This is a genomic window from Moorella sp. E306M (assembly GCF_006538385.1).
GTDB lineage: Bacteria > Bacillota > DSM-521 > Neomoorellales > Neomoorellaceae > Neomoorella.
The window spans coordinates 2,015,345-2,246,030 of record NZ_BJKO01000001.1; the positions used below are offsets into that span (position 1 = coordinate 2,015,345).

The 230,686-nt window shown below is 53.4% G+C and carries 225 protein-coding genes, 1 tRNA gene, 1 other RNA gene, 3 pseudogenes, 1 CRISPR repeat array and 1 riboswitch (1 of these 232 only partly in view); of the genes and pseudogenes, 212 read left to right on the plus strand and 18 right to left on the minus strand.

Features of this window, described 5'->3' with window-relative positions; all coding sequences use genetic code 11:
- Positions 1-124 precede the first annotated feature (124 nt).
- Positions 125-1,093: direct repeats of the CRISPR family, unit length 29 nt; unit sequence GTTTTTGACCCGACTATAGGGGACGGAAA.
- Positions 1,094-1,434: 341 nt separating this feature from the next.
- The 14 genes and pseudogenes from FLZ89_RS10425 to FLZ89_RS15965 all read left to right on the plus strand — a co-directional run bounded on the left by FLZ89_RS10425 (position 1,435) and on the right by FLZ89_RS15965 (position 14,976).
- Positions 1,435-2,133, plus strand: coding sequence for an HNH endonuclease (locus tag FLZ89_RS10425; RefSeq protein WP_253256555.1), 699 nt, complete (start codon positions 1,435-1,437; stop codon positions 2,131-2,133).
- A gap of 14 nt (positions 2,134-2,147) precedes the next feature.
- Positions 2,148-3,698 carry a type I restriction-modification system subunit M gene (locus FLZ89_RS10430; RefSeq protein ID WP_141304921.1) on the plus strand — a complete coding sequence of 517 codons (1,551 nt, stop codon included), beginning with the start codon at positions 2,148-2,150 and terminating at the stop codon, positions 3,696-3,698.
- A complete protein-coding gene (locus tag FLZ89_RS10435; protein WP_141304922.1) occupies positions 3,691-5,040 on the plus strand; it encodes a restriction endonuclease subunit S in 1,350 nt (449 codons plus the stop codon). Before FLZ89_RS10430 ends, FLZ89_RS10435 begins: the two co-directional genes overlap by 8 nt.
- A complete protein-coding gene (locus FLZ89_RS10440; protein ID WP_141304923.1) occupies positions 5,024-7,921 on the plus strand; it encodes a type I restriction endonuclease subunit R in 2,898 nt (965 codons plus the stop codon). Before FLZ89_RS10435 ends, FLZ89_RS10440 begins: the two co-directional genes overlap by 17 nt.
- Positions 7,922-7,923: 2 nt before the next feature.
- On the plus strand, positions 7,924-8,253 hold the full coding sequence (locus FLZ89_RS10445) for a M48 metallopeptidase family protein (RefSeq protein ID WP_172613714.1): 330 nt from the start codon (positions 7,924-7,926) through the stop codon (positions 8,251-8,253).
- Between the two features lie 246 nt (positions 8,254-8,499).
- A complete protein-coding gene (locus FLZ89_RS10450) occupies positions 8,500-8,706 on the plus strand; it encodes a hypothetical protein (protein ID WP_141304925.1) in 207 nt (68 codons plus the stop codon).
- A 100-nt stretch (positions 8,707-8,806) separates the two neighbouring features.
- On the plus strand, positions 8,807-8,992 hold the full coding sequence (locus FLZ89_RS10455) for a hypothetical protein (protein WP_141304926.1): 186 nt from the start codon (positions 8,807-8,809) through the stop codon (positions 8,990-8,992).
- 95 nt (positions 8,993-9,087) lie between these two features.
- On the plus strand, positions 9,088-11,643 hold the full coding sequence (locus FLZ89_RS10460) for an AAA domain-containing protein (RefSeq protein WP_172613556.1): 2,556 nt from the start codon (positions 9,088-9,090) through the stop codon (positions 11,641-11,643).
- Positions 11,644-11,883: 240 nt separating this feature from the next.
- Entirely contained in the window at positions 11,884-12,429 is a 546-nt protein-coding gene (locus tag FLZ89_RS10465; protein ID WP_172613557.1) for an HTH domain-containing protein, read from the plus strand.
- Positions 12,430-12,466: 37 nt separating this feature from the next.
- A complete protein-coding gene (locus FLZ89_RS10470; protein ID WP_141304929.1) occupies positions 12,467-12,778 on the plus strand; it encodes a hypothetical protein in 312 nt (103 codons plus the stop codon).
- 39 nt (positions 12,779-12,817) lie between these two features.
- Entirely contained in the window at positions 12,818-13,150 is a 333-nt protein-coding gene (locus FLZ89_RS10475) for a hypothetical protein (RefSeq protein WP_172613558.1), read from the plus strand.
- Positions 13,151-13,193: 43 nt separating this feature from the next.
- On the plus strand, positions 13,194-13,517 hold the full coding sequence (locus FLZ89_RS10480) for an MBL fold metallo-hydrolase RNA specificity domain-containing protein (RefSeq protein WP_141304931.1): 324 nt from the start codon (positions 13,194-13,196) through the stop codon (positions 13,515-13,517).
- 594 nt (positions 13,518-14,111) lie between these two features.
- Complete coding sequence (locus tag FLZ89_RS10485; RefSeq protein ID WP_141304932.1) at positions 14,112-14,495, plus strand: nucleotidyltransferase family protein; 384 nt, start codon at positions 14,112-14,114, stop codon at positions 14,493-14,495.
- A 188-nt stretch (positions 14,496-14,683) separates the two neighbouring features.
- A pseudogene (locus tag FLZ89_RS15965) lies at positions 14,684-14,976 on the plus strand (hypothetical protein).
- Between the two features lie 112 nt (positions 14,977-15,088).
- On the opposite strand, the gene FLZ89_RS10495 reads toward FLZ89_RS15965, so the two are convergent.
- Positions 15,089-15,319: a DUF1657 domain-containing protein gene (locus FLZ89_RS10495; protein WP_141265170.1), complete on the minus strand. Its 231-nt coding sequence runs from the start codon at positions 15,317-15,319 to the stop codon at positions 15,089-15,091.
- A gap of 238 nt (positions 15,320-15,557) precedes the next feature.
- Between FLZ89_RS10495 and FLZ89_RS10500 the strand changes: the two genes are divergently transcribed.
- From FLZ89_RS10500 to nadE, 6 genes and pseudogenes are all read left to right on the plus strand, one after another.
- A complete protein-coding gene (locus FLZ89_RS10500; RefSeq protein ID WP_141265169.1) occupies positions 15,558-16,946 on the plus strand; it encodes a radical SAM protein in 1,389 nt (462 codons plus the stop codon).
- A 114-nt stretch (positions 16,947-17,060) separates the two neighbouring features.
- Positions 17,061-18,416 carry an aspartate aminotransferase family protein gene (locus FLZ89_RS10505; protein WP_172613715.1) on the plus strand — a complete coding sequence of 452 codons (1,356 nt, stop codon included), beginning with the start codon at positions 17,061-17,063 and terminating at the stop codon, positions 18,414-18,416.
- 125 nt (positions 18,417-18,541) lie between these two features.
- A pseudogene (locus FLZ89_RS10510) lies at positions 18,542-18,727 on the plus strand (glutaredoxin family protein); the annotation flags it as partial.
- Between the two features lie 116 nt (positions 18,728-18,843).
- Positions 18,844-19,044 carry a hypothetical protein gene (locus FLZ89_RS10515; protein ID WP_054935738.1) on the plus strand — a complete coding sequence of 67 codons (201 nt, stop codon included), beginning with the start codon at positions 18,844-18,846 and terminating at the stop codon, positions 19,042-19,044.
- A gap of 17 nt (positions 19,045-19,061) precedes the next feature.
- Positions 19,062-19,403: a spore coat protein gene (locus FLZ89_RS10520; RefSeq protein ID WP_141265166.1), complete on the plus strand. Its 342-nt coding sequence runs from the start codon at positions 19,062-19,064 to the stop codon at positions 19,401-19,403.
- Between the two features lie 313 nt (positions 19,404-19,716).
- Entirely contained in the window at positions 19,717-20,448 is a 732-nt protein-coding gene (nadE, locus tag FLZ89_RS10525; RefSeq protein WP_172613716.1) for an NAD(+) synthase, read from the plus strand.
- A 20-nt stretch (positions 20,449-20,468) separates the two neighbouring features.
- On the opposite strand, the gene FLZ89_RS10530 is transcribed toward nadE, so the two are convergent.
- Positions 20,469-21,299 (minus strand): SDH family Clp fold serine proteinase, encoded by an 831-nt coding sequence (locus FLZ89_RS10530; RefSeq protein ID WP_141265165.1) that lies wholly within the window; start codon positions 21,297-21,299, stop codon positions 20,469-20,471.
- 311 nt (positions 21,300-21,610) lie between these two features.
- Between FLZ89_RS10530 and FLZ89_RS10535 the strand changes: the two genes are divergently transcribed.
- From FLZ89_RS10535 to FLZ89_RS10585, 11 genes are all read left to right on the plus strand, one after another.
- Positions 21,611-22,420: an IclR family transcriptional regulator gene (locus FLZ89_RS10535; RefSeq protein WP_253256462.1), complete on the plus strand. Its 810-nt coding sequence runs from the start codon at positions 21,611-21,613 to the stop codon at positions 22,418-22,420.
- Positions 22,401-23,216, plus strand: coding sequence for a nicotinate-nucleotide pyrophosphorylase (locus FLZ89_RS10540; protein WP_253256463.1), 816 nt, complete (start codon positions 22,401-22,403; stop codon positions 23,214-23,216). The genes FLZ89_RS10535 and FLZ89_RS10540 overlap by 20 nt, the downstream gene beginning before the upstream one ends.
- Before the next feature lie 115 nt (positions 23,217-23,331).
- Positions 23,332-24,252 carry a molybdopterin-binding protein gene (locus FLZ89_RS10545; RefSeq protein ID WP_141304936.1) on the plus strand — a complete coding sequence of 307 codons (921 nt, stop codon included), beginning with the start codon at positions 23,332-23,334 and terminating at the stop codon, positions 24,250-24,252.
- Positions 24,227-25,000: a 2-keto-4-pentenoate hydratase gene (locus tag FLZ89_RS10550; protein WP_141265162.1), complete on the plus strand. Its 774-nt coding sequence runs from the start codon at positions 24,227-24,229 to the stop codon at positions 24,998-25,000. The genes FLZ89_RS10545 and FLZ89_RS10550 overlap by 26 nt, the downstream gene beginning before the upstream one ends.
- 68 nt (positions 25,001-25,068) lie before the next feature.
- Entirely contained in the window at positions 25,069-25,944 is an 876-nt protein-coding gene (locus FLZ89_RS10555) for an acetaldehyde dehydrogenase (acetylating) (protein ID WP_141265161.1), read from the plus strand.
- Positions 25,941-26,960, plus strand: a complete 1,020-nt coding sequence (gene dmpG / locus FLZ89_RS10560) for a 4-hydroxy-2-oxovalerate aldolase (RefSeq protein ID WP_141304937.1) — start codon at positions 25,941-25,943, stop codon at positions 26,958-26,960. The genes FLZ89_RS10555 and dmpG overlap by 4 nt, the downstream gene beginning before the upstream one ends.
- Positions 26,961-26,963: 3 nt before the next feature.
- The gene (locus tag FLZ89_RS10565) at positions 26,964-27,584 is read left to right on the plus strand and encodes a 4Fe-4S binding protein (RefSeq protein ID WP_141265159.1); all 621 of its coding nucleotides are present in this window, start codon (positions 26,964-26,966) and stop codon (positions 27,582-27,584) included.
- The gene (locus FLZ89_RS10570; protein WP_141265158.1) at positions 27,584-29,029 is read left to right on the plus strand and encodes a hypothetical protein; all 1,446 of its coding nucleotides are present in this window, start codon (positions 27,584-27,586) and stop codon (positions 29,027-29,029) included. The genes FLZ89_RS10565 and FLZ89_RS10570 overlap by 1 nt, the downstream gene beginning before the upstream one ends.
- A gap of 88 nt (positions 29,030-29,117) precedes the next feature.
- On the plus strand, positions 29,118-30,368 hold the full coding sequence (locus FLZ89_RS10575) for a benzoate/H(+) symporter BenE family transporter (protein WP_141304938.1): 1,251 nt from the start codon (positions 29,118-29,120) through the stop codon (positions 30,366-30,368).
- A gap of 19 nt (positions 30,369-30,387) precedes the next feature.
- Entirely contained in the window at positions 30,388-31,491 is a 1,104-nt protein-coding gene (locus FLZ89_RS10580) for a M24 family metallopeptidase (RefSeq protein ID WP_141304939.1), read from the plus strand.
- Between the two features lie 137 nt (positions 31,492-31,628).
- Positions 31,629-32,249: a UbiX family flavin prenyltransferase gene (locus FLZ89_RS10585; protein ID WP_141265155.1), complete on the plus strand. Its 621-nt coding sequence runs from the start codon at positions 31,629-31,631 to the stop codon at positions 32,247-32,249.
- Here the strand turns inward: FLZ89_RS10585 and FLZ89_RS10590 are convergent.
- On the minus strand, positions 32,197-32,685 hold the full coding sequence (locus FLZ89_RS10590) for an NERD domain-containing protein (RefSeq protein WP_141304940.1): 489 nt from the start codon (positions 32,683-32,685) through the stop codon (positions 32,197-32,199). The genes FLZ89_RS10585 and FLZ89_RS10590 overlap by 53 nt on opposite strands.
- Before the next feature lie 133 nt (positions 32,686-32,818).
- On the opposite strand from FLZ89_RS10590, the gene FLZ89_RS10595 reads away from it, so the two are divergent.
- From FLZ89_RS10595 to FLZ89_RS10780, 37 genes are all read left to right on the plus strand, one after another.
- A complete protein-coding gene (locus FLZ89_RS10595; RefSeq protein WP_141304941.1) occupies positions 32,819-33,952 on the plus strand; it encodes a PRK06851 family protein in 1,134 nt (377 codons plus the stop codon).
- A gap of 120 nt (positions 33,953-34,072) precedes the next feature.
- Positions 34,073-35,401 carry a type I glutamate--ammonia ligase gene (gene glnA, locus FLZ89_RS10600; RefSeq protein ID WP_141304942.1) on the plus strand — a complete coding sequence of 443 codons (1,329 nt, stop codon included), beginning with the start codon at positions 34,073-34,075 and terminating at the stop codon, positions 35,399-35,401.
- Between the two features lie 16 nt (positions 35,402-35,417).
- Positions 35,418-36,797: a dihydrolipoyl dehydrogenase gene (gene lpdA / locus FLZ89_RS10605; protein ID WP_141304943.1), complete on the plus strand. Its 1,380-nt coding sequence runs from the start codon at positions 35,418-35,420 to the stop codon at positions 36,795-36,797.
- A 21-nt stretch (positions 36,798-36,818) separates the two neighbouring features.
- Complete coding sequence (lipA, locus tag FLZ89_RS10610) at positions 36,819-37,736, plus strand: lipoyl synthase (protein WP_141304944.1); 918 nt, start codon at positions 36,819-36,821, stop codon at positions 37,734-37,736.
- 101 nt (positions 37,737-37,837) lie between these two features.
- Positions 37,838-37,912: transfer RNA gene (locus tag FLZ89_RS10615), tRNA-Val, on the plus strand.
- Positions 37,913-38,094: 182 nt separating this feature from the next.
- On the plus strand, positions 38,095-38,961 hold the full coding sequence (ytxC, locus tag FLZ89_RS10620) for a putative sporulation protein YtxC (RefSeq protein ID WP_141265149.1): 867 nt from the start codon (positions 38,095-38,097) through the stop codon (positions 38,959-38,961).
- A gap of 101 nt (positions 38,962-39,062) precedes the next feature.
- Positions 39,063-39,635: a DUF445 domain-containing protein gene (locus FLZ89_RS10625; protein WP_172613559.1), complete on the plus strand. Its 573-nt coding sequence runs from the start codon at positions 39,063-39,065 to the stop codon at positions 39,633-39,635.
- A gap of 458 nt (positions 39,636-40,093) precedes the next feature.
- Positions 40,094-41,995 (plus strand): threonine--tRNA ligase, encoded by a 1,902-nt coding sequence (gene thrS, locus FLZ89_RS10635; protein ID WP_141265148.1) that lies wholly within the window; start codon positions 40,094-40,096, stop codon positions 41,993-41,995.
- Between the two features lie 513 nt (positions 41,996-42,508).
- Positions 42,509-42,877 carry a hypothetical protein gene (locus tag FLZ89_RS10640; RefSeq protein WP_141265147.1) on the plus strand — a complete coding sequence of 123 codons (369 nt, stop codon included), beginning with the start codon at positions 42,509-42,511 and terminating at the stop codon, positions 42,875-42,877.
- Positions 42,878-42,879: 2 nt separating this feature from the next.
- Positions 42,880-44,283, plus strand: a complete 1,404-nt coding sequence (locus FLZ89_RS10645) for an ATPase domain-containing protein (protein ID WP_141265146.1) — start codon at positions 42,880-42,882, stop codon at positions 44,281-44,283.
- Positions 44,284-44,294: 11 nt separating this feature from the next.
- Positions 44,295-45,728 carry a GGDEF domain-containing protein gene (locus FLZ89_RS10650; protein ID WP_141265145.1) on the plus strand — a complete coding sequence of 478 codons (1,434 nt, stop codon included), beginning with the start codon at positions 44,295-44,297 and terminating at the stop codon, positions 45,726-45,728.
- A gap of 62 nt (positions 45,729-45,790) precedes the next feature.
- A complete protein-coding gene (locus FLZ89_RS10655; RefSeq protein ID WP_141265144.1) occupies positions 45,791-47,023 on the plus strand; it encodes an HD domain-containing phosphohydrolase in 1,233 nt (410 codons plus the stop codon).
- Between the two features lie 115 nt (positions 47,024-47,138).
- A complete protein-coding gene (locus FLZ89_RS10660; protein ID WP_216363941.1) occupies positions 47,139-47,885 on the plus strand; it encodes an STAS domain-containing protein in 747 nt (248 codons plus the stop codon).
- Entirely contained in the window at positions 47,875-48,237 is a 363-nt protein-coding gene (locus FLZ89_RS10665; RefSeq protein ID WP_141265142.1) for an STAS domain-containing protein, read from the plus strand. Before FLZ89_RS10660 ends, FLZ89_RS10665 begins: the two co-directional genes overlap by 11 nt.
- A gap of 17 nt (positions 48,238-48,254) precedes the next feature.
- Positions 48,255-48,707, plus strand: a complete 453-nt coding sequence (locus FLZ89_RS10670) for an ATP-binding protein (protein ID WP_253256465.1) — start codon at positions 48,255-48,257, stop codon at positions 48,705-48,707.
- A complete protein-coding gene (locus FLZ89_RS10675) occupies positions 48,704-49,327 on the plus strand; it encodes a SpoIIE family protein phosphatase (protein WP_141304946.1) in 624 nt (207 codons plus the stop codon). The genes FLZ89_RS10670 and FLZ89_RS10675 overlap by 4 nt, the downstream gene beginning before the upstream one ends.
- A complete protein-coding gene (locus tag FLZ89_RS10680) occupies positions 49,328-50,122 on the plus strand; it encodes a GGDEF domain-containing protein (RefSeq protein WP_141304947.1) in 795 nt (264 codons plus the stop codon).
- Between the two features lie 134 nt (positions 50,123-50,256).
- On the plus strand, positions 50,257-51,843 hold the full coding sequence (locus tag FLZ89_RS10685; RefSeq protein WP_172613560.1) for a putative bifunctional diguanylate cyclase/phosphodiesterase: 1,587 nt from the start codon (positions 50,257-50,259) through the stop codon (positions 51,841-51,843).
- 231 nt (positions 51,844-52,074) lie between these two features.
- Complete coding sequence (gene infC, locus FLZ89_RS10690; protein WP_216363880.1) at positions 52,075-52,572, plus strand: translation initiation factor IF-3; 498 nt, start codon at positions 52,075-52,077, stop codon at positions 52,570-52,572.
- A 25-nt stretch (positions 52,573-52,597) separates the two neighbouring features.
- The gene (gene rpmI / locus FLZ89_RS10695) at positions 52,598-52,798 is read left to right on the plus strand and encodes a 50S ribosomal protein L35 (protein WP_141265137.1); all 201 of its coding nucleotides are present in this window, start codon (positions 52,598-52,600) and stop codon (positions 52,796-52,798) included.
- A 15-nt stretch (positions 52,799-52,813) separates the two neighbouring features.
- Complete coding sequence (gene rplT, locus FLZ89_RS10700; RefSeq protein ID WP_141265136.1) at positions 52,814-53,179, plus strand: 50S ribosomal protein L20; 366 nt, start codon at positions 52,814-52,816, stop codon at positions 53,177-53,179.
- A gap of 192 nt (positions 53,180-53,371) precedes the next feature.
- Positions 53,372-54,646 (plus strand): TrkH family potassium uptake protein, encoded by a 1,275-nt coding sequence (locus FLZ89_RS10705; protein ID WP_253256466.1) that lies wholly within the window; start codon positions 53,372-53,374, stop codon positions 54,644-54,646.
- Between the two features lie 13 nt (positions 54,647-54,659).
- Entirely contained in the window at positions 54,660-55,307 is a 648-nt protein-coding gene (locus FLZ89_RS10710; RefSeq protein ID WP_172613561.1) for a potassium channel family protein, read from the plus strand.
- A gap of 1 nt (position 55,308) precedes the next feature.
- Positions 55,309-56,118 (plus strand): TrmH family RNA methyltransferase, encoded by an 810-nt coding sequence (locus FLZ89_RS10715; protein ID WP_141304951.1) that lies wholly within the window; start codon positions 55,309-55,311, stop codon positions 56,116-56,118.
- 39 nt (positions 56,119-56,157) lie between these two features.
- Complete coding sequence (locus FLZ89_RS10720; RefSeq protein WP_172613562.1) at positions 56,158-56,598, plus strand: apolipoprotein A1/A4/E family protein; 441 nt, start codon at positions 56,158-56,160, stop codon at positions 56,596-56,598.
- 125 nt (positions 56,599-56,723) lie between these two features.
- Entirely contained in the window at positions 56,724-56,900 is a 177-nt protein-coding gene (locus FLZ89_RS15725) for a hypothetical protein (RefSeq protein ID WP_172613563.1), read from the plus strand.
- A 30-nt stretch (positions 56,901-56,930) separates the two neighbouring features.
- Positions 56,931-59,153: a molybdopterin-dependent oxidoreductase gene (locus FLZ89_RS10725; RefSeq protein WP_141304952.1), complete on the plus strand. Its 2,223-nt coding sequence runs from the start codon at positions 56,931-56,933 to the stop codon at positions 59,151-59,153.
- Positions 59,154-59,158: 5 nt separating this feature from the next.
- Positions 59,159-59,725, plus strand: a complete 567-nt coding sequence (locus FLZ89_RS10730; RefSeq protein ID WP_141265131.1) for a 4Fe-4S dicluster domain-containing protein — start codon at positions 59,159-59,161, stop codon at positions 59,723-59,725.
- Complete coding sequence (locus tag FLZ89_RS10735; protein ID WP_141265130.1) at positions 59,726-60,547, plus strand: dimethyl sulfoxide reductase anchor subunit family protein; 822 nt, start codon at positions 59,726-59,728, stop codon at positions 60,545-60,547. It abuts the gene before it with no gap.
- 178 nt (positions 60,548-60,725) lie between these two features.
- A complete protein-coding gene (locus FLZ89_RS10740; protein ID WP_216363881.1) occupies positions 60,726-62,798 on the plus strand; it encodes a molybdopterin-containing oxidoreductase family protein in 2,073 nt (690 codons plus the stop codon).
- Positions 62,795-63,487 carry a 4Fe-4S dicluster domain-containing protein gene (locus tag FLZ89_RS10745; protein ID WP_141304953.1) on the plus strand — a complete coding sequence of 231 codons (693 nt, stop codon included), beginning with the start codon at positions 62,795-62,797 and terminating at the stop codon, positions 63,485-63,487. The genes FLZ89_RS10740 and FLZ89_RS10745 overlap by 4 nt, the downstream gene beginning before the upstream one ends.
- Positions 63,475-64,632 carry a PucR family transcriptional regulator gene (locus FLZ89_RS10750; RefSeq protein ID WP_141265127.1) on the plus strand — a complete coding sequence of 386 codons (1,158 nt, stop codon included), beginning with the start codon at positions 63,475-63,477 and terminating at the stop codon, positions 64,630-64,632. The genes FLZ89_RS10745 and FLZ89_RS10750 overlap by 13 nt, the downstream gene beginning before the upstream one ends.
- A gap of 462 nt (positions 64,633-65,094) precedes the next feature.
- The gene (gene pheS, locus FLZ89_RS10760; RefSeq protein ID WP_141265126.1) at positions 65,095-66,117 is read left to right on the plus strand and encodes a phenylalanine--tRNA ligase subunit alpha; all 1,023 of its coding nucleotides are present in this window, start codon (positions 65,095-65,097) and stop codon (positions 66,115-66,117) included.
- Positions 66,118-66,131: 14 nt separating this feature from the next.
- Positions 66,132-68,540 carry a phenylalanine--tRNA ligase subunit beta gene (gene pheT, locus FLZ89_RS10765; protein WP_141304954.1) on the plus strand — a complete coding sequence of 803 codons (2,409 nt, stop codon included), beginning with the start codon at positions 66,132-66,134 and terminating at the stop codon, positions 68,538-68,540.
- A gap of 80 nt (positions 68,541-68,620) precedes the next feature.
- On the plus strand, positions 68,621-68,896 hold the full coding sequence (locus FLZ89_RS10770) for a cell division protein ZapA (protein ID WP_141265124.1): 276 nt from the start codon (positions 68,621-68,623) through the stop codon (positions 68,894-68,896).
- Positions 68,893-70,770 (plus strand): PHP domain-containing protein, encoded by a 1,878-nt coding sequence (locus FLZ89_RS10775; protein WP_141304955.1) that lies wholly within the window; start codon positions 68,893-68,895, stop codon positions 70,768-70,770. The genes FLZ89_RS10770 and FLZ89_RS10775 overlap by 4 nt, the downstream gene beginning before the upstream one ends.
- Positions 70,771-70,805: 35 nt before the next feature.
- Complete coding sequence (locus FLZ89_RS10780) at positions 70,806-71,891, plus strand: 6-phosphofructokinase (protein WP_141304956.1); 1,086 nt, start codon at positions 70,806-70,808, stop codon at positions 71,889-71,891.
- A 46-nt stretch (positions 71,892-71,937) separates the two neighbouring features.
- On the opposite strand, the gene FLZ89_RS10785 is transcribed toward FLZ89_RS10780, so the two are convergent.
- Positions 71,938-72,294 carry a hypothetical protein gene (locus tag FLZ89_RS10785; RefSeq protein ID WP_141304957.1) on the minus strand — a complete coding sequence of 119 codons (357 nt, stop codon included), beginning with the start codon at positions 72,292-72,294 and terminating at the stop codon, positions 71,938-71,940.
- A 344-nt stretch (positions 72,295-72,638) separates the two neighbouring features.
- Here FLZ89_RS10785 and FLZ89_RS10790 point away from each other — a divergent pair, with 344 nt between their 5' ends.
- From FLZ89_RS10790 to FLZ89_RS10860, 15 genes are all read left to right on the plus strand, one after another.
- Positions 72,639-72,893, plus strand: a complete 255-nt coding sequence (locus FLZ89_RS10790; RefSeq protein ID WP_141265285.1) for a TM1266 family iron-only hydrogenase system putative regulator — start codon at positions 72,639-72,641, stop codon at positions 72,891-72,893.
- A 71-nt stretch (positions 72,894-72,964) separates the two neighbouring features.
- Complete coding sequence (hydE, locus tag FLZ89_RS10795; RefSeq protein ID WP_141265120.1) at positions 72,965-74,017, plus strand: [FeFe] hydrogenase H-cluster radical SAM maturase HydE; 1,053 nt, start codon at positions 72,965-72,967, stop codon at positions 74,015-74,017.
- 144 nt (positions 74,018-74,161) lie between these two features.
- Complete coding sequence (gene hydG / locus FLZ89_RS10800) at positions 74,162-75,565, plus strand: [FeFe] hydrogenase H-cluster radical SAM maturase HydG (protein ID WP_141265119.1); 1,404 nt, start codon at positions 74,162-74,164, stop codon at positions 75,563-75,565.
- A gap of 886 nt (positions 75,566-76,451) precedes the next feature.
- Positions 76,452-77,654 carry an iron-containing alcohol dehydrogenase gene (locus tag FLZ89_RS10805; protein WP_141265118.1) on the plus strand — a complete coding sequence of 401 codons (1,203 nt, stop codon included), beginning with the start codon at positions 76,452-76,454 and terminating at the stop codon, positions 77,652-77,654.
- 511 nt (positions 77,655-78,165) lie between these two features.
- Complete coding sequence (locus FLZ89_RS15970; protein WP_216363882.1) at positions 78,166-78,723, plus strand: hypothetical protein; 558 nt, start codon at positions 78,166-78,168, stop codon at positions 78,721-78,723.
- Between the two features lie 16 nt (positions 78,724-78,739).
- The gene (locus tag FLZ89_RS10815; RefSeq protein ID WP_141265284.1) at positions 78,740-79,147 is read left to right on the plus strand and encodes an ATP-binding protein; all 408 of its coding nucleotides are present in this window, start codon (positions 78,740-78,742) and stop codon (positions 79,145-79,147) included.
- A gap of 13 nt (positions 79,148-79,160) precedes the next feature.
- The gene (locus FLZ89_RS10820; RefSeq protein WP_141304958.1) at positions 79,161-80,480 is read left to right on the plus strand and encodes a [Fe-Fe] hydrogenase large subunit C-terminal domain-containing protein; all 1,320 of its coding nucleotides are present in this window, start codon (positions 79,161-79,163) and stop codon (positions 80,478-80,480) included.
- A complete protein-coding gene (locus FLZ89_RS10825; protein WP_141265116.1) occupies positions 80,458-80,796 on the plus strand; it encodes a DRTGG domain-containing protein in 339 nt (112 codons plus the stop codon). The genes FLZ89_RS10820 and FLZ89_RS10825 overlap by 23 nt, the downstream gene beginning before the upstream one ends.
- Positions 80,797-80,809: 13 nt before the next feature.
- On the plus strand, positions 80,810-81,568 hold the full coding sequence (locus FLZ89_RS10830; protein ID WP_141304959.1) for a PHP domain-containing protein: 759 nt from the start codon (positions 80,810-80,812) through the stop codon (positions 81,566-81,568).
- 61 nt (positions 81,569-81,629) lie between these two features.
- A complete protein-coding gene (locus FLZ89_RS10835; RefSeq protein WP_141265114.1) occupies positions 81,630-82,103 on the plus strand; it encodes a complex I 24 kDa subunit family protein in 474 nt (157 codons plus the stop codon).
- A gap of 5 nt (positions 82,104-82,108) precedes the next feature.
- On the plus strand, positions 82,109-82,663 hold the full coding sequence (locus FLZ89_RS10840; RefSeq protein ID WP_141304960.1) for an ATP-binding protein: 555 nt from the start codon (positions 82,109-82,111) through the stop codon (positions 82,661-82,663).
- Entirely contained in the window at positions 82,663-83,031 is a 369-nt protein-coding gene (locus tag FLZ89_RS10845; RefSeq protein WP_054937076.1) for a (2Fe-2S) ferredoxin domain-containing protein, read from the plus strand. Before FLZ89_RS10840 ends, FLZ89_RS10845 begins: the two co-directional genes overlap by 1 nt.
- On the plus strand, positions 83,032-86,067 hold the full coding sequence (nuoF, locus tag FLZ89_RS10850; protein ID WP_141304961.1) for an NADH-quinone oxidoreductase subunit NuoF: 3,036 nt from the start codon (positions 83,032-83,034) through the stop codon (positions 86,065-86,067).
- Positions 86,068-86,090: 23 nt separating this feature from the next.
- Entirely contained in the window at positions 86,091-87,812 is a 1,722-nt protein-coding gene (locus tag FLZ89_RS10855) for an NADH-dependent [FeFe] hydrogenase, group A6 (RefSeq protein WP_141265111.1), read from the plus strand.
- Between the two features lie 350 nt (positions 87,813-88,162).
- A complete protein-coding gene (locus tag FLZ89_RS10860; RefSeq protein WP_172613564.1) occupies positions 88,163-88,780 on the plus strand; it encodes an SGNH/GDSL hydrolase family protein in 618 nt (205 codons plus the stop codon).
- 13 nt (positions 88,781-88,793) lie between these two features.
- Here FLZ89_RS10860 and FLZ89_RS10865 read toward each other — a convergent pair whose 3' ends face one another.
- A complete protein-coding gene (locus FLZ89_RS10865) occupies positions 88,794-89,261 on the minus strand; it encodes a helix-turn-helix domain-containing protein (protein WP_141265110.1) in 468 nt (155 codons plus the stop codon).
- Between the two features lie 217 nt (positions 89,262-89,478).
- Here FLZ89_RS10865 and FLZ89_RS10870 point away from each other — a divergent pair, with 217 nt between their 5' ends.
- From FLZ89_RS10870 to FLZ89_RS10890, 5 genes are all read left to right on the plus strand, one after another.
- Positions 89,479-89,685, plus strand: coding sequence for a helix-turn-helix transcriptional regulator (locus FLZ89_RS10870; RefSeq protein WP_064774358.1), 207 nt, complete (start codon positions 89,479-89,481; stop codon positions 89,683-89,685).
- 199 nt (positions 89,686-89,884) lie between these two features.
- The gene (locus FLZ89_RS10875; RefSeq protein ID WP_172613565.1) at positions 89,885-92,113 is read left to right on the plus strand and encodes a sigma 54-interacting transcriptional regulator; all 2,229 of its coding nucleotides are present in this window, start codon (positions 89,885-89,887) and stop codon (positions 92,111-92,113) included.
- A 350-nt stretch (positions 92,114-92,463) separates the two neighbouring features.
- Positions 92,464-92,649 (plus strand): hypothetical protein, encoded by a 186-nt coding sequence (locus FLZ89_RS10880; RefSeq protein ID WP_141265109.1) that lies wholly within the window; start codon positions 92,464-92,466, stop codon positions 92,647-92,649.
- Between the two features lie 106 nt (positions 92,650-92,755).
- Positions 92,756-95,344 carry a DUF3656 domain-containing U32 family peptidase gene (locus FLZ89_RS10885; protein WP_141304962.1) on the plus strand — a complete coding sequence of 863 codons (2,589 nt, stop codon included), beginning with the start codon at positions 92,756-92,758 and terminating at the stop codon, positions 95,342-95,344.
- 83 nt (positions 95,345-95,427) lie between these two features.
- On the plus strand, positions 95,428-97,803 hold the full coding sequence (locus tag FLZ89_RS10890; RefSeq protein ID WP_141265107.1) for an endonuclease MutS2: 2,376 nt from the start codon (positions 95,428-95,430) through the stop codon (positions 97,801-97,803).
- Positions 97,804-97,834: 31 nt separating this feature from the next.
- Here FLZ89_RS10890 and FLZ89_RS10895 read toward each other — a convergent pair whose 3' ends face one another.
- On the minus strand, positions 97,835-100,561 hold the full coding sequence (locus FLZ89_RS10895; protein WP_141304963.1) for a transglycosylase domain-containing protein: 2,727 nt from the start codon (positions 100,559-100,561) through the stop codon (positions 97,835-97,837).
- Positions 100,562-100,753: 192 nt separating this feature from the next.
- Between FLZ89_RS10895 and tyrS the strand changes: the two genes are divergently transcribed.
- From tyrS to cysK, 5 genes are all read left to right on the plus strand, one after another.
- Positions 100,754-101,986: a tyrosine--tRNA ligase gene (tyrS, locus tag FLZ89_RS10900; protein ID WP_141265105.1), complete on the plus strand. Its 1,233-nt coding sequence runs from the start codon at positions 100,754-100,756 to the stop codon at positions 101,984-101,986.
- Positions 101,987-102,043: 57 nt separating this feature from the next.
- A complete protein-coding gene (gene yunB, locus FLZ89_RS10905; protein ID WP_141265104.1) occupies positions 102,044-102,709 on the plus strand; it encodes a sporulation protein YunB in 666 nt (221 codons plus the stop codon).
- A gap of 170 nt (positions 102,710-102,879) precedes the next feature.
- The gene (locus tag FLZ89_RS10910) at positions 102,880-103,311 is read left to right on the plus strand and encodes a DUF3842 family protein (RefSeq protein ID WP_141265103.1); all 432 of its coding nucleotides are present in this window, start codon (positions 102,880-102,882) and stop codon (positions 103,309-103,311) included.
- Complete coding sequence (locus FLZ89_RS10915; protein ID WP_141265102.1) at positions 103,304-103,495, plus strand: CooT family nickel-binding protein; 192 nt, start codon at positions 103,304-103,306, stop codon at positions 103,493-103,495. Before FLZ89_RS10910 ends, FLZ89_RS10915 begins: the two co-directional genes overlap by 8 nt.
- A gap of 136 nt (positions 103,496-103,631) precedes the next feature.
- Positions 103,632-104,552 (plus strand): cysteine synthase A, encoded by a 921-nt coding sequence (gene cysK / locus FLZ89_RS10920; RefSeq protein ID WP_141304964.1) that lies wholly within the window; start codon positions 103,632-103,634, stop codon positions 104,550-104,552.
- A 1-nt stretch (position 104,553) separates the two neighbouring features.
- On the opposite strand, the gene FLZ89_RS15975 is transcribed toward cysK, so the two are convergent.
- On the minus strand, positions 104,554-105,213 hold the full coding sequence (locus tag FLZ89_RS15975; RefSeq protein ID WP_216363883.1) for a CAP domain-containing protein: 660 nt from the start codon (positions 105,211-105,213) through the stop codon (positions 104,554-104,556).
- 53 nt (positions 105,214-105,266) lie between these two features.
- Positions 105,267-105,393, minus strand: a riboswitch (cyclic di-AMP (ydaO/yuaA leader).
- A 202-nt stretch (positions 105,394-105,595) separates the two neighbouring features.
- Here FLZ89_RS15975 and FLZ89_RS10930 point away from each other — a divergent pair.
- The 3 genes from FLZ89_RS10930 to FLZ89_RS10940 all read left to right on the plus strand — a co-directional run bounded on the left by FLZ89_RS10930 (position 105,596) and on the right by FLZ89_RS10940 (position 108,214).
- Complete coding sequence (locus tag FLZ89_RS10930) at positions 105,596-106,354, plus strand: YebC/PmpR family DNA-binding transcriptional regulator (protein ID WP_141304965.1); 759 nt, start codon at positions 105,596-105,598, stop codon at positions 106,352-106,354.
- Between the two features lie 69 nt (positions 106,355-106,423).
- On the plus strand, positions 106,424-106,981 hold the full coding sequence (locus FLZ89_RS10935; RefSeq protein WP_172613566.1) for a hypothetical protein: 558 nt from the start codon (positions 106,424-106,426) through the stop codon (positions 106,979-106,981).
- Positions 106,982-107,095: 114 nt separating this feature from the next.
- A complete protein-coding gene (locus FLZ89_RS10940; protein ID WP_141265099.1) occupies positions 107,096-108,214 on the plus strand; it encodes an amidohydrolase in 1,119 nt (372 codons plus the stop codon).
- Between the two features lie 58 nt (positions 108,215-108,272).
- On the opposite strand, the gene FLZ89_RS10945 is transcribed toward FLZ89_RS10940, so the two are convergent.
- Genes FLZ89_RS10945 through FLZ89_RS10955 form a run of 3 tightly spaced genes read right to left on the minus strand, consistent with a single transcriptional unit; the run spans position 108,273 to position 111,384 of the window.
- A complete protein-coding gene (locus tag FLZ89_RS10945) occupies positions 108,273-109,040 on the minus strand; it encodes an acyl-CoA dehydratase activase (protein ID WP_141265098.1) in 768 nt (255 codons plus the stop codon).
- A gap of 29 nt (positions 109,041-109,069) precedes the next feature.
- Positions 109,070-110,335: a 2-hydroxyacyl-CoA dehydratase subunit D gene (locus tag FLZ89_RS10950; RefSeq protein WP_141265097.1), complete on the minus strand. Its 1,266-nt coding sequence runs from the start codon at positions 110,333-110,335 to the stop codon at positions 109,070-109,072.
- Positions 110,335-111,384 (minus strand): 2-hydroxyacyl-CoA dehydratase subunit D, encoded by a 1,050-nt coding sequence (locus FLZ89_RS10955; protein WP_141265096.1) that lies wholly within the window; start codon positions 111,382-111,384, stop codon positions 110,335-110,337. The genes FLZ89_RS10950 and FLZ89_RS10955 overlap by 1 nt, the downstream gene beginning before the upstream one ends.
- Positions 111,385-111,554: 170 nt before the next feature.
- On the opposite strand from FLZ89_RS10955, the gene ruvC reads away from it, so the two are divergent.
- The 31 genes from ruvC (at position 111,555) to trxA (ending at position 140,472) form a co-directional block, all read left to right on the plus strand.
- Positions 111,555-112,061 (plus strand): crossover junction endodeoxyribonuclease RuvC, encoded by a 507-nt coding sequence (ruvC, locus tag FLZ89_RS10960; protein ID WP_141265095.1) that lies wholly within the window; start codon positions 111,555-111,557, stop codon positions 112,059-112,061.
- Positions 112,004-112,678, plus strand: coding sequence for a Holliday junction branch migration protein RuvA (ruvA, locus tag FLZ89_RS10965; protein WP_216363884.1), 675 nt, complete (start codon positions 112,004-112,006; stop codon positions 112,676-112,678). Before ruvC ends, ruvA begins: the two co-directional genes overlap by 58 nt.
- Positions 112,675-113,685 carry a Holliday junction branch migration DNA helicase RuvB gene (gene ruvB, locus FLZ89_RS10970; RefSeq protein ID WP_141265093.1) on the plus strand — a complete coding sequence of 337 codons (1,011 nt, stop codon included), beginning with the start codon at positions 112,675-112,677 and terminating at the stop codon, positions 113,683-113,685. The genes ruvA and ruvB overlap by 4 nt, the downstream gene beginning before the upstream one ends.
- 19 nt (positions 113,686-113,704) lie before the next feature.
- The gene (locus FLZ89_RS10975; protein ID WP_141265092.1) at positions 113,705-113,929 is read left to right on the plus strand and encodes a DUF2905 domain-containing protein; all 225 of its coding nucleotides are present in this window, start codon (positions 113,705-113,707) and stop codon (positions 113,927-113,929) included.
- Between the two features lie 58 nt (positions 113,930-113,987).
- Positions 113,988-114,710: an RNA polymerase sigma factor SigI gene (gene sigI / locus FLZ89_RS10980; protein WP_141265091.1), complete on the plus strand. Its 723-nt coding sequence runs from the start codon at positions 113,988-113,990 to the stop codon at positions 114,708-114,710.
- The gene (locus FLZ89_RS10985) at positions 114,703-115,827 is read left to right on the plus strand and encodes an anti-sigma factor domain-containing protein (RefSeq protein WP_141265090.1); all 1,125 of its coding nucleotides are present in this window, start codon (positions 114,703-114,705) and stop codon (positions 115,825-115,827) included. Before sigI ends, FLZ89_RS10985 begins: the two co-directional genes overlap by 8 nt.
- A gap of 160 nt (positions 115,828-115,987) precedes the next feature.
- Positions 115,988-117,394, plus strand: a complete 1,407-nt coding sequence (locus FLZ89_RS10990) for a SpoIID/LytB domain-containing protein (protein WP_172613568.1) — start codon at positions 115,988-115,990, stop codon at positions 117,392-117,394.
- Between the two features lie 8 nt (positions 117,395-117,402).
- Positions 117,403-118,431, plus strand: a complete 1,029-nt coding sequence (gene queA / locus FLZ89_RS10995; RefSeq protein ID WP_141265089.1) for a tRNA preQ1(34) S-adenosylmethionine ribosyltransferase-isomerase QueA — start codon at positions 117,403-117,405, stop codon at positions 118,429-118,431.
- 113 nt (positions 118,432-118,544) lie between these two features.
- Positions 118,545-119,666: a tRNA guanosine(34) transglycosylase Tgt gene (gene tgt / locus FLZ89_RS11000; RefSeq protein ID WP_141265088.1), complete on the plus strand. Its 1,122-nt coding sequence runs from the start codon at positions 118,545-118,547 to the stop codon at positions 119,664-119,666.
- Positions 119,667-119,746: 80 nt separating this feature from the next.
- Positions 119,747-120,016 carry a preprotein translocase subunit YajC gene (gene yajC / locus FLZ89_RS11005; RefSeq protein ID WP_141265087.1) on the plus strand — a complete coding sequence of 90 codons (270 nt, stop codon included), beginning with the start codon at positions 119,747-119,749 and terminating at the stop codon, positions 120,014-120,016.
- A 6-nt stretch (positions 120,017-120,022) separates the two neighbouring features.
- Positions 120,023-120,688 carry an HD domain-containing protein gene (locus FLZ89_RS11010; protein WP_141265086.1) on the plus strand — a complete coding sequence of 222 codons (666 nt, stop codon included), beginning with the start codon at positions 120,023-120,025 and terminating at the stop codon, positions 120,686-120,688.
- Positions 120,689-120,798: 110 nt separating this feature from the next.
- Complete coding sequence (gene secD, locus FLZ89_RS11015) at positions 120,799-122,085, plus strand: protein translocase subunit SecD (protein WP_253256467.1); 1,287 nt, start codon at positions 120,799-120,801, stop codon at positions 122,083-122,085.
- A complete protein-coding gene (gene secF / locus FLZ89_RS11020; RefSeq protein ID WP_141304966.1) occupies positions 122,085-123,020 on the plus strand; it encodes a protein translocase subunit SecF in 936 nt (311 codons plus the stop codon). Before secD ends, secF begins: the two co-directional genes overlap by 1 nt.
- 321 nt (positions 123,021-123,341) lie before the next feature.
- Entirely contained in the window at positions 123,342-123,986 is a 645-nt protein-coding gene (locus FLZ89_RS11025; RefSeq protein ID WP_141304967.1) for a TrkA C-terminal domain-containing protein, read from the plus strand.
- Positions 123,987-124,033: 47 nt separating this feature from the next.
- Positions 124,034-125,164, plus strand: a complete 1,131-nt coding sequence (locus FLZ89_RS11030) for a betaine/proline/choline family ABC transporter ATP-binding protein (RefSeq protein ID WP_141304968.1) — start codon at positions 124,034-124,036, stop codon at positions 125,162-125,164.
- A complete protein-coding gene (locus FLZ89_RS11035; RefSeq protein WP_141304969.1) occupies positions 125,148-125,798 on the plus strand; it encodes an ABC transporter permease in 651 nt (216 codons plus the stop codon). The genes FLZ89_RS11030 and FLZ89_RS11035 overlap by 17 nt, the downstream gene beginning before the upstream one ends.
- Positions 125,799-125,835: 37 nt before the next feature.
- The gene (locus FLZ89_RS11040; RefSeq protein WP_141265081.1) at positions 125,836-126,459 is read left to right on the plus strand and encodes an ABC transporter permease; all 624 of its coding nucleotides are present in this window, start codon (positions 125,836-125,838) and stop codon (positions 126,457-126,459) included.
- A 22-nt stretch (positions 126,460-126,481) separates the two neighbouring features.
- Positions 126,482-127,396: a glycine betaine ABC transporter substrate-binding protein gene (locus FLZ89_RS11045; protein ID WP_141265080.1), complete on the plus strand. Its 915-nt coding sequence runs from the start codon at positions 126,482-126,484 to the stop codon at positions 127,394-127,396.
- Positions 127,397-127,591: 195 nt separating this feature from the next.
- Positions 127,592-128,179, plus strand: coding sequence for a hypothetical protein (locus FLZ89_RS11050; protein WP_172613569.1), 588 nt, complete (start codon positions 127,592-127,594; stop codon positions 128,177-128,179).
- Positions 128,180-128,303: 124 nt separating this feature from the next.
- A complete protein-coding gene (locus FLZ89_RS11055; RefSeq protein WP_141265078.1) occupies positions 128,304-129,233 on the plus strand; it encodes a cation diffusion facilitator family transporter in 930 nt (309 codons plus the stop codon).
- A gap of 36 nt (positions 129,234-129,269) precedes the next feature.
- Entirely contained in the window at positions 129,270-129,593 is a 324-nt protein-coding gene (locus FLZ89_RS11060) for a LapA family protein (protein ID WP_172613570.1), read from the plus strand.
- Positions 129,594-129,598: 5 nt separating this feature from the next.
- A complete protein-coding gene (gene recJ, locus FLZ89_RS11065; protein WP_216363885.1) occupies positions 129,599-132,346 on the plus strand; it encodes a single-stranded-DNA-specific exonuclease RecJ in 2,748 nt (915 codons plus the stop codon).
- A gap of 6 nt (positions 132,347-132,352) precedes the next feature.
- Positions 132,353-134,509, plus strand: a complete 2,157-nt coding sequence (locus tag FLZ89_RS11070; protein ID WP_141265077.1) for a RelA/SpoT family protein — start codon at positions 132,353-132,355, stop codon at positions 134,507-134,509.
- 59 nt (positions 134,510-134,568) lie between these two features.
- On the plus strand, positions 134,569-135,018 hold the full coding sequence (dtd, locus tag FLZ89_RS11075; RefSeq protein ID WP_141265277.1) for a D-aminoacyl-tRNA deacylase: 450 nt from the start codon (positions 134,569-134,571) through the stop codon (positions 135,016-135,018).
- Positions 135,019-135,052: 34 nt separating this feature from the next.
- Positions 135,053-135,676: an MBL fold metallo-hydrolase gene (locus FLZ89_RS11080; protein WP_141304970.1), complete on the plus strand. Its 624-nt coding sequence runs from the start codon at positions 135,053-135,055 to the stop codon at positions 135,674-135,676.
- 12 nt (positions 135,677-135,688) lie between these two features.
- A complete protein-coding gene (hisS, locus tag FLZ89_RS11085) occupies positions 135,689-136,960 on the plus strand; it encodes a histidine--tRNA ligase (protein ID WP_141304971.1) in 1,272 nt (423 codons plus the stop codon).
- Positions 136,960-138,771, plus strand: a complete 1,812-nt coding sequence (gene aspS, locus FLZ89_RS11090) for an aspartate--tRNA ligase (protein WP_172613572.1) — start codon at positions 136,960-136,962, stop codon at positions 138,769-138,771. Before hisS ends, aspS begins: the two co-directional genes overlap by 1 nt.
- A 60-nt stretch (positions 138,772-138,831) precedes the next feature.
- Positions 138,832-139,016, plus strand: a non-coding RNA gene (gene ssrS / locus FLZ89_RS11095) — 6S RNA.
- Positions 139,017-139,060: 44 nt separating this feature from the next.
- The gene (locus tag FLZ89_RS11100) at positions 139,061-139,756 is read left to right on the plus strand and encodes a tRNA threonylcarbamoyladenosine dehydratase (protein WP_172613573.1); all 696 of its coding nucleotides are present in this window, start codon (positions 139,061-139,063) and stop codon (positions 139,754-139,756) included.
- 65 nt (positions 139,757-139,821) lie between these two features.
- Positions 139,822-140,115, plus strand: coding sequence for a metal-sensitive transcriptional regulator (locus FLZ89_RS11105; RefSeq protein ID WP_141265073.1), 294 nt, complete (start codon positions 139,822-139,824; stop codon positions 140,113-140,115).
- A gap of 21 nt (positions 140,116-140,136) precedes the next feature.
- On the plus strand, positions 140,137-140,472 hold the full coding sequence (gene trxA, locus FLZ89_RS11110) for a thioredoxin (protein ID WP_172613574.1): 336 nt from the start codon (positions 140,137-140,139) through the stop codon (positions 140,470-140,472).
- A gap of 80 nt (positions 140,473-140,552) precedes the next feature.
- Here trxA and FLZ89_RS11115 read toward each other — a convergent pair whose 3' ends face one another.
- Complete coding sequence (locus FLZ89_RS11115; RefSeq protein ID WP_141304973.1) at positions 140,553-141,890, minus strand: AAA family ATPase; 1,338 nt, start codon at positions 141,888-141,890, stop codon at positions 140,553-140,555.
- Between the two features lie 130 nt (positions 141,891-142,020).
- On the opposite strand from FLZ89_RS11115, the gene FLZ89_RS11120 reads away from it, so the two are divergent.
- Positions 142,021-142,854, plus strand: coding sequence for an Mrp/NBP35 family ATP-binding protein (locus FLZ89_RS11120; protein WP_141304974.1), 834 nt, complete (start codon positions 142,021-142,023; stop codon positions 142,852-142,854).
- Positions 142,855-142,974: 120 nt separating this feature from the next.
- On the opposite strand, the gene FLZ89_RS11125 is transcribed toward FLZ89_RS11120, so the two are convergent.
- A complete protein-coding gene (locus tag FLZ89_RS11125; protein WP_141265275.1) occupies positions 142,975-143,499 on the minus strand; it encodes a nitroreductase family protein in 525 nt (174 codons plus the stop codon).
- 256 nt (positions 143,500-143,755) lie between these two features.
- Between FLZ89_RS11125 and FLZ89_RS11130 the strand changes: the two genes are divergently transcribed.
- From FLZ89_RS11130 to FLZ89_RS11185, 11 genes are all read left to right on the plus strand, one after another.
- Entirely contained in the window at positions 143,756-144,733 is a 978-nt protein-coding gene (locus FLZ89_RS11130; protein WP_141265067.1) for a 4Fe-4S dicluster domain-containing protein, read from the plus strand.
- Positions 144,726-145,394 carry a formate dehydrogenase subunit gamma gene (locus FLZ89_RS11135; protein WP_216363886.1) on the plus strand — a complete coding sequence of 223 codons (669 nt, stop codon included), beginning with the start codon at positions 144,726-144,728 and terminating at the stop codon, positions 145,392-145,394. The genes FLZ89_RS11130 and FLZ89_RS11135 overlap by 8 nt, the downstream gene beginning before the upstream one ends.
- A 236-nt stretch (positions 145,395-145,630) precedes the next feature.
- On the plus strand, positions 145,631-146,083 hold the full coding sequence (locus FLZ89_RS11140) for an RrF2 family transcriptional regulator (protein ID WP_141265066.1): 453 nt from the start codon (positions 145,631-145,633) through the stop codon (positions 146,081-146,083).
- Between the two features lie 20 nt (positions 146,084-146,103).
- Positions 146,104-147,267 carry a cysteine desulfurase NifS gene (gene nifS, locus FLZ89_RS11145; protein ID WP_141265065.1) on the plus strand — a complete coding sequence of 388 codons (1,164 nt, stop codon included), beginning with the start codon at positions 146,104-146,106 and terminating at the stop codon, positions 147,265-147,267.
- A 28-nt stretch (positions 147,268-147,295) separates the two neighbouring features.
- The gene (gene nifU, locus FLZ89_RS11150) at positions 147,296-147,673 is read left to right on the plus strand and encodes a Fe-S cluster assembly scaffold protein NifU (RefSeq protein WP_141265272.1); all 378 of its coding nucleotides are present in this window, start codon (positions 147,296-147,298) and stop codon (positions 147,671-147,673) included.
- A gap of 53 nt (positions 147,674-147,726) precedes the next feature.
- Positions 147,727-148,803, plus strand: a complete 1,077-nt coding sequence (gene mnmA / locus FLZ89_RS11155) for a tRNA 2-thiouridine(34) synthase MnmA (protein WP_141305326.1) — start codon at positions 147,727-147,729, stop codon at positions 148,801-148,803.
- 68 nt (positions 148,804-148,871) lie between these two features.
- Positions 148,872-149,330: a PRC-barrel domain-containing protein gene (locus tag FLZ89_RS11160; protein ID WP_141265064.1), complete on the plus strand. Its 459-nt coding sequence runs from the start codon at positions 148,872-148,874 to the stop codon at positions 149,328-149,330.
- A gap of 380 nt (positions 149,331-149,710) precedes the next feature.
- Positions 149,711-150,748, plus strand: a complete 1,038-nt coding sequence (locus FLZ89_RS11170) for an AI-2E family transporter (protein ID WP_141265062.1) — start codon at positions 149,711-149,713, stop codon at positions 150,746-150,748.
- A gap of 125 nt (positions 150,749-150,873) precedes the next feature.
- On the plus strand, positions 150,874-152,079 hold the full coding sequence (locus FLZ89_RS11175) for a YgeY family selenium metabolism-linked hydrolase (RefSeq protein WP_141304977.1): 1,206 nt from the start codon (positions 150,874-150,876) through the stop codon (positions 152,077-152,079).
- 358 nt (positions 152,080-152,437) lie between these two features.
- Positions 152,438-153,049 carry a Crp/Fnr family transcriptional regulator gene (locus FLZ89_RS11180; protein WP_373995620.1) on the plus strand — a complete coding sequence of 204 codons (612 nt, stop codon included), beginning with the start codon at positions 152,438-152,440 and terminating at the stop codon, positions 153,047-153,049.
- Between the two features lie 99 nt (positions 153,050-153,148).
- Complete coding sequence (locus tag FLZ89_RS11185) at positions 153,149-153,475, plus strand: pyridoxamine 5'-phosphate oxidase family protein (RefSeq protein ID WP_141304979.1); 327 nt, start codon at positions 153,149-153,151, stop codon at positions 153,473-153,475.
- A gap of 179 nt (positions 153,476-153,654) precedes the next feature.
- Here FLZ89_RS11185 and FLZ89_RS11190 read toward each other — a convergent pair whose 3' ends face one another.
- Positions 153,655-154,227, minus strand: coding sequence for a DUF1638 domain-containing protein (locus FLZ89_RS11190; protein ID WP_141304980.1), 573 nt, complete (start codon positions 154,225-154,227; stop codon positions 153,655-153,657).
- A 189-nt stretch (positions 154,228-154,416) separates the two neighbouring features.
- Here FLZ89_RS11190 and FLZ89_RS11195 point away from each other — a divergent pair, with 189 nt between their 5' ends.
- From FLZ89_RS11195 to FLZ89_RS11315, 26 genes are all read left to right on the plus strand, one after another.
- Entirely contained in the window at positions 154,417-155,274 is an 858-nt protein-coding gene (locus tag FLZ89_RS11195) for a class I SAM-dependent methyltransferase (protein ID WP_216363888.1), read from the plus strand.
- Between the two features lie 107 nt (positions 155,275-155,381).
- Entirely contained in the window at positions 155,382-158,027 is a 2,646-nt protein-coding gene (gene alaS / locus FLZ89_RS11200) for an alanine--tRNA ligase (protein ID WP_141304981.1), read from the plus strand.
- 33 nt (positions 158,028-158,060) lie between these two features.
- Entirely contained in the window at positions 158,061-158,312 is a 252-nt protein-coding gene (locus tag FLZ89_RS11205; protein ID WP_141265058.1) for an IreB family regulatory phosphoprotein, read from the plus strand.
- A gap of 19 nt (positions 158,313-158,331) precedes the next feature.
- Entirely contained in the window at positions 158,332-158,628 is a 297-nt protein-coding gene (locus FLZ89_RS11210) for a hypothetical protein (protein ID WP_141265057.1), read from the plus strand.
- 20 nt (positions 158,629-158,648) lie between these two features.
- On the plus strand, positions 158,649-159,596 hold the full coding sequence (locus FLZ89_RS11215; protein WP_141304982.1) for an aldo/keto reductase: 948 nt from the start codon (positions 158,649-158,651) through the stop codon (positions 159,594-159,596).
- 1 nt (position 159,597) lies between these two features.
- On the plus strand, positions 159,598-160,020 hold the full coding sequence (gene ruvX / locus FLZ89_RS11220) for a Holliday junction resolvase RuvX (RefSeq protein ID WP_141265055.1): 423 nt from the start codon (positions 159,598-159,600) through the stop codon (positions 160,018-160,020).
- 30 nt (positions 160,021-160,050) lie between these two features.
- A complete protein-coding gene (locus tag FLZ89_RS11225) occupies positions 160,051-160,320 on the plus strand; it encodes a DUF1292 domain-containing protein (RefSeq protein ID WP_141304983.1) in 270 nt (89 codons plus the stop codon).
- Between the two features lie 113 nt (positions 160,321-160,433).
- Entirely contained in the window at positions 160,434-161,768 is a 1,335-nt protein-coding gene (locus FLZ89_RS11230; RefSeq protein WP_141304984.1) for a VanW family protein, read from the plus strand.
- Between the two features lie 41 nt (positions 161,769-161,809).
- The gene (mltG, locus tag FLZ89_RS11235) at positions 161,810-162,856 is read left to right on the plus strand and encodes an endolytic transglycosylase MltG (RefSeq protein WP_141265052.1); all 1,047 of its coding nucleotides are present in this window, start codon (positions 161,810-161,812) and stop codon (positions 162,854-162,856) included.
- A gap of 47 nt (positions 162,857-162,903) precedes the next feature.
- Entirely contained in the window at positions 162,904-163,554 is a 651-nt protein-coding gene (locus FLZ89_RS11240; RefSeq protein WP_141265051.1) for a redox-sensing transcriptional repressor Rex, read from the plus strand.
- Positions 163,555-164,394: 840 nt separating this feature from the next.
- Positions 164,395-165,420, plus strand: a complete 1,026-nt coding sequence (locus FLZ89_RS11245; RefSeq protein ID WP_253256469.1) for a putative sulfate exporter family transporter — start codon at positions 164,395-164,397, stop codon at positions 165,418-165,420.
- A gap of 28 nt (positions 165,421-165,448) precedes the next feature.
- Positions 165,449-165,592 carry a hypothetical protein gene (locus FLZ89_RS15730; protein WP_172613576.1) on the plus strand — a complete coding sequence of 48 codons (144 nt, stop codon included), beginning with the start codon at positions 165,449-165,451 and terminating at the stop codon, positions 165,590-165,592.
- Between the two features lie 231 nt (positions 165,593-165,823).
- Positions 165,824-166,486: a respiratory nitrate reductase subunit gamma gene (locus tag FLZ89_RS11250; RefSeq protein ID WP_141265049.1), complete on the plus strand. Its 663-nt coding sequence runs from the start codon at positions 165,824-165,826 to the stop codon at positions 166,484-166,486.
- Positions 166,486-167,862 (plus strand): (Fe-S)-binding protein, encoded by a 1,377-nt coding sequence (locus FLZ89_RS11255; protein WP_141265048.1) that lies wholly within the window; start codon positions 166,486-166,488, stop codon positions 167,860-167,862. The genes FLZ89_RS11250 and FLZ89_RS11255 overlap by 1 nt, the downstream gene beginning before the upstream one ends.
- A gap of 93 nt (positions 167,863-167,955) precedes the next feature.
- The gene (locus tag FLZ89_RS11260) at positions 167,956-168,273 is read left to right on the plus strand and encodes a TusE/DsrC/DsvC family sulfur relay protein (protein ID WP_141265047.1); all 318 of its coding nucleotides are present in this window, start codon (positions 167,956-167,958) and stop codon (positions 168,271-168,273) included.
- A gap of 71 nt (positions 168,274-168,344) precedes the next feature.
- Positions 168,345-168,599 (plus strand): TusE/DsrC/DsvC family sulfur relay protein, encoded by a 255-nt coding sequence (locus tag FLZ89_RS11265; protein ID WP_141265046.1) that lies wholly within the window; start codon positions 168,345-168,347, stop codon positions 168,597-168,599.
- Between the two features lie 3 nt (positions 168,600-168,602).
- Positions 168,603-169,727, plus strand: a complete 1,125-nt coding sequence (locus FLZ89_RS11270; RefSeq protein WP_172613577.1) for a 4Fe-4S dicluster domain-containing protein — start codon at positions 168,603-168,605, stop codon at positions 169,725-169,727.
- A 26-nt stretch (positions 169,728-169,753) separates the two neighbouring features.
- Positions 169,754-170,827 (plus strand): hypothetical protein, encoded by a 1,074-nt coding sequence (locus tag FLZ89_RS11275; protein WP_172613578.1) that lies wholly within the window; start codon positions 169,754-169,756, stop codon positions 170,825-170,827.
- 17 nt (positions 170,828-170,844) lie between these two features.
- On the plus strand, positions 170,845-172,212 hold the full coding sequence (locus FLZ89_RS11280) for a cobyrinate a,c-diamide synthase (protein ID WP_141304985.1): 1,368 nt from the start codon (positions 170,845-170,847) through the stop codon (positions 172,210-172,212).
- 38 nt (positions 172,213-172,250) lie between these two features.
- On the plus strand, positions 172,251-173,153 hold the full coding sequence (locus FLZ89_RS11285) for a helix-turn-helix domain-containing protein (RefSeq protein ID WP_141265044.1): 903 nt from the start codon (positions 172,251-172,253) through the stop codon (positions 173,151-173,153).
- Complete coding sequence (locus FLZ89_RS11290) at positions 173,153-173,389, plus strand: sulfurtransferase TusA family protein (RefSeq protein WP_141265043.1); 237 nt, start codon at positions 173,153-173,155, stop codon at positions 173,387-173,389. The genes FLZ89_RS11285 and FLZ89_RS11290 overlap by 1 nt, the downstream gene beginning before the upstream one ends.
- A 172-nt stretch (positions 173,390-173,561) precedes the next feature.
- Positions 173,562-174,602 carry a selenide, water dikinase SelD gene (selD, locus tag FLZ89_RS11295; RefSeq protein ID WP_216363945.1) on the plus strand — a complete coding sequence of 347 codons (1,041 nt, stop codon included), beginning with the start codon at positions 173,562-173,564 and terminating at the stop codon, positions 174,600-174,602.
- A 567-nt stretch (positions 174,603-175,169) separates the two neighbouring features.
- Entirely contained in the window at positions 175,170-176,588 is a 1,419-nt protein-coding gene (dsrA, locus tag FLZ89_RS11300) for a dissimilatory-type sulfite reductase subunit alpha (protein ID WP_141265041.1), read from the plus strand.
- Between the two features lie 15 nt (positions 176,589-176,603).
- Entirely contained in the window at positions 176,604-177,791 is a 1,188-nt protein-coding gene (gene dsrB, locus FLZ89_RS11305; RefSeq protein ID WP_141265040.1) for a dissimilatory-type sulfite reductase subunit beta, read from the plus strand.
- A gap of 33 nt (positions 177,792-177,824) precedes the next feature.
- Positions 177,825-178,055: a dissimilatory sulfite reductase D family protein gene (locus FLZ89_RS11310; RefSeq protein WP_172613721.1), complete on the plus strand. Its 231-nt coding sequence runs from the start codon at positions 177,825-177,827 to the stop codon at positions 178,053-178,055.
- Between the two features lie 112 nt (positions 178,056-178,167).
- A complete protein-coding gene (locus FLZ89_RS11315) occupies positions 178,168-178,833 on the plus strand; it encodes a tetratricopeptide repeat protein (protein WP_141304986.1) in 666 nt (221 codons plus the stop codon).
- On the opposite strand, the gene FLZ89_RS11320 is transcribed toward FLZ89_RS11315, so the two are convergent.
- Together FLZ89_RS11320 and FLZ89_RS11325 are read right to left on the minus strand one after the other, a co-directional pair.
- Positions 178,801-179,880, minus strand: a complete 1,080-nt coding sequence (locus FLZ89_RS11320; RefSeq protein ID WP_141304987.1) for a DVU0298 family protein — start codon at positions 179,878-179,880, stop codon at positions 178,801-178,803. The genes FLZ89_RS11315 and FLZ89_RS11320 overlap by 33 nt on opposite strands.
- Positions 179,881-179,911: 31 nt before the next feature.
- Complete coding sequence (locus FLZ89_RS11325; RefSeq protein ID WP_141265036.1) at positions 179,912-180,157, minus strand: FmdB family zinc ribbon protein; 246 nt, start codon at positions 180,155-180,157, stop codon at positions 179,912-179,914.
- A gap of 135 nt (positions 180,158-180,292) precedes the next feature.
- On the opposite strand from FLZ89_RS11325, the gene FLZ89_RS11330 reads away from it, so the two are divergent.
- Positions 180,293-180,907, plus strand: coding sequence for a lytic transglycosylase domain-containing protein (locus FLZ89_RS11330; RefSeq protein WP_253256470.1), 615 nt, complete (start codon positions 180,293-180,295; stop codon positions 180,905-180,907).
- 2 nt (positions 180,908-180,909) lie between these two features.
- Here the strand turns inward: FLZ89_RS11330 and ccsB are convergent, their stop codons facing one another.
- Together ccsB and FLZ89_RS11340 are read right to left on the minus strand one after the other, a co-directional pair.
- On the minus strand, positions 180,910-181,713 hold the full coding sequence (gene ccsB / locus FLZ89_RS11335) for a c-type cytochrome biogenesis protein CcsB (RefSeq protein WP_141265034.1): 804 nt from the start codon (positions 181,711-181,713) through the stop codon (positions 180,910-180,912).
- A gap of 3 nt (positions 181,714-181,716) precedes the next feature.
- Positions 181,717-182,820, minus strand: a complete 1,104-nt coding sequence (locus FLZ89_RS11340) for a cytochrome c biogenesis protein ResB (protein WP_141304988.1) — start codon at positions 182,818-182,820, stop codon at positions 181,717-181,719.
- Between the two features lie 140 nt (positions 182,821-182,960).
- On the opposite strand from FLZ89_RS11340, the gene FLZ89_RS11345 reads away from it, so the two are divergent.
- From FLZ89_RS11345 to clcA, 15 genes are all read left to right on the plus strand, one after another.
- Positions 182,961-183,467 (plus strand): RsbRD N-terminal domain-containing protein, encoded by a 507-nt coding sequence (locus FLZ89_RS11345; protein ID WP_216363889.1) that lies wholly within the window; start codon positions 182,961-182,963, stop codon positions 183,465-183,467.
- Positions 183,468-183,483: 16 nt separating this feature from the next.
- Positions 183,484-185,106 (plus strand): sulfate reduction electron transfer complex DsrMKJOP subunit DsrK, encoded by a 1,623-nt coding sequence (gene dsrK / locus FLZ89_RS11350; RefSeq protein ID WP_141265032.1) that lies wholly within the window; start codon positions 183,484-183,486, stop codon positions 185,104-185,106.
- Positions 185,099-185,494: a sulfate reduction electron transfer complex DsrMKJOP subunit DsrJ gene (gene dsrJ / locus FLZ89_RS11355; RefSeq protein WP_172613579.1), complete on the plus strand. Its 396-nt coding sequence runs from the start codon at positions 185,099-185,101 to the stop codon at positions 185,492-185,494. The genes dsrK and dsrJ overlap by 8 nt, the downstream gene beginning before the upstream one ends.
- Positions 185,494-186,270 (plus strand): sulfate reduction electron transfer complex DsrMKJOP subunit DsrO, encoded by a 777-nt coding sequence (gene dsrO / locus FLZ89_RS16415; protein ID WP_141265031.1) that lies wholly within the window; start codon positions 185,494-185,496, stop codon positions 186,268-186,270. Before dsrJ ends, dsrO begins: the two co-directional genes overlap by 1 nt.
- A 98-nt stretch (positions 186,271-186,368) precedes the next feature.
- Positions 186,369-187,526, plus strand: a complete 1,158-nt coding sequence (gene dsrP / locus FLZ89_RS11365; protein WP_141265030.1) for a sulfate reduction electron transfer complex DsrMKJOP subunit DsrP — start codon at positions 186,369-186,371, stop codon at positions 187,524-187,526.
- 20 nt (positions 187,527-187,546) lie between these two features.
- The gene (dsrM, locus tag FLZ89_RS11370; RefSeq protein WP_141265029.1) at positions 187,547-188,539 is read left to right on the plus strand and encodes a sulfate reduction electron transfer complex DsrMKJOP subunit DsrM; all 993 of its coding nucleotides are present in this window, start codon (positions 187,547-187,549) and stop codon (positions 188,537-188,539) included.
- Positions 188,540-188,797: 258 nt separating this feature from the next.
- Complete coding sequence (locus tag FLZ89_RS11375) at positions 188,798-189,493, plus strand: GntR family transcriptional regulator (protein ID WP_141265028.1); 696 nt, start codon at positions 188,798-188,800, stop codon at positions 189,491-189,493.
- A gap of 241 nt (positions 189,494-189,734) precedes the next feature.
- The gene (locus FLZ89_RS11380; protein WP_141304989.1) at positions 189,735-191,936 is read left to right on the plus strand and encodes a CDC48 family AAA ATPase; all 2,202 of its coding nucleotides are present in this window, start codon (positions 189,735-189,737) and stop codon (positions 191,934-191,936) included.
- A 155-nt stretch (positions 191,937-192,091) separates the two neighbouring features.
- The gene (locus FLZ89_RS11385; RefSeq protein WP_141265026.1) at positions 192,092-193,039 is read left to right on the plus strand and encodes an oxalate oxidoreductase subunit delta; all 948 of its coding nucleotides are present in this window, start codon (positions 192,092-192,094) and stop codon (positions 193,037-193,039) included.
- A 21-nt stretch (positions 193,040-193,060) separates the two neighbouring features.
- Positions 193,061-194,248: an oxalate oxidoreductase subunit alpha gene (locus FLZ89_RS11390; protein WP_141265025.1), complete on the plus strand. Its 1,188-nt coding sequence runs from the start codon at positions 193,061-193,063 to the stop codon at positions 194,246-194,248.
- A gap of 29 nt (positions 194,249-194,277) precedes the next feature.
- The gene (locus FLZ89_RS11395) at positions 194,278-195,222 is read left to right on the plus strand and encodes an oxalate oxidoreductase subunit beta (RefSeq protein ID WP_141265024.1); all 945 of its coding nucleotides are present in this window, start codon (positions 194,278-194,280) and stop codon (positions 195,220-195,222) included.
- A gap of 303 nt (positions 195,223-195,525) precedes the next feature.
- Positions 195,526-197,112, plus strand: a complete 1,587-nt coding sequence (locus FLZ89_RS11400; protein ID WP_256369536.1) for an L-lactate permease — start codon at positions 195,526-195,528, stop codon at positions 197,110-197,112.
- Between the two features lie 14 nt (positions 197,113-197,126).
- Entirely contained in the window at positions 197,127-197,315 is a 189-nt protein-coding gene (locus FLZ89_RS11405; protein WP_141265022.1) for a hypothetical protein, read from the plus strand.
- A 91-nt stretch (positions 197,316-197,406) separates the two neighbouring features.
- The gene (locus FLZ89_RS11410; protein WP_141304991.1) at positions 197,407-198,348 is read left to right on the plus strand and encodes an NAD-dependent epimerase/dehydratase family protein; all 942 of its coding nucleotides are present in this window, start codon (positions 197,407-197,409) and stop codon (positions 198,346-198,348) included.
- Between the two features lie 89 nt (positions 198,349-198,437).
- Positions 198,438-200,045, plus strand: coding sequence for a H(+)/Cl(-) exchange transporter ClcA (clcA, locus tag FLZ89_RS11415; RefSeq protein ID WP_141304992.1), 1,608 nt, complete (start codon positions 198,438-198,440; stop codon positions 200,043-200,045).
- Positions 200,046-200,086: 41 nt separating this feature from the next.
- Here the strand turns inward: clcA and FLZ89_RS11420 are convergent, their stop codons facing one another.
- Complete coding sequence (locus FLZ89_RS11420; RefSeq protein ID WP_141265019.1) at positions 200,087-200,905, minus strand: patatin-like phospholipase family protein; 819 nt, start codon at positions 200,903-200,905, stop codon at positions 200,087-200,089.
- A 164-nt stretch (positions 200,906-201,069) separates the two neighbouring features.
- On the opposite strand from FLZ89_RS11420, the gene FLZ89_RS11425 reads away from it, so the two are divergent.
- From FLZ89_RS11425 to FLZ89_RS11570, 31 genes and pseudogenes are all read left to right on the plus strand, one after another.
- Positions 201,070-201,714: a bifunctional 4-hydroxy-2-oxoglutarate aldolase/2-dehydro-3-deoxy-phosphogluconate aldolase gene (locus tag FLZ89_RS11425; protein ID WP_141265018.1), complete on the plus strand. Its 645-nt coding sequence runs from the start codon at positions 201,070-201,072 to the stop codon at positions 201,712-201,714.
- A 106-nt stretch (positions 201,715-201,820) separates the two neighbouring features.
- The gene (locus FLZ89_RS11430) at positions 201,821-202,813 is read left to right on the plus strand and encodes a PfkB family carbohydrate kinase (protein ID WP_373995621.1); all 993 of its coding nucleotides are present in this window, start codon (positions 201,821-201,823) and stop codon (positions 202,811-202,813) included.
- Positions 202,814-202,936: 123 nt separating this feature from the next.
- The gene (locus FLZ89_RS11435) at positions 202,937-203,167 is read left to right on the plus strand and encodes a DUF433 domain-containing protein (protein WP_141265016.1); all 231 of its coding nucleotides are present in this window, start codon (positions 202,937-202,939) and stop codon (positions 203,165-203,167) included.
- Positions 203,164-203,538, plus strand: coding sequence for a DUF5615 family PIN-like protein (locus FLZ89_RS16580; RefSeq protein ID WP_141304993.1), 375 nt, complete (start codon positions 203,164-203,166; stop codon positions 203,536-203,538). Before FLZ89_RS11435 ends, FLZ89_RS16580 begins: the two co-directional genes overlap by 4 nt.
- Positions 203,539-203,705: 167 nt before the next feature.
- The gene (locus FLZ89_RS11445; RefSeq protein ID WP_141265014.1) at positions 203,706-204,734 is read left to right on the plus strand and encodes a LacI family DNA-binding transcriptional regulator; all 1,029 of its coding nucleotides are present in this window, start codon (positions 203,706-203,708) and stop codon (positions 204,732-204,734) included.
- 143 nt (positions 204,735-204,877) lie between these two features.
- Positions 204,878-206,086: an ABC transporter substrate-binding protein gene (locus FLZ89_RS11450; protein WP_172613582.1), complete on the plus strand. Its 1,209-nt coding sequence runs from the start codon at positions 204,878-204,880 to the stop codon at positions 206,084-206,086.
- 81 nt (positions 206,087-206,167) lie between these two features.
- A complete protein-coding gene (locus tag FLZ89_RS11455) occupies positions 206,168-207,040 on the plus strand; it encodes a branched-chain amino acid ABC transporter permease (RefSeq protein WP_141265012.1) in 873 nt (290 codons plus the stop codon).
- Between the two features lie 13 nt (positions 207,041-207,053).
- Complete coding sequence (locus FLZ89_RS11460; RefSeq protein ID WP_172613915.1) at positions 207,054-207,923, plus strand: branched-chain amino acid ABC transporter permease; 870 nt, start codon at positions 207,054-207,056, stop codon at positions 207,921-207,923.
- On the plus strand, positions 207,920-208,684 hold the full coding sequence (locus FLZ89_RS11465) for an ABC transporter ATP-binding protein (RefSeq protein WP_141265010.1): 765 nt from the start codon (positions 207,920-207,922) through the stop codon (positions 208,682-208,684). Before FLZ89_RS11460 ends, FLZ89_RS11465 begins: the two co-directional genes overlap by 4 nt.
- Before the next feature lies 1 nt (position 208,685).
- Positions 208,686-209,420 (plus strand): ABC transporter ATP-binding protein, encoded by a 735-nt coding sequence (locus tag FLZ89_RS11470; RefSeq protein ID WP_141265009.1) that lies wholly within the window; start codon positions 208,686-208,688, stop codon positions 209,418-209,420.
- 15 nt (positions 209,421-209,435) lie between these two features.
- Positions 209,436-210,449, plus strand: a complete 1,014-nt coding sequence (locus FLZ89_RS11475; RefSeq protein ID WP_172613584.1) for a uroporphyrinogen decarboxylase family protein — start codon at positions 209,436-209,438, stop codon at positions 210,447-210,449.
- Positions 210,446-211,534 (plus strand): zinc-binding dehydrogenase, encoded by a 1,089-nt coding sequence (locus FLZ89_RS11480; protein ID WP_141265007.1) that lies wholly within the window; start codon positions 210,446-210,448, stop codon positions 211,532-211,534. The genes FLZ89_RS11475 and FLZ89_RS11480 overlap by 4 nt, the downstream gene beginning before the upstream one ends.
- 32 nt (positions 211,535-211,566) lie before the next feature.
- On the plus strand, positions 211,567-213,390 hold the full coding sequence (locus FLZ89_RS11485; RefSeq protein ID WP_141265006.1) for an FAD-binding protein: 1,824 nt from the start codon (positions 211,567-211,569) through the stop codon (positions 213,388-213,390).
- Between the two features lie 172 nt (positions 213,391-213,562).
- Entirely contained in the window at positions 213,563-214,912 is a 1,350-nt protein-coding gene (locus tag FLZ89_RS11490) for an NADH:flavin oxidoreductase (RefSeq protein ID WP_141265005.1), read from the plus strand.
- A 617-nt stretch (positions 214,913-215,529) separates the two neighbouring features.
- The gene (locus tag FLZ89_RS11495) at positions 215,530-216,765 is read left to right on the plus strand and encodes an ROK family transcriptional regulator (protein WP_141304994.1); all 1,236 of its coding nucleotides are present in this window, start codon (positions 215,530-215,532) and stop codon (positions 216,763-216,765) included.
- A 333-nt stretch (positions 216,766-217,098) separates the two neighbouring features.
- On the plus strand, positions 217,099-218,124 hold the full coding sequence (locus tag FLZ89_RS11500; protein WP_141304995.1) for a C4-dicarboxylate TRAP transporter substrate-binding protein: 1,026 nt from the start codon (positions 217,099-217,101) through the stop codon (positions 218,122-218,124).
- Positions 218,125-218,211: 87 nt separating this feature from the next.
- Positions 218,212-218,679 carry a TRAP transporter small permease gene (locus FLZ89_RS11505; RefSeq protein WP_141304996.1) on the plus strand — a complete coding sequence of 156 codons (468 nt, stop codon included), beginning with the start codon at positions 218,212-218,214 and terminating at the stop codon, positions 218,677-218,679.
- 32 nt (positions 218,680-218,711) lie between these two features.
- Complete coding sequence (locus FLZ89_RS11510; RefSeq protein ID WP_141304997.1) at positions 218,712-219,992, plus strand: TRAP transporter large permease; 1,281 nt, start codon at positions 218,712-218,714, stop codon at positions 219,990-219,992.
- A gap of 27 nt (positions 219,993-220,019) precedes the next feature.
- Positions 220,020-221,051 carry a uroporphyrinogen decarboxylase family protein gene (locus tag FLZ89_RS11515; protein WP_141304998.1) on the plus strand — a complete coding sequence of 344 codons (1,032 nt, stop codon included), beginning with the start codon at positions 220,020-220,022 and terminating at the stop codon, positions 221,049-221,051.
- A gap of 22 nt (positions 221,052-221,073) precedes the next feature.
- Positions 221,074-221,835: an SDR family NAD(P)-dependent oxidoreductase gene (locus tag FLZ89_RS11520; protein ID WP_141304999.1), complete on the plus strand. Its 762-nt coding sequence runs from the start codon at positions 221,074-221,076 to the stop codon at positions 221,833-221,835.
- Positions 221,836-221,874: 39 nt separating this feature from the next.
- Positions 221,875-223,125, plus strand: a complete 1,251-nt coding sequence (locus tag FLZ89_RS11525) for a glucuronate isomerase (protein WP_141305000.1) — start codon at positions 221,875-221,877, stop codon at positions 223,123-223,125.
- Between the two features lie 47 nt (positions 223,126-223,172).
- On the plus strand, positions 223,173-224,789 hold the full coding sequence (locus FLZ89_RS11530) for a mannitol dehydrogenase family protein (RefSeq protein ID WP_141305001.1): 1,617 nt from the start codon (positions 223,173-223,175) through the stop codon (positions 224,787-224,789).
- 23 nt (positions 224,790-224,812) lie between these two features.
- A complete protein-coding gene (gene uxuA, locus FLZ89_RS11535; protein ID WP_141305002.1) occupies positions 224,813-225,901 on the plus strand; it encodes a mannonate dehydratase in 1,089 nt (362 codons plus the stop codon).
- Between the two features lie 257 nt (positions 225,902-226,158).
- Positions 226,159-226,260 (plus strand): annotated as a pseudogene (locus tag FLZ89_RS16650) (IclR family transcriptional regulator); the annotation flags it as partial.
- A gap of 382 nt (positions 226,261-226,642) precedes the next feature.
- The gene (locus tag FLZ89_RS11545) at positions 226,643-226,870 is read left to right on the plus strand and encodes a hypothetical protein (RefSeq protein ID WP_141264994.1); all 228 of its coding nucleotides are present in this window, start codon (positions 226,643-226,645) and stop codon (positions 226,868-226,870) included.
- On the plus strand, positions 226,860-227,249 hold the full coding sequence (locus FLZ89_RS11550; RefSeq protein ID WP_141264993.1) for a type II toxin-antitoxin system VapC family toxin: 390 nt from the start codon (positions 226,860-226,862) through the stop codon (positions 227,247-227,249). The genes FLZ89_RS11545 and FLZ89_RS11550 overlap by 11 nt, the downstream gene beginning before the upstream one ends.
- Before the next feature lie 295 nt (positions 227,250-227,544).
- Positions 227,545-227,787, plus strand: a complete 243-nt coding sequence (locus FLZ89_RS15735) for a Spo0B domain-containing protein (protein ID WP_172613585.1) — start codon at positions 227,545-227,547, stop codon at positions 227,785-227,787.
- A 62-nt stretch (positions 227,788-227,849) separates the two neighbouring features.
- Entirely contained in the window at positions 227,850-228,251 is a 402-nt protein-coding gene (locus FLZ89_RS15740; RefSeq protein ID WP_172613586.1) for a sensor histidine kinase, read from the plus strand.
- Positions 228,252-228,478: 227 nt separating this feature from the next.
- Positions 228,479-229,252 carry an IclR family transcriptional regulator gene (locus tag FLZ89_RS11560; protein WP_141264992.1) on the plus strand — a complete coding sequence of 258 codons (774 nt, stop codon included), beginning with the start codon at positions 228,479-228,481 and terminating at the stop codon, positions 229,250-229,252.
- Between the two features lie 89 nt (positions 229,253-229,341).
- A complete protein-coding gene (gene sigK / locus FLZ89_RS11565; RefSeq protein WP_141264991.1) occupies positions 229,342-230,049 on the plus strand; it encodes an RNA polymerase sporulation sigma factor SigK in 708 nt (235 codons plus the stop codon).
- 165 nt (positions 230,050-230,214) lie between these two features.
- On the plus strand, positions 230,215-230,686 hold the beginning of the coding sequence (locus FLZ89_RS11570) for a class I SAM-dependent rRNA methyltransferase (RefSeq protein ID WP_141305003.1). The gene runs 710 nt beyond the window's last position; the window shows 472 of its 1,182 coding nt (coding positions 1-472); the start codon lies at positions 230,215-230,217; the stop codon falls past the right edge of the window.

A 230,686-nucleotide genomic window follows, 5' to 3' on the forward strand; every position in this document is an offset into this window, starting at 1 on the left:
CAGGGCCTCATGAGCTTAACCGAACGCTATCTCAGTCTTCGTCAAGCTTGGTGAACCGCCGGATGCGGACCCGCATGTCCGGTGGTGTGAGGGGACGGGGGCTAGCCGCCCCCTCCTACTCGATGTTTTTGACCCGACTATAGGGGACGGAAATCCAGCGCCCCGCCTTTTTTTCTTGCCACCTTTCCTGTTTTTGACCCGACTATAGGGGACGGAAATTCGGGCGGTTCATGTATGGTTCCTCCTCTCGTATGTAGTTTTTGACCCGACTATAGGGGACGGAAATTATAAACTGGGCCATGGAGGTGCCCGGCGTGGGGGGAGTTTTTGACCCGACTATAGGGGACGGAAATTTTCCGCAATCTCAAGCACTCAATTGACACCCAGGGCCGTTTTTGACCCGACTATAGGGGACGGAAACGCTTATCTATATATGCACCAGAAACTTCGCCATCCTCATGTTTTTGACCCGACTATAGGGGACGGAAATCTATACCACTTCCGTAATACTTGGCCGTAAAGCTCGGTTTTTGACCCGACTATAGGGGACGGAAATCGCTGGAACAGGCGCTACTGCTTGTACTGTTTATACGCGTTTTTGACCCGACTATAGGGGACGGAAATGTAGCCTGCCTGGCGGTATCTGGGCAAAAGCACCTTTGTTTTTGACCCGACTATAGGGGACGGAAATGATGAGGCGGAACGCGATAAACACTGAACTCATTTCGTTTTTGACCCGACTATAGGGGACGGAAATTTTTTGCCGGGATAGGCTCCCGGCGGGCCGATCTATCAGTTTTTGACCCGACTATAGGGGACGGAAATGCTTCCTCGGCGTCGAGGCCGAGAACCTCAAGGCAGAGTTTTTGACCCGACTATAGGGGACGGAAATCAGTAAAAGCAGTGTTAGAAGCTATTTATTTAACTAGTTTTTGACCCGACTATAGGGGACGGAAACGTGACCGCCCACTGGCGGCCGCCAAGGGAGACATATCGTTTTTGACCCGACTATAGGGGACGGAAACGCTTATCTATATATGCACCAGAAACTTCGCCATCCTCATGTTTTTGACCCGACTATAGGGGACGGAAAGCCGGGACGGAGAATGAGACAGCCCTGGCAAAGATATCTATCACTTTCCACCAGGGTTGATTACCTATCATAATAAAAACCGCCAGGATAACCGCCCGGCGGTTTTTAAAGCCTTCCATTAGGCAGGCGTGTTTCCAGAGAGAGATTCCTTTTACGCCGGAAATAAGCAGGAAAATTTGAAATAAGGACGAATTGGAATAGTGAAATAAGGTGATATAATGAGCTTTAACCCCGGCCTCCGACCAGGCGAAATAATCGATAACCAACGCCTAACAGAGATTTTTCGCTGTAGTCGCCAGGGTGGCATGCGGCGGTCACACCAAACCAATACCTTGGTCATAGTGTCCGATCATACCCGCTCCCTCTATGAAGACCGTTGGATAGGCAATACATTCCACTATACTGGCATGGGCCAGCGGGGTGATCAGGACTTAAATTTCATGCAGAATAAAACCCTGGCCGAATCACGCCACAACGGGGTGGATGTCCACCTTTTTGAGGTATTTGAGCCAGGGCGTTATACTTATATGGGCCGGGTAGAATTAGCCGGGGAGCCCTATCAGGAACGCCAACCTGATGCTGATGGTAACCCGCGTCAAGTATGGGTTTTTCCTCTGCGGGTAGTGGATGCTGCAGCTCCCGTAGCTATTCCAGCGGAACTAATAAACAAAAGACAAGAAGAAAAAGAAAAGCAAGCCAGAAGGCTGGATGAGCAAGAACTCCGGCGACGTATTCAATTTTCCCGTCCAGAAGCAGCCTCAAGAAAAGTTACCACGACCACCTATGAACGTAACCCCTATGTCGCCGAATACGCCCGGCGGCGGGCCAATGGGAGATGTCAACTCTGCCATCAACCCGCGCCTTTTTTAAACCCAGATGGGGAGCCATTTTTAGAAGTTCACCATATTGTCTGGCTTTCCCGCGGCGGGGAAGATACCATAAATAACACCGTCGCTCTATGCCCCAACTGCCACCGTAAGATGCATATTTTGGATCTGGCGGCAGACAGGGAGAGGTTAAGAAGGGAGATCAAGGGTTAACTGGAGGAAGAACCATGACAGAAAACACGAGTATGGATCTTACCACCTTGGAAAACTGGCTGTGGGAAGCAGCTTGTGTAATTCGCGGTGCCGTCGACGCACCTAAATATAAAGATTACATACTGCCGTTGATTTTCTTAAAACGCTTATCCGACGTATTTGAAGATGAAATAACAAGGCTGGCCGAAGAGGTCTTTGACACGGCAGAAGAAGCCCTGGCGCAGGTCGAAGAAGACCACTCCCTGGTACGCTTTTATATCCCTCCCCAAGCCCGCTGGGATGCTATTGCCCGGCAGACTACCAATATAGGCGATTACCTTACCGATGCCGTGCGCGCAGTAGCCCGGGAGAACCCCAAATTACACGGCATCTTTGAGACTATTGACTTCAACGCCCAGATGGCCGGCCAACCAGTTATAGATAATGACCGGCTTTATAACTTAATCCAGGTCCTTTCCCGCCATCGTTTAGGGTTAAAGGACGTTGAGGTAGACATCCTCGGCCGGGCCTATGAGTATCTACTGCGCAAATTTGCCGAAGGCCAGGGCCAGAGCGCCGGCGAATTCTACACACCGCGGGAAGTAACCTGGCTGATGGCCTATCTTTTGGAGCCCCAACCTGGTGACGAGATCTATGATCCGGCCTGCGGCTCCGGGGGTCTATTGATCAAAAGCGTATTGGCCTTCAAGGAAGCTTATGGCGACGATCCCCGGAGAGCACCGGTCAAAATTTACGGCCAGGAAATCCTTTATACCACCTTCGCCATGGCCAAGATGAATGCCTTTATCCATGACCTGGAGGCCGACATCCGCCTGGGCGATACAATGGCCCGGCCGGCCTTTACCAATCCTGACGGTTCATTGCGTACCTTTGACAAAGTGACTGCCAATCCCATGTGGAACCAGAAATTCCCTCTATCCCTGTACGAAGAAGACCCCTTTGATCGTTTTAAGTTTGGCGGCATCCCGCCGGCGTCAAGCGCCGACTGGGGCTGGGTCCAGCATATGTTTGCTTCCCTGAAAGAAAATGGCAAGATGGCCGTCGTCTTAGACACCGGTTCCATCTCCCGGGGCAGCGGCAACCAGGGTTCCAACCGCGAGCGGGATATTCGCAAAGTCTTTGTTGAAAAAGATCTGATAGAATGCGTCATCCTGCTGCCGGAAAACATGTTCTATAACACGACCGCCCCGGGTATAATCATGGTCATAGATAAGGCCAAAAAGCACCCAGGGGAGATTTTATTAATCAACGCCTCTAAGATGTTTACCAAAGGCCGCCCGAAGAACTACATGGATGACGAGCATATTAAGAAGGTCTACAGCCTTTACCATGAATGGCGGGAAGAAGAGGGCTTGAGCAAAATAATTTCAATTGAAGAAGCAGCCCGCAACGACTACAACCTCAGCCCGTCCCGCTATGTATCCACCAACGGCAAAGAAGATTACCGGCCAATAGAGGAAATATTAGTCGAGCTGGCCGAAATCGAAGAAGAACGCCAGGCCGTAGATAAGGAACTGAATGATATCTTGGGCAAGTTGGGTTTTGGAGGTTGGCTGAATGGATAAGGAGAAAAATGAGGTGATGGAGGGGTATAAAGAAACAGAAATCGGGGTGCTACCGGCGGATTGGGAAGTGGTGAGGCTGGGGGAAGTGGCGAGAAGAATGAAGGCTGGTGGAACGCCAAGTACATCTGAGCCGCTCTTCTGGTCTGGTGGGATACCTTTTGTTAAAGTTGAGGATGTAGCAAGGCCTGGGAAGTATCTAATAGATACTATTTCATCTATAACTGAGCATGGCCTAAAAAACAGTAATGCTTGGTTAGTACCTGAAAATTCAATACTTCTTTCGATGTACGGTACTGCCGGAGAGGTTAAAATATCTAGAAAAGAAATGGCCATAAGCCAAAATGTGTTAGGTATCGTTCCAAACGAAAATATTTTTATTGAGTTTATGTATTATATCCTTAATTGGGCTAAAAACAATACATTATCTTTAATTACTGACGTAACTATTTTTAAACATTTCACCCTTGCTAAAGCTAAACAAATAATATTTCCTCTTCCCCCTCTCTCCGAGCAGCGCAAGATTGCCTATGTGCTTTCAACCATCCAAAAAGCCATCGAGCTTCAAGATAAAGTTATCGCCGCCCTCCGGGAATTGAAGAAGTCGCTCATGCGCCACCTTTTCACCTACGGCCCGGTACCTGTGGACCAGATTGACCGCGTACCCTTGAAAGAAACGGAAATTGGAATGGTCCCGGAGCATTGGGAAGTGGTGAGATTGGGGGAAGTCACTTTGGAGGAAAAAGGGGCAATAAAAATTGGTCCTTTTGGAAGCCAACTTAAAAAAACAGAACTTACTTTACAAGGTAAAAAAGTGTATGGCCAAGAGAATGTTATAAAAAACAATTTTTTATTGGGTAATAGATTTATTGATGATGTAAAGTTCCAGGCACTTTTGTCTTTTAAAGTAAACCCTGGAGATGTATTACTCACGGCAATGGGCACTATAGGGTATGCTGCCGTTTTTCCTGAAAATGCTGAAGAAGGCATTATAGATTCCCATTTAATTAGAATAAAAGTAAATAAAGACAAAATGTCACCATACTTTCTCAAACTATGTTTTAGTAATCATAAGTTAAAAGAACAGCTTAATATGTACGGGCATGGAGTGATAATGAAGGGGCTTAATACTTCAATAGTTAAATCTTTTTCTATTCCTCTTCCTCCACTCCCCGAACAACACCTAATTACCCATATTCTTACAATAGTCGACAACAAAATTAACATAGAACAAAACCGCAAATCCGCCCTCCAATCCCTATTCCAAACCATGCTCCACCTGCTTATGACCGGCAGGGTGCGCGTTAAAGACCTGGAGGTGAAAGAAGATGCCCTTAGGCGGTGAACGCTCCACAGTGCAAAATCCATTCATCCGCTATGCCACCGAAGCGGGCTGGAAGTACATAGCACCTGAGAATTTAGAGCTCAGGCGGGGTGGAGTGGGGGGATTAATCGACCGTCAGGTATTCATCAGCCAGCTCCAGAGGTTAAACCCCGGCGTGGTGGACCACCTGCGGGCTGAAGAGGTATTAAAGCGGCTGGAGCGGATACCGCCCAGCATTGAAGGTAACCTCCAGGCCTGGGAATACCTGAAGGGCTTACGGACGGTATACGTGGAGACCGAGAAAAGGGAACGCAATATCCGCCTGCTGGACCTGGAAAACTGGCGGACCAATAGTTTTCAAGTCACCGACGAATTTACCTATACCAACGGCACCTACACCATTCGCGCCGATATCGTTTTCTTGATTAACGGCGTCCCGGTCCTGGTGGTGGAAACGAAATCCACCAACGAGATCGAAGGCATTGCCAAAGCCCTGGACCAGATGCGCCGCTACCACCGGGAAACACCGGAGTTAATGGCCCTGGAGCAGGTTTACTGCTTAACCCACCTCGTCCGCTTCTATTACGGCGCCACCTGGAGCTTAAGCCGCAAAAACCTTTTTAACTGGCGGGACGAAAGCACCGGGCAGGATTACGAGACCCTGGTAAAAAGCTTCATCCATCCCCAGCGGGTGTTACGGGTTTTAACGGACTTTATCATGTTTACCCGCCGCGACGACGAATTAAGCAAGGTTATTTTACGACCGCACCAGATGCGGGCCATCGGCCGGGTGTTGAACCGCGCCCTGGACCCCAACAAAAAGCGGGGTTTAGTCTGGCACACCCAGGGTTCAGGTAAAACCTACACCATGATCACCATAGCCAAAAAGCTCATTGAAGACCCCCGTTTTAATAACCCCACGGTCCTCATGCTGGTAGACCGCAATGAGCTGGAACAGCAACTTTTCGCTAACTTATCCGCTTGCGGAGTAGGAATGGTCGAAGTAGCCCAGAGCAAACGCCACCTGCAGGAGCTCCTGGCTTCCGACCGTCGCGGCCTTATCGTCAGCATGATCCATAAGTTTGACGACATCCCGGCCAATCTCAACTGCCGGGACAATATCTTCGTCCTGGTAGATGAAGCCCACCGTACCACTGGCGGGAATCTCGGCAACTACCTCATGGGCGCCCTCCCCAATGCCACCTATATCGGTTTTACCGGCACCCCCATTGACCGCACCGCCCACGGCAAAGGCACCTTTAAAGTCTTTGGCTGTGACGATCAGCCCCACGGTTACCTGGACAAATACAGCATAGCCGAATCCATAGAAGACGGCACCACAGTCCCCCTCCATTACTCCCTGGCTCCCAACGAACTGCGGGTGGACCGTGAAACCCTGGAGGAAGAATTTCTAAACCTGGCGGCGGCCGAAGGGGTCAGCGATATCGAGGAACTAAACAAAGTATTAGAGAAGGCCGTTACCCTAAGGAATATGCTAAAAAATAGGGAGCGGGTAGAGGCCATCGCTTCCTATGTCGCCCGCCATTACCAGGATTATATCGAACCAATGGGTTATAAAGCCTTCCTGGTGGCAGTAGACCGCGAGGCCTGTACAATGTATAAAGAGGCCCTGGATAAATACCTGCCGCCGGAGTATTCGGCAGTAGTCATCAGCCGGGCCCACAATGACCCGCCGGAACTGGCCCGTTATTATCTATCCGAAAAAGAAGAAATGGAATTACGCAAGGCCTTCCGCAAACCCGGGGAATTACCTAAAATCCTCATTGTCACCGAAAAACTTCTAACCGGGTATGATGCCCCAGTGTTGTACTGCATGTACCTGGATAAACCCATGCGCGACCATGTCCTTTTGCAGGCCATTGCCCGGGTGAACCGTCCCTATGAAGACGAAAACGGCCACCAGAAGCCGGCCGGTTTTGTCCTCGACTTTGTCGGCATCTTTGAAAACTTAGAAAAGGCCCTGGCCTTTGATTCTAAAGACGTAGAAGGCACCATTGTAGACCTGGATATCCTCAAAAACCGTTTTCAGGAGTTAATGGCTGAAGGCAGGAGCAAGTACCTTGCCGTCATAGAAGGGTATAAACAGGATAAGGCGGCCGAAAAAGCCCTGGAGTATTTCCGGGAGCCCAAGACACGCCAGGAGTATTACCTTTTTTTCAAAGAGCTGGCCAACCTTTTCGAAATTATTTCGCCAGATCCTTTTTTAAGGGGGTACCTGGATGACTACGACCAGTTGGCCCGGCTTTACCGGCTCCTGCGTTCCATTGAACCCGGGGTCAACCTGGATCATGAACTAATGCGCAAAACAGCCCGCCTGGTCCAGGAGCATACCATCCCGGGGGCCATCCAGAATGCGGTGACGGTTTATAAGATCAACGAGGAAGTCCTAGATAAACTGGCAGAAAGCAGGGCCAGTTATACCGTTGAAGTGTTTAACCTGCTGAAAAGCATAGAAAACACCATATCCGCAAAGAAACATGAAGCACCTTATTTACTTTCCATAGGCGAAATGGCGGAAAGGGTAGCTAAAGCCTACCAGGAAAGGCAGTTAAGCACCCAGGAGGCTTTGCGCCGGTTAGAGGAACTAATTAAAGGATATCTGGCTTCCGAAAAAGAGCGGGCGGAAAAGGATATGGCACCGGAGACCTATGCTGTATACTGGTATTTAAGACGGCAGCAAATAAAAGATGCCGAAACTGTGGCCCGGAATATGGCCGGCGCCTTTGCCATTTATCCATATTGGCAAGAGAGCGAGAGTCAAGAGCGGCAGATCATAATGGAGTTTTATAAAAACCTAAAAAAAGCAGGGGTAGAAACGGGAAAAAAGATGAAAGAAATCGTAGATCAGGTCATGCAACTGCTTAAGGGGGCCAGACGATGAGCATGGTATTCGATACAACTTCAGCCCTGGCGCCCCTTGATAAGCTGGAAGAGGCCATTCCGGAGGCTGTTTTCCGGGCGGAAGTTACCACCTGGGCCAAGAGGATCGGCGTTGAGCCTAAAGAAATACATATCCGCGTCATGAAACGCAAATGGGCGAGCTGCTCCAGTAAAGGGCGCTTAACCTTTGATCCCGAGTTGTTAAAACAACCGGCACCCTTCCGGGCAGAGGTAATCGTCCATGAACTGCTACATTTAAAGATACCCAATCATGGACCATTGTTTAAGGCGATGGTCAAGGCGTATCTGGCGAAATATGGGATAGGATGCTAATTTGGCCTCAAAGCCTTGTGGCCCAAGACTTTCAAGACATAGGGCCATGTTATTATAGAGAGTTTTTTGGTAGCGGCATGATTTTTATCTATATTAAAAGCCGCTGCTTTTTAGTTTGCAAAACCTTTGAAAGGGCCTAATGGCCGGAAACTATTGCGGCTCAACACTTTCAAGGTTTGCCGCCCATTTTGGTTAGGTGGTAAAAACAGCGGTGTTATAAGGCGCGAAAAAAGGGAGGTAAAACTTATGGAGCAAAGTATTGCCAAAAAAGCGATTTTGGAAATTGATCCCAACAAAAATATTATTAAAGGAGAGTTGGTATCTTCGGAAACAGGGGAAATCCTCACAACAGATGTAGGGGAAATTTTAGAGTTTATCTATACGGACTGCGGCGGTGTTGACATTATAGAAATGTATGAAGAGGAACAGTTAAAAAAGCACAACGAGAAATAGCGCAAAAGGAATATGAGTTTTATAAATTCAAAATGGGAATATATCATGAGGCATTTGAGCAGTCGAACTTTATGCCGCGGGTATAAAAGCCCTGATAGTATTGCCAATTGCAAAGCTGCTGTCCGACCTAAAAGAAAAAGAAAATCCAAACAAAATAACAAAATGGATCATAGAAAAAATTATCCCGCCTGCCCGGAAGATGATAGTTGCTTTTCTTTTCGGTAAGGAAAATGCCAAAGAGATCGACCGGCTTATAGAAGAAGCAAGGGAAAAGTATTTATCGTAGGAAATAATCCTGTAAATCTTGCCTGGATGTATATCGGGGAAGCGAAGTGACAAAGCCAGAAACGAAAACTCTTTATGATTTGGGGGGGCCAAAATATGCTGCATCTAGAAGATTACGTTAAAGAATTTAACCGTGCTCTCCAGGTAGAGATAGAACATCAAAAAGAGAATGGTGGTCGTCTTTATATTATTCAAGATGGTTTGCTGCTTGATAATCGGGATCACTTTATATATCGCTTTGTTATGGATCAAGAAATGAGTCTACCAGATGGGACACCAGTGTATGTTAAAATTGATGATAAAACAGTTCCAGGAAATGTAATTTCTTTAGAAGGTTTTGATTTAATACTTGCCCTGGAACAGAATATTGGTACTGAGGTACATGAAGCACAACTTATTTGTGAGCCGTGGTTCTTACTGGAAGCACTTCAAAAGCGACTGGAAAAAATTAATCAAAAGAATACTTTTCTTGCTTCTTCGGTGCTGACAGGTAATCAAGTGAAGATTAAAAACCCAGAACAACTTAAAACTGGTCAGCAGGGTAAAAATTGTGAAGTATGCCGTTTTGTCTTAAATAACGCAGTTGTTTTCATATGGGGTCCACCGGGTACTGGGAAGACGGAAACCCTGGCCCGTATAACTAATGAATTGCTTTCAAGTAACGAACGTGTTCTTATTTTGTCACATAGTAATGTTGCTGTTGATGAAGCTGTAGCTAGAATAGCAAGCGTTACTTCAACTTATAAAGAAGGAGATATTGTTCGTTATGGTTTCGCACAACCTGCTTTTTTAGCAAAACATCGCAATCTAACTTCATTTTACCTTGCGGCAAAAAGAAGGCCGGAACTTCTGCATCGCTATGAACAGTTAAAGTCGGAGCGTGAAAAGCTTAAAAAAATTGGTCGCTCAAAAGAACTGGCCAGTGTGGAAAAAGAACTCAGTAATTGCCGCCAGGAAATTCGTGCTTTGGAGGTTTTTGTTATTGGCAACGCAAAAGCCGTTGGTACTACATTGTCAAAATCAGTTATTGATGAGGCCGTCTTTAACTCATCTTGGGATACGGTAATCGTCGATGAGGTAAGTATGGCATACATACCTAATGTTATCTTTGCAGCCAGTTTGGCAAAAAGACGTATCGTACTTATAGGGGATTTCCGGCAACTTGCTCCTATAGCGATGGCAACGGCACCATTAGTGAACAAATGGTTGAAGCGGGACATATTTGAGAAAGCAGGTATAGTTAAAGCAGTTGATAGTGGAATGGATCATCCATGCCTGATCAGTTTAACTATACAACACCGCATGCATCCCCGGATTGCTGGCTTTCCAAGCATTCGATTTTATGGTGGACGGCTTGAAAATGCACCTGATGTAGCGAAAAATGTGGAACCAATTATAAAAGATGAGCCATTTCCCGGAGAACCCCTTATAATGTTTGACCTCTCTGGACTTGATATTGGAAGTTGTATCTTGCCCGATTATACACGATTTAATCTGTTTTCCGCCTTTGCTTCAATAAGCTTGGCTATTAATTCCGGGAAAAATAATGTTGCCATTATAACACCATATGTAGCCCAGGGACGGCTGCTCAGGGCCTTGATAAGCGATTTATATCCGTTTAAGGAGGATAACAGCACTCCGAAATGCCGCGCTTCAACTGTGCACAAGTTTCAAGGGTCCCAAAGCGATTTGGTAATATTTGATACAGTAGACAGCAGTGGAAGGCCAGGTACACTTGTCTCCAGTATTGATGAAAGTTCTCGTCTTATCAATGTAGCTGTAACAAGGGCTAAAGGCAAGTTAATTTTAGTTTGTAAACGTTCGTACTTAGAAGATAGTGTTAGTAAAAATATGCCAATTAGATGGTTAATCCAATACGCCAGAGAAAAAGGAAAACATTATCGCTTGTTAAATACCTTTAATTCGGATCTTTTAGGGGAAAATGACAGTAAACATTTGATTTGGCTGGAAAATGAAAAAGATATCAGGTCAAAGTTAAAAGAAGAGATTAAAAATGCAAAGAAAATAATAGGGGAATTTAAAAGCGATTGGTTAGAGAGTAAAACCGGGCAAGCGATATTAGAAGAATTAGATAAACCTGATAAGAATGTAGTGATAAAATGTAATAGCACCTCTCCATTAAAAGGAACCTCTTTGGAAAATGATGTTATAATCAAAAACTTTATTCCTTACTCTGCTCTTTTATTAATTGATAATAAGGTAATTTGGTGTGGCGCACAGGTAAGAGGAGAGGATAGGTATCTATGGGTAAGATATTCCGGGCCCAAAGGGGTCATAAGTATAGCAGGACTATTAGACTTTGACCTCAACAAAATTAATGACAAAAAGATTGTGGGCCTCCAAGACTTTGTTAAAAGCAAAAGCAAATGTCCCTTGTGTGGGAACCCCATGACTGCCCGCTTGAGTAAGAAAGGAAAAATATTTTTGGGCTGTACGACTTATCCATCATGTGAAGGTATAAAATGGTTGGACATTGAAATTGCTAACGAATACCTTTCATTTATTGAGGCGCATTGTCCCCAATGTGGTAGCAATCTAGTAGCTAGAAAGGGTAGAAATGGATTATTTGTAGGCTGTAGTAATTTCCCTGATTGCAAAATGACGTTTGATCTAAAAGATTATCTTAAATGACTTTGGGCTTTTTATTACCTCTTTTATAGCCGCGGGCGCTTCCCGGTCGTCCGGCCGTTAGCCGGGTCCCGCCTTGTGTCTGAGGGTGTGGTTGATGGCCGAACCCCCCGGCACGTGGCGGTGGATCTTTTAAAGGCCTTTTCCAGCCAGCCTTTTCTAGACACTGTTTAAATAATACCTTTTTTACGCCAAAACCATGTCGCCATGTTGTGCTACTATAGCATAAAAGGAGGTGGCCTAATGAGTAAGGTGCGTAATCTGTTGAATCCAATGACAGGAAAGCCCTTCGCATTCGATGAATACTATGCGTTCGATGACACAATTCAAATTTTTGGCCTGGATACAGATATCCACGCCCAGATTTGTAATGTGGCCGCACAGCTTAATATTAAAGTATATGAATGCAGTATTATTGAGGACCTGATAGCAATACCAGCGTTTATGGCAATTGTAAATCCTCAGGAGATAAGTCAGGAAGACGCGGCACTTCTTTTTGAGTTGTGGCAGGAACACGACTCAAGCGAGTTCAAAGTTAAGAAAACGTCTGCAAATCGCCAGGAACGTATTGCCAGGCAGTGCGAAGAACGGATTTCCCGTATCCTGATGATATTGAAAAGGCTTCAAAAAGGGCCTGTTAAGACCAGGGAACTGGCAAAGGAGTTTAAGGTTTCTGTACGCACGGTCCAGCGTGACATAAGAATTCTGGAACGCATCGGCGAGCCAATCGGCTATGATGAGCAAGAGAAGGCCTTTTTTCTTTTAACTAGAGAAAGGTTAAGGGAGTAAGAGCCAGGAATAGGTTCAACCGAAGGAGGCTTCAAAAATGGATAATGAAAGAAGAAAGGAGATAATCAAAAGGTGGTCTAAAGTTGATCGTTCTAAGATTCGGGTTGTAACATCTCCCGATGAACCTTTAGAAACATTTTTGTCTGCTGTCTTTGGTGTTAAACGCATGCTGGTAATCAACACGGATGCGAAAGGCAAAGAACATGTGCTCCGGGTATTGAAAAAATTCGCCAACGACCAGGGCTGGAATTCAGAATTTTTAATGCAAAAGGGGCAAATGTTGAAGATATCAGAGGAGATTATCATCAACGTAAGAAGCCTCCCTACTGGCCTGAAAACCAGGGGATGATTGTGGTAAGTATTGCGAGCTTTTCTATATGTGGTGTGCATGCCTTACGGCAAGGAACGTTTAAAACCGGATCAATTGCCTTACGGCTCGGGCTTTGTCTTTCTGGCATACAATGATTTCCCGGTTGAGCGTTTTGCCTCAATAACTGCTTATTTTGGGGACGAATACAAAAGTATTACCTGGCCCCCGGCTCCTTATACGAAAGAGCGAGTGATTTATGAAACGAGGGTGGCTATGCAAAATATTGGACAGTTGTACGAGCAGCCGTTCATTAACTGGAGAGGGGAAACAAGGGATGCGAGCCAGGAGTTGTATACAGAAGTGATCGCAGAAGAACTCTTACAGGCAAACATAGCAAAAGATTCGTTTTAAAAAGTTTAAGATTACTCGCAGAGAATTAGAGGAGCAGCAAAGCATGGTATTGATGCTGGTGCGCCCTTCGATGATTAGTGACCTGAAGAAAATCAATTTTACCGGTGGAAACTTCATTTATTCAATGTGGCTTGGATATCAGAAGGAACCCGCTATGGTACGTCTATTGAATTTTGCCAGGGAACGGGATATGGAATATCACTATATGCATACGAGCGGGCATGCACCTTTACAAACCCTAAAGAAATTGGTTGATGCCCTGCAACCCAAAGAAGTAATACCCATACATACGTTTTATCCCAATGAATACCATGCATTAGGGATTAAAGTTAAATGTCTGAACGATGGCGATATTTATCTTGGTTGAATTGAGGCGGTTTATTTCATCAGCCCCGACAGTCTCCCCATCGTGCGTCTGTAGACCGCCGGGGGACGTCCGGACCCTGGAGCCCGCGGTTCCTCCATGGCCTCCGGCCAAGTTGAGGGCATATACCGTATAGACCCGCCGGCTCCAGGGCGGGGACACGGGCGTCCACTCCCTTCGCGGCCCTGCGGGCCGCTCCGGGAGAGGGCGCTGGTCAGGAGCCCACAGCCCGTAAGTTGTGATAAAGCATGGCACCGTTTTTTGACCGCGGGCGCCGCCCGGCCTTCCGGCCGTCAGCCGTCGGCCGGGACCCGCCACGTGCCTGAGGGCGTGATTGTCAGCCACAACCCCCGGGCACGTGGCGGTGAATTCTTAGAAGGCTTTCCCGGCCGGCTTTTTTGTAGATCCCTGTTTCCTTATGGTTCACATCTCGCTTAAAATGGACAGTTCCTGGGTCCCGTTTACGAGTTCACTGGTTCAAGCGGTGGAAAATAACTCCATAATATAATTAGCCTGTGGTATACTTAAATTAGTGGAACTGCGGGAAAGAGAATGAGGGACGAAACTGACAACGCTATTTTAGCAGGGGGGCTAAATATGGGTACCCAACCTGACGAGCTGGCTGCTTATTACGCCAGGAAATACCCTTTGACTTTTACCAACGATTTTGCGCAAACTGACCCGTCCCTAACCGAGCTTTATAAAGAAGCCTGGCAAGTTGCTGCCAGAGCTGCGGCCATCTTAAAAGAGAGATATGGTGCCCAAAAAGTAGTAGCCTTCGGCTCCTTGGTTGATCGTTCCCGCTTTACACGCTGGTCCGATGTTGATCTGGCGGCATGGGGCATCCCGGACGACCGGTTTTACGCCGCAGTAGGGGCGGTGACGGGTCTTAGTGAAAAATTTAAAGTTGACCTAGTTGACCCGGAAGACTGCCGGGAATCTTTACGCAGGGCTATTGAAAGCGAAGGGGTCGAGCTATGAAAAAGAAGTACCTTGCCCTGGCCGGCCGCATCCGGGAGGAGCTCGCTGAAATCCATCAGGCCGTCGACCGCGCCCGAACCTGATAGGAACGCTATCAACTTACAGGCGATGATTTTTACCTTGACAGCGTAGCTTTTAATCTTCACAGCTTTTATACGGGGCTGGAGAGGATTTTTGAACTAGTTGCCATCAATCTGGAGCAAAGTAAGCCGGAGGGGCAAAACTGGCATCAGAGCTCTTGCACCAGATGGCGGTTGAGATTGAACTGATACGTCCCCCTGTCATCTCCAGGGAAACCAGGAACAGCCTGGATGAATACAGGGGCTTCCGTCACGTTGTGCGCAATATATATACCTTCCGTCTTTCTCCTGCCCGCATAAAGCCTTTACTGGATAACCTTGCGGAAGTTTGGGAGCGCACAAGAAGGGAATTAGAAAGGTTTCTTCTTTTCATTGAAGCAAGGGGTAACGAAAAGCAATAAAGGCCCTCTTTAGCTTTTTTGTTTTTTGCATAGTGGCGTTGTATTCTTTTCCATCTCGGCATATGCTATAAATATAAGCCCCCGTTTTTACGGGGGCTATGCTAAAGGGACGCTACTGCATCTTGCCCTGCGCCTGCTGGAAAACCTTGTACTGGGGTTCCTGGGTTTCCAGGTAGTTGACTCGACCCTTTAAGCCCTGGGCGATATTTTCGATTTGGTTGGCATAATCGGTAAACTGCTTCTTGGCGTTTTTATCCTGGGTTTCCAGGGCATAGGTCTTCAGATCGGCAATGGCGCCTTCCAGGCTGGTGAGGGTCTGGTGCATTTTGGTACCAACAGTCAATTTTTAAAAGCCCTCCTTTGCAGTATTGGTCCCTGTCCAGTTGCTAGTTTGGATCCTTAAAGAGAATAATATAAGAAGTAGTTTCTGCACAGAAGGGAACCCTTGACCAGATATGGTCATAAGCGTATAATAAAAACAAAAATTGGTCTTTTGGGTGTTTTGGGAGGTGGTAGCCGGCGTTGACAGCACGTAAAGGCTACCATTTTGTGCTTATAAAGCTGGAAAGGAGGTCTTGTGCGTGAACCTGGCGGCAACTTATGTAGGGGAAAAGTTGCTTGAGCAGGGGGTTAAATTAATTCTCAATAACCCGGAAAAGAATATTCCCCGCCTGATTGCCGTGGCGGAAAAGCTGGCCCGGGATCCCTATCACCGGGAAATGGTGGCCAATGTTAAGAGGGTCTTGGAGGACAGAAATAGCAACTGGTACCAGTTCGCCCAGAGGTTGCTGACTCAGACCCATCCTAATATCAGGCAGCGCCTGGCTATGGACTTCTTTGTTAATTCGACTTTTATCGGTGTGCCGCGGCAGAAGGAATGGGCGGCGAAACTCGGTGTCGCCGTACCGTGGGCCATCCTTATGGACCCAACGGAAAAGTGTAATTTAAATTGTCTGGGTTGCTGGGCCGGCGACTACCAGCGGGCGCAAGAACTGGATTTTGCTACCATGGACCGCATAGTTACCGAAGGCGAGAAGCTGGGCATTAATTTTATCGTTCTATCCGGCGGCGAACCCCTGCTGCGACGGGACGATATTATCAGGCTGGCCGAGAAGCACCCCGACCAGGTTTTCCACCTCTTTACTAACGGTACTTTAATTGATCAAAAATTTGTCGACGATATGGTCCGCCTGGGTAATATTACGGTAGCCTTAAGCCTGGAAGGTTTTGAGGAAAGAACCGATAGCCGCCGCGGCAAAGGCGTTTTCGCCAAGGTAATGCAGGCCATGGACCTCATGCGGGCCGCCGGGGCCGTCTATGGGGTCTCAGTAACTTACAGCCGCAATAATACCGAGGAACTAGGTAGCGACGCCTTTGTTGATATGCTGGTAGACAAAGGGGTTGCCTTTGGCTGGTATTTTACCTATATCCCCATTGGCAAGGACGTGGACCTGGAAATGATGGCCACCCCGTCCCAGCGGGCCTGGATGTTTGAGCGTATCCAGTATTTCCGCCGGACCAAACCCATCTTCCTGGTGGACTTCTGGAACGACGGCGAGGCCAGTAACGGCTGTATCGCCGGCGGGCGGCGTTATTTCCACATTAACGCGGCCGGGGAAGTGGAGCCCTGTGCCTTTGTCCACTACAGCACTTGCAATATTAAGGACGTCAGCCTGGTGGAAGCCCTGCAGAACCCCCTTTTCCGCGCCTACCAGAAGCGCCAGCCCTTTAACCAGAACCTGCGCCGTCCCTGCCCCCTTATTGATAACCCGGAAATGCTGCGGGACATAGTGGCCGAGTCCGGTGCCCGCTCGACCCAGCTGCATAGTGACGAGACGGCAGCGGAGTTTGCCGCCAAACTGGCCCCCTATGCCCGGGCCTGGGGAGAGGTGGCCGACCGCATCTGGGAAGAGGAAGGAAAAGCTGGAGCTGTAACAGTGGAGGGGGAAAATTGTTGCCGGACACATTAGACAAAAAGCGGATAGAGATGGTAAAATGACCTTGAGAGAGGCTCTTGAGGTCATTTTATTGAAAGGCATGTGAAGAGATTGGCTGAGGATAAGTTATACAGCCTGGAAGAGGCTATGGAATTTTCCCGTCAGGAGACGCGGGAAGTATATCGCCGCTATGTCAATCCCGGCCTGGCGGGGATGCTGGCCCTGCTGGATTTTGACAAGTCCTTTGTCCGGGCGCAAGGAGTTGCCGTCTGGGACAGGGAGGGCAAGCGCTACCTGGACTTCCTGGGTGGCTATGGCGCCCTCAATCTAGGTCACAACCCGCCGGAGGTGCTGGCCGCCGTTAAAAGAGTCCTGGAACGGCCCAATATCCTCCAGGCCTCTTTAAACCCCCTGGCTGCGGCCCTGGCCCACAACCTGGCGCGGGTGACGCCCGGCGATCTGGAGCGGGTCTTTTTCTGCAACAGCGGTACCGAGGCCGTGGAGGGCGCCCTGAAGCTGGCCCGCGCCGCCACCGGCCGGGAAAAGATCGTCTACTGCCGCAATTCCTTCCACGGTAAAAGCTTTGGTTCCCTGTCGGTCACCGGGCGGGAGAAATACCAGCGTCCCTTTGCTCCTTTACTGCCTGGGTGCGAAGCGGTGCCCTATGATGACCTGGAGGCCCTGGAGGCCAAACTTGCCGGTGGTGATGTGGCCGCCTTTATCGTTGAACCCATCCAGGGTGAGGGGGGTGTGATCGTCCCCCACGACGGCTATCTTAAGGGGGCGCGGGACCTCTGCGACCGCTACGGGAGTCTGTTAATCATCGATGAGATCCAGACGGGCTTTGGCCGGACGGGCTATCTCTTTGCCTGCGAGCATGAGGGTGTGGTACCGGATATCATGTGTCTGGCCAAATCCCTGGGCGGCGGCGTCATACCAGTCGGCGCTTACATTGCCCGTCCGGATGTCTGGGATAAAGCCTACGGTAGTATGGATAAAGCTTTGCTCCACACTTCCACCTTTGGCGGTAATAGCCTGGCGGCGGCTGCCGGCCTGGCGGCCCTGCAGGGCATCCTGGATAAAGACCTGGCGGGTCAGGCGGCAACCAGAGGGCGCTTCTTCCTGGAACGGCTGCGTCAGCTTAAAGAGAAATATAGCCTCATTAAAGACGTCCGCGGCCGTGGCCTTCTCATCGGCCTGGAGTTTAACCAACCCGTGGGCGGGTGGCTCGACAAGCTTACCCGGGGTAAGGTTAATGAGCTGGCCGGGGAATATTTCGGGTCCCTGGTGGCCGGGGAACTGTTGAATAAACATCAGGTGATTACGGCCTATACGTTAAATAACCCCAATGTTATCCGCCTGGAACCGCCTTTGATTGTCACCGAAGAGGACATAGAACAGGTGCTGGCGGCCCTGGAAACTATCTTGCGCGGGTACGGCTTTATTGGTGTAACTTTAAGCAGCGCCAAAACAGTCCTGGGTTCCCTGTTGAAACGCAAATAGAAGGTTATACGGAAGGCATAAAGTTGGTGGCTTCCCGGCAGACTAAGAAAAAAGTCTTCCGGGAGGTAAGCCTGATGCCAGATAATGTAATCGTCTACACTACTCCGACCTGACCCACCTGCAAGACGGTGAAAGAGTATCTTTCCCAGCATGGCGTTAACTATGAAGAAAAGGATATTAGCGTTGATGGCCGGGCCAGGGAGGAATTATGCCGGCGTAATGGCGGCCTGGCCGCCGTGCCCACCCTGTTCGTTGACGGACAGGTAATTGTAGGGTTTGATGAAAATCGCTTGAATAAAATATTTCATTAACGCCGGGGTAAGTACCCCGGCCTGGTTTTTATTGGTTGCCATTTTTATGTATAGGCGCCAGACGGTGGGGAAAAATGATCCCTGGTAAAATTAAATATACGGAAGGAGGCCATACGATGGCTGGTTTAACCCAGGCCGAATTAATGCAGCTCCGGGAAAATTTAAGTAACGAATTGTTGATGATCCGGAAATTCGGGGCTTATGCGGCCCAGTGCAGCGATCCCCAGTTGAAGCAGGTCCTGAGTTCTGTGCAGCAGGCCCACCAGCGCCACTATAATACCCTGATCCGCCACCTGGGCGGGCAGCATATGATGTAAAGGGGGAAGGCAAGCCCATGCAACTTTTTGACGACAAGACCATGTTCAGCGATTGCTTGGCCAGCGAAAAGCTTTTAACCAGCTCCTATAATATGGCGATTACCGAGTGCGCCAACGATCAGCTGCGGCGGGATTTTATGGCCGTTTACCAGGATGAGCAGAACTGCCTGAAGGCTGTGTGGGATGTTATGCACGCAAAAGGGTGGTACCAGCTCAACATGGCCAGCCAGCAGGAAATCACCCAGCTGCAACAGCGCCTGCAGCAGGAACAAATGCAGCTCCAGCAGGGTGGTATGATGGGTGCCCAGATGGGGATGGCGCCCCAGATAGGTGGCGGAATACCCCAGTACCGGGTGTAGGTAACTGAACCGTAAGAGTGCCTCCGGGGGAATAACTTCGGAGGCTATCTTTATGCCGGTCCTTAGCGATTGCCAGTTCCCGGGAACTGGCGGCAGGAATTGGCGTCTTTACGTCGAAAATAGTGATAAAAAGCTTGGGCTTTTTGCTCAAGCCGGTCGCCCGGTGTGGTCACCCGGTGTTCCCGGCAGTGCAGGGGGGTGCTGCCATAAGCGGCAAAGGTGCGTAGCAGCGGGGAGAGGCCCTCAGCCGGCGGCTAAAATCTGCTGCTACCGGCCTGTGGTTGGAGCCGGTTTAGCGGCCCGGGGGGTAACAATGGTGGATACAACGAAAATGGCAGCCGATCTGGTAGCCTGGTTGCAGGAGGAGGTGCAAAGGGCCGGAGCCCAGGGTGCGGTGGTCGGCCTGAGTGGCGGGATTGATTCCGCCGTAGTGGCGGCCCTCTGCCGACAGGCCTTCCCGGATAATTGCCTGGGTGTGATCATGCCCTGCCACAGCGACCCGGGCGATGCAGAGGACGCCCGGCTGGTGGCCCGGCACCTGGATCTACCGGTGGTAGAGGTGGTGCTGGATGACGTCTACGACCAGCTGGTACTGCTGCTGACGGGAAAACCTTACGCAGCTGAGCGGCGGAGCCTGGCCCTGGCTAACTTAAAGCCGCGCCTCAGGATGTTAACCCTTTATTTCTATGCCAACGAGCGCAATTACCTGGTCATTGGTACGGGTAATAGAAGTGAGCTGGCAGTGGGGTACTTTACCAAGTATGGTGACGGCGGTGTGGATTTGCTGCCCCTGGCCAACCTGGTGAAGACCCAGGTACGGGAACTGGCCCGTCATTTAAGACTGCCGGAAAGGATTATTGCCAAAGCCCCTTCAGCAGGCCTGTGGGCCGGCCAGACAGATGAGGGCGAGATGGGCCTCAGCTATGCCGTCCTGGATCATTATCTCCTGACGGGAGAAGCGCCGCCGGCGGCGAAAGAGAAAATAGAGGCCATGGCCGCCTGCAGTGCCCACAAAAGGCGGCTGCCCCTGGTACCGCCCTTTTAAGGTGCCGGTGCTCCCGGATATTAACGCCGCCCCCCGTCGCGGCGGCTGTAGGGCAGGGGCACGTACTGGACCGAAGGCCGGCGTCCGGCCGGCTGGGGATAGAGTTCCATAAGCTGGTATATTTCCCGGGGCAAACCGGTTTTCACCGGCAGCCCCATTTTTATTAACTGCTCAACACTGATGGGATAGTCATGGGTCCAGCGGCCTTCACTTAAAATGGTGGCCAGTTCCTCTGCCTTCTGGCGTTCCATTTTTTCAGCCAGGAGTTCTACCAGGCTTTCCCGCACCTGCTCCATGGCTTTTCTGGCGATGTCGCCCAGGATAAGGGTGCGGTCGTCAATCTCGTTTTTATCTTTTTCCTCGATAACCTTGAGAATTGAGGCCGCCGGGTACTCGCCCAGCTGGGGGTCAACGGGGCCCAGGACGGCGTTTTCGTCCATGACGATTTCATCGGCTGCCAGGGCGATGAGGGTGCCGCCGGACATGGCGTAGTGGGGAACGTAGACGGTTACCCTGGCCGGGTGTTTTAAAATGGCGTGGGCTATCTGCTCAGCTGCCAGGACGAGGCCGCCGGGAGTATGGAGGACCAGGTCAATGGGCATATCCTCGGGGGTTAGACGAATGGCCCGCAGGAGCTGCTCCGAATCTTCGATATTGATGTAGCGAGTAAGGGGAATACCCAGGAAACTCAAGGCTTCCTGGCGATGAATGAGGGTAATGAGGCGCGAATTCCTCTTTCTTTCAAAAGCCCGGATAAGATGCAGGCGGGCGGCTTCGATCCGCCGCTGGTGCAACATGGGTAAAAAGGCCGATATCAAAAAGATGATCCAGATGATACTCAGGAAATCCACGGCCGGGGCACCTCCTTTTGCCGGTCCTCTAAATATTATCCCTTTATTACCACCAGGATATGCCAGTCCCGGTATGAATGTACCGTGATTTTTTCGCTATGGTAAATAAATTTGCGATAATCCCGAATGAACGAGGCTATGGTACGGCAGGAATACCAAAATTAATGGCGAATTTGTTTTAACGTAAGATACAGAATGGGGTTTGATATTGCCGAACATTGCCAGCCTGAGAAGGGTAGTATCTGACGGAAAAGTATTGTATACTAAATACATCAAATCTAGTTCAGCTATATAGAATGGGGGCTGGCAAAATGGCAATAAAGGACCAAAATAATCCATCGCGGATTCGCTCGGTGGCCAAGGCATTAATGATCCTTGACCTGCTGGCCGCCAACCAGCGGGATATGTCCCTGGCAGAGATAGCCCGCGCCATGGATTTGCCGAAAAGCACCCTGCATGGGTTGCTGGCTACCTTGCGGGATTTCGGTTATCTGGAGCAGTCGCCCTTTGACGGCCGTTACCGTCTGGGAGTGCACCTTTTTGAAATCGGCAATATTGTGGCCAATAACTGGGACGTCCGCAAAGTAGCCGGCCCCTATATACAGAAACTGGTAGACGAACTGGGGGAGACAGTCCACCTGGTGATCCTCGATAAGGGGGAAGTCTTGTACATTGATAAGCGGGAAAGCCAGCAGTCCCTGCGGATTGTTTCCCAGGTGGGGATGCGCCTGCCGGCCCACTGCACCGGCGTGGGCAAAGTACTGCTGGCCTACCTGCACCCCAGCGAAGTGAAGCGCATCATTGCCACAAAAGGCCTACCCCGCTATACCCGTCAAACTATCACCGACCCGCGCCGGCTGGAGGCGGAACTGGAAAAGATACGGGCAAGAGGGTATGCCGTAGACAATGAGGAAATTATGGACAGCCTGCGCTGCGTTGCAGCGCCAATAAGGGACCATAACGGCAAAGTATGTGCTGCCATTAGTGTTGCCGGCCCGGTAGCGAGGCTGGAGGGAGAGAAGTTCCAGCTGGCCGTAGAACTGATCACCAGGACGGCAGCAGAGATATCGGCCGGGCTGGGATACCGGCCTGCTTTAGGAAGTGATATTAGTGGAACTTAGGGAGTTTCTCTTTGCCCCCCTGGCAGGGCATACCCTGACCTTTGCCATCACCGCCCGGGAAAGGGGAATATTCTCCGGGGCGGCCAGGTTAAAACAACTGGCAGGTGAGCTGGGGCTGGAAGTAACCTGGTCGGCCCCCGAAGGGTATGCTTTGGAGCCTGGCAGTTGCCTTTTCCGGGGTAGGGGCGAGGCCACGGCCATTATCCGGGCGGAAGAAATGCTCCTGGGAGTTGTTGGTAAGCCTTCCGGGGTGGCCACGGCGGCGGCCGGTTTTGTCCGGCAGGCCGGGGAGCGGATAAAAGTCGTCTGCGGTGCCTGGAAAAAGGTAGCTCCGGAAATAAGGGGCGAGCTGCGCCAGGCCATCGCCACCGGAGGTGCCGGTATCCGCATTACCGAACGCCCCTTTATCTACCTGGATAAAAATTACGTCCGCCTCCTGGGAGGCGTCGAGCCGGCGGTGGACCGGGCGCGAGCCTATGACCCGGAGCGGGTGATCGTCGTACAAATCCGCGGGGAAGGCCGGCCCATAGCCGCTGAAGCGGAGGCGGCGGTAAAGGCCGGGGCAGGAATTATCATGGTAGACACCGGCCATTTGAAGGACCTGGCAAACGTGGTAACGGCAGCGCAGCAAGGAGGCTGGCGGGAAAAAGTAAAACTCGCCTTCGCCGGCGGCGTTACGCCGGCAGGCCTTGAGGAGGTAATAGACGCAGGGGCGGACATCGTCGATGTCGGCCGGGCCATTATCGACGCACCCCTGCTAGATTTAAGCCTGGATGTGGAAGGGATTTCGCTATAAACGGAAGGATTACATTTTCCTGTACATTCCAACTCAAGCAAATTATACACCAGACTGTTTCTATCATATGGCAAGAGGGCCGGATCAGATATCAAAAGAAAGGGGGGGATAACCCGTGGAATGGGACCTGCTGGAGAAAACGACCTTCTGGATCGATAACATTGAACTAACCGACGCCGACCTGGGCCAGGTTGCCGCGGCAGCAGCCGCCGCTCTGGAACTGGCCGCGCAAGACGTGATGGTGGTGGACGTGCGGCCGGGCCTGGTGGCCTTTGATATCCTGCGGCGCAGGGTACGGGCGGAAGCAGTAGCCGGCAAGGAGAAGGAAATCTTACGGCGCCTGGCGGAGTTACCGGGGGTAACTTTAAGACCGGAAGCCGCTGTCCACTCGGAAGGAGTCTTAGGATTAATTGCCCTGGAGCCGGGAGAAGCCGCCCGGGTATTGAAAGAAACGGTCACCCTGGCCCGGGATATCAGCCAGGCTGTCGCCCGGCGGGCCATGGTTTTTGCTTCGGGAGCCGAAGTTATAGCGGGGAAGATCAAAGACACCAATTCACCTTATATTATAACGGCCCTGGAAAAAGCAGGCTACCAGGCAAAGTTCGGCGGCATCCTGGAGGATGACGCCATAGCGGCGGCCAACCGCCTGGAAGGGGCCCTGGAAGAAGGTTATGGATTGCTAATCACCACCGGAGGCGTCGGGGCCGAGGACAAGGATTTCAGCATTGAAGCCATCTTACGCCTGGACCCGGAGGCCTGTACCCCCTGGATCCTGAAGTTTAAGCCTGATTACCACCGTCACCATAAAGAAGGTGTACGCATTGCCGTAGGCAGGGTAGGCCTGGCCTACCTGGCAGCCCTGCCCGGTCCCCACGAAGAAGCCAGGCTGGGCTGTGACCGGCTGCTTGCCGGACTGGAGCAGGGGCTGGGAAAAGACGACCTGGCAGAATATATAGCCAGCGCATTGCGGGAACGCTGGCGCAGTGTAATGAAAGAAGGAGGCCACGAACATGGATTACCAGGCCATTGCTGCTGAACTCCTGGCAGCAGAAGCCAGCTGTAACCCAATCGAACCCTTGACCAGCACTTATCCCGATTTAACGGTAGAAGATGCCTACCGCATCCAGCTGGCCGGCATAGGGATAAAGAAAGCCCGGGGAAACAAGGTCATTGGTAAAAAGATCGGCCTGACGAGCAGGGCCATGCAACAGCTCCTGGGGGTAAACGAACCCGATTACGGCCACCTGCTGGACAACATGCTGCTACTCGAGGGCGAACCCTGCCGGCGAGATGAACTCCTTTTACCACGGGTGGAGGGTGAACTGGCCTTTATCTTAAAGGACACCCTCAAAGGCCCGGGGGTAACCATTGCCGACGTCTTCCGGGCCACGGAAGGCATCATGCCTGCCTTTGAGATTGTCGACAGCCGCATCCGCGACTGGAAGATCAAGCTGCCGGATACCATTGCCGACAACGCTTCCAGCGCCCGCCTGGTCCTGGGCAGCCGCATGGTGCCCATCAAAGACCTGGACCTGCGCCTCATCGGCATGGTGCTGGAGAAGAACGGCGAAGTGGTCAGCAGCGGCGCTGGTGCCGCTGTCTGGGGACACCCGGCGGCAGCCGTGGCCTGGCTGGCCAATAAACTGGCCGCCTTTGACATCGCCCTGGAGGCCGGCGAAATCATCCTTTCCGGCGCCGTCACGGCAGCCGAAAACGCCAGCGCCGGCGATGTTTTCACCGTGTCCTTCCACGGCCTGGGCAGCCTGAGCCTGAAGTTTATTTAACAAAAATCAAATGACTTTGGTTTGGAGTGAGCGAACGAAAACCAATTCAAATTAAAGGGGATGTGAGTGTGAAAAAGGTAAAAGTGGCCGTCATCGGCCCGGGGAATATCGGTTCCGACCTGATGTACAAGATCCTGCGCAGCCAGCATTTAGAGATGGCTCTCATGGCTGGCATTGTCGAGTCGGAAGGCATCAAAAGGGCCAGGAACATGGGTATCAAAACCTCTATCGAAGGTATCAATGCCGTCCTGGCTGAAGAGGACATCAAAATCGTCTTCGACGCCACCGGGGCCAAACCCCACCTGCAGCACGCCCCGCTTTTAAAAGAGGCCGGTAAAATCGCCATCGACTTAACGCCGGCCGCCGTCGGCCCTTATGTCGTGCCCTGTGTCAACCTGGACCAGGTCAAGGCCGAACCCAATCTTAACATGGTCACCTGCGGCGGCCAGGCCACGGTGCCCATCGTCTATGCTATCAACCGGGTGGCTGGTGCCAGGTACGCCGAAATTGTGGCCTGCATTTCCTCCAAAAGCGCTGGACCGGGCACGCGCCAGAATATCGACGAATTTACCCAAACGACAGCAAGAGCCCTGAGGGTTGTCGGTGGAGCTCAAAAAAGCAAAGCCATTATCATCCTGAACCCCGCCGAACCACCCATTATGATGACCAACACCATTTACGTAGAGGTAGAAAAACCAGACGAGCAGGCCATCCGGGCCTCGGTAGAAGCCATGGTGAAGGAAATTCAGAGCTACGTACCAGGCTATCAGCTTCGGGTGCCACCTTTGTTAGATGGAAATAAAGTAACGGCCATTGTCCAGGTGGAAGGGGCCGGCGATTTCTTGCCCAAGTATTCCGGGAACCTGGACATCATCACCTCGGCTGCAGTAGCAGTAGCTGAAAAACTCGCCCAAAAGATTCTGGCAGGGGAGGTGGCAGCATGAAAAACTCCAAATTCATCCACCTGGTCGATACAACCTTGCGGGACGGTAGCCATGCCGTCAGCCACCAGTTCACGGCCGAACAAGTTGCCGCTATTGCCGGTGGCCTGGACGCGGCCGGCGTGGAATATATTGAAGTTTCCCATGGTGACGGCCTGGCCGGTTCCTCCTTTAACTACGGCTGGTCGGCAGTAAGTGAAGAAGAACTGCTCAAAGCCGCCAGCGGGGCTATCAAGAAAGGGAAATTAACCGTCCTTTTGCTGCCCGGTATCGGCACCGTCGAGGACTTGAAGATGGCGGCTGATTGCGGCGCTAAAGTTGTACGGGTAGCCACCCATGTTACGGAAGCCGATATCGGCGAACAGCATATTAGCATCGCCAAAAAAATGGGCATGATGGCCGTAGGCTTTTTGATGATGGCCCACATGGTGCCCCCGGAAAAGGTGGTCGAGCAGGCCAAACTCTTTGAATCTTACGGGGCCGACTATATTAATATCGCCGACTCGGCCGGGGCCATGCTGCCGGAGGATGTTAAAGCCCGTGTCGGCGCGGTGGTGGAAGCAGTAAAGGTGCCTGTGGGTTTCCATGCTCACAACAACCTTACCTTGGCTACGGCCAATGCCTTAGCTGCTGTGGAAGCTGGAGCCACTTTCCTGGATGGTACTTGCCGGGGCTTAGGCGCAGGGGCAGGCAATGCCCAGACGGAAGCCCTGGTGGGCGTCCTGGATAAGGCCGGTTACCAGACGGGTATTGATTTCTACAAGATTATGGATGTAGCTGAAGATATCGTTGAGCCCATCATGCACCGGCCCCAGGTGGTGCGTAACGCACCTCTGATGCTGGGCTATGCCGGTGTTTACTCCAGTTTCCTCTTGCACACCTACCGGGCGGCCGAGAAATTTAACCTCGATCCCCGGGACATCCTTGTAGAACTGGGAAGGAGGCGGATGGTCGGCGGGCAGGAAGATATGATTGTTGATGTAGCGTACCAGTTGGCACAAAAGAGAGGAGGGGCTTAAGCTTTGAAGGTAGTCAATTTGCTGGCTGAAGTGGATGCCGGCAAGTGCCGGGGCTGTAAAACCTGCGAGAAGGTCTGCCCCGTACTGGCCATCAAAGTAGAAAACAAGAAAGCTGTGGTAGATACAGAGCGTTGCCGGGGCTGTGCCGCCTGCGAGCAGCGCTGCCCGGACTATGCCATTACCATGGTGAAACGGGAGCAGCCGATAGTGGTCAAAGTCGACGTCAGTGCTGTCGACTACGGCCGGATAGAAGAACTCTGCCGGCGCGCCAAACTGAACCCGGAGCAGATCATCTGCTACTGCACCGCCACCCGGGCGGAAGAAGTAGCCGCCGCTATCCTGCAGGGGGCGCGTTCCCCGGAAGAGGTTTCCTTCCTCACGGGAGCCCGTACCGGCTGCAAGGTAGAATGTATCCAGCCCATCCTGCGTCTCCTGGAAGCGGCTGGCATCAAACCTGAGCCGCCCAAAGACGGGTGGCAGTGGTACGGCCGGACGGTAACAGTGTGGGAGATACCAGAGGAAGTCAAGCGCAAATACGCTACCCGCGGTTTTTACTTTGACGAAGACATCAAACTCTTGGACCGGGTAGCGGCAGCGCCTGTACAGATAAGGAGGGATTCCTGATGCGACCTCCCATTAAACCTATACCACCCAGGCAGTCCCAGTATGGTATTGACCCAGCGTTAGTTAAAACCAGGGTCTGCGAATTACCGGGAATGACCTCTGTACTGCTCAAAGAGCTTTTCCCCGACCTGCCGGAAGTAATTTATCCAGGTGAAGGGGGGGTCGCTGCCGTCCGTAAAGCTACGGAGGAAGCCTTACAAAAAATCGATATGAGCAAGATCAAGCCGGAACACTCGGTTAATATCCTGGCTTCCCACCACGGCTTTACCCTTTTAGGCGGCGAACCCTATGCAGAAATGTTAAAGACAATAAAAGACGTCATCGAAGCCCGGACGGGGTGTAAGAATATCCGCCTTAGGGCCGGAGTGGGCCTGCGCTTCCGGGAGACGGAAGAGTATATCAAGCGCTACGGCCTGGATAAACACTTTGACGGCAAGGCCATCGGCGTGGCTCCCATAGACCAGGGGATACCCATTGAAACCGAAATCGGCACGTTGTATGGCATCCGCAAGATTTACGACGCTGACTGGATTGTCCATGCCCATAACAGCGATGTCCGCGAGGTCCACTTCCACCGCCAGGTAGACCGGGCTGTGAAGCCCTTCGGCATGTCCTACGCCCGCATTGAAACCCGGTCCACCTATCACCAGAACCTGGGGCCGCGGGCGGCCAACTTTACGGCCAGGGCCATCTTTGACTCGCCCTTTGTCCAGAAGAAATTTGCCTTTGCTTCCTTCCTGACGGTGGCGCCCAACGGCATCATCGGCGTCGACGCCGACAGCGACCTCTATGCCCTGAACGACCGGGTGACCCAGATCGGCTGCCGTTACTACGGCAAGATGATGACCCTCTTCGGCGAGATCGACGAGTGCATCGCCGCGCTGGACTTCCCCTGCCCGGTGGTGTATGTCTTCTCAGCGGGGGTGATATACGCCAACTTTGCGGGAGCCAACACCGACCTGTATGACCTGGATATGCCCCTGCCGGCCTATACCTGGTACACGGAGGCTTTCTACGGCAAGGCGGGGAGGCCGCTTTTGGAGGATATACCACCGGTGAACCCGGCCATCAAGATGTGCGTCCACAACTACGCCTGGACGGGTTATCCCAGTGCCTTCTTCAGTGAGCACATCCCCACGGTGGTAGTGGGCCAGGAGCAGGCGGACCTCTTCAACCGCGATCCCCAGAACCTGACCTATATGAAGCATGCAGTAGTGGCCGAAACAACGGAAGCGGCCATGGAGTTTGCCTATAAGACTACCGGTACCCGCAAGGTCATCATCTTTGACGGCGCCATGGGCGGTATCAACGTCAGCGAGCCCATGGCTGAGCTGCTGCTCAAGAAAGCGCCGGCCGTCAGCGAAAGGGTAGAGAATGAGCTCTTGCCTAAATGGCTGCGCCAGCGGGGCGTAGACATGAGCGTGCTCAGAAAAGCCGTAAGCTAAAAAAGCAAAAAAGGTAAAAGAAAAACACCTCTCCGGCTGGCTGGCCAGCCGGAGAGGTGCTAAATTACTTGAAGGAGGTAAACCTGCAATGTCCGTAGCTACCGAGATACCATCAAAGACCAAAGAAGCCATATGGGAGAGGGGCCCAGGATTTGGTGAAGGTTGGCGCAATCTTTGGGGTAAACTAAATGCCAATACCATCACCACCGGGATAGTGGCCACCATTTTCGGATGTTCTGGTCCTGCCCTGATTGTTATGAATGCTGCCCAGAATGCAAAACTTACGGATGTTCAAACCATATCCTGGTTATTTTCAATTTATTTCTTTGGCGGTCTCATTAGTATTATTTTAGGTCTATACTACAAAATGCCCATTAATGGAGCCTATTCCATCCCCGCCGCCGTCATGCTCGCTTCAGCTTTGCCTCTGTTCTCTTTTAACGAAGCGGTAGGTGCCTACCTGATTGCGGGCATCCTTGTCCTGTTTCTCGGGGTATCCGGCATGATAGGAAAAGCCATGCGCTGGGTCCCATTGCCGATAGTCATGGCCATGATCGCCGGAGCTATGATCAGATTTGGTACGGGCATTGTTACCTCTACCCAGCAAGCACCGGTTATAGCCGGCGCCGCCCTGGCAGGCTATTTCCTGGGTCAGAGGCTGACGAAAAAGGTGTCACCTATTCTCTGGTCCCTGGTCGTTGGCGTAGTTGTAGCTTTATTAGTAGGTGGCTTCAAGTTTGCTGATGTCAAAATAACCTGGCTACTACCGCGGTTCTTCGCCCCCGATTTTTCCGCAGGAGCCTTCTTTGCCATTGCCATACCCCTGGCGGTGCTGGTAATTGGCGCTGAAAATGCTCAGGCCTATGGTGTCCTGACAGCCCAGGGATATAAGGCTCCCATTAACGCTATGACTATCATCAGCGGCATTGGCGGCATAATAACTTCTTTCTTTGGCGGTCACAACGCCAATATTGCCGGCCCCATGACGGCTATCTGCAGCTCGGATGAGGCAGGACCGGACAAATCGGGCCGCTACGCTGCGACTATAGTTAACGGCCTCACCTTTGGCGCCTTTGGCCTCTTTGCCAGCGTGGCAGTACCCTTCGTCAAAGCCCTGCCAGTGCAACTGGTAAGCCTCCTGGCTGGTCTGGCTATGATCGGAGTGCTTTTGAGCGCCTTTGAGCTGGCCTTTTCCTCCAAAAAATTCCGCTACGGCGCCTTCTTTGCCCTGGTAATTGCCATGTCGGGGATTACCATCTTGAAGATCAGTTCCCCCTTCTGGTCACTGGTAGGCGGGATCGTAGTTTCCCTACTGGTGGAACCTAAGGATTTTAACTGATAGATAGGAGTTGTTAACCTTGGGGGCGCGTTTTGTCGATCGATTTGAAAAAGCCCGGAGATTAATGGCGGAAAAAAATCTGGACCTCCTGCTGGTGGTCAACCGGGAAAATCTGATTTACTTCACCGGCCTGACCCAGATCGAGTGCCTGGCGGTCCTGATCCCCCGGGAAGGGGAACCCTGCGCCGTTACACTGTGGCTGGATGCGGGTTACGTGGAACGGGAGTCGGGGCTTACCACCTATGGCTATTACTTCCCTCGTGAGACCCTGGCCAGCAAGGTTGTAGAACGGATTAGAGCTTATGGCCTGAAGGAGCCACGTATTGGGTTTGAACGCTATTTTGTCGACTTCGCCCTTTACGATGGCCTGCGCCAGGCTTTCCCAGAGAAAAATTTTATCGGGGTTGCAGATCTTTTCTACCGGATCCGGTCAGTGAAGGAAGCTCAAGAAATTGAATTTATGCGGCAGGCGGCGGCGGCCGCCTGTCGCGGCATGGAAGCGGCCATCAAAAGCGTCCGGCCGGGGGTAACAGAACTGGATATCCTGGCCGAAGCGGAATATGCCATGTTGAAAGCCGGCTCAGGTGGGTCTTCCTTCCGACCTCAAGTGGTCTCTGGGGAACGGGCCCTCCTGACCCACCCCTGCGCCAGCAATAAAAAGATTGCGCCGGGGGAGGCGGTGGTCATCCACCTGGGCGCGACTTACGAGGGTTACTGTGCTAAGATGTGTCGGACCGTGGCTGTAGGCCGGATCCCTCCGGAGCAAGAAAATATCTACTATCTCCTGCTGGAGGCCCAGGACCGGGCCATAGCCGCCTTAAGGCCGGGGGCTACAGCAGGGGAGGTGGATGCCGCCGCCCGGGAGGTGGTTGAGACCGCCGGTTATGGCAACAACTACCTGGATCTGGTCGGCTACGGGGTAGGCCTGCGCCAGTCGGAGTTTTACCCGATCATCGGTAAAGGCCGCACGGAGGTTATCGAGGCCGGCATGGTAGTGGATCTTTTGCTACCTACTATTTACCGTCCCGGCATTGGCGGACCCAGGGTGACAGATGTTATTTACGTTGGCGAGAATAAGAATGAGATCCTGACGGATTACCCGCGGGAATTAGTACAGATATAATCAAGAGCTCCAGGTTTATCCTGGAGCGTTTTTTACGGAAGGCAGTTGACATTTCAATTGATGCTTGACAGTACTGGGGGATTAAATTATGGTTAACACGGAGGAACTGGCAAAGTGCGGGAAGGGGAAAATAATACATGAAATTAGTCGTGGCGGTTACCGGAGCTACCGGCGCCATCTATGCCGTCAGGCTGCTAGAAGCTTTAAAAACTAAGGAGGTCGAGGTGCATTTAGTTTTAAGCCACTGGGCCAGGGAAACTATGCGTCTTGAAACAGGCCTCGACGAAGAAAATCTCCGCCAATTGGCCGCTCACTACTATCCGGAAAACGATTTGACGGCGCCATTGGCCAGCGGTTCTTTCCAGCATCAGGGCATGGTAATCGTACCTTGCAGTATGAAAACCCTGGCCGGGATTGCTCACGGATACGCGGCAAACTTAATTATTCGGGCTGCCGATGTTACTTTAAAGGAAGGCCGGAAACTTATCCTTGTCCCCCGGGAAACGCCTTTGCATGCAATTCACCTGGAGAATATGTTGACCCTGGCGCGACTGGGGGCTGTTATTATGCCTCCCATGCCTGCTTTTTATTACCACCCGCGGAATATTGACGACCTGGTCAACCACCTGGTGGGGCGCATTCTGGACCAACTTGGACTTGAGTTCGAGCTGGCAACACGCTGGTGCGGCGGTGAGAAGACAAATCTTAACGCAGGTGTTCCAGAATTTGGAGCAAACGGAAGGCAGGTTCGTCGGTAGTTTTAATATTTTGCCGCGCCGCTTCCCGTAAGCGGCGGATGCAGGCGGTATAGTCGCGGTTGAGGACCAGCTCTACCGTGATGCCCTGGGCGGGGCAGTTTTCTTTTATGGCAACCAGAGCCCGTACTAGGCCCCGGGACACGACCGGAGCCCAGAGCATAAAAACCGGTTCCCACCCGGGAAAATTGGCGGCGGCAAAGGCAGCCGCCCTTTTTATTTTATGCGCTATGCGCGTGCACGTGGCAGCGTTGCTGTCACCGTAGAGGAGACCCCGCAGGTGGGTGGCTACTTCACACAGGTAGACCCTGCTGCCGTCCGGCGCCAGGGCGATCACGTCTATCTCGCCGCCGCCCTCCAGGTGGCAGTTGTAGACGACGATCTTGCTGCCCAGGACGTATTTAAAATAGGAGCCGATCAGGCTTTCGCCAATGTCCAAGCTATAAGGCCCTCCTTAAAATCTGGTTCCACTCATTTCCTCATGCCGCAGGAGAAATTCCCGCGGCCGGCTGCATAACATGTATTGGAATGGCTCGAGCTGAGTATGCGGACCAGCAAGGGAGGGGACAGCCATGCCGAAAGGTAAATTAAAGAAAGTGTTTCCCGGCGGCAATACCTGCATGGGTTTTTATTCCTTTTACGATTTTATTATTGAACCCGATGCCACGCGCATCTTTGTTGTCAAAGGTGGGCCCGGAGTGGGCAAGTCCACTTTCATGCATAAGATTGGCGAAGCCATGCTGGAGCGGGGTTTTGACGTGGAATTCCATTGCTGTTCTTCGGATAACAACTCCCTCGATGGGGTGGTTATCCCTAAGATCAGGGTAGCCATAATCGACGGCACCGCTCCCCACATCTTTGACCCCAAGAACCCGGGGGCGGTGGATGAAATTATCCACCTGGGCGACTACTGGGATGAGGATAAAATGCGGGCCAGCAAGGAGCAGGTCCTGCAGGATAATGCCCGTATCAGCCGCCTGTACCGCATAGCCTATAGTGCTCTAAAGGAGGCCAGGGTGATCCGGGATGAGTGGGAGAGTTATGTAGCCGAAAGCATGATTATCCCCCGGGTCTACCAGGCCAAGGCGGAACTCCTCGAAGCTATTTTTGCCGGGGTACGGCCCCGTTATAACAGGAAGGCCCGGGAACGCCATCTCTTTGCCACCGCCCTGACGCCCCAGGGACTGGTCACCGGTAACGTGGAAACTCTGCTTCAGGATATCCGGCGTCTTTTTACCATTGCCGGGGACCCGGGTACCGGTGTTCCGGGGATCCTGGCCGCGGTGGCGCGGCTGGCCCACGAGAAGGGCCTTGATACCGAAGTTTACCACTGCCCCTTTGACCCCAACAATATTGATATGGTTATTATCCCGGAAATTCAGGTGGCGGTGATGAACTGGCAGCCACCCCATGATATTGACGTCCAGTCCATCCCCGGACTCCAGGTGGCTATGGCTTTAGATTTAAACCGCTTTATTGACCGGGAGCATTTAAACCTCTACGGCAATGAGATTGCCAGCGCCGTTGTGCGTTACCAGGCGGCCCTGGACCGGGCTATTGCCCATATCCGTGAGGCGAAACTTACCCATGACCGCATGGAAAGTTATTACACCCCGGCCATGGATTTTGCAGCCATTAATGCCAAACGGGAAGAAATCCTCCAGCGCATCCTGGGTTATGCGGCCGAAATGTTGGGCCAGGTATAGCGGTGGTAGGTGTAAAAATTGTTGAATCCTGCAGGGGCGGATGATATAATCAAATTTGTATAAGTAAAGAGGCGTCATTTTACCGGGGCGCTTTCAGCTTTAGAGAGGGGAAGCTAGTTTATGGCCGAAGGCCGGGAGTTGATTTTACAACAAGCGGCTGATCTGGGAGTCAAGTTTATACGCCTTCAGTTTACTGATATCTTTGGTGTTTTAAAAAATGTAGCGATTACAATCGAGCAGCTACCAAAGGCCCTCAATAATGAACTCATGTTTGATGGTTCCTCCATTGAAGGTTTTGTCCGCATTGAGGAATCCGACATGTACCTGCGACCGGACCCCTCCACCTTTACTATCTTTCCCTGGCGACCCAACGGCGATGCTGTAGCGCGGCTCATCTGCGATGTTTACAACGCTGACGGCACGCCCTTTATCGGCTGCCCGCGGGGAACGCTGAAAAGGGTTATCGCCGAAGCGGAAGCCATGGGCTTTACGATGAATGTTGGGCCGGAAGCGGAGTTTTTTCTTTTCCACACTGACGCCAATGGTCGCCCGACCCTGGAGACCCACGACCGCGCCGGTTACTTTGACCTGACCCCGGTTGACCTTGGCGAAGACGCCCGGCGGGATATGGTCCTGACCCTGCAGCAGATGGGCTTTGAAATTGAGGCTTCCCACCATGAAGTGGCCCCGGGCCAGCATGAAATCGACTTTAAGTATGCCGACGCCCTGCGGACGGCCGACAATATCGCCACCTTCAAGTTCGTGGTGCGGACCATTGCCCAGCGCCACGGCCTCCATGCTACTTTTATGCCTAAACCCATTTACGGCATAGCGGGGTCGGGTATGCACTGTAACATCTCCCTTTTCCGCGACGGTAAAAATGCCTTTTATGACCCGGAAGATAAACTGCAGTTAAGTGAAATTGCCTACTACTTTATCGGTGGTTTGATAACCCATGCCCGGGGGATGACGGCCATTACTAACCCTACGGTTAACTCCTATAAACGCCTGGTATCGGGGTATGAAGCGCCTGTCTATATTGCCTGGTCACCGCAGAACCGCAGCCCCTTAATCCGTATCCCGGCCAAACGGGGCCTGTCCACGCGGCTGGAGGTACGCCATCCCGATCCCTCGGCCAATCCCTACCTGGCCATTGCCGTCATGCTGAAAGCCGGCCTGGATGGAATAAAGAAGCGTATCCAGCCACCGCCCCCGGTGAACGGTAACATTTATGACATGGATAAAGCCAGCCTGAAGGCCCATGGTATTGAACTTCTGCCGGGCACCCTGGATGAAGCCCTGGATGAATTAGAGAAGGATCAGGTTATTCGTGAGGCCCTGGGTCCCCATATCTACCAGCGTTTCCTGGAAGCCAAACGGATTGAGTGCGAGGAATACCGCACCAGGGTGCACCAGTGGGAAATTGATCAGTACCTGACCAAGTTTTAGGCGGGAGGGTTTTACATTGAGCTATAAAATTGCCATCATCGGCGGCGGGCCGGGAGGCTATGTGGCGGCCATCCGGGCGGCCCAGCTGGGAGCCAGGGTGGTAGTAGTCGAGCAGGACGCTTTGGGCGGTACCTGCCTCAATCGCGGCTGCATCCCCACCAAGGCGCTGCTGGCCGGGGCGGCCCTGGTTAAGGGTATCCAGGGAGCGGCGGCCTTTGGTATTGACGTTAAGGATTACCGGGTGGACTATGCCCGCCTGGCAGCGCGCAAGGACGCCGTGGTCAAGCAGCTGACCCAGGGTATTGCCTATTTGTTCAAGAAAAATAAAGTCGACCATATCAAAGGGCGCGGCTTTCTCAAAGGTCCCGGCCGGGTGGAGGTGGTCACCGCCGAAGGTACCGTAGAAAATATCGAAGCCGAAAACATCATCCTGGCCACCGGGTCGGAACCGGCATTGATTACCGCCCTGGGCTATAACGGCAGCACCGTTGTGACCAGCAACGAGGCCCTGGCCTGGAAGGATGTACCGGCGGAGCTCCTCATCGTCGGCGGCGGGGTCATTGGGTGCGAATTTGCCAGCCTGTTCGCCACCCTGGGGAGCAAAGTTACCATTGTAGAAATGATGCCCACTATCCTCCCCATGATTGACAGTGAGATTTCCCGGCGCTTCAGTATGATGCTCAAAAAAGCCGGGGTGGAGATCAAGACGAAGGCCCAGATAACGGAAATTAAAGAAGAAGGCAATCGCGTTCGGGCCACCCTGGCTGATGGCCAGACCATAGAGGCCGATAAAGTTTTGATCTCCATCGGCCGCCAGTTCAACACCCGGGACTTAGGGCTGGAAGAAGCCGGCGTCGCTATGGGCCCCAAAGGTGAAATAATCGTCGACGAATATATGCGGACGAACGTTCCCGGCATCTACGCCATTGGCGACGTTACCAATAAAATACAGCTCGCCCATGTGGCCTCGGCCCAGGGCCTGGCGGCGGTAGCCACCATCATGGGCCGGCCCACAAAGGTCGACTACGACGCCGTACCTAGCTGTATCTATACCCTGCCGGAGATTGCCGGCGTTGGCCTGACCAAAGAAGCCGCCGAAGAACGGGGTATAAAGGTCAAGGTCGGTAAATTCCCCTTCCAGGCCAGCGGCAAGGCCCTGTGCAGCGGGGAAACAGAAGGCATGGTCAAGATAATTGCCGAGGCAGAAAGCGACCGGATCCTGGGGGTCTTTATCATGGGCCCCCATGCCACCGAGCTCATCGCTGAAGGTGCCCTGGCGGTAAACAAGGGTATAACTGCCACCGAATTGGCAGCGACCATCCATGCCCATCCCACCCTGGCCGAAGCCGTCATGGAAGCCGCCGAGGCGGTACACGGGAAGAGCATTCATACATAAATAGTAAAGCAGGGAAGCAAAATGGCAACGTCCTTAAAGTGGGGCGGGCACAGGCGCCTGCCCCCATGGCTGCACAAGCGGATACCTTCCTCGGGGGATATCGAAGCCACCCGGCAGCTCCTGTTCGGCTTGCATCTCAACACCGTTTGCCAGAGCGCCCTTTGTCCTAATCAGGGGGAATGCTTTGCCAGGCGCACGGCCACCTTTATGATCCTGGGCAATACCTGCACCCGCAACTGCCGTTTTTGCGCCGTCGAGCACGGCCGGCCGCAGGCAGTGGAGCAGGATGAACCCGAGCGTGTGGCCGAAGCGGCGCGGCGCCTGGGCTTAAAGCATGTGGTTGTCACCTCGGTAACAAGGGACGACCTGCCCGACGGCGGCGCCGGCCATTTTGCCGCCACGATTGGCGCTTTAAGGGCCGCCCTGCCGGAGGCTTATATTGAGGTCCTCACCCCGGATTTCCGTGGCGACGAAGAGGCCCTGACCATTGTCGCCAGGGCGAAACCGGATATATTTAACCATAACGTGGAGACAGTTCCCCGTCTCTACGAGAAGGTCCGGCCCCAGGCTGATTACCGCCGCAGCCTTCAGGTTCTTAAAAAAATAAAAGAGCTTGACCCGGCCATTTATACCAAGTCCGGCCTGATGGTGGGCCTGGGAGAAACAACCGCGGAAGTTTTACAGGTAATGGCCGATCTCCGGTCGGTAGACTGCGATATTCTAACTATCGGTCAGTACCTGCGGCCTTCGGCGGGACACCTGGAAATTAAGGAATTTGTCACCCCGGATACCTTTGCCTGGTACGCCGAAAAAGGCCGGGAAATGGGATTCTTATATGTAGCCTCTGCTCCCTTTGTCCGCAGTTCCTACCATGCTGCCGAGTTTAGTGAGAAAGTGGCCGGGGAGAAGCAGGAGAGCGTTTCAGAGGCCAGGGTTTAAGTATGAACTTGTCGACCAAGATGTAAGCTCTCGCTTGATTCCCTTGACATGCGGGCCTTTTTCTGGCATAATATATAACGTCACTGGAGATAAAAAGAAACGGGTTCGTAGCTCAGTGGGAGAGCACCTCCTTGACGCGGAGGGGGTCGCAGGTTCAATCCCTGCCGGACCCACCATTTAGAAAAAATTACTCCTGCAAGAAGGCAGGAGTTTTTTTGACGAAAATTACCTTGATACCAATTTTACCCGGCACACCGGGCCTTGCAATAGCTTTATTTTTTGACAACCTGGCAGCAGCTCAACTGTATACAAAACATGGGCGGCACATATAATAGCAGCACAAGGAGGTACGACGCCCATGAATATTACGTTAGTTACTGCCAGGCCGATTGATTTTTTACAGGCCGAGTTTAATCATAGATTTGGTTATAGTGTGGGCCTCCACCTGTGGCAGGCGGGGGGCTTTAATTTCTTTCGTTGTTTTTTAGAAACGGGACCAGGCCGGCCTTCAAAAAAAGAAATTAAACGCTTTACAGAGCAGGTGGCCGAGATTGTGGCCGCCTTTATTGTCGAACGGTGGGAAGTGGCTTTACTGGAAGGGATGCTTTTAAACCAGTATGAAGGACTTGATGAGGGAGCCGTAGAAGAAATCTGCCGGCGCGCCAGGGTAATCCTGGATCAGGGGGAAGACAGTTGCCTCCAGCTCCAGCAGCGGGAAGAGTCCATTGCTGCCCGCATACGGGAATATTTCCAGGAAAACACCTGGTTAAATATCGATGGTTTTGTTCGCTTTCGCCTGCCGGATTATTTAATGGAACTGGAGCAGGCCCTGGAAGAAGCCGTTGATGAATACCTTATGGAAAAGGAATATGATGAATTCATCCGCCTTTTACGCTACTTTGTGGACGCCCAGGAACCACGGGTGGATAAAGTCCATGTAGTCTTAAATCCAGGTGGCGGCTTCCAGCTCTATGACGGCGAAAACCGGAACCTCAATGGCGACTATCTGGAAGGCTTTGTCGTCGATATGGCTGATAGTGATCTCAACTATGAGGATTTATTAATCAGCGCGCTGATAACCATTGCTCCCCGCCAGGTAGTCCTGCACGCTACGGATAAAGGGCGACACCATAATACCATTAGCACCATCAAGAGCGTTTTTGGTGAGCGAATCATCCATTGCAGCGGTTGCAGCCGGTGTTTGCAACCGTTGCAAAAGCGCTAACGATTGCAGTTTTTACCATGGCCGGGCCAGTTGTTTTATGGCCGGGCTTTTGTTATTATTGCATTCGGTGGGGTGAAATAAATTTGCTTGCCAGGTGGATCTTGGTCCCTCTCATCGGCGCTTTTATTGGCTGGTTGACCAACGTTTTGGCCATCAGGATGCTTTTCCGCCCCCGCCGCCCGTTAAAAATATTTTGCTGGACCTTGCAGGGGCTTATTCCCAAGAGGCAGGCCGAGATAGCTGCCAATATCGCCGGCGTTGTTGATAAAAATTTACTTCCCCTCGACGAAGTGCTGGCCCACATTAATACTCCCGACGTTGCTGGAAGGCTCACGACCGTAGTGGCAGAATTGGCCCGGCGGCGCCTGGTAGAGCGCCTGCCATCCTTTATTCCCCAGGGTTTAAGAGAGGCGGCCGGCAGGGCGATAGAAGAAACCCTTTACCGGGAAATGCCGTCGGCCTTGCAGGAGTTGATAGATGAACTGGGCCGCAATCCGGGGACCTTCTCAATTGGCGAGATTCTAGCGGCAAAATTTAATAAATTAAACTTAAACCAGGTAGAGGAAGTAGTCGTTGAAGTAGCCGGCCGGGAACTGCGCTACATAGAATGGCTGGGCGGGCTATTGGGGTTTATCATTGGCCTGGTCCAGGCTGTCCTGGCAGGATGGAGGTAGGGGTGAAATATTGCCGGAATCTTGACACGTATTAATTTATGTCGCTATAATGTACCTAACAGCGAAGAAGGAGACGAGGCCCCTGAACGGCTCTCCAGAGAGGGATGTCGCGGCTGGAAGCGTCCCGGGCGATGGCAGGGAGCCGGACCGCTCCGGAGCTGCCAGGCTGAAAAGCAAGTAAGCCTGGCCGGTTGGCTACCGTTATAAGCTTTGGAGGGGGGAGCGTTTCCCCTGAAGAAGGGTGGAACCACGGGAGCAACTCTCGTCCCTTGCGGGATGAGGGTTTTTATTTTTGTAGGAAGGGGATTTCCCGGCCTGGTATAGTATGCATGAAGGGAGCCTGTCATGGCGACGGTACCACCAGCGAGAGTATGAAAATGCCTGGCTGGCATTTGTCGGAAGCAAGCGCGACAATGCCAGCCTGTGATAGAGTTATTTTTGCAGGAGGGATTTTTATTATGCAGGTAACTTTACCGGACGGCAGCGTAAGGGAATATGCAACCGTCACTACAGCCCTGGAGGTGGCCAGGGACATTTCGCCGAAGCTAGCCCGGGAGGCCCTGGCAGCGCGGGTGAATGGCGAAGTATGGGACCTAACCCGTCCTCTGCCGGAGCAGTGCCGGCTGGAGCTCTTGACCTTTGCCGATGAAGGCGGGCGCCTGGCCTACCGCCATACAGCTGCCCACGTCCTGGCCCAGGCCGTCAAGCGCCTGTTTCCTGGCACCAGGCTGGGTATCGGCCCGGCCATAGCCGATGGGTTTTACTATGACTTCGACAGCAAGCATAAATTTACCCCCGATGATTTAAACGCCATAGAGGAAGAAATGCAGAAAATCATCAAAGCAGACCTGCCCCTGGAGCGGCAGGAAATAACCCGGGATGAGGCCCTGGAAATTTTTCGGCAACTCGATGAACCCTATAAAATCGAGCTTATTAACGACCTGCCGGAAGGGGTACCCATCAGCACCTACCGCCAGGGCGACTTTATAGACCTCTGCGCCGGGCCCCACCTGCCCAGCACCGGCTACCTCAAGGCCATTAAGCTCACCAGCCTGGCCGGGGCTTACTGGCGCGGCAGCGAGGCCAACCCCATGCTGCAACGTATTTACGGCACTGCCTTCCCAAAAGCTAAAGACCTGGAAGAATACCTCCACCGGCTGGAAGAGGCGAAAAAGCGGGACCACCGGCGGCTAGGAGCTATGCTTGGCCTTTTCAGCCTCCAGGAAGAAGGACCGGGTTTCCCCTTTTTCCATCCTAAAGGAATGATCATCCGTAACGAATTAGAACAGTTCTGGCGGGAAGAACACCGCAGGGCCGGTTATCTGGAGATTCGCACGCCGGTGATATTGAACCGCTCCCTCTGGGAGCAGTCGGGCCACTGGGATCATTACCGGGAAAATATGTACTTTACCAAAATTGATGAGGCCGACTACGCCATCAAACCCATGAACTGCCCGGGAGCCATCCTGGTCTATAAATCGGAGCAGCACAGCTACCGCGACTTACCTTTACGCCTGGCCGAGCTTGGACTGGTGCACCGCCATGAGAAGTCCGGCGTCCTTCATGGCCTGATGCGGGTGCGGGCCTTTACCCAGGACGACGCCCACATCTTTATGTTGCCGTCCCAGATAACAGCAGAGATCCAGGGCGTCATCGACCTGGTAGACCGCTTTTACAGCCTGTTTGGGTTCAAATACCACGTCGAGCTCTCCACCCGGCCGGATAACGCCATGGGTTCGGACGAGATCTGGGAAACGGCCACAGTCGCCCTGCGCCAGGCCCTGGAGGCCAGGGGGATGCCTTATGTGGTTAATGAAGGCGACGGCGCCTTCTACGGCCCCAAAATCGATTTCCACCTGGAGGATTCCCTGGGCCGGACCTGGCAGTGCGGCACCATCCAGCTTGATTTCCTCATGCCGGAGAAATTTGACCTCTACTACATCGGGGAGGACGGCCAGAAACACCGGCCGGTCATGATTCACCGTGTCGTCTTTGGCAGCATAGAGCGGTTCATCGGTATCCTGATCGAGCACTACGGCGGTGCCTTTCCCGTGTGGCTGGCCCCGGTGCAGGTGCGGGTGCTGCCCATAACCGACCGCCACAACGATTATGCCTTCAAGGTCAGGGAGGAGCTGGTGCGGGCCGGCATCCGCGCCGAAGTCAACGACCGCAACGATAAAATCGGCTACAAGATCCGCGCCGCCCAGCTGGAGCAAATCCCATACATGCTGGTAGTGGGGGATAAGGAAGCAGCCGAAGGTACTGTGGCCGTCCGGGAACGCCGCGCCGGGGATACGGGCAGTGTGCCACTCCAGGCCTTTATCGACAAAGTAACAGGAGAGATTAGCCGGCGGGAATAAGCCCATGGATAATAGTGAGCCCGCCTGGCAGGGAAAGTTGCCAGGCGGGCTTTTCTTTCAGCTAACAGCCTGTGCGACTAACCTGTATAAACTCGGAAGTGGTAAAAGATGTTAGAGGATTCCTATGCTCTATGGCGAAGCAATTAGTCAACACCTTAGGCGGACGGAGACTGAAATTGTAACGTTTCATATGTGATTACCCCCCAACTTGATTGCACAATTCTTAACGCAGATTCTATAACCGGATTAAGGGTCTAAATATAAATAGTTAACTCTGAAACGGCTAACCTGGAGAACTTAAGCCAGGATGCAAAACCAGCGTCGGCGTGCTAAAAATAGATTGCAGGGGGGATTGCTCGGAAGATGTCGAATTGAACCATATTAAGCCGAATTAAGGCGTGAGGTTTTAAACGAGTACAGGTATACCCGTATCGGAGACATTGCATCTAAGGCTTTGATAAGGGCAGAACCATGGCGCGCTTTCCTAGGAAGGTATGGTTTGGAGGGACTGTTATGGGCGAACTCATCGAGAAGCAGATCAAGCGCTATGAAACTTTGTTGAGGGAGATGTGGACTGCGTCAGCGAAGTACCTTGGGACGTTTTCTGCGAACCTTTTAGTGGAAAGGGTTAAATGGGAGCTTTCGCAGGAGTATAGGGAAATGGAGTTGTTGCAATACAACGAGGAGGGAATATCTTGTGCAGGGATATCTGCTAGTTTGAAGAAAAACCCAGACCTGCCGGCCAATGATATGTTTGCAAAGTTTATCCTCAGGTATTTAGAAATTTTAGCCAGGCTCCTTGGTCATGAAAAAACGGAGAAAATAGCGAAGAAGTTGGACGAAGAATTTCCAGGATTCCTTTTGACTGCAAGGGGGAATTAGAGATGGATAAATTGAAAACGGGCATAAAGAATCTCGATCATATTCTTGATGGCGGCATACCTATATATTCCCTGAACATTATTTCTGGCTCTCCGGGGAGCGGTAAGACGATATTTGTCCAAAACATAATATTTAACAGCGCGAGGAACGGCCTCAAAAGTCTATACCTGACCACTATATCGGAATCACAGTTCAAGATGGTAAGACACCTGCAGGAGTTTGAGTTTTTCTCCGATGATTTATTGGATGACAAGGTTATTTACGGGGATCTGGGAGCTGTTCTGCGCAACCAGGGCACGGACAAAGTTCTTGGATACTTGACTGATATGATTAAAAAACATCTACCCAACATAGTTGTAATCGATAGCTTCAAGGCCATAAGAGACATCTTCCCGGACGAAAAGGCTTTTAAGGCTTTTGTTTTTGACCTGGCTGCCGCTCTATCGATATGGGAGGTCACTGTATTTCTCATCGGCGAGTACGAAGAAAAAGAACTAACGTTATTAAGTGAATTTGCCGTTGCCGATGGGATTTTTCACCTTTATGGGCAGGAAGAAAAGCGATTTCAAAAAAGGTATTTGCGTATTCTGAAGATGAGGGGGACTAATTTTGAGCATGGGGAACACCTGTTTAAAATTAGCCATGCTGGAATAGAAGTGTACCCGAGAATGAAGCCGGAAGATAATGAACTCCAGTATGAGGTCCGATTGGAAAAAAAGGGATTTGGGATCACAGGCTTGGACGAAATGTTATGTGGTGGGTTAACCGAAGGGACTATTACCCTCATTTCCGGTAGCACAGGTACGGGCAAAACCGCATTTGCCCTTAAGTTCTTACTGGAAGGGGCGGAAAAAGGCGAAAAAGGACTGTTCCTTTCTTTTGAAGAGCCTGTGGCTCAACTTCAGAATACAGCCCGTCATTTGGGATGGGAGATAGATAGATATCTGGCAGATGGTCGACTCGATATCAAGTTTATTTCTCCCATAGAATTGGACGTAGATAAGCACGCTTTTGAAATACTGGACATAGTCAGGGAAAAGAAGGTGGAGAGGTTTGTCATCGACAGCATCTCTTCTTTTGAAAAGAGCGTTTATGATCTACAAAAGTATAGAGATTATCTCTGGGCGATGGGACACCAGCTCAAGGGGCAGCACATCACCACCATCTTCACGGTACTTAACGAAGAACTCTTTTCACCAATGGTAGTAACGAAAGCTCAGATTTCCTTAATGGCCGATAATGTAATCATTCTGCGGTACGTGGAAGCCGATTCAAGCATCAGGAAGGTTGTTGGCATCCTTAAAGTCCGCGGAAGCGACCACGACAAGGCCTTGAGGGAGTATGAGATTACCAAGAACGGAATAAATATTCTCGGCAAATTAGATAAAGCAGATATGTTGAGATGAGGTGCCGGCAGATGCCAACAAACCTTCTCCTTAGCATTTCAGTAAAATACTGGCAGGATTTTCAGGATACGCTGGCCAAGGTAATGGATGCCAATATTTACATCTTTGATGTAAATGGGGGCTCTTTTTCCCGCTTCAGCCGGCCCGTTGAATTATGCCAGCAGATAAACAAAGGCAGTAAGATCTGCAATGAAAAGTGCATCCGTTTTTACAAATCTGCTCTCCATTCATTGGAGGATAAAGACGTGCTTACCTGTCCTAACGGGATAAGACTTTATGCCTACCGCCTGGGCACCTATGCCCAAAAGATAGGCTTCCTGGTCATTACTTCTATTAAGCCCAACGCCCAGATGAGCAGTGAGGAAGAAAATGTTTTTCTAACTAAAGCGCACAGTATTTATCAGACAATCAATGAGATTCTTAAGGCCATCCTGGAAAAAAATCTGTTAGGGTTGCGGAGGCTTGAATTGAATAGCATCTACGAAATCAGCCGCTTGTTGACGTCGACCGTTGAACTGGACAAGGTTTTGGATCTTATCACAAATTCTTTAATCATAATTTATAAGGCCGATCTTAGTTTTGTCGGCCTTCGCGAGGGCGACAAAATCAGGATAGCCCAGGCTAAAGGTGAGTACGGGCACCTTTTGATTGGTAACGAATGGTCGATGACTCAGCCGCTGATTGAGCAGGTTTTTTCAAAACTAGAGCCGTCATCTCTGAGTATTGAGGAATTAATGACCCTACCAGGTCTCACCGGTTTAGAGGTTGCTCACAGGAATGAAATCGTGATTTATCCCCTCTGGTCTGCTTTAGGTGCTGCCGGGCTGTTGGGGATAGTATTCCCTGCTCCCCTGGATGACGACGGCAGAAGAAACCTGCAGATATATGCAAACTTTGCCGCGGTAGCCCTGGCGAACGCGAAGCTTATATACCGCCTGGAAAGAGAAGCTGAAACCGACTTCATGACCGGTTTCTTTAATAAGCGTGCCCTGGGATATATGCTGGTTCAAGAACTGGAGAAGTTAACAAGATACAACACACCCCTGGCAGTTATTTTCTTAGATATCGATGACTTCAAGAGTTACAATGATACCTTTGGCCATCTGGCCGGGGATGTGGTGCTGCAGAAGACGGCAGAGATAATAAAAAAATCCATCAGGCTGGTGGATATTGCGGGCCGTTATGGAGGCGAGGAGTTTGCAATTATTCTTCCCGGCACAAAAGGGGAAGGCGCTGTTGCAGTGGCGGAAAGAATACGGAAGTCTATAGAGCTTTACCCCTTTCCGCACCGCCAGGTTACGGCGAGCATTGGGGTAGCCGTGGCGCAAAAAAATGATACTGCAGACTCGTTGTTTGCAAGGGCGGATCAGGCCTGTTATCAGGCGAAGAAGCAAGGAAAAAACCGCGTCTGCTGGGACCAAAATCAATCCTCTGATCTTCAGTGAGGCCAGGTACAGAGACGGTAATAGCCATGTGGTCACGAAGACGGTAATGGAGAGGTGTCGAAATGAATGACAAGCCTAAAGATGTAGTGTCGGGCGAAGAGGAAATACGTTTCTTGAGCGCCCTGCGCGAAAGTCTTGCTTTAGCCATGGACCGGGGTTTGGAGGAATATGCGGGAAAGCTCAAGCGGCTTATTGAGGTTGGGCAGTTGATATCTTCCAGTTTGGAAATGGACGCGATCGTTAATCAAACTCTCCAAAGCATGAAAGAAATAATGGGTACAAAGTGGTGTGTGCTGGAGCTATACGATCAAGAAACCGGAGCAATAACGGTAAAGGGCAGCCGGGAAGCCGACGAAGAATTACTAGGTGAGACTGGAAGAATGCTGCTGGAAAGCACGACCTTAAAGGAGATAGTAAAAACGGCAAGCCCGCTGTTCATCGACGACCTGGCAAGGTATGATGGGCCTCTACAACTGTCGTTTTTGGACAGGGATGTAAAAGCGGCCGCGATAGTCCCCGTGCAGGCCAGGGGGAAAACACTGGGTGTGATTATATTATGCTTGCCGTTTCCCCGGCAGTGGAAAGAGGATGAGAAGGGTTACCTGTCGATCATAGCCAGTCAAGTGGGCCTAGCGCTGGAGAACGCCCGGCTTTATGCCACGCTGCAAGAATATTATATGAGCGTTGTAAAGGCGCTGGCCGCAGCGTTAGAAGCAAAAGATAAGTATACGCAGGGCCATTCGTTCCGGGTAGCATGGTGGGCGAGGGTTATCGCCAGAGAAATGAAGCTATCGGAAAATGAGCAGGAAATGGTTTATATAGGAGGGCTTTTACATGATATCGGAAAAGTAGGGATAAGGGAACATATACTGCTTAAGAAAGGCGGTCTTACACCAGAAGAAAAAAAAGAAATCATGACGCATCCGCGAATAGGGGCAAAGATCCTGAAACCGGCAAACCTTCCCCGCGAAGTAGTGGCAGCGGTTCTATACCACCACGAAGACTATAACGGTGGCGGCTATCCGGAGGGCCTTACTGGTAAAAGGATACCTCTGCTAGCCCGGATCATCAGGGTGGCGGATGCTTATGACGCTATGAAATCAGACAGGCCTTATCGCAAGGCGTTTTCTCAGCAGTGGATAATTGAGGAACTAAGACGTTGTGCCGGGAAACAGTTTGACCCGGCAGTAGTAGAAGCAATGCAAAAGGTTTTAGAACGAGAACCTGAGGACACCATAGAGCTGAGCAGAGAAAAATATCTGGATTTTATCGGTAAATTAAGCTCGCTTGAATAAATAACGCATACCTGTTTAGTGTTCGAGAATGTTTTACACAAAACTTGCGCTAATACGGGCCGGTTATGGTCCAGAATTTATACTTAGTTGAAAGGAGCATGTTAAAGTGGACAAGATGCAATTGGAAATGCTGGCCAAAGAACTGGGCAGAAATGAGCAGGAAGAGAAACTGTGGCACAAATTTTTATTAATAGCTGTTTCGGGGGCTACCGGAAATAATCTGCGCGAAACTTTGCGAGAACCCCTATCTGGACTGCTTCAGGAATTAGGCGAAACCACCCTTGGGGAAAAACTGAAGCTTGTTATTGAGCGTGTACCATCTTTCCCAACAAATGAACTTTTACCGCTGGTTCTGGAACTCTGCGGTAAGCTAACCCACGATAGGGAACAGGTGATTCACAGGCTTGAGGACATGCTTTCAGAGTTGGCAGCGCCGATTATTCGCATTTGGAGTGAGGTACTGCTACTGCCGCTGATTGGCAGTCTAGATACTGACCGGGCGCAGGCTATAGCAGAAAGGCTCTTGGAGCGCGCCAGTAGCACGCGGGCCAAAATGGTTGTTGTGGACGTCACCGGGGTGCCCATGATTGACACGGCAGCAGGAGGTTTTCTTATTGAAATGTTTAGCGCGGTGAAGCTACTGGGAGCAGAGGTTATCTTAACTGGCATTAAGCCTGAAATCGCCCACACCCTGGTTAAGTTAGGCGTAGATTTCCGTATGGTGGCGATAGCGCGTGACCTCGAAGACGCTCTCCGCAAGGCTATAGCTATGCTCGAAGAGGAGAAAAGGCAACGCAAACAAATTGCATTGGGGCATAGTAGTAGTTTGACGCGCGAAGGTGGAGAACCCGATGACATTTAAAGAAAAGGTGGTTCCAACCATAAGGATTGCCGACTGTCTGTTAGTGCCCATACAGATAGACCTGGACGATAAGACTGTGGAGAAGCTGCAAGCACAGCTACTGGCGGAAATTCAGGAGCAACGTGTCCGGGCGATCATTTTGGACGTACGGATGGTAGAAGTGATCGACAGCTATATATCCTATACCCTTTCAGAGACTGCTGCGATGGCTCACCTGATGGGTTGCCGCACGGTGATCTGCGGTATCCAGCCTCCTGTGGCTCTGACCCTGGCACAAATGGGGATAGAACTGCAAGGCTTTTTAGTTGCCCGCGACCTCGAGCACGCTTTAGCTCTGGTATGGTCTCCTTAGGAGAGGAGTAGGTGGTCTTGGCGCGGAAAGTGAGAGAGTTGCTGGCCATGCCGGCGGACGACTTTGACGTGGTGGTGCGCATTGCCCGGGAAGAAGACATAGCCATAGCCAGGCAGACGGCCAAGCAACTTGCTCAGGAATCAGGTTTTTCCCTTGCTGATGTAACCAAAATTGCCACTGCGGTTTCCGAACTTGCGCGCAATATCTACCGCTATGCGCAAACTGGCAAAATAATGATCCGCAAACGTCTTGAGGAGAACGGCGGGCCTATCATCCAGGCGGTGGCGATTGATCAAGGTCCGGGTATTGAGGACGTAGAACTCGTTCTGACAAAAGGTTACACAACATATGAGCGCAGCTTGGGTATAGGCTTATCAGGAATAAAACGCCTTGTGGATTATTTTGAGATTGTCTCTGAAGTTGGTAAGGGCACCGCAGTAATGTTTGAAAAGAGGAGACGCAAGTTTTGAAATTACAAGTTGAAAAACAGGGAACTGGCCGACAGGCCCGGGAAGGCTCCGGATGGGAAGTAGCAGCTTATTCGCGCCCCCACTGGCTGGAGAAAGTGAACGGGGACCTTTGTTACGCTAAGGAATTGGATGTCCACGTGATGGTAGCCGTAGTAGATGTACTGGGCCATGGAGAAGGTGCCCATCAAGGAGCAGTAGTCCTGGCACGGGCACTCAGAGAAGCCGGGGGTAGTCTGCAGGAGATATACGCTGTTTTGAATAAAGCAGCTTCACAGACACGGGGATGCGCTCTTTTTTTAGCCATGCTTGACCAGAAAACGATAGAATATATCTTGATCGGAAACATCAGGGGATGGGTGCTAACGCGAAAAGATACGGAGGCCCTGATTGGGCAGCCAGGCATTGTAGGCAAAAAGATGTTTGATCCCGTCTTCCGCCGGCTGGAGCTTTCAGCGCCCACCCTTCTTCTGGCCTGTACCGACGGGATCAAACGCAGCTTTTCGCCCGCTGGTTCGCCGTGGCTCTGGGAGGAAACAGGCGAAGCCATGGCGCGCCGTGTGGTAGAGAAATATGGCATCGCTGAAGACGATGCCAGTGTGCTGGTAGGGAGGCATATTTAGGTGTCTGGAGAATTCTATTCAACCTACTGCAATTATCTTGGACGTTATATGTTCCAGGGGGCTATGGAGGGGCTCCTTCTCGAAGCGTATGAGAAGTTGCCGCACTACCTAGATGACAGCGAGGTGCAGGCAGCTAACATTTTGGACGTACACACACGCGCTTTCCGAGAGGTCATGGGAATTAGGCAAGACAGTGACAACGTGCAGTGGATATATATAGTGCGGGCAACGGAATTTTTGGCCCAGATCCTGGTAGTTATTGACACGTTCTTCCTCCAGCTGAAAGAAAGGGCCGAACGCGATCATCTGACCGGGCTTTATAACCGGCTGGCCCTCTATCGTTTGCTTCCCCGCATGCTCAAAAGAGCACAAGAGCAGGAAAAGCCACTTGTTGTGGCCATGCTCGATCTGGATGATTTTAAACGAATCAATGACCAGCACGGCCACCAGGCAGGCGACGAAGTACTCCGTTTCGTAGCAGGCGTTATCAAAAGAAGTTTGCGGAATGATGACTTGGCCGTACGCTTCGGTGGTGAAGAGTTTGTAATTGTCCTCCCGGCGACGGATTTTACAAAGGCCAAGATTCCCCTGGAACGAATTCGGGCCCAAATAGTAGCGGAAAGGATGCTGCCGGTTGGGGAGGGTCTGACGGTAAGTATAGGTGTTGCCGGGTATACCGGCCAGGGGCCTGTCGAGCTCAATGAGCTAATCCGGCAAGCAGATGAAGCCATGTATAGAGCCAAAGAATTGGGCAAAAACAGGGTGGTTTTTGCCCAGGGCGACATCGGGGGGTGAGACGTGCGGTGCGGTTTTCCAAGGGAATACAGGAAATCATGCAAGAACTAACATCCCAGGCTGGACAACTTTTCCCGAAGGGAAAAGAATTTAACAAAAAAGTAGCACAAGCATACGCCGGACGTCTGCGGTCCATGTTGGAGCGGGTAGGGCAAGAGGCAAACGAGGCGGAACTGTACAAGGTAGCGAGCGACTTTTTGGCGTTGTTTGCTGGCAACCATGACGAGGAACTCTTGCGGCGGCGGATAGAACTCGGTAGAGAGCTCCACACTACAGAAGTGTCGCTGGAGCAACTGGTGACAACCTACGCGCTCCTTTTAGGGCATTGCTATGACGAACTGGGCACGGCTCTTCCATCCGCAGAGCGAGAACTGCAAAGATTGAAGTACGGCGGGACATCGTTGCTTTTCGACCTCGGCCTGTTACTCCTCGGATACGAGGGGGAGGTAGTGCGCCAGATACAGATGCTTTCGGAAGCAGATGTTCTTACAGGCCTTTTGAGCCGACGCAAGTTCGAAGAAGAGTTGGAGGAGACACTCGAGTTTGCGCGGCGCACAAAACGAGAGCTTTCTTTGTGCTGGATAGCCCTTGATAATTTTAAGTTGGTTAACGACGTTTACGGTTATACCATAGGGGATATTGTACTTAGGGCTGTGGCTGACTTCCTGCTGGAAGCTCTCCCGGGCAATCATGTCATTGCCCGCATAGGGGGTGACGAGTTTGGAATTTTGTTGATGGATACAGGGCCTGATGAAGCGCTGGCAAAGGCGCAAGGGCTGTGCCAGGGCATTGCTAAGCTAAAAATTCGACCCTTGGGGGATGAGGGCATTTTCATTACAAGCAGTATTGGCGTGGCTTCGTTCCCCCATCATGGACAAGCTCTGGTCGACCTTATGTGTGCCGCCGAGGTTGCTCAGGTAGCGGCCAAGAGGAAAGGTGGGGACCGGGCGCAGCTCATAGAGATGGTCGATAGAGTTACTAATCCTACTGTAGTTCATGAGAGAATTCTTCTCTTGCAAGAAGCCCTGCGCTCGGAAGGGGCGATCGTTCCCTTTTACCAGCCGATTGTAGATTTAGAGACTGGCAAGCCTGTAGGTTACGAAGTGCTTACTCGCGTGAAGAGAGGGGAAAATTTTCTTCCTGCCGGGCTTTTTGTAGAGGCGGCTGAGCAATCTGGCCTTATGAAGGATATTGGTAGGATAGTTATAGAGCAGGCCATGCGGGAAAAAACGAACTCTTGGGCGAAGGACATGCTTTTTTTTATTAACTTTTCTATGCGCGAGGTAGAGAACAAAGAAACTCCATCTTTCCTGGCTGACCTGTTCAACCGCTACGGCATCCGTCCAGAAGAAATTGTGGCCGAAATAACCGAACGAGAAGCCGTGCGGGATATGAATGCTGTACATGTTTTTGCCAGGGAGCTGACCGAACTTGGTGTGCGCCTGGCAATCGACGATTTTGGCAGCGGTTTTTCTTCATTCCTTTATCTTCGTTACTTTGACTGTTACTTTGCCAAAATAGAGGGTTCCCTGGTGCGTGAGATAACCAGGAGTGGACGCACCAGGTTGATTGTCGAAAACATGGCAAGACTTTTGCAAAGGCTTTCGATAGAGGTAGTGGCCGAGTTTGTAGAGAGCCGTGAAGCGGCTGAAATTTTGCGCCGCGCTGGCATTCGCTACGGGCAGGGTTATTACCTGGGCAAGCCGGTGCGCAATCCTTAGTAATAAACGGTGACACAAATCTCTACGGACTTATTGACGCCGGCACACCTCTGTGTTATACTTTCCCAGGAAGTAGAAGCCACTCGCTTCTCACCTTACGGCCCGGGGCCAGTAAGGTTTGCCCAGGAAAAGGTCTAATTTTGGCGGGTGGAATCCACCCGCTTCATTTTTTAAGGAGGTCTTTGACTGGGCGGTAAATCTAGCTGGAGGTGACGCATTATCAGCAAGGATTTGAGGGTCAATGGAGAAATCCGGACCCGGGAAGTGCGCCTGGTTGGCATTGATGGACAGCAGCTAGGGATTATGCCAACACGAGAAGCCCTGCGTATCGCCCAGGAACAGGGCCTGGACCTGGTAGAAGTGGCTCCCAATGCGCGACCGCCAGTTTGCCGCATCATGGATTTTGGTAAATATAAATATGAGCAGAGCAAGCGGGAGCGCGAGGCGAGGAAAAAGCAGCGGATAATAAACATTAAAGAAGTAAAGCTGCGGCCCAACATTGAAGAGCATGACTTCCAGGTCAAAGCGCGCAATGCCATCCGCTTTCTGGAAGATGGTGATAAGGTCAAGGTGACCGTTATGTTCCGGGGGCGGGAGATTGCCCATGCCGACCTCGGGATGAAGCTGTGCCAGCGCTTGGCCGACCAGGTGGCAGACCTTGCCTCCATTGAAAAACCGCCCAAAGTAGAGGGGCGCAATATGGTTATGATTCTGGCCCCCAAAGCTTAAGGGAAAATTTATTCGAGGTGATATTATGCCCAAGATGAAAACCCACCGCGGCGCGGCCAAAAGGTTCCGCGTCACAGCCTCGGGAAAAGTAAAACGCGCCAGGGCTTATAAAAGTCACTTGCTGGCCGGAAAGGCACCAAAGCGCAAGAGACGGTTGCGCCAGCCCGCCTTAATCGATAGAACCGATCGCAGGCGTATTGCCCGGCTCTTGCCTTACCAGGCTTAGAGGGAGGTTAAAAAAATGGCCCGTGTAAAACGTGGTGTCACCAAGCACCAACGCCATAAAAAGATCTTGAAGCTGGCCAAAGGCTACTTTGGCGCTAAGTCCAAATTATTCCGCCCCGCCAATGAACAAGTATTAAAATCCCTGGCCTATGCTTACGCTCACCGGCGGGAGCGCAAAGGCGACTTCAGGAAGCTTTGGATTGCCCGCATTAATGCCGCAGCCAGGATGCAGGGCATTACTTACAGCCGCCTGATTAACGGTTTAAAAAAGGCCGGCGTTGAAGTTAACCGCAAGATGCTGGCTGACATGGCGGTGAACGACGTAGCAGGTTTTAACCGCCTGGTGAATATGGCAAAAGAAAAGTTGGGTTTGGGAGCATAAAATAGGGTGTCAAAGGCCAATTAGTTTTTTAAAAACTAATTGGCCTTTAACTTAGTGCTTGACAAAGTCATGGCTAGCTTTAAAATGAGGTAAGATGTACTTAGTGCTAAAAGAAGGTGAATCTATACGAGTATTATACGGGAATGGCCCTTTCGCCTGCGGCCGCCGCAAGTTTTAGCCCTTGGCTTCGCAGTGGTTATCGCCACCGGCACGCTCCTCTTAAGCCTCCCCATTGCCAGCCAGAGTGGGCAACCGGTGGCGGTTATTGATGCCCTGTTCACGGCCACCTCGGCTACGGCCGTGACCGGTCTGGTAACAGTTGATACCCAGACTACTTACTCTTTATTTGGTGAACTGGTTATTCTCACTTTAATTCAAACCGGCGGCCTGGGTTTTATGACCCTATCTACCCTGGTCGCCCTGCTCCTGGGCAAGCGTATCACCCTGAAGGAAAGGCTGGTCATGCAGGAAGCCATGAACCAGCTGACAGTAGAAGGGGTCGTGCGCCTGAGCAAGTATGTCCTCATTTTTACCCTGTTTGCTGAAGGCCTGGGGGCGTTGCTTTTAAGTATCCGTTTCAGCAGCCAGATGCCCCTGGGACAGGCCATTTATTTTGGTATCTTCCATGCCGTCTCCGCCTTCTGCAACGCTGGCTTTGATCTTTTTTCCAAGAGCTTGGTTGATTACCGGGGCGATTTGCTGGTCAACATGGTTATTACCTTGCTAATTATCTTTGGAGGTCTGGGTTTCAGCGTCGTAGCTGATATTTATACCAAACGTTCCTGGCAGCGGCTCTCCCTGCACAGCAAGATCGTCATTCGTACCACCCTTTTGCTAATCGTTACGGCCACAGTAATTATCTTTCTCCTGGAGTATACTAACACGAAAAGCCTGGCGCCTTTGCCTCTAGGAGAAAAGATCCTGGCCTCATACTTCCAGGCCGTGACGCCGCGGACGGCCGGGTTTAATACCCTCGTAATCGGCGACTTAAGGCCGGTAACCCTGCTTTTTATCACCATCCTGATGTTTATCGGTGCTTCGCCGGGGTCGACCGGCGGCGGTATCAAGACAACTACCTTTGCGGCCATTGCCGTGGCTGTCTGGACCATTATCCGGGGTAACGTTGATATTGAGGTATTCGGCCGGCGGTTACCCCGGGGTACAGTCTTAAAGGCCCTGGCCATTGCTGCTGTTTCCCTGCTCCTGATAGTTACCGTAACTGGCATTTTATTAATTACCGAACAGGCAGATTTGCAAATGGTACTCTTTGAAGTAACTTCAGCCTTTGGCACCGTCGGCCTTTCCATGGGACTGACGCCAAAGCTGACAGTGGCCGGCAAGTTGCTTATTACCGCTACCATGTTTACCGGCCGGGTAGGCCCCCTGACCCTGGCCTTTGCCATTGCCCAGCGCCTGGGCCGCCAGGGAATAAAACATTATCCTGAGGAGAGGATTATTGTTGGCTAAAGGAGGCAGGGTTGTGAAACAGTTTGCCGTCATTGGCCTGGGACGTTTCGGGTCCAGCGTAGCCCGCACCCTGGCCCGCATGGGCCACCAGGTAATCGCCATTGATAGCGACGAGGCCAAGGTGGAGGCCCTCATGAACGATGTCACCACGGCCATCCAGGCTGATGCCCGCGATGAGGAAGCCTTGAAGGCGGCTGGCATTCGCAATGTGGACGTAGCCATTGTCGCCATTGGGGAAAATGTCGAGGCCAATATCCTGGTCACTTTAATCGTCAAGGAAATGGGCATCAAGTGCGTCGTGGCCAAGGCCATGAACGACCTGCACGGTAAAGTCCTGGCGAAAATCGGTGCCGATAAAGTCGTTTATCCGGAGCGGGATATGGGAATCAGGGTCGCCCATACCCTTGCTTCTGGCAACGTCCTGGAGCATATCGACCTTTCGCCGGAGTACAGCATTGTGGAGATTGTGGCCCCGGCAAGGGTGGCGGGTAAGACCCTGGGGCAGCTGAATTTACGCGCCCAGCACGGTGTCAGCGTTATGGCTATCAAACGCAATGATAAAATACTAGCTGCTCCCGGAGCCGACGATGTGGTGGAAGAAGGCGACATCATGGTACTGGTAGGCCGGAACAAAGCCCTGGAAAGGCTGCAGGAAAGCTAAGGTGGAGTTAATCACTTCGGCAGCCAACCGTTATGTGAAGCTGGCTCGTTCTTTAAAGGAGCGTTCCTGGCGGGAGAAAAGGGGTCTTTATCTAATCGAGGGCATCCACCTGCTGGAGGAAGCCCGGCAGGCCGGGATACCCCTCGAAGTAGTTTTGTACAGCCCGCAAATTCTTGCCGCCCCGCGGGGAGAGCAGCTGGTAGCCGGCCTGCAGGAGGCTGGCTACCGCTGCCTGGCGGTGACGGAGGAATTGATGCAGGCCATCAGCACGACCGTGACGCCGCCGGGAGTGGTGGCTATAGCCCCCTTCCAGGCAAGTTCCCTGACAAGACTCCTGAGCCGGCCTTCTCCTTTGCTAATGGTGGCCGCCGGGCTGCAGGATCCGGGGAATCTGGGTACCATCTGGCGCACAGCCCTGGGAGCTGGAGCTACGGGACTGATTTTAACCCGCGGCAGCGTTGACCCCTTTAACCCCAAGGTAGTCCGGGCGGCCATGGGTGCCACCTTTAAGCTGCCGGTGGTTAGCGGCGTGGAGCCAGCTACCCTGGTGCGGGAATTGGAAGCTTGCGGGATAAAGCTGGTAGTGGCCGACGTCGGCGCGCCTTTAGTTTTCTGGCAGGCGGACTTAAGGCCCCCCCTGGCCCTGGCCGTGGGCAGCGAGAACCATGGCCCGGGAAGGGAATTGCTGGCCGCAGCTACGGCCCGCGTGGGCATTCCCATGGTCGGGCCGGTGGAGTCCTTGAACGCTGCCGTAGCGGCGGCCCTCCTTTTGTACGAAGCCCTGCGCCAGCGGCAGGATTTTTGCCGTTGATCTAAGGAAAACTTTGGGTTAGAATGGAGGTGAAGGCGGGTGAGCGCCATGCCGGAAGAGAGCTTGCGAGAAATAGCAGCTACAAATGAACCGCCACGCACCCTGGCTTCACCGGAATTTTTCTTTCTTTTACAGCGTTTAGACCGGCTAGATGAAAAATTGACGAAAGAAATCCGGGATGGGGATCAAAAGTCCGAGGAACGCATCAGCGCGGTGGAGCAAAAGCTGAGCCAGCGTATTGACGCGGTGGAGCAAAAGCTGAGCCAGCGTATTGACGCGGTGGAGCAAAAGCTGAGCCAGCGTATTGACACGGTGGAGCAAAAGCTGAGTCAGCGTATTGAAACGGTGGAGCAAAAGCTAAGCCAGCGTATTGACACATTGGATGACAAGCTTGGTAACCTCAGATTCTGGGCTATCAGCGCCGTAATTACCATTGCTGTAGGTTTTATCGGGACCATAGCAACTTTGCTGTACAAGTGATAGGCTAGCCTTTGGATAAATTGCAAATCCCCCTCTAGAAAGTTTTGATTTCTTCTAAAGGGGGATTTTTTATTTTCCCGAATATGTTCACGTAACAGCAAGAACAAGTGGGGGGGATGTTAAAGGTGAATAAGGGATTACGATATTTACTTATCCTGCTGGCCCTCAGCCTTTTTTTGGTTGGCTGCGGCAGCAGCCAGAAAGCCTTGTCCGTCCAGAGCGGCCCCACGGATCCCAATTACCGGGGAGTTATCTACCAAGATAATTTCAAGGGGCCGGATAGCGGTAAACCCAACATTTAGCAACATCCGGGTAAATGGAGGTGAAGAAGTATGGCTTACCAGCTTACCCGCCGGTCTTTCCTGAAGGGCCTGGCCGCCGGCAGCGCTTTGACTGCCCTTACTGCCTATGGTGGTCTGAAATATGCTGCTCCCGCCGCCGCTGTGGAGGCAGGCTACCCGGAAGCAGGAGCCGGTGCAAAAGTTTTCCGCAATGTTTGCCCCCGCAACTGTTATGATACCTGCAGCATGCTAAGTTACGTCAAGGACGGTGTCTTACGCAAAGTCAGCGGCGATCCGGTCAATACCTTTACCAACGGGCGCCTGTGTGTCAAGGGATATACCTATACCCGCCGGGTCTACAGCCCGGACCGGCTCAAGTACCCCATGAAGCAGGAGCCACGGGGCTCAGGCAAGTGGCAGCGCATTTCCTGGGACGAAGCCTTGGAAATAATCGCCCGGAAAATCCTGGCTATCAAAAAAGAGTACGGCAGTACCCTGCCCATCTGCCTGAATAAGTATTCCGGCAACTTTGATATTCTTCATTACGGCATTGAAGGCATGATGAGCAGTATCGGTTATACTACCAGGGCCCTGGGAACGCCTTGCTGGCCGGCTGGTATCGACGCCCAGACCTACGATTTCGGCACCCTCTGGAACAACGACCCGGAAGACCTGGTCAATTCTCGTTATATTATCCTCTGGGGAGTAAATCCGGCCTGGACTTCTATCCATTCCATGCGCTTTATTTACGCCGCCCGGGAGAAGGGGGCGAAGATCGTCGCCATCGACCCCATTGTCACCCAGACGGCCGCCAAGGCGGACCTCTATTTGCAGATTAAACCGAGCACCGACGGGGCCCTGGCGCTGGGCATGGCTCGCCACATCCTGGACAACGGCTGGGTGGATGTGGAATACCTCAAGGCCAATGCCGTCGGCTGGGAGGAATTCTTTGAATACCTGCGCCGGGAAGTGACCCTGGAGTGGGCGAGCAAAACCACCGGCATCCCGGCCGGGGTAATCGCCGACCTGGCCCGGGAGTACGCCACCACCAAACCGGCAGCCATCTGGATCGGTTACGGCCTGCAGCGCCACACCAACGGCGGCCAGAACGTCCGGGCCATCGACGCCCTGGCGGCTATTACCGGCAACGTGGGCAAGAGCGGGGGCGGCGCCCTCTACGGCCACCTGGAAACCTGGGGTTTTAATTACGCGGCCATGACCATGCCCAAACCGGCCGGGGCGGTCGGGGTAAAGAAACCCGACGGCACCATGAGCGACCGCTTTATCAACATCAACAATTTTGGCGCCGAACTGCTCAACACTAACGACCCGCCCATCAAGATGCTCTGGATCGCCTGCCGCAATCCTTTATCCCAGGACCCCGAACCCCAGGTGGTCCAGAAAGCCTTTGAAACCATGGACCTGGTGGTGACGGTGGACCACTTCTTAACCCGCACCGCCGCCTGGTCGGACATCGTCCTGCCGGCCACCACCCACTTTGAAGAGTACGGCGTGAACGCCAGCTACTGGCACTACTGGGTGGGGATTAACGAGCAGGCCATTGAACCCTATTTTGAAGCTAAAAACGACGTGCAGATCGCCATGTTGCTTGCGGCCAAACTTAACGCCCTGGAGCCCGGCTCCTGCACTTATCCCACCAGCGGCAACCTGGAAGAATGGGTGGGCAAGGAGTTCAACCCCAAAATGCTTGACCTGCTGGGCATCAGCGACTATCGCGAGCTGAAAAAGGGGCCGCGCAAAGCGAAACTTCCCCCGGCGGCCTGGGCGGACGGCAAATTCCGCACGCCTTCCGGGAAAATCGAAATTAAATCATCCGAGGCCCCCAAATACGGCCTGCCGGCCCTGCCGATATATGTCCCGGAGAAGCAGCCGTCGCCAGAATACCCCTATCGCTTGTTTACGCCTCACTGGCGCTACGGCCTCCATTCCCAGTTCCAGAATATCGACTGGATGATGAATGTCAGCCCTGAACCTTATGTGGAAATTCACCCGGCTACGGCTGCCGCCAAGGGGATCAAGGACGGGGATTGGGTTAAAGTGTATAACGAAATCGGTTACGTCACCCTGAAGGCCAGGATTACCGCCACCATGGCACCGGAGGTCCTGGTGGCCTACGAGGCCTGGTACAAAGATCTCAATTACAATATCAATTACACAGTAAAAGCCGTGCCCAGCGATATGGGCAAAAAGGCCACCGGTAACCGCGGCCTGGCTTTCCATGATAACTTCGTTAATATCGAGAAAGTGAGGTGAGGGCCGTGGCCAAGCAACTGGGTTTTCTGGTGGATACGGAAAAATGCATAGGTTGCTTCAGCTGTGAGATGGCCTGCAAAAACGAATATCAAACGGAGGTCAAGCCCCGCTGGCGGCGGGTCTACCAGCAGCGGGAAGCCAGCCTCCCTTATCCGGAGCGCAACTTTATGTCCCTTGCCTGCAACCACTGCGCCGACCCGGCCTGTCTCAAGGTCTGCCCGGTGGGGGCCTACAGCAAGCGCGAGGACGGCATCGTCCTCCAGGACCACGCCCGCTGCATCGGCTGCCGCCTGTGCACCATGGCCTGCCCCTATGGGGCCCCTCAGTACAACGAAAAGGACCGCCGGGTGGAAAAGTGCCAGCTCTGCTACCAGAAGGTAGACCGCAATGAGGAGCCGGCCTGCGTGGCCGCCTGCCCGGTGGGGGCGCTGCAGCTCATAAAGGATCTCAATTCCTTCCCCGAGCCGGGCACTGTAAAAGAACTGCCGGGATTTCCCGATATAACTATTACCCGGCCATCCGTCCGTTTCGTACCCCCGCGAGCCGGAGTCCAGATCAGGAGGGATGTTTGAATGACAAACTGGGAATGGCCCCTGGTTTTTTTCACCATCTTCGCGCAAATGGCCGTCGGCTACCTGGTCATGGTGGTTCCAGGTGCAGCCGGTAAAGCTAATCCCAGATGGACCTATCTCCTGCCGGCCGGGATTTTAGCGACAGCAATGGTTATCTCCCTGGGCCACCTCGGCCACCCGGAAAACGCCTACCGGGCCTTGACCCACCTGGCTTCCTCCTGGCTGAGCCGGGAAGTCCTGCTTTTCAGCCTGTGTTTTCTCTTGCTCCTGGCAGCTTACCTGGCTGCAAAGGGAGGAAAGCAGCCCCTGGCGCGGCTGGCTGCCGTCCTGGCCCTGGCCAGCGGCCTCCTGGGGGTGCTGGCCAGTGCCCTCATCTATGTCCTGCCGGCTCGCCCGGCCTGGTATAACTTTCATACCGTCCTTACCTTTTTCCTGACAGCCTTACTACTGGGCCCGGCCCTGGGGATGTGCCTCGAGCAGTTGCTCCCCGGCCTCGCCCCATGGCTGGAAGGCGGCCTCGCCAGCCGGGCTCTGGTCTCGCTCTTGCTCCTGAGTATCATCAGCTCGCTGTCATACCTAACCTTCCTGGCCGCAGCGGGGCCGGAAGCCCGGCTGACCTTGACCACTCTTTTGGCCAGCCCATGGTGGTGGCTACGGGTCCTGGCCGGGTGGCTGGCACCTTTGGCCGTCAGTTATCAGTTACGCCGGCAGGAAAGGGGCTCTCTATCCCTCTCCCTGGTCCTCCTGCTCCTTCTCCTGGCGGGAGAATTGATCGGCCGGGCCCTTTTCTACGGTACAGCAGTACCACTGGCCATCGGTTAGTTCTAAAATTAGCGGAAGGCCCTGTTCCTTACCTGCGGTTGCAACCCCTCCCCTGCGAGGGGTTTTTGTTAATCACGGAGCCGGCATGGTTGCGAAGCTGCCTGATGCCTGCGGCTGCGAGGGGTTTTAGTTAATCGGGAACTGTGGACAGAAGGAATCAAAATAAAGTAAAATAGTATTGAAGAGAGGGATGGGAGAAAGGGTGGTGGGTGTGCCTGTTTACCGTTCTGCCTGTCCCTGTAACTGTTACGACGCCTGCGCCATGCTGACTTATGTGGAAGACGGCCGGGTAGTCAAACTGGAAGGAGACCCACAGCACGGCTATACCCGGGGTCGTCTCTGCGCCAAGGGTTACGCCTACAGCCGCCGGGTGCATAGCCCGGAGCGGCTGCGCTACCCATTGCGCCAGTATCCCCGGGGTTCCGGCAACTGGCAACGCCTTTCCTGGGAGGAAGCGCTGGAACTTATTGCCACCAGCATCCTGGACCTTAAAGCCAGGTATGGCAGCACCCTCCCAGTTGCTTTAAATAAATACTCGGGGAATTTCGGCTGGCTGCAAAATATAATAGACGTCTTTTTTGATAGCCTGGGCCCCACCACCCGGGCCGGGGGCTCACCCTGCTGGTCGGCAGGCCTTGACGCTTTTTACCTTGACTTCGGCAGGGTGACCAGCCCCGACCCCGAGGACCTGGCCAGGAATAAATGTATTATCCTCTGGGGGACCAATCCTGCCTGGACGGCGGTTCATTCCCTGCCGTTCCTGCAACAGGCCCGGGACCAGGGGGGCAGGGTGGTGGTCATCGACCCCGTCTTTACAGCGACGGCAAAGTGGGCCGATTACTATTTGCAGATTAAACCCGGTACTGACGGAGCTCTGGCCCTGGGTGTCCTGGCCTACCTCTGGCAGCGAGGGCGTCTTGATGAAGAGGGCTTAAGCCGCTATGCGGCAGGATGGCCGGCCTTACGTAGCTACCTGGCCGGGCTGTCCCAGGACTGGGCCGCCAGGGAAACCGGCCTGGAGGTTGCCGCCATTACCGAACTGGCGGAGATGTATGCTACCAGCCGGCCGGCAGCCATCTGGATCGGCTTCGGCCTGCAGCGTCACACCAACGGCGGCCAGAACGTCCGGGCCATCAATGCCCTGGCAGCCCTGACCGGTCACCTGGGAACCGGGGGTGGGGGAGTGTATTACGCTCACCTGGATACGTGGCCCAGGGTTGGAAGCGGGCCGGGGGCGCCAGGACAGGCTGGCAACCGTTACCTGAATATGAACAATTTTGCCGCCGAACTCCTGCACTGCCAGGATCCACCGGTTAAATTTTTATGGGTGGCCGGCCGCAATCCCCTCACCCAGGAGGCTGGTGCCCGGCTGCTCTCTCAGGCCTTAAATACTTTAGAAATGATCGTAGTCGTCGATCACTTTCTGACCCCCACGGCCAGGCTGGCCGATATCGTCCTGCCCGCGGCTTCCTTGTTTGAAACCTGGGATATTGTTTCCAGCTACTGGCACCGCTGGGTGGCCGTTAACGAGCCCGCCCTGGCACCCTGGTATGAAAGCTGGAGCGACCTGGAGATAGTTGCCGCCCTGGCGGATAAACTAAACGAGTTATCCCCCGGCAGCAGTACCTTTCCTAGCCATAAAAAAGCAAGGGACTGGCTGGATGAACTCTTTGACAGGCGCATGCAGGAACTCTTTGGCATTAGTTGCTGGCAGGAACTTTTGAGCGGGCCGCGTAAGGCCCGGCCGCCTGAACTGCCGGAGAGGATAGAACTGGATTCAGCCAGAGCGGGTGAACTGGGCCTACCCAACCTGCCCATTTATATACGGCCAGCCTCGCCGCCGCCGGAATACCCCCTGCAGCTCCTGACCACCCACCAGCAGTACGGGCTCCACTCCCAGTTTCAAAACCTGGATTGGTTGCAGGCGCTTAATCCTGAACCGGTGGTGCTGATCAACCCCGCCGCGGCCCGGAAACGAGACCTGGCGGAAGGAGATGTGGTGCGGGTTTTTAACGGCCAGGGAGAAATAATTGCCAGGGCGAAGATAGAACCGGGTGTGCCGGAGGCGGTAGTGGTGGCCTATGAAGGTTGGTACGGAAGAGATAAATACCAGGGGACAAGGTTATTTTCGCCGGGGGACTATAATGTCAATTTTTTAACGTCTCCCCTGGCAACCGATATGGGCATTCTTACCACCGGCTTTCCCGGTTGTGCCTTTTACGACTGCTTTGTGGAGGTCTGCCGTTTGTGAAGCAAAGAGCCTTTGCCCTGCGCCTGGAGCGCTGTGTTGGCTGCCGCAATTGCCAGCTGGCCTGCAAGAACGAGCACAGGACAGCCAGCCGTATCAACTGGCGCCAGGTAAGGGAAGGAGAAGAAGACGGCCGCCGTTACTATGTATCCCTTGCCTGCAACCATTGCCGCAACCCGGAGTGTTTCCGGGTTTGCCCGGAAAAGGCCTACTGGAAGCGGCGCGACGGCTTGGTCCTGCACCTGCCCCGCCGCTGCCAGGGTTGCCAGGCCTGCGTCCAGGCCTGTCCCTACCAGGCCCCCCGCTATAATCCGGAAACGCGCCAGGCAGAAAAATGTAATTTCTGCCTGGCCCGCCTGGACGAGGGGTTGCAGCCGGCCTGTGTGGCCGCCTGCCCCACCGGGGCCCTGAATATGATGACCTGGGAAAGTGATCCCGGCGAGGCCCCCTATTCCCAGTGGGTAGCTTTTTTGCCTGATCCAGCCTTAACCCTGCCTTCCCTGCAAATAAACCGCTCTGGAGAAAGCCGGCATTACTGGCAGCAAGTCCAGCAGGAGGAAGTTTGTAATTATTACAAAATAACAGCCGATAGTTTGGAAATAATACAAAAAAGGTTAAAGAAGAAAGACAGACAGGGAGAGGCAGGCAGGAAAAGGGGCGCAAAGGACGGAGAGTGCAAATGGATATTTTGACTGGTTTGATAGATCTTATTATTAAAGGCAGTACCCTGGAAAGCCTCGTTCATTACCTGGGGCGGCAGTTCAGGGCCGTCTTTGTCATTAGCAATCCCTGGGGAAAGGTTATAGCAACCAGCGATGCGGTTCAGTTCTCTGTCGGCAGTTACCTGCCCTTCAGTTTATCTCCTGGCCGGGAAGAAGCCGCCTTTGGCCGGTGGACTTATCTGGCGGTGGCTTTAAAAAGCGGTGCTACTAATTACGGTTACCTTCTGGCCCTGGGGGAAAAGGGTCTTCCCCAACCGGTAGCCACCAATATCGACCAGGTCAGCAGGTTGCTCCTGCTGGCTCTGGCCAGGGATCAGGCAGTCATTGCTGCCGAAAAGCGCCACCGCGCCGATTTCGTTTATGATCTCCTCTACAACAACTTTGAATCCAAAGAAGTCCTGGTAGCCAGGGGGCAGTTGTGGGGCTGGGATTTAAACCGGCCCCATGCCTTAATGGTCGTGGAACTCCTGACCGGTCCGGAGGACCAGTTTCAAGAACTGGCAAGCACCATAGCCCGGGAGGATTACCCGGAAGCCATCCTGCTGCCCCGGGAGCGGCAATTGGTAATTATCATCCCCGCCCTCGAGGATAAGGGAGCCACCGGCCAGAAGTTAAAGGGAATTTTCAGCACCCTGCAGGAAAAACTGGCCCGTTGCGTCCCCGGAATGCTCGTTGGCGGCGGAGTAGGCCTTTTTTACCCTTCCACTACCGAACTGTATTTAAGTTTCCAGGAGGCTAAAATAGCCCTGGAAATAGGCAAACTGCGCCGGGAGCCGGGACTTGTCTTTTTTGCCGAACTTGGAGTGGAAAAGCTCCTTTACCATTTAACGCCCCACCAGCTGGAAGACTACTACCAGCAAACCCTGGGCCGTCTGGAGGCCTTTGACCGGGAGAACGGGACGAACTACCTGGAAGTTCTGGAAAAGTACTTCCAGTTTAACGGTGACTTTCAGGCTATTGCCCGCCACTTTTACCTCCACCCCAACACTCTACGTTACCGCCTACAAAAAATCGGAGAAATCCTCGCTGTGAATATTCACTCTCTGGAGACCCAGCTGGACCTCCTGGCCGCCCTCAAAGCCAGGCTCCTGTTTAAACGTCGGGCGCGGGGGTAAACTCCGCCTTGTCACGGCCAGTGGGGCTATGCTATAATTAACCCAGAAGTTACCCCCAAAAGCTCCAGGAAAGGTCGTGATAGGTTGTTCCTGTCGGCGGAGTTCTTTTGGAGGCTGTTCGAAAAAACCGGTTCTATAGCTGCTTACATTATTTATCGTAGATTGGTTACCCAGTAGGCAAAAATGTTATTAGCGTCCAAATGCTATGAATGGGCAAAGTAGCCGGTACGGAACCCACAGGGAGGCGGCGTCGTTGACTGGAAGCGCTGCTGGGGAAAGGCCGCGTGAAGTTCGCCCGGGAGCAGCAGGCTGAAAAGAAAGAGTAGGCCGAGCCGGTGTTCCCACCGTTAGAGGGGAGCGGCATGATGGTGCCGGGAGACTTGGGGTGGTAAAAGATATCTTTTAAGCTTTCGTCCCGAAGGGGCGAAGGCTTTTTATTTTGTCATACCCGAGGTGATGCAGATGTTAGCAACTATTGAAGCCATCAGGAAGGCAGCCCTGGCCCGGGTGGCTGCCGCCAACAGCAGTGAAGAGTTGGAGATTTTAAGGGTTCAGTACCTGGGCAAGAAAGGGGAGCTGACCGGGGTTTTAAGGGGAATGGGAAAACTTCCGCCTGAAGAGCGCCCCCGGGTAGGGCAGCTGGCCAACCAGGTACGGGAAGAACTGGAAAAAGCCCTTCAGGAGGCTAAGGAAGTCCTTTCGCGCCGGGAACAGGCCGAGCGTCTTCGGGCAGAGGCCATCGACGTAACCCTGCCGGGACGGCCTGTTCCCCGTGGTTACCGCCATCCCCTGTATCAGACTTTAAATGAAATCAAAACCATTTTTATAGGCCTGGGCTTTGATGTGGCCGAAGGCCCTGAGGTAGAGAGCGACTATTACAACTTTGAGGCTCTGAATCTTCCTAAAGAACACCCGGCCCGGGATATGCAGGATTCTTTTTATATAACTGAGGACGTCCTGCTCCGTACCCACACCTCCCCCGTTCAGGTGCGGGTCATGGAGGCCCGGCGTCCCCAGTTACCCATCCGTATTATCGCCCCGGGCAAGGTTTACCGGCGCGACGATGACGCCACCCACTCGCCCATGTTTTTCCAGGTAGAAGGCCTGCTGGTGGATAAGAGGGTAACTTTTGGCGAACTGAAAGGTACTTTGATGGCCTTTGTCAGGCAGATGTTTGGTGACCAGGTTCAGGTGCGGTTCCGGCCCAGTTACTTTCCCTTTACCGAGCCCAGCGCCGAAGTTGATATATCCTGCGTTATGTGTGGCGGCGGGGGCTGCCGGACATGCGGCCACACCGGCTGGCTGGAAATCCTGGGTTGCGGTATGGTTCACCCCCGGGTTTTAAGCATGTCCGGCTATGACCCGGAAGAGGTGAGCGGCTTTGCCTTTGGCCTGGGGGTAGACCGGGTGGCCATGCTGAAGTACGGCGTTGATGACCTGCGCCTCTTCTATGAAAACGACCTGCGCTTTTTAAGGCAGTTTTAAAGGAGTGATCGTACTTGCGTGTTCCATATAAATGGCTTAAGCAATACGTAGATATCGACCTGCCGCCGGAAAAGCTGGCGGAGAAACTTACCATGGCCGGCCTGCCGGTGGAAAACATAGAAAGCCTGGCCCCGGATTTTCGAGGCGTGGTGGTTGGGAAGATTAGGTCTATTACCCCCCACCCCAATGCTGAACATCTGGTAATTTGCCGGGTCGATACCGGTAGGGAACTGCAGCTGGTAACAGGAGCCCCCAACGTTTATATAGACCAGAAGGTGGCGGTAGCCCTGGAGGGAGCAAAGTTACCTGGAGGCAGGGAGATTCGCCGGGCCACCTTCCGCGGTGTAACTTCTGAAGGTATGCTCTGCTCGGCCCAGGAACTGGGGCTGGATGCCAACCTCGTCTCCCCGGCCGACCGGGAAGGGGTCCTTACCCTGCCGCCCGATACTCTCCCGGGCGCTGATGTAGCTAAGGTTCTGGGGCTCGATGATGTCGTTCTGGTGCTGGAACTCACTCCTAACAGGGCCGACTGCCTGAGCATTTTGGGCGTTGCGCGGGAAGTGGCGGCCCTTACCGGTGCCCCTTTACGCCTGCCGGAAATTGCCGTCCGGGAAGACGGGCGGCGCATCGAGGATCTCGCGGCAGTTGAAATCGAAGCTCCCGACCTGTGCGCCCGTTACGTAGCCCGCCTGGTGAGCAATGTGCGCATCGGCCCCTCACCTGCCTGGCTCCAGGCCTGTTTACGGGCCGCCGGCATGCGACCGATTAATAACGTGGTGGATATAACCAACTTTGTCATGCTGGAGATGGGACAGCCTTTACATGCCTTTGATTACGACCTCCTGCAGCAGCACCGCATTATCGTCCGCCGGGCCGAAGCAGGGGAAAAAATAAAAACTCTGGACGATGTGGAGCGGGAACTGGATCCGGAAATGCTGGTCATTGCCGATGCTGCCCGGCCTGTGGCCGTAGCCGGCGTCATGGGCGGTCTGGAGACAGAGGTTACCCTGGAGACGGCCAACATTCTGATCGAATCTGCCCACTTCGACGGCGCTTCCATTCGCCGCACTTCCCGCAAGCTGGGCCTGCGCTCGGAAGCCTCGACCCGTTTTGAACGGGGTGTGAACCTGGAAGGGGCAGCCGCAGCTGCCGACCGGGCGGCCCAGCTGATGGCTGAACTGGCTGGCGGCAGCGTGGCCCGGGGCCGGCTGGATTGCTATGTAAGGAAGCGCCAGCCGGTGACCATACTTTTAAGACCGCAACGGGTAAACTATCTCCTGGGGACTACCCTTACGCCAGCGGCCATGAAGGAACTCCTGGAGCGCCTCCACCTGGAAGTCAGCGGGGAAGGGCCTTTCCAGGTAACAGTTCCGGCCTACCGGGGCGACCTGACCCGGGAAATCGACCTGGTGGAAGAGATTGCCCGGCTGTACGGCTATGATAACATCCCGGTGACCCTGCCGGGGAATATCACTGCGCTGGAAAAGCAGACTCCGGCCCAGCGCTGGGAGGAAGCCGGCCGGGAGGCGGCGGCAACGGCCGGCCTCGTGGAAGTCGTTACCTACAGCTTTATCGGTCCCCGCGCCCTGGATCAGTTGCAGCTCCCACCCGATCATCCCTGGCGGCGGGTAGTAAAAATCCATAACCCCTTACGGGATGAGCAAAGTATTATGCGGCCTTCCCTCTTACCCGGTTTGCTGGAGGTGGCCGGGCGCAATGCCAGCCGCCGGGTGCTGCCGGTGGCCATTTACGAACTGGGCCGGGTATTTATTCCTGCGGGCCGGCAGTTACCGGTAGAACCCTTACGCCTGGGCGGGCTGGTCATGGGGACTACCGGCCGCGGCTGGAACTGGCCGGCAGGTGAGATGGATTTCTTCTATCTAAAAGGTATAGTAGAAAATATCCTGGCCAGGGTCAAAATCAAAGGCATCACCTGGGAAGCTACGGCTACTATTCCCTTCCTCCATCCCGGCCGGGCGGCAAATATCAAGGCCGGGGAGGCAATCCTGGGATTCATAGGCGAGCTGCACCCGGACGTCCTGGCGGCTTTTGATTTACCGGCCAGGGCCTGTGTCTTCGAGCTGGACTGGGATTATGCAGGCAGTTTAAACCAGAGGCAGGTGGGTTACGAACCGTTACCCCGTTTCCCGGCCGTGGAAAGGGACCTGGCGGTGGTGGTAGAGGAAAATCTCCCCGCGGCAGCAGTAGAAGAAGTCATCAGGGAAGCGGGGGGTGACCAGCTTAAAGGCTGCACTCTCTTTGATGTCTACCGGGGAGCTCCTGTCCCGGCCGGATATAAAAGCCTGGCTTATTCCTTGGTGTACCAGCTGCCGGACCGGACCCTTACGGATGCCGAGGTGAATGCCGCCCAGGAAAGGATTCAAAGGGCCCTGGAGGAACGCCTGGGCGCCAGGCTGCGTTAGTGAATTTTAACCTCTGGCAGGATTTTCTACGGGTAAAGGCGAACAAACAAAAATATATCCAGGCAAAGGGAGGGGTAAACTTGCTTCAGGCGGAAAAGCCGCTGGCTGCACCAGACCGAACCACGGTCAACATCAACGGGCAGGAATACGTGGTTAAGGGGGAAGCGCCGGAATACATCCAGATGCTGGCTTCGTACGTAGACAAAAAGATGCGCCAGGTTAACCAGAAGTTCCCCCATTATCCTCCAGTAAAGGTTGCCGTGCTTGCCGCCCTGAATATTGCCGATGAACTTTATAAAGTCCAGCAGGATTATGAAACCCTGGTAAAATTGATACAGGAGGAAAAACGGGGTTGACCAACCTGGAGCTTGCCTGGGCATTAACAGAAATGGGTGATTTACTTGAATTAAAGGGGGAAGACCCCTTTAAAGTCCGCGCCTATCACCGCGCCGCCCGGGCCCTGGAAAACCTGGAAGAAGAGGCCGCCTCCCTTTATGCCCGGGATGCCCTGGAGGAGATCCCGGGAGTGGGGAAAAACCTGGCCAAAAAAATCGCCGAATTGTTAACCACGGGCCGGTCCACTTTCCTGGAAAATTTACGCCGGGAAGTACCGCCGGGCTTGAGGGAAATGCTGGCTATACCCGGTCTGGGCAGCCGCTCTGTACGCCAGATCTACCAGGGCCTGGGCATTACCACCCTGGAAGAGCTGGAAACAGCGGCCCGGGAGAGGCGTATCAGGACCCTGCCCGGCATGGGTAGCAAGACCGAGCTGGCCATCCTGCGGGGCGTGGAAATGTTAAAAGAAGTAAAGGAGCAGGTGCCGTTGGGAATAGCCAGGCCCCTGGCCCTGCTCCTGCAAGACCAGATCCTGGCCATACCAGGGGTTGAGAGGGTGGCCATAGCCGGCAGCGTTCGCCGCGGCCGGGAAATGGTGGGCGATGTCGACCTGGTGGTAGCCGTGCAGCCCGGCCACCAGGTGGCGGACGTCATGACCCGGCACCCCAGGGTGAAGGAAGTCCTGGCATGGGAGCCGGATCGCCTTTCCTTAAGGACGACCCTGGGGCTGAAAGTGGAAATCATATTGGTTCCGCCGAAAGAATTTGCGGCCACTGTATTTTATGCTACCGGCTCTAAAGCCCACCGGAAGGGGCTGCTGCGTCTGGCAGCTGGGCGTGGGTTGAAGGTTGCCGATATTGGTCTGACTACCTCCCGCTGGCTGGCCGAAGAGGAAGCAGTACTCGCCGGAGAATATGGAGATACGGCTATAGCTTCCCGGCCGTCATTTAGCCCGGAGGACCGGGCCTCAATCCCTTCTAAAGCTGGAGCTACTCCTGCTGGGGTTAGAGGGATTGAAGCAACTCCATCTGGGAGCGAGGCAGAGGAGGCTGCTTTTTACCATCGCCTGGGTTTACCTTATATAGTGCCGGAATTACGGGAGGATCGAGGCGAAATAGAAGCCGCCGTGAAAGGTGAACTGCCCCGCTTAATTACCCTGGCCGACATCCGCGGAGACCTCCACATGCATAGCCGCTACAGCGATGGCGTGGAAACCATTGCCGCCATGACAACAGCAGCCCGCAGGCGGGGTTACCAGTATATTGCCATTACCGATCACTCCCGCTCTTTGGTGGTGGCCCGGGGCTTGAGCGTCGAACAGTTAAAGGCCCAGCGGGAGGAAATAGCCCGGCTGAACGAAGAGTTGAAAGATATTACCATCCTTGCCGGGATTGAAGTCGATATCCTGGCCGACGGCAGCCTGGATTATGAGGATGAAATCTTAAAGGAGTTTGATCTGGTGATCGCTTCCGTCCATTCCGGCTTCCGCCAGGAAGAGGAGCGGATGATGGCCCGGCTGGAGGCGGCCCTGCGCCATCCTTACGTAGATATTCTAGGTCATCCTACCGGCCGCATGCTGGGACGGCGCCGGCCCTACGCCGTAGATGTAACCAGGATTATTGAGCTGGCAGCGGAGACGGGTACCATCCTGGAGATCAATGCCAGCCCCGACCGGCTGGATTTAAATGATACGGCCGTACGCCTGGCCAAAGAATACGATGTACCTATAGCTATCAATACGGATGCCCATGATTCCATCCGTCTGGCAGACATGGAATATGGCGTCCTTACCGCCCGGCGCGGCTGGCTGGAACCGGAGAATGTAGTCAACACCTGGGAACTGGAACGGTTGCTGGCCAGGCTGAAGCGCAACCGGGGAAGAGACAGGAAATAGCGATGCTGGGATTGGTATCATAAGGAGGTTATCTCATGCCCAAACGTCTAGGCATTCTCACCGGCGGGGGAGACTGTCCCGGCCTCAATGCCGTCATCCGGGCGGCGACCAAAACTGCCTATAGCCATGGTTACGAAATGTTCGGTTTCCTGGACGGCTATACCGGGGTAGTAGAAGGACGTTATATCAAACTGGACCCGCCGGCCATCTCCGGCCTTCTCCACCGGGGCGGTACCATCCTGGGGACGAACAACCGCAGCAATCCCTTTTACTTTCCCGTTAAAGAAAACGGTGAGGTTACTTACCGTGATATGTCAGATAAGGCCATAACCCGCCTGGAGCAAATGGGCATCGAAGTGCTGCTGGTAGTGGGTGGTGACGGTACCCTGGCCGGGGCCAAGGATTTTAAAGCCAGGGGGGCACGGGTGATCGGTATTCCTAAAACTATCGACAACGATCTGGCGGCCACCGACCAGACCTTCGGCTTCGACACGGCGGTGAGGACGGCAACCGAGGCCCTGGATAAGCTGCATACCACGGCCGAATCCCATCACCGGGTCATGGTCCTGGAACTCATGGGCCGCTATGCCGGCTGGATCGCCCTCTACAGCGGCCTGGCCGGCGGGGCCGATGTCATCCTGATACCGGAAATCCCCTGGCATATTGAAAGCGTGTTGAAAAAAATAGAAGCCCGCCGGGCCGAGGGTAAACCTTTCAGCATCGTCGTTGTCGCCGAGGGGGTCAAGTCGCCGGAGGGAGAACTGGTTGTCCAACGGACGGTGGAGGGCAGTGTAGAGCGGGTGCGCCTGGGAGGCATCGGCCAGCTGGTAGGGAAGCTAATCGAAGAAAAGAGCGGCATCGAAACCCGGGTGACCGTTCTGGGCCATATCCAGCGGGGCGGCTCGCCGTCGTCCTACGACCGGGTACTGGCCACCCGCTTCGGCGTGGCGGCAGCGGAGCTCGCCGTTAAAGGCATTCACGGTGTGATGGTCTGCCTGCGGGGTAACGATATTTCTCATGTCCCCCTGGAAGCAGCCGTCGGGAAACCCCGGACCATACCTCTAGATCACCAGCTCCTGGCCACGGCGCGGGCTATAGGGATCAGCTTTGGAGATGATTAGCGGCATTTATGTCAACAGCCTCGTTTTTCTGTTCCGGCGATTTCCTTTACTTAGCCCGTCTTAATTCCAGGATAGCTGTTTCCTGGCGGGCGGTTTTGCCCAGCAGGTAATTAACATCCAGGGCGATTATATCAAGCCTGTCATCCAGGTGTTTTTGGAGTTTGGCAATCTCATCCCCCCGCAGCTCAAAAGCGTCAAACAGGACGTTGATTTTCGGCAGCAGTTCGTTATCCAGGCGGTTTTCGATTTTAATCATTCTTTGTTCCAGATAGTCTAACTGTTTGCTGTGCTGCTGCAGAGTTTCGGTATGCTGCTGCAGAATTTCGGTATGCTGTTGTAATGTCTTTTTGATTTCTTCCTGTCCCTGAAGGAGCTGTTTTAAGATTTCTTCCATATAATTCACTTTCCTTTCTCAGGTTATCTTTTAAAGGATATAATTTCTCCGCCGGGTAAAAAATTCCTTCCAGGTCCGGGCTGAAAAATTAACTTGCATTTTTGTTCATAATCGTACAAAATAGATCTAGAACAAACCTGACCGTACGGGTTTAAGGACCGGTGCGGGAGGGCGGCAAAAATTATCCTGCGGTGAGGGATTACCTGAACCTTAGGGAAGGAGGAATTGTATGGGAAGTAATTTTTCACGCTTGCCGGCTTAGTATTCAAGCTGGCAGGCGTTTTTTGGTTTAGCTGCAACGATAATAATCCGGTGCAGCCTTGTTCGTAGAAGGAGTATGAAGGAGTATGACGATGGAAAACCGCCTGGGAGTAGTGGGGATAGTAATTGAGGATCGCGAACATACTGCCGCCCGGGTTAATGCCATCCTAAGCGATTACGGCAACTGCATCGTCGGCCGCATGGGTATTCCCTACCGGGAACGGGGCGTGGCTGTTATAGCTTTGATTGTAGATGGGACCACCGATACCATCGGCGCCCTGACGGGAAAGCTGGGCAGCCTCCCCGGGGTAAAAGTGCGGGCGGCCCTGACAGGAAAGGGAAAGTGAGCTGCCTGTCCCGGCGGCGGGGAGGCCGAAAATTAGGTTATACTGGTTGGAAATGGAAGGAGGTTATTGCCGTGCGACGGGAATTTGCCTGCAGCCTGGAGCGGGCCGCTGCCGGAGAAGAACTCACCAAGGCAGACATCATGAACCTGCTGGCCGCAGACACCGGGGCGGAAGAAGAAGCCCTCTACCGGCTGGCGGACGGCGTCCGCGCCCGGGTAGCCGGGGAGGAAGTCCACCTGCGCGGCGTCATCGAGTTCTCCAATTACTGCCGCCGCCACTGTTATTACTGCGGCCTGCGGGCTGACAATGTGAAATTGCAGCGGTACCGCTTAATGCCAGAAGATATCGTTGCTGCCGCCAGGCGCGGGGCGGAGCTGGGTTATGGGACCATCGTCCTCCAGTCGGGGGAAGACCCCTGGTATACAGGCCCGATGCTGGCAGGAATAATCAGGGAAATAAAAAAGCTGGGGGTAGCCGTAACTTTATGCGCCGGGGAGAGGACGAGGGATGAATACGCTATGTGGCGGGAGGCCGGGGCCGACCGCTACCTCCTGAAACATGAGACGGCCAATGAAAACCTCTACGCCCGCCTCCACCCCGGTATGAGCTGGGAGGAGCGCCTCCAGTGCCTCCAGTGGCTGCGGGAGCTGGGCTACCAGGTAGGTTCCGGCAACATTATCGGCCTGCCGGGTCAGACCCTGGAGGACCTGGCTGATGATTTAATCCTCCTGCGGCAGCTGGACGTGGAAATGGCAGGTTTGGGCCCCTTTATCCCCCATCCGGCAACGCCCCTGGGCGGGGAACCGGCGGGGAGCCTGGACCTCACTTACCGGGTGGTAGCTACCGCTCGACTGGTCATACCATACGCCCATTTGCCGGCAACTACCGCGGTGGGCACACTGGCCCCCAATGGCCGCCAGCTCGCCCTGCAACGGGGGGCGAACGTCATTATGCCTAACCTGACGCCGACCAAATACCGGTCCAATTATCAAATCTACCCCAATAAGATTTGCGTCAACGAAGGCCCGGAAGACTGCCGCTACTGCCTGGAAGGCATGGTGCGCGCTTTAGGGCGGCGGCTGGGGCGGGGACCGGGACACACCTTGAAGCCCCTCCCGGCTTAGTGGGTGGCGGTAGCCACGAATTGGAAAAGATATCAGCACGGCTTTATTTAATATACGTTCGTAAAACGATGTGAAAGAGGAGTAAAAGCAGAGAAGGTCCGGTTAAACGTTTAAGTATCATTAAACGGAATGGGGGAATTTTCCATGCAGTACGGTTATCGTGCCGACTTTATTAAGCATGAAGAGATAGAAGGCTACCTGGAAGAAGCCAAGCGGGCAACGAGGGACGAGGCTGCCCGCATCGTCGCAAAGGCGCGGGAAGCGAAGGGACTGGAACCCTACGAAGTAGCCGTTTTGCTCCAGAACGACGATACGGGCGTGCGCCGGCAGATGTTTGCCGCCGCCCGGGAAATAAAAGAAAAGATTTACGGTCGGCGCATGGTCCTCTTTGCTCCCCTTTACTTCAGCGACTACTGCGTTAACAACTGCCGTTACTGCGGCTACCGGCGGGAAAACAAATTTGAACGCCGTCGCCTGGAACCGGCGGAACTGGAGCGGGAGGTACGCATTTTAGAGTCCCTGGGGCATAAACGCCTGGCCCTGGAAGCGGGGGAAGACCCGGTCCATTGCCCCCTGGACTACGTTCTGGATGTTATCAACCGCGTCTATCATATTACCGAGGCCAATGGTAATATCCGCCGGGTGAACGTCAACATTGCCGCCACTACTGTGGATGCTTACCGCCGGCTCAAAGAAGCCGGCATCGGCACCTATATTCTTTTCCAGGAAACCTACCACCGGCCGACTTACGCCTACATGCATCCCAGCGGTCCCAAAGCTGATTATGACTGGCACACCACCGCTATGGACCGGGCCATGGAAGGTGGCATCGACGACGTTGGCCTGGGGGTCCTCTTCGGTCTTTACGATTATAAATTTGAGGTGATGGGCCTGCTCTACCATGCCCGCCATCTGGAGCAAACCTTCGGCGTCGGGCCGCATACCATCTCCGTACCTCGCCTGCGGCCGGCGTATGGCATTAGTTTGGAAAACTTCCCATATCTGGTTAACGATGACGATTTCAAGAAGCTGGTGGCCATCATTCGATTGGCCGTGCCCTATACCGGCATGATCATTTCTACGCGCGAGACGCCGGAACTCCGGGCCGAACTCCTGGCCCTCGGAATTTCCCAGCTCAGCGCCGGCTCCTGCACCGGTGTCGGCGGATACAGCCGCCACTATGCTGAAAACAGCGACGATGTGCCCCAGTTTGAAATCGGCGACCACCGGCACCCAGATGAAGTAATCCGCGACCTGTGCCAGCGTGGTTATCTACCCAGCTACTGCACGGCCTGTTATCGCCGCGGGCGTACAGGGGACCGTTTTATGGCCCTGGCCAAAACCGGCGAGATCCAGCATGTATGCCAGCCCAACGCCATCCTGACCTTTAAAGAATACCTGCTGGATTACGCCGGACCGGCCACCCGGGAAGCGGGAGAAGCGGCTATCAGGGAGCACCTGGCCCAGATACCTAGTGCTGCCATCCGGGCCGAAACCGAACGCCGCCTGGAGCGAATCGCTAGCGGCGAAAGGGATTTGTATTTTTAAATCCGCCTTCACTTAAACCTTACCCCCACCCTGGCAGGAGTGGGGGTTTTTATTATTGTGAGGCTCAACCTGAGGCCCGGCGTCCCAGGTGACCGGGGCTATCGTAGATTACCAATTTGCCAGGCGGTGCAGGATGTCGAATTACTGTAATGTTAGTAATCACCGCGGCATGGATCCATGATGGTCAGCCGCACGCTACTCCCTTATCTATTAACAGGACAGCTAGTGCTGGGGTCGGATGCGATTTTTGTACGGCAACCCAAACCTGGCGAGGACCGCAGATGAGGGCACAGGTACCTGAGGTTAGTAAGGAGCAAACGCAGAAAAGCGTTTAATTGTCCTAAGTTTATACCATCCTGGTTTGCCAGGGCTTTTTATAAAACTGAGGAACGGTATTTTAATATTCCGGCCAGGAATTCTTCGCCTGCCGGGGTCAGGGCCATCATCTTGCTCTTTGACGACTGCTACCGTCCGCGGGTGCACCATGTAAGCTCTCGGAAAGCCCCATAAACCTCCAGGGATAAACAGGGAATATGCTAGGAGGGGGCAACACACACTAATAATACCAAGAAGAACAATAAAAAATGCTTTAACAAACCAAGAAACCATTCATCAGGGAAAAAGTAATAAAAGTTGAGGCAAAAAAAGAATAGCAAAACTGACCCCTTAAAACCAATACTCCCTGGGGGTGAGGAGAAAAAATAAAGGCTCTCTTTAAGGGCTTGCATGGCAACGGTTGAGAATTTCCGAGAACCTACTAGAAACTTGAGAAGGTGATTTTTGATAAGAGATAGCGAGGCCTGGTGGTAGAAGTAAATCCAGTGATAGTACTTGTGGTTTAAATCCCATGAAAAAATACTAAGGTTAAGGAGGTTACGTTATTATTATGTTCTCAGTGCTCAAAGTGGTTCAGTACTATACTCCTCAAAAAGTAGTGTTTGGTGTAAATGCCGTAGACAATATTGGCCAGTATATCAAAGAAATGGGTATAAGCGGAAAGGCTATTATTGTAACTGATCCCGGGGTAGCTCAGGCGGGGATCGCTGATCGGGTAGTACAGGCCCTTAAGAAGGATGGATTTGAAGCAGCGGTTTTTGACCAGGGTAAACCCGAGCCGGATAATGTGGTCTGTGACCAAGCTGCTGACTTTGCCCGTAAGGAAGCTGGCAGCTTTGTAATTGGTCTGGGTGGCGGTAGTGCTATCGACATTGCTAAGGTGGTTGCTCAGCTCCTGGCGCTGCCGGGTAAAACCGAGGATTATCTGGTTAATACCACCTTCCCCAAAAAGGGTGCGCCTATTATTGCCGTCCCTACCACGTCCGGAACCGGTACCGAATGTACAATGTATTCTGTGGTAACCTTTGCTAAAGATAATATTAAGGGCTTCTTCGCCACACCGACCATCCTGCCGGATATGGCACTGGTGGATCCTACCCTGACTGTAAGTATGCCACCTAAAGTTACTGCTTCTACGGGTGCCGACGCCCTGTCGCATGCTATTGAGACGATGATGGCCAGGCAGGAAAACCCGCTTACTGACGCAATTGCTCTTAAGGCGGTGGAGTTCATAGCAGAGGCCCTACCGGTAGCTGTTTACGAAGGGGATAACCTGGAAGCTCGAGTCAAGATGGCTTATGCTTCAATGATGGCCGGCATGGCTTTTAATGATCCAGGTATCGTAGAGGGGCATGCTCTAGCGCATACTCTAGGTTCTGTATACCATGTACCGCATGGTGTTGGTTGTGCAGTAGCTCTGCCCTACGCGATGGAATATAACATGGGGCACGGTATGGAGAAGCTGGCTCGCATTGCCGTGGCTTTAGGTCAGAATACCGCCGGCATGAGCGTCCGTCAGGCTGCCCAGACTGCTATACGTGCGGTCAAACAGTTGCTGGAAGATGTTGGTCTTCCCACTACATGGGCAGCATTCGGTAAGAAGGAAGATATTCCAATATTAGCCAAAATGATGGTTGAGAGCCCATGGATTACTGCTTTTTACGGCTGGTCTAAGCGGCCGATGACCAAAGATGCGGCAGTAGAACTGCTGACCAGAAGTTATGAAGGTCGTCTTGGGGATAAACTGTATTAAATCTCAGGGCTTTGGGAGCAGGTGAGAAAGTTTTTTGCTCCCTGCTCCCTTCCCCTGCGATGTTAATTATGTTTTGGAGGTGACCACGCATGTCTAAGGTGCTGGTGGGACGTTAATACTGACTGCGGATTTATACTTCTAGCAAGGATACGGCCTGAGGCTTAAACGGCCTCCACCCTACTCCGCTTCGCTCCGTGGCTCCCCTCCATTAAATCCTCGGCCCGGCCTGACGGGCCATCCTTGCCTTATATCCAAAAAGCAAAATGCCAAAAAAATGGACAATGATGTACAATAATATGTATAGTTAATAAGAATTTTATAAGACCTAGCAGGAAAATTAAAATTCATGGCGAATAAAAACCACATATGAACTATCACAAAAGGACTTTACAATGAAAGTGAATGAGCGCGCTATTACTGAAATGAAAAAGAAACAGGCAGGGGCTTATTGAAGGCCTGTTATTTTTGCTAGCTATTGTGAAGCAATTCACCATCAGGGGGTTCGGACCCGGTGAAACTCCGGGAAGTTCAGGCGATTCTCGAAGCTGAGGTCTTTACCGGTGCTGATAAACTGGACCTGGAAGTAGAAGCCGGTTTTGGTTCCGACCTGATGAGCGACGTCCTGGCCTTTGCCTGCGGGCGGGTTCTCCTACTGACAGGTTTGACCAATACCCATGTTCTCCATACCGCAGCCATGATCGACGCCGTGGCCATCGTCTTCGTCCGGGGGAAGAGGCCGGATGAAAACCTTATCGAGGCTGCTGCAGGCATGGGCCTACCTCTCTTGGGCACCAGGTTATTGATGTATGACAGCTGCGGCCGCCTTTTCCAGGCAGGGCTGAAAGGCTGTTCCAGGGAGGTGGGTGATGACCAGGTCGCCACCTTAAACTGGGAAAGTGAGAAAACGCAGGAGGGGAAAAAAGCTGGTACGATACCGTATGGCGCCATGCCGGCGGGAGGGGAGAGGACAATGGAGGGATGCTGCGAGGAAGGGCTTCAACAGGTAGGAGTTGCTGGAGATACAAGGAAGCCTGCCTGGACTAGCCGGAGTGGTTGCCTTGAAGGATAATATACCGTCCCTGGAAATGTCTTTTCCCGTTCGGGCGCGGGATTTCCTGGCAGGCGGGGACGGGGCGGCGCGCATCCGCCAGGTCCTGCAACAGGTAGGGTTTCCACCGGCGATTATCCGGCGGGTGGCCATTGCCGCCTATGAGGCGGAAATGAATATAGTTATCCACTCGGAGGGCGGGGAACTGAAAGCGCAGATAACACCTGGGGTTATCACCATTACCGCCCGTGATACCGGCCCGGGTATACCCGATATTGACCTGGCCATGCAGGAAGGCTATTCTACCGCTCCGCGGGAGATCCAGGAGATGGGTTTCGGTGCCGGTATGGGACTGCCAAATATCCGCCGCTGTGCCGATGAACTGGAAATAAAGTCGGCGCCGGGTCAGGGTACTACCGTTAACATAATTATTTATAATCGCTGAAGGCGGTGGCGCGGTGGGTTATTTCCATTCCGTACGCCTGGAAGAGGATAAATGTAAAGGCTGTACCAACTGTATCAAACACTGCCCTACAGAAGCCATCCGGGTACGGGAAGGCAAGGCGCGTATTATCCAGGAGCGCTGCATTGACTGCGGCGAGTGTATTCGCATTTGCCCTAACCATGCCAAGATCGCCGTGGGCGATGATCTGACGGCTCTGGCTGCCTATAGCTACCGGATCGCCCTGCCCGCTCCAGCCATAATCTCGCAGTTTGCCGGTCAGGCGGACCTGGAACATATCCTGGGTGCCCTGGTAGCCGTGGGATTTGATGCCGTTTACGAAGTTGCCCTGGCGGCGGAAATAGTAGCCCGGGCAATCAGGCGGTACCTGGATGATTATAGGGGGAAAAGGCCGCTCATTTCCCCGGCCTGCCCGGCGGTGGTGGGCTTGATCCAGGTGCGTTTCCCTTCCCTGGTAGAGCAGATTTTACCCCTGGCCACCCCTGTGGATGTGGCCGCAAGATTGGCCCGAGAAGAAGCGATGGAGGCAACCGGGTTACCTTCGCAAGCCATTGGCACCTTCTTTATTTCCCCTTGCCCGGCCAAGATTACGGCTGCGCGCCAGCCTCAAGGTGGACTGCCGGGCCCTGATAGAGTCATTCCCCTGGCCGCCATATATGGTGATATCCGTCAGCGCCTGGCTACCGCTGTACCTTATCCCTCCCGTGCTGGAGCTGCCGGTTACGGGTGGGGCCACAGCGGTGGCGAGAATGCCAGCATTGGCGGCCGGCGTTTACTGGAAGTAGATGGTATCCACCACGTCATTGAGGTCTTCACCCGTATTGAAGCGGGCGACTTCGAGGACATTGAGTATATTGAAGCCCAGGCCTGCCCCGGCGGTTGTGTCGGTGGCGCCCTCATGGTGCACAACCCTTACCTGGCGAGGTTAGAGCTGAGGCAACTCGCCCGCGGCCTGCCGCCCAGACCCGCAAACCTGCCGGAAGCAGGCGCCAGCCTGGTCGCGGCTCCGGTACAGCCACGGCCGTCCCTCCAGCTGGATACCGACTTGGCCACCGCTATCGAAAAGATGCAACGCCTGGAAGCCACCCAGGCTATGCTTCCCGGTTTGGATTGCGGCTCCTGTGGCTCGCCCAGCTGCCGCGCCCTGGCTGAGGATATTGTCCGGGAGGAAGCCCAGGATACCGACTGCGTCTTCGTTCTTCGCGACCGGGTGCGAGTCCTGGCAGAAGAGGTGGTGGAACTGGCGCGGAAACTGCCGCCGTCCATGGCCCAACCGGAAAGGAGAAATAGAGATGAAACTCCGGGAAATAGTTGAACGCTTGAATTTGCAGGTTCTGGCAGGAGAGAAGGTCCTGGACAGGGAGGTTAGTACCGGCTACTGTTCTGACCTGATAAGCGATTTTATGGCCAATGGAACACCCGGATGCCTCTGGCTGACTCTCCAGACGCACATGAATGTAGTGGCCGTGGCCCTCCTGACCGGGGCGGCCGGGGTGGTGTTCACCGGAGGGCGGGGAATCCCTCCGGAAGTCTGCCAGAAAGCTGAGGCGGAAGGATTACCTCTCCTGTATACACCTTACCATACCTTTGAAATAGCCGGGCGTTTATACCAGCTGTTATATGAGAAGTGAGAATTAGAATACTATGGCTCTTTATCGTGCCGACCTCCATATCCATACAGCTCTGTCACCCTGTGCCGGCGAGGAAATGACACCGCCCCGGATTGTAGCCGCGGCTTTAAAAGCGGGGCTCCAGCTCATTGCTGTAACCGACCACAACAGCGCCGGCAATGTGGCTGCCGTCCAGGAAGCAGCCCGGGATACGGGGCTCATAGTCCTTGCCGGGTTGGAAGTCCAGACGAAGGAGGATGTGCACCTGGTTTGTCTTTTCGATACGGCGGAGGAGGCTCTGGAGTGGCAGGCGGAAGTTTACCGTCACCTCCCTGCTGGAGAAAACCGGGAAGATTATTTTGGCCTTCAGCTTCTTATGGATGCTGCTGGAAGAGAGATAGGCCGGGAAAAAAGGCTCCTCCTGGCCAGCACCGGCCTGGGGTTAGAGGAAGTGGCCGGGGAGGTAGCCAGGCGCGGCGGCTTATGCCTGCCGGCCCATGTGGACCGACCATCATACAGCCTGCTCGTCCACCTTGGGTTAATCCCACCTGGACTGCCGGTAGCGGCCCTGGAACTGGGCCTGCTTACCCCGGAGGCCGCCCGCAAGAAATTCCAAACCCTCGCCGGCTGGCCCCTGGTGGCGGCTTCTGATGCCCATTACTTACATGACATTGGCCGCCGGGTTACTTATTATGATTTAGAGGCGGTAAATATAACCGCGCTGGTCCATACCATGCGGCAGCAACAATTTAAGGTGGTGATTGGTGGGGAAGAAGCAATTTCAGATAAATAGTACATTGAGTTCGGTATTTCGTTAATAAAAATGGGATTCCTTATTTTAAGGAGGTTTTACTATGGAAGCCTGTCAATGCGAAGCCAAATGGGAGGAACTCGATAAGATCATTGCCGCCCACCGCGGCCGGCCTTCTGACCTCATCGAAGTCCTCCACCAGGCCCAGGAGCTCATCGGCTACTTACCCCGTCAGGTTCAGGTGGCCATAGCCGACGGCCTGGGAGTGTCTCTGACGGAAGTCTACAGTGTCATCTCCTTTTACCACCATTTTACCGTCAAACCCAAGGGTAAATACCAGATATCCGTGTGTAAGGGTACGGCCTGCTACGTTAAGGGATCGCCGGAAATCTTGGAGCGCCTGGAAAAGGAGCTGGGCATTAAGGCCGGGGACAGCACCGACGACGGCAAGTTTTCCCTGGAGGTTGTCCGGTGTCTCGGCGCCTGCGGCTTGGGTCCGGTTATGACCGTCAACAAGCGCGCCCACGGCCTTCTAAAGCCTGATACGGCGGTGGCTGTATTAGAGCAGTATCAGTAAAAGCCATGGAAGAACTGGCCCTGCACATTCTTGATCTCCTGGAAAATGCCCTGGCTGCAGGGGCCCGTCATATTCTCATTACCATTGTCGAGGATGAGGATCGCGATCAGGTGACCATCGAAGTCCAGGATGACGGCCGTGGAATGGGACCCGAAACCTTACAAAAGGTCCTGGACCCCTTTTACACTACCCGGACCACCAGAAAGGTAGGCTTGGGGTTGCCCCTTTTGCAGGCTACGGCAGCCCAGTGTGGGGGTAAAGTTGCTCTGGAATCCCGGCCGGGCCAGGGGACCAGGGTGGCGGTAACAATGAAGCTGAGCCATCCGGACCTGCCGCCCTTAGGTGACATGGGAGCGACCATAGCCACCGCTTTGAGCCGGGAAGAACCGGTAGAGCTTGTTTATTACCACCGTCGGGGGCAGAAGGAGTTCAAGTTTTCTTCCGCCTGGCTGCAGCTCCACCTGGGCGAGGTACCTTTAAACTGTGGGCCGGTACTGGACTGGGTACAGCGCTACATCAATAAAGGACTGGCAGAATTGTTCGGAGGTGAAGGCAAGTGATCAAGTCCCTGGAAGAACTGCAAAAGATCAAGGAAACCCAGCTGGAAGCCATCCGCCTGCGGGAAGCGGATCAAAAGGCAAAGATCGTTGTCGGTATGGGCACCTGCGGGATTGCCGCGGGCGCGCGGGAGGTTATGAGCGCTATTCTTGACGAGCTGGGCAAGCGCCGCCTTACCAATGTAGCCGTCACCCAGACGGGATGCATTGGCCTCTGCGCCCAGGAACCCCTGGTGGATGTTATCTTGCCAGGGAAGCCGCGGGTGACCTACGGCAAGGTGGATGCCAATAAGGCGCGGCAGATTGTCGCCCAGCATGTAGTTAACGGTATTGTGATCAGCGAATGGGTTGTTAACAGGGGGGAAGAGTAAATGGAATTTTATCGTGCCCACGTCCTGGTCTGCGCCGGTACCGGCTGTACGGCCTCAGAGAGCCCAGCGACTAAAGAGGCCCTCATCCGGGAACTGAAGGCCCGCGGCCTAGATAAGGAAATTCAGGTCGTCGATACCGGGTGTTTCGGTTTCTGTCGCTTTGGCCCCAATATGATGGTTTACCCGGAGGGGGTTTTCTACACCCAGGTCCACCCGGAGGATGTCCCGGAATTGGTGGAAGAGCACTTTATCAAGGGCCGGGTGCTGGAGCGCAAGCTTTACAAGCAGCCGGAGACGGAAGCTGCCGTCAAGGCCTTTGAAGAGATTCCTTTCTTCAAGCACCAGGTGCGCATCGCCCTGCGCAACTGCGGTCTCATTAATCCCGAATCCATTGATGAATATATTGCCCGCGACGGCTACCAGGCCCTGGGAAAAGTCCTGACTACCATGACTCCCGGTGAAGTAATCGATGTGATCAAAAAGTCCGGCCTGCGCGGCCGGGGCGGCGGCGGGTTCCCCACCGGCCTCAAATGGGAGTTTGCCCACCGCTCACCGGGACCGGTTAAATATATCGTCTGCAATGCCGACGAGGGCGACCCGGGGGCCTTTATGGACCGCAGTATCCTGGAAGGCGATCCCCATGCCGTCCTGGAGGGACTCGCCATCGGGGGTTACGCCATCGGTGCCAGCCAGGGTTATATATATGTGCGCGCTGAATACCCGATTGCCGTGAACCGCTTGAAGATAGCCATCCAGCAGGCACGGGAGAAGGGACTCCTGGGCAAGAACCTCTTTAATTCCGGCTTTGATTTTGACATCGATATCCGCCTGGGCGCCGGCGCCTTTGTCTGCGGCGAAGAAACGGCGTTGCTGGCCTCCATCGAGGGGCGCCGGGGCGAACCGCGGCCGCGGCCGCCCTTCCCGGCCGTATCCGGTCTCTGGGGCAAACCCACGGTCATAAACAATGTCGAGACCCTGGCCAATATACCGACCATTATCCGCGAGGGCTGGGAATGGTTTGCCAGCATCGGTACCGAAAAGAGCAAGGGGACCAAGGTCTTCGCCCTGGCCGGCAAGATTAACAACAACGGCCTGGTGGAGATCCCCATGGGCACCTCCTTGGGAGAGGTTATCTACGACATCGGCGGCGGCATTCCCGACGGCAAGAAGTTCAAGGCGGCCCAGACGGGCGGGCCATCGGGCGGCTGCATCCCGGCCGAATACTTGAACACCCCCATTGACTATGAATCCCTGACGGCCCTAGGCACCATTATGGGTTCCGGCGGGCTGATTATCATGGACGAAGATACCTGCATGGTGGACCTGGCCAAGTTCTTCCTGGACTTTGTCAAAGACGAGTCCTGCGGCAAGTGTACCCCCTGCCGCATCGGCACCACCCGCATGCTGGAGATCCTGGACCGTATTTCCAAAGGCCAGGGTAAAGAAGAAGACCTCGACCTGCTGGTGGAGCTGGGCCAGCAGATCAAGGACACGGCCCTCTGCGGGCTGGGCCAGACAGCACCCAACCCGGTTCTGAGCACCATTAAATACTTCCGGGATGAATACCTGGCCCACATCCGCGAGCACCGCTGCCCGGCCAGCGTCTGCGCGGCCCTCTTTAACTCGCCGTGCCAGAATACCTGCCCGGCCAACGTGGATGTGCCCATTTACATCGACCTCATCCGCCAGCGACGCTTTGCCGAGGCCTACGAAGTTATCCGGCGGGAGAACCCCTTCCCGGTTGTCTGCGGCCGGGTTTGCAATCATCCCTGCGAGGGCAAGTGCAACCGGGCCAAGATCGACCAGCCCCTGGCCATTCGCGAGCTCAAGCGCTTTGCCGCCGATTATGCTATGAAGCTCAACGGCCAGCGGCCACGACCGGAAATTAAGCCGCCCAACGGGAAAAAGGTGGCTGTAATCGGCTCCGGCCCGGCGGGCCTGACGGCAGCCTACTACTTGGCCCTGAAGGGTTACAGCGTGACCGTCTTTGAAGCCCTGCCGGTGGCCGGCGGCATGATGGCCGTTGGCATCCCCGAGTACCGCCTGCCGAAGAAGACCCTCCAGGCGGAGATTGATACCATCCTGGAACTGGGTGTGGAGCTGCAGACCGGCAAGGCCCTGGGCCGCGATTTCAGCCTGGACGATCTTAAAGCCCGGGGGTATGAAGCCGTCTTTGTGGCTATCGGTGCCCATAAGGACCAGAAGCTCGGCGTACCGGGCGAGGAACTGGAAGGCGTTTATGCGGGAGCAACCTTCTTGCGGCAGCTTAACTTAGGCCAGGCACCGAACTTAAAGGATAAAGTGGTGGCCGTCATCGGTGGCGGTAATGTGGCCATGGACGCCGCCCGTTCTGCCCTGCGCCTGGGCGCGAAAGAGGTTCACATTATCTACCGGCGCCAGAAGGACGATATGCCGGCTCTGCGCGAGGAGATCCACGAGGCGGAAAAAGAAGGCGTCAAAATCACCTGCCAGGCCAATCCGGTGGCCATCCTGGGCGAAAACGGCAGGGTTACGGCTATACGTTGCGCCCGCATGCGCATGGGTGAATTTGACCGCAGCGGCCGGCGGCGCCCCGTCCCAATCGAAGGGGCCGACTTCACCCTGCCGGTGGATGTGGTCATTGCGGCCATCGGCCAGGCGGTGGATCCGGAGAGTATTCCGGACGGCGTAGAAGTAAGCCGTGCCGGCACGATGGTGGCTGACAGCAAGACCGGAGCGACGAAGGTGCCCGGTGTCTTTGCCGGCGGTGACTGCGTGTCCGGGCCGGATACCGTCATCGGCGCCATTGCTGCCGGTAAGCGGGCGGCGGCGGCCATTGATAGATATCTCGGCGGCGACGGCGTGATTGTACCTGAGATGGAAATTAAACGCCAGCGGACAGCGCCGGTGATTGAAGAGAAGACGGCCCGGGAAGTGGCGGCAAGCCTTGACCTGGCAGAACGGCTGACGGGCTTTGCCGAGGTAGAACTGGGTTATGACCTTGAGGCCGCGGTAGCCGAGGCGTCCCGCTGCCTGCGCTGCGACGTGCGGGAATAGGCGGAAGATAGGAGGCGAAAAAAGTGAGCACCGTGAGATTGACCATTGACAATATACCGGTGGAAGTTGAGGCCGGAACGACGATTTTGAAAGCTGCCGAGAAGGCGGGCATCCACATTCCCACCCTCTGTTACCTGGAGGGCATCAACGAAATCGGCGCCTGCCGGGTCTGCGTGGTGGAAGTGGAAGGGGCCAGGAACCTGATGGCCTCCTGTGTGGCCCCGGTAGCCGATGGTATGGTGGTAAAGACCAACAGCCCGCGGGTCAGGATGGCGCGGCGCCTGAATGTGGAACTGCTCCTTTCCAACCACAAGATGGAGTGCCCCACCTGCATCCGCAACTTGAACTGCGAGCTGCAATCCCTGGCCCAGGAACTGGGGGTCCGGCAGATCCGCTTTGAGGGTAAAAAGAGCGAGTATCCTATAGATGATTCCACACCGGCTATTATCCGCGAGCCCGACAAGTGCATCCTCTGCCGCCGCTGCGTGGCCGTGTGCGAAAAGGTCCAGGGGGTAAAGGCCATCGCCCCCATGGGCCGCGGCTTTGATACCGTCATCGCCCCGGCCTTCCAGGATAAACTTCTGGACATTGCCTGCGTGGAGTGCGGCCAGTGCACCCTGGTGTGCCCGGTGGGGGCATTGTACGAAAAGGATTATACCAACGAGGTCTGGGCGGCCCTGGCCGATCCGGAAAAATTTGTCGTCGTCCAGACGGCGCCGGCTACCCGCGTGTCCATCGGCCAGGAATTCGGCCTGCCGCCGGGGAGCATCAATACCGGCCAGATGGTGGCGGCTTTAAGGCGGCTGGGCTTTGACCGGGTCTTCGACACCGACTTTTCCGCCGACCTGACCATTATGGAAGAGGGGTCCGAGTTTATCGAGCGCTTCACCAAGGGAGGCCCCCTGCCGTTAATTACCTCCTGCAGCCCGGGCTGGATCAAGTTCATGGAACATTTCTATCCTGAATTCATTCCCAACGTGTCAACCTGCAAATCGCCCCAGCAGATGTTCGGCGCCGTGGCCAAGACCTTCTATGCCCAAAAGGCGGGTATTGACCCGGCTAAAATGGTAGTAGTTTCCATCATGCCCTGCACCGCCAAGAAGTTCGAGTGCCAGCGGCCGGAGATGCGGGACAGCGGTTACCAGGACGTGGACTATGTCCTCACCACTCGCGAGCTGGCGCGGATGATCAGGGAAGCCGGGATTGACTTCCGGAACCTTCCGGAAGAGCAGTACGACGATCCTTTAGGCGAATCCACCGGCGCAGCGGTCATCTTCGGCGCCACCGGTGGGGTTATGGAGGCGGCCTTGCGCACCGCTTATGAGTTGATTACGGGGAAAACGCTGCCCTCCCTGGATTTCTATGATGTCCGGGGCCTTAAGGGTATTAAGGAAGCCACCGTGGATATCGAGGGCACCAAAGTCCGGGTGGCGGTGGCCCACAGCCTGGGCCATGCCCGGCAGCTTTTAGAGCGGGTTAAGGCCGGGGAGCAGTACCACTTCATTGAAATCATGTGCTGCCCCGGCGGCTGCATCGGCGGCGGCGGCCAGCCCATCCCGACCAACACCGAGATCAGGGAGCAGCGTATCAAGGGCATCTACCAGGCCGACGTCGAGATGCCTATCCGCAAGTCCCACGAGAACCCGTCTATCCAGGCCCTCTACCGCGAGTTCCTGGGCAAACCTTTGAGCGAAAAGTCCCATCATCTCCTTCATACCCATTACACGCCAAGGGGAAAATATTAGGGTGCGCGTAGACCTGGCTGGACCACCTTGTTTACTGTAAATGTTAAAAGAGGGATAGACCAGTGCGGTATCCTGCGGTCTAACCCTCTTTTATTATTGCCTTAATTTATACAAAGGAGTAAGATTCTACAGGGAGCCCTTCGTATTTTTATCAATAGGTCCTTGAACGGGTCTGGGAGGTAGGACGCTGGTACAGATTGCCAGTAACGGCCTTCCTTCCGGTAGGCTTACTGGTAGCTTTAGGTAGCCTTAATTATAGGGGCATAACTGTCTTGTGGTAGTTAGCGTGGCCGCTGGAGTTTTACTCCCGGCCTTCCACTTATTACCGTTAATTAAGTTGGGGTGCAATTATGAAAGCGCAAGAAGCAAAGGAAAAGATGAACAGGGTTGATCTCGTCGGTATAGGCGACAGCCTGACCTGGGGCTATCCCTTTGGCCCGGAGGCTTCATGGCTGGACCTGGCAGGCCGCGCCACCGGCCTGGTGGTGGTAAACCGTGGCATTAGCGGCGAAACCACGGGCGAAATGCTGGCCCGTTTCGACCAGGATGTTGTCCGGCTCGCCCCCCGGGCGGTGACCATTATGGGAGGAACCAACGACGCCTGGGCCGGATTGGCCGTTACGGAAGTAATCAATAATGTCCGGGCCATGGTGGATAAGGCCCTGCGGTCCGGTATCCAGCCGGTAATGGCCTTGCCGCCGCCCCTCTGCCAGACGGGTTCAGATATCCCCTTATCTTTCCTGGAGAAGATGGCCGCGCTGCTTGCGGCTTATCGCGACGCCTGCCGGGACCTGGCCCTGTCCAGGGGTTTAAAGCTTCTTGACTTTTTTACCCCTCTCCTGGACCCGGCCACCGGCTGGGGCCGGAAGGAATACTTCGTCGACGACGCCCATCCCAGCCGCCCGGGTTACCAGGTCATGGCCGGGGTGGCGGTCCCTTTGTTCCGGCAGCTAAAACAGCAAGCCTGATTAAACCGGTGCTTCATTTTTTATCATTATTGTGAAGGGTCGGCAGGTCTGGAGCACCGGGCTGGCATAGTTCTACCCTTTCTTTTTCTATATCCTGCAAGGCCTGATACCAGTACTGGGCCAGTTTTGCTTTCTCCTGAGGTGTCAGTTCAGAAAGGCGCTTAAATAAATCTGCAAACAGGGGATCGGCAAGAAAAGTCCTGCCGCCAGGCTCCTGGAGAAAAAAGGTTGTTTTTCGCTGCTTTTCATCCTGGGGTTCATAAGATATTGGATGGGGAGAATCAACCCGCCCCAGAAGAAAATCGACGGATACCTTAAAAAAATCCGCCAGCTTCTGCAAAGTTTCGGCATCGGGGGAACGCTTATTCCTTTCATACATAGCAATGGTGCTCTGACCCATGTTGAGCCGGCGGGCCATTTCGGCCTGGGTTAAGGCTTTTTCTTTACGTAAAGCTGCTAATCTTTCGCCAAGGGTTTTCATGATAGACCCCCAGTTGACTTATAAGCTAAAAGATTTAACAACAATAATTTCGTTCATGTAGTTCAGCTAACTACTGCCAATTTAACACTCTTTGTGATAGCAAACAATATTATATCACTAAACGTGATAATCAATTCATCATCCCTTGACACAAATTGCAAAACGTGATTAAATTATTACTAACAGGAGCTTTTCCTAACCATATATGGTGATCTCTATGCGAAATGAAAAAATGTACCAGTTACGCCGGGAACGCGGCCTCACCCAGAAGAAGGTGGCGATAGCTGTAGGGATAACCCAGAGCGCCTATGCCATGATTGAAAGGGGCCAGCGTTATCCCAGAAAGGACACCATGAAGAAACTGGCCGATTTTTTCGGTCTTACTGTAGATGAGCTGTTTTTTAGCAACAATAATCACGAATAGTGATAATCCCGCCTCTTTAGTCAATGGCGTACACCCAGTGTACCTCCTTTTTTGAAGCTACCTTGCTTAACTTTTAAGGTAGCTTTTCTTTTGCTGCGCTATATTAACATTGACGCTAATTCAAAAATCCGTCTCGCCATCCGGCGACATGTATTGTATAATAGATAAAGAAAAATGGTGCGGTTAAGGGGGGTATGTCGTGGAAATAGTGAAAACTATCACAGGCAAATGTCGTATGTGTTACGCCTGCATCCGTAACTGCCCGGTCAAAGCGATAAAAGTAGTTGAAGGCCAGGCGCGGGTAGTGCCGGAGCTGTGTATAGCTTGCGGTCACTGTGTCCAGGTCTGTGCCCAACAGGCCAAGCTGGTGGAGCAGGAAATTGCCAAAGTAGAGCAATTTCTGGCCTCCGGCCGGACCATTGCTTGCCTGGCGCCTTCCTTTGTGGCCGAATTTCATCCGGCCTGGCCGGGGCAGGTTGTGGCGGCTTTGAAGCAGATGGGGTTTGCCGAAGTCCATGAAGTGGCCTTTGGCGCCCATCTGGTCACACTGGAATACCACCGCTACCTCCAGGAAGTCGGGGAACGCCAGGGCTTGATCAGTACCCCCTGCCCGGCAGTAGTTAACCTGGTCAGCAAGTATTACCCCCGCCTTTTACCCCAGCTGGTGCCTATAGTATCACCCATGATCGCCCTGGGTCGTTATCTTAAAACAAAGCTCGGGCCAGATAACCGCCTGGTCTTTATCGGCCCCTGTGTGGCTAAAAAAGGCGAGGCCGTGGACGATGAAGTGGCCGGTGCTATTGACGCCGTTCTTACCTTCCTGGAACTCAAGGAAATGCTGGCTGCGCGGCAAATCGACGTCTCTTCTTGCGGCAATCTCGATTTCGACAGTGAACCGGCCTACCTGGGCCGGTTGTACCCTGTAGGCGGTGGCCTGCTCAGGAGTGCCGGGATTGATGCCGACATCCTGGCCAACCAAGTCCTGGTGATAGAAGGCCGGGAGGACTGCCTGGAATTTTTGAAGGCCGTTAACGAGGGTAAAATGATGCCCAGAATGGTCGATATGCTCTTCTGTAAGGGCTGTATCAATGGCCCCATGCAGGAGAATAAATATTCCTCCTTCCGCCGGCGCAAAATTGTAGCCGAATTTACCCGCCAGGGATTGGAACAGGCAAAACCCCAACCCCTGAACCTGGAAGGTTTAAACTTACGCCGGGAATTCCATGATAAAACCGTATTCTTCCCCCGTCCCAGCGAGGCTGACATCCGGAGCATCCTGGCCGAACTGGGTAAACTTACACCAGAAGACGAGCTTAACTGCGGTGCCTGCGGTTATCCTTCCTGCCGGGAGAAGGCTATTGCCGTCTACCACGGCCTGGCTGAAAACCGCATGTGCCTGCCCTATCTCATTGCCCAGCTGGAAAAAAGCAATCTGCACCTGCGCCAGGAGCTCAAGGTCTTCCAGGGCCAGTTCGGCCAGCTGGTAGGTAATAGCGCCGCCATGCAGGAAGTCTATCGCCTGATTGAAAAGGTGGCCAAAACTGACGCCACCGTACTCATCCGCGGGGAAAGCGGTACCGGTAAGGAACTCGTGGCCCGGGCCATCCACTACCACAGCCGTCGTAGCGAAGCGCCCTTCATCAGCATTAATTGTGCCGCCCTGCCGGAAACTTTGCTGGAAAGCGAGCTTTTCGGCCATGCCCGGGGCGCCTTCACCGGGGCGGTGACGGCCAAAAAAGGGCTCTTTGAAGAGGCCCATGAAGGCACAATTTTCCTGGATGAAATCGGCGATATCAGCCTGGGACTACAGAGCAAACTTTTACGGGTCCTCCAGGAAGGGGAATTTTTGCGGGTAGGGGAAACGAGGCCCACCCGGGTCGACGTCCGGGTGCTCGCGGCCACCAACCGCGACCTGGAGAAGGCCGTCAAGGAAGGTTCCTTCCGGCCCGAACTTTTCTACCGTCTCAATGTAATCAGCATCTGGCTGCCGCCCTTGCGGGAACGGCGGGACGATATCCCCTTGCTCGCCAGGCATTTCCTGGAAAAGATCGGCCGGCGCCTGGGTAAAGAAGTTACCGGCTTTACCAGCGAGGCCATGGACGCCCTTGTCCGGGCCGATTGGCCGGGCAATGTCCGGGAACTGGAAAATGTCATTGAGCGGGCGGTAATTTTAACTGAAGGGAAAAAAATCGAACTCGGCGACCTGCCGCGCCAGTTCCGTAATCTGGCAAAAGGCACTTCGGGCTGGGCCTATACCAGGGGGATGAGTTTCAAAGAAGCAGTGACGGCCTATGAAACCAGCCTGATACTGCAGGCCCTGGAAGAAAGCCAGTGGGTCCAGGCCCGGGCGGCAGAAATCCTGGGCCTGAAGCGAAGCACCCTTAATGAAATGATCAAGCGTTATAACCTGCGGCCCAAGAAAAAATAGTCAATACAAAAATACGAACAGAGTACAAAAAACAGGATAGGAGCAAAGCCATATTTCCCGGTCTATTGAGCAATGTAAATTCAATAATTTGTATAGGTGCACCGAATTCCGGCTATGCAAAAAAGACGACTTTCGCAAGGCCTACCAAGGCGCGAAGGCCGTTTTTTTATTCCCTGGCACGGAATTTGCATATTGTTAAATAGTGAAGAGAAGTACAAAAAACTGTTCGGGAGGGATTTTCGACCACTGGGAAAGAAAAAACAACCTTGTAGCCGGAGGATGACGCAACTGTTAAAAAAGTGTGGTAAAATAACTCTAGCAAAAGGAATTTTTAAAGGGAGGCGTTAAAAATGGCTCAGGTTTTAGCCAAGGTGGAATACAAACGGGTACTGCCGGCCCTGACGGTTAACGAATTGAATGAGGCTTATGCCCGCCTGGATGAACGTTATAACTGCCTGCGGTCCAACTGGGAGTGGTTTGTTGGTGCTGCTTATTCACCCTATGATAAGGCTCAGAGCCGGGTGGAGCAAAACTAGAATGGCGAACTACGGAGGAGAGTTTACGCCGGGAGCGGGAAAATTTTCTGCTGCCGGCGTTTTTTATTGCCTTTCCTGGCGGTATAATATGCCTTGAGGTGGCACTATGACAAAGGTAGAACTCATGGCCCCGGCCGGGAGCCCGGAGGCTTTAAAGGCAGCAGTAAGCAATGGTGCGGACGCGGTTTACCTTGGTGGGAAGCAATTCAATGCCCGGGAGGGAGCGGCAAATTTTTCCCAGGAAGAAATCCTGGCGGCCATTGACTACGCCCATGAGCGCGATACCCGTGTTTACGTAACCGTCAATATTCTCCTGGCTGACAGGGAGCTGGCGGAAGCCCTTGATTATCTTTATTTCCTGGGTAACGCCCGGGTGGACGGTATTATTGTCCAGGACCTGGGGCTGGCAACCCTTGCCAGAAAGCTCCTGCCTGAAATTCCTCTCATTGGCAGTACCCAGATGACGGTCACCAGCGCCGCCGGGGCTAAATATTTACAGGAGCAAGGTTTCAAGCGCGTTGTCCTGGGCCGGGAGTTATCCCTGGCCGATATTAAGGCCATCAGCCGCCAGGTGGAAATAGAACTGGAGGCCTTTGTCCACGGCGCCCTCTGCTTTTCTTATTCCGGCCAGTGTTTGCTCAGCAGCATGGTGGGAGGGCGCAGCGGTAACCGCGGCCGCTGCGCCCAGCCCTGCCGTCTGGCCTATACCCTGGTGGATGAAACAGGGCGGCCTCTGGAATTAAAACCGGAACACCTTTTAAGCACCCGTGACCTCTATACCCTGGACCGGGTACCGCAGTTAATAGCTGCCGGGGTTAAGGCTTTTAAAATTGAAGGGCGGATGCGGCGTCCCGAGTATGTGGCCGTAGTTACCAGGGCCTACCGCAAGATTATTGACCGTTACCTGGCCGACCCGGAAGGCTTTCAGGTATTGCCGGAAGAGGCAATGGAAGTAGCCCAGATCTTCAACCGCGACTTTACCCCGGGTTACCTGGATGGGGACCCGGGTGCTGAGCTAATGAGCTATGGCCGGCCCAGCAACCGCGGCCTTTACCTGGGACGAGCCGGTCGGCGCCAGGGCGAGCGCTTCCTCGTTCACCTGGAAGCTCCCCTCCGCCAGGGGGACGGCCTGGAAGTCTGGGTGAGCCGGGGTGGCCATCAAGGACTGGTGGTGCACCACATCTGGCAGGGGGGAAGGGAGGTAACCTTCGCCCCGGCAGGGTCAACGGTGACCCTGGACCTGCCGCCGTCGACCAGGCCCGGGGACCGCATTTTTAAGACTAGCGACGTGGAACTCCTGAAGGAAGTCCGGCGCACCTATACTTCACCCCGGGAAGAGCGGCGCCTGCCTCTGACCATGAAAGTTGAGGCCCGGGCGGGAGAACCTTTAAAGCTGGAGGTTGTTGATCCCCAGGGGCACCGGGTCCAGGCCCGGACTTCTGTGTACGCTGAGGTGGCGGAACGCCACCCCCTGGATGAATCTGTGCTGGCAGAGCAGCTGGGCCGCCTGGGCAATACCCCTTACCGGCTGGCTGAACTCACTGCCAGCCTGGCGGGGCCGGTGATGGTGCCTTTAAGCGAGTTAAACCGTGTCCGCCGGGAGGCTATAGAAAAGTTACGCCAGGTGCGCCTGGCAGCGTGGCCCCGGCGGGTGCCGCCGGAAACAGAATTTCGGCAAGGCCTGGAAAGGCTCCTGTCCCGGAGGGGGCGGGAAAGGCAGGGGGCCAGGTCGGTGGCGGGCAAGGGACACGATCCGGGGAACGAGGGTGTATCCTCAGCCGGAAGGCAGGGCCCGCGAAGGGTGCCGCGCCTGGCAGTAGCCGTGGGCGACCTGGAAGGAGCCCGGGCCGCCCTGGCGGCCGGGGCCGGACGGGTTTATCTCACCGGCGAAGTCTGGCAGGGGAAAGAACCTCCGCAGGAGGCTCAGCTGCAGGAGCTAATGGCTGCAGCAGGAGAAAAAGGAGCGTCAGTCATCCCGGCCCTGCCGCGGATCTGGCATGAGACCGAAGCAGCAGCCGTGACCCGGCACCTTGAAAGGCTGGCTGCTGCCGGAGCCAGCCTTTTCCTCATTGCAGGACCTGGCGGCCTGCAAATTATAAAGGAATACGGTCTTGCCGGGTGGGGCGACTATCCCTTCAATGCCTTCAATACCTGGTCTCTCAAAGCCCTAGCCGGAGCAGGGCTTAAAGGCGTAACCCTTTCCCCGGAGATGAACATGGAACAGCTGTGGGAATTGGATCCTCCTTTACCGGTGGAAGCTGTTGTCCACGGGGCTTTGCCCCTTATGATTTCGGCCCACTGCGTCCTGGGGGCGCGTCTGGGGGGCAAAAGGCCTGGTCAGGCTTGCACCGCTCCCTGCCGGCGGGGACGCTACGGTTTAAAAGACCGTCTGGGCCTGATTTTTCCGGTCACTACCGACCGGAAGTGCCGGTTTTATTTATATAATGCCAGGGAAATGAGCCTCCTCGATCATCTAGAGGAAATTGCCGCCCTGGGCCTTGAATGGGTACGGATTGAAGCCCGGGAAAAGCCTCCTGGCTATATCCGGCGGGTGACGGGCCTGTACCACGAGGCCCTGGCCGCCCTGGAGAGCGGGGAAGGTGGTGAGATGCTGGCTGTTCTGGCCAGGGAAGCGGAAAACCTGGCTCCTACCGGCATCACCCGCGGCCATTATTTCCGGGGAGTAATAGAATAGACAGGTGCGGGTTTCCTGTTGACCCCGGCCGCCGACATGGTTATCATCAGGTCGGAGAAAAGAAGAGATGGGGGCAACAATGGTTGAATAAGACCTTTTTAAAATTGGAACTGGATAAAATCCTGCAGCGGTTGGAGGAGAAATGTGTTTCACCCCTGGGAGCGGAGCTGGCCCGCGCCCTGCAACCGGTACGGGACATTGAGGAGGTCCGCAACCGCATCAAGGCCACCAGCGAGGCGGAGCAGGTGCTGCGGCGTTACCCTGACATACCCTTCAGCAATATCCATGATATCCGGCCGCAAGTCGCCCGGGCGGCTGTGGGCGGGCTCCTGGAAGAGGAAGAGTTGTTGCAGGTGGCCGCCACCATGAGCGGGGGGCGGAGAGTGCGGCAGTACCTCCTGGGCCAGGACGGCAACTGGCCGGTGCTGCGGGAGACAGCTAACAGGATTGGTGATTTCCGTGACCTGGAAAAGGCCATCGGCCAGGCTATTGGTCCCGACGGCGAAGTTATGGACCAGGCAACGCCGCGGCTTCTAGCCTTGCGGCAGCAGATCCGTAAGACCCAGGAGAGGATAAAAGAACGCCTGGATGGCTACCTCCGTTCAGCGGAAATGCAGAAGTATCTCCAGGATAACCTGTATACCATCCGCAATGATCGTTACGTCCTGCCGGTCAAACAGGAGTACCGCCACCAGGTGCCGGGCTTGATTCACGACCAGTCGGCCAGCGGAGCGACGCTATTTATCGAGCCCATGGCCCTGGTAGAGCTAAATAACGAACTTCGCCGCTTGAAGATGGCCGAAGCCAGGGAAATCGAGGCCATCCTGCGGCATTTAAGCAACCTCATCGGCCGGGAGAAGGAGAGACTGGAAATTACCCTGGCTGCCCTGGGTGAACTGGACTTTACCCTCGCCAAAGGATACTTAAGCCTGGAGATGGCGGCCATAGAGCCGCGGTTGAATAATGAGGGACGCTGGCGTATCTACCGCGGCCGGCACCCTTTGCTGCAAGGAAAAGTGGTGCCCGTCAGCCTCACCCTGGGCGAAGATTTTGATACCCTGGTCATTACCGGTCCCAACACCGGCGGCAAGACGGTAACGTTAAAGACGGTGGGCCTATTTACCCTTATGGCCCAGTGCGGCCTGCACCTGCCGGCGGCCGAAGGTACGGAAGTCGACCCTACGGCCGCCGTTTATGCCGATATCGGCGACGAGCAGAGCATTGAGCAGTCCTTAAGTACCTTTTCGGCCCATATGGCGCAGATTGTCTCTATTTTAAAAGAGGTAACACCGGGGAGCCTGGTTCTCCTGGATGAACTGGGGGCCGGTACTGACCCGACCGAAGGGGCGGCCCTGGCCATGGCCATTCTGGATTACCTTACGAATGCCGGGGCCAGGACGATTGCCACCACCCACTACAGCGAACTGAAGGCCTATGCTTATGCCACCCCGCGGGTGGAAAACGCCGCCGTCGAGTTTGACAGCGAGACCCTCCAGCCCACATACAACCTGATCATCGGTACTCCGGGTGAGAGCAATGCCTTTGTCATTGCCTCCCGTTTAGGGCTTTCACCCGCCATTATTGAACGGGCCCGGAGCCTCCTTGGCGAAGAAAACCAGCGCGTCAGCCGCCTGATAGCCGGCCTGGCTGAAGATAGGCGGGTGAGTGCCCGGGAACGGGAGCAGGCCGAAATTCTGCGCCGGGAGGCTGAGATGACCAAGGCTGAACTGGAGAGGGAAAAAGAAGTATGGCAGCAGCAGGCGGCCAGGCAGATGGAAAAAGTACGCCAGGAAGCCCGGGGTATCTTAAGGCAAACCAGGGCGGAGATCAGGGAAATCATGGCCCGCCTGGAAAAGGCCCTGGCTGAAGAAAATCTGCGCGGTCAGCAACAGGCAGTAGCCAGAGCGCGGCGGCAACTGAAAGAACTGGAAGATGCCGTGGAAGCCGGGCTGAACCAGTACCAGCCTGCCGCTAGCAGCCAACCACCGGAAAACCTCCAGGTAGGCGACAAGGTTTTCCTTGCGACTCTGGGTCAGGCTGGAGAAGTTCTCAGTCCTCCTAACGAGCAGGGGGAAGTCCTGGTTCAGGTTGGTATTTTGAAAATAAATGTTAAATTAAAGGAACTGCGGCTGATAGAGACGGAAGCCAAGGCAGGGCCTGAAAGGGAAGGCATCAAGAACGGCTGGACAGTAAAGACAGTAAGCAATAACGATATCAGGCCGGAGATCGACCTGCGAGGGCTGACGGTAGAAGAAGCCTGTCACCGGGTTGATGCCTACCTGGATGATGCCGTCCTGGCGGGGTTAAACCAGGTGCGTTTAATCCACGGTAAAGGCACCGGTGCCTTAAGGGTAGCCCTGCAGGATTACCTGCGGCAGCACCCCCTGGTCAAAGGCTTTCGCCTGGGTGGGGCTGGCGAAGGTGGCAGCGGTGTCACCGTGGTGTATATTAGCCGCTAAAAAGCCCCGGGTTTTTAGCCCGGGGCTTTTACTATCGCCTGGGGATGGCGATAGTGACTTCATTTGACGGCGTACTGGACTTATTCTTCTCATCCAGGGCAATGACCCGGTAACGGTAGGTAAAGCCGGGTTTTACGCTGGTATCGGTATATGTGGTATCTTTTACTATGGCCAGGCTCTTGCGGCTGGAGCCCTGGTTGCTGCGCTCGATAGAAAAGAGGAAATCATCCTTCCCGGGAAGCTCCCAGCGCAGAATTACCCTGGGCTGGCTGACGTTGGGGCCTACTTCCAAATGAGCCGTTAGATTGGGGGCCGGCGGACCTGTCTCCTCGTTTCCCGGCCCCAATGTATCTTTACTTAGCCGGTGATCGGGCAGGTCGCAGTACCGGGTAGGAGTTTTTTCCGGGGGCAGCTGGACCTGCTTCACGTACTGGGGCGGGCAGCCCCCACCTTCCCCGGGTTTCGGGATATTGGCGAGGAAAAGTTCCGCGCCGTGGCGGGGGTCAGTACAGATGCTTACCAGCCCCGGCCTGTCACTGCCTTTGCCGCCGTGGAGGGTACAGACCTCCGTTGGCGCTTCCAGGTAGGCGTCTTCCGGTTTCACCGGGCCGTTATAGCCGTCGGGTCGCTTTAAAAAGACCCCCGTCGTTACATCCGGGCAATTGGGCGAAGCTAGCTGGCCGGTGGTGGTGCAGACCTGGACCTGGACCCAGACATCGGAGACTTTCTTGGGTAACATGCTTTGGGTAAAGACTTCTTTGACGATAAACTCCCTGGGTGTCAGGTCGCTGGGCAAGAGGCCCGACTTGGCATCGACATCGGCATAGATTATGCCGCTGGGGCGGGGGAAGTCCTGAACGGGTTGATCCTTTAAAGCAGCACCGATTACCTTCTTCCAGATTAGAGCCGGGTAACCGCCGCCAGCAACACTTTTCAAGTAGTGTTTGGGATCGGTCTTGTCATAGCCCATCCAGACGGCTCCTACTAGTTCGGGGGTATAGCCGACAAACCATGCGTCCTTTTCCCCTTTAAGGCCCCTGTATTCCGGCGTATCTGGCAGGGAGGTGGTACCTGTTTTACCCGCTGCCGGCCGGCCTATCTGGGCATTTTTACCGGTACCGGCCATAACGACGGTTTCCAGCATATCAGTCATGAGGTAGGCAACCTGCTCGCTCATGACCTCCCGTCGCTGGGGCTTGTTGACGATTAAGTCCTGGCCATTACGATCGGTAATCCTGGTCACGAAGTGAGGGGTGATGTATACCCCCTGGTTGGCAAAAGCACCGTAGGCAGCAGCCATTTGCAGGGGGGAGACGCCGGTAGTCAGGCCCCCCAGGGCCAGGGCCAGGTTACGGTCCTCCGGCTTTAAGGGCAAGCCCAGGCGGCGACCGAATTCATAGCCCGTATCGATGCCGATAGAATTAAGCATTTTAACAGCGGGAATATTGACGGACCACCGCACGGCCTCCCGCATGCTGATGAGCCCCCGGTAGCGGCCGTCGTAATTGACCGGGGTAAAGGGTTTGGGTGTACCGGGGTAGGTAACCGGCACGTCATCGATGACAAAGGCCGGGGGGTACCCCTTTTCCAGGGCCGGGGCATAGACAACCAGAGGCTTGATGGTAGAACCAGGCTGGCGTTCAGCCTGGATGGCCCGATTGAAGCCCCGCCTGGTAGTATAATCCCGGCCGCCGACCAGGCCCCGTACTTCACCGGTGCGGGGGTCCAGGACCACCATGGCGCTTTCAATCAGGCGGTCGGGACTGCTGGGAGGAAAATTGGATTTATCCTGATAAACTTTTTCCATTTCGGCCTGGATTTTGGTATCGAGGGTAGTATAAATTTTCAGGCCGCCCCGGTAAAGCTCGGCGGCTTCAATACCCTGGCTTTCCAGCAGGCGGCCGGCTTCATCAATAACGGCGTCGATAAAGTAGGGAAATTTTTCGGCCTGTGTTTTGGAGGTTTCGCGGTACTCCAGTTTTTCCGCCTTGGCCTTTTCTGCCTGTTCGGGGGTAATATAGCCGTACTTGACCATATTGTTTAGCACTTGCGCTTGGCGGTTTTTGGCAGCTTCCTCATTGCCTTTAGAACGGGGATCATAGTTGGCCGGGCTCTGAATCAGGCCGGCCAGCATGGCACACTCGGCAAGATCCAGGTCAGACACAGATTTACCAAAGTATAACCGCGCCGCCGCTTCTACCCCGTAAGTACCGGGTCCAAGGTAAACAATGTTTAGATAACTTTCCAGGATTTCTTCTTTGGTGTAGGTGCGTTCCAGTTCAATGGCCATTAAAGCTTCCTGAATCTTACGTTTCAAGGTGCGTTCAGGATTCTCAATGAAGGCATTTTTAGCCAGCTGCTGGGTAATGGTACTACCGCCCTCGCGGATGCTGCCGCTCCGCAAATTAATCCACAATGCCCGGAGAATGGCTTTTAAGTCTACACCGTGATGCTGATAAAAACGGGCGTCCTCGGTTGCGATGACAGCATTCTGCAGGTCTTTAGGAATTTTTTCCAGGGGCACAACAATGCGGTTTTGTTCACCATGCAGCTCTTCGACAAGCTGGCCGTCTTTATCGTAAATAAATGTTGTCATGGCCAGCTGGAGTTTGTCAGGTTGCCAGTCAGGCATAGTACGGATGACGCCAATGGTAAAACCAGCGCCGGCGCCCACCAGCACCACAGCCAGGACCAGCAGGGTCAGCAACAGGGCACGGAAAACGTTTAATTTGCGCTTTCGTTTTTTCGGGGGTGCCATTGTCCGTGACCTCCTTTACGGCCTCTTTATTATAACATAGCTTTACCCCCAGGGGAATGATAAGAGCTTGAAGCTCACTCATAGCTTATGTTAAACTTAAACAGGTTCGCTAATTTATAGATTATAAACGCCTGTTTTACGCAAAAAGTTGCCGAGTAAAATCCTGGGCACGAAAAGAGCAGGTTACGGAGGATGATTCGGTTGGAACGAGAAGTAGAGCGGCAGCTTAAAGTCTTGCGCCGCGGAGTGGCTGAAATTATTCCGGAGGAAGACCTAAAGGCCAAGCTAAAGAAGTCCCTCAGCACCGGGAACCCCCTGCGGGTTAAACTGGGCCTGGATCCGACGGCCCCGGACATTCATCTGGGCCATACGGTAGTGCTCCAGAAATTGCGCCAGTTCCAGGAACTGGGCCACCAGGTGATTATCATTATTGGCGACTTTACTGGGAGAATCGGCGATCCAACCGGTAAATCGGAAACCAGGCGGCAGCTCTCGGAAGCTGAAGTCCTGGCCAATGCCGAAACCTACAAGGAGCAAATTTTTAAAATCCTGGACCCGGCCCGGACCGAGGTTACTTTTAACAGCCAGTGGCTGGCCAGGCTTACCTTTGCCGATGTTATCCAGCTGGCTGCCAAGATTACCGTGGCCAGGATGCTAGAAAGGGAAGATTTTGCCCGCCGTTACCAGGATAACCGGCCCATTAGCGTCCACGAATTCTTTTACCCCCTGATGCAGGGCTACGATTCCGTGGCCCTGGGGGCTGATGTCGAGCTTGGGGGAACGGACCAAAAGTTCAATCTCCTCATGGGACGCCAGTTACAGCGGGAGTACGGCCAGGAACCCCAGGTGGCCATGATGATGCCCATCCTGCCGGGGCTGGATGGTGTGCAGAAGATGAGTAAAAGCCTGGGCAATTATATCGGTATCAACGAACCGGCTAAAGAGATGTACGGCAAGACCATGTCTCTGCCCGATGAACTTATGCTGACTTACTTCGAGCTGGTAACGGCCGTGCCCCTGGAGGAACTGGAAACCATAAGACAGGGCCTCGCCAGCGGTAGCCTGCACCCGCGGGACGTAAAGATGCGTCTGGCCCGGGAAATTGTCGGCCTCTACCACGGGGAGGCAGCTGCCCGGGAGGCGGAGAAGGAATTTCGCCAGGTTTTCCAGCTGGGCGACCTGCCGGAAGAAATGCCGGAGGTGATCGTTCAGGAGGCCAGGATGTGGTTGCCGCGTCTGATGGTCCAGGCGGGTCTGGCCCCCAGCACCAGTGAAGCCAGGCGCCTGATCCGCCAGGGAGCAGTAAAACTCAATGGCGAACGCCTGCTTGATCCAGACGCGGAAATAGCTGTACACGACGGCCAGGTTCTCCAGGCCGGCAAGCGCAAATTTGCGCGGCTGCGTGTTTCTTTTGCCCCTCACTAAAAGTATTTCACATTTTAACCTCCCCCGGAGTATACTTCTATATGGGGGTGGTTTGCCTTGCGGCGGCGGTGGCGGCGACTGGGACGGCAGCCAATGGGAGCTCTGGCGCTCGTCTTAGTAGCCGGCTTGCTGGTGCTCTTCCTGCTGGAATGGCGCCTGCACCTGGCTATGGAAACGGTAGCTTATGCCCAGGCCCGCTGGGCAGCTACCGAGGCCATGCAACAGGCAGTGCTGGATAAAATAACTGGCCAGGTAAGTTATAATAGCCTGATTCAACCCGGAAGCAGTGATGACCGGATAGTTTTCATGCAGGCCGACGCTTTGAGTATCAGCCGCCTTCAGGCCCAGGCCCAGCTGGCTGTCCAGGAGCGCCTGGCCCAGCTGAAGGGGAAAACCTATTACTTACCCTTGGGGCAAGTGCTGGGGATAAAACTCCTGGCAGCCTACGGTCCCCCGGTGCCGCTGCGTTTTATTCCCATAGGTACCGTTAACGTCAATGTAGGGGATACCTTTGAAGCCACCGGCATCAACCAGACGCGCCACCGCATTTACCTCCAGGTAGAGAGCGAAGTCCAGGTAGTTGCTCCCTTCACCAGGAAACAGGTAACGGTTACCTCAACCATTCCGGTGGCTGAGGCCATTATTGTCGGCCCCGTTCCCCAGACCTATATTTCCCTGGGGTCTGACTTTGTGAAAGGTATTTTACGAACGCCACAATTTTAATTTTTCTTGTTCACCATGCAGGAATCGGGCTTTTAAAAGCGAATATTATATTATAAAGCGGTGTGGAGACCGCGCTGGATGGAAGGCCACGAGGAGGTCGGAGTCGACACTGAAGTCGACAAGGTTCCCTGTGGCCCTTTTTACATTTTTCACCAGGGAGTGGTTTACACCTGCGGATAGCAGTGGTAGACGGGCAGGGGGGCGGCATCGGCAAGCATATTACCGTAAGGCTCAGGGAAGAACTACCGCCAGAGGTAGAAATCCTGGCCCTGGGGACTAACGCTGCCGCTACCGTAGCCATGCTCAAAGCCGGGGCCAATGAAGGGGCCACCGGTGAAAGGGCCATCATCTATAACGCCCCCCGGGTAGATGTCATCACCGGTTCCGTAGCCATCCTTATAGCCGACGCCATGCTGGGGGAACTGACGCCGGCCATGGCCGCGGCCATTGCCGCCAGCCCGGCGCGTAAATTTCTCCTGCCTATAAATAAGGCCGGCGTTGAAATAATTGGTGTTGTTCCTGAACCCTTACCCCACTTGATTGACGCCCTGGCGCGGCGTCTTAAAACCTTTTGCGAAGGAGGAACCCGGAAAGATGTGTGAAGCCAATGCTTATCTCTTGAAAGAGGGCGGGGAAGAAGAACTGGTCTTTGAAAATGTTGACAGGATTGTGCCCCGGGAAGACGGTATCCTCATGGAAGATATCTTTGGCAAAAAGAAAATCCTGCGTGCCCGCATCAAAGAAATGGCCCTGGTCGATCATAAAATTTTCCTGGAGGCCATTTAAATCCAGACATTAATGCCAGCTAAGCCACTGCATAATAGTAGAGAAGCAGTGGCTTTTTACTTGACATAATCTGTACCGGAAGTTAAAATATGATTAATTCCGATATGAAAAGTATACATTAAGGAGGAAATTAACCATGAAAGTAGCCGCCGACATAACCCAGCTAATCGGCCGGACGCCAGTAGTAAGCTTACAACGCCTGGTGGAAAATGGGGCGGCAATATATGTAAAGCTGGAATACTTTAACCCCGGGGCTAGCGTTAAAGATCGAATTGCCCTCAGTATGATTGAAGCTGCGGAAGCAGAAGGAAAACTTAAACCGGGTGCCACCATCGTGGAGCCCACCAGCGGCAATACCGGCATTGGCCTGGCTATGATTGCAGCGGCCCGCGGCTACCGCTTAATCATTGTCATGCCGGAAACCATGAGCATTGAACGTCGCAAACTCCTGGCGGCCTATGGCGCTGAATTTATCCTAACTCCAGGGCACCTGGGTATGAAGGGGGCCGTAGATAAAGCCATGGAGTTAGTCCGGGAAAACCCTGATTATTTTATGCCTCAGCAGTTTGAAAACCCGGCCAACCCTGATGTACACCGCCGTACCACAGCCCGGGAAATTTTAGAGCAAATGGGCAAAGACCTGGATGCCTTTGTGGCCGGAGTGGGTACCGGGGGTACCATTACCGGCGTCGGCGAGGTTTTAAAGCAGGAAATTCCGGGGATAAAAATAATTGCTGTGGAACCGGCAGCTTCCCCCGTCCTTTCCGGGGGCCGGCCGGGCCCCCATAAGATCCAGGGCATCGGGGCCGGCTTTATCCCGCAGGTCCTGCGCCGCGAGGTAATCGATGAGGTTGTTACCGTGTCCAATGAAGACGCCCTCATGACCGCCCGGCGCCTGGCTCAGATGGAAGGCCTGCTGGTGGGTATCTCTTCCGGTGCAGCCGTCTATGCCGCCCTGCAGGTGGCCCGGCGCCTGGGTAAAGGTAAAAAAGTACTGGCTATTGCTCCGGATACCGGCGAGCGTTATCTGAGCACCGAACTTTTTAAAATAGGGTAGATTAGGTGAATAGCTGCACCCAGTAGTTACCGTACCTGCCGCCTTTGGCATGGCCGACGCCAATGGCCGTAAAATTGGGGTTTAAGATATTGCTGCGGTGGCCGGGGCTACCCATCCAGGCAGCTACCACGGCTTCGGGCGTTCGATAGCCGGCGGCGATGTTTTCACCGGCGGTACGGTAAGTAATACCGAATTTCTGTAACATGTTAAAGAAAGATCCGTAGGTAGGCGATTCGTGGCTGAAGTAATTATTATCCCGCATATCTTCAGCCTTGAGGCGTGCTACTTTTGCCAGCTGTAAATCTACAGTTAACGGCTTCAGCCCGACTTTAGCTCGCTCGGCGTTGACCAGGTCGACGACTTTTTGCTCAAACTGGTTCATCTGGTAGCTACTGGTAGCAGACTGGGATGCAGGTTGAGGGGCCGGAGTTGGAGCCGGTGCCGGTTTTGGTGCTGGAGCCGGTTGAGGTTGAGGTGCCGGTTGCGGGCGGTAATACCTGATGTAAAAATAATTTTGCGGTGCGAAATGGAAAGCATAATAGTTACCATTGTAAATTGTGTAAGTTGCTGCTTGAACAGGCGTGACCGGTACGATGGCCAGGGTGGTAACAATTAATATTACAGCCAGGGATGCGGCCAGGGTTTTGAATTTAGACCGCAAAACTAACCCCTCCTTTACAAACTAGATTACTTTAACGCTTGGCGGACCAGTAAAAAATCCCCCTCCAACGCCTGCGAGGTTAGCTGACGGGTACGGGCAAAAGGTTAGCCCTGCCACGGATTAACCCCAGAAAAATTGGTTCCCCCGCTTTCATAAAAGGAAATTCGGCGTTTCTGGTGGCCACGGCGTGAAATGAAAGTTACTAAATAGAATTTTACCATATAGGTGCCAAAAAGTTAACATAAAATTGGCCGCGTCTTCGAGGTAAAATATTACAGACATATTCGGCAGCGGGTAATGTAGATAATGAGGCTTATTGCTTAACTGCGGTTTTGTATGTTAGAATTTTAACGGCAGTTAGAGGTGAGAGGGGGGTAAAGGCATGTCCGGACATTCCAAGTGGGCCAATATAAAACATCGTAAGGCCAAGATGGATGAAAAGCGCGGCCGCCTTTTTACTAAAATCGGGCGAGAGATTATCATTGCTGCCCGGCAGGGAGGCGGTGACCCCGAAGGTAACCCGCGCTTGAAGGCAGCCATCGCCCGGGCTAAGGAAGTCAATATGCCCAATGAGAATATACAGCGGGCCATTATGCGCGGTACCGGCGAGATTGAAGGCGCAGCTTATGAAGAAATGGTTTATGAAGGCTATGGTCCCGGAGGCGTAGCCATGTTGTTAAATATTGCTACGGATAACCGTAACCGCACGGCTTCAGAAATCCGGTATATCTTTTCCCGCAATGGTGGAAATTTGGGGGAAAGCGGCTGTGTAGCCTGGATGTTTAACCCCAAGGGGGTCATTAGCGTCGAAGTTCCGGCGGGAGAAACCCGGGAAGAATTAATCCTCCAGGCTATTGAGGCCGGAGCAGAAGATATTGATGATAGTGCCCCTGACGCCATGGAAATAAAGACTGCTCCTGAAGACCTGGAGAAGGTAAAGAAAGCCCTGCAGGAAGCCGGAGCTAATATTACTAGCGCCGAAATAGCAATGGTACCCCAGACTACAGTAACCATTGACGATCCGGAAATGGCGGCTAAAGTCATGCGCCTGGTGGACCGCCTGGAGGATCACGATGACGTCCAGGCTGTTTATACCAACGCCGACATTCCTGCTGCCGTTCTGGAGCAGCTGGAGTTATAAGCAGGTATAAAACCTTGTTGCGCCGGCAAAGCTAGAAGGTGGTAATTTCTGTTATAAGGAGGTGCCACCTTGGGCGACGCAAGCCGGCGCTTTTTTGTTCTTGGCCTTATGATTTTTCTCCTCGGGGGGCTGGTGGCTTACCAGCAAGCCAGGGTAAGTACCGGGCAAAGGCCGGTTATCTTAAAGGTGCCGGGTCTTCTGGAGCCAAGGGTACTGGAGGAACCTCACCTGGAGAGATATTATCGCTACTGTGGCCACCGGGAACCCATTCCTCTACCGGCAGGGGTCAAGTGGAACTGGGCTGATAAAGAAGAAATGAACCTTCTTTTCCCACCGGCCGAGGGTTGGCGCATAACCCGGGAGGAGGAACACCTGGTCATCATCCAGGAGGTAGATGCTCTGTGCCCTGCCGATGCACCCAGACGCCATTTGGCCGTCAAGGATGGCCTGGTAGCTATTTATCAGGGCCCGGCCGGCAGCCTGGGACCACTAATGCGGGTAACGAACCTGAAAGTTGCCTCCTTGCCGCCCAGCTGGCGGGAAAAAATAGAAAATGACCAGGCAGAATTCAATTCCGAACAAGAGGTCCTGGAAGCCCTGGATAGCCTGGACGAATTTCGCCCCTAAAGGTCGGCATTTACCCCTTTGCTCCTCATACCTCCACCTTTTAAACATGATTTCTTTTAAAAAAACCTTGTATAAACGAAGCCCCGGGTTTAAGCTTAGGGTGGAGGGATAAACATGACACAAGAAACGCTCTGCCGCCAGGGGTATTTGGATGCCCACTTACATTTATGGGAATTTGCCATCTTCAATCGCTTCGCCAACCTGGAAAAATGCTTAAGCCTTGAGGAACTGGTGGAAACCCTGAAGTCTCGTTTGGTTGAAGGGTGGGCCGTAGGGGTACGCTTTAACCAGGAAAGGTTGGCCGAAAAAATTATCCCCGGGCGGGCCTTCCTGGATCACGCCTTCGGATCAACGCCGGTGGTAATAGTCCGGACTTGCCTGCACCTGGCCGCAGCCAATACGGCCGCCATGCAGAGGCTGGGATTTTTTGCGGAAAACGGGCTCTTCCATGAGGCCGAAGCATTTAAACTCCTAAATACTTTAGTGGCTAGCCTCAACCTGGAGCCAGGAGACATCCTATCCCGGGGCTTAAGGGAATTGAAGCAACTGGGGATAATTAAAGCCATCGATATGGGAATGGACCGGGACAAGCGCCCTTTCTTTGAGGGCTTGGACCAGGTGGTCGAGGTGGATTTCTACACGGTGGATTTCGAGCTACTGGATGAAGCCCTGGGGTTTAAAGTCTTCCTGGACGGGGGTCTGGGCGCTCGTACCGCGGCCCTTACGGAAGAATATGCCGACGATCCCGGTAACTATGGCCTGCTGAATTACACTGATGAGGCCCTCCTTTCTCTGGTTGAGAAGGTACACCAAAAAGGTAAACCCGTAGCCGCTCACGCCATCGGCGACCGGGCCGTTGACCAATTCCTGCGTGTTGTGCGGCAGAGCCGCCATCCCCTGGATCGCCTGGAACACGTCCAATACGCCCGGGAGGAGCAGCTGGATACCCTGGCGGAACTCGCGATCCCGGTCTGTATCCAGCCCATTTTTTCCCGGGAAATATCATGGGCTGTGCAAAGGTTGGGCCCGGAGCGCATGAAAACAGCCTACGCCTGGGGGCTCATGAGGGATAAAGGTATCCGCTTGCTGGCCGGCTCCGACGCACCTGTGGAAGGCCACGATCCCCGGGAAGCGGCTGCTACGGTCGCTTTCCTGAAAGGCAGCCATCATCTGGATTTCGAGGAGGTTTTGGACCTTTTTGCGCGGGCCAACTGGGAGCTCTATAACGGCTAAGCAGGTGGTTGGCCCCGATCATGGTTGGGGGCTGTTCAGGGGCGGTATAGGGCCTTCCTTACCCGGCCGCTAGCAGGGCTGCCCCCAGGGCTCCAATTATTTGCGGGTCCGGGGGTATGCGGATGCTTGTGCCAAGGTATTCTTCCAGGCTTTTTACAACCCCCGGGTTTTTGGCCACCCCGCCCGTCATGGCTACCGGCTCTTCCCAGCCTGCCCGCTGGGCCATGGCCACCACCCGCTGGGCGATAGCATTATGCAGGCCTTTGATAATTTCTGCTACCGGCCGGCCTTCGGCTACCAGGGAAACGACTTCGGATTCGGCAAAGACGGTACACATGCTGCTAATGCTGGCACCCTGGCTTGCCTGTTGAGAGAGGGTCCCCATATCCTTTACCGGGACCTCCAGGGCGCTGGCCATGACTTCCAGGAAACGGCCGGTGCCGGCGGCACATTTCTCATTCATGACAAAATCCCGCACTTTGCCGCCGTCATCCAGGAGGATAACTTTGCTATCCTGGCCGCCAATATCGATGACCGTGCGTATGTCCGGCCAGAGGTGATAAATTCCCCTGGCGTGGCAGGTTATTTCGGTAACCCGGCGCTGGGCGAAGGGAACCCGGATGCGACCGTAGCCCGTGGCGACAATGCCGTCCAGGGAATCTTCCTTAAACCCGGCTTGTTCCAGGGCCTCCTGTAAAGCCTTCCTGGCAATCTCAGCGCTGTCAACGCCGCTCTTCAGGACGGCGGCGCCCACCAACCGGCCGTCCCGGACTACAACTGCTTTGGTCGTCAGGGACCCGATATCCACTCCCGCTGTTAGGCTCAAGGATATAACCTCCCGGAGTAATTTATTCTTTATAATAACATTTCCAGAAAACCTTCCAAGCGCGTCCTGACAGCGCCTGGGGCGTATTTGCTTTGATCGACGCAGTCGCCCTCCAGGTTGAGGAAAGGTATGCCCCTTTCCCGCAAAGCATCCTGCAACATGCGCAAACCGGCTGTGCTCTGGCGGCAACCCCAGTGGGCAAAATGGATAACCCCGCCGGCCTGGTAGGCGTCGACCATGGCCAGGATAGCTTCTATCCTCCTGGTTATAGGGCCGAGGCCGTGGTGGCTTAAAACTTTACGCGCCAGGCTGTAAAAGGGCCTTTCCGGGTCCAGGGGTTCCCAATAAACATAATTCATCTCTTCGCAAACTACCACCGCTCCGGCCTCCTGTTCTAAAATCTGGAAAATGGCGTTGGGGTAATAGGGCCGCAGGTGCAACCATACCAAACGCGCCTTTTCTTCCGGCACGGCCCGGCGCTGGTCCCGGTAACGCTGAGCCAGTTCCGTCAATAGTTCCCCGTAAACCTCCACCGAGGTTGCGGCGCCAAAACCCGCTAGCATGAGGTAAATAAAGCTGTGGGCTTCTTCCCCCCGGATGCAGGCCGGGCGCTGCTGGCGCAGGCGGTTTATTGCCAGCAGGCGTTCCCGGGCTGCGTTGGAGTTAACAAGGGCCGCTTGAAAACGGTCCTCGTCCCACGCCAGGTTTAAGGTTTCTACCAGGGAAAAGGTTATGCTTTTGAGCTGGCGGGCGACATATTCCAGGGCGGTATCGTCCTGCTGATGGGGTACGTCTAAAAGGTAAAAAGGCACCCCGTGGTAAGCTGCCGTGGCCGCCAGGGACTGGGGAGCAGTGTCGCACAGGTGAGAGCTGCATACTACCGCTCCTGGCGGCGGGAAGTAACCTTCCCGGTCGCAACCGTGGGCCAGGCGGTGGAAGGAGCAGGCCTCGCTGCTTACCCAATCACCTTCAGCCCGCTGCAAGGCCCTCTCGGCTATTCCCAAACCTGTAGCCACCACAGCGGCTGCTTCCGGGGCGAAGGGAACTGTTCCCAGACCATAAAGGACCTCGGTGGGGAAGAAAACATTGTGCCAGATCACCGGCCCTTTTTGTAAAAAAGCTGCTGCTGCCTGGTCGATGGTATTGAGAAGCAGCCGGTGGGCCGCCTGCCAGGGATAATGTCTTTTTTGGGCTGCCACGGCCTGCTTCAGTAGTCTATATGTCCAGGGAGATCTTATGGCGCGCTGGCGCAAAGTCGATCCCAGATAAGAGCGCAATAACTGATAGATATCCATTACCGTACCTCCAGCATTTCTAGAAAGGCTTCTATCCGCGTCTGCCACTGGCCCCGGTTACCACCGCTGAAATCCCCATCGAGGCGAAGGAGGGGTAACCCCCTCTTTTCACAAAAGCTCTTCAGGGCCAGGAAGTCGTACATGGCGGCATCGCAAAACTTCATGGCATGGTAAATGACTCCCTGGATATGGAATCGATCTACTGCTTCGGCCCAGTACCGGCAGCGTTTCTCGCGGTCGTTTACCATCCTGGGACAGGGGGGGCCTCCCAGGTAGAGCCTGGCCAGATAAAGGTAGGGGTCACCTTCTGCCCCGACGGCGGGGGCTAATAAAAGGCGCCGGGCATTGCAGCTGTCTTCGAAAACAGATAAACCGCCGCATGCTTCTACCATGGCAATCAATTCTTGCGGCAGGATGCTTCCGGAAAGCAGCAAGCGCGGCCGCCGGGCGGATTTTCTACAGGGTTGCCTGGCTAACCGATTAATAACCGTCTCCCATTTTTCTGCCTCTCTTTGGTTAAGGGGCGTTTGCCACCTGGCCAGCCCGTCCATGATTTCCTCCCCACCCGGAGGGTCTTCGCCTGCGGCCCGGCAGGTTAAAAGCTTACGCCAGGCGGCCCTTTGTTCTTCCCACCAGCTAATGGCCGCCCACAAGCGTTCTTCATTTAATTGCCGCTCCCCGGAATGAGCGAGCTCTGACGCCAGCCGGCGTAAATTCTGGCTGAAATAGAAAACTGCGTTGTCATCAAGGCGGCGGGGCACCTCGAGGATGAGGATCTTACCTTTTAATCCATAGCGTGGCCATACGTTAGCCAGGTGGATCATGGCGTTGCAGGAGCGGGCGATTACGACGCCGGCCAGGGGTGGCAACTCCTGCTTGATCGCTGCCTCGAGGCAGCTCTGGACATAAGGGCAGAGGTTCCCCGGCAGATATGTAGCGGCGCGCGGGTTATTGCCTTTTCGTCCCAGCAGCCGGTATGGGGTGTACCCTAGAGCCGTTAAAATTTCCACCGGCGTATAGTGGCACAGCCAGCCCATCAATTTGCTCATTTCTTGCTCCCCTCGATTCAAACCTGGCAGGTCTTGCCGGTATCCAGATATATTATAACTCTTTCGAGCCGGTAAGATATAGAAAATTGGCCTGAAATATTAGTTTGCATGGTACAAAAAAAGGAACTACTATCTTTGACGTCGAATAATTGCCAGGGAGGAATAAAAGGATGTTGATCCTGGGAATCGACCCTGGTACCGCCATTGTTGGCTATGGCCTGATAGAGGCGAGGAATGCCGGGCCGCTGCAGGCCTTTGCTTATGGCTGCATCCGGACGCCGGCAGGGGAAAAAGCAAGCCGGCGCCTGGTCATGATTTACGATCACCTCCAGGAAATAATAGAAAATCACCACCCGGATATTATGGCCATTGAAGAACTTTTTTTTAATAAAAATAGCCGTACGGCCCTGGCGGTAGGCCAGGCCCGGGGGGTAGCGTTGCTCGCGGCGGCCCATGCGGGCCTTCCCGTTGCCGAGTACACGCCCCTGGAAGTCAAACAGGCAGTTACCGGTTACGGCCGGGCACCCAAGGAGCAGGTGCAGCGGATGGTTCAGACCCTGCTGGGCCTGAAAAGCCGGCCGGAACCCGATGATGTGGCCGATGCCCTGGCCGTGGCCATTTGCCACGCAAGTATAGCTCCCTGGCGCCGGCGGGAAGCCGGGGTGTTGCAGCAGTGATTGGTTACCTGCGCGGGCGGTTACTCCAGGTAATGCCGGAAGGCATTTTGCTGGAAACCGGGGGCATTGGCTGGTTTGTCCGCACACCGCCCGCGGAAGTTTGGCCGCCCGCGGGAACAGAGATTGCCGTCTATACCCACCTGGTAGTCAGGGAAGACGCCCTTGAGCTATACGGCTTTACCCGGCCCGAGGGGCTAAGATTCTTTGTCTTTTTACTTGGGGTGGCCGGCATTGGACCCCGCGGGGCCCTTCAAATCCTCGCGGCGGCGTCTCCGGAAAAGCTGGCGCAGGCTATTGTTGCCGAAGATACCGCTTTCCTAACCGCCCTCCCCGGCATCGGGGCCAAGAAGGCTAAACGCCTGCTCCTGGAATTAAAAGATGCAATTTTAAAATCGGGTCTCGCCGGTGAGACGGTGGCAACAGCCGGGGTGTCCGGGGATAACGGGGCCGGCGATAATGATGAAGCCCTGGCCGCCCTCCTGGCCCTGGGCTACAGCCGCGATGAGATAAGCCAGGTCCTGACCAGGGTTAAAGCAGAACTGGGGCCGGAGGCTGATACGGCGGCCGTTCTCCAGGGAGTGTTGAAAACCATAGGCCGGAGGGGTGGTGCTGATTGACGGCAGAGCGCTTGCTGGCCGGGAACCTGCATCGGGAAGACGAAGAACTGGAAGTGAGCCTGCGCCCACGCCGCCTGGCCGAATATATCGGCCAGGAGCATGTCAAGGAAACCTTAAGCATCTTTATCCAGGCGGCCCGGGAGCGGGGGGATGCTCTGGACCATGTCCTGCTCTACGGTCCTCCCGGGCTGGGGAAGACCACCCTTGCTGGAATAATTGCCAACGAGCTGGGGGTAAGTTTAAGGGTTACCTCGGGCCCGGCCCTGGAACGAGCCGGGGATCTGGCGGCCATCCTTACCAATTTGGAGCCCCGGGACGTTCTCTTTATAGATGAAATCCATCGCCTGCCCCGCCAGGTAGAGGAGGTCCTGTACCCGGCCATGGAAGATTTTGCCCTGGATATTATTCTGGGCAAAGGCCCTGGTGCCCGCTCTATCCGCCTGGATTTACCCCCTTTTACCCTGGTGGGGGCTACCACCAGAGCCGGGTTGTTGTCTTCGCCTTTAAGGGATCGTTTTGGAATTAATTCTCGCTTGGAGTTTTACCGGATAGAGGAACTAGAGCAAATTATTCTCCGGGCGGCAGCCATCCTGCAGGTAGGCATTGAGCCTGAAGGGGCCAGGGAGATTGCCTGCCGTTCTCGGGGAACACCCCGGGTGGCCAACCGCCTGCTGAAAAGGGTACGGGATTACGCTGAAGTCCGGGCCGGGGGGACAATTACCCGGCAGGTAGCCAGGGAAGCTTTGGAACTCTTGCAGGTTGACTCCTTAGGCCTGGACAATTCCGACCGCCGCCTGTTGTTAACCCTTATCAAGAAATTTAACGGCGGCCCGGTGGGCCTGGACACCCTGGCGGCGGCCATCAGCGAAGAACCGGATACCATTGAGGATGTCTATGAGCCATTTTTGCTCCAGCACGGTTTTATCCAGCGCACTCCCCGGGGCCGCATGGCTACAGCCAGGGCCTACGAGCACCTGGGGATATCCCGGATGGACAGTTTGTTTTAATTAAATTGGAGGAACTACCATGGGCGACTGGAGTTTTTTCGGCAAAATGCTGCTGGGGATGGGACTGCTACTTGCCCTGATGGGTCTCATCCTCCTGGGGATAGGGAAAATCTTTTCTATCGGGCGCCTGCCGGGGGACATTTATATCCAGAGGGGCAACTTCACTTTCTATTTTCCCCTGCTGAGTTCCCTCCTCTTGAGCCTCATCTTAACCATCGTCTTAAACTTAATCTTTCGTCGTTAGGGGCTGGTAGCCGGAAAACGACAGGGTCGGGCGAATACTATGTGAGGTGAGGCTAAAAGTGCCATTGGAAGCAGACCCCAGCCAGTTACTGCTCCGGGCAAGGAACGGGGATGCCGGGGCCAGGGAGGAATTAATCCGCCGTTTTACCCCCTTTATCCTGGCCGTCGTTTCTCGGGCAACGGGTCATTTTATCCGCCTGGGAGAAGATGACGAGGCCAGTGTCGGCCTGATAGCCTTTAACGAAGCTATCGACAGTTTCCGGCCGGGCGGTGGTTCCAACTTTTTAACCCTCGCCGAGACTATTATCCGCCGCCGTCTAGTTGATTATTTCCGCCGGGAGGGGCGCCACCGGCGGGTGCTGTCTTTACAGGCTCTGGATAACGAAACGGCAGCCGCCGCCGATCCTCTGGGCGGGGAAGAGATAAACCTGGTCAACGAGCTGGCTGACCGGCGCCGGGAAATTGAGCGCTACCGGGAAGAGCTGGCCAGCTTTGGCATAACCTTTAAGGACCTGGTCAAGGCCAGCCCTCAGCACCGGGACGCCCGTGACCGGGCCCTGGCAGCCGCCCGCGTAGTGGCGGCCAATCCCCTCTTCAGACAGTATCTTCAGGAACGTAAAGCCTTGCCCCTGAAAGCCCTGGAAAAGTCCGTGGAAACCAGCCGCAAAACCCTGGAACGCCACCGCAAATATATTATCGCCGCAGCACTTATGCTGATGGGTGATTATGATTACCTGGCAGAATACATAGGTCAAGGCAAAAGGGGTGGTCAGGATGCTTAACGCCGAGCGGGGTCTGGTAGTGGCCAGGCAGGGAAAAGAGGTCATTGTTTTGACCCCGGAGGGGGAGTGGCGTACCCTCCACCTGACCGGCTCGGTGCCGGAAGTAGGGGAAGAGGTGATGTTGCCTCCGGTAAAAAAGAGGCCCCCCTGGCAGGCTGCGATGGCGGTAGCGGCAGTAATCCTGTTGCTTTTTCTGGCTCCACCCTTGGCCCGCCGGGCCACGGTCACGCCAGCTCCCCGTCAACCGGCCTATTATATTAATATCGACATCAATCCCAGCATTGAACTGGCGGTGGATGAGCGGGAAAAGGTGCTCAGTGCGCGGGGATTAAATGACGATGGGGAAAAGCTTCTGGCCGGCGTTGCCCTTAAGGATGAAAAAGCAGCTACTGCCATCGAGATCCTGACCAGGGAGGCCGTGCGCCAGGGTTACTACCTCCCCGACAGCCAGGGAGCTATGGTGATAACAGTGAGCCCTGCTGTCAGTGGCGGTCAGGAAAAACTGGCGGCCGGCGTTGAACTGGGTCAGAAGTTAACCAGCCAGGCGCGGAATATCCTTCAACAGGCCAGGGTCCGGGCGGTAGTAGAGGCAGCCGCCGTCCAGCCGGAAATTCGCCAGCATGCAGAAGCCGCCGGCCTTTCGCCAGGAAAGTACGGTATCCTCCTGGAAGCCCTGGATGCAGGACTGCCGGTTACGGCGGCCGACCTGCAAAGAGAGAGCGTGGCCAGGGTGCTGGCGAGATTTGACAGCAACTGGGAGCAGCTGCTGCAAAAGCTGCATCAGGATAAAGATCTTTTGCAGAAAGAGCAGCAGCTGGGCGCCACCCTCAAGAAGGCCCTGGGGCAACAAGTTGCAGGTGGTAATAGTGCTGGTAACCATCGTGATGACGACGGGGGGCAGGGCGAGAAACAGAAAAATAATACCAATTACAAGGAGCGACCGGGGCAGGTAAAAGAAAAGGACCAGAAAACCGGTGAAGGTAATCCCCGGGAAAAACCAAAGGCTGCCAGGCAGGTGAAAGAGCCCGCCCCGGGCCACGTTAACCCGGGCGGCAGTAAAGGCTTGAAGGCAGTTCCGGAAGGTAAAGGGATACCAGGGTACCAGAAAACCAGATAAACTGACCGGATTTATCGTTTCTTTAAACTATCGCTGCAAGAAGCTTCTTTTGTATGGGCTTCAATTTTTACCTTAAATAAAATACGGCACTAAAGGGAGAGGAGAAAACTTGAAAAATAAAGCCTGCAGGAGAGGGGGGGCAATCGTTCTCCTGGCGAGTTTGCTCCTGGTTCTAGTAACGATACCGGCAGGTGCCGCCCCTAAAGGAGACGTACCAATAATCCGGGTCTTGCTCGCTGGCGATCTGGAGCAGGTTGATTTCCAGGTTGACCAGGGCAGCTACAAGTTAATTGATGGCTCCAGCGGCAAGGAGATCAGCCCTGTGAAAGAAGGAGAAAAGTGGACGGTTAAAAATACCGGGGCCGGCTATCAGTTACTCCGGGAGGGCACGCCTTTCCCGGGTACAATCCCTGGCCCCATCCAGCTTAAAGCGCAGGATACCGGGGCTTTGAATCTTTTCCGCTACCAGGGGCAGCGTTACCGGGGTAATTTGCATATTTTCAAGGGAGACAGCGGCCTGATGGCTGTTAATGTCCTGGATCTGGAACAATACCTCTATGGCGTGGTGGGCAGGGAGATGCCGGCCAGTGCCGGCATAGAGGCCCTCAAGGCCCAGGCTGTGATTGCTCGTTCTTATGCCGTTACGAGGTTGAAACCGGCTGCCTTATATGATGTCACCGATGATACCATGACGCAGGTCTATGGCGGTTATGAAGCCGAGGTCAACTATGGCCCTAACCGCGATAAAGTCATTCAAGCCGTCGATGCCACCCGCGGGCAGGTAATTTACTATGACGGCAGGGTAATCGAGGCCTACTTTCATGCCAATGCGGGCGGCTATACCGAGGACAGCGAGAATGTCTGGAGCAACCCCCTGCCCTACTTGCGCGGGGTGCCTTCTCCGGAAGATGAGTGGGCTTTAAAGTATCCCCATCAGACGCCGGGCGGCTACCCGGCCAACACCTACACCTGGACGGTAACCATGACCCGGCAACAGGTCCAGGAAAAGTTCAATGCCTGGCTGGCGGGGCAGGGCCAGGTGGCAGCCGGGGATGTGGTTGACCTGGTGCTTTCCCGCCAGCGCAGGGACGGCCAGGGGGAAACGGTCTCCGGCCGTGTTACCAGGATGGATATTCGGACAACCACCGGGACTGCCTCGGCCTTCCGGGACGGCATCCGGGCCGTCTTCGGGAAGGATATCCTGAAAAGCACCTTGTTTACCGTGCAGATGGATTCCACTGTTAACATCCTGGACGGCACCGGCGAGCAGCGGGCCGTAAATTACGGTGCCGAGCTGGTGGCCCTGGGGGCCGGCGGGGTGATGAACGCTCCCAACGGCGCCGCCGGTGAGTATACGGTAGCCGGCCGGGATGGTACCCGCAGTATACCGAAGATGTTTCGGCAGGTAGTATTCCAGGGCCGGGGTAACGGCCATGGTTTGGGCTTAAGCCAGTGGGGCGCCATGGGGATGGCAGAAAAAGGGTATACTTACCAGCAAATTATTGAACACTATTATAACCAGGACCGCTTTGACGGCCGCTTAAAAATTGCTTCTTACCGCAGGTGAAAGGTGTTTTGCGCCTGGAAGAATTCGACTATGATCTGCCGCCGGAATTGATTGCCCAGACACCGGTGGAGCCGCGGGATGCCTCGCGCCTCCTTGTCCTTAATCGGGAAAGGGGCTATCTGGAACACCGTCATTTCTACGACCTGCCTGATTATCTCAAAGAGGGGGATGTCCTGGTTTTAAATGAGACCAGGGTGATACCGGCCCGTCTTTGGGGCCGCCGGGCCGGTACCGGGGCCAGGATTGAAGTTCTTTTACTAACCCGGCGCGACCGGGATACCTGGGAGGCCCTGGTACGGCCGGGGCGACGGGTGCCGGTCGGTACGGAGATAATCTTTGGTCAAGGGGAATTGAAGGCACGGGCCACGGCTACGACTAGCGCCGGGGGACGATTACTGCAGTTTTTTTACCAGGAAGGGCCCTTTGAAACCCTCCTGGACCGTCTGGGGGCGATGCCCCTGCCGCCGTATATTAAAGAAAAGCCGGAGGACCCCGGGCGCTACCAGACGGTTTATGCCCGGGTTGAAGGCTCCGTGGCAGCGCCGACGGCTGGTCTACATTTTACCCCCCGCCTCCTGGAACAGCTTCGGGGGCAGGGGGTGCAAATAGTCTACCTCCTTCTCCATGTTGGCCTGGGCACTTTTCGCCCCGTTAAGGTGCAAAATATTGAAGAACACCATATGCATGCCGAGTACTACGAAGTAACCCCAGAGGCGGCGGCGGCCATTAATGCCGCCCGCGCCCGGGGAGGGCGGATAGTGGCCGTGGGCACGACGGTAGTTCGCACCCTGGAGACGGTAGCTACTGAAGAAGGCCTTATCCAGCCAGGGAACGGCTGGACGGATATCTTTATTTACCCCGGCTACCGTTTCAAGGCCGTTGACTGCCTCATCACCAACTTCCACCTGCCCAAATCAACCCTCATTATGCTCGTCAGTGCCTTTGCCGGACGGGAAAAAATCCTGGCCGCCTACAGGACTGCTGTGGCAGAGGGCTACCGTTTCTTCAGCTTCGGGGATGCGATGCTGATCTTGTAGGAAAGAGTTTCGGTTGCTTGTCAGTGACCACCCCCGGAGGGTAAACTATGTAGATGAGTGCTGGCTTTGTTTTCGAGTTATTTTCGGATTATTAGTTAGGAGGAAATATTCATTTGCCCGCTGTAACCTTTACCGTGCTCAAACGTGATCGGGCCACCGGCGCCCGCCTGGGGCGACTAAAAACGCCCCATGGCACCGTCGAAACGCCGGTCTTCATGCCCGTCGGCACCCAGGCCACCGTCAAAACCATGACACCGGAAGAAGTGGCCGGAGTGGGAGCCGAAATTATCCTGGCTAATACCTATCACCTTTACCTCCGCCCCGGCGCCGATATTATCCGGGAAGCCGGGGGCCTGCATAAATTCATGCACTGGGACAAACCCATTCTTACCGACAGCGGCGGCTTTCAAGTCTTTAGCCTGGCCGATTTGCGGGAAATCAGTGATGCTGGGGTGACCTTTCGTTCCCACCTGGACGGCTCCACCCACTTTATGGGACCGGCGGAATCTATGGCTGTCCAGGAAGCCCTGGGTTCCGATATTGCCATGGCCTTTGATGAGTGTGTCGCCTACCCGGCCAGCCGGGAAGAAGTAGAAGCAGGAGTAGAGCGCACCAGCCGCTGGGCGGAAATTTGCCTGGAGGTCCACCGCCGGGAGGACCAGGCGGTGTTTGGCATTATTCAGGGCGGGGTAATTCCCGAATTGCGTCGCCGCAGCGCCCGGGAGATTACAGCCCTGGACTTCCCCGGTTACGGTATAGGGGGCTTAAGCGTCGGTGAACCCAAGGAATTGATGTACAGCATCCTGGAGGACCTGCAAGGATATCTTCCCGAAGGCAAACCCCGCTATCTCATGGGTGTGGGTTCGCCGGACTGCCTGATTGAAGGGGTAAAAAGAGGGGTGGATATGTTTGACTGCGTCCTGCCCACCCGCATTGCCCGTAACGGCACCGTAATGACTACCTACGGCAAGCTGGTGGTGCGCAACGCCGCCTATGCCCGGGATTTTCGCCCCTTGGACCCGGAGTGCGAATGCTATACCTGCCGCCACTACACCCGGGCCTACATCCGGCACCTCCTCAAGGCCGATGAGATTCTGGGGCTCAGGCTGACCACCATTCACAATTTATATTTCCTACTGAAGTTGATGCACCAGATTCGCCAGGCCATCGCTAACAATGACCTGGAAGCAATGGCAGCCGAGTTTTATGCTAAATATAATTCGGGAAAAATCTAGAACAGGGCAGGTATTTTCCAAAGGTACGTCGAATGATAAGCAAGTCCAGACTAAATTTAAGAAAGAATGGAGGTTGTTTCATGCAACAGTGGGCAGGAACCATTTTTTACATGGTGGTTTTCTTTGCAATCCTGTATTTCTTAATGATCCGGCCCCAGCAAAAGCAACAAAAACGGCGCCAGGAAATGCTGAACAGCTTGAAGGTGGATGATCGGGTGGTCCTGGCTGGAGGGCTGCATGGCCGAATAACGAAAATCAAAGATAGAACTTTGATGGTCCGCATTGCTGATCGGGTTGAGGTCGAAGTGGACAAGGCGGGGGTGGCCTATGTCCCGGGACAGGAGGAATAATAAGGATTGGATCCGGTGACCCTGGAAGATGTTAAAAGGGATCCCGAAGTAGATGCGCTGATTGTTAAAGGTAATGAACACCTGGGGGCCATGGGATTTACTGAACATAGCCACCGCCATTTGAACCTGGTGGCCAAGATCAGCTATAACGTGCTTGAACACCTGGGCTATGACCGGAGGCTGGCCGAACTGGCGGCTATAGCCGGGTACCTGCATGATATCGGTAATGTCATAAGCCGGCAGGATCACGGCCAGACAGGGGCCTTGCTGGCTTACCGCATCCTAACCCGCATGGGTATGCCTATCCCTGAGGTAGCTACCATTGCAGGCGCCATCGGTAACCATGAAGAAGAGTATGGCCAGGCCGTCAATATCGTTGGGGCAGCCCTCATCCTGGCGGATAAATCTGATGTCCACCGTTCCCGGGTGCGCAATAATGATATCAGTACCTTTGATATCCACGACCGGGTTAATTACGCCGTTCAGCACTCCTTTTTACGGGTAGATGCTACCAGGCGTACCATTACCCTGGAACTGACCATTGACCTTTCAATCAGCACGCCCATGGAGTATTTTGAGATCTTCCTGACGCGGATGATGATGTGCCGGCGGGCCGCCGCTTTCCTCGATTGCCATTTTGGGCTGGTGGCCAATGAAGCCCGGTTGCTGTAAAATAGTAAAAACTGGTAGGAGTGGTATTGGCAGCAATTGACGGGTAACTCCTGCTGGAGTTATAATAGGTTGTCCTACAATCGCATTCTGTCAAGGGAGGCAGGAGAATTTTGGCAGGGGGAAAAGGAACAGGCGGCTTCTTTAAGCTCGCCATTGTTTTGGTTGCCATCCTGGCGCTAGGCATAGGAGCCTTTCAACCTTTAATACGGGCCATGAAACTCGGACTGGATCTGCGCGGCGGTGTTTATATCCTCATCCAGGCCCAGAGCACACCGGAACATACGGTGACCAGTGAGGATATGGCTGCTCTGGAACGGATTATGCGCGACCGGGTCGACCAGCTGGGGATAGCTGAACCGGTGATCCAGCGGGAAGGTAGTGACCGCCTGATTATTCAGCTGGCCGGGGTCAACAACCCGGAGGAAGCCGTTAAAATGATCGGTAAAACAGCCTTACTGGAGTTTAAGACCAGTGACGGCCAGGTAGTAGTATCCGGGAAAGACTTGAAAGACGCCAGGGCCGTTATTGACCAGCAAACCCGGGAGCCGGAAATTACCCTGAAATTTAATGCCGAAGGCACCAAAAAGTTTGCCGAAACGACCCAGAAGCTGGTCAGCAGCTACAGCAGGGGTGACCCCAAGCGGCATATAGCCATCTACCTGGATAACCAGCTGCTGACAAACCCCCATGTTGACGAAGCCATTCCCAGCGGCGAGGCGGTCATCAGGGGCGGCTTTGCTTCCTTCCAGGAGGCAGCCAACCTGGCAGCCCTCTTACGCGGCGGCGCCCTCCCGGTACCAGTGCAGATTATTGAGCGCCGAGCCGTGGGTCCGACCCTGGGAGCTGATTCCCTGGCTAAGAGTAAGACGGCGATCATTGCCGGCCTGGTTTTAATTGCCCTGTTTATGCTTGTTGTTTACCGCCTGCCGGGATTAGTAGCCGATTTTTCCCTGATTATTTACGCCTTGATTGTCCTTGTCGTCCTGTGGGCTTTAAAGGCTACCCTGACACTACCGGGCATAGCCGGCCTCTTGCTGTCGGTGGGTATGGCCGTCGACGCCAATATTATTATCTACGAGCGCCTCAAAGAGGAACTGCGTAATGGCAAAACTTTACGTGCGGCTGTTGATGCCGGCTTTAAGCGCGCCTTCACCACCATCTTTGACGCTAACGCCACGACGGTGCTGGCGGCACTGGTCCTTTATTTCTTGGGCAGCGGCACGGTGCGTGGCTTTGCCGTCACCCTCTCTTTAGGTATTGTCGCCAGCATGTTCACAGCCATAACCCTGACTCGTTTCCTCTTACACCAGGTCATTAGCGTACCAGCCTTCCAAAAACTGTGGCTCTATGGGGTCAAAGAAGGACAAATACCGGTAGCGGCGAGGGGTGAGATTTAATGAACTTAAACTTTAATTTTATCGGCAGGCGCAAATGGTGGTATGCCCTTTCGCTGCTTATAATTATACCGGGCCTTATAGCCATGGTCCTGAACTGGCCATCCCCCCTGAATTTTGGCATTGATTTCACCGGCGGGAATATTGTTCAGATCCAGTTCCAGCAACCGGTTAGTGCCAGCCAGGTCAGGGAGGTTCTCGGCGGTCTCAACCTGGGTAACAGCTCCATTCAAGCAGCGGGCAATAATGAGTTTCTGATCCGGACAACAGAACTCAGTGAAGAACAAACCGACCAGGTAATTAGTGCCCTGCGCGATAAATTGGGGCAACTCGATTTAAAGCGAAATGAAAAGGTTGGCGCCACCATTGGCCGGGAACTGACCATAAAAGGTATTGAAGCCATGGCCATTGCCTGGGTCCTGATGATTATCTATATCACAATCCGCTTTGAATTTTTATCCGGCCTGGCGGCTATCCTGGCTCTGATTCATGATGTCCTGGTTACTATAGGATTATTTGCCATTTTCCGCTGGGAAGTAGACAGTACCTTTGTGGCGGCCATCCTGACTATTATCGGTTATTCTATAAATGACACCATTGTTATTTTTGACCGCATCCGGGAAAACTTGCGGCTACGCAAGAAGGAAACTATAGAGGAACTGGTCAATCGCAGTATTAACCAGACCCTGACCCGGTCTATTAATACCGTCTTGACTGTCGTCATCGCCCTACTGGCTTTGATGCTCCTGGGCGGTGAGACCACCAGGACCTTTGCCCTGGCCATGCTCATCGGTACTATCAGCGGTGCTTACTCCTCAATCTTTACCGCCAGTCCCCTGTGGATCGATTTGCGTAATTTTAGCCGGGAACGCCACCGGCAGGCGGCGGTGACCAAGTCAGCGACCAAAGCCAAGACGCGCAAGGCTACTTCCCATTAAATAAAGTTTGGCTATAAAAGGGTTTACCAGGAGATAGCCTGTTAGGAAGTTTGACAGGCTATCTTTTATGTGCGCTGGCCATGGGCAGTGATCGAATGTTACAATGAGCCTGTCCGTATAGTCAAAAGCCACCTTACTCTTTCATAAAGAATAAGGCGGCTTTTTTGCGGTTTATACCCGAATGAAGACAATAATATCCTTGTCCCTACATTATGATATTGGCTCTAGAACTTATTTGGTAATTAAAATGGCATAGTGGGATAGGTTGACAGGTGACAATCTAAGTTATAATATAGAGTTGGCGGTAAGGAGAGACTAAAAATGGACTATACAAGCAACGAAGATCTGGCCCGTTATGAACAAATTGCGCTAATGATTGCCAGCGAAATTCTCCGGGGAACTTACAAGGAAGGTGAAAGAGTATCGGGCCGGACTAGTTTAGCCGGGCAGTACGGGGTTTCGCCAGAAACAGTAAGAAAAGCCCTGGCGCTCCTGCAGGCACGACAGGTGGTTGAAGTAGTTCCGGGGAGTGGGGTAATTATCCTTTCCCGTCAGGCTGCCCGGGACTTTATAGATGATTTTCACGAACACAACTCCCTTGAGGTCTTGGAGCGCCGGCTGGAGACCCTTATAAGACAGCGTAATAAGCTAAACACAGAAATCGAAAAACTGGTTAAAGAAATTGTGCACTTTAAAACCGGCATGCTAAAAAACATGCAGAATGCTGAAGAGGTCCTGGTTTCACCGGGTTCACCCCTTGTAGGAAAGAGTGTGCAAGAGGCCCAATTGAGGACACTTACGGGTGTTACCGTTACCGCTGTGCGGCGCCGGGGCCGCTGGTACGCCTCTCCGGGGACAGAGCTGCGCTTAAACGCAGGGGACTTGCTTCTTGTGGTAGGAAGCCAGAACGCGGTGGATCGGCTCCGTCAGCTGGCTGAAGTTAAACCAGCACCTCATGACAGTTAATACCAGGTGTTTTTGGCCCGAAACAGCACTGTTGAAAGGAGGACGCCATGCTTACCTTCGAACACGTCTCAAAAGTATATGACGGTAATCGAATAGCCGTAGCCGATTTTAACCTGGACGTCAAAGCAGGAGAATTTATTGTGTTAATCGGCCCCAGCGGTTGTGGCAAGACCACCACCTTAAAAATGGTTAACCGCCTTATCGAACCCACCGCCGGGGCTATCTACCTTAACGGCAAGGAGATCCGGGAACAAAATCCCGTAGCGTTACGGCGGCATATTGGCTACGTTATCCAGCAGATCGCCCTGTTTCCCAACATGACTATTGCTCAAAACGTAGATGTGGTACCCCGTCTACTGGGATGGCCGGCAGAACGCCGCCGCCAGCGCGTCCGCGAATTACTGGAACTGGTGGGGATGGATCCTGATGAATACTCTGACCGTTACCCTTCAGAGCTAAGCGGGGGGCAGCAACAGCGTATCGGGGTGTTGCGTGCCCTGGCGGCAGAACCGCCGCTCATCCTTATGGATGAGCCCTTTGGTGCCCTTGACCCCATTACACGGGAAAACCTGCAGGAGGAATTGAAGGCCTTGCAGGCCAAGCTGCGCAAGACCATTCTCTTTGTTACCCACGATATGGACGAAGCCCTGAAGCTTGCTGATCGGATTGTGGTAATGAAAGACGGCCACATTGTTCAAGTCGCTGCGCCTGAAGAACTGTTGCGGCACCCAGCCAACGAGTTCGTTGCGTCGTTCATCGGCAAAGATCGGCTGGCCCCCGGACTGGAATTGCGCACCGTAGAACAGGTTATGATTGGTGAACCGGTGACGGTGCGGCCTCATACGGGTGTTGCCGAAGGAGTTGCCACCATGCGTCGTAAAAAGGTAGATACGCTGCTGGTTACCGATGAATCTGGCCGGCTGTTAGGCGCCGTATCTATCGAGGAATTGAATCGCAACTACCAGCGGGCTCACCAGGTGCAGGACTTAATGGCGCGTGATGTTCCTGTAGTGTTCGAGGGAACACCGGCCCGAGAGGCCTTTGACCTGATCACCCGGGAGCGGCTGGAGTACCTGCCGGTAATCGATAAGGAGGGCCGTTTGAAGGGACTGGTCACCAGGACCAGTATGGTCAATGCCCTGGCTTCCGTGGTATGGGGAGATGAAGCAAGTGCTTAGCTGGACGGAGTTTCTGGCTGCCAGAGGTTCAAGTATCCTATCTGCTACCGGGGAACACCTGCTGCTTTCGCTAGGTGCGGTGTTGCTGGGAACCCTTATCGCCGTGCCGTTGGGTATTCTACTCGCCCGCCATGAGCGAGTGGCGTCGGTGGTGCTCGGTATTTCTGGTACTATTCAAACCATTCCCAGCCTGGCGTTTTTTGGATTTGTTCTGCCTTTTCTAGGTATTGGTGTAGTTCCGGCCATGACTGTATTGTTCCTTTACTCGATTCTCCCTATCCTACGCAACACCTATACCGGCATTCGCGAAGTAAGCCCTGCCTATCTGGAAGCCGGCGTAGGTATGGGAATGAACCGACGGCAGCTTTTAACCTGGATACAGTTCCCCTTGGCCTTCCCGGTTATTATGTCTGGCATCCGTGTTTCGACTGTCTATATTATCAGCTGGGCTACCCTTTCGGCCTTAATTGGCGCCGGTGGATTGGGCGATCCAATTCTTGCTGGCATCCACACCTATGATGCCAAGCTCATCATAGCCGGTGCGTTACCCGCTGCCATGTTGGCCATACTGGCCAGCTGGTCACTAGGGCTTGTGGAGCGGGCGGTAACCCCACGAGGGCTGCGGCAGCGATAACCCGCCCGTTTAAAAACCAAATGAGAGGAGGCGAAAGATGGATAGGGTGCTGGCTCTGAGTTGGCAACACCTCAGCCTATCGGTAATAGGAGTAGCGCTGGCCGCGGCGGGCGGCATTCCGTTGGGAATACTGTTGACCCGGTACCGGTGGTTAGCCAAGCCTGTAATGGCAGCCACTGAAGTGATCCAAACTATTCCCAGCTTGGCCATGTTAGCTCTGTTGATGATGCTGTTCGGGCTGGGGGATACTACCCTCGTTGTATCGTTGTTCCTTTATTCCCTGCTGCCTATTGTCCGCAATACCTATACCGGGCTATTAGGGGTAGAACCCGGCCTGCTGGAGGCAGGTAAAGGCATGGGGATGACCAGGAGCCAACTAATATGGCGGGTGCAGGTGCCAATTGCCCTGCCGGTGATCCTGGCCGGCTTGCGTGTAGCTCTTGTCACGGCCATTGGCATTGCGACCATCGGCGTACTCATTGGGGCAGGTGGACTGGGGACGCTAATCTGGCGCGGCATTCAAACGAGGAACAACACCATGGTACTGATGGGGGCCGTACCTGCGGCGCTGCTGGCTATTTTGACCGACGCCGGACTGGCCCTGCTTGAACAAGCATTGGTCCCGCGGGGGCTCAAAAAAAAGGCTGTCTCAGCATTATAAAGTAAGTTAAGGAGGAGATATTTTGCGTCAGAAATGCAAACGAGTGTGGAAGCTGATCGCGCTAGTTACAGGCATTGCTATGTTGCTTTTGGTGGCAGCTGGATGCGGTGGAACAAGGGCTAACGGCGTGGTGGTTGTAGGTTCCAAAGACTTTACCGAAAACATTCTCCTTGGCGAGATGATGGCCCAGCTCATTGAGGCCCATACGGACCTGAAGGTTGAACGCAAATTAAACCTTGGTGGTACCCTGGTTAACTTTAACGCCCTTAAAAAAGGTGACTTAGACCTTTACGCTGACTACACCGGTACCGGCCTGGTGGCAATCTTGAAAAGGGAGGTTATTAATGACCCCCAGAAGGCCTACGATACCGTCCAAAAGGCGTATAACGAGCAGTTCAAGCTGAAATGGCTGCAACCCTTTGGCTTTAATAACACCTACACCCTGGCGGTACCGGAGGAGGTTGCGGAGCAGTATAACTTACAAAAAATTTCCGACCTGAAAAGCGTGGCCAGTGAGATGGTACTTGGGGCCGAGCAGGAATTTTTTAACCGCCCGGACGGCTATGACGGCTTAATTGCCACTTACGGGCTAAATTTCAAAAGCACCAAGCAGATGGAAACCGGCCTAAAATACGAAGCCGTTCGCAACAAAATGGTAGATGTGATCGACGCCTTCGCCACCGACGGCCAATTGATTACCTATAAGCTAAAGATCCTGGAAGATGATAAACAGTTCTTCCCGCCTTACTTTGCTGCACCGTTGGTACGTATGGATACCCTTGAGAAGTATCCGCAACTGGAAGAAATCCTGAACAAGCTGGCAGGCCAGCTCAATGATGATGAAATGCGTCAGCTGAATTATCAGGTAGACGAGGAAAAAAAGGAAGTGGCCCAGGTGGCAAGAGATTTCCTGCTGAAAAAAGGCCTGATCGATTAACATGCGGGTATAAAGCTTACGAAGAGTTTATCTGTACCAAGAACGAGATACTATAGTCGATCTAAAAGGGAACCACCAGTACGACGGAGCCCACCGGTTTCCTACCGGTGGGCAAAATATTTTCCTATCGTATTGATAATCGGGCGCCAGGGGAAATGGCGGCCATGACTGCCCTCAATTCGAACACCATCGCCCGTGCACCAGAAAATGGAGCGACCGGGCCTGGCGCCGGGCAGCATAGTTAACGTCAACAAGGGTATGCTAAACGTAAAAAACTGCAGGCGAATTATACTTATGGATATTCGTTTAGCTATTCCCTTCCTGGGCGGTTTAACCTTTATCCTGGCCCTGGCAGCAGGAGTGGTCCGGCCCTGGCGGGGGTTATTGCTCCTTTGGGCTGTAGGGGTAATTTTTGGCGCCACCGGCCTGGTCCCGGGGTTGTCGGCCCCTTATGTCGCCCTGGCTACAGTCGGGGGAACCGTTGCTCTGATGGCAGCCGAAGGAATTGCCCGGCACTGGTACCGGGGGCATAAAGAAGCTGTCCTGGCAGGAAAACAGTTGCTAACAGGGAGTCTAGCGGTTCTACTCCTGGCCGGGATCTTTCTCGGCTCCCTGTGGGGATTGCTCCTGGCAGGGGGCACCGGCAGCCTGGGAGCGGCTTATTTCGCGCGCCGGCATTCACTATCTGAATTAGCCGTGGGATTATTTTTATCATGCTTACGAGTGGGCGCTTTATTTTTACCGGCTGTGCTGCTGGGCGGGCGCCTGCTTGGACTTTTTTAGACCGGCAGCTTGCGGAAGGCCAACCGGCGTTGTACAATGAATAAAAGGCCTGGTGCTAGGGACTTCATCGCTCCCGCATGAAGTCCAATTTTTACTTTTATAAGGGTGCAGGGGGCCTTAAGGAATGGATTTACGGACCAGAGCTGCCAGGGTATCCATTTTTTCCAATTTTATCCTGGTACTGAGCAAACTAGGGATCGGTTACTGGATGCATTCGGTCAGCGTCATGTCGGAAGCCATCCACTCCGGCCTGGACCTGGTGGCAGCGGCAATAGCCTATTTTTCCGTCCGGGAAGCCAGTAAGCCGGCTGATGCTGAGCACCGCTACGGCCATGGTAAAATTGAAAATATTGCGGGTACCATTGAAGCCCTGCTGATTTTCCTGGCAGCCCTCTGGATTATCTATGAAGCCATAAAAAGGCTTATTAGCGGCGGTCATGCTGTAAACCAACCCCTGACCGGCGTTCTCGTCATGGGCGGGGCCGGCCTCATCAACTACCTGGTTTCCCGCTATCTCTTCCAGGTGGCAAAGGCTACGGAGTCCATCGCCCTGGAGGCCGATGCCTGGCACCTGCGCACCGATGTTTATACTTCCGCTGGCGTGATGCTGGGCCTGGTAGCTCTTTATTTTACCGGTTTCTACTGGGTGGACCCCCTGGTGGCCCTGGTGGTGGCTGCCATGATCATTAGGGCAGCCTATCATTTAACCAGGGAAGCCATGTTGCCCCTGATGGATGTCAGCCTGCCGGCTGAAGAAGAAGAGGTAATTAAAGAAATTATCGCTCGCCATGCCCATGAATATGTTGAATTCCATAAATTACGCACCCGCAAGGCTGGCCGGGACCGCCAGGTAGACCTGCACCTGGTGGTGCCGCGTTACAAGCATATCGATTACGTCCATGACCTCTGCGAGCATATTGGCGATGAGATAAAAGCGGCCCTGCCTTATACCGAGGTTTTAATTCATGCTGAACCCTGTACTTCACCGGTTGATTGCCCGGTGTGCGCCGCCTGCCCGGAGAAGGAAAACGTTCCTCAAAGGCGAATTGATTAGAGGCGAACGGTGTCTATTTTTCGGGGGTGGACCACGGTGCAGATTTATTCCCTTCTCTCCATTTTTTTTGCCTTGCTGGTGGCTATCTTTGCCGTCCAGAATGCAGGTCCGGTAGAAATTAAATTTTTGGCCTGGCAATTTAGCAATATTTCCCTGGTCCTGGTTATCCTGGGGTCGGCAGCCTTTGGTGCCCTGGTGGTATTTTTGCTGGGCGCTGTCAGGCAGGTACGCCAGGCACGGGAAATAAGAGAATTAAAAAGCCAACTTAAAAGACTGCAGGAAACCATATCCAGCCTCGAGCAAGCAGCAGCGGGATCGGGAACAGGGGAAGGCCGGCAGGAAAGGACGAGGCAAGCTTGACGGGTATGCGGTGGGCCATGCCTCCAGTAAACTTGCCGGAGAGACTCGCCCTGGCCCGGGAGTTACATATCTCACCTGTAACGGCGCAAATTCTCCTCAACCGGGGCATTACTACGGCGGCAGCGGCCAGGACTTTTTTCCAGCCGGATCCGGCCAATCTTATCCCGCCGGAAAAAATTCCCGGCCTGCCGGCGGCCCGGGAGCGCCTGGTCCAGGCTATAGTAAACGGGGAAAAAATCATGGTCCATGGTGACTATGATGTCGACGGCCTGGCGGCCACGGCCATTATGCTGGAAACCCTGGCGCGCCTGGGGGTTGAGGCGGAAGTTTACCTGCCCGACCGTCTAACGGAGGGTTACGGTTTAAAAAAGAAGGGTCTCATTAAAGCCCTGGAGTTAAATTGTCAGCTGGTCATAACGGTAGACTGCGGCATTACTTCCCTGGAGGAGGCCATCTTCGCCCGTGAACAGGGGCTGGACCTGATTATTACCGACCACCACCGACCCGGGACAGGCCTGCCCCAGGCTAAGGCTGTCGTCAACCCCCTGCTGGCACCGGGCCTGCCCCCCCTCTGCGGGGCCGGGGTGGCCTTTAAACTGGCTCAGTCCCTGGCGACCCATTTTGGTCTGGTACCCCAGAAAGGTGTGGCCGCTGGCTGGGCTCTTGACCTGGTAGCCCTGGCAACTATCGCTGACGCCGTACCCCTCCTGGGAGAAAACCGCCTCCTGGTCCAGCTGGGTTTAAAGGCCCTGGCCGGAGGCGCGCGGCCCGGCCTGAAGGCTCTGGGAGAGGTGGCAGGCCTGCCAGCCAGGGAGTGGACGTCCCGGGAGGTTGCCTTTGGCCTTGTTCCCCGCTTGAATGCCTGCGGCCGCCTGGGAAGTGCGATGCCAGCCCTGGAAATTTTACTAACTACTTCTCCCCAGCGAGCTCTGGAACTGGCCCAGCACCTGCAGAAGGAAAACCAGGCCCGGAGACACCTGGAGGAGAGCATTGCCGCCGAGGCCGAAGCCATGGCCGTGACGGCTTTAGCTGCAGGAGCAAAAGGCCTGGTCCTGGCGGCCGAGGGCTGGCACCCGGGAGTAACCGGCATTATTGCCGCCCGCCTGGTGGAAAAATATAACTGCCCGGTTGTTTTAATTACTGTGATGGGCGATAGGGGCCGAGGTTCGGGCCGTAGCCTTCCGGGTATTAATCTCCATGAAATCTTAGCCAGGTGCCGTTCCTACCTCCTGTCCTTTGGCGGCCATGCCCAGGCAGCAGGGCTGGAGATCGCTACTAAAGAAATTCCGGCCTTCCGGGCCGCCTTTAATGAAGTAGTAAAGTCACTCATGGCTGAGGTTCAACCTGCTCCGGAAATATCACCTGAGGCGGAAGTCCTTTTCAACCAGCTGGACTGGGATTTACTGGCGGAGCTGGAGGGCCTGGCTCCCTTTGGCGAAGGCAATCCCCGCCCCCTCCTGGTCTACAGTAACGCCCGGTTAAAGGCGGCCCGCCAGGTTGGTAGCAATGGTGCTCATTTAAAATTGACGCTAGCCGGGGAAGGCAGGCAACTGGAGGCCATTGGCTTTAACCTGCAATTACCGCCGGAACTGTCTCCCGGAGACCTGTTGGACCTGGCCTTTTATCTGGAACGGGACAACTACCAGGGAAGGGAGGAGCTGCAGCTCTCCCTGGCAGCCCTCCGGCCGGCCGGCCGGGTACCGGTACTGCCGGTTATAAACAAGGATCTGGTGGCGGCAACCGGCGCGGCAGGTGCCAGTTCAATCTGGTGCCGACAACTGCAAAGAGCCTTAAGTAACAACCGCCCGATCGCGGGTCTGTTATTCGCCACCAGTCTTGCCATCCGCCAGAGCTATTACGGTTTAAAGCGCTGTTTCAAGAATCCAGTATTTTTACGCCCCCTGGGCCCCTGGCTGGGACAGGCGGGTTTAAGCAGGATTTTAACCCGGGAAGGGACGCTCATCACCTGTCACCCCTTCTGGGCAGCAGAAGCAGAGGCCGGGGAAGGTTCTTTCCTCGTATCTGCCCTGGTCACCGGGGAACAGGCGGCAGGGCACCTGTTACGTCCTGTTGGCGGCCCGGCAACGTGGCAGGTATTCCCGGAACTGTTGCCCCTCTTAACAGAACTGCTGGCCAGGGGACAAAACGTTCTCATATATGAAAGGGACGCTGCGCAGACGTTACAGCTGGGTACCCGGTTGCAGCGGGAACTGCCCGGGGTGCGGCTGGCCGTAGATACTTATCTTGATGCCCGGCACCTCTGGCTGGTTCGGGAAACGGCTTTGAGCGGCCGCCTGCCGCTGCTGGTAGCCAACCGGGAGATGCCGGCATGGTTTTATCCCGCCGATGCCGTAATCTTTAATTATCCTCCCGGCAGCCAGGAGGAAATAGAGCTGGCCCTGCCGTTGGCTGAACAGGTACCGGAAGTATATATCAGCCTCCGGGAAGGCGACAGGCAGCCGGAAAACCTGCGCCGGGAACTGGCGGTATTTTACCGCCAGCTGCAAAAAGGGACTAACAACGGCAGCAGACTTTACATAATTAATAATAAAGGTTATCATCAACGATGGTACCTGGCGATTTTTGAAGAACTTGGGCTCATCCGGGTCGAAAGCCGGGGGCGGGAGCTGGCCATCCATCTCCAGGAGGTAGCTGCCAGGTGCAATTTAATGGCTTCCCGGCGTTACCGCCAGCTTTTGGCTGAAACAGAAATGGCCCGGCAATTTTACCGGCAAATTGCAGGCGGGAGGTGATGTCCTGTGGACCTGAAGGAACTGGAGCGACAGGTTAAAAGTTACCAGCCGGGAGCGGACCTGAAACTCCTGGATGACGCCTATCAGTTTGCTGCTGCCGCCCACCAGGGACAGAAACGGCGCTCCGGGGAAGATTTTATTACTCACCCCTTAAATGTAGCTGCTATCCTGGCGGAATTGCAGCTGGACGTGGTGACCATAGCAGCGGCCCTCCTCCATGATGTGGTGGAAGATACACCCATCAGTCTGGATACTATCAGGGAAATTTTTGGCGATGAAGTGGCCCTTCTGGTCGACGGCGTCACAAAGCTCAGCCGCCTGGAATACAAGACCAAGGAAGAACAGCAGGCGGAAACTTTACGCAAGATGTTCCTGGCTATGGCCCAGGATATCCGGGTCATCCTGATTAAACTGGCCGACCGCCTGCATAACATGCGCACCTTGAAGCACCACCCGCCGGAAAAGCAGCAGGAGATCGCCCGGGAGACCCTGGAAATCTTCGCGCCCCTGGCCCACCGCCTGGGTATTTTTCGCCTGAAGTGGGAGCTGGAAGACCAGTCCCTGCGCTATCTCGAGCCTGAACGCTATTATGAGCTGGTCAACAGCATCAACATGAAGCGCCGGGAACGGGAAGAATATATCCAGCAAGTGGTCAAGATCCTGGGGGAGAAATTAGCTGAAGGTGGGATTAAAGCCGACATCCAGGGGCGGCCGAAGCATTTTTACAGTATTTACAATAAAATGATGAAGCAGGGCAAGGAGTTAAGCGAGATATACGACCTTATTGCCGTGCGGGTGATTGTTGATAGTGTAAAGGATTGTTATGCCGTTCTGGGCCTGGTCCACGCCCTGTGGAAACCCATCCCCGGGCGCTTTAAGGACTACATTGCCATGCCCAAACCTAATATGTACCAGTCCCTGCATACAACCGTTATCGGGCCTAACGGGGACCCCTTTGAGATCCAGATCCGCACCTGGGAGATGCACCGCACGGCCGAATACGGCATTGCCGCCCACTGGCGCTATAAAGAAGACGGGGGTAACTCGGACCCGGATTTTGAGAAAAAACTGACCTGGCTGCGGCAGCTCCTGGACTGGCAGCGCGAGATGCGCGATCCCCGGGAGTTCATGGAATCCTTAAAGATCGATCTCTTTTCCGATCGCGTCTACGTCTTTACCCCCAAGGGGGATGTGGTGGAACTGCCGGCCGGTTCGGTACCCATAGACTTCGCCTACCGCGTGCATACCGATGTGGGCCACCGCTGTACCGGGGCCCGGGTTAACGGCCGCATTGTACCCCTGGATTATAAGTTAAAAACAGGGGATATTGTTGAAGTTTTAACCACCAAGGGCAGCCGCCCCAGCCGGGACTGGTTGCACATCGTCAAGACTTCCCAGGCCAAAAACCGCATCCGCCAGTGGTTTAGAAAGGAAGAGCGGGAGAAAAACCTGGCCAGGGGCCGGGAAATGCTGGAAAAAGAATGCCAGAAGCAGGGCTTAGATCCGGAAGAAATCTTAAAACCGGCTCTGCTCCAGGAAGCGGCCCGTAAATTCAATGTGGCCACCAACGAAGACCTGTATGTAATGGTGGGCGATGGGGTCATACCCCCATCCCAGGTACTCGGCCGGCTGAAGGGTGAAGAAGAAGTACCCCCTCCTGCGGAAGTTGCTAAAACAGCAGTTAAGCCCTGGAGCGGCTACGGTAAACCTTCCCATGGTATCCGAATTAAGGGATTGGATAACCTGGATATCCGCCTGGCCCACTGCTGCAATCCCCTGCCCGGGGATGCCATCCTTGGTTATATAACCCGGGGACGGGGTATCAGCGTCCACCGGATCGATTGTCCCAATATTAACCACCACCGGGAAACGGAAAAGGAGCGAATCATTGAGGTGGCCTGGGGGGATACCTCCGATGCCACCTACCAGGTGCATATTGAGGCCCTGGCCCTGGACCGGCCCAATCTGGCCATGGATATTATGGCCGCTGTGGCGGATACCAAAACCATTATTAACTCCGTCCACGCCCGGGCCACCAGAAATGACCAGGCTCTGGTAGACTTAAAGATTGAAATCAGGAGTCTAGAGCACCTGAACTACATTATGGATAAAATCCGCCGTATCCGCGATGTGATGGAGGTCAAAAGGGTAATTCCCGGTTAAATGGATAACGGCTTTGTTTTCATCTCTTTTTGTGTTAAACTGGAAGGCAGGTGACAATTATTAGGGCGGTAGTGCAGCGGGTCAAAAGGGCGCGGGTGACGGTAGAAGGGCAGGAAGTGGGCGCTATTGGCCCAGGGCTCCTGGTTTTCATCGGCGTAGGCCAGGGTGATGATGACCATGACGTTGCCTACCTGGCCGACAAGGTGGCCAATTTGCGGATTTTCGCTGATAACCAAGGTAAAATGAACTTATCGGTCCGGGATGTCGGCGGTGAGGTACTGGCTGTTTCCCAGTTTACCCTTTATGGCGACTGCCGCAAAGGACGGCGGCCAAGTTTTACCGCCGCGGCGCCGCCGGAATTAGCCAGGGAGCTGTACCGGCAATTTGTTGTCGCCCTTGAAGATTATGGCATCAAGGTGGCCACCGGCCACTTCCAGGCCGAGATGCTGGTGGCCCTGGAAAACGACGGCCCGGTGACCATGCTGCTGGATAGTAAGAAGTTGTTTTAAGTTTGGAGTTATTTTTTGGGGATGGGGTTGCTTTATGTATTTAAAAAACCTTGTGGTAGGACCAATTGGCACCAACTGCTACCTTGTGGGTTGCCAGGAAACGAAAGATGGGGCTATCATTGACCCGGGCGCAGAAGGCGAGCGAATTCTCGCGGTAGCCAGGGAAGCGGGATTAAAAATCCGCTATATCATCAATACCCATGGTCATATTGACCATATTGGGGCCAACGGGACCATAAAAAACGCCACTGGTGCCGCCATCCTTATCCATAACAATGATGCTCCCTGTCTTACCGATCCCGGGCGCAATCTTTCCGTGCTCATGGGTGCCAGGGAAAGGAGCCCCGCCGCCGATCGCCTTTTACAGGATGGAGATACTATCACCATCGGCCGGACCATTACCCTGACGGTGATCCATACCCCCGGGCATACCCCGGGCGGTATTTGCCTGAAAGGCAAGGGATTAATATTTACGGGCGATACCCTTTTCGCCGGCTCCATTGGCCGTACTGATTTTCCCGGCGGTTCCTTTAACCAGCTCCTTAATTCCATCAAAGAAAAACTTTTTGTCCTGGAGGATAATCTGAAAATTTATCCCGGCCACGGCCCGGCCTCTACCATTGGTGCCGAGCGGGCCGAGAATCCCTTTTTTAGTTAATGGAGGCCTGAGATGCTGACCAGTAGACCACGGGGTACGGAAGACATCCTGCCGGAAGAGGCAGGCCGCTGGTATTTAATGGAGGCCACCGCCAGGCAGGTGAGCCGGCTATACGGCTACCGGGAAATCCGTACGCCCGTTTTTGAACATACCGAGCTTTTTAACCGCGGTGTGGGGGATACCACCGATATTGTGGAGAAGGAAATGTATACCTTCACCGATCGTGGCGGGCGCAGCTTAACCTTGCGGCCGGAAGGAACGGCGCCGGTGGTGCGGGCCTTCCTGGAACACCACCTGGAGGCCGGGGGATTGCCGGTAAAGCTCTTTTACCTTGGTCCCATGTTCCGTTACGGCCGCCCCCAGGCCGGCCGGCTGCGCCAGTTCCACCAGTTTGGGGTGGAAGCCTTTGGTTCCCGTGACCCGGCCCTGGACGCCGAGGTTATCGCCCTGGCCATGGATTTTTATAACCGCCTGGCGTTGAAGGACCTGGAACTGCATTTAAACAGCGTCGGCTGCCCGGCCTGCCGACCCCGGCACCGGGAGAAACTGCAGGATTACCTGCGGCCGCACCTTGCCGATCTATGCCCCACGTGCCAGGGACGTTTTGAGCGTAATCCTTTGCGCATCTTTGACTGCAAGAGCCCGGTCTGCCAGGAAATAATTGTCGGGGCGCCGACGATTGCCGCCTCCCTCTGTCCGGACTGCGGTGAGCATTTCGAGCGCGTTCAGGAGTACCTGCAAGAACTGGGGATTGACTTTATCCTGGACGAGCACCTGGTGCGCGGCCTGGATTACTACACCAATACAGCCTTTGAAATAATGGTCAAAGGTATCGGGGCCCAGAGTTCCATTGGCGGCGGCGGTCGCTATGATGGCCTGGTGGAGGCCCTGGGTGGTAAACCGATGCCGGGCATTGGCTTTGGCCTGGGCCTGGAACGGGTCTTACTCGCCCTGAAAGCCCAGGACGGGGAATTGACGCCCGATGAAGGGATAGATGTTCTGGTAGTGACGGCTGGTGCCGGGGTAGAGAGGATGGCTGTCCGCCTGCTGGCCAGTTTAAGGGCGGCTGGGTTGAAGGCCGATAAAGACTACCTGGGCCGCAGCCTCAAGGCCCAGATGAAGTATGCCAATCGCTACCCGGCTAAACTGGTAGTAATCCTCGGGGAGGAGGAACTCTCCCGGGGGCAGGTCCTGGTCCGCCGCCTGGATAGTGGTGTCCAGGAAGAAATACCTTTAGACGCAGCAGCTGCTTACTGCCGGCAGGAAAAGGAGCGTGGATTTTAGTGCTTGAGTCTATAGCCGGGCTGCACCGCACTCATGGTTGCGGTGAGCTCAGAGCAACAGATACAGGTAAAGAAGTAACCCTTATGGGCTGGGTGCACCGCCGCCGCGACCACGGCGGCCTCATCTTTATCGACTTGCGCGACCGTTCCGGCCTGGTACAGGTTGTCTGCGACCCGGAGGCAGGACCGGCCTTTAAGAAAGCCGAAGAGGTACGCAATGAATATGTGGTGGCGGTGACGGGTAATGTACGGCCGCGACCGGAAGGGACGGCCAATCCCAGGCTCGCCACCGGCACCATTGAAGTCGAGGCGCGGGAACTGCGCATCCTCAACCGGGCCAAAACACCGCCCTTTTACATTGAGGACAACATTGCTGTCGACGAAGCCTTGCGCCTGCGTTACCGCTACCTGGACCTGCGCCGCCCGGAAATGCAGGACATTATGCACCTGCGTTACCGGACGACCAGGGCTATCCGCGATTTCCTGGACAGCCGGGGTTTCTGGGAAATTGAAACACCTATGCTCACCCGCAGCACCCCGGAAGGGGCGCGGGATTTCCTGGTACCCAGCCGCCTGCGGCCGGGGGAATTCTTTGCCCTGCCCCAGTCACCCCAACTCTTTAAACAAATTCTCATGGTGGCCGGTATAGAACGTTATTTCCAGATTGTCCGCTGTTTCCGGGATGAAGACTTAAGGGCCGACCGCCAGCCGGAGTTTACCCAGCTGGATATGGAGATGTCATTTGTCCAGCGGGAAGATGTTTTAAAGCTGGTGGAAGAATTAATGGCCCATGTTTTCCGGGAAACCCTGGGGGTAGAACTTACCCTTCCCTTGCCCCGGCTGACCTATCAAGAAGCCATGGCCCGCTTTGGTACTGACAAACCTGATCTTCGCTTCGGCCTGGAGATTACCGATGTGTCTGACCTGGTTAGAGATTGCGGCTTTAAGGTTTTTGCCGACGCAGTAGCCCGGGGCGGAGTCGTACGGGGTCTGTGCGTCCCTGGCGGCGCCAGTTTCTCCCGCCGGGAACTGGATGAATTGACGCAAGCTGCAGCCGCCTATGGGGCCAAAGGCCTGGCCTGGATGGCCGTTACGGCCGGAGGTGTCCGCTCTCCCATTGCCAAGTTCTTTACCGGCGAGGAGCTCCAGGAACTGGTGGCCAGGATGGGCGGCCGGGAAGGGGATCTGCTCCTGTTTGTTGCCGATAACGAGATGGTTGCGGCCAGCGTCCTGGGAGCTTTACGCCTGGAGCTGGGCCGGCGGTTACACCTCTATGATCCGGAGCAAATGGCTTTTACCTGGGTAACGGATTTCCCCTTACTGGAATACAGCCCGGAAGAAAAGCGTTATGTGGCCGTCCACCACCCATTTACCATGCCCATGGAGGAGGATTGGCCCTTGCTGGATACCGAGCCCCTGAAGGTGCGCGCCCTGGCCTACGACCTGGTTTTAAACGGCGTCGAGCTGGGCGGGGGCAGCATCCGTATTCACCGCCGCGATATCCAGGAAAAAATGTTCAGCCTCCTGGGCTTTTCCCCGGAAGAGGCCCGGGAGAAATTTGGTTTCCTGCTGGAGGCCTTTGAATACGGCACTCCGCCCCATGGCGGCATTGCCTTTGGCCTGGACCGGATGATCATGCTCATGGCCCGGCGGGATACTATCCGGGACTGCATCGCCTTCCCCAAGACCCAGAGCGGTACCTGCCTGATGACGGCGGCACCTTCGACAGTCGCGCCGGAACAGCTCCTGGAGCTGCATCTCAAAACTACCGCCCGTCCGGAAGGGAAACAAAGCAGTGCTGGTAAAGCATAGCACTTGCAAACCCTTTAAGTTTATGTTAAGATTATGCTTGCAACAGGAGGAATAAAAAATTTTACCCTGCGATGTTCGTGTCGCACCGTGGAGTTTTGAGCCAACACCTATACAAAGGGAGCCCCACCTCTGGGCGTGGCTTGCAGGCCCCCTTGGAGGGGAAGCAAAAAGCGTCCAGGGAGGCACCCACCTGCTGAGAGCGGGTTCATTAAACACACGGTGAGCACGGCATTTGTGGGGTTTTATTTTTTGGGTGGGCAAGGTGGAGAGTTTCTGGTCCCGAACGGAAATGCTCATCGGGCCTGAAGGGCGGGCCCGCCTGGCGGCATCCCGGGTAGCAGTAATTGGTACCGGCGGAGTCGGTTCCTTTGCTGTGGAGGGCCTGGTACGGGCAGGTATAGGCTACCTGGAACTGGTGGATCCGGATGTAGTACGACCCAGCAATATCAACCGCCAGGTGCCGGCCCTCCATTCAACTTTAGGACAGCCCAAGGTTGAAGTCCTGGCCCGGCGCTGCCGGGAGATTAACCCGGAGGCAGTAATTGTTGCCCGGCACGAAGCGTACAGCCCGGCAACGGGTTCTAAATTTGTCCGGCCCGACCTGGATTACATAGTTGATGCCATTGACAGCGTGGGAGCCAAAATTGACCTCCTGGCTACGGCCCTGCAGGCGGGGGTACCTGTGGTCAGCAGTATGGGAGCCGGCAATCGCCTGGACCCCACCAGTTTAAAGGTGGCCGACATCAGTGCCACCCGGGGGTGCCCCCTGGCCCGGGCCGTGCGGCGGGGTCTAAAATCTCTGGGTATCACCACGGGCCTGACGGTGGTCTATTCGGAAGAGCCGCCGCTGCCGGCCCGGCCCAACCCGGAACTGGCGGCAGGTGAGCGACATCCTCCCGGCAGTATGGTTTTTGTCCCGGCCGTGGCCGGCATGATACTGGCCAGCCTGGTGGTACGATACCTCCTTTCCCAAACCAATTGTTAGTTGCCGTGGCTGCAATTATGCTGTATACTGGATAAGGGTATCCCCGGGGAAGGAGGTTCAGTGAAATGAGCAGGAGGCCGGGCGAAGAGAGTTCCTATGCCCCCCAGCGGGATGATTTACTGCTCCGCCTGCGAAAGATCGAGGGCCAGGTTAAAGGTATCCACCGCATGATTGAAGAGGACAAGTACTGTGTTGATATTCTCATTCAGATTGCCGCTGCGCGGGCAGCCTTGAAAAAGGTCGGGACCATGATTTTTGAAGCCCATGTCCGGGGTTGCGTCCGGACGGCCATTGTCAATCAAGAAGATGGAGAAATAATTAATGAATTAATCGATGTTTTAAACCGTTTTATTAGTTAATGGGAAAAGCGAAGGGAGAGAATGGGTTTGGCAGCGCCAAATATCGTTACCCTCACGGATGCCAATTTTAAAGAAGAAGTGCTCGCCGCGCAGCTCCCGGTTTTGGTAGACTTCTGGGCTGTGTGGTGTGGTCCCTGCCGGATGATTGCTCCCCTTGTGGATGAACTGGCGGAGGAATACAAGGGTCGAATCAAGGTGGCCAAGCTGAATGTAGATGAGTATCAAGGACTGGCAGCGGAATATGGCATTATGAGTATTCCTACCCTCTTGCTATTTAAAAACGGCGAAGTTGTCTCCCGGCTCGTAGGGTACCAGGCTAAAGACAAACTGGTCCAGGTGTTGGAGAAGCATTTATAAACCACGGGGATAGCCCACCGGGTAAAGAATCACGTCGCACCCGGTGGGCTATGATGTTATTAGGCATGGTTATTCACAATTTAACCCTTGCTATTATCCCTGTTACGCCTGCGCTGCTGCCACGCCGTTTTTAATTGCCCTTCCCGGCCGTAGTCGCTGGGGTGGTAAAAAACCTTCCCCAGGAGGTTGTCCGGCAGGTACTGTTGTTCCACCCAGCCGCCGGGGTAATCATGGGGGTACTTATAGCCCTTCCCATGGCCAAAGGCGGCTGCACCCCGGTAATTGGCATCCCGCAGGTGGATGGGTACCGGCCCGGCCGTTTCTTTTTCCACTGCTGCCAGCGCAGCGTCAATGGCCTTGATGACCGAGTTGCTCTTGGGGGCCAGGGCAATATAGATGGTGGCTTCGGCTAGGATTATGCGGCCTTCCGGCAAGCCCACCCGTTCCACAGCCTGAGCGGCGGCACTGGCCACCACCAGGGCCTGGGGATCGGCCAGGCCCACGTCTTCGGCGGCATGGATGAGGAGCCGGCGGGCCAGGAAGGCCGGGTCTTCCCCGGCGTAAATCATCCGGGCCAGCCAGTAAAGGGCGGCGTCGGGGTCTGAACCGCGCATACTTTTAATCCAGGCCGAGACGCAGTCGTAGTGCTGGTCACCATCCCGGTCATAGAGGACGGCCCGCTGCTGGATGGCTTCTTCAGCAACCTTGAGGGTAAGGAGGCGCCGGCCCTTTTCGTCCGGTGGGGTGGTGAGGACGGCAAACTCCAGGGCGTTCAAAGCCACCCGGGCATCGCCGTTGGCTACCCTGGCCAGGTGTTCCAGAGCCTCCGGCTCGACTACGACGCTAAATTTACCCAGGCCCCGCTCGGGATCTTGTAAGGCCCGCCGGAGGAGGGTTAGGATGGCTTGGTCGGACAAAGCCTCCAGGCGGAAGATTCTGGAACGAGAACGGATGGCGGCATTAACGGTAAACATGGGATTCTCAACGGTGGCGCCGATAAGGGTGAGTAACCCTTCCTCAACGCAGGGGAGAAGGGCATCCTGAATGTTCCTGGCCCAGCGGTGAATCTCATCGACAAAGATTACCGTCTTTTGCTGGTAATATTTTTCCCGCTCCCGGGCGGCGGCTATGACCCGGCGAATATCGTTAACGCCGTCCAAAACGGCATTTAAAGATTCAAAGTGGGCCCTGGTCATGCGGGCGATAATCCGGGCCAGGGTTGTTTTACCGCTTCCCGGAGGTCCCCAGAGGATAATGGAAGTCAGGCTGTCGTTCTCAATGGCCCGGCGCAGCAGGGTACCGGGCCCGACGATCTTTTCCTGGCCGACAAATTCATCTAAAGTACGCGGCCGCATCCTTACGGCCAGGGGCGCTCGTGCCTCACGGCTTTCCTCGCTGGCCTGCTCGAAAAGGTCCATTCATTACACCTCAATAGGGAATGGGCTTTTTACCTCCATTTTAGCATTTTGCAACTGGATGTAAAATAGCCGTTATTTTTTAATTGACATATGACCGCAAAAGAGTATAATTATTACGAGGTGAAAAACATTGGCTACAGGAGCTTGCGAAACCTGCAACCCGGCAACCTGCAGTTCTACGACCTGTGAGGCCAAAGGGCCGGGCCGCATCCCGCCTCATGAGCTGAGCAACATCAAACACGTTATCGGCATCATGAGCGGCAAGGGCGGCGTCGGCAAGTCTTCAGTAACGGCTTTGCTGGCGGTGGCCTTGCAACAGGCCGGTTACCAGGTGGGCATCCTGGATGCCGACATTACCGGCCCCAGCATCCCCAGGATGTTCGGCGTCCGCCGGCCGCCGGAAGGCACCGGCCACGGCATGATCCCGCCCCAAAGTCACGGAGGTACCCGGATCATGTCCCTTAACCTTTTGCTGCCCCATGAAGATGACCCGGTCATCTGGCGCGGCCCCCTGATCGGCGGGGCTGTCAAGCAATTCTGGACCGATGTCATCTGGGGCGACCTGGATTACCTCCTGGTTGACTTGCCGCCGGGAACCGGGGATGCCCCCCTGACGGTGCTCCAGTCTTTACCCCTGGACGGCCTGGTCATTGTCAGCTCACCCCAGGAACTGGCCCAGATGGTGGTCCGCAAAGCTGTAAAGATGGCGGCCCTGATGAACGTTAAGATCCTGGGTCTGGTGGAAAATATGAGCTATGCCGTCTGCCCGGACTGCGGTAAGGAGATTTATCTCTTTGGTCCCAGCCGTGCCGGAGAAGCGGCAGCAGAAGCCGGTATCACTCTACTGGGCACCCTGCCCCTGGATCCGGACCTGACGGCCCTGTGCGACCACGGCCGGGTGGAAGATTACCGCGGGCCCTTGCTGGAACGGGCCAAGGAGTTTATCAGGAAGATCGCCGGGTAGGATTGACTTTCCTGCCAAGGTAAATGGTTTTAAAAGCCAGGGCCGCCTTTAGCGACCCCCTGGAGGACTTCTTATGGTTTTCTGGCCCCGGAAAAATCCCGGGGCCAGTCATATTTTTATTTAACGCATAACCCTAACCACCTCTTCCAGGGAACGGCGCGGCCGCGGTGCCGGCGTCTGGTCGGGGTAACCAACCGGTATGATGGCTACCGGCCGCAGGTTGGGTGGTAAAGAAAGGACGCGGCTTACCTCAGCTTCACTGAAAGCCCCTACCCAGCAGGTCCCCAGGCCGTAGCCGGTGGCGGCCAGCATGAGGTTGGTGACAGCTGCAGCCGTGTCTTGCAGGCAATATAGATTGCGGCCCCGTTCGCCATAAGCGGTGGCGGCCCTTTCCGGGTCGGCGCATACTACAATGACGACCGGCGCCTGGGCAACGAACTTCTGGCCCAGGGCGGCCCTGGCCAGGGCTTGTTTTAGATCGTCCTTATAGATGCAATAGAAAAACCAGGGCTGTACGTTACCGGCCGAAGGCGCGGCGCAGGCTGCCTCCAGCAGGCGGCCAATGGTAGCTTCGGGAACGGGGTCGGGCTTGAAACGGCGGATGCTCCGCCGTTCTTTAATGCAATCGATTACGTCTTTAGTCAAGGTCCAGGCCTCCTCTGGGCTGTATTTCCAGCAAGAATAAAAGTAGCATACCTTGCCAGGAAGTGCAAGTCTTGGGCAGGAAAGATGCAGTTCCTGCTCTAAAAGCTTTTCGGGGTATTAGTTACTGCAACAGACCAGCTGATAAAATAGGGGCTGAATAAAGATTACCTTGTATTTCGCTAAATAATATTGACGGCGAATAACAAAGACCGTATTATAGTAATTGGAATTATAAAGGGGAGAGTGAGAACCATACATGAACAGGCGTGAATTTCTAAAACGCACCGCCGTGGCCGGTATTGCCGGCGGGATAGCCCTCACCGGATTGAACAAGCTTGAAACCGCCTGGGCAGCTACAACACCGGTAGGTACGCTGATTGATTTGACCAAATGTGATGGCTGCGCTGATAAAAAATTGCCTGCCTGTGTGGCAGCCTGCCGGGAAACTAACCGCGACCGTTTTCCCCAACCGCGACCCGAAGACATCCGGCCCTACTGGCCCCAGAAAAAATTTGAAGACTGGTCCAAAAAGCAGGATGTAACCAACCGCCTGACTCCTTATAACTGGACTTTTGTCCAAAAAGTTGAAGTAGAATACCAGGGTAAAAAGGCAACTGTGTTTATCCCCAGGCGGTGTATGCATTGCGATAATCCCCCCTGTGCCAACCTGTGCCCTTTCAGCGCCCAGGAAAAAACGCCCGAAGGGCCAGTGCTGATAGATCCCAATATCTGCTTTGGTGGGGCCAAGTGCCGTGAAGTCTGCCCCTGGCATATTCCCCAGCGGCAGGCGGGGGTAGGTTTATACTTAAAAGTAGCCCCCAAGTTTGCGGGCGGGGGAGTGATGTATAAATGCGATCTCTGTTACAGCAGGATTACCAGGGGAGCCCTGCCGGCCTGCGTAGAGGCTTGTCCCCGGGAAGCCATAGCCTTTGGGCCCAAGGAAGAAATGCGTAAAAAAGCCCGCGCCAGGGCAGCCGCCATTAACGGCCATATATATGGGGAAAAAGAAAATGGCGGTACTTCTACCTTTTATGTTTCGGCAGTACCCTTTACAGTCCTGCACCGGGCTTTAATGGAGCAAAAACAGAGCCCCGGTTTACCTGTGGAAGTAGAAAACTATCTCGAAACTGCCAATGGGCTGGCCCAGGGGTTGCTGCTGGCGCCGGTAGCCGGTGTCCTGGCAGCTGGCCTGGCAGTATATAAAGGCATGAAAGGTGATGGGAATAATGAATAAAAGCGGGCGCATTAAAAGGCATAGCCTCGCGGTACGGTTCGTGCACTGGTCGGTAGCCATTTCTACCTTTCTCCTGATCTTCAGCGGCCTGGGGCAATTACCCCTTTACCAGCGCTATATGGTTGATAAGATTCCGGGCTTAACCTGGTCCTCTAATTTCCACATTACCCTTACCCTGCATTATGTGGCGGCTGTCTGGCTGGTATTTGCGGCTGCTTTTCATATCGTTTATCACAGCTTGCGCCGCGAGTTTACTATCCTGCCCCGTCGCGGCGATGTCAGAGAGTCTATAATCGTTATCAAAGCCATGCTGGGGTTAGGTGAAGAACCTCCTGCCGATAAGTACCTGGCTGAGCAACGTGTGGCCTATGCTTTTATTGCCTTTAACCTGCTCTTGCTTATTGTTACCGGATTCATTAAAGTGATTAAAAATTTCCCGGGCATCACTTTTTCTGATACTCTTCTTGACTGGGCTACCAACCTGCATAACCTGGGAATGGTAATGATTATAGTCGGCATTATTGCCCACCTGGCGGCCTTTATCTTTAAAGCCAACCGGCCCCTTTTGCCCGGTATGTTTACCGGCTACGTGGATGAGGAGTATGTCCGTAAGAGGCATTCTTTATGGTATGAAAGATTACAAAAGAAGTTAAGCAGTTAAACATTAAATACCTTTGGCGATTAATACCGCCCTGGCCCCGGAAGTAACCTCCGGGGCTATTTTTTATGCGGCCTGCTATGGTAAAATGAGGAAGGAAACTAATATCAGTATATTTTCTTTCTATCCGGGATAATTTAAAAAGCAGAGTAAAAAAGTCAACTTTAGCGTTGACAATACCCGAGTTAGTTGCTAAGATATTATTACCGAGCAAACCACTAGGGATTGGAGGTGGTGGGGTGAAACTCTCAACGCGGGGCGAATATGGCCTGCGGGCCATGTTTGACCTGGCCCAGCATTACGGCGAAGGCCCCATCCCTATTAAAAGTGTGGCCGAAAGGCAGGATATATCCGAGCACTACCTGGAACAGCTTATTGCCGTTTTGCGTAAGGCCGGCCTGGTGAAAAGTGTCCGGGGCGCCCAGGGCGGATATATCTTGAGCCGTGACCCGGAAGAAATTACCGTGGGGGATATCATCCGTGTGCTGGAAGGCCCCATTGCCCCGGTAGATTGCCTGAATGCCGGCGAAGGCGAGGGCTGCGAGCGGGCAGAAACCTGTGTCACCAGGGACATCTGGGAAAAGGTGCGCGACAGCATCAGCGACGTCCTGGACAGCTTTACCCTGGCCGACATGGTAGCCAGAGCCAGTAAAATGCAGCAAGACGACAAATACTATATGTACTATATCTAGCGAAAGAAAAGGGTGTAATTATGCGCAGGGTTTACCTTGATCACAGTGCCACCACACCGGTCCGTCCTGAAGTACTGGATGCTATGTTGCCCTTTCTTAAGGAGGATGCCTTTGGCAATCCTTCCACCATTTACAGCTACGGCCGGGAGGCGAAAAAGGCCCTGGACGAGGCCCGGGAAAAGGTAGCCGGCCTGATTGGCGCCCGGCCGGAGGAGATTTTCTTTACCAGCGGTGGTACTGAGGCCGATAACCTGGCCCTCATCGGCACGGCGACGGCCAACGAAAAAAAAGGCCGCCATATTATAACCTCCAGTATCGAGCACCATGCCGTCCTGCACACGGCGCAGTATTTAATGCGCCTGGGCTTTAAAGTAACATTCCTGCCGGTAACCCCGGAAGGCCTGGTGCGGGTAGAGGATGTGGAAGAAGCCATTACCCCTGAAACCATCCTCATCAGCGTCATGCACGTCAACAATGAAGTGGGTACCATCCAGCCTATTAAAGAGATAGGGCAGCTTGCCCGGGAGCGGGGGATTATCTTTCATACTGACGCCGTCCAGAGCGTGGGCAAAATCCCCGTTAATGTCGATGAGCTGAATGTCGACCTGCTCTCGGCTTCCGGCCATAAGATATACGGGCCCAAGGGCGTTGGATGTCTTTATATCCGTAAAGGCACCAGGATTAACCCCCTCCTCCACGGCGGGGCCCAGGAACGTAAGCGCCGGCCGGGCACGGAAAACATGCCGGGTATTGTCGGCTTTGGCCGGGCGGCGGAACTGGCCGGCCAGGAACTGCCTCAGGAAATGAAACGCCTGCAGGCCTTGAGGGACAAGCTGATTGACGGTATTCTGAACCGGATTGAGGATGTACAGTTAAACGGCGACAGAGAAAAACGGGTAGCCACCAATGCCAACTTCAGCTTCCGCTATGTAGAAGGCGAATCCCTGCTTCTGAGCCTGGACATGAAGGGCATCTGTGCTTCCAGCGGTTCGGCCTGTACTTCCGGTTCCCTGGACCCGTCCCATGTCCTGCTGGCCATGGGAATTCCCCATGAAGTGGCCCACGGCTCGGTACGTATGACCCTGGGCCGTGATAATACGGAAGCAGATATTGACTACGTCCTGGAAGTTATGCCGGAGATAGTGGCCCGGTTGCGTGCCATGTCGCCCCTGTACAACAGGTAAAAAAAGGAGAAACAAAGGAGTGAGCAGGGTGTATTCGGAAAAGGTTATGGACCATTTTACCAATCCCCGCAATGTGGGCGAGATTGAAAATCCCAGCGGTGTCGGTGAAGTGGGTAACCCCGTTTGCGGCGATATCATGCGCCTGTACATCCAGGTGGAAGACGGTATAATCAAGGATTGTAAGTTCAAAACCTTTGGCTGCGGTGCCGCCATTGCCACGAGCAGCATGGTAACGGAAATGGTCAAAGGAAAAACAATAGAAGAAGCACTGCAAATAACCAATAAGGCGGTAGCCGAGGCCCTTGACGGCCTGCCAGCCCAGAAGATGCACTGTTCCAACCTGGCTGCTGATGCCCTGCATAAAGCCATCGAAGATTACCGGAATAGGAATAAGAAAGCCTCTTGAGTGGATAAAACTAAATTCAGGGGGTGGCCAAAGCGGCCCGCAAGGAAAAAGTTATGGTGGCCATGAGCGGCGGCGTGGACAGTTCTACGGCCGCCGCTTTATTGAAGGAAGCCGGCTATGAAGTAATCGGCGTTACCCTGGACCAGTGGCCCGAGGGTACGCCTCCTCCGGCAGGGGAAACCGGCTGTTGCAGTCTTGCTGCCGTCGACGATGCCCGCCGGGTGGCCGGTATCCTGGATATACCTTATTATGTCTTAAACTTTCGCGAGCTTTTTGAGCGTGAAGTTATTGATTACTTCATTACATCTTACCTGAAAGGGGAAACTCCCAATCCCTGTATAGCCTGCAACCGAAAGGTGCGGTTTGATGCCCTTTTAAAAAAGGCCAGGGCCCTGGGTATGGATTATCTTGCCACCGGCCATTATGCCCGGCGCCTTTACGATGCCAGGCGCGGCCGGTATCTCCTGGCCAAAGGGCGGGATGCCGATAAAGACCAGAGCTATGTCCTTTATTCCTTTACCCAGGAACAGCTGGCCCATACCCTGCTACCCCTGGGGGATTATACTAAAAAAGAAGTGCGCCAGATTGCCAAAAGTTATGGCCTGCCGGTAGCTGAAAAGGCCGAATCCCAGGATATTTGTTTTATCACCGAGGGTGATTATCGTGATTACCTCCGGAGCAGGGTGGCGCAGGCTATAAAACCTGGTCCCATCCTGGATGTCAAAGGTCGGGTGGTTGGCCAGCATCAGGGACTCCCTTATTACACCATCGGCCAGCGCAAAGGCCTGGGCCTGGCCCTGGGCAAGCCCTGCTTTGTGGTAGCCCTGGATCCAGAACGCAATGCTGTTATTGTCGGCGGCAAAGAAGACCTGGAGCGACGCGTTCTCTATGCCCGGGACAACAATTACATCCTGTGGGGGGAACTGCCATCCCACGCCCGGGTAACGGCGAAAATTCGTTACCGGGCCCCCGAGGCGGCAGCTACCGTGTACCCCATGGAGGACGGCCGCGCCAGGCTGGAGTTTGACGAGCCCCAGCGGGCCATTACCCCGGGCCAGGCCGTCGTCTACTACCAGGGCGACCTGGTGGTAGGCGGCGGTACTATCGAGGCTACCTTTGCTCATGATTGAGGGCGCATGCTGTTAACCTTCCCTGGTTATACTAGAGGAAGGTTATCTTTTTTAGTGGAGGTTTGACTATGCCCAAGGGGAGGGAACTGGTTGGTTTACCGGTCATCAGCCAGGACCGGGGGGAAGAATTGGGCCGGGTCCAGGACCTCCTCTATGACGAGAAAACCGGCCTTTTAAAGGCCTTGGTCCTGGCCGACGGCAGCTGGTTGCAGCAGCCCCAGGTGGTATCCTTTGAGGAATTGCAGGCCCGGGGACCCAAAACCTTTACCGTTGCCGGTGCAGAGGCCATCGGCCATGAACTGCCAGCAGGGTTAAGGCGCTGGCAGGAGATTAAAGGCCTGCGCCTTTTAAGCCGGGATGGCCAGGAATTAGGCCTGGTGGAAGATCTGGTTGTTGACCTTCCTTCCGGCCAGGTGAAAGCCTTAGAGATATCTACGGGCCTGGTTAACGACCTCCTGGAAGGGCGCCAGGAAGTTCCCCTCAGCGGGGAGATTAAGTGGGATACGCAGGCAGTAATTATGGGTTAATTTTTTAGGGAGTGAGCTAAATGTTAAATTGCCCCCATTGCGGGAGTAAATCCATCGGGAAAATCGGGACCGATCAATACTACTGCTGGGATTGTTTCGTAGAATTTAACGATCGCCGGGAAATTTTTAACGTTGCTGAGGACGGAACCTTAATATCCCTGGAAGGGTAGGGGGGCAAGGTGGGCTTGAGCTTCTGGCGTGGTTTTATCGCTGGCAGTATCATGGGGGCCATAATCAGCAGTACCTTAAAATGGCCCCGGGAAACACCCCCATTCCAACAGGAAATAGTACCCCCTGCGCCGCCAGAGGAGCAGTTCCCGGCGCGATGCAGGGGAGTTGTCCACCGTCGCCCTCAGGTTAGGCCTTAGGTTGGGAAAAGCATGACGGTAAAGCGGGCTTTAAAAATCTGGCGCCTGGCCGGGGCCGGGCTTTTCCTGGCTGGGGCCTTATTTTTCCTGTACCGCGTGCGTGGGGTTTTGACACCCTTCTTTCTGGCGGCCTTCCTGGCCTACCTTTTGAAGCCAGCCATGATGAAGCTAGAGAAAAAGGGTGTAAAGCGACCCCTGGCCATTTTACTTCTCTACCTGCTTATCCTGGCCCTTTCCCTGCCGGTATTTTTCTTTATTCTACCCAGGCTAATCCGGGAATTAAATGAATTTCTTATCCGGCTACCTGCCTTCACGGCCGAGGTTGAAGGCCTGCTTCAGGATTTCTACCAGCGGTACAATCAAGTAGCCATACCTGCCGGCCTGCGCCGGCTCTTGGATGAATCCCTCACCAGTATAAGCACCACCTTCCAGCAGGGCGCTCGCCAGGCCCTCCAGGCCCTCCTCGATCTCCTGACTGGGGCTACCAGCTTCCTCCTGGCGCCAATTTTAGCCTACTACCTTTTACGCGACAGTGAACAAATCGGCCGGGCAGCCAGCCACCTGCTACCCATCCAGATGAAAGAGGATGCTTTGGGCCTGTGGCTGGAGATCGACCGGGTATTGACCAGTTTCATCCGCGGCCACCTGCTGGTGTCCCTGATTGTGGGTCTCCTAACCGGCCTGGGCCTGGCCCTGGTCGGTTCCCGGTACGCAGTCCTCCTGGGCATAGTAGTGGGCCTGGCCGATTTAATTCCCTATTTTGGACCGGTAATCGGTGCTGTTCCCGTCCTGGCCCTGACCTTGCTGGAATCGAAAAAAACGGCCCTTTACGCCCTGGTAGTCATGGGCATTGTCCAGCAGGTAGAAAGCAGTTTACTGGCTCCGCGTATTTTAAGTGAAAGTGTCGGCCTCCATCCCCTGGTAATTATCTTTGCTCTCCTGGCCGGCGGCGAACTCTGGGGTGTGACCGGCCTGCTCCTGGCCGTACCCCTGACGGCTATTGGTTGCATTGTGGTAAAATTTATCTGGGCGCGCCTGGTTGGCAGTTAATTTGGAGTTAAAATTTTACTAACCGGCAGGAATTCTGCTCTCAACGTGGAAATAAATTAACTATAAGTTAAAAATGCTAGCTCGATTAAAGTCAAGTTAAGCCGTGCTAAAAGGAGGAAAATCAGATGCACGAGGAAATTATTAAAAAGATTAAGGCGGAAGTAGAGAGGCACCGCGAGGACATAATCCAGTTTTTACGGGACATAGTAGCCATTCCTAGCCCCAACGGGGACATCAAAGCAGTGGCCGAGCGCATTGGCCGGGAAATGAAAAAGCTGGATTTTGACGAGGTCTTCCTGGACAGTATGGGCAACATCGTCGGTCGTATTGGTAACGGCCCGAAGGTCCTGCTTTACGACAGCCATATCGACACGGTTGATATAGCCGATTCTGACCAGTGGCAGTGGGACCCTTATAAGGGCAAAATAGAGAACGGCATCTTCTACGGCCTGGGTGCCGGTGATGAGAAGAATTCCACCCCGGGGATGGTGTACGGCCTCAAGATTATGAAGGACCTGGGCCTGACCCACGACTTCACCCTTTATTACTTCGGCAATATCGAAGAGATCTGCGATGGGGTGGCCCCCAACTCCCTGGTGGTCACGGACAAGATCAAGCCCGACTTTGTTGTCATCGGCGAGCCGACGAAAATGAATATCTACCGTGGCCATCGCGGCCGGGTGGAGATGAAGGTCACCACCAAGGGCCGTACCTGCCACGCCAGCGCCCCCGAGCGCGGGATCAATGCTGTTTATAAGATGGCGGAAATTATCAAGGGTATCAGCCAGATGGGGGACGAGTTTATTGAGGACCCCTTCCTGGGAAAGGGCTCCATTGCCGTTACTGATATTCATTGCAAGACGCCTTCCATCAATGCCCTACCCGATGAGTGCTTTATTTACATCGACCGCCGTCTTACCTTCGGGGAAACCCAGGAAATGGCCGTGGAGCAGGTGCGCAAAGTGGCGGAACCCCACGGCGGTGTGGTGGAAGTGCTGGAATTTGATGAACCCAGCTACACCGGCTTTGTCTTTAAAGTCGATAAATACTTCCCGGCCTGGGCCTTACCGGAGGACCACCTCCTGGTGAAGGCCGGTCTCAAAACCTATGAGCAGCTTTTTGGCCGACCCACAGGCGTAGGCAAGTGGGTTTTCAGCACCAACGGCACCTACTGGGTGGGCAAAGCCGGTATCCCTGCCATCGGCTTCGGACCGGGCGATGAGGTATATGCCCACTCCGTCCTCGACCAGGTACCTATTGAGGATGTCGTTCGCTCCACCGAGTTTTACGCCTTCTTCCCTACCGTTTTACGGGAGATGCTGGCCAGATAGATAAAACTTGGGCCCCTCAGTTGCGAGGGGCCCAAGTTTTTTAACCCTGCTTATATTAGCCCGCCCCGTATAGAACGTCCTACCCGACGACAACCTGCTTTTGCCCTTGGGGCCTCCTAAGTACATTCATCGGCACTCTGTCGCTGTCCTTCTTTTTATAGAGGTTTGTTTTTATACCCGTCATACTTCAGGCTAGTCTATCATTATGTTAGAATAATTCTGCTGGTATTTAAGGATGGCAACTGCTTTTCTCGGAAGATTAGGATTAAAAAGGGAGAGGTAAGCAGTGAAACGTTGTATTCTTTGTTTACAGGAGCTACCCCTATTTCAAGGATTGGACAGAGCCGAATTTACCAGCGTGTGTTTGAGCGCCACGAAAAAACGGCTGGCTAAGAACACTTTTTTATTTCACCAGGGAGACAATGCCGGTACCTTATTTCTGGTGAAAACAGGCAAGCTAAAGCTGGTGCGGGTTACCGACGGGGGGAAAGAGATAATCCTGGATATTATTGGCCCCGGCGAAGTACTGGGCGAAACAGCCCTGTTCCATGACCAGGAGTACCTTTTTAGCGCTATAGCCCTGGAAGAAACGGGATTATGCTGTTTCAACAGGCATCAATTTGAGGCCCTGATTCAGAAAAACCCGGGTCTGGCCGTAAAAATTATCAGTTATTTGGGTCAAAAGCTTTATAAAACCCTGGCGCACGTCGCCGAAACCTCAGGCACCTCTACCAAAGAAAAACTGTTACGTTTATTATTACGCCTGGCGGCCGAATACGGGCGGAAGGTTCCCGACGGAACGCTCATCGAACTGGAAATAACCCAGCAGGAGCTGGCCGACATGGTGGGCGCTTCCCGGGTGATGACAGTTCAGGTACTGCAGCAATTTACAGAAGCAGGCATTATCGAACGCCAGGGTAAACACTATGTATTAAAAAGCGATCCCTGTATTGACAGGTTCTTTGCTTAGCAGTTATCCATGAACATTGGTCATGTTAAAAAATTGACAGATCTTTTTACACAGGGGTGGTAGGATAATTGACAAATCACCAAAAGGAGGTCTTTTAAAATGAGTTGCAACAGTTGCGCAACGGGAATTTTGACGCCGGAAATTAAAGAGGTGATTGCCCAGTCGGCTTTTATACCTATCACTACTTTGTCCGCTAACGGTCAACCCCATCTCATCGTCGTAGGCAAAGTTAAGGAGGTGCGGGGAGACGACACCCTGGTTTTCGGGGTTTATAAAATGGAAAAAACCCGCCAGAATCTGGCTGCAACCGGGGTCATGCAGGTGGCCGTTGTTGCCGGTAAAAAAGGGTACCGTTTAAGCGGTAAAGCCAGGGCCGAGGGTGATGAGGTACTCCTAACCGTGGAAAGCGTTGACGTCTTACTATAACCGCAGGCGCAGGCAACGTAGCAGGCAAGTTAGTAGCGATCTGAATAAGCGAGGACAGGTAAGCAGCTGAGAAAATGGTGTTTATAATAAAAAGAGGGATCGACCTATGATGTTCTGTCGCCAGGTCTATCCCTCTTTTTATTACATGAAAACAGGTATAGTGCCTGAACTGGAAAAGATTATGGACACTGTGTCAGCTTCTGAATTAAATTGGTGATATGATTTAAACCCACCGGGCGAATTTCAATTGGTACGCCCGTGTAATCAAAAAACTCAAGTAATTTTTCCTCGTCAACTGTACTTATACCGCTATCCAGGAATAAAATTCTTTCGTACCTGCCAAAATTGAGATGCGCTTCGGTTTTATCCCATCCCAGGTTTTCCTCGAAAATTTCTTTCCAGTGCCGCAACCAACCCGGGGTCAGGTAAAAAGTCCGGGCTTCCCGGCTGAACTGTTCTCTTCGTTCCTGCCCAAGTAAAATACCGATACAGTCGGGTTCCTCTGGCTGGCGGAAATTGTATTTCCGCTGCCAGGTTTTCATCTCAGGATGACACTGGCTGCCATAAATTAAAATAAGATTTTTGCCGCAGCAATCTTCAAGAGCGGGCACAAGCTTCTGCTCTAACTGCCTGTTGTCGACATGGAGTCCGGGAGTTAAACAGGAAAGTTCGGCTTTTAAATGCAGGTCGTTTAAAACCTTCTTGAGTTCTCCGGCCAGAACGCTGCAACAGATAAATTTAAAGTCTGCCATTGTTGCGCCTCCTCACGCTTTAATTTTTTAGGACAACTTGATTATATATCAGCAAAGCATCGGAGTATGTAAAATAATTTACCCGATCTCAATTGAACTGAAATGAAACATATTTTTCTCTAGCAAAATGTTGCTAAAAGGGTAAAATAGGGGCAGAGGTGATGTATGATGCAAAGCATGGAGTTACCCTTGTTTAAACGGGCCGATTTCTGGGAAGAGTCCTGGCAGGAGGAGCGCCGGCAGTCCCTCTACGGCCGGCGCCGGCCGGATCGCGATGGTACCGGCTACTGGAACCGGCGCGCCGGCCATTTTGCCCGCCAGACCGGTGGGGAAGAGGGGAAGCAGAGGGTAGCCCGGATCCTCCACTGGCTGGGCCACCACGGCGGTTTGGACCGGGACCTGGAGATCCTGGATATCGGTTGCGGTACGGGCAACTATGCTTTGCCCCTGGCCCGCCGGGCGCGGCGGGTGGTGGCTCTGGACCCGGCAGAGGAAATGCTGGCCATTTTAAAGGAGCGGGCCGGAGAAGAGGGCATAACCAATATTGAGCCGGTCCAGATGACCTGGGAGGAGGTGGACCTGGATAAACAGGGCTGGCGGGGAAGCTTTGACCTGGTCCTGGCCTTCATGAGCCCGGGGATTAAGGATGCGTCCACTTTAAGAAAAATGATCGCCGCTTCCCGGGGGGCCTGTTTCCTGGCCGGCCACTTGCGCCAGGAAATCAGCGGCCGTAAGGAGTTGTGGCAGCAGCTCATTGGCGGAGAAATGCCAGGGATACCGGCGGATGTCCTCTATATTTTCCATCTCCTCTATGCCTGGGGATATAACCCATCCCTGGAGCTGGAGCAATGGGTAAGCACCAGGGAACTGGAGCCTGACCAGGCCATTGAGGAAATGGAGATTTTCTTTTATCCCCACCTGGAACTGACGCCGGCAGTCCGCCGGGCCATTGTCGATTATGTCCAGGGCCACCTGGTGAACGGCCGCTACCTTTCCCGCCGGGAAATGACGGCCGGATACCTTTTCTGGAGCGTGAACCTTCATTGACAACCTTCGCCGCTTCAGGTATAATGTAGAAAAATTTAGCAGGGAGAACCTCGTTCACCGCCCCGGGGCGGGGGCGAGGTTTAGTTTTGACGAGGAGTTGACGTTTTTTGACGGGGAATGAGCTCCGGGAGAAATTTTTAAGCTTTTTCGCCGGTAAGGGTCATACCATTGTCCACAGTTCTTCCCTGGTACCGGTAAACGATCCGACGCTGCTTTTTACCAATGCCGGTATGGTACAGTTTAAAGACGTTTTCCTGGGCCTGGACCGGCGCCCTTTTAAACGGGCGACGACGGCCCAGAAGTGTGTTCGTGCCGGGGGCAAACATAACGATCTGGATACCGTCGGGCGTACCGCCCGTCACCATACTTTTTTTGAAATGCTGGGTAATTTCTCCTTTGGTGATTACTTCAAGCGCGAGGCCATTTCTTATGCCTGGGAATTTTTAACGCGGATCCTGGAATTGCCGCCGGAACGCCTCTGGATTACAGTCTACAAGGAAGACGATGAAGCCTACCGGCTGTGGCAGGAAGTAGCCGGCGTGCCGGCAGAACGGATAGTGCGCATGGGGGAAAAAGATAACTTCTGGGCCATGGGCGATACCGGCCCCTGCGGTCCCTGCAGCGAGATTATCTACGACCGCGGGCCGGAGCATGCCTGCAGCTCCAACCCCTGCGCCCTGGGGGCCTGCGACTGTGACCGCTGGCTGGAGATCTGGAATCTGGTTTTTATGCAGTATGAACGGGATGCCGGCGGTAATTTAACGCCTTTACCTCGCCCCAGCATTGATACCGGTATGGGACTGGAACGGATGGCATCAATTTTACAGGGCGTGGACAGCAATTTTGATACCGACCTCCTGCAGCCTTTAATCAAGGCCATGGAAGGCTTAAGCGGCCGGGCCTACGATCGCGGGGAGGCCGGCTTCCCCTTCCGAGTTATTGCCGATCATGCCCGGGCCTGTACCTTCCTCATTGCCGACGGCGTTTTACCGGGGAATGAGGGCCGCAGCTATGTCCTGCGCCGGATTTTACGCCGGGCGGCCCGATTTGGCAAGGCCCTGGGGGTGGAGGAGCCCTTCCTGTACCGCCTGGTGGATACGGTGGTCAATATTATGGGGCAGGCCTACCCGGAAGTAGCGGAGCAGCAGGAGTACATCGCACGGGTAATACGCCAGGAAGAAGAGCGTTTCCATGAAACTTTAAATGATGGCATGCGGGTCTTAAGCGGCATCATGGAGCAGGCCGGGCGGGAAGGCCGGGATACCATCAGCGGCCAGGAAGCTTTTACCCTCTATGATACCTATGGTTTTCCCGTCGACTTGACGGAGGAAATTGCCGGCGAAAAGGGTTTCAAAGTAGACCGGGCCGGCTTTGAAGAGGCCATGGCGGCCCAGCGGGAACGAGCTCGGGCGGCACGCGAAGATATAAAGGCTTTTGAATTTGCCCTGGCCTTTGCCGGCAACCTGGACGACATCGGCGGCACAGAATTTACCGGTTACGAGCGGCTGGAAGACACCGGTAAAGTCCTGGCCCTGATCCGACAAAGCGAGCGAGTTCCTTATCTGGACGAGGGGGAAAGCGGCTATGTCGTCCTGGACCGGACACCCTGCTACCCGGAGGGTGGCGGCCAGGTGGGGGACCAGGGTAGTTTGGCCTGGCCCGGCGGTGAGGCGCGTGTGCAGGATACCCGGCGCCTGCCCGGCGGGAAGATTGTCCACCAGGTGGCTGTAACTGCCGGGAAGCTAGCTGCCGGACAGGAAGTAAAGCTCATGGTGGACAGGGAGCGTCGTCTGGCCACGGCCAGGAATCACACCGCGACCCACCTGTTGCACCGGGCCTTAAAGAATGTCCTGGGTGAACACGCCAACCAGGCCGGCTCCCTGGTAACACCGGAAAGGCTGCGTTTTGACTTTACCCATTTTGCTCCCTTAACCGAAGAAGAACTCAAGGCTATAGAGAAGGAGGTCAATGCCAGGGTTTTAGCCGGTTTACCGGTAACGACCCTGGAGACTTCCCTCCGGGAAGCAAAGGCTATGGGGGCAATGGCCCTCTTTGGCGAGAAATACGGCGAACGGGTGCGGGTAGTAAAGATGGGTGATTATAGCCTGGAACTGTGCGGCGGTACCCACCTGCGTTCCACCAGCGAAGTAGGTCTTTTCCGGCTTACGAGTGAGAGCAGCATTGGTGCCGGCGTGCGCCGGGTAGAAGCAGTAACGGGTGCGGCCGCCCTGGACCTGATAAGCCGGGAGTACCAGGAACTGGCCTCTGTCGCTGGTTTGCTCAAAGTACCACCCTTCCAGGTAGCCGGGCGGGTGCAGCAGCTCCTGGAGAAAGGCAAGGAAATGGAGCGGGAAATCGCCCGCTTGCGTAACCAGCTGGCCACCTACACCGTCAAAGATTTGCTGAACCAGGTGCGAGAAGTAGCCGGGGTACCGGTATTGCAGGCCCGGGTAGATATAACCGATTCCGAAGCTTTACGAGAGCTGGCCGATAAAGTGCGGGACAAAATGGGTTCAGGCGTAGTGGTCCTGGGTTCCCAGCATGACGGTCGTGTTAATTTTGTTGCTATGGTAAGTAAAGACCTGGTGAAGCGGGGCGTCCATGCCGGGAATTTATTACGCGAGGTGGCCCGAATTGCTGCCGGCGGCGGCGGGGGCCGGGCGGATATGGCCCAGGCCGGCGGCAAGGATCCGAGCAAGCTGGACCAGGCCCTGGCTTATAGCCTTAAGGTAGTGGCCCAGCAGGTTCGCTAAGAGAAGCGGGAAACCGCAAGGAGGGTGAAGGCAATGTCCGGGGACATGCAGGAAACAATGATGTTTAAAGTAGAGAAAGAGGAGAAAGTTAAGGTCCGGGATGTGCTGGTGGAAGTACAGGCAGCTTTAAAGGAAAAGGGGTACGATCCCATAAACCAGTTGATCGGCTACCTCCTCTCAGGGGACCCGGCTTACATTACCAGCCATAAAGGGGCCCGCAACTTGATTCGCCGTGTGGAGCGCGATGAGATCATCGCTGAGTTGCTGAAGAACTATTTAACCTAATAAGGGGAGGATGATACCCATGGCCCTGTCGGATGTGGAGCTGACGGTCAACCTCTATACCGAAGGTGATAAGTTATTTGACCTCCTGAAGGCTGCGGTGCGTGACTGGCAGGGGGGCTGGGGGCATGAGCGGGAACGAGCGGCCTATGCCCTGGAGCTTTACCAGCGCTGCCTCCAAACTATGCGCGCCCACCTGGAGGAAGCCAGGGCGAAGGCCGAAGGAGGTTTCTTTACTGAACAGGATCGGCGGATTTTGAACCGTACCGAAGAAAAGCTGGCTTACTGGGAGAAAAAGCTGGATGAAATACGGAAATAGATATTCAGGAAGTTAGCACCGTGTTATACACCACCCTTGGAGCCAGCGGGATCAGGGTCTCCCGCCTGTGTTTTGGTTCCTTGACCATAGGCCCGCTCCAGGCGGGCCTGAGTATTGCTGCCGGGGCCAGCCTCCTCCGCCGTGCCCTGGAACTGGGTGTCAACTTTATTGATACGGCCCAGTGTTATGCCACTTACTCCCATATCCGGGCCGCCCTGCAGGGGTGGCAGGAACCGGTGGTGGTGGCTACCAAATCCTATGACTACACGGCAGAAGGTATGGCCCGGAGCCTGGAGGAGGCCCGGCGGGAGCTGGACCGGGATGTTATTGATATCTTTTTGCTCCACGAGCAGGAAACGCCCCTGACCCTGGCCGGCCACCGGCCGGCCCTGGAATACCTCCTGGAAGCCAAAGCGCGCGGCCTGGTACGGGCCGTGGGTATATCCTCCCATGCTGTAGCAGCGGTGCGGGCGGCAGCTGTAATGCCGGAAATCGATATTATCCATCCCCTGTACAATCAGGCGGGGCTGGGAATACTAGACGGCAGCAGGGAAGAGATGCTGGCCGCCATTACCCTGGCCCACGATAACGGCAAGGGGATCTATGCCATGAAGGCCCTGGGCGGCGGCCACCTGGTAACACAAGCGCGGCAGGCCCTGGAGTTTGTCCTGGCCACCCCGGTCATTGATGCCGTAGCTGTTGGCATGCAATCCCTGGAGGAAGTAGAGGTGAATGTCGCCTGGTTTAACGGTCGGGAACCGGCGGCGGAACTGCTGGCGCGGCTTCAGGCGAGGAGCCGCCGGCTACTGGTTGAAGACTGGTGCCGGGGTTGCGGGTCATGCGTCAAACGCTGTCCCCAGGGAGCCCTGGAACTTAAAGGCGGGCGGGCGGTAGTTGATCCGGATAAGTGCATTCTCTGCGGTTATTGTGCCGGCGCCTGCCGCGATTTTTGCCTTAAGGTGATTTGAAGTGCGCATTATGGGACTGGATGTCGGCAGCAAAACCATTGGCGTGGCTGTTAGCGACCCTTTAGGCTGGACGGCCCAGGGCGTGACCACCATTCGCCGGAAAAACAAGGCTGCCGATGTGGACGCCCTTAAGCAATTAGTTGCCAGGTACGGCGTCGAAGAGGTGGTGGTCGGGCTCCCCCGCAATATGAACGGCACCTTCGGGCCCCGTGCTGGAGAAGCCCGCGCCTTTGCCGCCAGGCTAGAGGCGGAACTGGGAGTGCCGGTGCATCTCTATGACGAGCGCCTCTCCACCGTAGCGGCTGATAAAATCCTCCTGGAGGCCGACCTGTCCCGCCGCCGCCGGCGGGCCGTTGTCGACCAGGTAGCGGCCAGTATAATTTTACAGGGATACCTTGACCGGCGGGGGCAAAATAGGGTATGATAGGCCTATCCTGGAAAAAGGAGTGAGGACATGGCCGACCAGGAAAACACCATCGTCCTGACAGATGATGAAGGGCAGGAGCATGAGTTTGTTGTCGTAGATATCCTCAATGTCGAAAATGACGAGTATGCCATCCTGTTACCAGTGGGAACCAGTGATACCGAGGCAGCAGAAGCTATTGTGCTAAAAATCGGTTTGGATGAAGATGGCAACGAGGTCCTCTATGAGATTGAGGATGAAGATGAATGGCAACGCGTGGCTGAGGCCTGGGCAGATGCCGTGGACGAAGGAGAGGAATAGGGAAGCTAAAAAGCCCGCCAGGAAGACTGGCGGGCTTTGCCTTAAATTTACTTTGTATCTCCAGTCGGCAGGAAGCATATTATGTTTTAAAAGTGTTTACGGGAAGTGGGCCCATGGTCAGGTGGAAACTGGCGGCATTTTTAGTTATTCTGCTGGGAGCGGCCGGCCTGACCGTAAGGGGAATGTATTTTTCCGGCCGCATTTTCCCGGGCGTAACCGTAGCCGGCTGGCCAATCGGAGGGATGACGCCGGGTGCTGCCCGTTTAAAAATAATGGAGATGGCTACGGAAATTCTGGACCGGGAAATTAAATTGCGCCTGGGCGAAAGGTTGGTAACAACTACTCCCCGGACCCTGGGGATGAAAATTGATATTGAGGCTACCCTGTCCCGGGCCTGGGCCATGGGCCGGACCGGAAATTTAAAGCAACGCCTGTCTGTTTTCGCATCAAACCGGCGCCGGCTGGAGCCGGTATATCAGTGGGAACAGGAGCGACTCCTGGCAGAATTAAAGCGCCTGGGCACTGATATCTTGAAAGAGCCAGTAGATGCGCGCCTGGAAATAGATAGTAACGGTAAACCCTACTTAATACCCGGGCAGGCCGGCTGGCAGGTGGATACCATGACCTTCATGAGACGCCTGGCAGAGCAATCCCGGAGAGAAGTAATCGACATTCCCTTGAACCGTGTTGAACCACAACTGACTACAGATGCACTGGCAGCCCGGAAAATTGAAAAAGCAACCGGGTCTTTTACTACCGTTTTTAATCCATCCGATACCGGCCGTACCCACAACATCCGGCTGGCGTCCAGCACTCTGGATGGTACCTGGATACCGCCGGGGGGCGAGTTCTCCTTTAACCAGGCAGTGGGGCCGCGGACCATAGAACGTGGCTACCGGGAAGCCCTGGTTATTGAAGATCGTAACTTTGTACCCGGCATTGGCGGTGGTGTCTGCCAGGTGTCGTCAACCCTTTATAATGCCGCCCTGGCTGCCGGGTTAACCGTCGTCGAGCGCCAGCCCCATGGTCTGGCCATAGGTTATGTGCCGCCGGGGCGGGATGCCACCGTCGCCTATGGCCTGATTGATCTTAAAATCCGCAATGATACTCCCTTCTGGTACTGGTTGAAGGCCCGGGTGGATAATGATAAGCTGACAATGACCTTTTATGCCGCCGAGGAAGCCCCTGCCGCTGAGGTGGTGAGCCAGGTAATTGAAAAAATCCCCCCACCGGAAGAAGTGGAAATAGTCCCCAACTGGCCCCCCGAAAAGGTGGAAGTTAAACAGGAAGGAAAATCGGGTTTCCGGACCAGGGTTATCAGGATTCTCCACCAGCAGGGAAAAGAAGGGCGGCAAGAGGTTGTCTCCCAGGATTTATACCCTCCGCTACCACGGGTCGTCCGCCGCGGGCAACCAGAGGAAACTGTTGTGCATTTCACCGGATCTTGATATAATGAAAAAAATAATTAGGGAGAGAAAAAAGGGCTATTATGGGGGAAGAGCTGGAAACAAGCTATAATCTAGCTTTCTGGCAGACCTGGCGCCGCCGGTTAATTTTTTCCCTGGTGCTAATTATTTTGTTCCTGGGCGGGAGCGGGTATTTTTTCATGACCCTGCTGGCCCCGGTGCAGCCCGGCGCCCCGGCCATAGAGGTATACATTGCGCCAGGATCAAGTTCGGCCACCATCGCCAGCACTCTTACCAGCCTGGGGATAATCAAGAGCCCCCTGGCCTTCCGGTTGGTAACCATGGCTACCGGCCTGGACACGCACCTAAAACCAGGTTACTATTTAATATCCCCCGGCCTTTCCCTGCCGGAAATCATCCGGCTGCTGGCTGCGGGCAAGGTCCAGGAGATTGAATTTACCATTCCCGAAGGATATACTGTACGGCAAATAGCCTCCTTGCTACAGCAGAAAGGTTTGGCCCGGAAGGAGGATTTCCTGCAGGCTGCAGCTCGGGATTATCCCTTTGATTTTTTGCATGGCTTGCCTTCTGGCCCGGAACACGTCCAGGGTTTTTTGTTTCCCGACACCTACCGGGTAGCCATGGGGACGCCGCCAGAGGAGATAGTGCTGATGATGCTCAAACGCTTTAACGAGGTTTACCAGGAAATTAGCCAGGAGAAAGACCCGGCCCTGGACCTAAATACCAGGCAGATCGTTACTTTGGCTTCCATCGTAGAAAAGGAAGCCAGGGTTGATGCTGAACGGCCTATCATTGCTGGTGTATATGTTAACCGCCTCAAACGGGGTATGCGCCTGGAGGCAGATCCCACGGTACAATATTTATTACCTGAACCCAAGCCCGTACTTACTTACCGGGACCTGGAGATCGATTCCCCTTATAATACCTACCGGGTTAATGGCCTGCCGCCAGGACCCATTGCCAATCCGGGCCGGGCCTCGCTCCTTGCGGCCTTAAAACCGGCTAAAACAGATTATCTATACTTTGTCGCTAAACCGGACGGTTCCCATTATTTTAGTCGTACCCTGGCCGAACACAACCAGGCAGTAGCCCGCTACCAGGCCAGGTAATTAATGCTATAATCAACCCCAGATGAAGAAAAGCGAGGGAGGAGACAATGCCTTTTCGGATTAAAATACCTCGGTCAACTATTGACCGTTTACCCCTTTATTACCGTTGCCTCAATTTAATTGAAGAGCACGGGATAGAAGAAATTTCTTCCCAGGTACTGGGAGTCAGGGTGGGAGTCGACCCTTCGGTAATCCGTAAAGACCTGGCCTGGTTTGGCGAGCTGGGTAAACGCGGCGTGGGTTATAACGTAACCTACCTGAAAGAAGCAATCGCTCGCATCCTCGGTCTGGACAAGGAGTGGCCCTTTATCTTGGTCGGGGCTGGTAAACTGGGTATGGCCCTGGCTGAGCACAACCGGAAATATGGCCGGCATTTTAACCTGGTAGGCGTCTTTGACCGGGACCCGGAGAAAATCGGCAAGAAGGTCGGGGGACGGCAAGTGAGCCCCATGGAGGATATGCCGGGGGTTATTAAAGAGTATGGGATAAAAATCGCCATGCTGGCCGTACCGGCAGAAGAAGCCCAGAAAGTGGCCCATGAACTGGTTAAATGCGGTATTAAGGGCATTCTCAGTTACGCGCCCATTACTTTGAGCGTCCCGGAAGATGTACTGGTCTACAACGCTGACTATAACCTGGACCTCCAGCGCCTGGCTTATTATATCAAAAACGACGGTAATATCTCCTGGGGAGAATAGCGGCGGCTGTTCGTTATTACTGGCACCCGAATTCAGTGGGTGCTCTTTTTTTATTTTTAACTTAAAAAATCTTTTCTGCCAGCAGGAAAATGCTCAATGCTGGCGAAATATAATTTAATAATAGCTAATGATAAAGAGAATGTTAGAACAAGGATGATCTACATAATAAGACTATTGTAGGTGTTAAGTTTTAGTATATTACTTTGCAATAGATAAATATAATTTATAACACAAGAGGTATTGTTTTCTCTTTTAAAGATGGTCTTGTTAACGCGTGGAGGGGGGTGAAAGCAAGAATAAGTGAAGGTGAGAATGAGCGCTAGGAGGTGATACATAAGGAGCTAAGGAAAGCAAGGGGTGGATTATTGCAAACAGATTAAAGAAAACAATTTTTTAGGGGGGAATAAGATGTCTCAAGAGGCTAAAGGGGCGCGCTCCCCACTTTTAAAAAGCGAAGACTGGTGGGCAGTATGGCTTGGGTTGTTTATATTTTTACTGGGACTACTAAAATTAACTGGCTCCGATGTGCTTGGTTGGGTCGTCAAAACAAATGTCTGGCTAGATTTCTCCAAAGCCCTCACGCCTGTGGCAGCTAAAGGTCTTTCCGGTTTTGCCTCATTGATTCTTACTTATCTATTTTTAACTATTGTCCTGAGCATCGGCATTTCAGCAATGGGGGGCAATGTTAGGCGCTTCATTGCAGGGTTCACCATTATCTTTTGGATTACGTATGTTTGTTGGATAATTGGCCATTATGCTTACATTGCCGCAACACCGGACCAATTCGAGAAGTATAAAATTGGCTGGGCATTAAGATTGACCGGTGAAGCAGGTTTTATTGTGGCACTAATTGTTGGGTTAATCATTGGCAACTTCTTCCCGGGATTTACAAGATTTCTTCAAGAAGCTACCAAACCTGAATGGTATATTAAAACGGCGATCGTTATTCTTGGCGCCAAAATTGGGCTTGCTGCCCTGCAATCAACCGGGCTGGCAGCCCAGGTGGTTTTCCGGGGGCTCTGCGCCATCATCGAAGCCTACCTGATTTATTGGCCCTTGGTTTACTTTATCGCCAGGAAATACTTTAAGTTTACCCCCGAATGGGCCGCCCCCTTGGCATCAGGTATTTCCATCTGCGGTGTTTCCGCTGCTATTGCCACCGGTGGCGCCATTAAGGCCCGCCCGGTAGTCCCCATTATTGTTTCTTCCCTGGTCATTATTTTTGCAGTCGTTGAGCTCATCATCCTGCCCTTTGCCGCCCAGGCCTGGCTCTACAAGGAACCCATGGTAGCCGGCGCCTGGATGGGCCTGGCCGTTAAGACGGACGGCGCAGCGGCGGCAAGCGGTGCCATGGTGGATGCACTTATCAGGAGCAAAGCTATTAGCGTGCTGGGGACCAAGTGGCAGGAAGGCTGGATGCTGATGACCACCACTACGGTAAAGGTCTTCATCGATATTTTTATTGCCATTTGGGCCTTTATCCTGGCAATTGTATGGTCTGTCAAGATTGACCGGCGTGAAGGCGAAAAGGTGAACGCAGGCGAAATCTGGCTGCGGTTCCCGAAATTCGTCCTGGGTTACGCGGGGCTCTTTATCATCGTCCTGCTTATCGGCGCCAGCGCTAGCGGCGATACGTTAAAACTGTTAAAGGCTGGGGTCGGCCAGGCGGACGCTTTCCGCGGTATTTTCTTCGCCCTGACGTTCTTCACCATCGGCTTAATGTCTAATTTCAGGAAACTGCGGGAAGAAGGTATGGGCAAGCTGGCTGTAGTGTATGTTGTTTGCCTGTTTGGCTTTATTATCTGGATTGGTCTCGTGATTTCCTGGCTTTTCTTCCACGGTATAACTCCCCCGACCGTAGCATAAGCATAGCCCTGAAAAGGAGGTAACAGAAATGGCCGAACAGGAACGCTTGATGCAACAGGAAGAAGAATGGTTCGATTTAATGCCGATTGAAAAAAGGCTAATCTCTTACAGCCTTGGTTTAGGGATTGTCTTGTTACTAGCTCTTTTGTGGATAAGCCATACCATTGTCTAAGGGTAGATTAGATCTATCTGGTAATTGGAAAAAAATTTAAGCTCAAGGTCCGGGAATGCCGGGGCCTTGAGCTCTTTTTATAAATACCAAAAATTTTTTGCCGGCAGCAGGAAAACTGCCCTCGATAGCGAAATAAATAGCATAATAACTAACGTAGTTTTATAAATATCATAGTCGTACTTGCGTGAACGTAGACATGCAGGGTAGCAAGATTTTTAAGGAGGGCAGTTTATGGATTTCTGGCAATCATTCATCGGAGGCTTTTTACCGTATATAGCTGTCGCCACCCTGGTTTTTGGCCTGGGTTATAAAGTAACCTGCTGGCTTAAAGCTCCGGTAAACCTGCACTGGGAACTTTTTCCTTACCCGCATACCCTCGGGGGTCAACTAAGCGAGCTTTTGGCAGAGGTTTTCACCCTTCGCAGCCTTTTCCACCATAACCTTAAATTGTGGTTTCCTTCCCTGGTGATGCACTGGGGTATTTACGCAGTAGTTTTCTGGCTGTTTTTCCTGCTGGTGGGGGCGCCAGTCGCCATTTATCTTGGTGTGGCAGGCGGTATATTGACCCTGACCGGTTCCTGCCTGTTGTTTTTATTCCGGTTATTTGTTCCCGGACTGCGTCAGATATCAACACCGGTGGAATACTTGAACCTGCTTTTTATCTTCCTGCTAGCCCTTGCTGCTCTGGCCAGTGGTGCACTAGGTGATTTTGCTTTCAGGAATTATTTTATCAGCTTATTAACCTTCAAACCCCACTTACCCTTGCCGGGAAGCTATCTTGTCTTTCTATTATTGTTGTGGCTTTTTATGATCTACCTCCCCTTTACCCGTATGGCTCACTTTGCCGTCAAGTATTTTACCTATCATAAGGTTAAGTGGGGTGAAGTAGAATAATGCGTAAAGTTTTTGACGACTACCGGGTACTTTCCGATGAAACTCTGCGACCTGACGAGCCGCGGGTAGAAAAATTCCTGCAGGCCATGAAGAAATCCCTCCAACAAAGGGATAACTGGACCTTTTGGTTGCCCTATACTTTATCCCTGGATACCTGCATGAAGTGTGGCACCTGCGCCGAGGTCTGCCCGGTTTATCTGGCCAGTGGGAAGAAAGATATCTACCATCCGGTTTACCGTTCCGATATGTTGCGCAAGGTCTACAAGCGTTACTTTACCCTGCCTGGCAGGCTTTTTCCCGGATTAGTAGGAGCGGAGGACTTGACGGAAGAAAAGCTCAATGCCATGGCCGAAAACGTTTACCGCTGCACCATTTGCCGGCGCTGTGCCTACGTCTGCCCGGTAGCCATTGATAACGGCGTGATTGTCCGGGAGGCCAGAAAGATCTTTGACGCTATTGATATTGCTCCTGACGAGCTCAAGAAAAACGGGACCCAGAAACAGATAAAGTTCGGTAATGCCACCGGTACACCGGCCAACGCCTTTTTGGATATGATTGAATTTCTTGAGGAAGAAATTGAGGATACAAAGGGTTATAAAGTTAAAATACCCGTTGATAAAGAGGGCGCCGAATATCTGCTCATGCATAATGCCGGTGACTATCTGGCCTTTGCCGAGACGGTTATGGGTGCGGCTGAGGTTATGGATGCCGCCGGCGTTGACTGGACCTTAAATTCACCGGCGAAAGGTGTTAACGATGCGGTTAATTATGGAGTATTCTATAGCGATGCGGAGTTTACTACAATTGTTAAAGCCCATGTAGAAACAGCAAAGAAACTGGGTATAAAGACCCTGGTGGTGGGCGAGTGCGGCCATGCCTTTGAAGCGCTGAAGTATTTAATGTTAAGGCTCATTCCTCCAGAGGAAAGGCCCTTTGAGGTCAAGAGCATCCTGGAGCTGGAAGATGAATGGATCCGGGAAGGGCGGATTAAGGTTGATCCGGAGAAAAACCCGGAACCAGTTACCTACCATGATTCTTGCAAGCTGGGCCGCCTGGGGGGGATGTATGAAGAGCCGCGGCGGATCCTTAAAGCGTGCTGCAAGGATTTTCGTGAACTGACGCCCAACAGGGAAATGAGTATTTGCTGCGGTGGCGGCAGCGGTTTTGCTATCATGGAAAAGGGTGATTTCCGCAAATTCCGTATGGAAACCTACGGCAAGCTCAAGGCCGAGCAGCTAAAGGCTTCAGGGGCCAGTATCATCGCCCTGGCCTGTTCCAACTGCAAGGGCCAGTTTCGCGAGATCATCAATTACTATCAGCTGCCGGTACGTTTCGCCGGCGTTAGCGAACTGGTCGCCAACGCCCTGGTGCGTTAAAACCTGCCGTTTTTCTTACAAACATGGGGTTATTAGCCTGTAGCCTAAATACAAAGGTACAGGTATAATAAAATCTAGCAGGAGGTGTTGGCCATGCCAGCAATTAATGTTGGTGGCATCGAAATTGAAGTTGATGAGGACGGTTTCATTGCCGATCCCAGCAAGTGGAATGAGGCCGTAGCCAAAGCCCTGGCCGAAACCGAAGGGGTAACCGAGCTGACTGAGAACCACTGGAAGGTAGTTAACTACCTGCGCCAGTATTACCAGCAGTTTGGCATTGCCCCCATGATCCGCAAGCTTTGCAAAGAAACAGGTTTCAGCCTGAAAGAGATCTACGATCTCTTCCCCAGCGGCCCGGCCAAAGGGGCCTGTAAGATTGCCGGTTTGCCCAAGCCGACCGGTTGCGTGTAAAGCAAGCATAATCAGAGAAGGCCAGCGCGCCAGTGCTGGCCTTTATATCAATCCGGGGAGGATGGTAGAAGGTGCTGCCGCCAGACGATAAAAAAAGAGAAATTGCTGCCCGGGCCAGGGAGAGGGGTATTATTTTAAATGAAGACCATTGGAAATTGATCGCTATTAGCTATGAGTATTATGATCAGCATCGAACCATCTGTACCTTGCGTAACCTGATTAAACTGAGCGGCCTGGATAAAAAGCAGATTTATAAACTTTTCCCGGGTAATCCCATTGGCGAAATCAGCCAGATTACCGGCCTGCCCATGCCAAAGGAGTGTTAAATTTTGCCCGAGGTCAGCCAGGAGTTTCCCTTTTGCCGCCAGCTTTTAAACGGGTGTTCCCCCAGCCATGTCCGGGAATTAAGCACTAGTCACTATCCACTGGCCATGTATGAACACGGTCTTGCCACAGGGGAATCTGCTTTCGGCCATGGCGGGTACATTAACATACCGGAATTACCTTCCGGTGTAGGGGTACGTAACAGTAGCCGGCCGGATATAATTGAGGAATCGGCCTATCTTCGCATCCTGCAGCCGGCAGGAGGGTGGCTATCGGCGGAGACTTTGGAAAAATTAGCTGCTTGTGCGGAAACCTACGGTAAAGGCCTTATCCACTTTACCAGCGGCGGTACCATTGAAATTTATACCACAAGAGAACAAATGGTTCCCATGGTCGGGGAATTGAACGCTGCCGGCCTGGATGTCGGTTCTACTGGCAATGATCTGCGCTGCTTAACAGCCTGCTGCGGCCCGGCCAGGTGCGATATGGCCCTGGTTGATGCTCCGGCCCTGGCAACCTACCTGGGACAGCGTTTTATTGATGAACAGCAATACCCTGGTTACCCTCAAAAGGTGAAAAGTGGAGTGGCAGGTTGCCCCAATGACTGCATCCGGGCCATGATGCAAAAGGACCACTCCTTTATTGGCGTGTACCGTGATTTGCCGCAAATAAACAGCGAAGTCCTGGCTACCTGGCAGGAGGCCGGTGGTGACTTGACCGGGCTACTTTCGGCCTGCCCGGCGGGAGCCTTGAGATGGACGGGCTCCACCCTGGCGATAGACCCGGACAAATGCTGGCATTGTATGGTTTGCATCAACCTCTGCCCGGCCATCCGTCCCGGCCGGGAACGAGGTGTGGCCTGGGTGGCAGGGGGTAAGTATGGTCACCGGGGTCCCCAAGGTCCTATGGTGGGTTATGTCCTAGTGCCCTTTATCCCTATCAAGGATGACGATTATACAACCATTGGCGATCTCTTTGGTGCCTTCCTGGAACTCTGGGCCGATAATGCCCGGAAGAAAGAACGGGTAGGTGATTTTATCTCCCGTGTGGGTCCCCTCTGGGTTATCAAGGAACTGGGACTGAAGGCTGAGCCCCAGATCCTTTTAAGTCCCAGAAGAAATGGATTTTAAACTACGAACTAAAGGAGGCTGACGGGGTGAACGCACCTGATCTGCCGGCCGGCATCATGCCCGACTACCGCCGGGAAATACCCGCCGGGTTGCTGGCCCGCCAGGGCAGCTGGGTGTGGCATGAAATGTTACAACCAGGCGTTATCCGTCACCTGGCGGCAGATGGCAGCGCCCTGTTAACGGTACGCATCCTGTTGCCCCCCAATGGTCTCTTAAGCGCTACCACCTTGCGGCAGCTGGCGCGCTGGATCCGGGAGTATGCTTTAACCGGCCGCCGGACGAGCCGCCAGGGATTTGAGTTTGTAGGTGTCAGGCCCGAAAAACTGGAAAAATTCCTGGCCGAATTGCGAGCCGCCGGCTTCCCAGCAGGAGGTACGGGCAAGTCCCTGCACCAGGTAAAATGCTGTACCTCCTTTGTCCATTGCCAGAATGCCGCCGTTGATGCCCCCAGTATAGCCAAGGCTATAACTGATCACTTTTACCGGGACTTTTTCCAACAAGAACTGCCTGCTCCTTTAAAGATTTCTATTGGTGGTTGTCCCAACCAGTGCGGCGGCGGTGTGGAAGCCGATATTGGTATTTTAGGCCTGTATGAATCCGTACCCGAAGTTGATGAGGCACGCTTCCTGGCCGCCAATATCGACATTGGCCTCCTAATATCCTGGTGTCCTACGGGAGCCATCCGGGCCTGGCAAGCTGAGAAGGGAACTCTGGTAACCATTGATGCTGATCGTTGCGTGCGTTGCACTTCCTGTGTCCAGGTGGCCCCAGAAGGCATTATTTTGAAGAAAAGAAGCTACGTGGCCATTGCTGTAGGAGGTCATGGCGGCAATGGCTACAGGGGGCCCGAAATGGCGGCTGTCGTTTTTTCCCGGATACCGGCCCGGCCCCTGGAATATAGTGCCATTATTGATCGTATTGAGGACATCATCAACTACTGGCGCCGGGCAGGAAAACCGGGCGAAAGGCTGGCCGGGTTTATAGAACGTATAGGTTGGAGCAAATTTTTGGAAACCATTGGCGCCGATGCAGTCGAGGAACTGGGAGACAAACGGTTCCCCCAAACAAATTTCCGCCGCGACCTGCATTTTCGCTATTAGGGGGAGGTAAGGGAGGCGTGCGCCTGGTAATAGCAGCGCCTCACGGGCGCTCAGGAAAAACAACCATTACCCTGGGGTTAATTGTTGCTTTGCGGCAAAGGGGTCTGGTGGTGCAGCCCTTTAAAAAAGGGCCGGATTTCATCGACCCGAGCTGGCTGACCCTGGCCGCTGGCCGTCCCTGCCGCAACCTGGATTTATATTTTCTCCCGCCGGAAAAGCTGGAGCAACATTTCAGCGTCAGCTGCCGGGAGGCCGACCTGGGGTTAATAGAAGGGGCTATGGGGCTCTTTGACGGCCTGGACCTGGAAGGGAGCAACAGCACGGCGGCCATTGCCCGTACCCTTAGATGCCCGGTTGTTTTAGTTATCGATGCCGCCCGCATGACCAGGAGTGCGGCAGCCATGGTACAAGGTTTTCAAAATTTTGATCCCCGGGTAAAAATAGCGGGTGTTATTTTAAACCAGGTAGCCCGCCCCCGTCATGAAGACATGTTGCGGCGCTCCATTGAACACTATACCGGCTTACCCGTGTTGGGAGCCCTATCTAAAAAAAGGGATTTTGTTATTCCTGACCGCCACCTGGGGCTGATACCGGCCGCAGAAAACGAGAGCATCCATGCCGCTTTGGCGGCTACAGGGGCGGCCATAGCTGCAAACGTTGACCTGGACGCCCTACTGGCCATTGCCAGCCAGGTTCCGGACCTACCTCCCGGCCCGGAGCGGCAGCAGCCGCCTTTACGGCGGGTACGCCTGGGTATTTTTCGCGACCGCGCCTTTACCTTTTATTATCCGGAAAACCTGGAGGCCCTGGAGCAGGCCGGCGCGGAAGTGGTGCCTGTAAATAGCCTGGAGGATGAAAAGCTCCCGAGCATTGAAGGGCTGTATATAGGGGGCGGGTTTCCCGAAATTTTTGCCGCCCGGCTGGAGGCCAACGTATCTCTGCGCCAGGCAGTAAAAAGGGCCATAGCCGAAGGAATGCCCGTGTATGCCGAGTGTGGCGGGCTGATGTACCTGGCCAGGCGTCTTAATTACCAGGGGCGCTGGTATGAAATGAGCGGCGCATTACCCTTTGATGTTACCATGTCCTCCCGGCCTCAGGGACATGGCTACACAACAATGCTGGTGGAAGGGGAAAATCCCTTCTTTAGCCGGGGCAGCATCATTAAAGGTCATGAGTTCCATCATTCCCGGGTAATAAATTTGGACCGCCAGGCCGTGGGTTTCCTTTACCGGGTCCAGCGCGGCTTTGGTATTGACGGCCGGGTGGACGGCATCCTTTATAACAGGGTCCTGGCCGGATACAACCATCTCTATGCTCCCACCCACCCCGAGTGGGCCGCCAATCTGGTAGGCCTGGCAGCAGGTAGCAGGTTAAAAGAAAAATAAACGGTAGCATTGCGAGGGAAATAAGGAGGAGCATTTGGATGACGATAGGGGAAAGGTTAAAGAAGTTAAGGGAAGAGCGGGGCATATCCTTGGAAGAGTTGGCCGACCGGCTGGATATTGCCCCGGACTGTATGGCCGAGGTAGAAAAGGGGACCAGGCGTCTCTCTATGGCCACCCTGACAGAAGTAGCCGGTATTTTCGATGTTGATATTAGTTACTTTACAGAGGAAAATGGGAATAAGGATAAAAATACCGTGGGGGCCAGGCTAAGGCGCCTGCGAGAGCAGAAAGGGATAACCTTGAGCGAATTAAGCCGCCGGTCCGGCGTCTCCCTGGCCCATATCAGCGAGATCGAGCGCTCGCGTTCGACAGCCTCTTTAAAAACTTTAGAGAAACTGGCTGCCGTCCTGGAGGTTTCACCCAGTTCCCTTTTGCGTTCCAGCCAGGAGGATACCCTGGGTAATAAATTAAAGCGCCTGCGGGAAAAGATGGGCCTGACCCAGAAGGAACTGGCCCAGCAGATAGGCATTTCCCACAGCCTTATCGGCCAGATCGAGACGGACCGCATTCAGCCCTCCCTGGCAACTTTAAGCAGCCTGGCCGAAGCCCTGGGAGTATCAACCTGCTATTTCCTCATGGAAGAAGAAGAGGAAGATTTATACCTAGGTTATCGCCTGCCGGCCGACGTCCGGGAGGCCCTGCGACGCCCGGTTCTCCAGGAAGTTGTCCGCGCCCTGGCCGACTGGGGCGAAGTGGAGATCCGGGGTCTTCTTGATTTCCTACATTCATTGAACGAAAACCGGCGTCCTTTAAGTACGGCTGCCGAAGACCAGTATCAAGAAATACGTCGCTTTTTGAGCCGTAGTACAGAAGAAGAGCGCAATCTTGTGCTCAACCTCATCAGGCTCCTGCAGGGCAACTCACGGGAGGAAGAGTCTTAGTGGCCCGGAAAGTACTTGATTGCCGGGGTATGAACTGTACCGGCCCGTTGATGGCCACGGCCAAACAAATGCAAAAACTTAAACCTGGGGACATGCTGGAAGTATGGGTAGATGATCTGGCCTCGGAATTCGATTTACCAGCCTGGTGCCAGCAGGCCGGGCATACTATTGTCAGGAAAGAAATAAGAGACGATTATTACAGCTACCTGATTCGGAAAAAAGGTTCTAGAGCATAGGTGTATTTGCTTTCCCCCTGACCTTGACTACGTTCACCTTACTGCGCCCATAAGGGCCTTTTTATTATGCCTTTTTGTCATACATGGCACGTCTGAAAGCTGATAAAATAAGAGAAGAAAGGAGGGCGAAATAATGGGACAAGCTGATAAAGCTTGCGGGTTGAGCCCCAGGATAGAAAATCCCAAGTTGACCCAGCTTTCCTGCAGTTCCGGGTGAGCGGCCAAAATGGGTCCGGGGACCCTGAATCAAGTACTGCAGTACCTGCCAGTGATGGATGATCCCAACCTCCTGGTGGGAATGAATAGCGTTGACGACGCCGGCGTTTACCGCTTAACGGGCGACCTTGCCATTATCCAGACCATTGACTTTTTTACACCCATTGTCGACGACCCTTATCTCTACGGCCAGATAGCTGCGGCCAATGCTCTGAGCGACGTCTATGCCATGGGCGGTACACCCCTTACGGCCATGAATATCGTAGCCTTCCCCAGCAAGAAGGTGGATATTGCCGTCCTGGCGGAGATCCTGCGGGGCGGGGCCGACAAGGTGTTGGAGGCCGGGGCCGTCCTGGTAGGCGGCCACAGCATCGACGATGAGGAACCCAAGTACGGGCTGGCTGTAACCGGCGTTGTCCACCCCGACAGGATAGTTACCAACTGTGGTGCCCGGCCGGGGGATAAACTAATTCTCACCAAGCCCCTGGGTACAGGAATTATTACTACCGCCATTAAAGCGGAAATGGCTACGCCGGAAGTGGCGCAAGAGGTCAGCCGCTGGATGGCCACCCTGAACCGGGAAGCTGCGGCGGCCATGGTGGCTGTCGGGGTCCACGCCTGCACCGATATTACCGGTTTTGGCCTCCTGGGACATGGCATGGAAATGGCCCGGGGGAGCCGTGTTAACCTGGTTTTCCATGCTCATGCCATCCCGGTCTTACCGCAGGCCAGGGAATTTGCCGCGATGGGACTGGTGCCGGGCGGTGCCTATAATAACCGCCATTATGTTGAAAAGGATGTAAGGATAGCTCCCGGCGTACCGGAAGCACTTCAGGACATTCTCTACGATCCCCAGACATCAGGCGGGTTGTTAATTGCCGTAGCTGCAGATAAGGCGGGGGACCTGATGGCGGCTTTAATGGAGCGCGGCGTCACGGCGGCCGGGATTATCGGGGAAGTGGAAGCCGGGCCGGGCCAGATAACAGTCTTGCCATGACCTGTATCGTCATGGGTAATAACCTAATCGCCGGGACCAGTAACCCTCCTCAGCCCGGGTGATAAATAGGAAAGTGGTCATGACTAAAACCGAACTAACCTCTATACTTACCAGCTGTAGCAGGTTAATACCTGGCGGCAGGCTTGTAGCCTGCCTTTTTTGCTTCTAGTTAGGAATGAAGAAAAAATTTCGGCCGGCAGCAGGAATTTTAAGAGAAATAGCGAACTAAATTTATAAATAGCAAAAATGGTTCCTTCGGCCAGATAGGAGTTTAGCATTCTTGCGAAGAAAGGGGCAAAGGTGCGACGGGAGGAGTATCCTATCCTGGTGTAAAAACGCCCAAAAAGGCATTTTAAAAATAGACTTGGGATTGTGTTAACTATTCTTTGCAGTCTCGGCCGGGGAACGCTAACGATATAATTAACACTTTGCCCCCTCGAGTTCTATCAAATGCATTGCCAGGAAGGAGGCGAAGTTAGATCCCTGCCAATTAGTATTGTCCCTACTTAAAACCTGGCTCCCGCAGCGGGCACGGATTAAAACAAACCAATAAAGGGGGTATTGCTAATGGATTTTAAACCAAAGCAGCCACAAAAAGAACTGAAATATGAAGAGTTACGCATCTATACGGACGAAGAACTGCATAACTACTCGGAAGAAGAGCTTAAGGATTTCAAAATCAAACATGACATTCCTATGTTAGAAGAGCTGGAGAAGGGGCCGTGGCCCAGCTTTGTCACCGACGCTAAACGGGAAGCCCTGCGCCGCAAGAAACTCCCTAAAGATCGTATGATGATTGACCAGGACGTAGTGGACGACTTACTTGGTCAATTGGAATTATCTTTTGTAGACGGGGAAACCCACTGGAAACACGGCGGCATTGTAGGCGTTTTTGGTTATGGTGGCGGCGTTATCGGGCGCTACTCCGATGTTCCCGAAAAATATCCTTCCGTCGCCCATTTCCATACCTTACGCGTCAATCAACCGGCCAGCAAATTTTATAAAACTGACTTTTTACGAGCCCTTTGCGATCTCTGGGAATTCCGCGGCAGCGGTATTTTTAATATGCACGGGTCCACCGGTGACATCATCCTGCTGGGTACCACCACCGAACAGTTAGAACCCCTCTTTTACGACCTGACTCATGAACTGGACCAGGATCTCGGCGGCTCGGGCTCGAATCTGCGCACGCCTTCCTGCTGTATCGGCAAAGCCCGCTGCGAATTCGCCTGCATCGATACCCAGAATTTGTGCTATGAGCTGACCACCCATTACCAGGATGAGCTGCACCGTCCGGCTTTCCCATATAAATTCAAGATCAAGATTGATGGCTGTCCCAACGGCTGTGTGGCTTCCATCGCCCGTTCTGACATGGCCTTGATTGGTACCTGGCGGGACAACATCCGCATCGACCAGGAAGCAGTCCAGGCTTATATCAGGGGTGAAATTCAGCCCAACGGCGGCGCCCACAGCGGTCGCGACTGGGGAAAGTTCGATATCCAGAAGGAAGTTATTGACCTCTGTCCGACCGGCTGTATGGCCATGGAGGACGGCAAGCTGGTAATCAATAACCAGGAATGCAACCGCTGCATGCACTGCATCAATGTCATGCCCAGGGCTTTAAGGCCCGGCGTCGACACGGGCGTCAGCGTCCTCTTTGGGGCCAAGGCGCCGATCCTGGAGGGCGCCCAGTTGGCGGTATTGACCGTTCCTTTTATGAAAGCCGAGCCACCCTATGACAACATAAAAGAGCTGCTCGAGAAGGTCTGGGACTGGTGGATTGAAGAAGGCAAGAACCGCGAGCGTCTGGGTGAACTGATCCAGCGTAAAGGGCTGCCCAGGTTCCTGGAGGTTATCGGCGTCCCGGCTGCTCCGCAGATGGTTAAAATGCCGCGTACCAACCCGTATATATTCTGGAAGGAAGAAGACGTGCCCGGCGGATGGAAGCGCGATATCAAAGATTACCGGCTGCGGCATAAACGATAGAAGGAGGTTGGCAACATGGCGTTATCTCAAGAGCGTTTTGGTAAATACAATCCGGAGAAACCGACGGAAAACAGGATTACCGATATTGGCCCCCGGCACTTCTGGGAGTTTTTCCCGCCGGTCATTCAAAAGAATTATGGTAAATGGCTTTACCATGACATCTTAGAGCCGGGCATTATGGTCCATGTTTCCGAAACCGGAGACAAGGTTTTTACCGTAAGATGCGGTGGCTCCCGTTTTATGACGGCCGAAAATATTCGTGAGATCTGCGATATTGCCGATAAATATTGTGACGGCTATGTTCGTTTCACCACCCGCAATAACATCGAATTCATGGTCACCAGCTATGAAAAGGTAGAGGCATTGAAAAAGGACCTTTTAAGCCGAAAATATATCACGGGGAGTTACAAATACCCTATCGGCGGTACGGGTGCAGGGGTAACAAATATTGTCCATACCCAGGGTTATATTCACTGCCATACCCCGGCTACCGACGCTTCCTCCATGGTCAAGGCTATCATGGACGAACTCATGGACTACTTTACCGGGATGACTTTACCGGCCCACGTCAGGATATCTGTGGCCTGCTGCTTGAACATGTGCGGGGCTGTGCACTGCTCGGATATCGCCCTGCTGGGCATCCATCGCAAACCGCCCATTGTGGACGATAATATCGACTCGATCTGCGAAATCCCCCTGGCCATAGCCGCCTGTCCCGTGGGAGCCCTGTCGCCTGGAAAAACGGAAGACGGGAGGAAAACGATTAAGATTAAAGAAGAACGCTGCATGTTCTGCGGCAACTGCTATACCATGTGCCCCGCTTTGCCCATTGCCGATAAGCTGGGCGATGGCGTGGCCGTCCTGGCCGGCGGCAAGATATCCAACCGTATCAGCGAACCCAAGTTCTCCAAAGTAATCGTCCCCTGGCTGCCCAACAATTTCCCCCGCTTCCCAGAAGTGGTGGCCACCGTCAAGAAGATCATTGAAGTTTATGCCGCTGAAGCCAGAAAGTATGAGCGCATTGGCGACTGGGCGGAAAGGATCGGCTGGGAGAAGTTCTTTGAAAAGTGTGATCTACCCTTTACCGAACATCTGATTGATGATTATCGCCTGGCCTATGATACTTACCGGACCAGCACTCAGTTTAAATATACCCGGGCGGCCTGGGAAGTATCCAAGGCGGCAGGAGGTATTAACGAGTAGGCCTACCTGATGATAAGGGGGTTATGAGCAATGATGGAAGAGATCAAAAAGGCCATTCTCGAATATGCCGAGACCAGTAAAAAGAGCAAGTTTTATTTCAAGGATCTGGAAAAGGCCGTCCAGGCCAAGATCCCGGACGCTAAAATGAGGGACATTAAAAAGGCCGCTACAGAACTGGTTAACGAAGAAAAATTGATCTACTTCTCGACCGGTAGCACCACCATGTATGGTTTAAAGGGAAGGGGCATAACTGAAGAACAGTAAGAAGGAACCTTAAACATCACGTTTTAACGGAGACCCTCAAAGAGGAGAGGCTGCCAGCGATCAAACAGCAGCCTCTCTTTAATATTAACCATATACAGAAAGGGCGAAAGGTATGCCGGAAGCACAAGACTTTGAAGCCTTTATAGCCGGGCAAAAGCGAATACTGGCGGAAAACCCCGGCTGCGCCACAGCTCTCTACAACCTGGGCGTTTCCTATATGCAGCAAGGGAAATGGGATGAGGCAATTGCAGCCTTTGAAGAAGCTATTGCCAGCAGCGGCCGCATGTTTGAGGCTTATGTAAACCTGGGCTACATCTACTGGCAAAAGGGTGAGCTGGAAAAAGTAGTCGAAGCCAACGCAAGAGCCATCGCCATCGAGCCGCGGTATGCCCGTGGTTATGCCAACCTGGGGTTTGCTTATTCCCAGATGGGCAGGACTGAGGAGGCCATTGCTGCCCTGGAAAAGGCCATAGAGTTGAACCCCAGGATCGTCCAGGCATGGAATAACCTGGTCAATTGTTATCTCCAGCAGGGTGACATAGACAAGGCCATCGCCACCGGCCACAAGTTGCTGGAAATTGCTCCGGATTTTGCCCTGGGGCATAATAATCTCGCCTATGCCTATTATTTAAACGGGGATTTTGCCAGGGCCATTGAACACGTTGACCGGGCCCTTGAACTCGGGTTTGAGGTTCACACGGAATTTCTCAAAAAACTGCAACCCTATCGTAAAGGTGAAAGCGGATCACATTCTGGCCAGGGCTTCAGACGCCAGTAGACCCACGGTCTTTTTTTGCAAGGTACCGTTCTCGTAAAAGGTTACTGGTTGCCCGTCCTTAAGGAGGCCCTCCAGCATATCCCTGGCCGCTGTCGCGCCTAAGTTGCCGAGGAGCCAGGCCGTATAGCCCCGGGTTTCAGCATCCGGGTCCTGGAGAAACTGGAGAAAGCGCAAGCTGGCCGGGCGGATGAGATCGGGTTTTACCCGGACAATATTGCTGATGGCCCGCAGGGCCCGGGGCCGAAGGGTTGTGTCAGTGAGCAACTGGTACAGAGCTGGAATGTACCCGGCAAAGGTTTCCGGGATGCTGGCGATAATGGCGCCGGCGGCGTCGATGGCCCCCCAGCATGAAGCACCGGGATCTGTGACAGAGGTTAATAATCGTTGCAGCAGCCTGGCAATGGTTTGCGGATCCTTCTGTGCAATAATGGCAGCTGCTTTACCTAAAATTTCGGCGGCCCGCAAGCGCAGCAACTCATCGCCGCTATAGAGAAGCCGCTGCAGATCCCTGATGAGGCGGCTGTCAGACGTGGCTATTTTTAACAGGGCCTCCACCTGGTATTCCTTTACCAGGGCTTCGATGTCTTTTTTAGTGAACCTCTTTTCGCCCGGGGGTGCCATAGATGCTTTAGAGGAAATGGCGGCGGCCCGCGCCAATTTTTTTTGCACACCTTGAAGGGTAAACTCGAGGATATCCGGGTGCAGTTTAATGAAATAGAGGGCACCGGAGATTCTTCTGCCCTCATAAAACCCGTCGGGAACGATTAAATGCGTTTCATAGTCGTAGTTCTCAACCACTTTTTCCAGGTAATCTTCTTCCGGAAGCAGGCCCCAGGCCAGATCCCAGTCCATGTTACAGCTGAAGACCAGGGCTTCTATGAAAGCCGCTCCCAAGTTGTGGCCGGTTACATCGCAGGCATAGACCGCACCGCAGGAACAGGACCCTACTGGCATTTCGTTCGGCCGGCGGGTAACCTGCTCTTTTGGTCTGGCAACGGGCAACCCGCAAAAGGGGCAGGTCGGTTTGAAGGCAAGCTCGCGCTTCATTTACGTTACCATCCCATCGTTTTCCCTGCTCTTAATCTTCAGGTCCCGGGATATCCAGGGTCATACAGTTGCTGCCAGGGCTGCAGGATTTGGCCGTGAGCTTTGGTTTTTGCTCACCCTTTCCCGAACGGGTGATAAAGTTAACCCGGCTGATTACCCTCTCCAGGGACTGGGATTGGCATTCTGGACACTGAAGTTCGACCTTTTCGTGCATGCTGGCAAAATGCTTTTCAAAGAGTTTCCCGCACGCCAGGCAACGAAATTCGTAGATAGGCATTCTTTGTCCTCCAAAAATGACTCTTTTTTAGGTTCGTTTTGTTTATTGTAACAATGCCAGAGATTAACGTCAACAACCGGCATCTTCAGGATAAACTATCCCTGCTTGCCGGCGATTATGATATAATGTGTGCAGGTGCCGGGTAGAAAGGAGACAGGTATGGATATCAGTACCATAGCGCCGCTGATTGGCGCCTGGGCGAAAATGCAGGCCACTGCGGCAGGTAATACCGGGAGCCTTAAGGATAGCTTCAACATACTTTTTTATCTAATGCTCCTGGCGCAACTGGAAGAGGGACAATCACCGGCAGTAGGGGTACCCCCCCATAACTCTCGTCATGGGGAGCGCAGCTCGCCAGCGTCTGGCTTTAAGGACCTCATCAGCCGGGTGGCGGCCAGGTACAACCTGCCGGCAGCCTTGCTCCAGGGGGTAGTGGCGGTGGAGTCCGGCTTTAATCCCCAGGCGGTATCACCGGCCGGAGCCATGGGGCTCATGCAGCTCATGCCGGCGACAGCCAGGGCCCTGGGGGTGACAGATCCATTCAATCCGGAAGCCAACCTGGACGGCGGCGCCAGGTACTTAAGGCAGCTGCTGGACCGTTTTCAGGGAGATCTTACCCTTGCCCTGGCAGCCTACAACGCCGGCCCCGGCGCCGTTAAACGCTACGGCGGCGTTCCCCCTTACCGGGAAACGCAGGCCTATATCCAGAAGGTTCTGGCCGCCGCCCGCAGGTTTGAAGGCCTGGCCTGAAGCTAGACATAGCTGTGGGCGCCGGGAAGGAGCAGTGAGACGCCAAACAAGGTGAAGAGTACTGCCAGAAAGCCCACGATGGCCATAATGGCGGCCCTTTTCCCCCGCCAGCCGTATGTTTTCCGGGCGTGGAGATAAGCGGCGTAAATCAGCCAGGTAATCAAGGCCCAGGTTTCCTTGGGGTCCCAGCCCCACCACCTGCCCCAGACCTCTTCGGCCCAGACGGCCCCTGTGATGAGAACCATGGTCATAAAGGGGAATCCTACTGCTACCGACCAGTGGAGGAGGTTATCGAGCTTCGCCAGGGAAGGCAGGATACTTTCACCGATGCCATCGTATCCCTTTTCTTTAAGCAGGTAAATAAGACCCAGGCAAAAGGAAAGGCCGAAGGCGCCGTAAGCAATGATGGCCGTAAGAACATGAAACTGCAGCCAGACACTCTGCAGGGCTGGCATCAGAGGCCTGGGGCCGGAAGATAAGGTGTTGCTATAGGAAAGGATAATTACTTCCAGAAGCGCTACTAGAACCGTTAGCAGGTCTGATTTTATCATCCAGCGAGAGATAAGATAAAACAGGAGTATGCCCCAGGCAAATAGGAGGACAAATTCATATAAAGTAGCAAAGGGGAGCCTCCCGGCGGCAATACTGCGCAGCACCAGGGCCAGGGTCAGGGAAGCAAAGGACATGATGAGGGCCGCCTGGGCCAGGGGAGAGGTAAATCTATTAGAACGCCACAAGGTGATCAGGCTTAATATTACGGCCGCCAGCAAAAAAATATAGGTTAGAAGATTGAAATTAGCTTCCATAGCTTAGCGCCACCTCTCATGCTTTTCCGGTACCAGGTACCTGATAATCAAACCCACCAGCAAGATGAAAAAGCCGGCGTAAAGTACACCAACGCCGGGGTCTTTTTTGATCTCAAGTCCCGTGTAATAACGGTAGCCGGAAAAGGTAACGGGATAACCACCTACTGCCTTTGTCTCCTTCTCGGCCAGCACTTCTTTCGCCTTTACTTGTTGATCCTGGAAAAGCATAGCCACCAGCCTGGGGTTATTTGGCAGGGGTGAACGTGAATGTAACCTGCCCCCCTGTTCATCAAAATCAGGAATAAAGAAAAAGACCAGCCTTACATTTTTGCCCGGGTCGATGTCGAGACCCCGGCCACTGGGCAGGTCAAAAGGTACTGCTTTACCGTTAATAACGGCCTGTCCCCGGGCCAGCCAGCCGTAACTGGTCTGGTAAATTTTCAAACCCTTAAATTTTAAAGGACGGTTTACCTGGATGTCCCGCTCAATTTCCTGGCCGTCAGCTGTTTTAAGGGAGACGCTGCTAATGTATTGCCTGGGCTGGAGGTTTTCGTAATATTCAATTTTAAATTCCCTAACTCTTAAGGCGTAGCCCGGGAAACCTCTGGCGGTCAGGTCGAGGCTGTCGCCGGTGCCGATTTCGACATAGGCGTGCTGGGCCATAACGCCGGATATGACCGCCCCGGTCAGGATAACCAGGATACTTAAGTGCAGCATGACTGACCCCCAGCTACGCAGGTCCGGAGCTTTCTTGATCCGCCGCAGAGAGCAGGCCAAGATATTGACGGCTAGAAGTGCCCCGAGGGTCATAAACCACCAGCTGCGGTATAAATGGTCCAGGGACAGGAGGACAATCAACCTTCCCGGTACTTCTCCGTAATAAGCGCGGTAGAACCCCGCGGGCTGGCCCTGGGGAAGGAAGCTCCCCAGGGAAGCCAGGACTCCCAGAAGCAATAAAAGCAAAAGTCCCAGTTTCATGGATGATAAAAAGGCAAAATGCGGGCGTTCCCGGTTGTTACCGGACAAAACCATCACCCCGGTTTTAGAATGAGTATACACCAGCGACCGTACAGTGGTCAACGGGAACAGGCCGGCATCAGCAGACATTTTTATAAGTACAAAAAATATTTCTACCAGCAGCAGGAATTTTAAGAGAAATAGCGAACTAAATTTATAAATACCAAAAGTAGTGCACCGGTGAACGAAGGGATTGAGGGGAGTTTGTGAAAGACGGCAGAAATAATATTTTGCCAGATACCCACGAAATTTTAACCCAAAGGAAAAGCGCCATTTTACAAAAGTGGTATCAAAGAATCCTGAACTCTTACCCCGCGGAAACGGCCCGGTTTTTGCGGGAAGAACAGGATCCTTTCGCCAATCCGGTGGGGACGACAATCTATCATGGACTAGAGGGCCTTTACGAGGAAATCCTTGCAAAGATGGACGCCGGCAGGGTCAGGGACTATCTTGATAGTATTATCAGGATCAGGGCGGTCCAGGACTTTTCTCCTTCTCAGGCCGTCGCCTTTATTTTCCAGTTAAAGCATGTCCTCAAGGAGGAACTGGCCGGTGAAATCCAGGAAAAGGGCCTTTCTTTGGAAGGATTAGAAGCCCGTCTTGAAGAGCTGGCACTCCTTGCCTTCGATATATATATGCAGTGCCGGGAGCAGCTCTGGGAAATCAAGGTCGAGGAGATTAAAAACAGAACCACCAGGTTACTGCAGAGGGCTAATCTGAATATAAATCTTCCGTGATTGAGAAGGTGGTAAAATGGCCTCGCTACCGAAACCTGATGAACTACTGGCGATAAATTATAAACCGCCGCGAACGGGGTGGATGGATACCCCGGTAAAATTCAGGCGCGGCACCTACCTTTATGGCGCCAAACCCAAAAATCTGGAAGCCGTCGGCCTCCCCAACCCCCGGGAATGGTCCCCGGAGGACGAGGATTGGAAACTCCCGGAAAACTGGCGGGAAATTATCCTGGAAGGCCTGAGGGAACGGCTGGGGCGGTTCCGTTCCTTACAAATTTTTATGGATGCCTGTGTGCGCTGCGGCGCCTGTGCCGACAAATGCCACTTCTTCATCGGCACCGGGGACCCCAAGAATATGCCGGTCTTGAGGGCCGAACTGCTCCGCTCGGTGTATCGCAAGGATTTTACGACGGCAGGCAAGCTCCTGGGGAAACTCTTCGGAGCCAGGGAACTGACCCTGGACGTCCTGAAGGAATGGTACTACTACTTTTTCCAGTGCACTGAATGCCGCCGTTGTTCAGTTTTTTGCCCTTTCGGCATCGATACGGCGGAAATCACCATGATCGCCAGGGAGCTCCTCAACCTGGTGGGATGTAATATCGACTGGATCGCCGCCCCGGTAGCCAACTGCTACCGGACGGGAAATCACGTCGGCATTGAACCCCACGCTTTTAAAGATATGGTTGAGTTCTGTGTCGACGAAATTGAAAATATCACCGGTATCAGGGTGGAACCGACTTTCAACCGCAAAGGTGCCGAAATCCTCTTCATTGCACCTTCGGGCGACGTTTTCGCCGATCCTGGTACCTATACCCTCATGGGTTACCTGATGCTTTTCCATGAAATCGGCCTTGACTACACCTTCAGCACCTACGCATCTGAGGGTGGCAACTTCGGCATGTTTACTTCCCATGAAATGATGAAAAGGCTCAATGCCAAGATGTATGCCGAGGCAAAACGGCTGGGGGTGAAATGGATCCTGGGCGGCGAATGCGGCCACATGTGGCGGGTCATCAACCAGTACATGGATACCATGAACGGTCCGGCCGATTTCCTGGAGGAACCGGTTTCCCCCATAACCGGGACTAAGTTTGAAAATGCCAGGTCAACCAAGATGGTCCATATCGTGGAATTTACGGCTGACCTTATCAGGCACAACAAAATTAAGCTGGATCCCAGCCGCAATGACCACCTGAAAGTAACCTTTCATGACTCCTGTAACCCGGCCCGGGCCATGGGGCTCTTTGAAGAACCGCGCTATATCCTTAAAAATGTCTGCCGGAATTTCTTTGAGATGCCGGAGAATACCATCCGGGAGCAGACCTTCTGCTGCGGCAGCGGGTCGGGACTCAATTCCGATGAATACATGGAAATGAGGATGCGCGGCGGTTTCCCCCGGGCTAACGCAGTAAAGTATGTGCGGGATAAATACGGCGTCAATATGCTGGCCTGCATCTGTGCCGTTGATCGGGCCGTCTTCCCGGCCCTCATGAACTACTGGGTACCCGGCGTGGCAGTTGCCGGCGTCCACGAGCTGGTCGGCAACGCCCTGGTAATGACAGGGGAAACTGCAAGGGAAACAACCTTGCGCGGGGAACCTTTACCTGTAAAGGGGAAGGAGGAGAACGGCGGTGAATGATTCCCGTTACATTTTTACCGGTCTGATTGTGTTTATAGTTTTGATGACCTTCCCCTTCTGGGCCAATGCAGGCAAAGAGGCCCCGGCACCGGCCCCCAGCCTGGACACAACGGTCATCCAGGAGTTACCGGAGAAGCAGTGTGTGGAAGGGACGGAATACATGCGGGCCAATCACATGAAGTTGCTGGACGACTGGCGCACCCAGGTTGTGCGGGACGGCAAAAGGATTTACGTGGCTGACAACGGCAAGGAGTACGAGATGAGCCTGGAGAAGACCTGCCTGCAATGCCATGCCAATAAGGCCCAGTTTTGCGACCAGTGCCATACTTACCTGGATGTGCAACCCGACTGCTGGACCTGTCATATCGAGCCAAAGGAGAGTAAGTGATGGAAACGAGCAGGAGAAATTTCTTAAAAGCCGGTGGTGCATGTCTCTTGGGGCTCACCATCTGGCCGGCAGTTAAAAGCTTCGCTGGCAACAACACGGATGATATAGCGCCTCCAGAAGCCCCGGCCGGCAAGAAGTGGGGCCTGGTCATCGATATGCAGAAGTGCTGGCCGCAATATCAGGAAGGATGCCGGAAGTGTTTCCTGGCCTGCCAGAGGGCCCACAACATACCTGATATTGCCAATAAAGAAGAGGAAATCAAGTGGATCTGGACGGAGCCCTTTGAAAACGCTTTTCCGGAGCAGGAGCATGAGTACCTTACCGCCAGTATCAAAGGCAAACCCTTTATTGTGCTCTGCAACCACTGTGAAAACCCGCCCTGTGTGAGGGTCTGCCCCACAAAGGCAACCTTTAAACGCCGGGACGGTATCGTTATGATGGATTATCACCGTTGCATAGGCTGCCGCTACTGCATGGCTGCCTGCCCTTACGGCGCCAGGAGCTTTAACTTCAGCGACCCGCGGCCTTTTATTAAAGAAATAAACACGGCATATCCCACCCGGGAGAAGGGTGTCGTGGAAAAATGCAATTTCTGCGTCGAGAGGATTGACACCGGCTTACCGCCGGCGTGCGTCGAAGCATGCCCGGTGGGGGCACTGATCTTTGGAGACCTGGACGACCCCAACTCTGAGGCGAGAAAGATACTGGCCAGCCGTTATACCATTCAGCGTAAACCCGAACTTGCGACCCACCCCAGCGTTTATTACCTCGTCTAGAACGGCTTCCTGGATGGGAATTTCTCAAGATGGCATTGGACGACGGTCCCCGGCCGTCGCTGATATACGGGAGAAAATGAGGCGGAGGAAGGGTAGATATGCTGGTAAAGGCTTTAACTGGGAGCAAAAGATACTGGGGCTGGATAACCCTTTTACTCGTCCTTATCGGGACCGGTTTTACCTGCTACCTCTGGCAGTTGGATAAAGGGCTGACCATTACCGGTATGAGCAGGGATGTTTCCTGGGGGCTGTACATCAGCCAGTTTACCTTCCTGGTGGGGGTGGCGGCCTCGGCAGTCATGGTCGTCCTGCCTTATTACCTGCATAATGTCAAAGCCTTCGGCAGGATTACCATCCTGGGAGAGTTCCTGGCTGTTGCCGCCCTGATCATGTGCCTGCTGTTCGTACTAGTCGATGTCGGTAAGCCCATGCGAATTCTTAATATGATCTTCTATCCCACCCCCAACTCGATGTTTTTCTGGGATATGATCGCGCTGAACGGGTACCTCCTTTTAAACATCATTGCCGGCTGGCATGCCCTGGAGGCAGAATATAAAGCCGTTCCGCCCCCGGCCTGGACAAAGGTATTGGTTTATATCTCCATCCCCTGGGCTGTTAGCATTCATACGGTTACGGCCTTCCTCTACGCCGGCCTGCCGGGCAGGCACTACTGGCTGACGGCCATTATGGCGGCCCGCTTCCTGGCGTCGGCATTTGCTTCCGGTCCGGCCCTGCTGATCCTGCTGTGCTATATCATTAAACGGGTCAGTAAATTTGATCCCGGCAGGGAAGCTATCCAAAAGCTGGCGGCAATAGTCACCTACGCCACCATCGTCAGTACCTTTTTTATCGGGTTGGAATTTTTCACCGCCTTTTACAGCCAGGTACCGGCCCATGGTATATATACCCTCAAGTACCTCTTTGCCGGCCTGGATGGTCATAGCAGGCTCGTTTCCTGGATGTGGGCCTTTGCCATCCTGGTGGTTTTCGCCCTGGTGCTTTTGATTAACCCAGGAACGCGTACCAGGGATAGTTACCTCCAGTTAGCCTGCGCGGCGGTTTTTGTTTCCATGTGGATTGAAAAGGGAATAGGTCTGGTCATTGGCGGCTTTGTCCCCAATCCCTTTGAAAGGGTTACCGAGTACGTGCCCACTCTGCCGGAAATCTTAATTGCTCTGGGCGTCTGGGCAACCGGCTTCCTGGTACTTACCTTTCTGTATAAAATAGCAATTAGCGTCAAAGAAGAGACAGTCTAGCGGAAATGAGGGGTAAAGCAATGGGAATGGCATTTTCCTTTTTTGGTGTCATCGTTCTCATGCTGGTAGTTTATCTCGGTGCGGGATTGGCAGGGTGGCACTACCTGTTTGGGGTTATCATACCCTATGCCGCCATCGCCATATTTTTAGCAGGCATGGCCTACCGGGTCATAAAGTGGGCGCGGGTGCCGGTACCTTTCCGGATACCCACCACTGCCGGGCAACAGAAATCCCTGCCCTGGATTAAGGCGAGCACATTTGACAACCCTTCCAGCACTGCCGGTGTGATAGGCAGAATTGCCCTGGAAGTATTGTTCTTCCGCTCTCTGTTGCGAAATACCAGGATGGAATTACACCGGGGTCCCCGGCTGGCCTATCATTGGGAAAAGTGGCTCTGGTTGGGGGGGCTGCTGTTTCACTGGTCCTTCCTGATTATTTTCCTCCGCCACCTGCGCTTTTTTACCGAGCCGGTGCCGGCCTTTGTTTCCTGGCTGGAAGCCATCGACGGCTTTTTCCGCTTCGGCCTGCAGGGGCTTTATATAACTGATATAGTTATTTTAGTTGCTGTGACTTATCTCTTTCTCAGGCGGGTGGTTATTCCCCAAGTGCGCTATATCTCCCTCCCTGCCGACTACCTCCCCCTCTTTTTGATCCTGGGAATAGCTAGCACAGGCATTCTCATGCGCTATTTTTTCAGGGTAGACATTACGGCAGTTAAGGAATTGACTATCGGGCTGGTGACCTTCAGACCCAGGGTCCCGGAAGGAATTGGCGTTCTTTTCTACATCCACTTATTTCTCGTGTGCATCCTGGGTGCCTATTTCCCCTTCAGCAAGCTGGTACACATGGGTGGAATTTTCCTCAGCCCTACCCGCAACCTGCCCAACGATAGCCGCGCCAGGAGGCATATCAACCCCTGGAATTACCCGGTCAAGGTTCACACCTATGAAGAGTACGAAGAAGAGTTCAGGGAAAAAATGAAAATGGCCGGCCTGCCGGTAGAAAAGGGTTAGAGGGGGTTAACGCGCAATCTCCCCGTTAAAAACCGGGAAGAGCGCGTTTTATTTTTATTCCCCCCTTGTCATTTAACATGATATGTGCTAATTTTATGTTAAGGTATCCCATATACCATATAGAGCAGAAGGATTTTTATTTTAACAACAGAGGCGGGAGCGCCTCGTGACGGTAAGTTCCCACTAACGGCGCAGGGTGGAAAAAGCCCACCCACACTTCTCACCTCTTACACCAAATTTACGCAAGGAGGGGATATGATGGAAAGCATCCTTGAACCAATCGACCTGCAGAACTACCAGCCTGTGCGCCAGGAAGCCTACAATGCTTTACGGGAAGCCATCCTCACCGGCCGCCTGGAACCAGGCACCCGCCTGGTGGAAAGGAAAATAGCCAAACAGCTGGGCGTCAGCCGCACGCCGGTACGGGAGGCCATCCGTAAGCTGGAGCTGGAAGGCCTGGTCGAGCACCTGCCCCGGCGTGGAGTGGTGGTCGCCCGTATGTCCACCCGGGAAGCTTGGGAAGTCTACAGCATCCGGGCCGTCCTGGAAGGATTGGCCGCCCGACTGGCTGCTGAACATATTAATCCGGTTCAGCTAAAAAGATTAAACGAGCTTGTTAATGCCATGGAAAAGGCCTGTGACGAAGACGATCATGAAAGGTTGCAGGAACTGCACCTGGAGTTTAATAAAATCATCTGTACGGCTGCTCAGAGTCCTCGCCTGCACCAGATGATTGATAACCTGGTAGACTATATAGTAGGCTTTACCAGGGTCGGTTACAGTGTCCCAGGCCGGACGAGGGCTGCAACTAGGGAGCACCGGGAGCTGCTGGAAGCCCTTAAGAAAGGTGACGGCGAAAGGGCGGAAAGAATTGCCCGGCAGCATATAGAAAATTCCCGTCAAGCCTACTTCCTTCAGCTAGCCTTAAGGGATCAAAAAAATACCAGATATTAACGAAAAAGTTTTGATTAACCAGCAGGAATCTCTGACGAAGCGTTGAATAATTATAAACGTAAACACAAGGTATACCAGTAAATTTAATACCCATTCTGTTGGTGGTCTTAAATAACTAACGAAAAAGCATAAATTCGACAAGCTATAAAATTTAGGACCATAAAGGTGCAGTCGATTTTATAAATACTATAAAAAAGGTATACCGTATACCAATTAACATAAACGGCGAGGGGACGCATTTATGGCCGAAGCTGGGGTTAAGCTCCGTGTCTGCGAAGGTATGGTTGAAGACGCTCGAAAAGGTATTGCCAGAGTACTTTCCGACGTGATGGAAGAACTGGGCCTAAAGCCCAATGATGTGGTAGCCATAACCGGCAAGCGGACAACGGTGGCCAGGATAATGCCCGCCTTTCAAGAGGGGTGCCCGCCTGGGAACATCCAAATGGACGGCATTTTAAGACAAAATGCCGGGGTAGGTATTGGTGAAGGCATTACCCTTACAGGACAGGAGTGGCAGCCGGCCCGGACTGTCATCCTGGCACCGGTGCTCCCGGGCTGGACCCTGGCCGGTGAACATGAGATTATTCATTTGAAAAAACATTTAATTGGCCGCGCCGTAATGCCCGGGGACCAGGTAACCATCCCCCAGTTTACCGGTGGCGATGAGGCCTTTACTGTCGAAGGGGTGGCACCCCGGGGTGCGGTAGTTATTACCCGGGATACGGCGGTACGCTTTAAAGGCGGCGAGGACACGGAAGGCCGGGGCCAGCGGGTGACATATGAAGATATTGGTGGCCTGGCCAAAGAAGTCCAGCGGGTCCGGGAAATTATCGAACTACCTCTGAAATACCCGCAATTGTTTCACCGGCTGGGTGTGGAAGCGCCGAAGGGTATTCTCATGTACGGCGCTCCCGGTACGGGCAAAACCCTCATTGCCCGGGCCGTAGCTTCCGAAACTGATGCCCACTTCATTCATGTCAACGGCCCGGAGATAATGCATAAATACTACGGTGAAAGCGAAGCCCGCCTGCGCCAGGTTTTTGACGAGGCCAGGAAAAAGGCGCCGAGCATCATTTTCCTGGATGAGATTGATGCCATCGCGCCCCGCCGGGCCGACGTCCACGGCGATGTCGAAAAGCGCGTGGTCGCCCAGTTGCTAGCTTTAATGGACGGGCTGGAATCCCGCGGCAATGTCATCGTGATCGCAGCCACAAATATACCCGACCTGGTGGACCCAGCCCTGCGGCGCCCAGGCCGTTTTGACCGGGAGATAGCCATTAACGTACCCGACCAGCGGGGCCGGCGGGAGATTTTGCAGATTCACACGCGGGGTATGTCTCTGGCAGGAGATGTCTCCTTAGATCGACTGGCAGCCATAACCCACGGCTTTGTGGGTGCTGACCTGGCCGCCCTCTGCCGGGAAGCGGGTATGTACGCCTTGCGCCGCGGCCTGGCCCGGTTCCAGCTCGGTAAAAATTCCCTAGACAACCTGGAGCTCCAGGTAACTATGCGTGACTTCCTGGATGCCCTGGCAGAGGTAGAACCCTCAGCAACACGGGAGTTCGCCATGGAGATTCCTTCGGCCGGGTGGCGGGATGTAGGTGGCCTTGCCGAGATTAAAGAGCGCCTCCAGGCCATGGTCCAGTGGCCCCTGCTGTATCCCGAGCTTTTCCAGCAATTTGACTTGCCGGCACCAAAAGGCATCTTGCTTTCCGGGCCGCCGGGCACCGGTAAGACACTGGTAGCCAGGGCCCTGGCCCGAGAAAGCGGGATAAACTTTATCCCTGTAAACAGTTCCCTCCTCTTTTCCCACTGGTGGGGGGAGGCAGAAAAAACACTGCATGAGATTTTTCGCAAGGCGCGCCAGGCCTCTCCCTGCCTCCTATTTTTTGATGAAATCGATGCCCTGCTGCCCGCCCGTAAAAGCGGCGAAGGGAGCAACATTGGCAGCCGCCTGGTATCCCAATTTTTAATGGAACTTGACGGCCTGGAGGACCTGCGGGAAGTTATTGTCCTGGGGGCAACTAACCGGATTGACATCCTCGACCCGGCAGTCCTCCGGCCCGGACGCTTTGACCAGATCCTGGAGTTTCCTTATCCGGACCAGGCGGCCCGGCGAGAAATATTTGAGATTTATTTACGCTCCCGGCCGGTGGAGCGGGGCTTAAATTTAGACAACCTGGCCCAGGCAGCTGAAGGGCTGGTGGGCTCAGAAATTGAAGCCGTGTGCAAACGGGCAGCTTTACTGGCTGTAGCCGAAATAGTGAAGGGTGATTCGGTTGGCGAACCGGGGCGGGGTATTATTAAAACTCGCCACCTGGAGCAGGCCCTGGCTGAAATCCAGGAGGAAAAACACCAGGCGCGGACCGGGGTGGATAACCGCAGTGTCCGCCCCGTCTGGAATAATGTTATTCCCGGAGCAGTGACCAGGATGGGGAGGTGAGGCTGGAAGACAAAACAGAAACTTTTAAAGGCAGCGGCCGGACCGACTCCCACTGCAGCTTTTGGAAGGCCCGGCCACCGGCTGCCAGGAAGGCTCCCGGTCATGGGAGACCCCCCTTTTGCTGACATTTAAACGCAAGAAAGGAGGAACGTCAATTGTCCACCCAAGAACTCTTTGCCGAACCCAACCTAAAGCAGATTACCGTTTGGGCCCGCGGAGTGGTCATGAATAAAGACGCCCGCGACGTAGTGGTGGCTTTAACGGAAGCTGCTGCTAAAGAAGGCAAATATGTGCAAGCGTGGGAGAACTATGTCGATCTCCCCGACCGTATCTATGTACCGGTACGGGCTTACGCCCGCATCAGCAGCGATCCCATTGAAAGCAAATACGTTTACGAAAATGAGAATCCCGATATTGTCGTTGTCGTTGAGGAAGCCCTGGTCAAGGGTGTCCCTATCTTGAAGGGTATCAAGCCGGGCGCCACCCTGGTGGTTAATACCAGGCGTAGCATTGATACCATTTTGGAATTCCTGGGCGATACCGGAAACCTGGCCCGGATTGTCACTGTGGATGCCAACAGCATGGCCCAGGCCGTCATGACCCTATCCGGGGCTGAAGGAGCGACTGACGCTACCGGTATTGGCGCTGGTATAGCCGCACCCATTGCCGGAGCTGTTGTCAAGGCAACCGGTATTGTAGATATTGATAACCTGGCAGCAGTAGTCAAAAATCCTGCCGCCATGCGCCGGGGTTATGAGGAAGCCCAGATAAGGGAGCTACCGGCCCATGAAGTGGTAGAAGAAGTAGCCGTAACGGCGAAAGAGCTATTGAAGCAAATGCCCTTTGCCGGTACCGTTCCTTCCCCGCAGGTAGAAAATGAAGGCATGGTTACCGGTAACTGGCGCATTCAGCGACCCGTCCTCAACCAGGAAGCCTGCACCCAGTGCTGGACCTGCTGGATCTCCTGCCCGGATTCCTGCATTGCCATGTCCGACGATGGACCTGCTTTTAACCTCAAATATTGCAAAGGTTGCGGTCTCTGCACCGCCGTCTGTCCGAGCGGTGCCATATCCCGCGTTCCAGAATTAGATTTTAAAAATTAATCCTTTCAGGAGGTGAAAAAAATGGGTAAAATAAGGAATATTTCTGGTTGCGTGGCAGTAGCCCACGGCGTCCGCCTGGCAGATGTTGATGTGATCTGTTCATATCCCATCCGCCCCTATACCGGCATTATGTCGGAACTGGCCCGTATGGTGGCCGACGGTGAACTCGATGCCGAGTTCATTCACGGCGAGGGCGAGCACGCCCAGCTGAGCGTTGTCTACGGGGCCTCAGCTGCCGGAGCGCGGGTCTTCACCGGCAGTTCCGGCGTGGGGGTTACCTATGCTTTCGAAGTCTATTCCCCCATTTCCGGTGAGCGCCTGCCGGTGCAAATGGCCATAGCCGACCGCACCCTGGACCCGCCTGGTGACTTTGGCGAAGAGCATACCGATGCCGAGTGCTGTCGGGACCAGGGCTGGATCCAGGGCTGGGCCTCTACACCCCAGGAAGCCCTGGATAATACCCTTATTTACTACCGGGTAGGGGAAGACCCGCGGGTTTTGCTGCCCCAGTATGCCTGCCTGGATGGCTACTTCGTCAGCCATATCCTGGGACGGGTGGATATTCCCGACGAGGCCCAGGTCAAGGAATTCCTGCCGCCTTATAAAAACCACCATGTCCTGGATCCCAGGAACCCGCAGATTATTGGTGCCCAGATTGAGCCGGCCATGGGACCGCCCCTGCAGTACCAGCGCTACCAGGCCGTTAAAAACGTGCACAAGGTTTTAGAAGAAGCCTGCGATGAATTCGCCCGCATCTTTGGCCGCAAATATGATCCCTATATGGAAGAATACCTGACGAGTGACGCTGAGATCATCATGTTCGGCCAGGGTGCCCACATGGAAACGGCCAAAGCAGTGGCCCGACGCCTGCGCAATCTGGGAGAAAAGGTCGGTGTGGCAAGGCTCAGGACCTTCCGTCCCTTCCCGACAGAACAGATAAAAGAGCGGCTGTCTAAATTCAAGGCCATAGGCGTCCTGGATGTCTCAGCCAACTTCGGCATTTCCTGCAACGGTGGCGTCCTCCTCTCCGAACTACGGGCAGCCCTTTATGATTACGGCGATAAAGTCAAGACTGTCGGTTTTGTAGCCGGCCTGGGCGGCGAGGTAGTCACCCACGACGAATTCTACCGCATGTACCAGAAGTTAAAGGAAATCGCCAGGACCGGCAAAGTTGAGCAGACTGCTTACTGGATCCCCTTTGAATTATAACGTTTACCCGGAAGGAGGGAAAAGTAATAATGCTGGAACGAATTACTTCCCTGAAAAAGGCTCCTGTTGAAGAGTACTATGTCCCCGGGCATCGGACCTGTGCCGGTTGCGGCCCGGCCCTGACATATCGCCTGGTAGCCAAAGCTGCGGGTCCCAACACCATTTTCATTGGTCCAACCGGCTGCATGTACGTAGCCAATACCAGTTACGGCTGCGGTCCCTGGCGGGTGCCATGGATCCATGCCCAGATTACCAACGGCGGTGCCGTAGCTTCCGGTATTGAAGCTGCCTTTAAAGCCATGATCCGTAAGAAAAAGACGGACGCCGAATTCCCCAACATTATCGTTATGGCCGGCGACGGCGGCGCTGTAGACATTGGCCTCCAGGCTCTATCGGCCATGCTCTACCGCGGCCATGACGTCCTCTTTATCTGCTATGATAATGAATCCTACGCAAACACCGGTATTCAAACATCCCCGTCCACGCCCTACGGTGCCCATACAACCTTTACCCCACCCGGGCCGGTAGTACCGGAAGGGAAAAAGCTCTTTCCCAAAGACAACCCCAAGGTCATTGCCCACGGCCACCCGGAATTGAAGTATGTGGCTACGGCCTCAATTGGCTGGCCGGTGGATTTAATGAACAAGGTGCGTAAGGGCCTGAACCAGGAGGGTCCGGCCTATATCCACATCCATGCCCCCTGCCCCAAGGGCTGGCAGTTCCCGGCCGACAAGACTATCGAAATGGCCAAACTGGCAGTACAAACTGGCATGTTCCAGCTCTATGAATACGAGAACGGCGAATACAAGCTGTCGGTAAAGATCGATAAGCGGAAACCAGTTAGCGAATATATGAAGCTGCAGGGCCGCTTTACCCACCTGCAACCTGAGCATATCGCCAAAATGCAGGCCTTTGTCGACGCCAGGTGCGCCGAAGTGGGCATAACGGTACCGGCGGTGGCGACATCAGCTTAATACTCAACTATAAGTTGAGTAACGTTTTGCTCCAGGTAACCTGGAATGGTTACCTGGAGCAAACCCTATTTGTTTTACCGGGAATACAAGGTGAAATTTACAATGACTTTTCTATGCCAGCAACTGAAATTTATAACAACGTTTGCAGTATCAGCTATTTTTTTCAAAATAACATAAGTCAAAAAATAGATATTCCACATCCAAACGCGGCTCTATAAGTCGGTTAATTAGACAAATAAAGTGAATTTTAGACAAATTTATTATATAAAGGAGGATTAGTTGAGTATGCATGGTCTACCGCAAATGAGCGTTTGGTTGTGGTTTTTGTGTTTAGTACCTATTCTGGCCGTATTAATTTTAATGATGGTTTTTAGATGGAGCGGTGGGCGTTCGGGAATAGTAGGTTGGGTTTTAACTTTAATTGTAGCCTATACTTGGTTCGGCGGCCACCTTCATATTTTATCTGCAGGCACTTTAAAAGGCTTATGGGCTACCGTATGGGTGCTGTACATTATCTGGGGCGCCATGACAGTTTACAATGTTGTCGATTTAGTGGGTGGCTTTAAAGTTATTTCTGATACTTTTACCCGCTTAACTGGAGGCAATAAGATTTTACAATTGCTTGTTTTGGGCTGGGCTTTCCCAGGGTTTGTGCAAGGGGTATGTGGTTATGGGGCACCGGTGGCCGTTGCGGCGCCATTACTGGTGGGCCTGGGATTTGATCCCATATTTGCTGCAGCTACGGCGCTCATTGGCCACTCCTGGGCAGTGACTTTCGGTTCCCTTGGTTCCTCCTTTTCAATTTTAGAAAGATTAACCACTCTCGATCCAGGTCGATTAGCCCTGTTTGCCGCCTTTTTCCTGGGTATAGCCTGTATTTTATGCGGTTATAGTATTGCTCATATGTACGGTGGCTGGAAATGTATACGTGAAGGTACCCCTGCTATTTTGCTAATTGGGGTGACCATGGGTGCCGTATTGAACCTGGTAGCCAATTTTGTTGCTCCTTATGTAGCTTCCTTTGTAGCTGGAGCGGCGGGTCTAATAGTTGGCGGCCTGGTTGTTCCCAAACTGCCCATGTACCGCCCGAAAGTTGCTGATTATACTACCGTCGAGATAGCTGCTGCTACTACTGAACCTTACAGTTTTAACGTAGCCTTTTTCGCTTATTACGCATTAATAATAATAGTATTTACTGTATATTTAATCCGACCATTGAAGGCGTATCTAGCAGGTTTGATAAATATAGGATTTCCTTTTCCGGAAACAACTACTTTGCTTGGCTTTACCAATAAAGCAGTCAAGAAATACCAGTCTATTGCTGTGTTTACTGCTCCCGGCACATTGATTTTTACAGCAGCCTTTTTATCCTATTTGTTCTATAAAGCGCGTGGCCTGTGGCCGGAAAAAGGAGGCCAAATGCTGCTTAACCGAATTATAAAGCAGGCCATGGGCGCTACCATGACGGTTACGACCATGACCATGATGGGCGTAGTCATGATGGAAGTTGGCATTACCCGTTATTTAGCCGAGGGTCTAGCCAACACGGGGAAACTTTATCCTATCTTTTCTCCCTGGATTGGTGTTCTAGGTGCTTTCATGACCGGCAGCAACACTAATTCCAATGTACTTTTTACCGGCCTCCAGTGGGACGTGGCTAAACTGCTGATGATAAGTCCCTTTGTAATTTTAGGCCTGCAGACTTCTGGCGGTGCAATTGGAAATATGTTTTGTCCTATGAATGTGGCTTTGGGTACCGGCGTAACCGGCCAGGGCGGGCGTGAAGGCGAGTGCCTGCGCCGCACGGCCCTGTACAATGCTATTCTTACTTTTGTAGTAGGAATCCTGGGCTGGTTAATCCTCTATGTATTTTTCCCGGGAATCGAATAGGAGGTCGATAGCACATGGTAGCGGCTGAAAAACAATCTTTACGGAAAAGGTACAAGTTTGAAGGCATGCTGGGTGCTTTTATCTTGATGTGGCTGGACTTCCCGCTGTTATATCAAGGTGTTGTATCCCATAATTCCGCAACATTGGGAGCAGGTTTTCTTATTATGCTGGTGGCTGGTGGTATAGCGTATTATTTTAGTTAAATTAAAATAGGCTGGCGGGGTGGGTGGTAGGCGAGGTGCTACCGGCCTGCCCCGTAGTTAATTTAATATCTTGTTAAAGAGGTGCTTCCTGATGCAGGTTCTGGTAACCGGTGGTGCGGGCGATGTCGGCCGCTACCTGGTCCAGGATTTATGTTATCACGGCCACCAGGTGCGGATCCTGGATCGGGCCTTGAGTTTTCTTGACAGCCCCGGGAGCAGCCAGGTCAATCTATTCGGAGGTGATCTAGGAGATAAGGAACTGGTGGCCAGGGCCGTAGACGGCGCGGAGGCGGTAATCCACCTGGCCTGGAGCTTCAGCGACGACCCCCTGGACATTTTCGACGGCGACTTGGTCGGGCATATAAATTTACTAGAAGCATCTGCCAGAGCTGGCCTCAATCGTTTTATCTATACCAGCACGGCGACAGTTTATGGCCGGGCTACCACCCGGCCTGTTTACGAGGATCACCCGTGCCTTATTGATGAAGCCCGCAAGCCCCTTTATGCCTTGGGTAAGTTTGCGGCTGAGGAACTGTGCCGCCACTATTACCGTGAACAGGGTTTACCGGTAACTATTTTTCGTTTCTGGTGGGCCTTCGGTGATGAAATCGGCGGCCGGCATTTACGTAATCTGATACGGACGGTTCTCCGTGATGAGCCTCTCCAGGTGCCGGCTGCTGCCGGAGGAGCGTTTGTCAGCATGGCCGACTTAGCCCAGGCCTGCCGGCTGGCCTTAAGTAGGCCCGAGGCCGTCGGGCAGACCTATAACCTGGGGAGCCTTTATTTGACATGGGAAGATATTGCCAGCCGGATTATCGAACTAACCGGATCCGTTTCAAAATTACAGGTAATTCTTCCGAGCGAATGGGCGGGGCCCACCTTTTTAAACGAGGTGTGGGATCTCAGCTGGGAGAAAGCGGCCCGGGAACTGGACTATCAACCCGCTTTTACCGGTAATCATGGCCGGGAGGCCTTTTTTAAAGCCCTGGTAAAATGTATTAATAAAGTTCGGGCAACGGAGAAAAAACGTTAATAAAAAGGAATGGGCTTAACAAGAAAGAAAAGGGGTGGTACAATGGAAAAGTGACATCAGAAAGTGCCTGTTCGGAGGCAGGAAAAGAAGTGCGGGACGAAGCTCTTTTACTTAAAAAACATTCTATTCATGATAGCCTGTTGTTAAGCCGTTATGATTATTTTCTACGCTTCTTGCTAAAAGGTGCCTTGGCGGGTGCGGGCGCCGGGGTAGTTGGTGTAGCCTTTCGCCTTGTCCTGACGGAAGGGGACTTATGGCGTAATGAGCTTTTAACGTGGGCACGGGGTATACCCGGCTGGGGCTGGCTGGTGTTACCCTGCCTGGGTGGCCTGGCCGGAGCCCTGGCCGGCTGGTTGACCAGTTTTGCTCCGGAAACAGCCGGTAGCGGCATTCCCCACGTGGAAGCCGTTCTGATTAACCAGCGCAAGCTCATCTGGTGGCGGGTTATCCTGGTAAAATTTATTGCCGGGGCCCTGGCTATTGGGGCTGGTCTATCCCTGGGCCGGGAGGGGCCGACGGTACAAATGGGCGCTGCCGCCGGCCAGGTAGTAAGTAAAAGCCTTAGCCGGTCCAAAACAGAACAACTTCACTTAATTGCCTGTGGTGCAGGAGCAGGGCTGGCAGCAGCCTTTAACGCCCCCCTGGCGGGAGTAGTTTTTGTCCTGGAAGAACTGCGCCGTAATTTTTCACCCTATGTACTAGGAGGAGCCCTGGCAGCCAGTGTCACTGCCGATCTGATATCCCAGAGGATTTTAGGGCCACTTCCTACCTTTCGCATTAAGGAATTATTACCTTTACCTCTGACCACCTTACCGGCATTTTTAGTCCTGGGAATATTAACCGGTATTTTAGGCGTGGCTTTTAATCGTACCTTGCAAGGAAGCCTTGAACTGGCAGACAGGTTAAAGGGACTGCCCCGCTGGTTGCGGGCGTCGCTGGCAGTCTCGCTGGCAGGGGTTTTGGGCTATTTCTTACCCCGCGTTTTAGGCGGCGGGCACCAGCTGGCAGAAGATGTTCTCTGGGGCCGGGTTCAAGTAGGTATTATCCCCCTTCTTTTTGCTGTCAAGTTTCTTTTAACTATGTTAAGTTACAGTGCCGGGGTTCCAGGGGGGATCTTTCTACCGCTCCTGGTTTTGGGGGCTTTACTGGGATCCTTTGTTGGCCAGGTTAGTGGCCTGCTTGTTCCCGGTTTTCAGGGCCTGGGGCCATCTTTCGCGGTAATTGGAATGGCTGCCTATTTCGTGGCTATTGTGCGTTCCCCTCTTACTGGGATTGTGCTCATAATCGAAATGACAGGTAATTACCAGCACATTTTACCGCTTCTTTTTACCTGTATGATTGCTTTTATAGTAGCGGAGGCTCTGGGATGTTTACCAGTTTATGAGATGCTGCTGGAACGGGATTTAGCCAGGGCGAAGAGTGAGGGTATTTCGAAACCCTCTATTAAAGATAAAATGCTGATTGTCGAGGCTGTAGTTGAGAGCGGGGCGAGCGCCTGCGGTTGCCGGGTCAAAGACCTGGCCTTACCCGTAGATTGTTTGTTGGTTACCATACGCAGAGGAGCCAGGGAAATCATTCCCCGCGGTAATACCAGGCTTCTGGAAGGTGATCACTTAACAGTAATTGTACCCGAGAATAGAGCGGCGGCGTTAAACGAGGCACTGGCTAAAGTAACTCGATGTAATCTCAAAGTGTAAGTTGTAAAAAGCCGGCCCCATATCAGGGAGCCGGCTTTTTATTACCCCAGCAGGCGGCGTATTTGCGACAGATTACGCAGGGTTTCTTCAATCCCGGCATTTACTAAATTGCTAAACTGGCTGACATCCCAGGAACTGACGGGCTTTTTTATGGGCTTAAGGACCAGATCGGCATAAAGCCTTAGGGTAAGGGAAGTATTGCGCTGGCTGATAATCTCCAGGCTCTGGAGAAGGACCTCGCCTGCATGTCGGAAATTGCGTTGAGGAACACCACAGTCCAGGTCTACAGCCACGACTATATCGGCCCCCAGGCAGCGGGCAATATCGGCCGGTACGTTGTCTGTCAGGCCGCCGTCGACCAATAGACGGGAGCCGATTTTATAGGGTGCAAAGAGGGCCGGGATAGAGATGCTGGCCCGTACCGCCTGCCAGGCAGGTACATCACCGCCCAAGACCGTATCCGGCGGCAAGGGTTTAACCGGCCTGGCGGCAGTAAAGATAACTGTTTCACCGCTACTTAAATCACAGGCCACGGCTGCCGTCAGGGGCTGGAGATCCGAAAGAAGGCGATTGCCCAGGACCTTTTTCAGCGCGCTTTCAATGGTACCGCCTTGAATTAGCCCCAGGGGCAAACCGGTAAAGCGGTAGTTTTCCAGTCTAAATATGTTAGCAAAAGGGAGGCTGCCCATGGAACTAACGGCCGGCAGGAGGCCGGCCCCATAAAGGGCGGCGGCAATGGAACCGGCGCTGGTACCGACGACGACGTCGGGTTTAATATTGTTTTCCTCCAGGACGCGTAAAACTCCTAAGTGGGCTGCTCCTTTTAACCCCCCACCTCCCAGGGCGAGGCCAAAACGCATAAAAGAACCTCCTCGCAAAAGCTTGCAAAATATTGTATGCCTTGAGCCTGGATTTAGTGCAAGGGAAAAAGATTTAATCGGAAAAGCAGGATTTTAAACCCGACACAGCGAATATTTATCATAGTAAAACAGTGTTTCATAATATAAACCGGAGGTGGATGAGTATGCAAAAGTTAAAGATTATGCAGCGGATTATCGACTGCGGGATCGTGGCTGTAGTCCGGGCGGAGAATCCGGACCAGGCGCTCAAAATTGCTGAAGCCGTGAAAGCGGGCGGGGTGGAGGCCATTGAGATCACCCTTACCGTACCGGGAGCCCTGGAAGTTATCCGGGAACTGGCGGCTACATATCGCCAGGGAGAGATTCTTATTGGCGCCGGTACGGTCCTGGATGCTACCACAGCACGGCTGGCTATTCTGGCGGGGGCCGAGTTCCTGGTCAGCCCGTCCCTGGATCTTGAGATGGTTAAAACCTGTAACCGTTACCAGAAAGTCTGTATGGCCGGGGCCATGTCTATAAGAGAAATAGTTGAAGTGATGGAGGCAGGCAGTGATTTCGTCAAGCTCTTCCCGGGCAGCGCCTTCGGTCCGGAAATGGTTAAAGCCATTAAAGGGCCCTTGCCCCAGGCGCCGATTATACCTACGGGCGGTGTCAGCCTGGAGAACGTGGGCCAGTGGATCAAGGCCGGCTGCGAGGCCGTAGGGGTTGGGGGTGAACTGACCAAAGGGGCCAAAACTGGCGATTACCAGCAGGTAGAGGAAACAGCCCGCAAATTTGTAGCCTCCATCCGGGCTGCCAGAGGGCAATAATTTTTTAACCATACATGCCCTTTGTGACTCTCTCAACATCGCAGGCATTAAATTTTGCTAGAAGGGAGTTTTTCCTGTGGCTAAAGTAGTTACTTTTGGCGAGATCATGCTGCGCCTGTCCACACCAGGCTACCAGCGCTTTATCCAGGCTGATTCCTTTGATGTTACTTACGGAGGCGGGGAGGCCAACGTCGCTTGTTCCCTGGCCAATTACGGCGCCGAGGCCGCTTTCGTCACTAAAGTCCCGGCCAATCCCCTGGGCCAGGCGGCTATCAATCATTTGCGTCGCTACGGCGTAGACACCAGTTTTATCCTGAAAGGCGGTGAACGCCTGGGGATCTATTTCCTGGAAACCGGGGCGTCCCAGCGGCCTTCAAAGGTGGTTTATGACCGCAAGTACGCCAGCATCGCCGGGGTACAGCCGGGTGAATTTGACTGGGCCAGGATTTTTTCCGGTGCTTCCTGGTTCCACTTTACTGGTATTACTCCCGCCCTGGGCGAGAATGTGGCCGCCGTTACCCTGGAAGCTGCCCGAACGGCGAAAGAGATGGGCCTCACCGTTAGCTGCGACCTCAATTACCGCAAGAACCTCTGGACCCCGGCTCAGGCCCGGGCGACCATGACGGAATTAATGGCTTATGTAGACGTAGCCATCGGCAACGAAGAAGACGCGGAGAAGGTCTTCGGCATTAAAGCGGCTGCTTCCGATGTTACCAAAGGGGAAATTAGCGAAGAGGGTTACCGTCAGGTAGCCCGGGAGCTGTTGACCCGCTTTAACCTGCAAAAAGTAGCAATTACCCTGCGTGAGAGTTTCTCCGCTTTTGACAATGGCTGGTCGGCCCTCCTCTATGACGGCCGGGAGTTTTACCGCTCGCGTCGCTACCAGATCCACATTGTGGACCGGGTCGGCGGCGGTGATGCCTTCGCCGGCGGCTTAATCTACGCCCTGACGGAAGGGTTTGCCCCGGCCGAGGCCCTGGAATTTGCCGTGGCCGCTTCCTGCCTGAAACACACCATCCCCGGCGACTTCAACCATGTCACCAAGGAGGAAGTAATGACGCTCATGCGCGGCGATGCCTCCGGGAGAGTGCAGAGGTGAACCAGTAAGCCCTGAAGCCAGCTTCAGGGCTTTTAATTTCTTCATTTCTTGCCGGGCTTTTAAAGGTGTCTACCAAATGGTAAAATGTATATATAAATTGAGTAAAATTAAGAGGTGATACTTGTGAGTTTCCAACGTATAACCATAGAACCGGAAAAGATGGGGGGGGTACCCTGTATCCGGGGTCTACGCATTCCTGTTGCTACGGTGGTTGATCTTTTTGCCAGCGGGCTAAGCCGGGAGGAAATCTTAAAGTATTACCCCGACCTTGAAGCCGAAGATATTACCGAGGCCTTACGTTTTGCTGCTGAAGCTGTACGCGAACGTGAGTTACCTCTTATCAGCGAAGTATGAAGTTTTTAGTGGATAACGCCTTGTCACCTTATTTAGCTCAGGAACTATGTAAAGCTGGCTATGATGCAATACACGTGAGAGATTTAGGAATGGCCGAGGTTCCCGATCAGCTTATCTTTGATCTGGCATCGAGAGATAATCGTATTATTTTAACGGCAGATACTGATTTCGGTACCCTGTTAACAACTCGCCAGGCCTCAAGCCCATCAGTGGTAATCTTTCGCCAGCCTGATAAAAGACCGGCAACTATATTGGCTTTATGCCGGGCTAATCTACCAGGGCTATCTGAAGTTCTCCAACGAGGTGCGGTAGTAGTATTTCAAAGCCGGAGGATCCGGGTGCGACGGTTACCTTTTTTGCCGCGGAAATAATGGATTGCAAGGAACAGGATGAAGCCCCTGATGGCAGGGGCTTCATCCTGTTTAGGCCGCAAAATTTTTTCTTACCCCGGCAGGAATTTGACGGTCCGCAGCGAATATATTTTACAAACGATTGCACAATGGATTGCACAAAGGTTTGCAGCAAAGGAAGCTAGAGTATGGTCAATATCAAAGAAGTTGCCGAGAGGGCCGGGGTTTCGCCCAGCACCGTTTCCCGGGCCTTAAGCGGCCGGGTTGCGGTCAGCCCGGAAACGAAAGAAAAAGTCATGCGCGCCGTACGTGAGCTTAACTACCAGCCTAATGCCCTGGCCAAGGGTTTGAAAGAAGGGCGCTCCAGGACCATCGGCCTGATCATTCCCAATGTGCGGAATTTGGTTTTCCCGGCGGCCATCAAAGGGATAACCGATGTGGCCAAAAAGTATGGCTATACCGTTATCCTGTGCAATACCGACGAAGATATAGAAACAGAGAAAGCCTATGTCGACAACCTGCGCAAAAGGCTGGTCGACGGCCTGATTTTTTCCACAGCCACGGCCGCCAGCACCCACATTTTGGAACTCAAAGAGCAGGGTTTCCCGGTAGTACTCATGATCCGCCACCTGGAAGACAAGGTGGATGCCGTTATAGTCGACAACTTCCGGGGTGGCTATGAAGCCACTAAATTCCTCATCGAGCGAGGTTACCGGCGTATCGCTTTTGTCAACGGCACTTTAGAACTGGACCTCTACCGCCAGCGTTTTGCCGGATACCAGGCGGCCCTTGCGGAGGCCGGTATAGCCTATAACGAGGACCTGGTTGTTCACGGTACCCGGGACTGGGAAGATGGTTACCGAGCCATTCTCACTATCCTGGAGCGGGGCCAGCGGCCGGATGCCGTATTTGCCGCCAGCGATCCCAAGGCCCTGGGGGTTATTAAAGCTCTAAAGGCAAAGGGTCTGCGGGTACCGGACGATGTTGCCGTCATGGGTTATGACAACCTGGACATGTCAGAACTAATGGACCCTCCCCTGACCACGATGGCCCAGCCCTTTTACGAGGTTGGCCAGAGGGCGGCGGAGCGGTTGATCAAGTTGATTAACAGCAAGCGGAAAAATAAACCTGTGGTTGAAAGGCTACCAGCCCAATTACTGGTGCGATCTTCGGTAGATTATGGACTCGCCGGCCAGGTTATTGCTACTGGCAAATAACACAGCCACCCTCTCTGTGAATGCTGGAGTATAGGTGTGGCTTTGAAAGGGGGTGTAAGTAGGGAAACAGCCAATCTGAGGTATTTTCTAAGATAATGCATGAAAACCAAAAGCAAAAAGAAAAGAATGGAGGTACTGAAGGCATGAAAAAGTTAGTCTTGTCATTCATGGTTCTTGTCCTGGTTTTCTTGGTGACTGCCTGCGGCCAGGGCAATTCTGCCAAGGACAAAAGCCAGGCAGACGGCGGAGAAAACCAGGCAAGTTCCAGTGAGGTAATTGTCATCGGCAACCTGCAGGATTTAAGTTCTACCACCTCGGTCTGGGGCAAGATGGTTACCAATGGTGCCCAGCTGGCCATCGACAAGATCAATAAAGAGGGCGGTATCAATGGTAAGAAGCTGAAGCTGGTTACCTATGATACCAAAAATGACGTCCAGGAGGCAATCAACGCCTACAACCGCCTGGCTACCCAGGATAAAGCCGTGGCCATAATCGGCCCGCCGGTCAGCAATATCGGCATCGCCCTCGCACCCGTTGCCGAAAACACTAAAGTAGCTATCCTGGGGAGCTTTATTGACGAGAGGGCGACGACGAAAAACGACGGCAAGCCGTGGGCCTATAACTTCCTGATCCAGCCGAGCAGCGTGCAACAGGCCGAGATCGTCGCCAGCTACACACTGGAAAAATTGAATTTAAAAAAGGTCGGCGTTCTGTACAACCAGGCCAATGCCTACTCTGTTTCCCTGGCCAAGCCTTTTATCGATTATGTGAAGAGCCACGGCGGGCAGGTAGTATCCGAGCAGATGTACAAGACAGGGGATAAAGATTTCAAAACCCAGCTGGCGGCAATTCAAGCGGCCGGGGCCGAAACAATTTATATTCCCAACTATATCCAGGAAGACGTCCTGGCAGTACAGCAGGCGCGGCAGATAGGCATCAACGTCCCCATAACCGGCGGTCTGGATTTTGCCCCGCCGTTTGCCAGCCTGGCCGGCGAGGCCGCCAATGACATTTATTTCCCCAACAATATCGCCGCGGAAGATCCGCAGATCAAGGAGGTGGCAGAAGCTTACAAGGCAGCCTATAATGACGAGCCTCTGAATAAGGTTTTCATCGGCTATGACAGCATCCTGGTCATTGCCGACGCCATTAAGCGGGCCGGTGCGCCTGACCCGATCAAGGTACGGGACGCTATGGAACAGACAAAGGACGTCAAGGGAACAACGGGCAATATCAGCATATCTCCCAATACCCATCGTCCCTATGGCCTTTCTATGGTGATGATTAAAATTGAAAAGGGCCAGTATATCACCAAAGAGCGTTATATTACCAAGGAACAGCAGCAGCAATAATATGGAAGGATGCCGGGACGGGTATAGGGCTGCGGATCCGTCCCGGCCATCCCGTGAAGGATCTTAAAGGGGCGGCAAATTATGACGGCACAATTGATAATTAACGGCATTTCCCTGGGTGCGGTATATGCATTGATCGCCGTGGGGTTTGCCATAATATTCAATATATTGAAGTTCAGCAATTTCGCCCACGGTGGTTTTATGACCGTGACGGCCTACGTGGGTTTCCTGGCCACAAGGTTCTGGCATACATCACTGCTCTGGACCCTGCTTATCGCTTCCCTGGCAGGGGGGATGCTGGGGATTATAGCAGAATTAGTTGCCTTCCGCCGTATTCGCAATAATAAAGGTCCTGTGATCTACTATTTCGTGTCTTCTATCACTCTTGGCATGCTGCTGGAGAACCTGATGACTATCTTTTTCAGCACCAACTTTTATGCTTATCCTAATTTCTTCCCTGTAGCCACAGTGAAAGTGGGCCAGCTACTGCTGGGTGTCCCGGAACTCATCATGTTCTGCATCTCATCCTTGGCCTTGATAATTCTGGCGGTGCTGATTTACAGGACCAAGCTGGGAACCGCTCTGCGTTCCGTTTCCTATGACGTCGATACCTCCGGTTTGATGGGTATCAATGTCCTCAGGATTATCCAGCTGGCTTTTTTCCTGGCGGGATTCCTGGGCGGGATCAGCGGCGTCTTTTTAGGTATCAGTTATACCCTCTATCCCCAACTCGGCCAATTGGTGGTCAAGGGTTTTGTCGCATCCGTGATTGGTGGCCTGGGCAGCCTGTCCGGGGCGGTTATCGGCGCCTTTCTTTTAGGAATAATTGAGATTTTACTTATCCGGCTTGTCGGTTCGGGTATATCACCAGTGTTCATCTTCGTCATTATGTTACTTTTTCTCCTGGTGCGGCCGCGGGGTATTGCTGGCAGCCATATCCAGGAAAAAGCTTGATAGGGGTATGGCCATGGAACTTTTAGCTTCGGTGCTAACCTTTACAGCAATCAATGTAGTAGCCGTGACCGGCGTCTTCATTCTTACAGGGTTAACCGGCCTCTTTTCCTTGGGCCAGGGGGCTTTTATGGGTATTGGCGCCTATGTTGCCGGGTTGATGGCCATTAAATATAATTTTTCCTTTCCTTTAGCGGCATGCGGAGCTGTTGTTGTTGGCCTGATAGCAGCCGTGATAGTTGGCTTGCCAACCATCAGGTTACGCCGGGACTACATCTCTCTGGTAACCTTGGGCTTTGGCGAAGCCATAGCTGCCCTCCTCAACCAGTCTGTAAATATTACCGGCGGCGCCATGGGTCTCTCCGGCATACCCAAGCAGACCACGCTTCTCTTAGCAGTAACTTCAGCCGTGATCTGCCTGTTGCTGGTCTGGGGTTTTAAATGTTCGCGCTACGGCCGCCAGTGCCTGGCTTTACGAAGTGATGAACTGGCGGCCAGGTCCATGGGCATCAATGTCAACCAGGTAAAAATGGTGGCCTTCCTTTTATCGGCAGCTATTACAACCTATGCCGGCGTCCTCTATGGATTTTATACGACCTATGTCGAGCCGGTAATGTTCGGCTGGACCAAATCTGCCGAGTGGATTATTATGGTGTTTTTCGGCGGCATCAACAGCCTGACCGGGGCCGTCGTCGCCAGCGCCCTGCTTACAGGTTTGCCGGAAATCTTACGTGCCGCAGCCGAATGGCGTATCGTCGCCTACTGCGTGATTGTCTTATTAATCCTGAACTTTAAACCTACCGGTTTATTCGGTGAGTATGAAATCTCCCTCCTGTCCCTGCTGCGGCGCCGGGGAAACAGGATAAGGGAGGGTGAGGGGTCGTGAATATTTTAGAAGTCAAAGGGCTTAACAAAAGGTTCGGCGGCGTCCAGGCGGTGGCGGATTTTTACCTCGACCTGCCGGAAAAGGGTATCGTAGGCATTATCGGGCCCAACGGGGCCGGCAAGACGACGATTTTTAATGTTATCTCCGGCGTTTATAAAGCCGATAGCGGCCAGGTGCTGCTGGCGGGCCGGGATATTACCAATATGGAACAGCATCGAATAGCCAAAGCCGGGCTGGGCCGCACTTTTCAAAACATCCGCCTCTTTCGGGGCCTGAGCGTGGCGGAAAACGTCATGACAGCTATCGACCCCCTGACGAAGTATAATATTTTTTCCGCCCTCCTGTCGCTGCCGGGGAAATTTCGTGCCGAGCGGGAAGCCAGGGAAAAAGCCTTACACTACCTGGAGTTGGTGGACTTAATTGCTTATAAAGACTGGCGGCCGGAGAACCTACCTTACGGCCTCCAGCGTCGCCTGGAGATTGCCCGGGCCCTGGCCACCGGTCCCAGAGTATTGCTGTTGGATGAGCCGGCGGCAGGATTGAATCCCAAAGAAGTCATCGATCTGATTGAGCTCATCGCCAGGCTTAATAGGGATTTAGGCCTGGCCATCCTCCTGATTGAACACCGGATGGAGGTAGTAATGCAGCTCTGCCAGTACATTTATGTCCAGAATTTCGGTAAGACCCTGGCCAGCGGGCCACCGGCTGCCATTCAATGCAATGAAGAGGTCATCAAGGCCTACCTGGGGGACGAGGAATGAGATGTTGACGATTAAAAACTTGAGCGCCGGCTACGGGGCGATTATGGCCCTGCACGAGGTCAACCTTGAAGTTAAGCAAGGTCAGATTGTCAGTATAATCGGGGCCAACGGCGCCGGCAAAAGCACTCTTTTAAATACCATTGCCGGTCTGGTGCGGCCGCGCCGGGGTTCGATCCTTTTTATGGGGGAAGAGTTGCCGCGGCAGCCCCACCTGGTGGTCAGGCGGGGGATAGTCCAGGTGCCGGAAGGCAGAAAAGTCTTCGCCGGCCTGACGGTGAAGGAAAACCTGCTGATGGGCGGTTACCGGCTCAGCGGCCGGGAAGCGGCCAGGAATTTAGAACATATATTTACTTTGTTCCCGGTCCTCAAAGAACGCCAAAACCAGTACGCCGGCACTTTAAGCGGCGGCGAACAGCAGATGCTGGCCGTAGGACGGGGCTTGATGTCCAACCCCAAAGTTATGCTTTTTGATGAACCTTCCTTGGGCCTGGCCCCACTGGTGGTCAACACCATTTTTAATATTATCAGCCGCATCCGGGAGGAAGGGGTTACCGTCCTGCTGGTGGAGCAAAATGCCCGCAAAGCCCTGGCTCTATGCGATCACGCCTATGTTTTAGAAAACGGCAGGATTACCATGAACGGGCCGGGCAGGGAATTGCTGGCCGATCCCCGTATTCGCAATGCTTATCTGGGCGAGCGGGTAGAGCCCCGGGTGGACAGCAAGAGGAGCAGATGAAAGAAGGGAGTAATTGTGGGTGGATTTTTTAACAGGGATAAAATTCCTTTCGTCCCTGTGGTGTATGAACATGCCGCCGCCTTAATCGGGGTAACGCCTTCAAAAATGGCCAGGAGCGCGGAACTGATCGTGAAAGGACAGCTCAGGGCTTATGAGCTGTACGGCCATGACCTGGTTACGGTCGGCATCGATATCTATAACGTCGAAGCCGAAGCCCTGGGCTGCCCGGTGCAGTATTTCGACGACGAAGCCATTCCGGCCATTGCCGGCCCCATCGTTTCCTGTCCAGCCGACCTGGCCCGCCTGAGGGTACCCGATCCGGAACATGACGGTCGCCTGCCTTTACTCCTGGACGCCGCCAGCCGGGTGAGGGAGGTTATCGGCAGTGAGGTGGCCGTAGGCGCCGCTATGGTGGGACCATTTACCCTGGCCGCCCTGCTCCGGGGTTATGAAAACTTTATATTAGATTTGTTGACCGCACCGGACTTTGCCGGCGCCCTGCTGGATTTTGCCGCCGAAGTAGGCCTGGCAGTAGGCACGGCCATGATTAAACGGGGTCTAAGTATATCGATTAACGAATCCTGGATAACGCCGCCTTTGCTTTCGCCGGAACTCTACCAGCGATTTGCTTTTCCCCGGGAAAAAGGGTTAATTGTTGCCTTAAAGGCCGCCGGGGCCGCCAGCGTCGGTTTAATTAGCGGCGGCAATACCACCCCCATTGTCGACTGGCTGGTGCAGACAGGTTCCTCCATTCTCATGGCTGACTACGGTACCGACCTGGTGGCCTATAAAGCAAAGGCCCGGGCGGCAGGTATCGTCCTGCGGGGCAGCATCCAGGCACGGGTAGTGGAAACAGGTCCCAAAGAGCTGATTGCTGCTCAGGCCAGAGAAGTCCTGGCCAAAGGGGCACCTGGCGGCGGGTTTATCCTGGGATGCGGCGTTGTTCCCTACGGAGCCCCGCCGGAAAACGTGCTCTACCTGAAACAAGTACTGGCAGCATACATGGCAGAACACGGGGGAATAGCATGAAAGCTCAAGCCTATGTTTTAGAAGCGTTTAATGAACCTCTGACGGCACGGGAAATAAACATTCCCAACCTGGAGCCGGGGCAGGTGCTGGTAAAGATAAAAGCCGCCGGTATCTGCGGCTCTGACCTGCACATCTGGCAGGGAGAGGACCCGCGCGTCAAGTTACCTATGATTTTGGGCCACGAAGGCGTTGGCGAGGTGGCCGCCATTAAAGGAAAAAAGCTAACGGTAGAAGGTGAAGAACTGAAGGAGGGCGACCTTATTTTCTGGAACCGGGGTGTTTCCTGCGGCCACTGCTATTACTGCGCCGTGTTGCGGGAACCGTCTTTATGCCCCAACCGGGTCGTCCAGGGAATTAATATTACCACTACCGAACCGCCGTATTTAAACGGATGTTATGCCGAATATATCATTCTGCAGCCCGGCGCGGACATATTCCGGGTGCCGGCGGGGGTTGACCCCGCGGTGCTGGTGGCGGCCTCCTGTTCAGGGGCTACAGCGGCCCACGGCTTCGACCTGGTGCGGCCAGAACCTGGCGACACGGTGGTTGTTATCGGCCCCGGGCCTTTAGGCCTGTTTGCCGTAGCCTTTGCCCGGGCTTATGGAGCAACTACAGTCATTGTGAGCGGTGGCTCTAAAACACGCCTGGAAATGGGACGGCAATTCGGGGCCACTGTTATCCTGGACCGCCATGAAGTTCAGGATGAGGAGCGGCGGCAGATAGTCATGGACCTGACCCACGGCCGCGGCGCCGATCTGGTCGTCGAGGCTGCGGGCAATGCTGCAGCTTTGCTGGAAGCCATTACCCTGGTGCGACCTGGGGGTGCGGTCCTCAGCATGGGTTTTGGCCAGCCGGGAGGGACCTTCGCCTTTGACGGTTATCAGCACCTGGCCCGGCGCAATATCCGTTTACAGGGGGTGTGGGTCAGCGACACCCGCCATGTTTACCGGGCCATGGCCATGATCCTGGCGCAGCCTGAACTTTTTGCCCGGATGATTACCCACCGTTTCCCGCTGGCCCGGGTTAATGAAGCACTAGAGGTGATGGCCTGTAAAGAAGCCGTGAAAGCAGTACTTATGCCATAAATATTGACCTTGTAATTAGGAGCAGGAATAAGATGGAACATTATAATTGCGATGTCCTGGTTATCGGCGGCGGCGGGGCAGCCCTGCGGGCGGCCATCGCCGCCCAGGAGTATAACCCTGATTTAAAGGTAGTCCTGGCCACAAAGGGGAGGCTGGGCAGGAGCGGGGTGACGGCCACGGCCTGCTCCGATCGCATGGCCTTCCACGCAACCTTACCCCATACCCCGCCGGGGGGTGCAGACGCGTGGCGCTACCATGCCGAAGATATTTACCGCCTCGGCGGCCTGGTCTCCGACTGGGATCTGGCCGTAACGTTAGCCCGGGAAGCTGAAGCTGCCTTTAACTACCTTGATGCCCTGGGTGTCCCTTTCGTGAAAGAAGGGGGAAAGGCCCGCCAGTTTGTGACCGATGGCTCCGACTTCCCCAGGGCCTGCTATACCGGCCCCAAGACGGCTATTCATATTGAAGAAGCCCTGGTGGAGCGTTTGCGTCAGCTGCCGGTACAGGTCCTGAATTTTACCATGGTCGCCCGGTTAATTACCAGCCAGGGAAGGGTAACCGGCGCCCTGGCCCTGGATACCCGCCAGCGGCATGACCCGGCTGCCGCCCTGAAAGTTATCTCCGCAAGGACGGTCATCCTGGCCACCGGAGGTGCGGGCCAGGTTTACCGGACCAATGTTTTTCCCGGCGGCATGACTGGTGACGGCTACGCCCTGGCCTACACCGCCGGCGCCGAACTCGTCAACATGGAATTTATCCAGATCGGCCTGGCCTCCCTGAAGACGAAATTAAATTGTTCGGGGAGCATGTTGCGCGCCCTGCCCCGCCTGGTTAACGACCGGGGCGAAGAATTCCTGGGACGCTATTTCCCGCCGGGTACCCCGTCCAGGGTGGTAATGAACCTGCTATTCCGCAAGGGAGCAAGCTGGCCGGTTACCTATGAGCATCCCACCCACATCATTGACGTGGCCGTCTACCAGGAAATTGCTGCCGGGCGTAAGGTCTACCTGGACTACAGCCGGAACCCGGCCGGATTCCAATGGGACGAACTGGTGGAAGAAAATCACCGGCGTTATTATAGCGAAATTACGGTCGACCTGGGGACAGAAAAGCGCCTGGCCAGCCCTTTACAGCGCTTGAAGGAAATTAATCCCGAAAGTATCGCCTGGCTAAAGGAGCGAGGGCTGGACCTGGAAGCCGGCGCCATGATTGAGGTGGCGCCCTGCATCCAGCACTTCCAGGGCGGGGTGAAAATCAGTCAGGCCGGCAGGACGGCTGTTGCCGGCCTGTATGCCGCCGGCGAGGTGGCCGGCGGCCAACACGGGGCCAACAGGCCGGGGGGCAACGCCCTGCTGGACGGCCAGGTCTTCGGCCGCCTGGCCGGGGAAGAGGCTGCCAGAGAAGCCGTCAGCGTACCCCCCGTAGAAGTGCCGGCGGCCGAGATTGAGGGATTTCTTGCCCGGACGCAGCATATGCTTGATAAAGGTGACATACCGGCCGGGGAGTTGCGGCGGAGGTTGCAGGATCTGATGAACCGGGCGGCCAGCGTAGTGAGGACAGAGGAGGGGCTGCGGCTGGGCCTGGAAAAGCTATCCGCGCTGCAGAAAATAGCGCAGCGGGTCGACGAGCACGGCCTGGCCTACGCCCTGGAGAACGAAAACATGCTGCTGGTGGCGGAAATGATCCTGCGGACGGCCCTGCAGCGGGATGAGAGCCGCGGCCCCCATCTGCGTTTTCTTAAAGCAACCGATGTTACCCCGGTATCCCGCCGGGACCCGGAATGGCAGCGCTACCTGGTCATCAGCCGTAAGGACGGGCAGATGGTGTTGACAGTGCGCGAGCCAGTGCGGCCTTAGGAAAAAATTTACCCTGCTTTTGCCTGCCGGCAGGGATTCATAATTACCAGGATGTGACATTTTTGCTTGGATTGCCTGAGCGAAGCGCTTCATTATCAATGGCGGTCGCAACACGATCCTGTTCCATCAAACGAAACACGAAGAACCTGATTCATGATAAGGAGATGGCTTTATGGCTCCTTTCAGTAAATTTAACTTCAAAAACCTTATGCAGTTAAAAGAAAAGATAGCCGAACTAAATCTGGATATAGAACTCACCGAAGATTTGCGTCCCCTGGCCCGACGGGCAAAGATCGGCGGCCGGGAGTTGCCCAATTCCCTGGCCGTCCATCCTATGGAAGGATGTGACGGCAGCGAAGACGGCAGCCCGTCCGAACTGACATTCCGCCGCTACCGGCGCTTTGCCCGGGGGGGAGCGGGTTTACTCTGGTTCGAGGCTACCGCCGTCGTCCCAGAGGGCCGTGCCAACCCGCGGCAGCTTTATATCAACCGCAGCAACGTCCATACCTTTAAGGAGCTCCTGGAAACGGCCCGGCGGGAAGCTGGAGACAGCATGGGGGCCGGCCACCGTCCCCTGTGCATCCTGCAGTTAACCCATTCCGGCCGCTACAGCAAGCCTTACGGCAAGCCGCAGCCGGTAATCGCTTACCATGACCCTCATTTAGACGCCCGGGCCGGGGTTGTTCCCGAGCAGGAACCGGTTACCGACGCCGAACTGGAAAAGCTTCAAGATAAATACGTGGAAGCGGCCCTGCTGGCGCGGGAGGCGGGCTTTGACGGGGTGGATATCAAGGCCTGCCACCGTTACCTTTTGTCGGAACTGCTGGCCGCTCATACCCGCACGGGCAGGTACGGCGGCGATTTTAAAAACCGCACGCGTTTTCTCCTGGAAACAATTGAAAAGGTACGGGCCAGAACAGGCAATGACTTTATCCTGGCCGTTAGGTTAAACGCCTACGACGCCCATCCCTATCCCTACGGCTGGGGCGTTGATCCTGAAGATTATACCCGCGCCGACCTTTCCGAACCCATCCGGCTTGTGCGCCTCCTCAAGGAGAAGGGGGTAACGCTGGTCAGCATTTCGGCCGGCAATCCTTATTATACAAACCCGGAAGTTACCCGCCCCTTTGATACTCCGCCCAAGGGGGCGGGCCTTCCTGCGGAGCATCCCCTGGAGAGCGTCGCCCGGCTTTTTAAGATTACCCGGGAGATACAGGAAGCCGAACCGGGACTGGCCGTGGTCGGCAGCGGCTACAGCTGGCTGCGGCAGTTTTTCGGCCACGCGGCGGCCGCCAATATCGCCCGCGGCGCGGCAACCCTGGCCGGTGCCGGCAGGCTTGCCTTCGCCTATCCCGATTTCGCCCGGGACCTGCTCACCAATGGTCAGCTGGATGAGCGCCGGGTTTGCATTGCCTGCAGCCGCTGCACCCAGATTATGCGTGACGGCGGCAGGACCGGCTGCGTCGTAAGGGATAGGGAGGTATATATGTCGATTTATAAAGAACTATCTTCTGCTTCATAAATAAAGATAGGTCGAGAGCATCTATTTATTATTAAAGCGGAACTGCTACCAGTTCCGCTTTTTAATGTGCCCGGCATGGGCGCTGACGTGGTGATGAAAGTCCACTACAGGCGAGGCAACACCAGCCTGTTAGCCCAAAGCAAGGGTGCTCATCGCGAGGTGGGATCCGGAGGAAGCCGGAGGCAAAACCATGGCCCAATGAACAAGAACCCCATACGAGGCTAAACCGCCCAGATGAGCTGGCGAAACATAGCGAAATCCCAGGCTGCCAAGGAACGGTAGAGTATATGGGGCGGGCGCGGGGCGAAGGTCAATGTTCTTACCCGGGGAGACCTGCCGAGTAAGCCGAACCGCAATTTTCAGATGCAAGTTTCGGGTTTCGACCCGGTCATCTTTGGTCTTAAAAATATTTTTAAAAGCTTTTGTAACCAGCAGGAAAATGATAATAGACGTCGAATAAATAAACACAGTTAAAAAAGTATGGTACTTAATTACTATAAGACTTATAAACAACGCTCTTGATAAAGCCAAGAGCGCCCCAAAAAATAAAATAAATTAAAAAAGACGCTTTGCCAATAATTAAGGTTGTGTTTACTGAGAGGAAGAACAATAAATATATGGCAAATGATGTAAGCAACTTGCAGTTAGTAAAAAAGCTAAACAGGATCAGCATCCTCAATATTATCAGGGAGCATAATACCATTTCTCGACAGCAATTGGCTAGGTTAACTGGTCTTACGCCGGCAGCAATAACAGGTATTATACGCGATTTGGTAGCATTAGGTTACGTTATTGAAATGGGCCTGGGAAAATCTAGCGGTGGAAGGCGTCCTGTCAAATTACAATTTAACCAGGATTCCGGTTATGTTCTTGGAGCAGAAATAACAAGAAACAATACCACTCTGGGGATGGTGAACCTCGGTGCTAAACCTTTGATGATTAAACAATACAGCATCGACATGACAGATCCCCAGCGGGGACTAGCTCTACTTGCCGATGAAGTAAAAAAAATAATAATTGAAAGCGGCGTTGATAAGAAAAAAATCTTCGGTATGGGAGTTGCCTACCCCGGATTAGTTGATATTAGTACAAGAGTAGTGAAACGTTCGCCCAATCTGGGTAAAAAATGGCGTGATATTCCAATAGAAAAATGGTTACAGGAAATGATAGGGATAAGGGTCTTTGTTGAAAATAATTCCAATGCGGCAGCATTGGCTGAATATAGTTTTGGCCTTGGCAAAGAGACTAAAAATATGGCCTACATTAACTTGGGCGAGGGTATCAGTGCGGGTATTATTCTTAATGGTATGCTGGCTTATGGATTTAAAGGTTATACCGGCGAAATCGGCCATCTTGTAATAAACGAAGACGGTCCTCTTTGTAACTGTGGTAATAACGGCTGCCTGGAGAGCCTGTATGCAGTACCGGCCCTGGTGCGCAAGGCCAATAATGAGCTCGCCTTATATAATCAAAAAGATCCCTTAAAAGCACTTTGGCTGGAAAAGGGTAACGTGACGATAGAAGATATTATTGCAAATGCTAATGAAGCCGATTCATATGCCTGGAAGCTGATACGACAGGCGGGCTGGCATATTGGCAAAGGCGTAGCGGCCATAATCAATGTTTTTAATCCAGAAGCAATTTTTATTGGCGGTATACTGACTGAAGCGGGCAACATTTTACTAGAACCATTGAGAGAAAGTGTGCAAAAACATGCTTTTCCAGAGCTAGTGCGGGAGGTGAAAATTGAACTATCATCTATGCGAAGGGATACCGGTTTTTACGGTGCGTGTGCTGTTACCATCAGGGCTCTTTTTGAGGGAGGGGTCGATGCATTGTTGGATGTTTATTAATATAGGCTGCTATAGGCACAAAAGTGCCAAGCGAGAGGGAAGAGGTGTATAAAAGCAAAAAGGCTGTATAGCATAACAGAGAGAAGATATTTACTTAAAAAAATTGTACAGTTAGCAACTACAATATTATCTAGACCAATTGAATATTAAAAGATTAAACAAGGATATTGATTAAACAATATGGTAGCCAATTCTTTGAGGGGGGATGCTTAAATTAAATAAAAAATTCTTGGAGGTGGGGGCTTAAGCTTGAAAAACCTTAAGAAAAAGCAGGCACGCAAAATGGCATTAAAAACCTTTGGGCAAAATCGATAGAAAGGATGGAGCGTAAAAATGAAAATACGGAAAAAGTTAATTATTCCTTTGTTATTGTTACTAACAATGCTATTTGTGAGTGCATGTGGCAAGTCTACGGCGGATAATCAGCAAAACTCCGATAAACAACAGAATAGCGAAACATATACCCTTAAAGTTCATATGGTCATAAATGAGCAGGATCCTGTATACCTAGGCTATACTGAGTTCAAAAAAGGGGTAGAAGCACGGACCAACGGTAAAGTGAAGGTTGAACTTTATCCAAATGGCGTGTTGGGCAACGATGAAGATTTATTGCAACAAGCTATGTTGGGAGGAAATGTCGCGGTTAATTCGGACGCCGGTCGGCTGGGAGTATGGGTACCGGAGATAGGCATTTTGTTAGCCCCATATCTTACTGACAGTGTAGAGGAAATGCAGAAACTAGTAAAATCAGATCTGGTCAAAAAATGGACCGATAAGCTGGCCCAGGAAAAAGGCCTGACGGTGCTTTCCTTTAATTATTACACCGGAGCGCGTCATTTTATAACTAAAAAACCAATCTCTAAACCTGAAGATCTAAACGGTTTAAAAATAAGGACTCCGGGTTCGCCGGTTTGGCAAGAAACTATTAAAGCAATAGGAGCAAGTCCTGTTGCTCTACCGTGGACAGAAACCTACCCTGCATTAGAGCAGGGAGTTATCGATGGTGCCGAAGCCCAGGACCCTGCGACTTATGGTGCTAAATTATATGAGGTTGCCAAGTATATAACAAAAACCGGCCATATACAGCTCTGGAACTGCCTGGTCGTAGGAACGAAGTGGTTCGAACAACTCCCTAAAGAATACCAGCAAATCTTGATCGAGGAATCCGTAAAGGCTGGAGACTTTACGACCAACAAACTCATAAGCAACCTAGAAGAGTTAGAAGATCAAATGACTGCCGCCGGAGCTGTAATCAATGAAGTAGATATTAAACCTTTCAAAGATAAAACCGAAACAGTTTACAGCAAGTTGAATTACCAGGATTTACGCCAGGAAGTTAATAAAGTGCTGGGGAAATAGGTCTTTAAATAAGTAACGTGGTGGTATTCAGAGTGTACTAGCGTACCACCACGTTACCCTCCAACATTAGTATGGGAGGATAGAACAGTGCAGCGATTAAACGGGTTGATTGACAGAATAGAAAGCGTTTTAATGGTATGGCTATTAGGTACTATAGTTCTGGTAGTATTCTTTTCATCGTTAATGCGTTATATAGGATATCCTATTAACGGGGCCGATACGGTAGCCGAGGCTTTATTTGTCTGGCTTATCTATATTGGTGCCGACCAGGTATTAAGGAAGGACAGGCACCTGGGGGTAGATTTTTTCACGCAACGTTTGCCTGCCAGTCTTAGAAATTTAACCTCGATAATTGTTCTTTTAGTGATATTAATATTTCTTGTCTTTATTACCTATGTGGGAGTGTCTCTCACTGTTGCTAATAACGGTAGGATTTTAGGCGATTTACCAGTTAGTTACGCGCTTGTTACGATGGCAGTTCCGGCGGGGACGTTTTTAATGTGTCTAACGACAGTAACAAAAATACTGGAACTGATAAGGGGTTTTAATAGTTAATTATAGGACTAGAAAAAGCGAGGGGAACCAGCGTGTTACTGGTTGTATTGACGTTTGTCATCTTACTCTTATTAAACGTACCTATTGCATTTACCCTTGGAATAGCGGGTATAATGTACTTTTTAACCCAGGCCAGCGTGCCCCTGCCGGTAGTTGTCCAGCGGATGATAACCGGAACCCAGTCTTATCCACTCTTGGCTGTACCATTTTTTATTTTAGCAGGCCATATCATGAACGCCTCCGGTATAACTTCGCGTTTGATGAAATTGGCCGACGCGCTTACCGGGCATATGGCAGGAGGATTGGCCCAAGCTTCGATTGTTTTAAGCATGCTCATGGGGGGTGTATCTGGTTCATCTAATGCTGATGTAGCCATGGAAACCAGGATTTTGTTACCGGAAATGCGAAAAAAGAGGTATTCTGATGGGTTTTCAGCGGCAGTTCTGGCTTTCGGCTCACTTACTACGGCAATCATCCCGCCAAGTATCGGTCTGGTGTTGTATGGTTTTGTAGGCCAGGTTTCTATTGGGAAACTACTAATGGCAGGTATTATTCCCGGCATCCTTATGGGCCTGGTAATGATGTTTACCACATATTTATATGCCAAAAAAAGAGGCTATGATACAGATGACAGAATCAAAAGGAAATCATTTGGAGAATTGATTATAGCTGTAAAAGATAGCATCTGGGCACTTTTATTTCCCGTAATATTGGTGGTTACCATCAGATTCGGCATTTTCACGGCGACCGAAGCGTCAGCTTTTGCAGTAGTTTATGCTTTTCTAGTTGGTAAATTTATATATCGTGAACTGGATTGGGTAAAATTAAAGGCATCCTTGAAAGACAGTGCAGAAGATAACGCGATGATTTTGCTTATCATTTCCATGGCGGCAGTTGTAAGTTATGTGCTGGCTTACGAAAAAGTCCCGGTGAAGTTGGCCAGCTTCATCGTGGGGATATCCGAGAATCCTTATATTATCATGGGTACAATTATCGTTTTTCTTTTGATAGCCGGGATGCTGATGGAAGGCACAGTCAACATTTTATTGTTAACGCCAATCTTTCTCCCGATAATAACAAAAGCCGGTTTTGATCCCGTGCATTTCGGTATTATAATGGCGATTATGGTCCAGATCGGCGGGGTCACACCCCCTGTGGGGGTCAATATGTATACAGTTTGTTCTCTAGGTAATATCCCAATCGAAAATTTTGTAAAAGAAAGCCTACCTTACCTACTGGCGTTAATCATTATAATTATCATCATAGTCGCTTTTCCCCAGATTAGCCTGTTTCTACCTGGATTAATAAGATAATTTCTTGCAGGGGAGGATTAATAATTTATGAATTCTTATCAATGGTCTATCGTCAAGAAGTGTGCTAATATGGAAGAACTTAACCAGGTTCCTGTAGGTTTAATTGTGGACAGCCCATGGATTCCGGGTTATGTAGGCATATCCACAATAGATTATTTTGCAATGCCCGATAAATGGCTGGATGCAAATATGAAAATTATAGAGGAGTTTCCAGAAATAATCTTTTTACCCGGTTTCTGGGTTGAATATGGAATGGCAACAGAACCCTCCGGCTTTGGCTGCAAAATAAATTTTTATCCTGACAGGACGCCGACCATCAATCATATAATCAATTCTCCTGAAGAAGCGGAGGATATACCTATTCCTGATCCCCGAACTGACGGTTTGATGCCCTTTGTATTGAATATTTACAGGAATATTGAACCCAGGGTGAAAGATCTTGGCCGGTGTATAAAAGTTGTTGCTGCCAGGGGGCCTTTAACCATTGCCTCTCACATAATGGGCGTCACCAATTTCTTGATCGGTCTGAAAACCGATCCTGCTAATACCCATAAATTGCTGAAAAAGACCGCCGCGCTTACCAGAAACTGGCTTGAAGCCCAGGCCGAAGTTTTGAGTGAAGTTGAAGGTATTATGGTTTTAGACGACATAGTTGGTTTCCTTTCCCAGGAAGATTATTTGGAGTTCGCCCATCCTTACCTGAAAGAAATTTTTACTGCGTTTCCCCAGTGCATAAAAATGTATCATAACGATTCGGACAATGTAGTTTGTTTTAGCTACCTGGAGGATTTGTCAATAAATATTTTCAACTTTACCCATCTGCAGGATATAGCCAGGGTAAGACAGCTGGTGGGCGAGAAGATATGCTTGCTAGGAAATATCCCACCCCTGGATGTACTCACCAACGGCACGCCTGATAAGGTTGAAGAGGCGGCAAGGGATTGCCTGCATCAACATGGCGGCAAGGCGGGGATTATCTTGTCGGCTGGCGGCGGTACTTCACCCGGAACGCCGGGAGAAAATATCCATGCCCTTATAAAAGCAGCGGCAAAATGCTAATAAAGGAGGCCGAAAAGAAGCGATGTTTTCTTTTGAAGGAAAAGTAACTTGGATAACCGGTAGCAGCACAGGAATTGGCCGGGCTATGGCATTAGGTTTTGCCAGGCATGGGGCTGATGTAGTAATCCACTATAACAACAGTGAAAAAGCGGCGCTAAGCCTGGCGCAAGAAATTGAGCTAATGGGAAGAAAATCACTTGTCGTAAGAGGCGATGTTGCTGATAAAAATCAAGTGGAAGCCATGGTTAGTAAGATTAAAGAAAAATTCGGTCGTATAAATATCCTCATAAATAACGCAGGCTCGATGATCAAAAGGGCCAGGTTTGAAGAAGTTGATGAAGCATTGTGGGATAGGATTATAAATGTAAATTTAAAATCCGTTTTCCTGGTGACAAAGGCCGTTTTGCCGTTAATGAAAGCCCAGGGTAAAGGAAAGATAATTAATATCACCTCGGTTGCCGCCAAAAATGGTGGCGGGCTCGGTAGTATTACCTATGCAACGGCTAAAGGCGGGATCAGTACCTTCACCCGCTCTCTGGCCCGGGAACTGGCGGAATATAACATCCTGGTCAATGCCATTGCCCCTGGCCTGATCCGTACACCGTTTCATAACCCTGAGATTACTTCGCCGCAAGTATTTGAAAAAATGGCGTCAGAGATTTTGTTGAAACGTGCGGGAACTCCAGAAGATATAGTTGGGGCTGCCATGTTTTTGGCATCCGATTATGCCGATTATATTACCGGAGCAACCATAGATGTTAACGGTGGATTGTATATGAGCTAGCTAACCATAGGGAATAGCAGGTTAATGGAGGAGAAAAATATGGTAGTTGTCAATCAAAATACTTTAGCAGCAGTAGTTACAAAGGAAGTTGAGCGGGTTCAAGTAACCGACATTCATACTCATCTTTATCCTCCTGATTTTGGAGATATGTTCTTATATGGCATAGATGAGCTGTTAACGTATCACTACTTAATTGCCGAGTTTTTCCGCTATACCACGATGGATTATGAAGAATTCTTTAGCCTGCCCAAGATGCAGCAGGCTGAACTGATTTTTCAAACCTTATTTATTAAACACTCGCCCATAAGCGAGGCCCAGCGGGGCGTATTAACGGTTTTGAAGGGACTGGGGCTGGATGTAAACAAAAGGGATTTACAGGCCTTCAGGGAGCAGAGCAGTATAATTCCGGTAACTGAATATGTGAACAGAATTTTTGCGTTGGCCGGAGTAAAAGAAGTAATCATGACTAATGACCCTTTCGATGCTACTGAAAGACAATGGTGGGAAAAGGTCGGTAATAAGGATCCCAGATTTAAAGCCGCTTTAAGGCTTGATCCGCTGCTTAATGACTATGAAAAAAATCACAGGGAATTAATCAAGTTGGGTTACCGGGTAGACAGGTGCCTGGATGAGAATACGATAAACGCAATTAAACTTTTCCTCAAAGATTGGGTGAAAAAAATTAACGCTGTCTATATGGCAGTTTCCTTACCGCCAGATTTTACGGTTCCGGAGGATTCTTACCGCTCGAGAATACTGGAAAAATGTGTTCTCCCAATCTGCAGGGAAGTAAAAATACCCCTGGCTTTGATGATCGGGGTAAAAAGATTGGTAAATCCTTATTTGGGCCTGGCAGCGGATTCCGTGGGCAAAGCGGATATTAGGTCAATTGAATACCTGTGCAGGACTTATCCTAAAAATAAATTTTTAGTAACCATGCTTTCCAAAGAAAACCAGCACGAGCTTGTAGTGACTGCAAGGAAGTTCAGGAATTTAATGGTATTTGGATGCTGGTGGTTTTTAAATAATCCTGACATGGTTAAAGAGATTACCAGCATGCGGTTGGACACCCTTGGACTGTCTTTTATTCCCCAGCACTCAGACGCTCGTGTACTGGAACATCTAATCTATAAATGGGTACATTTCAGGAAAATTATAGCCGATATCCTAACTAAAAAATACCAGCTTCTTTTGGAAAACGGTTGGCGGGTTACTGAAGAAGAAATCAAAAGGGATATAGAGGATCTTTTCAGCAATAATTTCTGGAATTTTATCGGGCGAAATATTTAAGGAAGAGCAATTGGAGTTTAAGGTATGTTCAGGGGGGATAAACGAAGTTGCCTAACTTGAGCAGAGAGGGTATAAAAAATAAAAATGCCTGGCAAAATGCAGGAATTGAACTACCGGAATTCGATTACGACAAAGTTGCGGCGGTTACCAGGGAAAACCCGGTATGGATACACTTTGGTGCCGGTAATATATTTAGAGGATTTATTGCCATGCTGCAGCAAATGCTTCTCAATATGGGAAAGGCCCAAACGGGAATTGTGGCAGTGGAAGCATTTGATTTCGAAATCATCGATAAGATTTATATCCCGTATGATAACTTGAGCTTGCTTGTGATCATGAACCCCGACGGAAACCTGGATAAAAAAGTCGTTGGCAGTATAAGCGAAGGGATGGTCGGAGATGTTTCACGAGAACATGATTGGGAACGGTTAAAAGAATTTTTTACAAAACCTTCTCTGCAGATGGTTAGTTTTACCATTACGGAAAAGGGATATAGCCTAAAAAATATGTCAGGAGAATACTTTGATGAAGTATTGAAGGATATGCATGACGGGCCTGGACAACCCAGGCATATCATATCTAAAGTTGCTTCACTGGCCTATACAAGATACAAAAGCGGCGAACTGCCCATTGCTTTTGTAAGTATGGATAACTATGCCCATAACGGGGAAAAGCTTCATGAATCCGTTGAAACAATTGTCAAAAAATGGGTGGAAAATGGGCTGGTAGAGAGTGGTTTTTTAACATATATCAACGATGAAAGCAAAGTAAGCTTCCCCTGGACCATGATTGACAAGATTGTGCCCAGACCTTCTGAGGCTGTTAAGGCCTCATTACTTGCCACAGGTTTTGAAGGCATGGAAATCATGTGTACCAAGAAAAATACCTATATTGCGCCTTTCGTTAATGCCGAAAGACCCCAGTACCTGGTTATTGAGGATAACTTCCCCAATGGGCGCCTGCCTCTTGAATTAGCGGGGGTGCTGTTTACCGATAGGCAGACGGTAGATAGGGCCGAAAAAATGAAGGTCTGTACATGCCTGAATCCTCTGCATACGGCACTGGCGGTATTTGGATGTCTACTGGGATATAATCTTATAGCGGACGAAATGAAGGACAGCCAATTAAAGAAGCTGGTAGAGAAGATAGGGTATGAAGAAGGTCTCCCTGTTGTTATAAATCCGGGTATATTAAGTCCCGAGGCTTTTATACGAGAAGTCATAGAACAAAGGTTGCCCAATCCCTTTATACCTGATACACCGCAAAGAATAGTTACAGATACTTCCCAAAAGATTGGTATAAGATTCGGTGAAACCATCAAAGCCTATCGTGATAGAGAGGATCTGGATCCAGCAAGTCTTACCTATATTCCTCTGACAATTGCGGGTTGGTGCAGGTATCTTTTGGGCCTGGATGATAAGGGTCAAGAAATGCCGCTGAGCCCCGACCCTATGCTAAATGTACTAAAGTCGCACCTATCAAGAGTCAGACTGGGTAATACAGGAACTGTAGGCGATAGCTTGAAGCCTATTTTGGTAAATAAAAACATTTTTGGTTTAAACCTTTATGAAGTAGGGTTGGGAGAAAAAATTGAGGGTTATTTCAAGGAAATGGTGTCCGGACCTAATGCTGTAAGGAATATATTACAAAAGTATTTAGGGTAATATTGAGAGAGGACGTGAGAGATATGAAAATGACATTCAGATGGTTCGGAGAAGGTTATGACAGTATTTCTCTGGAAAAAATCAGGCAGATACCGGGAAAGCCCGGGATTGTAAGCGCCATTTACGATGTACCTGTGGGTGAAGTATGGCCAGTTGAAAAAATAAAGAAATTAAAGGACACAGTAAAGAATGCGGGACTGGAATTAGAGGTCATAGAAAGTGTTAATGTCCATGAAGATATCAAGCTTGGACTTCCCAGCCGGGACCGCTATATTGAGAACTACATGCAGACCTTGAGAAATCTTGCGAAATTCGGTATTAAAGTCGTATGCTACAACTTTATGCCTGTATTTGACTGGACGCGGTCAGATTTAGCGAAGGTTCTGCCGGATGGTTCCACTGCCCTGTCCTACGAAGAGAAAAAGGTACAGAAGGTGGATCCCGATAAGATAGTGGAAGAGGTGGAAGCTAACTCCAACGGTTTTGAACTCCCTGGCTGGGAGCCTGAACGGCTTAAAACATTAAAAGTGTTGTTTGAACAATACAAGAATGTGGATGAGGAAAAGCTTTTAGAAAACCTGGGGTATTTTTTAAGAGCAATTATTCCTGTGGCTGAAGAGGTCGATATAAAAATGGCTATTCATCCCGATGATCCGCCGTGGTCCATATTTGGCCTGCCCAGAATTGTAAAATCCAAAGAAACCTTAGAGAAGATCATGAACCTTGTGGATAGCCCCTACAACGGCATTACCCTGTGCAGTGGCAGCCTCGGGGCGAATCCGGACAACGATATTCCGGCACTTATACGCTATTTCGGGGCTAAAGGAAGGATACATTTCGGACATGTAAGGAATATAAAGATACATTCGCCCCGTAACTTTGACGAGACTTCCCATTTATCTTCGGACGGCTCTTTGGATATGTTTGAGATTATGAAGGCATACCATGATATTAATTTCCAGGGATATATCAGGCCGGACCACGGCAGGATGATCTGGGGAGAAGTAGGTAGACCTGGTTATGGCCTGTATGACAGGGCACTAGGAATCGCCTACCTGAACGGGCTGTGGGAAGCTATTGATAAAATGAAAAAGAGATGTTCTTTTGATTAGATTTTTCTTATAGACCAGGGGCAGCCAGGACGACTGTTCGTCGTTCGTGCTGCCTACCCCTCCCCAGGGAAAGGATAGGCACCATCTCTCCATCCTCAACGCTTCCACATTGAGTAGTGGATCACTTTTTTATTAGCACAACTGGAACAGATTTACTTTGCCATAGTGAATCACTTTTATTTTGACAAACGCAAGAGATACTCCCCCACGCAAAATGGTGCTACAATATATTGTAGGAAGTTTTGTTTCTGGAGTGGATGGCTTTGCCCCAAAATGAAGGTTACGTCCTGTCCCTGGAGAAGGGTCTTAAAATATTAGCAGCACTGGCAGCGGCCGGTGAAGGTATAGGTTTGAGCGACCTCAGCCGTCGAAGAAGTTACGGCGATGAACGAGCCGCCGAACAGGTTGGTATAGTCGGAGTTTTTCTTCCTCGCTCAGGCCACGGAGCGGTTGAAAGCCAAACCTTACGAGCGCACTGAAGAATGGCAGGGTTATCGCAATGGCCATATGACAAAAGCATTAACAATTGACACGCGTTCGCAGGCAGCTTAAAACAAACCAGCATCATCTACCAGAGGTAATTTTACACTTCAATTTGGACTTGACCCACGAGCCAAGCTATAGCAATATTGATATTTTGGTAGCCCTGGGGTAAAATGGTGGCAGGAAGGAGATAAATAGTGATTTCCTTTGAAACCATGTAAAATATAAGCAATAACATAGGTGAAGGGCGTGAGTATCATGATTGACCCCAGTATAAGAGATGAAATTATAAAAAGCCTTTCAGTTTTACCTTATGAAAAACAAAAAAGGGTCTTAAAATTTATCCTTTCTCTTACAGAGCTTGATCAGCAGACGAAAGGAAATGACCTTATCCGATTCGCAGGCACTATTGAGAAAGACGACTTAAAAATTATGGAACGAGAGATTGAAGAATCCTGCGAGAGGATTGATCTTGGTGAGTGGTAATTATCTATTGGACACTAATATAGTTATCGCCCTTTTTGCTGGTGAACCTTCAATTATAGAAAAGCTGGATATGGAAAATAAGGTATTCATTCCTGCTATAGTGTTAGGTGAACTTTATTTTGGCGCTTTAAAATCCAGAAAGGTTGAAAATAACATTTTGCTTATAGATTCCCTTGCCGCTGAGAGTATGATCCTTGCTTGTGATAAGAATACTGCCAAGTATTACGGTAGAATTAAGAATAATTTGAAGAAAAAAGGGAAACCCATTCCTGAGAACGACATTTGGATTGCAGCGGTGGCTTTACAACACAATTTAATTTTAGTTAGTCGCGATACTCATTTCAAGGAAATTGATGATTTAACCATGGAAACCTGGTAGGTTATTGCATGGGTGGAAATGCAAGCTGGGTTAACGATCCGGGAATAAAAGGGCTCCTTCATTGGAGCCCTTTTCCTGTGGTAGGATAATCTTCTTCTTTCGTAGAATATAGGGAAGGGGGGGCGACCGGTGAAGGGCAAAATGCCGGAATTTCAAGGAAAAACGCCATTCGCCGTAAACGTGAAGGTAGTTTATTCGTCCGAGAGTGCTTCAGGACTCCGGGAGGCCTACCGTCTCCTGGCTAAAAAAGTGTTGGAAGCTAGCAGCAGGTGCAAGCAGTGCTATTATTGCTGTGATGATTTCGAGTTTATGGGTAGTCCGGGAGATGCTTAGACTGGTTGAAAGGGAAAGTGAAGCCGAGAAGGTAATGGTAAGGTTAGAGGAAGCCGAAAAATTAATTACCACCTTGAGGTCTAAACATCATGATTTTGTTAACCATTTACAGGTAATCCTGGGGCTTATTCAATTGAAGATGGATAATGATGCTGCCGATTATATCAAAGGTCTATCAAAAGATCTTATTCAAATATTCAAATAGAAAAACTTGTTTCCTTAGAAAGGCCAGAAGTTGCCGCCCTTATTAGCAGCAAGCTGGCAAGTTTGAGTTATTTGCAGGCGTCGTTAGATGTGAATACTTCTTTAGCTGAATTGTCTATCTCTGCAGATAAGCTGGTAAGTATTCTTGGCAATTTGCTTGATAATGCTATTTATGAGACGAGCTTCTATAAAGATAAATGGATTAAGATAAGAATCGATCAGGAAGATAATTGGTTTGTTTTTGAAATAACCAACCCTGGTACTATTGCACCTGAGATCCGAGAAAGGATTTTTGAACCGGGATTTACCACCAAGGGACAGGAAGGGACGGGGATGGGTTTATTTATTGTTAAAAATCTGGTTAGGGAAGGCGGTGGAACTATTTCCTTTGATTCACGTGATGATGATATAATGACAGTATTTACGGTCAGATTGCCAAAAACTCCTATGGAGCCTGGAAATTGATCATCGGAACTCTGCTGTTTCTTCTGATCCGCAATGGTGGCTATCACCATGTTGTCCAACGACGGGGTAAATTATACCGCCATCAAGGCGATTGCCATCTGCGTTACCGTATGGTACTACCTTTTTCCAGTATGGCCAAAAATTCTCCCAGAATAAGATAGATACTCCACCACGCAAAATGGTGCTACAATATATTGTAGGAAGTTTTGTTTCTGGAGTGGATGGCTTTGCCCCAAAATGAAGGTTACGTCCTGTCCCTGGAGAAGGGTCTTAAAATATTAGCAGCACTGGCAGCGGCCGGTGAAGGTATAGGTTTGAGCGACCTCAGCCGTCGGCTGGGCCTTAATAAAAGTACCGTCTATCGCATGTTAACTACCCTTAAGGCTTATGGCTATGTTGATCAGGAACCGACGACAGGGAAATACATCCTTGGATTAAAAATCTTGGAACTTAGTGGCAGCCTGCTGGACCGGCTCGATGTCCGGGCCGTTGCCCATCCGTATCTCAAGGAACTGGCGGCCAGGAGCCAGGAAGTGGCGCATATGGTTGTAAAGGATGGTGATGAAGCCGTATATATTGATAAGGTAGAAGGCAATCGTACCATCCGTATGTATTCTCAGATTGGCCGCCGGGTGGCTCTCCATTCGACGGCTGTAGGTAAGGCTATACTGGCTTTCCTCCCGCCTGAGGAAGTAGAAAAGATAATTGCCCGCAGGGATTTGCCCCGGTTTACCTCCCGGACGATTACTACCATGGCAGCTTTGCAGGCAGAACTGGCCCGGGTACGAGAACGCGGTTACTCTATAGATGATGGCGAAAACGAAGAAGGTATTCGCTGCGTCGGCGCGCCCATTTTTGATTACCGAGGGCAGGTAGTAGCAGCACTTAGTATTTCCGGCCCGACCCTGCACGTTACCCTGGAGCGAGTACCCGAGCTTGGCAGGCTTGTACGTCAGGCTGGCGGGGAAATATCACGTCGGCTCGGTTACAGGCAGGAGTAGCACTACTTTTTTCTCCAGGACAAGCACCTATTAGGCCGCGCTTCCATATATATAAAGGGTAACGCTATCCTGCCCGGGAGGTATGGAGTATGGAAGCCGGCTTTATTGCTTTGGTTGCCCTTTCTGTTTTGAAGGGCATTAGCCTCCTCCTGTCCTACATTACCAATAATGCCTTTCCCCAGCCATTAAGTGAGGAAGAAGAGCAAAAGTACCTGGAACTGTGGCAGCAGGGGGATCAGAAGGCCCGCAATATTTTAATTGAGCATAACCTGCGTCTGGTGGCCCACATAACGAAAAAATTTGAGAATACTGGTGAGGATAACGACGACTTGATTTCCATTGGTACCGTTGGCCTCATCAAAGCAATAAATACTTATAATATGAATAAAGGTACCAAGCTAGCCACCTATGCCGCCCGCTGCATTGAAAATGAAATTCTCATGCACTTGCGCGCCACGAAAAAGACCCGCAGCGAAGTTTCCCTTTATGACCCCATCGGTACTGATAAAGAAGGAAATGAAATCGCTTTGATTGATGTTTTGGGTTCAGATCAGGATATCGCGGAGATTGTGGAAACTTCTTACGAACGTCAACGGGTTATGCAAAAGGTAAATGTATTAACACCAAGGGAGAAGAAAGTCCTGGCCATGCGTTTCGGGCTATTCCAGGGCCTGCGGCGTACCCAGCGGGATATAGCTCGTAAAATGGGCATTTCTCGCTCCTATGTTTCTAGGATCGAGAAAAAGGCCATCCAGAAACTTTTGAAGGAGCTGTCTGCCGAAGGGTGCAGCAAGTAAACATAAAAGATTTTCTCTGGCCGTGAAAGAAGGCCGGCTTTTTTATTTTGCGGGGCCACGTGTGAAGTGGAGGCTTTGTGTGGTATAATTTTGCCAGCTGTTATTAGGAACCCGGCATTAGATGAAGGGCCGCTGGTGTAAACTATTTAGCTGGTGACGTTTAATATGGCAAGGGTGCAGCTGAGGCGAGGCGAAGAAGGACGCATTAAAAGAGGCCACCCCTGGGTTTACCGGACGGAGATTGAGACCATCTATGGCGCCTTTGAACCGGGAGACATAGTTACCGTAGAGGATCGCCGTGGCAGGTTTATTGGCCGGGGGTATATCAACCCGGCCTCCATGATTACTGTCCGCATCCTTACTTATAGTCGTGATGAAGAAATCGATGCGGCTTTCTGGCGGCGGCGCCTGGCGGCTGCCTGGGATTACCGCCGGAGGGTTCTGGCTGGTGCTGGGACGGACGCTTATCGCGTTGTCTTTGGCGAAGCAGATTTCCTGCCAGGGTTGATTGTCGACAAGTTTGGCCCCTACCTGGTGGTCCAGACCCTAGCCTTAGGGATTGATCGTTTTAAAGATACTCTAGTGGAAATCCTGGATGAGTTAATCCAGCCAACGGGGATCTTTGAGCGCAACGATG

Coding starts and splice junctions, on each gene's coding strand:
- FLZ89_RS11515 (WP_141304998.1), top strand. CDS start 220,020: ATGAATTCTTATCAATGGTCTATCGTCAAGAAGTGTGCTAATATGGAA.
- hydG (WP_141265119.1), top strand. CDS start 74,162: ATGCAGTACGGTTATCGTGCCGACTTTATTAAGCATGAAGAGATAGAA.
- cysK (WP_141304964.1), top strand. CDS start 103,632: ATGAAAGTAGCCGCCGACATAACCCAGCTAATCGGCCGGACGCCAGTA.
- dsrK (WP_141265032.1), top strand. CDS start 183,484: ATGGCCTCGCTACCGAAACCTGATGAACTACTGGCGATAAATTATAAA.
- FLZ89_RS10505 (WP_172613715.1), top strand. CDS start 17,061: ATGGAATTTTCCCGTCAGGAGACGCGGGAAGTATATCGCCGCTATGTC.
- FLZ89_RS11490 (WP_141265005.1), top strand. CDS start 213,563: ATGGCTCCTTTCAGTAAATTTAACTTCAAAAACCTTATGCAGTTAAAA.
- FLZ89_RS10955 (WP_141265096.1), bottom strand. CDS start 111,384: ATGAGCAAATTGATGGGCTGGCTGTGCCACTATACGCCGGTGGAAATT.
- FLZ89_RS11130 (WP_141265067.1), top strand. CDS start 143,756: ATGAACAGGCGTGAATTTCTAAAACGCACCGCCGTGGCCGGTATTGCC.
- rplT (WP_141265136.1), top strand. CDS start 52,814: ATGGCCCGTGTAAAACGTGGTGTCACCAAGCACCAACGCCATAAAAAG.
- dmpG (WP_141304937.1), top strand. CDS start 25,941: ATGAAAAACTCCAAATTCATCCACCTGGTCGATACAACCTTGCGGGAC.
- FLZ89_RS10735 (WP_141265130.1), top strand. CDS start 59,726: ATGACAAACTGGGAATGGCCCCTGGTTTTTTTCACCATCTTCGCGCAA.
- FLZ89_RS11115 (WP_141304973.1), bottom strand. CDS start 141,890: ATGGACCTTTTCGAGCAGGCCAGCGAGGAAAGCCGTGAGGCACGAGCG.
- FLZ89_RS10430 (WP_141304921.1), top strand. CDS start 2,148: ATGACAGAAAACACGAGTATGGATCTTACCACCTTGGAAAACTGGCTG.
- FLZ89_RS10480 (WP_141304931.1), top strand. CDS start 13,194: ATGGTATTGATGCTGGTGCGCCCTTCGATGATTAGTGACCTGAAGAAA.
- FLZ89_RS10725 (WP_141304952.1), top strand. CDS start 56,931: ATGGCTTACCAGCTTACCCGCCGGTCTTTCCTGAAGGGCCTGGCCGCC.
- FLZ89_RS11100 (WP_172613573.1), top strand. CDS start 139,061: ATGCTCATCGGGCCTGAAGGGCGGGCCCGCCTGGCGGCATCCCGGGTA.
- FLZ89_RS11455 (WP_141265012.1), top strand. CDS start 206,168: ATGACGGCACAATTGATAATTAACGGCATTTCCCTGGGTGCGGTATAT.
- dsrP (WP_141265030.1), top strand. CDS start 186,369: ATGCTGGTAAAGGCTTTAACTGGGAGCAAAAGATACTGGGGCTGGATA.
- FLZ89_RS11320 (WP_141304987.1), bottom strand. CDS start 179,880: ATGAAGCGCGAGCTTGCCTTCAAACCGACCTGCCCCTTTTGCGGGTTG.
- FLZ89_RS10485 (WP_141304932.1), top strand. CDS start 14,112: ATGGGTACCCAACCTGACGAGCTGGCTGCTTATTACGCCAGGAAATAC.
- yajC (WP_141265087.1), top strand. CDS start 119,747: ATGCAACAGTGGGCAGGAACCATTTTTTACATGGTGGTTTTCTTTGCA.
- FLZ89_RS10440 (WP_141304923.1), top strand. CDS start 5,024: ATGCCCTTAGGCGGTGAACGCTCCACAGTGCAAAATCCATTCATCCGC.
- pheS (WP_141265126.1), top strand. CDS start 65,095: ATGTTAGCAACTATTGAAGCCATCAGGAAGGCAGCCCTGGCCCGGGTG.
- trxA (WP_172613574.1), top strand. CDS start 140,137: ATGGGTTTGGCAGCGCCAAATATCGTTACCCTCACGGATGCCAATTTT.
- FLZ89_RS11315 (WP_141304986.1), top strand. CDS start 178,168: ATGCCGGAAGCACAAGACTTTGAAGCCTTTATAGCCGGGCAAAAGCGA.
- FLZ89_RS10860 (WP_172613564.1), top strand. CDS start 88,163: ATGAAAGCGCAAGAAGCAAAGGAAAAGATGAACAGGGTTGATCTCGTC.
- FLZ89_RS11285 (WP_141265044.1), top strand. CDS start 172,251: ATGACGATAGGGGAAAGGTTAAAGAAGTTAAGGGAAGAGCGGGGCATA.
- FLZ89_RS11485 (WP_141265006.1), top strand. CDS start 211,567: ATGGAACATTATAATTGCGATGTCCTGGTTATCGGCGGCGGCGGGGCA.
- dsrO (WP_141265031.1), top strand. CDS start 185,494: ATGGAAACGAGCAGGAGAAATTTCTTAAAAGCCGGTGGTGCATGTCTC.
- FLZ89_RS11460 (WP_172613915.1), top strand. CDS start 207,054: ATGGAACTTTTAGCTTCGGTGCTAACCTTTACAGCAATCAATGTAGTA.
- FLZ89_RS11035 (WP_141304969.1), top strand. CDS start 125,148: ATGAAGCAAGTGCTTAGCTGGACGGAGTTTCTGGCTGCCAGAGGTTCA.
- FLZ89_RS11205 (WP_141265058.1), top strand. CDS start 158,061: ATGTCCGGGGACATGCAGGAAACAATGATGTTTAAAGTAGAGAAAGAG.
- FLZ89_RS11175 (WP_141304977.1), top strand. CDS start 150,874: ATGCACGAGGAAATTATTAAAAAGATTAAGGCGGAAGTAGAGAGGCAC.
- FLZ89_RS10515 (WP_054935738.1), top strand. CDS start 18,844: ATGGCTGGTTTAACCCAGGCCGAATTAATGCAGCTCCGGGAAAATTTA.
- FLZ89_RS10475 (WP_172613558.1), top strand. CDS start 12,818: ATGCCTTACGGCAAGGAACGTTTAAAACCGGATCAATTGCCTTACGGC.
- FLZ89_RS10520 (WP_141265166.1), top strand. CDS start 19,062: ATGCAACTTTTTGACGACAAGACCATGTTCAGCGATTGCTTGGCCAGC.
- nadE (WP_172613716.1), top strand. CDS start 19,717: ATGGTGGATACAACGAAAATGGCAGCCGATCTGGTAGCCTGGTTGCAG.
- FLZ89_RS11030 (WP_141304968.1), top strand. CDS start 124,034: ATGCTTACCTTCGAACACGTCTCAAAAGTATATGACGGTAATCGAATA.
- ruvC (WP_141265095.1), top strand. CDS start 111,555: ATGTTGATCCTGGGAATCGACCCTGGTACCGCCATTGTTGGCTATGGC.
- FLZ89_RS10830 (WP_141304959.1), top strand. CDS start 80,810: ATGGCTCTTTATCGTGCCGACCTCCATATCCATACAGCTCTGTCACCC.
- FLZ89_RS10595 (WP_141304941.1), top strand. CDS start 32,819: ATGCCGAAAGGTAAATTAAAGAAAGTGTTTCCCGGCGGCAATACCTGC.
- FLZ89_RS11310 (WP_172613721.1), top strand. CDS start 177,825: ATGGAAGAGATCAAAAAGGCCATTCTCGAATATGCCGAGACCAGTAAA.
- FLZ89_RS11340 (WP_141304988.1), bottom strand. CDS start 182,820: ATGTCTGCTGATGCCGGCCTGTTCCCGTTGACCACTGTACGGTCGCTG.
- FLZ89_RS11405 (WP_141265022.1), top strand. CDS start 197,127: ATGGTAGCGGCTGAAAAACAATCTTTACGGAAAAGGTACAAGTTTGAA.
- FLZ89_RS10645 (WP_141265146.1), top strand. CDS start 42,880: ATGGATAAATTGAAAACGGGCATAAAGAATCTCGATCATATTCTTGAT.
- FLZ89_RS11255 (WP_141265048.1), top strand. CDS start 166,486: ATGCGTAAAGTTTTTGACGACTACCGGGTACTTTCCGATGAAACTCTG.
- lipA (WP_141304944.1), top strand. CDS start 36,819: ATGGCAACGTCCTTAAAGTGGGGCGGGCACAGGCGCCTGCCCCCATGG.
- FLZ89_RS11450 (WP_172613582.1), top strand. CDS start 204,878: ATGAAAAAGTTAGTCTTGTCATTCATGGTTCTTGTCCTGGTTTTCTTG.
- FLZ89_RS10575 (WP_141304938.1), top strand. CDS start 29,118: ATGTCCGTAGCTACCGAGATACCATCAAAGACCAAAGAAGCCATATGG.
- FLZ89_RS10665 (WP_141265142.1), top strand. CDS start 47,875: ATGACATTTAAAGAAAAGGTGGTTCCAACCATAAGGATTGCCGACTGT.
- nifS (WP_141265065.1), top strand. CDS start 146,104: ATGCGCAGGGTTTACCTTGATCACAGTGCCACCACACCGGTCCGTCCT.
- FLZ89_RS10640 (WP_141265147.1), top strand. CDS start 42,509: ATGGGCGAACTCATCGAGAAGCAGATCAAGCGCTATGAAACTTTGTTG.
- FLZ89_RS10895 (WP_141304963.1), bottom strand. CDS start 100,561: ATGGCACCCCCGAAAAAACGAAAGCGCAAATTAAACGTTTTCCGTGCC.
- FLZ89_RS10805 (WP_141265118.1), top strand. CDS start 76,452: ATGTTCTCAGTGCTCAAAGTGGTTCAGTACTATACTCCTCAAAAAGTA.
- FLZ89_RS10465 (WP_172613557.1), top strand. CDS start 11,884: ATGAGTAAGGTGCGTAATCTGTTGAATCCAATGACAGGAAAGCCCTTC.
- FLZ89_RS10750 (WP_141265127.1), top strand. CDS start 63,475: ATGGATATTTTGACTGGTTTGATAGATCTTATTATTAAAGGCAGTACC.
- FLZ89_RS10535 (WP_253256462.1), top strand. CDS start 21,611: ATGGCAATAAAGGACCAAAATAATCCATCGCGGATTCGCTCGGTGGCC.
- FLZ89_RS11230 (WP_141304984.1), top strand. CDS start 160,434: ATGGTCAGGTGGAAACTGGCGGCATTTTTAGTTATTCTGCTGGGAGCG.
- FLZ89_RS10460 (WP_172613556.1), top strand. CDS start 9,088: ATGCTGCATCTAGAAGATTACGTTAAAGAATTTAACCGTGCTCTCCAG.
- FLZ89_RS11445 (WP_141265014.1), top strand. CDS start 203,706: ATGGTCAATATCAAAGAAGTTGCCGAGAGGGCCGGGGTTTCGCCCAGC.
- FLZ89_RS10450 (WP_141304925.1), top strand. CDS start 8,500: ATGGAGCAAAGTATTGCCAAAAAAGCGATTTTGGAAATTGATCCCAAC.
- FLZ89_RS10585 (WP_141265155.1), top strand. CDS start 31,629: ATGAAATTAGTCGTGGCGGTTACCGGAGCTACCGGCGCCATCTATGCC.
- sigK (WP_141264991.1), top strand. CDS start 229,342: ATGGAAGCCGGCTTTATTGCTTTGGTTGCCCTTTCTGTTTTGAAGGGC.
- FLZ89_RS11160 (WP_141265064.1), top strand. CDS start 148,872: ATGCCCAAGGGGAGGGAACTGGTTGGTTTACCGGTCATCAGCCAGGAC.
- recJ (WP_216363885.1), top strand. CDS start 129,599: ATGCGGTGGGCCATGCCTCCAGTAAACTTGCCGGAGAGACTCGCCCTG.
- FLZ89_RS15735 (WP_172613585.1), top strand. CDS start 227,545: ATGATTTCGAGTTTATGGGTAGTCCGGGAGATGCTTAGACTGGTTGAA.
- secF (WP_141304966.1), top strand. CDS start 122,085: ATGAACTTAAACTTTAATTTTATCGGCAGGCGCAAATGGTGGTATGCC.
- FLZ89_RS10685 (WP_172613560.1), top strand. CDS start 50,257: ATGTTGGAGCGGGTAGGGCAAGAGGCAAACGAGGCGGAACTGTACAAG.
- FLZ89_RS11055 (WP_141265078.1), top strand. CDS start 128,304: ATGGATTTACGGACCAGAGCTGCCAGGGTATCCATTTTTTCCAATTTT.
- hisS (WP_141304971.1), top strand. CDS start 135,689: ATGCTGACCAGTAGACCACGGGGTACGGAAGACATCCTGCCGGAAGAG.
- FLZ89_RS10840 (WP_141304960.1), top strand. CDS start 82,109: ATGGAAGAACTGGCCCTGCACATTCTTGATCTCCTGGAAAATGCCCTG.
- FLZ89_RS10655 (WP_141265144.1), top strand. CDS start 45,791: ATGAATGACAAGCCTAAAGATGTAGTGTCGGGCGAAGAGGAAATACGT.
- FLZ89_RS11170 (WP_141265062.1), top strand. CDS start 149,711: ATGACGGTAAAGCGGGCTTTAAAAATCTGGCGCCTGGCCGGGGCCGGG.
- FLZ89_RS10435 (WP_141304922.1), top strand. CDS start 3,691: ATGGATAAGGAGAAAAATGAGGTGATGGAGGGGTATAAAGAAACAGAA.
- FLZ89_RS11325 (WP_141265036.1), bottom strand. CDS start 180,157: ATGCCTATCTACGAATTTCGTTGCCTGGCGTGCGGGAAACTCTTTGAA.
- FLZ89_RS11430 (WP_373995621.1), top strand. CDS start 201,821: ATGCTGCGCCTGTCCACACCAGGCTACCAGCGCTTTATCCAGGCTGAT.
- FLZ89_RS10940 (WP_141265099.1), top strand. CDS start 107,096: ATGACACAAGAAACGCTCTGCCGCCAGGGGTATTTGGATGCCCACTTA.
- tyrS (WP_141265105.1), top strand. CDS start 100,754: ATGATTCGGTTGGAACGAGAAGTAGAGCGGCAGCTTAAAGTCTTGCGC.
- FLZ89_RS15730 (WP_172613576.1), top strand. CDS start 165,449: ATGGCCGAACAGGAACGCTTGATGCAACAGGAAGAAGAATGGTTCGAT.
- mltG (WP_141265052.1), top strand. CDS start 161,810: ATGGGGGAAGAGCTGGAAACAAGCTATAATCTAGCTTTCTGGCAGACC.
- FLZ89_RS11025 (WP_141304967.1), top strand. CDS start 123,342: ATGGACTATACAAGCAACGAAGATCTGGCCCGTTATGAACAAATTGCG.
- FLZ89_RS11260 (WP_141265047.1), top strand. CDS start 167,956: ATGCCAGCAATTAATGTTGGTGGCATCGAAATTGAAGTTGATGAGGAC.
- FLZ89_RS10880 (WP_141265109.1), top strand. CDS start 92,464: ATGGCTCAGGTTTTAGCCAAGGTGGAATACAAACGGGTACTGCCGGCC.
- dsrB (WP_141265040.1), top strand. CDS start 176,604: ATGGCGTTATCTCAAGAGCGTTTTGGTAAATACAATCCGGAGAAACCG.
- FLZ89_RS11040 (WP_141265081.1), top strand. CDS start 125,836: ATGGATAGGGTGCTGGCTCTGAGTTGGCAACACCTCAGCCTATCGGTA.
- dsrA (WP_141265041.1), top strand. CDS start 175,170: ATGGATTTTAAACCAAAGCAGCCACAAAAAGAACTGAAATATGAAGAG.
- FLZ89_RS10865 (WP_141265110.1), bottom strand. CDS start 89,261: ATGAAAACCCTTGGCGAAAGATTAGCAGCTTTACGTAAAGAAAAAGCC.
- FLZ89_RS11410 (WP_141304991.1), top strand. CDS start 197,407: ATGCAGGTTCTGGTAACCGGTGGTGCGGGCGATGTCGGCCGCTACCTG.
- FLZ89_RS10885 (WP_141304962.1), top strand. CDS start 92,756: ATGACAAAGGTAGAACTCATGGCCCCGGCCGGGAGCCCGGAGGCTTTA.
- FLZ89_RS10445 (WP_172613714.1), top strand. CDS start 7,924: ATGGTATTCGATACAACTTCAGCCCTGGCGCCCCTTGATAAGCTGGAA.
- uxuA (WP_141305002.1), top strand. CDS start 224,813: ATGAAAATGACATTCAGATGGTTCGGAGAAGGTTATGACAGTATTTCT.
- FLZ89_RS11520 (WP_141304999.1), top strand. CDS start 221,074: ATGTTTTCTTTTGAAGGAAAAGTAACTTGGATAACCGGTAGCAGCACA.
- FLZ89_RS11380 (WP_141304989.1), top strand. CDS start 189,735: ATGGCCGAAGCTGGGGTTAAGCTCCGTGTCTGCGAAGGTATGGTTGAA.
- FLZ89_RS16580 (WP_141304993.1), top strand. CDS start 203,164: ATGAAGTTTTTAGTGGATAACGCCTTGTCACCTTATTTAGCTCAGGAA.
- FLZ89_RS10825 (WP_141265116.1), top strand. CDS start 80,458: ATGAAACTCCGGGAAATAGTTGAACGCTTGAATTTGCAGGTTCTGGCA.
- FLZ89_RS11545 (WP_141264994.1), top strand. CDS start 226,643: ATGATTGACCCCAGTATAAGAGATGAAATTATAAAAAGCCTTTCAGTT.
- FLZ89_RS10930 (WP_141304965.1), top strand. CDS start 105,596: ATGTCCGGACATTCCAAGTGGGCCAATATAAAACATCGTAAGGCCAAG.
- FLZ89_RS11500 (WP_141304995.1), top strand. CDS start 217,099: ATGAAAATACGGAAAAAGTTAATTATTCCTTTGTTATTGTTACTAACA.
- FLZ89_RS11420 (WP_141265019.1), bottom strand. CDS start 200,905: ATGCGTTTTGGCCTCGCCCTGGGAGGTGGGGGGTTAAAAGGAGCAGCC.
- FLZ89_RS10915 (WP_141265102.1), top strand. CDS start 103,304: ATGTGTGAAGCCAATGCTTATCTCTTGAAAGAGGGCGGGGAAGAAGAA.
- FLZ89_RS11375 (WP_141265028.1), top strand. CDS start 188,798: ATGGAAAGCATCCTTGAACCAATCGACCTGCAGAACTACCAGCCTGTG.
- FLZ89_RS10570 (WP_141265158.1), top strand. CDS start 27,584: ATGCGACCTCCCATTAAACCTATACCACCCAGGCAGTCCCAGTATGGT.
- FLZ89_RS10985 (WP_141265090.1), top strand. CDS start 114,703: ATGCTTAACGCCGAGCGGGGTCTGGTAGTGGCCAGGCAGGGAAAAGAG.
- FLZ89_RS10790 (WP_141265285.1), top strand. CDS start 72,639: ATGGAAAACCGCCTGGGAGTAGTGGGGATAGTAATTGAGGATCGCGAA.
- FLZ89_RS11190 (WP_141304980.1), bottom strand. CDS start 154,227: ATGGCAGACTTTAAATTTATCTGTTGCAGCGTTCTGGCCGGAGAACTC.
- FLZ89_RS11495 (WP_141304994.1), top strand. CDS start 215,530: ATGGCAAATGATGTAAGCAACTTGCAGTTAGTAAAAAAGCTAAACAGG.
- FLZ89_RS11390 (WP_141265025.1), top strand. CDS start 193,061: ATGGGTAAAATAAGGAATATTTCTGGTTGCGTGGCAGTAGCCCACGGC.
- rpmI (WP_141265137.1), top strand. CDS start 52,598: ATGCCCAAGATGAAAACCCACCGCGGCGCGGCCAAAAGGTTCCGCGTC.
- FLZ89_RS11480 (WP_141265007.1), top strand. CDS start 210,446: ATGAAAGCTCAAGCCTATGTTTTAGAAGCGTTTAATGAACCTCTGACG.
- FLZ89_RS11080 (WP_141304970.1), top strand. CDS start 135,053: ATGTATTTAAAAAACCTTGTGGTAGGACCAATTGGCACCAACTGCTAC.
- FLZ89_RS10550 (WP_141265162.1), top strand. CDS start 24,227: ATGGATTACCAGGCCATTGCTGCTGAACTCCTGGCAGCAGAAGCCAGC.
- FLZ89_RS11470 (WP_141265009.1), top strand. CDS start 208,686: ATGTTGACGATTAAAAACTTGAGCGCCGGCTACGGGGCGATTATGGCC.
- nuoF (WP_141304961.1), top strand. CDS start 83,032: ATGGAATTTTATCGTGCCCACGTCCTGGTCTGCGCCGGTACCGGCTGT.
- ytxC (WP_141265149.1), top strand. CDS start 38,095: ATGAATATTACGTTAGTTACTGCCAGGCCGATTGATTTTTTACAGGCC.
- ccsB (WP_141265034.1), bottom strand. CDS start 181,713: ATGGAAGCTAATTTCAATCTTCTAACCTATATTTTTTTGCTGGCGGCC.
- FLZ89_RS10780 (WP_141304956.1), top strand. CDS start 70,806: ATGCCCAAACGTCTAGGCATTCTCACCGGCGGGGGAGACTGTCCCGGC.
- thrS (WP_141265148.1), top strand. CDS start 40,094: ATGCAGGTAACTTTACCGGACGGCAGCGTAAGGGAATATGCAACCGTC.
- FLZ89_RS10870 (WP_064774358.1), top strand. CDS start 89,479: ATGCGAAATGAAAAAATGTACCAGTTACGCCGGGAACGCGGCCTCACC.
- mnmA (WP_141305326.1), top strand. CDS start 147,727: ATGGTGGCCATGAGCGGCGGCGTGGACAGTTCTACGGCCGCCGCTTTA.
- dsrM (WP_141265029.1), top strand. CDS start 187,547: ATGGGAATGGCATTTTCCTTTTTTGGTGTCATCGTTCTCATGCTGGTA.
- FLZ89_RS11185 (WP_141304979.1), top strand. CDS start 153,149: ATGAGTTGCAACAGTTGCGCAACGGGAATTTTGACGCCGGAAATTAAA.
- FLZ89_RS10660 (WP_216363941.1), top strand. CDS start 47,139: ATGCAATTGGAAATGCTGGCCAAAGAACTGGGCAGAAATGAGCAGGAA.
- FLZ89_RS11395 (WP_141265024.1), top strand. CDS start 194,278: ATGCTGGAACGAATTACTTCCCTGAAAAAGGCTCCTGTTGAAGAGTAC.
- FLZ89_RS11250 (WP_141265049.1), top strand. CDS start 165,824: ATGGATTTCTGGCAATCATTCATCGGAGGCTTTTTACCGTATATAGCT.
- FLZ89_RS10950 (WP_141265097.1), bottom strand. CDS start 110,335: ATGGATATCTATCAGTTATTGCGCTCTTATCTGGGATCGACTTTGCGC.
- FLZ89_RS11105 (WP_141265073.1), top strand. CDS start 139,822: ATGAGCAGGAGGCCGGGCGAAGAGAGTTCCTATGCCCCCCAGCGGGAT.
- FLZ89_RS11240 (WP_141265051.1), top strand. CDS start 162,904: ATGCCTTTTCGGATTAAAATACCTCGGTCAACTATTGACCGTTTACCC.
- FLZ89_RS11400 (WP_256369536.1), top strand. CDS start 195,526: ATGAGCGTTTGGTTGTGGTTTTTGTGTTTAGTACCTATTCTGGCCGTA.
- glnA (WP_141304942.1), top strand. CDS start 34,073: ATGGCCGAAGGCCGGGAGTTGATTTTACAACAAGCGGCTGATCTGGGA.
- FLZ89_RS11425 (WP_141265018.1), top strand. CDS start 201,070: ATGCAAAAGTTAAAGATTATGCAGCGGATTATCGACTGCGGGATCGTG.
- FLZ89_RS10835 (WP_141265114.1), top strand. CDS start 81,630: ATGGAAGCCTGTCAATGCGAAGCCAAATGGGAGGAACTCGATAAGATC.
- FLZ89_RS11225 (WP_141304983.1), top strand. CDS start 160,051: ATGGCCGACCAGGAAAACACCATCGTCCTGACAGATGATGAAGGGCAG.
- FLZ89_RS10650 (WP_141265145.1), top strand. CDS start 44,295: ATGCCAACAAACCTTCTCCTTAGCATTTCAGTAAAATACTGGCAGGAT.
- FLZ89_RS11135 (WP_216363886.1), top strand. CDS start 144,726: ATGAATAAAAGCGGGCGCATTAAAAGGCATAGCCTCGCGGTACGGTTC.
- FLZ89_RS10975 (WP_141265092.1), top strand. CDS start 113,705: ATGGGCGACTGGAGTTTTTTCGGCAAAATGCTGCTGGGGATGGGACTG.
- FLZ89_RS11210 (WP_141265057.1), top strand. CDS start 158,332: ATGGCCCTGTCGGATGTGGAGCTGACGGTCAACCTCTATACCGAAGGT.
- FLZ89_RS10470 (WP_141304929.1), top strand. CDS start 12,467: ATGGATAATGAAAGAAGAAAGGAGATAATCAAAAGGTGGTCTAAAGTT.
- FLZ89_RS11525 (WP_141305000.1), top strand. CDS start 221,875: ATGGTAGTTGTCAATCAAAATACTTTAGCAGCAGTAGTTACAAAGGAA.
- FLZ89_RS10815 (WP_141265284.1), top strand. CDS start 78,740: ATGTCTTTTCCCGTTCGGGCGCGGGATTTCCTGGCAGGCGGGGACGGG.